This window comes from Amycolatopsis methanolica 239 (genome assembly GCF_000739085.1).
Taxonomy (GTDB): domain Bacteria; phylum Actinomycetota; class Actinomycetes; order Mycobacteriales; family Pseudonocardiaceae; genus Amycolatopsis_E; species Amycolatopsis_E methanolica.
The window spans coordinates 6,783,487-7,006,992 of sequence record NZ_CP009110.1 but is presented as its reverse complement, the minus strand read 5'-3'; the positions used below and the strand labels follow the sequence as shown (position 1 = coordinate 7,006,992).

Sequence of the window (223,506 nt, the reverse complement as noted above, 5' to 3'; positions counted from 1 at the left end):
TCCTCCCACCAGCCGGGCAGCTCCTCGTAGATCGGCACGGCGTGGTGCACGTCCGTCTGCGTCATCGGCATGTCCTCGGTGCGGAAGCCGTCCACCTCGTACCCGACGCAGATCGGCACCCGCTCCAGGCCGGACAGCACGTCGAGCTTGGTGAGGAAGTAGTCGGTGATCCCGTTGACCCGCGTGGCGTACCGGGCGATCACCGCGTCGAACCAGCCGGTGCGGCGCGACCGCCCGGTGGTGACGCCGAACTCGCCGCCCGCCTTGCGCAGGTGCTCGCCCATCGCGTCGTTCAGCTCGGTCGGGAACGGGCCCGACCCGACGCGCGTGGTGTAGGCCTTGAGGATGCCGAGCACGGTGCCGATGCGGCCCGGCCCGATGCCCGACCCGGCGCTCGCGCCACCCGCGGTCGGGTTCGACGACGTCACGAACGGGTAGGTGCCGTGGTCGACGTCGAGCAGCGTGCCCTGCGACCCCTCCAGCAGCACCGTCTCGCCCTTCTCCAGGGCCTTGTTCAGCTGCAGCCGCGTGTCGGCGATGCGGTGCGCGAACTTCTCGCCCGCGGCCAGCACCTCGTCGGCCACCTGGTCGGCGTCGAGCGCTTTGCGGTTGTAGACCTTGACCAGCACCTGGTTTTTGAACTCCAGGGCCGCCTCGACCTTCTGGCGGAAGATCTTCTCGTCGAGCAGGTCCTGCACGCGGACGCCGACGCGGGCGATCTTGTCCTGGTAGCACGGGCCGATGCCGCGGCCGGTGGTGCCGATCTTGCGGCTGCCGAGGTAACGCTCGGTGACCTTATCGATCGCCACGTGGTACGGCATGATCAGGTGCGCGTCGGCGGAGAGCAGCAGGCGGCTGGTGTCCACGCCGCGCTTCTCCAGGCCGTCCAGCTCGTCGAGCAGCACGCCCGGGTCGACGACCACGCCGTTGCCGATCACGTTGGTCACGCCCGGCGTGAGGATCCCGGACGGGATGAGGTGCAGGGCGAAGTTCTCCCCGTTGGGGAGCACGACCGTGTGACCGGCGTTGTTGCCGCCCTGGTAGCGGACGACCCACTGGACGCGGTCGCCGAGCAGGTCGGTGGCCTTGCCCTTGCCTTCATCGCCCCACTGGGCACCGATGAGCACGATGGCCGGCATGTGACACTCCAGGTATTCGGCAACAGGAAATTCAGCGCAGGCAAATGCCGGTGCATGAGCGTAACGGAGGACCCGGTGGCGCGGGGAACGGTGCTGGCTTGCGGGTCTGGTTCGTCACTCCTTCGCAACGAGCCGGGGGTGCGGGAAGTGCCCGCGCGCCCCGGGCGGAACGACGTGGATCCCCTGCTAGAGGGCACTTCCGGGGAGCCGTTGATCGTCGTCGGCACGGATGCGGACCTCGCCGCGGTCGTGGTGCGGATCATGCGGAAGAGCCGGTTGGGGGACACGCCGGTGGGCTACGTGCCGACCGATCCGGGCTCGCCTGCGGCGCGGCTGTGGGGGCTGCCGGCGGACCCGTCGGAGGCGCTCGCACTAGCCCGGAAGGGTGAGCCGCGGGCGCGGGTGCTCGTGCGCGACGACAGCGGCGGAGTCCTGGTGGGTGAAGCAGCGGTGGGTCCGGTCACCGGCGAGGCTTACTGTGATGACACGGTCGCGTTCCGTGGCTCGGCGCGGTCGTTCGTGGTCCGGCCCGGCGGGGAGGGCGTCGATGTACGGGTGACCCGGGGGCTGTTCCGGCGGGTCACCGAGGTGTCCGGGCGGGCTTGCCAGCTGGGCTGCCACCCGGCGGAACTGGTGCAGAACGGGGTGCCGCACCCGCGGCCGGTGACGCGCTGGACCTGGTACCGGCACACCGAGGACCTGCTCGCGATCACTGATAGTTAACCTACTGTCGTCGGTAAATCACCCACAGGTATTGCTTTCGTCATCTTCATGTTCGACCTTCGGAGGGTCCTCACCGATCACCCGGAGGCGGCACCATGCGCATCGCCCGAAACTCGCTGATCGTCCTCGGCCTCTCGGCCCTGTTCACCACCGGCCTCGCGACCGGCACCGCGGTCGCCGAGCCGCCGAACATCCCGTCCGAGACCACCGCCCGCTCCGAGCTGGCGGCGCTGACCGTCCAGGCGGACGGCACGTCCACCGGCTACTCGCGCGACAAGTTCCCGCACTGGGACGACCAGGGCGGCAGCTGCAACACCCGCGAGGTCGTGCTGAAGCGGGACGGCACGAACGTCGTGACCGATTCCAGTTGCGCCGCCACGTCGGGCACGTGGAAAAGCCCGTACGACGGCGCCACCTGGACGGCCGCTTCCGACGTCGACATCGACCACGTCGTGCCGCTGGCCGCCGCGTGGCGGACCGGCGCGTCGGCATGGACCACCGCCAAGCGCGAGGCGTTCGCCAACGACCTGACCAACCCGCAGCTGATCGCCGTCACCGACAACGTCAACCAGGCAAAGGGCGACAAGTCGCCGGACGAGTGGAAGCCTCCGCTCACCGGCTACTGGTGCACCTACGCGAAGATGTGGATCGACGTGAAGTACGAGTGGCAGCTGACGATCGACAGCGCGGAGAAGGCGGCGCTGACGGAGATGCTGGACCGCTGCTGAGGCAAGGGATTCGCAGTCGGTTTCTCGTTGACCGGGCCGCATGGCCCTTGTGGATCCAAGCCGCGGGCCCTCGCTGATCCGGGCGGCGGGGCCGAAGATCGCGGCCCACCGCGCCGGGGGTAGGGCGGTGCTTCGGTACCGCGGTGGGCAGCGTCCCGGGCGCGGGATGGTCTGGGGGTGGTGAATGCTGGGTAGGCTGGCTCCGGAACTGCAACCGGGACGTTCACGCCCGGGGCCGGTGGCAGGCCGCCGCCCGCTGGTACCCGAGCGGCGGCCTGTGCCCCATCAGCACCCAGCGGCCTGCCGTGCCGGGTCGCCCCACCGCGCGCCCGCCGGCGACTGCGCCGGCCGGCTCACCGCGCCGGGCAGCCCGCGGTGCCGGGTGGTCCACTGCGCTGGGCAGCTCACCGCGCTTGGCGGCCCGCCCACGCTCTCGGCATCCTGCGCTTGGTGGCCCGCCGGGGTCTCGGCATCCCGCGCCAGGCGGGCGACTGCGCCTCGCGGCCCGGCGTGCGCCTGGCGGCGCGCTCGGCCCCGGCATCCCACATGTGTCCGGCAGAAGGATCGAACCGCCGGCCGAGGGATCGACCGCGCCGCCGCGTCGCCGCGCCGGAAGGATGGGCGGGTGCCCAGGCAGGTGCGGCGATCCGCACCTCACACTGCCGCGGTGGGCAGCGTCCCGCGCACGGACCGGGCTGGCGGTGGTGAATGCTGGGTAGGCCGGCTCCGGAACTGCGACCGGGACGTTCACGCCCGGGGCCGGTGGCAGGCCGCCGCCCGCTGGTACCCGAGCGGCGGCCTGGCCCCATCAGCGCGGGTCGATCCGCGTCGGGCCCGCCGCACCCCAGGGCCCGCGCCCGCGAGCGCCGGCTCCAGAACTCAACCGACCGCGCCGGTCACTCCGGCCCGCGCCGTCCGCGAGCACAGGCCCGAGAACTCACCCGCCCGCCGCATCCGCTGCGCGTTACACCCGCCGCGGACGACGAATCAACCCACCAGCCGCAGGATCTCCCGTGCCGCCGCGTCGTTCTGCCGGAACGACGGGCCGTTGGTGCGCGGGCGGGTGAACGCCGCCGCCGAGCGGGCGCTCGTGTGCGGGCCCAGCGCGAAACGCCGGGGCTGCGGGCGGCCAGCCGCGTCCAGTAGCCGTCCGTCCGACACCCGCGTCGAGATGCGGCCCGATGGCAGGTCCCGCACGTGCTCCTCCGCCAGCTCGCCCGCGCCCCGCAACTGCGCCAGCAACCCGTCCGACGCCCGCGCCACACTGGGCCTCGGCAGCCGCGCCTCGATCAGCGTCCGGGCCGTCATCGAACCGGGAAAGCTGCCCGACGACGCAACAAACCCTTCCGGGGACAGCGAAATCGAGACATCCGCCCCCAGGAACGACACCACCCCGGCCTGGTGCAACGCCAGCAACTCGTGTAACCGCCGCGGTGGCGGGCCGCTCGCGTAGTACGAGAAGAACCCGTGCCACCAACCATCCACATCGGACACATCGAGCGCTCCGGTCGCCGTCAACGACGGCATCTGCTGGTACGCGGACAACAAAGCCATGAACGCGCCCAGATCGGCCGAATACGCCGGGTCCGCCCGCCGCACCAGGTCCGCCTCCACATAGGACCTCAGGTGCTTCCCGAACTCCTCCGCCGTCTCGAACCGCAGGCCAGCCAGCGGCCGGTCCAGCCGCTCCAGGTCGAGCCGGTCCTCCTCGGCAGGCACCGCCCGCCGCACCAGCGCCCGCATCTCCGCGCTGTCCCACGCAAAGTCCGCGAAGCAGCGGGAAAAATCGTCGAACGACATCAGCACCCGCGACGGATGACCGGTGAACAGCTCGCTGTAGCACCCCCACGCCAGCTCCTTCGCGACGTGCGGCCACACGTCGGCGTGGAAGTCGAGGTGCCGGTCCCGCGCCAGCAGCTCCGCAACCCGCTCCGGGCCGAAGAACCGCGGCAGGCGCAGCGCCGAACCCTGCAACCGGTAACCGGGCTTCGCGTGGTACGGCACCCCGCGCCGGGAACCGATGTGCAGCACCGGTTCCGCCCCGCTCGGGTGGTAGACCAGCCCGCCCGACCGCTCCTCGAACCGCCCGCCGCGACCCTCGGTCAGCAACAGCATCAGGTCGACGAACGCCAGCCCGAACCCGCGCACCAGCACCGGCTCACCCGGCGCGACGTGCTGGTAGCCGACGTCCGCCGTGTACCCGGCCGGGTAGTACGCCAGCCCGTGCGCGTCCGCGAACTCCGCCAGTTCCCGCTCACCCGAACCCGGTTCGGCGTCCAGGTGCCCGACCGCGAGCACGATGACGTCCACGGCCAGCGGCTCGTCCACACCGTCCAGCCACACCCGGGTCTCGTCGATCCGCGTCGCGCGCGTGCGGTGCTCCACCACCTCGATGCCCGGCGCCAGCCCGGCCAGCACGTGCCGGTACACCCAGTCCAGGTAGGCGCTCGCCAGCCGCCGCGTCGGGAAGGACGTTCCGCGCAACGCCGCGAGCTCGTCCCGCAGGTCCTCGGGCACGTCGTAGCGGATCCGCCCGGCGCGCACCTCCTGCGCCCACTGCCACAGCGACGGCCCCGTCCGGACCGGCCCGTCCATCGTCACCGTGTCGTCGGTGAACATCGTGACGTCCTCGGCCATCGAGTTCATCCGCAGCAGGGGCGACTGCTCGTACCGCCAGATCCGGCCCGCGCCAGGCGGAAAGGGGTCGATCAGGTGCACCACCAGGCCCGCGGGCCCGAGCAACTCGGCCGCGTTCGCCGACAGCCGCTCCAGCACGCCGACGCCACGCGGCCCCGCCCCCACGATCGCGAGCTGAGACGGCGTCATGCCTTTGACGCTACGGAAAGACCTTCCGGCCCGGCCGCGGTTCCCGCATCCTGGACACCTACCGGACGCGCGCGATGACCTCCGGCGCTTGGCTGTACAGCCGCAGCACACCGCCGATCGTGAACTCGGTCAGCAGGTCGATCAACGCGTCGCGGTCCGGCGCGTCGCCATTCCAGTTGAGCCGCACCAGCGACTCGACCATCGCGAAGTACATCGTGACCAGCGCGGTGTCCGCCCGGCCCGGTTCGACGCCGAACTCCGCCCATCGCTGCCCGCTCGCCTCGGTGTAGACCAGGGCCAGCCGCTTCCGCAGCCGGGACAACGCGAAATTGCCGGTGCGCTCGGCTTCCTGGAACAGCGGCAGCGCGTCCGGGTGCTCCGCGACGAAGTCGAACAGGTTCGCGTAGTTCTTGCGCGCCCAGCTCTTCAGGTCCAGATCGGCATCGCTCGCGCCGGCGGCGGCGATCGCCGCGTAGGCCTGTTCCTCGGCGTGTTCGACCACGGCCGCGAACAACGCGTTCTTGTCGCCGTAGAGCTCGTAGACCGCCTGCCGGGTCAGACCGGCCTCGCGGGCGATCTGTTCGATCGTGGCGCCCTGCAGGCCGCTCGTGGCGAACACGTGCCCCGCCGCGGCGAGCACGAGCGCGCGCTGATCGGCTACCGGCAGCTTCCGGGGCCTGCCGGGGCCACGCTTTCGGGGCATTGACATGCCTGCCACCTCACCACAATCCTTTTCCGACATAGCTGTCGGAAAATAGCTCACCGGGGAGCGTTCATGCGCCTTTCGAATCGCCGGCTCGCGGCGATCGTGACCGCGGCGGTCGCCGCGCTGTCGTTGACGACCACGCCCGCCGGCGCCATGACCTCCTCTGACTTCTACGATCCGCCGGCCGCCCTCCCGAGTGACAACGGCGCCATCATCCGTCACGCGCCGAGTGAGTTCTTCCTCGACCCGGTGAAACTGCTCCGCGCTCCCGCCGACGTCCAGCGGATCATGTACCGCAGCACGGACACGCACGGTGACGCCGTCGCGGTCACCGGAACCGTGCTGACGCCGAAGACGCCGTGGCACGGCGCGGGCGAGCGGCCGCTCATCGCCTACGCGCCCGGCACGCAGGGCCTCGGCGACCAGTGCGCGCCGTCGATGGCCCTGGCCGCGGGCGGGGAGTACGAGGGCCCGTTCATCGCCGGCCTGCTCGCGCGCGGCTACGCCGTGGTCGTCACCGACTACGAGGGCCTCGGCACCCCCGGCGTGCACACGTACGTCAACCGCAAGGCCGAGGGCCACGCTGTCCTCGACTCGATCCGCGCGGCGCAGCAGCTACCGGGCGTGCCCGCCGACGGGCCGGTCGCCATCGCCGGTTACTCGCAGGGCGGTGGCGCATCCGCAGCGGCCGCCGAGCTGCAGCCGTCCTACGCGCCGGAGCTGGACCTCAAGGGCGCCTACGCGGGCGCGGTGCCGGCGGACCTGGCCGCGGTCGGCCGCAGCCTGGACGGCGCCTACGCGGTCGGGTTCCTGATGTTCGCGGTCGCGAGCGTCAACTACGCCTACCCCGAGCTGCGGATCACCGACGTCCTCAACGACCGGGGCAAGGCGCTCGAAGCCCAGGTCGAGAACGAGTGCACCGTCGAGTCGATCGTGAACCACGCGTTCACCCGCACCGCCGACCTGACCGTCGACGGCCGTTCGATCGGCGAGTATCTGGCCGAGGAGCCGTACGCGTCGGTGGTCGAGGAGCAGCGGATCGGGACGCTCGAACCGGAGGTGCCGATGTACGTCGTGCACAGCGCGCTGGACGACATCGTGCCCTACGAGCAGGGCCGGACCATGGCGCGGAACTGGTGCGACGAAGGCGCCACCGTGCAGTTCGACACCCTCGCGGTGCCGACCCACGTCGGTGGCGCCGTCGCCGGCTACCCGGCCGCCTTCGCCTGGCTGGAAGGCCGGTTCGCGGGCAAGGCAGCACCTGACAACTGCGGGGAGTTCTGAAAGATGGTCCGGATCTACTGGAGGCCGGTCGCCGCGGCGGCCGCCGGGTCGGAGTCGGCGATGAACTTCCGGCACCGCTCGTACTCCTCGGTCTCGCCGAGGCGCTGGGCCGCCTTCGCGAGGGCGGCGAGGGCACGCAGGAAGCCCTGGTTCGGGCGGTGGTCCCAGGGGATCGGGCCGAAGCCCTTCCAGCCGGCGCGGCGCAGCTGATCCAGGCCGCGGTGGTAGCCGGTGCGGGCGAAGGCGTAGGCGGGGACGAACTCGCCCACCTCCAGCGCCCGCTCGGCCAGCGCCGCCCAGGCTTCGCTGAAGTCGGGGTGTTCGGCGGCCACGTCGGACGGGTCGGTGCCGGCGTCCATCGCGGCCTGCGCGTCCACGCGCTCGGGCAGCCGGGTGGGGTCGGGTTCCAGCAGGTTCGTCATGCTGCCCAGTATCGGCCGTTCAGACGAACAGGCTTGCGAGGACCCCGCTGCCGAGGAGGACGAGAGCGGCGATCAGCACCGTGGCGACGAGACGTTTCGGCATCACGGGCGGACACGATGCCTGCCGCCGCTCGCGGACGCAAGCGCGTCACGCCTCAGGGTGAACCCTGAAATTCCGGCATCTCGCTCCGCCCAGCCCTGTCGACCGTGGATGATGTCCGCATGACGAAGGCGCTCGAGGGGGCCGCCGAGGGTGTCGCCGTGCCGCGCGGACCCATCGGCAAGACCAAGCTTTTCTTCGCGACCCACTGGGTGCGCGGGGTGCCGGGGCAGCCGACGCCCGAGTGGGTGCTGCGGTTCGCCTACGGCATGTGGCTGGTCGCGTTCACCTTCAAGGTGCTCGGCTCGTCCTGGGACATGTCGTGGCACTTCAAGTTCATCCGCGACGACTTCGCCCCGCCGCACCTGATCAACACGGTCGGCACCGGGATCGTCATCGTCCTCGTCGCGATCCACAGCTACACCGGGCTCGGCTGCGATCGCCGGTCGCTGCGGTTGATGCAGGCCGGGCTGGTGATGTTCCTGATCGCCGCGCCGCTGGACGTCATCAACCACCGCGTCAGCGGCCTCGACCTCACCGCGTGGAGCCCCACGCACATGCTGCTCTACATCGGCACCGGGGTGATGCTCGCCGGTGTCATCGACGGCTGGCTGAAGTCCGCGCCGCCGGGCCGGTTCCGCACGCTGGTGCTGACCGGGTTGTGGGTGTTCTTCCTGGAGAACACGTTCTTCCCGAACGGGCAGCAGGAGTACGGCATCATCAGCCTGCGGGCCTGGGAGCGCGGGGCGCCGGAGGCCGAGCCGTCGCTGCTGAGCTTCGCCGCCGAGCAGATCGGGCACCCGGTCGACCGGGTCGCGGTGCTGCACTTCGCGATGCCGATCGCCGACTGGGTCTACCCGCTGTGGGGCATCGGGGTCTCCGCGCTGGTGCTCGCGCTGGCGCGGCACACGATCGGCCGCGGGTGGGCGGCGACCGCGGTGGCCGCCGCGTACGTGGCCTACCGCGCGATCATCTGGCCGCTGCTGGTCGTGGGCACCTTCCCGGCGTCGGCGATCCCGTTCTACCTGCTCGCCGTCGGGCTCGCGGTGGACGCGGCGTTCCGGATCGGGCGGGCGCACCGGGTGCTGACGCCGCTGGTCGGCGGGCTGCTGGTGACCGCGTTCGGGTACGGCGCGCTGTGGCTGCAGGCGCAGCTGCGGCCGTGGCTGCTCGGCGACGCGCACACCGAGTCCGCGCCGCCGTTCGCCTACTGGCCTGCCCTCGTGGTGCTGGCCGGCCTGCCGGTCCTCTGGTGGGCCCTCACCCGCGTGAGGACCCACCGGGAGGTCGCGGTCAGCTGAGCTTCTGGCCCGCCGACTTGAGGTGCTCGGCGGCCTCGACGATGCGCTTGGCCATCGCGGCCTCGGCCTGCTTGAGGTAGCTGCGCGGGTCGTAGGTCTTCTTGTTGCCGACCTCGCCGTCGATCTTCAGGACGCCGTCGTAGTTCTTGAAGAAGTGGTCGGCGATCGGGCGGGAGAAGGCGTACTGGGTGTCGGTGTCGATGTTCATCTTCACCACGCCGTAGGACACCGCCTCGTGGATCTCGGACAGCAGCGAGCCGGAGCCGCCGTGGAAGACGAGCTCGAACGGCTTGCTGCCCTCGGCGAGGCCCAGCTTCTCGGCCGCGACCTGCTGGCCGCGCTTGAGCACCTCCGGGCGCAGCTTGACCGCGCCGGGCTTGTAGGCGCCGTGCACGTTGCCGAAGGTGGCGGCGAGCAGGTAGCGGCCCTTCTCGCCGGTGCCCAGCGCATCGACGGTCTTCACGAAGTCGCCCTCGGCGGTGTACAGCTTCTCGTTGATGTCGTTCGAGACGCCGTCCTCTTCACCGCCGACGACGCCGATCTCCACCTCGAGGATGATCTTCGCGGCGGCCGCCTTGGCGAGCAGCTCGGTGGCGATCTCCAGGTTCTCGTCCAGGTCGATGGCCGAGCCGTCCCACATGTGCGACTGGAACAGCGGGTTCTGGCCCTTGTTCACGCGCTCCTGGGACAGGGCGATCAGCGGGCGGACGAAGCCGTCCAGCTTGTCCTTGGGGCAGTGGTCGGTGTGCAGGGCGATGTTGACCGGGTACTTCTCGGCGACGACGTGCGCGAACTCGGCGAGCGCGGTCGCGCCGGTCACCATGTCCTTGACCCGGGTGCCAGAGGCGAACTCGGCGCCACCGGTCGAGATCTGGATGATCCCGTCGCTCTCCGCGTCGGCGAACCCGCGCAGGGCGGCGTTGAGGGTCTCCGACGAGGTCACGTTGATCGCCGGGTACGCGAACTCGCCCGCCTTGGCCCGGTCCAGCATCTCCGCGTAGACCTCGGGGGTGGCGATGGGCATCGTTGGTCCTCCTAGCTGTGGTTCGCCTTCCTTGCCCGAATCGTACGAGGTCGGCGGTGGGAGGACAGTGTGCTGGCTCTCTGCCGCGCAGGTCGGGAACGATCAAGTGAGAAAAGCCGCTCCGCCCTGGTGCGGGCGGAACGGCTTCGGCGGTCTGGGGCGGGTCAGGACAGCAGGGCTTCGCTGATGGCGCGGTAGCCGGGCAGCGGGTCGTCGCCGAGGACCTGGACGCAGACGTGGTCGGCGCCGGCGTCGAGGTGGGCGGTGATGCCGGCGGCGATCGAGGCGATGTCGCCGTGCAGGGCGAGTGCGTCGATCAGCGCGTCGCTGCCGCCGTTGTCGAGGTCGGCCTCGGTCCAGCCGTGGCGGAGCAGGTTGCTGCGGTAGTTGACGAGGTGGAGGTAGGGGTTCTCGATGGTCGGGCGGGCGACGGCGCGGGCCTTCTCCGGGTCGGTCTCGAAAACGATCTTCTGCTCGGGGGCGAGCAGCACGCCGTCGCCGAGAACGCGGCGGGCCTCCCTGGTGTGCTCCGGCGTGGTCAGGTACGGGTGCGCGCCCGCGGTGCGCTCGGCGGAGAGCTTGAGGACCTTCGGGCCGAGCGCGGCCAGCGCCCGGGCGGCGACCGGCACGCCGGCCTCGTCCAGGCCGTCGAGGTAGTCGACGATCTTGTCGTAGGGCTTCTGGTACTCCTGCGTCGCCTCCGGGTGGCCGATGCCGACGCCGAGCAGGAAGCGGCCGGGGTGCTTGGCCTCGATGCGGTGCCAGGACGCGCCGACCGTGGCCGCGTCGTCCTTCCACATGTTGACGATGCCCGTGGCGACCTTGATGTTCTCGGTCGCGTCCAGCAGCTCGTCGACGATGGTCAGTTGCCCGTCGGGGGAGCCGCCGATCCAGATCGCGCCGAAGCCGAGGCGATCGGCTTCGCGCGCCAGGTCCGCGTTCAGCTGGTGCCAGCCGCGCCAGATACCGATCTTGCCGAGTTCGATAGCCATGACCGTCCCAACTACGGCGAGGGGTGCCGGCATTCCGCTACGTTCGGATCATGGCGAAAATCGGTGATCTCGGGGTGTTCCCGCTGAACCTCGGGGGCAACGTGTTCGGCTGGACGGCCGACGAGGCGCAGTCCTTCGCAGTGCTGGACGCGTATGCGGCAGCCGGTGGCAACTTCATCGACACGGCGGACTCGTACATGGCCCGCATCCCGGGCAATTCGGGCGGCGAGTCGGAGACGATCATCGGCAGGTGGCTGAAGCGCCGCGGCCGCCGGGATGACGTGGTGATCGCGACGAAGGTGGGCAGCTGGGCGGCGCGGCCGGGGGTGAGCGAAGAACATCCGCGAGGCGGCGGAGGATTCGCTGCGCCGGTTGCAGACTGATTATCTGGACCTGTACTACGCCCACCGCGATGTGGCGGATGTGCCGCTGGAGGAGACGCTGAGCGCGTTCGACGCGCTGGTGCGGGCCGGGAAGGTGCGGTACCTGGGGGCGTCGAACTACAGTGCCGCGCGCCTGGCCGAGGCACTGTCCATTTCGGACCGCGAGGGGTTCGCGCGGTATGTCGCGGTGCAGCCGCACTACAACCTGGTGGAGCGCGGGTACGAACAGGAGCTGGCGCCGCTGGTGGCCCAGAAGGGCCTGGCGACGCTGCCCTACTTCGGCCTGGCGCGCGGCTTCCTGACCGGCAAATACCGCAGCCGCGAGGCGAGCGGTAGCCCACGCGCCGAGGGGGCGGTGGCGTACCTGGACCACCGGGGCGAGCGGGTGCTGGAGGCGCTCGACGAGATCTCGGCCGCGCACGGGACTTCCCCGGCCGCGGTGGCGCTGGCTTGGCTGGCCGCGCAGTCCACTGTTGTGGCGCCCATCGCCAGTGCCCGGAACGTGGAGCAGTTGGCAGATTTGCTGGCCTCGGTGGAGTTGCGGCTGGGGGCGGACGAGCTGGCGGTTCTGGATGACGCTGCGCAGTAGGTGACTGGCTCGGTTGGGCCGGCGGTGGGCCGGTTCGGTCGGTTCGGTTGGTGGTGGTGGCCGGTTCGGTTGGGGTTGGCTCGGTCGGCTGGGCTGGGCTGGCGATGGTGGCCGATTCGGCTGGGCTGGGCTGGCGATGGTGGCCGATTCGGCTGGGCTGGGTTACCTCAGTCGGGCTTGTGTGGGCTGGCGGATTTGGCTGCGTTGGTTTGGGCTTGGCTGGAATGGCGGTGTGGGCGGCTCGGCTGGGCGGGGTTGGCTCGGTCGGGCTTGGTCGGGCAGGCGGTGGGCTGGCTCGGTTGGGTTGGCTCGGTTGGGTTGGACTGGGCTCGCGGTGGCTCTCGGTTCGGTTGATGCAGTCTGGGCGCGCCGCGGGTGGCCTTCGCGCGCGGGGCGAGTGGCCCATTCGCATGGCCACGAGGTGCCCACTCGCGCATCGGGCGAGTGTCCAGTCGTGCGGCTACGAGGTGCCCGCTCGTGTCATGACGAGATGCCCACTGGTGGCCGGGTGAGCGAGCTGCCCACTCGCGTGGTCACGAGGTGCCCACCGGCGGGTCCGCGAGGTGCCCGGTCATGCGGCTACGAGGTGCCCGCGTGCACGAGGTGTCCAGTGGTGCGGGGGCGAGGTGCCCACTGGCGTGGCTACGAGCTGCCCTACTCGCGCGGTCATGAGGTCCGCTTCGGCGGGTCCGCGAGGTGCCCGGTCGTGCGGCTACGAGGTGTCCCCTGGTGCCTGCGGGCATGAGGTGTCCACTGCGTGGCTGCGAGCTGCCCACTCGCGTGGTCATGAGGTGCCCTTCGGCGGGTGCACGAGGTGCGCACTCGTGCGGCCACGAGATGTCCACTTGCGCCCGCGTGCACGAGGTGTCCGGTGGTGCGGCTGCGAGGTGCCCACTCGTGCGGCTGCGGAGTGTCCACCGGTGCTGCCGCGAGTCGGCCTACTCGCGGTTCTACGAGTGGTCTCGCCGTAGCAGCGTGAGGGGTCCATCGGCGGGTTCACGGCGCGCCCTTTGGTGCGGCCACCAGGTGCCCACCGACACGGCGACGAAACACCCACTCGCGCGGCACCCCGAAACTCAACCCAGCGCCAACCCCAGCCCCAGCGCCAACCCAACCCAGCCCAACCGCAGCCAAGCCCACCCCAACCAGTGCCACCCCCAACCCGGCGCCGCCCCCAACCAGCGCCACCCCCAACCCGGCGCCAGCGCCAACCCCAGCCCCAGCCCCAGCCCCAACCGAGCCCAACCGCAGCCAAGAACACCCTACTGAGGAGTAGCTTACTCCCGGTAGGTTGGTATATGGTCCCTCCATGGCGAACGTAAAAGGCAAGGTCGTGCTCATCACCGGAGCTGCGCGCGGCATTGGCGCCGGGCTCGCGGAGCGTCTCGCGGCTCGGGGGGCCAAGGTTGCCCTCGTCGGGCTCGAAGCCGACGAACAGCGCAAGGTCGCGGAACGCATCGGGGACTCCGCGAAAGCCTGGGAAGCCGACGTGACCGACTGGGCCGCCCTCGAAAAGGCCACCGCGGGCGTGGTCGAGCACTTCGGCGGCATCGACATCGTCATCGCCAACGCGGGCATCGCCACCACGGGCTTCGTCCGCTCCGTCGACCCCGCGGCATTCGAAAAGGTCATCGAGGTCGACCTGCTCGGCGTGTGGCGCACCTTCCGCGTCACGCTGCCCCACGTCATCGAGCGCCGCGGGTACCTGTTGGCGATCTCCTCCCTCGCGGCGATCACCCACGCCCCTGGGATGGCCAACTACTCCGCCGCGAAGGCCGGCGTCGAAGCGTTCTGCAACAGCCTCCGCGCCGAGGTCGCCCACCTGGGCGTCAAGGTCGGCGTCGCCCACCCGACCTGGATCAAGACCGATCTGGTCGACAGCGCCGACGCCCACCCGGTCTTCGGCAAGCTCCGGGCGGGCATGCCCGGCCTGATCGGGAAGACCTACCCACTCAACGTCGCCCTCGACCACATCGAGGCGGGCGTCCTCAAGCGCGCCCGCGTCATCCACGTGCCCAAGTGGGTCGGCGTGCTCAAGGCCTTCCGCTCGTTCCTCCCCCCGATCGTCGAGCTCGGGGCGCGCACCCGCGTCCCCGCCGCGGACAAGGCCGCGCTGGAGGACATCAAGGCACGCGGCGCACGCGAAGCCGCCATCACCGGGCATGGTGGACGGGCAGCGATCCACTGAGGAGGCCCCCATGTCCCGCCGTGACCTGATCAAGATGACCCCCGGCGAGGTCCTCGCGTTCCTCGCCGAGCAAAAGGTCATCAACGTCGCCACGATCAACCCCAACGGACGCCCGCACCTCGCGCCGCTCTGGTATGTGCCCCGCGGCGACGGGGTCGCGACCTGGACCTACCGCAAATCGCAGAAGGTCGCCAACCTGCGGCGGCTGCCGCAGGCCACCGTGCTCGTCGAGACCGGCGACACCTACGACAAGCTGCGCGGCGTCCAGTTCGAGGCCGACGTCGAGATCGTCGAGGACACCCCGTCCGTCGCGGAGATCGGCTCGGCCATGGCGGAGCGCTACGGCGGCGGCTCACTCGCCGCCGAGGTGGTCGCCGCCCAGGCGGCCAAGCGTGTCGGGCTGGTGTTCACGCCGACGAAGGTCGTCAGCTGGGACCACACCAAGCTCGGCGGCGTCTACTGAATCCAGGCGCCCAGCGTCGGCTTGAACTCACGCACCGTGAAGCTCTCCAGGGCGCCTTCGACGACGTATGGATCGGCGTCGAGGACGGCCTGGAGTGCGTCGGCGTCCTCGGCCTGGATCAGGAACGCGCCACCCGAGTCGTCGGCGAACGGGCCTGCCACCGCGACCGTGCCCTCCGCGGCGAGCTTGGCGAGGTACTCGCGGTGCCGGGGCCGGACCTCCCCGTACTTCCCCTGGTCGTAAACCGTCTGCACCAGGAACCAGGCCATGCGCACCTCCGTCTGCGTACCTGCTCCGCACGCTACCGGGTGAAGTGAATCAACCGATACGCTGGTTCCCGCGTGTACAGCACGTGGACAACGGTCGGGCCGAGGACAGGCGGGAGTACATGCCGGACGGCAGCGCGGAGCGCAGCGTCGAACGCACGCTCGGGCACTTGCGCACCATGGACGGGGTCGCGCCGGCCCAGCCTGCGGGTCCGCTGACCCTGGAGGATCTGTACAAGATCCACCGGATGCGCCTGGTCCGCCTCGCGATCCTGCTCGTCGACGAACCGGCCACGGCCGAGGACGTCGTGCAGGAGGCGTTCACCGGGCTCTATCGGAACTGGGGCAAGCTGCGCGACGCCGCCTCCGCGGTCGCCTACCTGCGCACCGCGGTGGTCAACGGCTCACGCAGCGTGCTGCGCCGCCGCAAGACGGCCCGCGAGTACGTGCCGCCGCACGTGGTCAACGCCCGGTCCGCGGAGAGCCTCGCGATGCTGTCCAGCGAACACCAGTCGGTGGTGAACGCGCTGTCGAAGCTGCCCCCGCGGCAACGCGAGGTGCTCGTCCTGCGCTACTACGGCGGGCTCTCCGAAGCGGAGATCTCCGAGGTCGCGGGCATTTCGAAGGGCACCGTGAAGTCCACGGCGAGCCGGGCCCTGGAGGCTCTCCAGAAGGCCATGAGTGCCTAAGCTGGTTTAGACCAATATGCTGGAGCCTGTGACGGGTTTCGTGCTGACGGGTGGCAGGCTTGCCCTCCCCGAGGGACTGGTGGACGACGGGTGGCTCGCGGTGTCCGGCGGGGCGATCGCGGGCATCGGCACCGGGACGCCACCGCCGGGCGAGCAGGTGGACGTCGGCGGGTGCTACGTGGTGCCCGGGTTCGTCGACGCGCATTGCCACGGCGGCGGGGGCGGGTCGTTCTCCAGCGGCGACGCGAAGGAGATCGTCACCGCGATCAAGGCCCACCGCAGGCACGGCACCACCACGATGCTGGCGAGCCTGGTGTCCGATCCGGTGCGCACGCTGGTGGACCAGATGGCCGTGCTGCGGGAACTCGTCGAGGACGGCGAGCTGGCCGGCATCCACCTGGAAGGCCCGTTCATCGCCTCCGCCCGCTGCGGCGCCCACGACCCCGCGGTGCTGCGCGAACCCGACACGGCGACCGTCGACGCCCTGCTGCGGGCGGGCCGCGGCGCGGTCCGGATGGTGACCCTGGCGCCGGAGCTGACCGGCGGTGTCCGCGCGGTCCGCCAGCTGGCCGAGTCCGGCGTGATCGCCGCGATCGGGCACACCGACGGCACCGAGGAGCAGATCCGCCCGGCCATCGACGCCGGCGCGACCGTCGCGACGCACCTGTTCAACGGCATGCGCCCGCTGCACCACCGCGAGCCCGGCCCGATCGGCGTCCTGCTCGACGACGAGCGCGTCACCGTCGAGCTGATCTGCGACCTGGTCCACGTGCACCCGACGGTGCTGCGGATGGCCGCCCGCTACGCCGGCCGCGGCCGCACGATCCTCATCACGGACGCCATGTCGGCCACCGACGCCGCCGACGGCCGCTACCACCTGGGTCGTCTGGAGGTCGACGTCCGGGACGGCGTGGCGACGCTCGCCGACACCGGTTCGCTCGCCGGCAGCACGCTGACCATGGACGCCGCGTTCCGCAACCTGGTCAAGGGCGCCGGCCTGACCATCCCCGACGCGGTCCGCGCGACCTCGGGACGCCCGGCCGAACTGCTGGGCCTCGCCGACCGGCTCGGGTCGCTGCGCGCCGGGCTCGCCGCCGACCTGGTGGTGCTGGACGCCGACCTCCGGCCACAACGGGTGCTGCGGCAGGGCGCCTGGATCGCCTGATCACACCGGCGGCTCGACGTGCTCCACGTAGAGCGGCGTCGCGGCCAGCACCGTGCCCGTGGGGATTCGCGCGCGCGTAGCCGGCGACCCAGGCGGCCGTGAAACGCGGCTGGAACTCCCGGTCCAGCCACTGCAGGACCCGCCTTGCCGACCTTGACACCGCCGACCGGGGTGGTCACCTCGGCCTCCACGTCCCGCAGGGCGCCGCTCCGCGCAGGCAGGTCGGGGACGAGCTGCCGCGGCTTCGACGCCGAGACGTAGATCAGCTCACGCATCCCCACATCCTGCCCAACCGAACGCGGAACTCGCGCGCTCGAGTGCGGAACTCGCGCGTCTGAACGTGGGACTCGCGCTGGGCCCGCGAGTCCCACGTTCCCAGGCGCGAGTTCTGCGTTCGCGGGTGTGAGTTCCGGCTTCAGCGGCCAGCCACGGTTGATTACGCTGTGCGGGGTGAGCGAGCCGAAGGACCCGGAACGGCTGCTGGCCGAGGCGCTGCAGGCGCAGGCCCGCAGCGCGCCGCACCCCGGCCCGCCGTCGGGCGGGTGGCCGCAGTTCGGCCTGCTGTCCGGCGCGGACGCCAGCTCGCTGGAACGCGAGCGCGCCGCCCTGGAAAACCCCGCCGACCGGACCGCCACGCGGGCGCCGCGCCGGAACGTTCCCCCGGTCCGCCACCTGCCCGTCTACTGGGTCCTCGGCCTTGCCGCGCTCCTCGGTCTCGCGACCGGCGCAGTCATCGGTCTCATCACTCTCCTGTGAGCCCACATACTGCACACAGGGTCACCCTGTACCGTTTTGTGCTGTGATTCTCGCCGAGACCGCGACCACGCTCGCTCTCATGCCGAAGTGGTTCAACCCGGAGTACCTGCTGACCGAGTTCGGCGCGTACGTGATCCTCGGGCTGTGCCTGATCATCTTCATCGAGAGCAGCGTCTTCCCCGTGCTCCCCGGTGACTCGCTACTGTTCACCGCGGGGCTGTTCGTCGCGCAGGGGTCGATCCACGCGCCGCTGTGGCTGGTCTGCACCCTGGTGACGGTCGCGGCGCTGCTTGGCAACGTCCTCGGCTACGCGATCGGCTGGAAGGCGGGCCCGGCGCTGTTCCGGCGCCCGGATTCGAGGTTCTTCAAACAGGAGTACGTCGACAAGACGCACGCCTTCCTGGAGAAGCACGGCCCGAAGGCGGTCGTGCTGGCGCGGTTCGTGCCGTTCGTCCGGACGTTCATCACCTGGATCGCGGGCATCGGCCGCATGGACCCGAAGAAGTACTTCACCTACACGGTGATCGGCGGCATCCTGTGGGCCGGTGGCATCACGGCGCTGGGGCATCTGCTCGGCAACATCTCGTTCATCAAGAACAACATCGAGGCCATCTTCATCCTGATCGTGCTGGTCTCGGTGGTGCCGATCATCATCGAGTGGGCGAAGGCCCGCCGCGAGAAGAAGCTGGCCGCCGCCGAGACCCCCGCCGAGTCCGACGCCGAGGTCACGCAGCGGATCCCGCGCATCGAGCGCTGACGCAGACGCACGAAGGCCGCCGCACCAGCACAGGTGCGGCGGCCTTTTCGCGTCTCAGGCGGCTCCCGGCGCGATGGCCGGTAGTCCCATCGACCGGGCACATCCGAGCAAGCGCTTGTCATAGGTGACGAACGAGGTCAGGTGCCTTTCGAAGATCGCCTGCGCCGTCGCCAGGTGGATGGCGTCGAACGAGCGCAGATCGGGCGACCGGTAGCTCGCCGCGGTGGCGCGGACCAGTTCGTCGATCTCGTAACGCGCGATCCGCTCCAGGACGGCCGGCACGCGGGTGACGAGTTCCGGCTCGGTCCGCAGCAACGCCCTGGGCAGCTCGACTTCGGCGAGCGCGGAGGAGACCAGCGTCGGCTCGTCCTGGGCGTCCAGCCAATCCGTCAGCGCATCGCTTTCCGGCTCCCGCCGGATCAACTTCACCAGGGCAGCCGTGTCGAGGTAGATCATCAGTACCGTTCGTCGTCCCGGAGACGACGAACCAGGTCGCCCGCTTCGTGGTCGGTCCTGACCGGCCCGGTCAGGGTGGCCGGCCGCAGCTTGCCGGTGGCGAGTAGCGATTGGCAGCGTCTCAGGTCATCGAGAACATCGAGCCCGGGTTGAACAGGTTCTCCGGGTCCAGCGCCTGCTTGATCTGCCGGTGCACGCGCATGCCCACCGGGCCGATCTCGCGCTCCAGCCACTCCTTTTTGATCTTGCCGACGCCGTGCTCGCCGGTCACCGTGCCGCCCAGCTTCAGCCCCATGTCGAGGATCTCGTCGAACGCGCGCCGCGCCCTGGCGAACTCGTCCTCGTCGTCCGGCTGGTAGACGATGGTCGGGTGCATGTTGCCGTCGCCGGCGTGCCCGACCACGGCGATGCGCAGCCCGACCTCTTCGCTGATCCGCTGGCAGCCTGCGATCAGCTCGGCGATCCGTGTCCGCGGCACGGACACGTCGTCGGTCAGCCACACGCCGTACTGCTCCAGCGCGGTCAGCACCACCCGCCGCGCCTGCATCAGCATCCGGCCCTCTTCGAGGTCGTCCGTCGCGTACGTCATCGTCGCGCCGCAGTCGTTGCAAATCTGCTCCAGCGCGGCCAGCTCGCGCCGCGCCACCTCGCCGCCCGCGTCGGACTGGCACAGCAGCAGCGCCTGGCAGTCGGAACCGGCGCCGAGGTCGGTCCTGAGGTACGTCTCGGCCGCCTTGATCGAGCTGGCGTCCATGATCTCCATCAACGACGGCACCAGGCCCTCGCGTACGGTCCGCGCCACCGCGGTGCCGGCCGCCTCCGTCGTGTCGAACCCGGCCACGAGCGTGCCCGGCGCCTGCGGCAGCGGCTTCAGCGCGACCGTGGCCTGCGTGATCACCCCGAGCGTGCCCTCGCTGCCGACGAACAGCCGCGCCAGGTCGTAGCCCGCCACGCCCTTCACGGTGCGGCGGCCGGTCTTCAGCAGCGACCCGTCGGCGAGCACGACCTCCAGTCCCAGCACCGAGTCGGTGGTCACGCCGTACTTCACGCAGCACAGCCCGCCCGCGTTGGTGGACAGGTTGCCGCCGATCGTGCACCAGTCGTAGCTGGACGGGTCCGGCGGGTAGAACAGCCCGTGCTTCTCCACGGCGTTGCGGAAGTCGAGGTTGACCACGCCCGGCTGCACGACGGCGAGCCGGTTGCCCGCGTCGATCTCGACGATCTGGTCCAGCTTGGTCATCACGAGCACGACGCACCCGTCGATGGCGTTCGCGGCGCCCGACAACCCGCTGCCCGCGCCGCGCGGGACGATCGGCACCTTCGCCTCGGCGCACGCGCGGACCACCGCCTGCACGCCTTCGACGTCCGAGGGCAGCACCACCGCCAACGGCCGGCCCGACGGGGCCAGCGGCATCATGTCGCGGGAGTAGCTCCCGGTGACGTCCGCATCGGTCAGAACAGCGTCCTTACCCAGCTCGGCGCGCAGTTTCGTCAGCAAAGCGTCGGTGCTCATGCATCTATGGTAATGCCCATCACGTCCGCAGTGCGGAAAAATTTTTCCGCAGTGGTCGCCCGGAAATCACTTGCCTGTGATAACTAAAGTGTCATCGGCCACAGGCGGGTTATTTGAGTGGCGCAACCAACTATCGCGGGTGCATCCTTGACGTGAGCAACTAGTTGCTTCGGTCAAATAAGACATCCCGTACGAAGAGAGTGATCGGCCATGCCATCTCCCGTAGAGGAAGCGGCCTTCACGGACACCGAGCTCGACATCGCCGACGAGCTCGGCGTGCAGCTCGTCCGGTTCATGCGGCTCCTCACCAAGGCGAAGTCGCAGGTCGCGAAGCTCGGACCGGACGGGATCGAACGCGCCGCCTACGCGATCCTGTTCCAGCTCGTCCACGACGGGCCGCAGCGCACGAGCAGGCTCGCCGAGGCGCTGCACGCCGAGATCTCGACGATCAGCAGGCAGAGCAGTTCGCTGGTGCAGCACGGCCTGGTCGAGCGCCTCGCCGACCCCGAGGACGGACGGGCCTGCCTGCTCGCGCCGACCAGCGAGGGGCTGCGCGTGTTCGAGGAGAACCGCAGGCAACGCAACCGGTGGCTGGCCGAGGTGCTCGCCGAGTGGCCGGAGGAGGAGCGCCGCGTCCTGAACAAGCTCCTCGACCGGCTCAACACGGGGATCGAAGCTCACGCTCCACAACTCGCCGACCAGGTCTCGGCGCGCAGCAAGGGGGAAAGCGCATGACACGCTCCACAAGAGAACAACCGGCGCCTGTCGCGGGCGCCATCGCGGACGAGGGTCCGCGCCTGACGCACAAACAGATCCTGACCATCCTCAGTGGACTTCTGCTGGGGATGTTCCTGGCGGCGCTGGACCAGAACATCGTCAGCGTCGCGATCGTCAAGATCGCCAACGACCTGCACGGCTTCGACGAGCAGGCGTGGGCGACCACGGCGTACCTGATCACCGCGACCATCGCGACACCGCTGTACGGCAAGCTGTCCGACATCTACGGCCGCAAGCCGTTCTACCTGACCGCGATCGCGTTGTTCGTGATCGGCTCGGCCGCTTGCACGTTCGCCACCTCGATGTACGAGCTGGCCGCGTTCCGGGCGTTCCAGGGCCTGGGCGCCGGCGGTCTGATGTCGCTGGCCATGACGATCATCGGTGACGTGGTTCCCGCCCGCGAGCGGGTCAAGTACCAGGGCTACTTCATGATGGTCTTCGGCAGCGCGACCGTGCTCGGTCCGGTGCTGGGTGGCCTGTTCTCCGGCTTCGACAGCCTGGCCGGCTTCGACGGGTGGCGCTGGATCTTCCTGATCAACGTCCCGATCGGCGTCCTGGCACTGGCGGTCGTCGCCAAGGTGCTGAACGTGCCGCACCAGCGGCAGGACCACCGCATCGACTGGTTCGGCGCCATCTCGCTGGCCATCGCCGTGGTGCCGCTGCTGCTGGTCGCCGAGCAGGGCCGCACCTGGGGCTGGGGCTCGACCACGTCGGTCATCTGCTACGCGGTCGCGGCGTTCGGCGTCGTGCTGTTCCTCTTCGTCGAGTACGTGATGAAGGACGAGGCGCTGATCCCGCTGCGGCTGTTCCGCAACTCGACGTTCAGCGTCGCGATCGGCGGCGGCACGCTCGTCGGCCTCGGCATGTTCGGCGCGCTGAGCATGATCCCGCTGTACTTCCAGGTCGTCCGTGGCTACACGCCGACCGAGGCGGGTCTGCTGATGCTGCCGCTGGTGCTGGGCATCATGACCGGTTCGCAGATCTCCGGCCGCATCACCGCCAAGACCGGCCGCTACAAGATCCTGCCGGTGGTCGGCACGGTCCTGATCGCCGCGGGCGCGCTGCTGTACGCGCAGGTGCACTACGACAGCCCGCTGTGGCAGCCGCTGGTCGTCGCGCTGCTGATCGGCTTCGGTCTCGGTGGCTGCATGCAGACGCTGATCATCGCCGCGCAGAACGCGGGCCCCCGCCGCGACATGGGCGTGTCGACCGCGTCGGCGACATTCTTCCGGCAGATGGGCGGCACCCTGGGTGTCGCGGTCTTCCTGACCATCCTGTTCAACCTGCTGCCGGGCAAGATCGCCGACGCCTTCGGCGGCAACCTGCCCGCGGGCTTCGACCAGAACCAGCTGAGCGCGCTGCAGGCGGACACCAGCGGCCTGCACAACCTGCCGGACGCGGTGAAGGTCCCGATCCTGACCGGGTTCACCAACTCGATGCACGGCGTCTTCTACGTCGCCGCCGGGGTCGCCCTGCTCGCCGCGATCGTGCTGGCGTTCATGAGGGAGATCCCGCTGGCCGGTGGCCCGGCCACGCCCGCGCCGCCGGTCGAGGGCGGCGAGGCGCTGCTGCCGGACGACGAGGCGGAGGCGGAAGCGGACACCTGGGCGGACGCGGACGCCGCGTTCGAGGCGGACCGCGAACCCGCGCTAGTTGGTGGGAGGCATGCGTTGAGCGACAACGGACACGGTGAGTACCAGCTCGCGGCCCAGACCGCGCCGATCACGAACGCGGTCGCGAGCGCCGGGGCGGACCAGGCCCTCGGCACCGGCGGGCAGCCGGTCACCGGCACCATCCGGCGCCAGGACGGCACGTCCGTCGGCGGCGCCGCGCTGACCCTGATCGACCAGCGCGGCCGGCAGGTCTCGCGGGCGACCGCGGGCGGCGACGGCGGGTACCGCATCGCCGCGCCGGGCAACGGCACGTACGTGCTGATCGTGTCGGCGGCCGGGCACCAGCCGCAGGCGGCCAGCGTGGTCGTCGCGGACGGTCCCGCGCGGCTCGACCTGACGCTCATCGGGTCGGGCGAGCTGAGCGGTGTGGTCCGGGTGGCCGGCAAGGGTGCGCCGCTGGCCGGCGCCACCGTGACGCTGACCGACTCGCGCGGTGAGGTCACCGGGGCCGCGATCAGCGACGCCCAGGGCGGCTACGTCTTCCGCGGCGTCGGCTCCGGCACCTACACGCTGGTCGCCAGCGCCGACCGGATGCGTCCGGTGGCGTCGCTGATCACCGTGCCGGAGAGCGGCGTGCTGCAGCAGGACGTGGAGATCGCGCCCGCCGTGCTGCTGGCCGGGACCGCCCGCACCGACGGCGGCCGCCCGGTGCCGGACGCGCGGATCACGGTCCTCGACGCCGACGGCAACGTCGCCGCGGTCGCGCGGACCGACGTGAACGGCGAGTACGTCGTCAGCGACCTGCCGGAGGGCGACTACACCGTGGTCGCCAGCGGGTACCCACCCGCGACGAGCCAGGTCAACCTGCCCGGTGGCGGCGACATCCAGCACGACGTCCGGCTGGGTTACGAGCAGGTCCTCGACCAGCTCGGCGACCCGGCGAACAACGGGGTGGAGCATTCATGAGCGGATTGCGCGCGCAGATCCGCACGGCCGAGGGCTGGGCGGTGGCGAACGCGGTGCTGACCGTGACGGACATGAGCGGCCAGCAGGTCGCCCGCGCCGTCGCCGACGCCACGGGAGCGGTGGTCACGCCACCGCTGCCCGTGGGCGTCTACACCGCGGTCCTCACCGCCGCCGGGTACGCCCCGGTGGCGCGGACCGCGCAGATCGGATCAGACGGGTCGGGCTCGCTCGGCGACCTGGTGGTGACCCCGGTGGCGGGCGCCGTCGAGCTGCCGCCCGCCGGGCCGTGGACGATCGACCCGGTGCACTCCAGCGCCGTGGCGACCGCGCGGCACCTGGGCATCGCCAGCATCAAGGCGCGGTTCTCCGACATCAGCGGCCGCATCGAGATCGGCCGCCCGGCCGAGCAGTCGCGGGTCGAGGCGGAGATCAAGGCCGCGAGCATCGACACCGGCATCAAGATGCGCGACGACCACCTGCGGTCGCCGGAGTTCCTGGACGTCGAGTCCTACCCGGTGATCGGGTTCGTCAGCACCGGGATGCGGCAGCGCGGCGCCGACACCTGGACGCTGGCCGGGGAGCTGACCCTGCACGGCGAGCGCAAGCCGATCGAGCTGGACCTGACCTACGGCGGGTACGGGCCCGACCCGTGGGGCGGGGTGCGGGTCGCGTTCCACGCGGAAACGCAACTGCACCGGAACGATTTCGCGATCAATTACAACGCGATGGTGCGCGCCGGGGTCGCCGCGATCGGGTCGAACATCAAGATCGAACTCGACATCGAGGCTGTTCAGGGCGAGTCACTGCCGCAAATGTGAGCGGACGCGCGGTCGCACACGCTGTTCGGTGTGCGACCGCGTTCCGTAACGGTCATCTGTTTTCGCCGATCGGCTGACCGTTGGTTGCGTGCGGCACGTACGCTTTCCGGGTGACTTTCGACTTCGCCGCGTCCGAAGCCGTCGGCGTCGGCTGGTTGAACACGGCCGGCCCGCTGCTGGTCTGGGTCATCGTGCTCAGCTTCGTGTTCATCGAGTGCGCGCTCATCATCGGGCTGTTCCTGCCAGGTGACTCGCTGCTGTTCGCGGCCGGGGTCGTGCTCGCCTCGCACGGGGCGCACGCGAGCGCCTGGCTGCTGTCCGGGGCCGCGCTCGTCGTCGCGGTGATCGGCAACCAGGTCGGCTACTACATCGGCCAGCAGACCGGGGTCCGGTTCATCGCCCGGCGCGGGGGCAAGGTGCTGAACCGGCACAACCTCGAACGGGCGCGGGAATTCCTCGACCGCAAGGGCTTCTTCGCGATCGTGGCGGCCAGGTGGATCCCGTGGATCCGCACGCTGGCGCCGCTCATCGCGGGCGCCGCGCGGATGGACTCGCGGCGGTTCATGCTCGCCACCACGATCGGCGGCGTGTTCTGGGTGCCGACGCTGGTGCTGATCGGCTACTACGGCGCCGGCCTGCTGGACGCGATCCCGTGGGTCAAGACCGTGCTGGTGTGGCTGTCGGTCGCGTTCTTCGTGGTCGGCACAGGTTACGGCTTCGTGCGGTACCGGCAGGAGATGCGCCGCCCGGTCGAGGAGGAACCGGACAACGAGTACCCCGCGGCGGCCTAGGACTTTTCCCAAGCATGCGGCTAGTCGCGCAGCCTGCTCTTCTGGATCTTCCCCGCGGGGGTGAGCGGCAGGCCGTCCCGCACGACGATCTCCTTCGGCACCTTGTAGTCGGCGATCTTCACCGCGCAGAACGACTTCAGGTCGTCGGCGGTCACGCTGGCCCCTGGCGCGAGCACCACGTAGTAGCGGCCGATCTCGCCGAGCACCGGGTCGGGCACGCCGATCCCAGCGGCCAGCACGACGTCCGGGTGCGCGGTGAGCACGTTCTCGACCTCGACCGGGTACACGTTGAACCCGCCCTGCACGAACATCTCCTTGGCCCGCCCGCGCAGCCGCACCGCGCCGGTGTCCGTCACGGTCGCCAGGTCGCCCGTGCACAGCCAGCCGTCCGCGAAGGCCTCGGCCGTCTCCCGCGGGCGGCCGTGGTAACCGGCCGTCAGCGACGGCGACCGGACCAGCAGCTCCCCGGTCTCCCCGGCAGGCAGGTCCGCCCCGGCCGGGCCGGCGACCCTGATCTCGACGTCCGGCAGCGGGTGCCCGACCGTGGTCGCGGTCGTGTCGAAGTCGTCGTCCCACGCCGTCATCAGCACGGCGCCCGCGGTCTCGCTCAGCCCGTAGAGGTTCATCACCCTGGCGTTGGGGAACCGGGCGTGCAGGCGCTCCAGCAGGGCCGGCTCGGCGTTCGCGCCGCCGGTGACGACGAGCCGCACCGCCGGGGTGTCCACCGCGTCCAGCTCCGGACGGTTGAGCAGCAGCGTATGCATCGTGGGCACCCCGACCCACAGGGTGAGGCCCGCGGTGGCGAAGAGGCCGGCGATCTCGCGGGGGTCGAAGGCGGGCAGCAGGACCGCGCGCGCCCGTGTGACGAGCGCGCTCAGGACGCAACAGGTGATCCCGCTGACGTGGTTGAGCGGCACGGCGACCGGCAGGACGTCGTGCTCGGTCAGGCGCATGTGCCTGGCCTGCGAGCGAGCCGCCGCGAGCTGGCCGCGGTGGGTGAGGACGGCGCCCTTGGGCGTGCCGGTGGTGCCCGAGGTGTAGATGATCATCACGGGGTCGTCGGGGGTGACCTCTGCCCCGGCCGTCGGCCCGTCGACCAGGAGGTCCTCGAAGGTCAGACCGTCACCGCCGAAGGTCACCACGGTCTCCACGAGCCCGGCGAGCAGCGCGGGGAAGTCGACCCCGTCGTGCGACGGCACGGTGACCGCCAGGCGCGCTCCGGAATCACGCAGCATGTGGGCGAGTTCGTTCTCCCGGTAGCGCACGCTCAGGCCCACCACGACCGCGCCGATCTTGGCCGCGGCGAAGTAGACCACCAGCCATTCCGGCGTAGTGGGGCCGAGGACGGCGATCCGGTCGCCGTGCCGGATCCCGTGCCGCAGCAGGCCGGCCGCGAACCGGTCGGACAGCCGGTCCATCTCGGCGAACCTGATCTCGCGGCCACCGGCCAGCCAGCCGACGGCGTCCGGGTCCGCCGCGGCGTCGGCGAGTGCGTCGAAGATCCGCTCCGTCATCGGTCCTCCGGGGGCAGGCGCTTCCACCGCGGTCGGGTGGTGGAACCAGGTTCTCGCGGTCGACCGCGCAGATCAACAGCGCCGGCCTCAGGAGCCGATGCCTGCCCACACCTCCAGCTGGATGCCGTCCGGGTCGCGGAACACGACGACCGCGGAGCCAGGCAGCGTGCGCGACTGCTTGGCCGGGCTGTAGTCGACCCCGTAGTCGGCGAGCCGCTGCTCCCACTGCTTCAGCTCGGCGAAGGTCGGCACGGTGAACGCGACGTGGTCCAGCCCGGTCCGGCGCTCGTCGAACGGGCCGCGCTCGGTGTCCGGGTGCTGCAGCAGGACCACCGAGAACGCGTCGCCGGGGGCCTGGAGCAGCACCTTCCGCAGGCCGGTCTCCGGATCCTCCCGACGCCCGGTCTCCCGCAGGTCGAGCACGCGCTCGTACCAGGGCACACTCCGGTCGACGTCGGTCACGGTGAGGGCCAAGTGGTGCACTCCGGTCAGCTTCGACATGCAGTCCCTTCTCACCCGATCGAGCCCCCTCAGGAATGACAACGTCCCGTTCGGGTTCCCGGTTTCCACGGGTGTACCTGTGGACAACTCGAAGTTTCATCCACAGGCTGTGGACGGCGTCAGCGACCGCCCCCGACCGGGAGGACCGCGCCCACCGCGTAGGACGCGGCAGGCGAAAGCATCCACAGGACCGCCTCGGCGATCTCCTCCGGCCGCCCGGCCCTGGCCAGCGGGATCCCCGGGGCCAGCCGCTCCACCCGATCGGGCAGCCCGGCCGCCGCGTGCAGGCCGGTGTCCACCAGGCCGGGCGCCACGGCGTTGACCCGCACCCCCTCGCCGGCGACCTCCTGCGCCAGGCCCCAGGTCAGCGTCTCGACCGCCGCCTTCGTCGCCGCGTAGTGCGTCCACTCGCCGGGCGAACCGGTGCGCGCGGCTGTGGACGAAATGTTGACCACCGCCCCACCGGCTCCGCCGTACCGAGTGGACATCCGCCGCACCGCCTCCCGGCAGCACAGGAACACCCCGGTCACGTTGACGTCCAGCACGCGGCGCACGGTCGTCACGTCCTGCGAGTCCAGCCGCCCCGGCGTGTTGCCGGTGATGGCCGCGTTGTTCACCACCGCCGTGACCGGCCCCAGCCCGGCCGCCGCGTCGAACAACGCGATCACGTCCTCCTCGGACGCCACATCGCCGCGGACGGCCAGCGCCTTCCGGTCGGCGGCGCGAACCCGGGCGGCGACCTCCTCGGCCGCCGCCGGGTCGCTCGCATAGTTGATCACCACGTCGTACCCGCGCTCGGCGCCCAGTGTCGCGACCGCCGCGCCGATGCCCCGGCTGCCGCCGGTGACGACGAGGACCCCGGTCATATCACGAAGTTCTGCAGCGGCAGGTTCTCCAGCACCAGGTCGGCCCGGCTCGCGGTGGTCTCGATCAGGTCCGCGTTGCGCTGGTCGCTGCCCAGCGCGCGGCCCTTCGCCTCGACCAGCGTGCGGCCGTAGCGGCGGTGCCGGTTGACCAGCCGCTCGATCCGCTCCTGCTCGTCGGGCTTGAGGAACCAGACCTCCTCGAGCAGCCCGGGCACGTCGCTCCACGGCTCCTCGTCGACCAGCAGGTAGTTGCCCTCGGTGATGACCAGCGGCACCTCCGGCGGCACGCACACCGCGCCCGCGATCGGCTCCTCGATCTCGCGCCGGAACAGCGGCGCGTACACCGTCTCCTTGGTCTCCTTGATGCGGCGCAGCAGGCTCACGTACCCGAAGGCGTCGAAGGTGTCCGGCGCGCCCTTGCGGTCGGTCCGGCCCAGCCGCTGCAGCTCGACCTGCGCCAGGTGGAACCCGTCCATGCCGACCACGACCGCGCGGTTGCCGAGCGCGTCGGCCAGCCCGCGCGCCAGGGTCGTCTTGCCCGCCGCGGGCGCGCCCACGATCCCCAGGATGGACCGTCTCCCGCGCGTCACCAGGCCCTCCGCCCTGGTCAGCAGCTCGTCGAACGTCGGACTCGTCATCGCACTCCCAACTTCCCTACCTCCGGGACCCACGTCCGTGGCCCCGCGTGCCGCACCTTCTCCGCGGCCACCTCGTTGGCGAACCGGATCAGTTCCGGCAGCCCGAACCTCCCGACGCCGTACACCAGTGCGCCGTGCCAGACGTCCCCCGCGCCCAGTGTGTCCACCGCGGGCATCCGCGGCACCTCGATCTCACCAGCATCGTCGCTCGTTTCCCAGCGCACCGGGCCGGGCCCGTTCGTCACGACCACAGTGGGCACCCCGCGCTCAAGCAGGCCGGGCCCCGGCGCGCGGAACTGCGCCGAGCAGGCCGCGATGTCGACCAGCGGCAGCAGTTCGTCCAGCACGGGCTTCCAGCTGCCCGCGTCCAGCACGACCGGAACGCCGCGCTCCCGTGCCCATCGCGCCACGCCCAGCGCCAGCCGGGGCAGGTGCCCGTCGACCAGCACGGCTCGGACGCCGTCCGGCAGTTCGGACGGCATGGCGCCCGGGTTCGCGCCGGCGTTGCGCGAGACTACGGTCCGTTCGCCGTCGCGGTCGCGCACCGCGACGGCGCTCACCGCGGGGGGTTCGTCCTGCTCGGGGGCGATGTCCACGATCCGCACGCCGTGCGCGGACAGGTCGGCGCGGGCCAGCCCGGCGAGCGGGTGCCTGCCCAGCGCCGTGACCAGCACGGCCTCCTCCCCGAGGGCCGCGACCGTGACGGCGGCGTTGGTCGCCGGCCCGCCCGCGGCCACCTCGACACCGAGCGACTGCACCTTCTCGCCGGGGGACGGCAGCTCCGCCACCCGCTGCACGAGATCGACCGTGCACAGCCCCGCGAGCAGGACGGTCACGCCGACAACCCCGTCCGCACCGCCGACTCGACCTCCTCGACCTGACCGTCCGCCCCGACGGCCAGCGCGCCGGTGATCAGCCCGACGACCTGGTTCATGCTCGTCGTCTTCGGTGAGACCACGCCGACCCGCCTGCCCAGCCGGTGCACGTGGATGCGGTCCGCGATCTCGAACACGTGCGGCATGTTGTGGCTGATCAGCACGACCGGCAGGCCGCGCTGCCGGATCCGGTCGATCAGCTCCAGCACCTTCGCCGACTCGGCGACCCCGAGCGCGGCGGTCGGCTCGTCCATGATCACGGCCTTGGTCCCGAACGCCGCGGCCCGCGCGACCGCGACGCCCTGCCGCTGGCCGCCGGAGAGCGTCTCGACGGGCTGCGTGATCGACTTGATCTTGATGTCCAGCTCGTCGAGCACCCGCTGGGCCTCGGCGCGCATCTTCGCCGTGTCCAGCTTGCGGACCAGCCCGAGCGGGCCACGGCGGCGGATCTCCCTGCCCAGGAACATGTTGGTCGCGATGTCCTGCGCCGGCGCGAGCGCCAGGTCCTGGTAGACGGTCTCGATGCCGCAGCGCCGGGCGTCCAGCGGCGTCCGGAAGTGCACCGGCTCGCCGTCGACGAAGATCTCGCCCGTGTCCGGCACCAGCGCCCCGGACAGGGCCTTGATCAGGCTCGACTTGCCCGCGCCGTTGTCGCCGACCACGGCGAGCACCTCGCCCGGTTCGAGGTCGAAGTCCGCGCCGTCGATCGCGGTCACCCGGCCGAAGCGCTTGACCAGGCCGCGCGCCGAGAGTGTCGGGGTCATTTCTGCCTCCTGGCCAGCCGGTCCACGGCCACCGCGGCGATCACCAGCGCACCGGTGGCGACGTCCTGGTAGAGCGAGTCGACGCCGAGCTGGGTCAGCCCGGAGCGCAGCACCGTCACGATCAACGCACCCATCATCGTCCCGAACACCGATCCGCGTCCGCCGAACAGGCTCGTGCCCCCGAGCACGACCGCGGTGATCGAGTCGAGGTTGCCGAGCTGGTAGGCGTTCGGGTCGGCGTTGGGCACCCGGCCCAGCGCCTGCCACGCGGCGATGCCGAAGATCAGCCCGGCGACCAGGTACACCGACACGATCGTCCGGTTGACCTTGATGCCGCTCAGCCGCGCGGCTTCCGGCGCGTTGCCGACGGCGTAGACGTGCTTGCCCCACGCCGTCCTGGTCAGCGCGTACCAGAGCACGAGGTACATGACCAGCGCGAGCGTCATGCCGTAGGTGACCGGGATGCCGCCGAACAGGTAGCGGCGGGTGCCGAGCCACGCGAGCAGCGAGCCGGGCGCGATCGGCACCGCCTGCCCGTCTGCGACCAGCTTGGCCGCCGCGGTGAGCATCGTGAACAGGCCGAGCGTGACGATGAACGGCGGTAGCTTCACCCGGGTGACCAGCGAACCGGTGACCAGGCCCAGCGCGGCCGTGACCAGCACGCCGAGGATGAGCGCCAGGCCGCCGGGCACCCCGCCGACCAGCAGTTTCGCCATCAGCAGCGTCGCCAGCACCATCGCCGCCGCGTTCGACAGGTCGATGCCCGCGGTCAGGATGATCAGCGTCTGGCCGAGCGCGAGCGTGCCGACCACGAGCGACTGCTCGACCACCAGCGACAGGTTGTCCAGCTCCAGGAACGTGCTGGTGGACAACGAGAACACGACGACCGCGACCACCAGCGCGAGCGCGGGCCCGATCGCCGGGGCGCGCAGGAAGAACTCACCGAGCGACTCGCGCCGCTCCACAGTGGACGCCGTCATTTCGTCCCCCAGCAGTTCTGCAGGCCCCATGTGGTGTCCTGGCTCGGCACGCCGGGCATCGGGCGGTCGGTGATCACGACCGAGCCGGTGTCGATGAACCCGCTCGGCTTCTCCCCGGTCTTCGCGTACCGGACGGCGGCGGCGACGCCTTCTTCGGCCATCTTGCGCGGGAACTGCATGACCGTCGCCGCGTACTGGCCGTCGCGCACGTTCTGCACGCCCTGGCAGCCGCCGTCGATGGAGCCCATCAGGATCCGCAGGCCGCGGGCCTGCAGCGCGGCGTACGCGCCGCGCGCGGTCGGCTCGTTCATCGTGTAGACGGCGTTGAGGTCGGTGCTGCGCTGGAGCAGGTTCTCCATCTTCTGCTGCGCGATGGACTGGTCGCCGTTGGCGTTGTCCCGGCCGACGATCGCCGGGTCGCCGTCCCGCAGGCCGATGCCCTCCAGGAAACCGTTGTGCCGGTAGGTGTCCACCGTGCTGCCCGCGGTGCCGTCGATCATGATCACCTTCGGGGCGGAGCCAGCGAGCGCGGCCTTGACGTAGGCGCCCTGCTGCCGCCCGGCCGCGACGTTGTCCGTCGCGTAGGTGGCGTCGACCGCGTCGGCCGGGTCGGTCGCGGTGTCCAGCGCGATCACCATGACCCCGGCCTGCCGGGCGCGCTCGATGGCGGCGAGCACGCCGGTCGAGGAGTTCGGGGTGATCAGGATGGTCGTGACGCCCTGCTGGACCATGTTCTCGATGGCCCGGACCTGGCCGTCGTTGTCGCCGTCGAACTGTCCGGCCAGCGCCATGAACTCGGCGCCCTGGGCCTGCGCGGCGGCGCTCGCCGCGTTGCGCAGCTCCACGAAGTACGGGTTCGTTTCGGTCTTCGTCACCAGGCCGACCTTGGCCTGGCCGCTGCCCGCCGGAGCGGAACTCCCGCCCCAGTGGCGTTCGACGGTGCACCCGCTGACGGCCAGCAAGCCGGCCGTGACGAGGCACAGGAGACTCCGCTGTCTCACGCTGCCCTCCCCATCGAGGCTGATCGTTTGCCGACGGGGACGGTAGGAGGGCTTACACTACTCCGGCAAGCGTTTGCGCAAACGCTTGCGGATCGATCGTGCTCGTTGGAGAAATCTGATGCCGTCCAGGCCCACCCAGAAGGACGTCGCCGATCTGGCTGGCGTCTCGATCACCACCGTCTCACACGTGGTGAACGGGACCCGCGCGGTGGCCCCGGAAACCAAGGCCGCGGTGCTGCGCGCCATCGAGGAGACCGGCTACACCGGCGACGCGATCGCCCGGTCGCTGGTCACCGGCGGGACGCGGCAGATCGGCGTCGCGATCTCGCTGCTGGCCAATCCGTACTTCGCGGCGCTGATGCAGGCGATCGAACGCGAGGCCGCCGCGGCCGGGTACACGGTGCTGCTCGCCGACACCCACGACACCGTGAAGACCGAGCAGGAGACGGTCCGGACGTTGCGGTCCCGGCGCGTCGAGGGCATGCTGCTGACCCCGGCCGCGGGCGACGGCCGCGTGATCAGCGAGCTGGTGTCGCTCGGGCTGCCGACCGTGCTGATCGACCGGCTGACCATGCGGACCGACGTGGACCAGGTCGGGTCGGAGAACATCCAGTCCACGTCCGCGCTGACCGAGCACCTGGCCGCGCTGGGGCACCGGCGGATCGGGTTCGTCAGCGGGATGCCCGGGCTGACCACGTCCGAGGAGCGGACGCTCGGCTACCGGCTGGGCCTCGGGCGCGGCGGGTTGTCGTGGAACCCGGAGCTGGTGGTGTCCGGGCACTCCTCGCGCGAGGGCGGCGCGGCGGCGACCGCGAAACTGCTCGCGTTGCCGGACCGGCCGACGGCGCTGGTGGTGGCCAACGACTCGATGATGGTCGGGGTGCTGCATGAGGTCCGCCGCCAGGGGTTGCGGGCAGGCGCGGACCTGGCGCTGGCCGGGTTCGACGACGTCGAGTGGTCGGACCTGGTGGAGCCGCCGCTGACCACGATGGCCCAGCCGATCGAGGAGATCGGCCGCCGCGCGGTGCGGTTGCTGCTGGCCCGGATCAAGGACCCGGAGCGGCCACACGAGACGGTCCGCCTGCCGCCCCGCCTGATGCACCGCGCCTCCTGCGGCTGCACCGCTGTAGTCTCCCAGGCCCCGCGGCTCGAGCGCGGACCTCACGCGCCCAAGCGCGCCCCCGAGCGTGGGACTCGCGGGCTGCGCGAGGTCGGCGGTTAGAGCGTCGCGGCGGCTTCCAGGAGTGTCCAGGCGCCCAGCTGCACCGAGAGGTCCCGTGCGGGGTGGCCCTTCGGCAGGGGCGGGGTGGGTGCCGGCTCGCTCCACTCCGGACTGAACAGCGGGCCGCCGTAGGCGTCGGCCGCTCCGGTCCACGCCGCTTCGGCGGAGGCGAGCACCAGGTCGCGCGCCGCGTCCGACTCCGGGCCCGGCGGCAACCGGTGCACGGCCAGCGCCAGGTACCGCGCCAGGATTCCCGCGAACAAGCCGCCGTCGCCGCCGCCCTGGCCGCGCAGCACCCCACCCGGCGCGCAGTTCGCGGCCACCGCCCGGATCGTGCGCGCCGCCTGGTCCAGTTCGGACATTGCCAGGCACGCGCCGAGGAAAACCCCTTGGCAGTAGGTGTAGATCTCCTGCACCAGGTCGCCGCTGTCCACCCGCAGCCCGTCCCACACCAGCCCGGTGTCGGGGTCGACGAGCGTCTTCTCCATCCAGTCCAGCAGTTCCCGCGCCCGCTCGACGTCACCGGCCCTGGCGAACAGGATCGCCGCCGGACCGTTCGACGGCGCGTTCTTGAACCGGTCGCCGCGCCGCCACCAGATGCCGCCGCCGCCCTCCGTCGTCCAGCCGGACCGCAGCTCGCCGAGGAAGAAGCCGACGTCCCGGCCGGTGCGCTGCAGCGCGAGACCCAGCCACGCCAGGTCGTCGTAGTAGTCGTTGCGCCAGCTGCCGCGGTTCCGCAGCCGCATCGACGACACGAACCGGTCGATCGTCGCCGCCCTGGCCGGCGTCGGGTTCCGCAATTGCGCGTCGGTCAGGCAGTCCAGCAGGTGCGCCTGCCACCAGTAGTTCCAGTGCACGTGCAGCCGCTGATCGGGGGCCGCAGGCCAGCCGCTCCGGGCGAGCAGCGTGCCCGGCAGTCCCCAGACCCGGCGCAGGTGCCGGGTGACGATCGCCCGTTCCGCGGCGGCGGCCCAGTCGCTGTGCATGAACCCATCATGGATTGGCCCTCGACATATCGCTGGGTTCCGTCGACGATCAGGAGATGACAACGGCGCATGTCACATGTCCGCTCTGCGAAGCCACCTGCGGGCTGGAGGTCACCTTCGACGGCAGCCAGGTCACCGAGGTGCGCGGGGACGCCGACGACGTCTTCTCCCGCGGCTTCATCTGCCCCAAGGGCGCGTCGCTGGGCGCGCTGCACCACGACCCCGACCGCCTGCGGACCCCGCTCGTCAAGCGCGACGGCAGGCATGTCCCGGTTTCCTGGGACGAGGCCTTCGCTGAGATCAACGCGAGCCTGCTGCCGATCATGGAGGCGCACGGCCGCGACGCCGTCGCCGTGTACGCGGGCAACCCGGGCGTGCACAACCTGTCGACCGCGCTCTACGGCCGCGTCTTCTTCAAAGCGCTGGGCACGAAGAACTTCTACACCGCGGGCAGCGTCGACCAGCTGCCCAAGCACTACTCCAGCGGCTACCTGTTCGGCGACGGCATGACGATCCCGGTGCCCGACGTCGACCGCACTCAGCACCTGCTGATGCTCGGCGCGAACCCACTGGTCTCCAACGGCAGCCTGATGACCGCGCCGGACATGCGCGGGCGGCTGAGGGCGATCCGCGAGCGCGGCGGCAAGGTGGTGGTGGTGGACCCGCGCCGGACCCGCACCGCGCGGGTCGCCGACGAGCACCACGCGATCCGCCCCGGCACCGACGCACTCCTGCTGTTCGCGCTGGTCAACGTCCTGTTCGCGGAGAACCTGACCGACCTCGGGCACCTCGCCGGGCACGTCACCGGGGTGGCGGAGGTCGGCGAACTGGCCCGCGACTTCACGCCCGAAGCGGTCGCGCCGGTCACCGGCATCCCCGCAGCCGAAATCCGCCGGATGGCCCGCGAGCTCGCCGCCGCCGAGTCCGCCGCGGTCTACGGCCGGATCGGCACCACCACGCAGGCGTTCGGCACCCTCGCCAGCTGGCTGGTCGACGTGCTCAACGTCCTCACCGGCAACCTGGATCGCCCCGGTGGCGTGATGTTCCCGCTCGCCGCCGCGGGACAGGCGAACAGCGCGCCCGGCAAGCGCCGGCCGTTCCGGCACGGCCGCTGGCGGACCCGGGTGCGCGGGCTGCCGGAGGTGCTCGGCGAGGTGCCGGTCGCGACGCTGGCCGACGAGATCCTCGCCCCCGGCGACGGCCGGATCCGCGCGCTGATCACGGTCAGCGGCAACCCGAGCCTGAGCACCCCGAACGCCGGACGGCTCGCGGAAGCCCTGGCGCGCCTGGACTTCATGGTGTCGCTGGACATCTACCGCAACGAGACGACCCGGCACGCCGACGTCATCCTGCCCGGCCCCACCCCGCTCGAACGGGAGCACTACGACATCGCGCTGTACCAGCTGGCCGTGCGCAACGTGGCGAACTGGACCCCGGCCGCGCTGACGAGCGACCTGCCGGCGGAGTGGGCGACCATGCTGCGGCTTACCAGCATCGTCACCGGGCAGGGCCCGGCTCCGGACATCGAGGCGCTGGACGCGTTCGTGGCAGGCCAGATCGCGCAGCGCGCCGGGCCGTACGACCTGACCCTGGCGGACCTCGAAGCCGCGCCGCACGGCGTAAACCTCGGGCCGCTTCGCCCGCGCCTGCCGGAGATCCTGTCGACGGCGAGCGGGAAGGTCGAGCTGGCGCCGGAGGCCATCACCGTCGACGTGCCGCGTCTTGCCGCGGAACTCGCGCACGTGCCGGACGGCGAGCTGGTGCTCATCGGGCGGCGGCAGCTGTCGTCGAACAACTCGTGGATGCACAACCTGGAACCGTTGGTGCGCGGCAAGAACCGGTGCACCGTGCAGGTCCACCCGGACGACGCGGAGCGGCTCGGGCTGGCCGATGGGGAACCGGCGCTGGTCAGCTCCAAGGCAGGCAAGATCGAGGTGCCGGTCGAGGTGACCGAGGAGATCCGGCCGGGCGTGGTCAGCATCCCGCACGGCTGGGGCCACGGCGGGCCGGGCACGCAGACCGCGGTCGCCGCGGCGCACGCGGGCGTGAACAGCAACCTGGTGGCCGACGAGACCCTGCTGGACGCGCTGTCCGGAACCGCTGTGCTGAACGGCATCCCGGTCGAGGTGACGCCTACCAGGCCGCCGACAGGTCCGCGTGCTGCCTGATCCAGGTGTGCATCACGATGCCGGCGGCGACCCCGGCGTTGATCGAGCGGGTCGACCCGAACTGCGCGATCGACACGACCATCGCCGCCGCATCGTGCGCCTCGGCGGACAGGCCGGGGCCTTCCTGGCCGAACAGCAGCACGCATTCCCGTGGCAGCTCGGCGGTTTCCACGCGCTGCGAGCCAGGGGTGTTGTCCACCGCGACGATCGCCAGGCCGCGGTCGCGCGCGTAAGTCAGCAGGGACGGCACGTCCGGGTGGTGCTCGAGGTGCTGGTACCGGTCGGTGACCATCGCGCCGCGCCGGTTCCAGCGCCGCCGCCCGACGATGTGCACGGCGGCCGCGGCGAAGGCGTTCGCGGTGCGCACCACCGTGCCGATGTTGTGGTCGTGCTGGAAGTTCTCGATCGCGACGTGGAACGGGTGCCGTCGCCGGTCGATGTCGGCGACGATCGCCTCGCGCCGCCAGTACCGGTAGGCGTCCACGACGTTGCGGCGGTCGCCTTCGGCCAGCAGCTCCGGGTCGTAGCGCTCGTCGGTGGGCCACTCGCCCTCCCACGGGCCGACGCCGATCGGTTCCCGTGCGGTCCACTCGGTCGGACCGGTCTCCTCGCTCATCGGAGCCGCCCGGCCAGGTCGGCGAGCAGGTCCGCGGTCGCGATCGTGAGGTCCTGCTGGGTCATCTCGCCGGGGAACACGGCCGCGAGGTGCTCGCTGGTGAAGAACAGGGTCTGCGTGGTGATCCGCTGCGCCACCTCCGGCGGGAGGTGCGCCGCGGCGTCGCCGGGCCGCACGGTCAGCGACGGCCCGGGCACCGGCCGTGGCACGAGGATCATGGTGGCGGCGCGCGTCGTCGAGACGTGCTCGGTGCGGTAGCGCAATTGGAGGACGCGCACCGGGACGCCTCGCCAGTTCCCGGCCAGTTGCAGGTTCACCGCGATGCCGTGGCGGTTGCTTGACCCGAGCACGTCGTTGATCGTCACGAACGTGGCCTGCAGCGGCGGCACCGGACTGTGATCGGGCCGCCACCCGGTGCGCGCGGCGAGCGCTTGCACCCCGTCGGCGAAGGCGTCCTGCGCGGACCGCGCGCGTGGGCGCATGACCAGCCCCGCGACCAGGCCGCAGAGCACGATGCCGAGCAGGATCAGGAGGATGACCACACGGAGGATTGTCCTAGGCCTGCGGCATGGCGTGCGTCGACGGGTGCTCGCGGTGCTTCCAGCGCAGGTACGCGCCCGCGTAGGAGAAGACCACCAGCGCCAGCGCGACCGCGGCGACCACCGGCAGCATCGACCGCGGGAACACGGTGTCGTAGAGGTAGTAGGCGTTGAAGCCGCCCGGCAGCGGGCCGAGCCCCTGCAGGCCGCGGAAGTAGTCCTCCAGCGCCGTCAGCGGGCACGGGATCGGGAAGACGTTGACCGCTACACCCCAGATGGCGAAGAACACGTGCACGAAAATGCTGCGCGGCCACCGCCACGCGAGAAACCCGCCGAGGCCGATGTAAAGCAGAGCCAGAATGTGTAATCCGACCGTTATGTCGGCCAGAACTCCCGCGATCGTCACGCCGCCCCCTTCCCGCGATTCCCCTGGTATCGAGATTACTCCTGATCAAGGCAGGAATGTCGACTCGAAATTCCGGAGATCACTTCGGGGTTTACCCCTAGGGGGCGGCGTGAATCGGCTACAGGCCCAAGTCGTCGAGGTCCAGCAGATACCGGTAGGTGAGGCCTTCCTTCTCGATGGCCTCACGCGCGCCGGTGCCGCGGTCGACGACCGTCGCCACGCCGACCACGGTCGCGCCGGCCTCGGTGAGCGCCTCGACGGCGGTCAGCACGCTGCCGCCGGTGGTCGAGGTGTCCTCCACGGCGAGCACCCGCTGCCCGGCGACCTCGATGCCTTCGATGCGGCGCTGCATGCCGTGCGACTTCGTGGCCTTGCGCACCACGAACGCGTCGAGGACCTTCCCGTCCGCCGACGCCGAGTGCAGCATCGCGGTCGCGACCGGGTCCGCGCCGAGGGTGAGCCCGCCCACCGCCACGTAGTCCCAGTCCGCCGTCAGCTGCCGCATGAGCCGGCCGATGAGGGGGGCCGCCGCGTGGTGCAGCGTGGCCCGCCGCAGGTCGATGTAGTAGTCGGCCTCCTTGCCGGAGGCCAGCGTCACCTTGCCGTGCACCACCGACAGCTCGGTGATGAGACGTGCCAGTTCGAACTTCGCTGCCTGATCCAACCCGGGGTTCGCCACGCCCGGAAGTCTTACACACGACCACGACGGGCCCGCGCCCTCGACGGTCAACGTGCGGGCCGTGGAGATCAACGAGCTGCTCGACCTGGTGGCGAGCAGCCGGCGGTGCTTGCCCCTCAGCGGGCGCTGATCGTGCGCGCCACCTCGTCCACCACGGTGCGCGTCGAGGGCGGCCACACCAGCCACGTCACCAGCTCCAGCGCCGGGTCCACCACCGGCCGCCACGGCCAGCCCGGCAGCAGGCGCGTCGCGGAGTGTTCGGTCAGCAGCACGGCGTCCGACTTGGTCGCCTCGGCGCACGCCCGCGCGTGCTCGGAGAACTGCGCGAACTGCCACAGCGGCACCACACCCGCGTCGTGCGCCGCGACGACCAGGCGGTCGTGCGCGACCGGCACCTGCTGCCTTCCGTGGGCGAGGATCCGCACCCCGTCCAGGTCCCGCAGCCGGCACTCCGGGCCGTCGGCCAGCGGGTGCCCGGGCCGGACGGCGACCCCGAAGGGCTGGTCGAACAACCGGGCGCCCCGCAGGCTGCCGACCGGCTGCTCGTGCACCAGGCCCAGGTCGAGCCTGCCCTCGCGGACCATCCGGAGCTGCTCGGTGCTGCTCGCCTCGGTGAGGGCGACCGCCGCGTGCGGGACGGCCGCGTCGAGCGCGGTCAGCGTGTCCAGCAGCCACTCCGCGGACAGCCCGGGCGGGATGCCGATCCCGACCACCTCGCGGGACCGGCCCGCGGCCGCGTGCGTGGTCTCCCTGGTGGCGTCCGCCAGTCGCAGCAGCAGCACCGCGTGCGCGTGCAGCGCGGCGCCGGCCGGCGTGAGCGTCGTGCCCGTCGCCCCGCGCTCCAGCAGCGGCGCCCCGATGTCCCGTTCGAGCTGCCGGATCTGACGGCTCAGCGACGGCTGGGTGAGGTGCAGCCGTTCCGCCGCACGGGTGAGCGAGCCTTCGGTCGCGACGGCGACGAAGTACCGCAGGTGACGCAGCTCCACGCGTTCCTCCCCTGCCTTCCAGGCATGGCCGGGCTGATTAACCGGCATTGGACAGGCGCATGTCAAGGCACGTGTACTACTCCCTGCCTCTCAGGCAGGACATCAATGGAGAAGGGACGCTCAACGATGAGTCGAACTCCCGGTCGGGACCCGTACCGCTGGGTGGTGCTGGTGCTGTCCTGGGCCGCGTTCACGATGACGTCGGTGGACCGGTCGACGTGGGGACCGGCGTCGGTCGCGGTGGGCGAGCACCTGGGGGTCTCGCTCGCCGGGCTCGGCGTCTTCGCCACCGGCTACTACGTCGGCTACGTGATCTCGAACGCGGCGGGCGGCGTCCTCACCGACTGGCTGGGCGCGCGGGTCGTGATGGGCGCGTCGCTGTTCCTCGCGGGCGGGTTCATGATCCTGTTCGGCGAGACAGACTCCGTGCCGGTCGGCATCGCGTTCCAGGCCGCGGTCGGGATCTTCGCCGGCTGCGACTACTCGGCAGGCGTGAAGCTGATCGCGCAGTGGTTCACGCCGAAGGACCGCGGGTTCGCGATGGGCGTGTTCATGACCGCGACCTCGCTCGGCACGGTGATCGCCAACGCGGTCGTGCCGCGGCTGCTGGAGTCCGCCGGGTGGCAGGCGTCGTACCACGTGTTCGGTGGCGCTTCGATGGTCATCGCGGTGCTGTGCCTGCTCCTGGTGCGCACCCGGACCGAAGACGCGGCCGAACGCGCGGTGCCGGACCTGCGCCCGCTGGTCCGCTCGCGCGATTTGTGGCTGCTCGGGCTGGCCGGGTTCGGCGGGCTTTGGGGCACCTACGGGTTCATCACCTGGTCCAACGCGCTGATGGTCAAGGGCAGCGGGCTGACCGGGGTGCAGGCAGGCGGGGTGGTCGCGATCTTCGGGATCGCCGCCATCGCGGCCAAGCCGTGCATCGGGTTCGTGTCCGACCTGCTCGGCGGCAGGCGGAAGGCGCTGACCGTCGTCGTGCTCGGTGCGTTCGTGGTGGCGCTGCTGGTGTTCGGCACGCGGGACAGCCTCACCGGCTTCCTGTGGGTGGCGCCGTTCCTCGGCGTCGCGGCCTACGTCTACAGCCCGCTGATGGTCGCGATGATCCCGCGCATCGCCGGGGTCGGCCTGGCCGGTTCGGCGGCCGGTGCGACGAACGCGTTCTGGCAGCTCGGCAGCACGGTCGTGCCGGTGGTGCTGGGCGCGGTGTTTCAGGCGACCCATTCGTTCTTCGCGGCGTTCGCCACGCTGGCCGCAGGCCCGCTCGTGGGAGCGCTGCTCATGCTCGGCGTCCGCGAACAGCAGCCGGCGCCGGATCGCGAGAAGGAGGCTGTGTGAACTACGACGTGATCGTCGCCGGTGGCGGTTCGGCCGGGATCGCCGCTGCGGTCGGCGCGCGGCGGGCCGGGGCCAGGACGCTGCTGATCGAGCGCGGGCCGTGCCTTGGCGGGGCGGCGACGCTGCGGAACGTGGTGACGTACTGCGGGTTGTTCACGCGGGAGGATCGCGAGCAGGTGGTGTTCGGCGTCGCCGGTGAGGTGCTCGACGGGCTGCGCGAGCTGGGCGCGGTGAGCGAGCCGACGCGCTTCACCGCGGTGGCGGTGGTGTTCGATCCGGAAGTGGTGAAACGGGTCGCCGACGACCTGTGCGACGCCGCCGGGGTGGACGTGCTGCTGCACTCGCACCTGCTGTCGGCGTCCAGAGTGGACGATCGCGTTCGGACGGTGCGGGTGGCCGACCACGCCGGGGTGCACGAGTACTCCGCGGAGGTGTTCGTGGACGCCACCGGTGAGGCCGACCTGGCGCAGCACGCGGGCGCGGAGGTGCGGTACGGCAACGACGGCTGGGTGCAGAACGGCACGCTGGGCGTGCGGTTCGGTGGCATCGCGGCGAACGCCGAGGTCTCGCGGGAGGCGGTGCGGGAGGCGGTTCGGGCGGCGAAGGCTCGTGGTGTGCCCGGGCTGACGGCGGAATCCGGGTTGATCGCCCGGATGCCGGTGTCGGGTGACCTGATCACGTACTTGGCGGACGAGGGCTACGACGCGCGCGACGCCGTGGACACGAGCCGCGCCGAACGCAGCGCGCGACGGCAGGCCGCGGCGTACCTGCGGGTGATCCGGACGCTGCCAGGGTGCGCGGACGCCTACATCGTCAGCACCGGCCCGGAACTGGGCACGCGCGAGTCGCGGCACCTGGTCGGCCGGGTCCAGCTGACCGAGAAGGACGTGCTGTCGCCTGCCCCGGCCGACGACGCGGTGGCGATCGGCGCGTGGCCGATCGAGTACCACCCGGGGGTGGGGGTGCCGTCGGAGTGGCGGTTCATCGGCGAGCCCGGCTACTACGGCATCCCGCTCGGCGTGCTGTGGAGCCGGAACACGCCGAACCTGTTCTGCGCGGGCCGGACCGTGGACGGTGACCGTGGCGCGGGCGCTTCGCTGCGGGCCATGGGGACCGCCTTCGCGACCGGCCACGCCGCCGGGGTGGCGGCGGCGCTCAGCGCCCGGGGTGCCGTGAGTACTGCCGCGGTGCGGGAGGAACTGCAGCGCCAGGGCGCGCGGCTACCGGACTAAAGCCCCGCCCGCGCCCGCGTGGCTCTGCCGCCGCCGGGATTCGGCTACCACTCGCGTGGATAGTGCGCCGCAGCTGGCGCCGCGGGGCGCCCCCCGGGGGCTCCGGGTTACCGACCCGCGCCGCCGGGGGAGAGCATCTCCGCCACCGCCCGGGCGGACGCCTCCAGATCACCGGCCACATCGGGCGGCATCGCGCCGCTGAGCCACAGCGTCGCGAATCCGTGCACGATCGACCAGGCCGCGACCTGCGCCAGCTTCCCCTCCGACACCGGCTCCGCCATCACCGCCCACGCCCGCTGCCGCGCCGCCAGCAGGTCCGCGTCGTCCGCGTGGTGCAGGTCCGGCCGGAACATCACGTCGAAGTGCGCGCGGTGCCCCACCGCGAACCGCACGTACGCGACACCGATCTCCACCAGTCCCTGGTCCCGCGCCGCGACGAGGGCGTCGGCCAGCAGGTCGTACCCCTCGGTCGCCAGCGCGGTCACGACGCCCGCCTTGTCGCGGAAGTGGTGCACGGGCGCCGCGTGCGAGACCCCGGCCCGTCGCGCCACCTCGCGGAGGCTCAGGGCCGCGACGCCGTGCTCGCCGATCGTCTCGGCGGCGGCGTCGAGGATCGCGCGCCGCAGGTCGCCGTGGTGGTAGGAGCGCTCAGCCATGCCCCAAGCATATCTTTCCATTGACAAGATGCGAGCACAGGCGCAATCTTGTCACTGACAAGATATGGAGGAGACCCATGGCACCGCTCGTCATCCTGATCGTCGTCACGCTGGTCCTCGCGCTCGCCGGGGCGGCCGGGGTCCGGTGGCTGAGACCGTGGCCGATGGCCGTGCGCGGCGGCGTCGCCGCGATGTTCACCGCGACCGGCATCTCGCACTTCGTGGGCATGCGGGAGCAGCTCATCGACATGGTCCCGCCCGCGCTGCCAGCGCCCGCCCTGCTGGTGACCGTCACCGGCGTCCTGGAACTCGCCGGCGCCGTCGGCGTGCTGCGGCCGCGCACCGCCTCGTGGGCCGCGGCCGGGCTGAGCGCCATGCTCGTGCTGATGTTCCCGGCGAACGTCTACGCGGTGCAGAGCGGCGTGCTCACTGCGTGGGACGACCAGATCGTCCCGCGCACGCTCATGCAGATCGTGTTCCTGGCCGCCACGCTGACGGTCTTCGTGCACGCCCGCCGCGGTGATCAGGCCCGGCTGAACCGGCCTGCCCACTCGCGCAGCTGATCACGCAGCTCGGGCGGCCCGACCACGTGGAACTCGGCGCACAGCGAACCGAGCGCCAGCGCGGGCCAGTCCAGGGAGGCGGTCGTCATCCGCACCCGGCACCGGCCGGCGTCCACCTCCTCGACCGTGCCCCACCGGCCGATCCGCTCGCGCGCCACCGCCGCCGGCACCTCGACGAGGACCTCCACCTCGTACGGCTGCGGCAGCGCGCCGAGCGAGCTGCGGACGAACTCGGCGGCGTCGGCGGTGGGCAGTTCGCGTGGCCGGAACCGGGCGCCGGTGCCGCGCGGGTCGGTGATCCGGTCGATGCGGAAGTTGCGCCACGCGTGCCGGGTGAGGTCGTAGGCGACCAGGTACCACTGCCGCCCCAGCGGGACCAGCCGCAGGGGCTCGACCTCCCGCTCGGACTCGCGGCCCCCGGCGTCGGTGTAGCTGAAGCGGATGCGTTCGCTGTCCCGGCAGGCCAGCGCGATCGTGGTGAGCAGACCGGGGTCGATCCGGGGCGCCGACGCTTCGGGCCAGGTCGCGGGCACGGTCATCGCCCGCAGCGCGTCGACCCGCCTGCGCAGCCGGGCCGGCATCACCTGCACCACCTTCGCCAGCACGCGCACCGACGACTCCGCGATGCCGTCGACCGAACTCTGCGCGGCCGTCTGGAGCCCGACGGTCAGCGCCACCGCCTCTTCGTCGTCCACCACGAGCGGTGGCAGCGACGCGCCCGCCGCGAGCTGGTAGCCGCCGTCGACCCCGCGCTGCGCCTCCACCGGGTAGCCCAGCTCGCGCAGCCGGTCGATGTCCCGGCGCAGGGTCCGCGGCGAGACGCCCAGCCGCTCGGCCAATTCGCTGCCCGGCCAGTACCGGTGGGTCTGCAGCAGGGACAGCAACCGCAGCGTCCGCGAGCTCGTGTTCGCCATGTTCCCGATTCTCCCGCAATTGCGGTCAAAAAGTGGCCGCAAGGGGTTCTACCTTGGTCTCAACGACGACGAAGGGACTCCGAAATGACCTCCACCGAGACCGTCACCGGCGAGCGCGCGGACCTGCTGGCGATGCTGGCCAAGCACCGCTTCTTCCTGACCTTCACCACCCGCGGCCTGACCGACGACCAGGCCCGGCAGCGCACCACGGCCAGCGAGCTGTGCCTCGGCGGGCTGATCAAGCACGTGACCGCGACCGAGCGGGGCTGGGGGGACTTCATCGTCGAGGGCGCCTCCGCGATGCCGAACTTCGAGGAGATGACCGAGGACGACTTCAAGCAGCGGGAGAACGAGTTCAAGCTGCTGCCGGACGAGACGCTGGCCGGCGTGATCGCGGAGTACGAAGCGGTCGCGCGCCGCACCGACGAGCTGGTCGCCGCCGTCGACCTGAACGCGAGCCGCGAGCTGCCGAAGGCGCCGTGGTTCACCGACAAGGAGTGGTCGAACCGGCGCGTGCTGATGCACATCATCGCCGAGACCGCGCAGCACGCCGGTCACGCGGACATCATCCGCGAGTCCCTGGACGGCCAGAAGAGCATGGGCTGACCGCCGAGTCCCAGTCGATGCGGTATCCGTACAACCAGGCCATTGCTTCCGGTCCAGGCCGGTGCAGCTTGAACAGCAGCGGGAGCACGTGCCGCATCACAGGACCGAGTGTGTCGCCGTTGCGCTCGCCCTGAGCCACCACGCGTTCCGCCCGGTGGCGGCGCAGGGATTCGTACGTAGTGAACGCGTCGTGCACGTCGCCGGTGTCGCGCAGGCACTTCGCGAGCACGACCGCGTCTTCGATGGCCATCGACGCGCCCTGGCCCGAAGCAGGTGAGGTGGCGTGCGCCGCGTCGCCGACGATGATCATGCGGTTCCGGTGCCAGACCGGCACCTTCGGGAAGTCGTAGGTGTTCCAGCGGGACCGTCGTCCTCGGCGAAGAGGCCGAGGAGCCGGGCGCGCCACTCGTCCGCGGTGGCGGCGGCTAGTTCTTCGCGTGCCTGCTCCCGAGGCTGCCGCGGGTTCGCGAACCACCACACGTCGCCGTCGGGATGGACGATGTAGGAGTAGAAGCAGCCGCGCCCGAACATCATGTGCATCTCGCCGGGCTCGACGTCGAGCCGCAGCCCCTGGCGTAGCCCCCCGTGGTGAGCAATGGCACGTACCGTGGCGGCGGCGCCCCGGGATCGATGATCGTGCGTACGGTCGAGCGCAGGCCGTCGGCGCCGATCAGCAGGTCGGCGTGCGCGGTGCTGCCGTCGGCGAAGGTGGCCGTCCCGCCGCCAGCCTCCGGGGTGGCGGCGACCGGCCGCTTGCCGTACTCGGTCGGCACGCCGCGCCGCACCGCCGCGCCGCACCGCCTCGTCGCGCAGCGAGTCGTAGAGATCGGCCCGCCTGATGGTCTGCGTGCCGGTCCCGTCGGGCAACGCGGCGCCGAAGCCGAACTCGGCCATGGGTTTCTTCCCGCCCATGCCGATGGATATTTTCGTGGTCGCGAACCCCTTGTCGCGCGCACCGCCTGCAGGTCGAGGGCGCCGAGCGCCGCGATGCCGTTGACTGCCAGGGTCAGGAACGCTCCGACGCCGTCCGCGCCACGGTTGTACGCCTCGTAGACGGTCGCCTCCATGCCGGCCCGCTGCAGTGCCATCGCCGTGAGCGGACCGGCGATGCCGCCGCCAATCACCGGCGGTCCGTGCTGGCACTCGTGCTGCTCTCCCTGCTGGCTGAGCAGCCCACGCACCCGTACCGCATGCGCGAGCTGATCAAGGAGCGCGGCAAGGACCGGATCGCGAACGTTGCGCAGCGCAACAGCGTGTATCAGACCATCGACCGCCTGTTGCGCGCAGAGCTGATCGCCGTCCGGGAGACCGAGCGCGACGAGCGCCGTCCCGAGCGCACCGTCTACGAGATCACCGACGCCGGCCGGGCGGTGCGGCCGAGCTGTCCACCTCGCTGGCGGCCGACCGCGCGGCACTCCAGGCGGTTCCCGGCCTCCCGCGCCTGTTCCTCCTGGACGAGGAGTACTCGATCGCCGTTCGCGAGGCGGAGCTGAAGTGGGTCGAGTGCCTGCTGGCGGCGCTCCGGTCTGGTGAGCTCACCTGCTCGGAGGCCTCGATACGCGCCGTGGCGGAGAAGTTCGCGTAGGTGTCAGCGGCGGCTTTCCGCGTACGAGCGGGCGAGCACGTGAGGGGCAGCCGCGCGGCGGCGCTCAGGGCGGCGAGGACCCTGGTTCCCAAGTCCCGCCTGGTGTGCGGGCACGGGTCCGCGGCGCTCAGTTGATCTCCGCCCTGCCGGCCGGGCCGGGCCGCGCCCTGCTCGGCCTCACCTCGAAGACTTCCCGGGTCCACGACGCCATGACGGTCGAGGACTACGGCTCCGCGCGCTGAGAAATCAGGTGCGGTCGCGGCCGGCGACGAGGCTGGAGATCCGCCGCAGCAGGCCACGGGGCAGCAGGCCGCCGACGGCCACGATCGCCTTGTACTGCGGCGACGGGATGGAGATGACCTTCCCACGCCGCAGGTCGGCCAGGCCCTCGGCGACCACCCGGTCGGCCTTGAGCCAGAACGCCTTCGGCCCCGGCTTCTCCAGGCCTGCTCGCTCGTGGAACTCGGTCTCGGTGAACCCCGGGCACAGCGCGGTCATCCGAATGCCGGCAGGCAGCGCCGCCGCGATGCCCTCGGTGAACGAGGTGACCCAGTTCTTGCTCGCCGTGTAGGTCGAGCCGCGGCCGGAGAAGAAACCGGCCACGCTGGACACGTTGATGATGTCGCCGCGGCCGCGCTCGATCATCCCGGGCAGGGCCGCCCGGGTCAGCCGCAGCACGGCGGTCACGTTCACGTCCAGCTGCGCCTGCAGCTCGTCCACCGGCGCGGTCCAGAACTCGCCGGCCAGGCCGAACCCGGCGTTGTTGACCAACAGGTCCACCGGCTCCGCGGCCAGCCGCGTTTCGACAGCCGCCCGGCCCTCCGCCGAAGCGAGGTCCGCGGGCAACGCGACCGTCTTGATCCGGTGCCGCCGCGACAGCTCGCCGGCAAGCGCTTCCAGCCGCTCCACGTTGCGGGCGACGAGGACCAGGTCGTAGCCCTCCTCGGCAAGCCGGCGGGCGAACGCGGCGCCGATCCCGGCGGTCGCGCCGGTGACGAGGGCGGTGCTCACTGGGCGGGCCCGCTCGGCGGTGGCGTGCTCAGGCCCGGCTGCTCGGACTGGCCGGGCTGCCAGTGGCGGCCCGCCGCGGGGTACTCCTCGTCGAACGGGTCCACGATGTCGGCGATCTCGCCGAGGTCGCGCAGCAGGCGCTCCAGCCGGGACGGCCCGGCCTGCGGCGCGACGCTGGCGAGCACCCACTCGTTCTCCAGCCAGGCCACGCCGACATCGCCGCCGAGCGCGTCGGCGGCGTCCACGAGTTCCTGGGTGATGACCGCGCGGGCGCCTTCGGGGTCGTCGGCGAACGCGTAGCGCTGGCCCACCGGGCCGAGCAGCTCCGGCATGTCCGCGCGCTGGAACGGCACGCTGGCCAGCCACAGCTCGACGAGCACCGGGTGCACGCGGTTGCAGCGCACGGCGACCACGACCGCCGGGATCTGGCCGTCGGCCTCGATGTCGAACACGAACACCGGGCGGCGGCCGTCGGCGGTGAAGGTCGAGCCGACGACGACGTTGACCGCCGTCTCGGCGCGGAAGTAGCCGAGCGCGCCGCCGGACCACTGCCGGACGAGCCGCTCGTCCTCCTCGACGAACTGCCATCCGCGCAGGTCGGACCAGCGCATCCGCTCCCGGTTGCGGGAGCCCTCCCTGGTCCGGTCGACGGCGAGCAGCAGCAGCCCCGCCACCAGTGCGACGGCGGCGATGACGAACCAGACCCACGCCGGAATACCCACGAGGGTGAGGGTAGCGCGCCGGGCCGCTGAACCAAGGTCAGCGGCCCGTGTCGCAACCCGTTAGTCCGCCCGGGTGACCACGAGCGTGTCGCCCGCGTTCAGGTCCGGCACGTCCACCCGGACCGTGTCGCCGTCCCGGACCTCGCCGGCCAGCAGCTTCTTCGCCAGCTGGTCGCCGATCGCCGACTGCACCAGCCTGCGCAGCGGACGGGCGCCGTAGATCGGATCGAACCCGTTCAGCGCGAGCCAGTCGCGGGCGCCGGGGGTGACGTCCAGCGTCAGGCGGCGCTGGGCCAGCCGGGTGGCGAGCTTCGCCACCTGGATGTCCACAATGGACGTCAGCTGCTCGGTGTCGAGCGAGTGGAACACCACGATGTCGTCCAGCCGGTTCAGGAACTCCGGCTTGAAGTGCCGCTGCACCGTGGACAGCACCGCGTCCCGCCGCTGCTGCTCGTCCAGCGAGGCGTCCGCGATCGCCTGCGAACCCAGGTTCGAGGTCAGGACCAGGATCGTGTTGCGGAAGTCGACCGTGCGGCCCTGGCCGTCGGTCAGCCGCCCGTCGTCGAGCACCTGCAGCAGCACGTCGAAGACGTCCGGGTGCGCCTTCTCGACCTCGTCCAGCAGCACCACCGAATACGGCCGCCGCCGGACGGCCTCGGTCAGCTGGCCGCCCTGGTCGTAGCCGACGTACCCCGGGGGAGCGCCGACCAGCCGCGCGACGCTGTGCTTCTCGCTGTACTCGCTCATGTCGATACGGGTCATCGCGCGCTCGTCGTCGAACAGGAACTCCGCCAGCGCCTTGGCCAGCTCGGTCTTGCCGACGCCAGTTGGGCCGAGGAACAGGAACGAGCCGGTCGGCCGGTCCGGGTCCGCGACACCGGCGCGCGTGCGCCGCACCGCGTCCGACACCGCCTGCACCGCCTCGCGCTGCCCGACGACGCGCTTGCCCAGCTCCTCCTCCATGCGGAGCAGCTTGCCGGTCTCGCCTTCGAGCAGGCGGCCGGCCGGGATGCCGGTCCAGGCGGAGACGACGTCGGCGACGTCGTCCGCGCCGACCTCTTCCTTGAGCATGACGTCGGCGCCCGACGAGCTGGTCGCGGTGTTGCGCTGCGCCGCCTCCAGGTCCTTCTCCAGCGCCGGGATCTTGCCGTAGCGCAGCTCGGCGGCGCGGCCGAGGTCGGCGTCGCGCTCGGCCCGGTCGGCCTCGCCACGCAGCTGCTCCAGCTGCTCCTTCAGCTCGCGGACCTTCTCGATCGAGCCCTTCTCGTTCTGCCACCGGGCGGTCAGCGCGGACAGCTCCTCGCGCTTCTCGGCCAGCTCGGCGCGCAGGGCGGCCAGCCGCTCGACCGAGGCCGGGTCCTCCTCCTTGGACAGGGCCATCTCCTCGATCTCCAGGCGGCGCACGGCGCGCTCGACCTCGTCGATCTCGACCGGGCGGGAGTCGATCTCCATGCGCAGCCGGGAGGCGGCCTCGTCCACCAGGTCGATCGCCTTGTCCGGGAGGAAGCGCGCGGTGATGTAGCGGTCGGACAGCGTCGCGGCCGACACCAGCGCGGCGTCGGTGATGCGGACACCGTGGTGCACCTCGTAGCGCTCCTTGAGGCCACGCAGGATGCCGATGGTGTCCTCGACCGACGGCTCGCCGACCAGCACCTGCTGGAAGCGCCGCTCCAGCGCCGCGTCCTTCTCGATGTGCTGGCGGTACTCGTCGAGCGTCGTCGCGCCGACCATGCGCAGCTCACCGCGGGCGAGCATCGGCTTGATCATGTTGCCCGCGTCCATCGCGCCCTCGCCGGTCGCGCCCGCGCCGACGATGGTGTGCAGCTCGTCGATGAACGTGATGACCTGGCCCGCCGACTCGGTGATCTCCTTCAGGACGGCCTTCAGCCGCTCCTCGAACTCACCGCGGTACTTCGCGCCGGCGACCATCGAACCCAGGTCCAGCGCCACGACCCGCTTGCCGCGCAACGACTCCGGCACGTCACCGGCCACGATCCGCTGGGCGAGGCCCTCGACGATCGCGGTCTTGCCGACGCCCGGCTCACCGATCAGCACCGGGTTGTTCTTCGTGCGCCGGGACAGCACCTGGACCACGCGGCGGATCTCCGCGTCGCGGCCGATCACCGGGTCCAGCTCGCCCTTGCGGGCGCGGTCGGTCAGGTCGACGCCGTACTTCTCCAGCGCCTTGAACGTGCCCTCGGGGTCCGGGCTGGTGATGCGGGCCGAGCCGCGCACCTTGGTGAACGCCTCGCGCAGCGCGTCCGGGGTGGCGCCGTGCCGCTTGAGCAGGTCGGCCACCTGGCCGCCCTCCGCGGCGAGGCCGACCATCAGGTGCTCGGTGGAGACATACTCGTCACCGAGCTCGGTCGCGAGCTTCTGGGCGTGCGTCAGCGACTTCACCGCGGGCGGGTCGAACTGCGGTGTGGACACGGTCGCGCCGGTCGCCGAGGGCAGCCCCTGCGTGATCGGCTCCAGCTCCTTGTGCACCTGCCGCGGATCGGCGCCCACCGCCGTCAGCAGCGGGCCGGCCAGCCCGTCGCCCTGCGCCAGCAGCGCGCCGAGCAGGTGTGCGGCGGTGACGCTGGGGTTGCCCGCCACGGTCGCCGCCTGCGCCGCCGACGAGATCGCCTGCTGGGTCTTCGTCGTCGGGTTGAAAGCGTCCATCCCACACTCCATGTCGCATGCCTGCCGGAGACCTTCCTCCAGGTCCCTCGACATGTAGAACGTCAACAAACTTGAGCGTGTTCCGCTCAACCCTGATTTTTTCACTTGCCAAATGGTCAAGAACCGTTGACCATTTCTCACATGCCTGACGACGATCAACTCGAGACGTTCCGCGTCACCACGGACGAACAGCTGCGCGCCGTGTCCAACCTGACGCGCCACCGGATCATGGCCGTGCTCCGCTTCGAGCCGGCGACGATCACCCAGATCGCCGAACGGGTTGGTCTCGCGAAGGGGAGTTCGAGCTACCACGTGCGGCTGCTGGAAAAGGCCGGCCTGGTGAGGGTCGTGCGGACGCGCAAGGTCCGGGGGGTCGTCGAGCGGTACTACGCGATGGCCGCGCGCAGCATCGAGCTGCCCGATCCGGGCGAGGGCGGGCCGGACGTGTTGATGCGGCACGCGGTGGCGGACCTGGAGGCGGCGCCCGCGGACGGCGAGCGGCACGTGCGGATGGCGCACCTGCGGCTCACCGACGAGCAGTTCGCCGAGCTGGGCGCGCGGCTGAACGCGCTGGCGGACGAGTACCGGGAGCTGTCCGACCCGTCGCTGCCGGAGACCTCGCTCGTCTTCGCGCTGTTCCACCCGGCGCGGGGCGCCAAGACCGACGGAGGCGCCAGATGACCGAGAACGTCCGGAAGAGGTTGCCGGCCGGGTTCGGCCGGCTGTGGACCGCGCAGACGATTTCCTCGCTCGGCGACGGGGTTACCCACGCCGCGCTGCCGCTCATCGCGTTGACGTTGACGCGGGAGCCGATGGCGCTCGCCGTCGTGACGGCCGCCGGGACGCTGCCGTGGCTGCTCTTCGGCGTGCTCGGCGGTGCACTGGTGGACCGCTGGGACCGGCGCCGGACGATGTGGGTCGCGGACGCGGCACGCGCGGCGCTGCTCGCGGTAGCCGCCGCGGCGGCGGTGTTCGACGTGCTGTCCATCCCGCTGCTCGCCGTCGTGGCCTTCCTGCTCGGCCTCGGCGGACTCTTCTTCGACACCGCCGCCACGGCCTACCTACCGGATCTGTTCCGTCGCGACCCGGCGCTCCTGGAACGCGCCAACTCCCGCCTGCGCGGCGCGCAGACCGCATGTCCGGCTTCGCGGGGCCGAGCGCGGGCAGCGCGCTGCTCGCGCTCGGGCGGGCCGTCCCGCTGCTCGCCGACGCGGTGTCGTTCCTGTTCTCCGCGCTGCTCGTGCGCACGCTGCCGGCCATGCCCAGGCCCGTGCCGGAGGTCCGCGAGTCGCTGCTCCCTCAGGCGCGGGCCGGGGCCTCGTACGTCTTCCGGGACCGGGTGCTGCTCGGGCTCGCGCTCCGCCCGGCGGTCGGGAACGTCGCCTTCCTCGCCGTGGAGACCGTCCTCGCCCTCTTCGCGCACGACCGCCTCGGCATCGACACCTACGGCTTCGGCCTGCTCCTCACGGCGGAGGCCACCGGCGGCCTGCTCGGTGCCGCCATCGCCTCCCACCTCGGCAGGCGACTCGGCACCGGCACCGCGCTGACCTGCACGGCCGCCGTCGAGGGGCTTGCCATCCTGGGCCTGGCCGCCGCTTCGAACCCGTTCCTGGCCGGGCTGGCGCTGGCCGTCTGCGGGGCGGGCATGGGCGCCATGATGGTGCTCGGGCCCTCCTTCCGGCAGGCCCTCGTCCCGGCTCACCTCATGGGCCGGGTCGCCTCCACCTCCCGGATGCTGGCCATGTGCGCCGCCCCGCTCGGGGCCTTCGTCGGCGGTTGGCTGGCCACCGCCTACGACGTCCGCGCCCCGCTCTACGCCGCTGCCGTCCTGCTGCTGGCGATGACGGCGGTCACGGCATCCATGACCAGCGACCGCCGGGTGGAGGCGGCGCTGCGTGCCGCCGCCCCAGCCGCGGTGTCGTGACGCTGCCGCGGCCGGCCCGGAAAAGCACGAAGACCGCCTCCCGGGGGATTGAGGCGGTCTTCGCGGGTTCTGTGGGTCAGCGCGGGTGCGTCAGCTCCACGTCGCGCGAGAGCGGGGCGCCCGCGACGACTTCCAGTGGCGCCGCGACCGGGGCGTAGCCGCTGGTCACGAGCGTGTAGTCGCCCGCGGGGAGGTCGGTGAAGGAGTACCGGCCCGCCTCGTCCGTGAGCGTCATCGCGACCACCTCGCCGTCCGCGTCGAGCAGTGTCACCTGGGCCTCGGCGACCGGACGGTCGTCCCGGCCTGCCCGGACCACTCCGCCGAGCCGGGCGGTGAGCCCGAGTTCGACGTCGTGCGTGGCCTGCTCACCCTCGGTGGTCGCCAGCGGCACCGCGGCCGGCTGGTGACCGGCGGCCGTGACGGTCAGCGTGTGCACGCCACCCGGCACGTCGTCGAAGTGGTACCAGCCGTCGCCACCGGTGACGACCGACGACACCACCTCGCCCCGGTCGTCGGTCAGCACGAGCGTCGCGCCACCGACCGGCTGGCCCGCGCTCGACCGCACCACGCCGCTGAGGCCACCGGCGCCGCTCATCTCGACGTCCCGGCGCACCGGCTGCCCGTTGACGGTCACCATCACGGCGCTCGGCTGGAACCGGGCCGCCGAGGTGATCAGCAGGTAGATGGCGTCCGGCGGGACAGGCAGCCGGTAGGTCCCGTCGGCCGCGGTCAGCGTCCGCGCCACCTGCTGCCCCGACGAGTCGGTCAGCGTCAGCGCGGCCCCGGCCAGCGGACGGCCCGACGGGCCGGTGACCACGCCGTGGACCGCCGGGCCGGTGACCGGAGCCGCGGCCGCCTCGGTGCTCTCGGTCAGGTCGATGCTCCGGCGCAGCGGGACCTCCTTGATGAACACCACCGCGACCAGCGTCACGATCGCGATGATCCCGCCCGCGAAGAAGATCGAGCCGATGCTGTCGCCGTAGGCGGCCCGCACGATCGACTGGAACGGCTCCGGCAGCGCGGCCAGGTTCAGGCTGCTGCCCGCGCCGGCCGACCCGCCCTGGATGCCCATCGCGGCCAGCGCGCTCGACACGTGGCTGCTGACCTTCGCGGCGAGCAGCGCGCCCAGCGCGGACACCCCGGCCGAACCGCCCAGCGTGCGGAAGAAGGTGACCACCGACGACGAGGAACCCATGTCCTTCATCGCGACGGTGTTCTGCACGACCAGCACCAGGTTCTGCATCAGCGCGCCGACACCGAGGCCGAGCAGCGCCAGGTAGGTGCCCATCAGCACCAGGTTGGTCTGGTGGTCGATCGTGCTGAGCAGGAACAGGCTCGCGACCAGCAGCACCGCGCCGCCGAGCATCCACGCCTTGGTCTTGCCGGTGCGCGAGATGACCTGCCCCGCGACGGTCGAGGACAGGAACAGCCCCAGCATCATCGGGATGGTCATCAGCCCGGCGTGCGTCGGCGAGTAGCCGCGGGCGAGCTGGTAGTACTGCCCGAGGAACACCGCGCCGCCGAACATCGCGGTGCCGACCGACAGGCTGCCGATCACCGCCAGTGTGAAGGTGCGGTTGCGGAACAGCCGCAGCGGCACCACCGGGTCCGGCACCTTCGACTCGACGAACACCGCCAGCGCCAGCGCGACCAGGCCGCCGAGGACGTAGAACAGGGTCGACCAGGACCACCAGGCGAAGCTGCCGCCCGCCAGCGAAACCCAGATCAGCAGCAGCGAGACGCCGCCGACGAGCAGGGTCGCGCCGAGCCAGTCGATCTTCACCTGCTGCTTGCGGACCGGCAGGTGCAGCGTCTTGCCCAGCACGATGAACGCGACCACCGCGACCGGGACCGTGATCCAGAAGTTCCAGCGCCAGCCGAGCGGCGAGTCGACGATCACGCCGCCGAGCAGCGGGCCCGCGACGGTAGCCAGCGCGAACACCGCGCCGATGTAACCGCTGTAGCGGCCGCGTTCCCGCGGCGAGATCATCGCCGCGATCACGACCTGGATCAGCGCCTGCATGCCGCCGAGGCCCAGGCCCTGGACGGCGCGGAACGCGATCAGCTCGGGCATGGACTGGGAGATGCCGCCGAGCACCGAGCCGACCGTGAAGATCACGATCGACAGCTGGTAGAGCATCTTCTTGCTGAACAGGTCGGACAGCTTGCCCCAGATCGGGGTGCTCGCCGTGGACGCCAGCAGGGTGGCGGTGACCACCCAGGTGTACTGGCTCTGCGAGCCGTCGAGGTCGGCCAGGATCGTCGGGAGTGCGTTCGAGACGATCGTGGAGGACAGCACGGCGACCAGCAGTGCCAGGAGCAGGCCGACGAACGCGCGCCCGACCTGGCGCGGCGTCATCGCCTCCTGGTTCGCTGTCGTGCTCACTTCGGGGATCACTTCCTCTTCTCCGCCGCTGGGTCCGGCGGGCAGGTGACCGGCGTCTGGCCGAGGGCCTCGCGCAGTCCTTGGTTCATCAGGGTCAACCGGGCGGTGAGTGCTTCGACCTCGTCGTCGGTCCAGTCCGCGAGCGCACGCCGGATGAAGTCGACGTGCAGCTGCCGCCATCGCTCGAGCTCGGCGCGGCCGGCTTCGGACAGGCTGATCAGGCTGGCGCGCCCGTCCTCGGGCGCAGGCCTGCGCTCGACCAGACCGGCGGCGGTCAGCTGGCCGATCTGCCTGCTGATCACCGAGATGTCGACCATCTTGCGCTTCGCGAGGTCCGACGGGCGGCTCTCGCCGTGCGCGTTGAGGTCGGACAGCAGCATGGCGGCCGCGGGGTGCAGGCCGTCGTGCTCGCGCTGCCAGGACTGGTTGATCCAGGCGTGCTGCAGCTGGCCGGCCGCGCGCAGTTCGCGCATCAGCTGGACGGCCTTCTCGTCGCGGTCCCCCATGGACCCACCTCCTGGTTGGTTGTCACATACAACTATAGGATCAGTAGTTGTATGCCACAACTATCTAAGTTGGTGACTTGTCCCACTGGTGGAGGGGATCTCCGAACCACCCGGAAGGAGCAACTTCGCGAGGATTGCGGCGGAGGCGGTTACCCTGCGACGGATCGCGTCCGCATTACCTGGGCACGATTAACCGAGTAGGGTGGATTATTCATGATCTTTTCACGCGCTCACCTGCTATTGCGTGTTCATGAATAATCGACGGCGAGCATGAACGCGCACCACGGAGCAGCCCCGAACCCATGACAGCCGACCCCGTCAGTCCCGTTCCCCGGTCCGTGCACCGGGAGGCGCCCCCTGCCGTCACCGCGATGGTGCGCCTGATCCGGGACTCCTGGGTCAAGGCGGAGCCGTACCTGCCCGAGGTGACGCAGTTCTTCTACGGGATGCTGTTCACCCTCGCGCCCGCGACGCGGGACTTCTTCCCGATCAACATGGAGGTCCAGCGCAACCGCATGGTGCGCGCGCTGGTGCACGTCGTGCAGATGGTCGACCAGCCCGACGACCTGGTTCCGTTCCTGCGCCAGCTCGGGCGCGACCACCGCAAGTTCGGCGTGGTGCCCAACCACTACGAGGCGGTCGGCACCGCGTTGCTGGCGGCGATGAAGACGCAGCTCGGCCCGGACTGGACCGAGGAGGTCGAGCGCGCGTGGGCGGAGGCGTTCACGATCATCGCCCGGCAGATGCAGGAGGCCGCCGCCACCGACACGAACCCGCCGAACTGGTCGGCCCGGGTGGCCGAGCACCGGCGGCTGAGCTGGGACCTGGCGATGGTGCGGCTGGAGCCGGACCAGCACATCCCGTTCCGGCCGGGGCAGTACCTGAGCGTCGAGGTGCCGCAGCGGCCGCGGTTGTGGCGGTACCTGTCGCCGGCGAACGCGCCGCGCCCGGACGGCTCGCTGGAGTTCCACATCCGCGCCATCGAGGGCGGCTGGGTGTCCCGGGCGATCGTCAGCCACACCCAGGCCGGTGACGTGTGGCGGTTCGGGCCGCCGCTGGGCACGCTGGGCGTGGACCGGGAGAGCGGCCGGGACGTGCTGATGGTCGCGGGCGGCACGGGTGTCGCCCCGATGCAGGCGATGCTCGATGAGCTGGGTCAGTGGGGCGAAAACCCGAAGGTGCACCTGTTCTACGGCGGCCGGACGCGCGAGGACCTGTACGCGCTGGAGGGGTTGCGGATGGTCGCGTCCTGCAACCCGTGGCTGACGGTGACGCCGGTGGTGGAGAACGGGCCGGGCCTGGTCGGCGGCGAGCAGGGCACGCTGGCCGACGTGGTGACGCGGTACGGCGCGTGGCCCGGCCACGACGTGCTGGTGTCCGGTTCGCCCGCGATGATCCGCGCGACGGTCTCCCGGATGCTGGTCGCCGGAACGGCACTCGATCAGATCAGGTACGACCCGTTCACGATCGACTAGCCTGCGACGGATGGACATTCCTGTCACAGACGGAACCATCCGCGGTTATCTGGCCACCCCGCAGAGGGAGGTCTCGGGCGAGCCGCCGTGGCCGGGGGTCGTGATCGTGCACGACGCGGTCGGCCTCTCGCAGGACGCGAAGAACATCACCGACCGGTTCGCCACCGCCGGGTACGTCGCGCTCTCGCCGGACATGTACTCGCGCGGCGGGCTCGTACGGTGCGTGAAGTCGGTGTTCAAGGAGCTGGCGGCCGGGAAGGGGCGGGCGTTCGACGATGTGGACGCGGCGCGGTCGTTGCTGGCGTCGCGGTCTGATTGCACTGGCCGGGTCGGGATCGTCGGGTTCTGCATGGGTGGGGGGTTCGCCCTGGTGGCGGCTTCTCGGGGGTTTGACGCGTCGGCGCCGTACTACGGGCAGTTGCCCAAGGATCTGTCCGTTTTGGATGGTGCTTGTCCTGTTGTGGCTTCCTTCGGGGAGAAGGACTTTTCGTTGCGTGGGGCGGCGGCGAAGCTGGAGCGGGAGTTGTCGGCTCGGGGGGTGCCGCACGACGTCAAGGAGTATCCGGGTGTTGGGCACAGCTTCGCGAACCAGTTCCACGGCCCGGTCAACGTGCTGCTGAAGATCGCCGGGATGAGTTATGACCGGGCGGCCAGTGAGGATGCTTGGCGGCGGGTGTTGAGCTTCTTCGCGGAGCATTTGGGGCGCGAGGCGGCGTAGAGCGCGTTCTGCTGAAAGAAAAAGGCCCCGCGCGGTGCGGGGCCCTTCTCTGTTCTCATCGCCTGCGGCGTGGTTTCCAGACCACCAGGGCGGTTTCCTGCTTCATGGGTACCAGGTCCTTGCGGTAGGAACGGTGCACGGCCGCCGCGGCTTGTTCGGCTGCTGCGTACGCGGTGGCGAGTTCTTCGGTCAGTTCGGCGATCCGGGACTGCAGCGCTTCGACCTGGTTCTCCAGCTCGATGATCCGCTTGATGCCCGCCAGGTTGACGCCCTCCTCCTGGGACAGGCGCTGCACCTCACGCAGCAGCGCGATGTCCCGCATGGAGTAGCGCCGCCCGCCGCCTGCGGTTCGGCCCGGGGAGACCAGGCCCATGCGGTCGTACGAGCGCAGGGTCTGGGCGTGCAGGCCGGACAGCTGAGCGGCCACGGAGATCACGAAGACCGGCGTCTCCTCGTCGGCCCCGTGCGGCAACCCGCCGAACACCTCGGTCAACCCCTTTCGCGGAGCAGCTTCGTGATCTCCGGGCGCGGGTCGTGCTTCTTGGCGATCTTGGCGTACGCCTCGAGCGCCTCCCGCTCCGAAGACTCCAACCGCGACGGCACGGCCACCTGCAACGTGACGAGCAGGTCGCCCTGCGAACCGTCCCGCTTCTTGATGCCCTTGCCGCGCACCCGCAGGACCCGGCCGCTGCCGGTGCCCGCGGGCACCTTCACCGAAACCTTCCCGTCCAGCGTCGGCACGGTGATCGTCGCACCCAGAGCCAGCTCGGGGTAGCTCACCGGGACCGTGATCGTCAGATCATTACCCGACCGGCCGAACACCGGGTCCGGGTTCACGTGCACCCGCACGTACAGGTCACCGGCAGCCGCGCCGCCGCGGCCCGGCTCGCCCTGGCCTGCCAGCCTGATCCGCTGGTTGTCGTCCACACCCGCCGGCACCCGCACCGTCAGGGTGCGCGTCTGGGTGCTGACACCCTCGCCGCCGCACTCCGGGCACGGGTCGTCGATGATCCGGCCGCGGCCACGGCAGTCCGGGCACGGCTCGGAGAACGCGAACGCCCCCTGGCTGCGGCTCACCAGCCCGGCGCCCTTGCAGGTGGGGCAGGTGCGCGGCGCGGTGCCCGGGCGGGCGCCGTTGCCGTGGCACGTCGAACACGTCGCCGGGCTGGACAGCCGCAGCGGCAGGGTCGCGCCCTTCACCGCCTCGGCGAAATCGATCCGCACGTCCGTCTCGACATCGGCGCCGCGCTGACCGCGGGCGCCCGCGCTCTGCTGGCCCCGCCTGCCGAACAGGCCGCCGAGGATGTCGCCGAGCCCGCCGAAACCGCCCTGCGCGCCCGCGCCCGCGGTCTGCCCGAAGATGTCGCCGAAGTCGAAACCGCCGGTGCCGCCCGCGCCGGGGAAGCCGAAGCCACCCGGGCCGCCGCCCGAACCGAACAGCCGCCGCGCCTCGTCGTACTCCTTGCGCTTGGCCGGATCCGACAGCACGCCGTAGGCCTCCGACACGGCCTTGAACTTCTGCTCGGCCTCGGTGTTGCCGGGGTTGGCGTCCGGGTGGTTCTCCCGCGCCAGCTTGCGGTAGGCCTTCTTGATCTCGTCCTGCGAAGCGTCGGAGGAGACGCCCAGCTCACGGTAGAAGTCCTTACCGATCCACTCCCGTGCACTCACCGGACGTCTCCTCCTCTCGCCTGTTCGTTACTGCTGTGCGTTCTCATCCGACAACTGCTCGACCGGTAGCTCACCCTCGACCGGGGCCTCGCCCGGCTCGTGGTCGGTGACGCCAACCAGCGCGGCCCGCAGCGTCCGGTCGCCGAACCGGTAACCACGGCGCAGCACCGTCGTCACGGTCGGCCCCGACACCTCCGGCGAGGTGTTGTGCTGCACGGCCTCGTGCACGCTCGGGTCGAAGGGCTCGCCCTCCGTGCCGAACGGCTCGAGCCCGATCCGCTGCAGGCTCGCGACCAGCTTGTCCGCGACCGCCTTGAACGCGCCGGTGAGGTCGCCGTGCTGCTCCGCCCGCTCGAAGTCGTCGAGCAGCGGCAGCAGCTCGTTCACCACCGAGGCCTTCGCGGCGCTGACCACGGCCTCCCGGTCGCGGTCGACGCGCTTGCGGTAGTTCGCGAACTCCGCCTGCAGGCGCTGCAGGTCGGCGGTGCGCTCTGCCAGCTCCTTCTCGACCTCGGACGGAGCCGCCACCGCCTCGTCCACGATGGACTCACCGAGCGACGGGCCGGCGTGGGCCGCCGGGGCTTCCGCGGCAGGAGCCTCGGCAGCCTCCGGCTGGGTCCGCACCTGGCCGGTCTCGGGGTCGATCTTGCGCCGGTCCCGCACGACCAGGGGCTCGGTGACCGGCTCCTGCTCGTCGATCTCGTTCGAGTGGCGTCCCGTCACTTCTTCTCGTCCTCGTCCACGATCTCGGCGTCCACCACGTCGTCCGCGCCCTTGTTGTCGGACGCGCCCGCCGCACCCGAGTCAGCGCCCGGGTTGGCGCCACCGGCCTGCTGCGCGTTGGCGTACAGGGCCGTGCCCAGCTCCTGCGACGCGGTGTTCAGCTTCTCGATGGCTTCCTTGATCTTGGCCGTGTCGGTGCCCTTGAGCGCCTCGTTGGCCTCGTCGATCGCGGTCTTGACCTTGCCCTTGAGGTCCTCGGGCAGCTTGTCCTCGTTGTCCTTGACGAACTTCTCGGTCTGGTAGACCAGCGTCTCGGCCTGGTTGCGGGTCTCGGCCTCCTCGCGGCGCTTGCGGTCCTCCTCCGCGTGCGCCTCGGCGTCCTTGACCATCCGCTCGATGTCTTCCTTCGGCAGCGCGGAGCCACCGGTGATGGTCATCGACTGTTCCTTGTTCGTGCCCAGGTCCTTCGCCGTGACGTGCACGATGCCGTTCGCGTCGATGTCGAAGGTGACCTCGATCTGCGGCACGCCACGCGGGGCCGGCGGGATGCCGGTCAGCTCGAACATGCCGAGCTTCTTGTTGTGCGCGGCGATCTCGCGCTCGCCCTGGAACACCTGGATCTGCACCGACGGCTGGTTGTCGTCCGCCGTGGAGAAGATCTCGGACCGCTTCGTCGGGATGGTCGTGTTGCGCTCGATGAGCTTGGTGAACACGCCGCCCTTGGTCTCGATGCCCAGCGACAGCGGGGTCACGTCCAGCAGCAGGACGTCCTTGACCTCACCCTTGAGCACACCGGCCTGCAGCGCGGCGCCGACGGCGACGACCTCGTCCGGGTTCACGCCCTTGTTCGGCTCGCGGCCGCCGGTCAGCTCCTTGACCAGCTCGGCGACGGCGGGCATGCGGGTGGAACCGCCGACCAGCACCACGTGGTCGATCTGGCTGACCGAGATGCCGGCGTCCCGGATCACGTTGTTGAACGGCGCCTTCGTGCGGTCCAGCAGGTCGGAGGTGATCCGCTGGAACTCCGCGCGGGACAGCGTCTCGTCCAGGAACAGCGGGTTCTTGTCCGCGTCGACCGTGATGTAGGGCAGGTTGATGTTCGCACTGCTCGAGCTGGACAGCTCGATCTTCGCCTTCTCCGCGGCCTCGCGGATGCGCTGCAGCGCCATCCGGTCCTTGGTCAGGTCGATGCCGTGGCTGGCCTTGAACTTGTCCACCAGCCAGTCGACGATGCGCTGGTCCCAGTCGTCACCACCGAGGTGGTTGTCACCGCTGGTGGCGCGCACCTCGACGACACCCTCGCCGATCTCCAGCAGCGACACGTCGAAGGTGCCGCCACCGAGGTCGAAGACCAGGATGGTCTGCTCCTTCTCGCCCTTGTCCAGGCCGTAGGCCAGTGCGGCCGCGGTGGGCTCGTTGACGATGCGGAGCACGTTCAGGCCGGCGATCTGGCCGGCCTCCTTGGTGGCCTGCCGCTGCGCGTCCTCGAAGTAGGCGGGGACGGTGATGACCGCGTCGGTGATCTCCTCACCGAGGTAGGCCTCGGCGTCGCGCTTGAGCTTCATCAGCACGCGCGCGCTGATCTCCTGCGCCGTGTAGGCCTTGCCGTCGATCTCGGTCTTCCAGTCGGTGCCGATGTGCCGCTTCACGGACCGGATCGTCCGGTCGACGTTGGTCACGGCCTGGTTCTTCGCCGGCTGGCCCGTCAGCACCTCGCCGTTCTTGGCGAACGCGACGATCGACGGGGTCGTGCGGGAGCCTTCCGAGTTGGCGATGACCGTCGGCTCGCCGCCCTCCAGGACAGCGACGACCGAGTTGGTCGTGCCGAGGTCGATGCCGACCGCTCGCGCCATGGTGTGTTCCCTCCTGGTCATGCTGTGTGCGCAGCCCCGGTGAGCTGCGGTTTCGCGCCCGCGTTGAGCGGGTGGTACTCAAGTTCTATCTCGGGCGCGTGTTGGACGTCAATCAGACTTGAGTGTTGCTCGCTCAACCTTTCTGACAGGGTAACGAGCGGGTCTGCGGTGTTGTTCCCGGCGTACCCGAAATCAGGTAGGCCGCCTCGTGGGACCGCGCACAGGCGGAGTTGTAGACCCCGGTGTGGCCGTCGTCGGCGTAGGTGAGCAGCACGCTGCGCTCGATCCGGGCCGCGAGGCCGCGCGCCCAGGTCAGCGGCGTGGCCGGGTCGTGCTCCCCGCCGACCACCAGGATCGGCGGGGCCCCGCGAACGGGCTCGGCGTGCGGCGGGTTCGCCGCCGGGACGGGCCAGCCGAGGCAGCCCGACGCGAAGTCCCAGAACTCGGAGTAGCGCCAGCTGTGCGGCGCGGCTTCCCGGACCCGGCCGGCCATCCGGCGCAGGTCGGCCGGGCCGGTGAAGGGTGACGGGAAGTCCTGGCAGCCGATGGCCCGGTAGGCGGGGTACTCGGCCGAGCCGAAGGGCATGGCCGAGGTCAGGGCGCTGGCGTCCGTCGGCGCGGCGCGGAGCGTATCGGCCAGCCGCGGCCACAGCTGCGGGAAGTACAGGTGGGAGTAGACGCCCGCAGCCAGCTCCTCGGGCGTGGCGTGGCGGCCGAGCCGCGCCGAGGGCGCGCCGGTGGTCATGAGCGCGTCGTAGCGGGCGAGCACGTCGTCGCCGCAGGTGCTCGCGCACCACCGCGCGAAGCGCAGCAGGGCGTCCTCGGTCGCCGCGGCCGCGTCGAGCACGGCCCGCCGCATCGGCAGGGCGTGGTCGCCCGCGCCGTCCAGGACCATCGCGCGCACCTGCTGCGGGTGGCGGGCGGCGTAGAGCGCGCCGCTCTCGGTGCCGTACGAGCGCCCAGCCACGAGATCCGCTCCTCGCCGATGGCGAGCCGGATCCGCTCGACGTCCTCGGCGACGGTGGCCGTGTCGACGTCGCGGGGCCCGCGGCAGCCGAAGCCGATGATGTCGAACCGCTGGTTGAGCTCGGCGAACTCGGGCGTGGCCAGGCCGAGGCCGCCGTAGCCGACGACATCGGCGGCGGATCCGCCCGGACCGCCCGGGTTGACCAGCAGCGAGAGCGCGGTGGCGGTGAGGGCGAGCGCGGGGATCATGCCTGGGTCACGCTCGCGTCGCCGCTGGAGGTGCTGACGTCGAGGACGTACGGGGCCGACGGGGCCTGGACGACGTCGATCGACCGGTCGCCGCTCCTGGTCTCGCCGGTGACCCGGTAGCGGTCGGCGGGCACCACGATGCGGATGTCGCCGCTCTGGGCCTCGGCGCGGACGTTCTGCGCGGTCGCGAGGTCGACCTCGATGCTGCCCGACTTGGTGCGGGCCGTGACCGGGCCGGTGACGTCCTCGACGCGGATGTCCCCGGAACTGGCGGCCAGGTCCACCGACGCGGTGCCGTAGACGCTGAGGCTGCCGGAGCGGACCTCGCCGGTCACAGTGGTCCCGCGCGGGACGACCACCTCGTAGTCGACGGTGCAAGCCCCGCCGCAGCCGTCCAGCACCAGCTGGGCACCCTCCAGGCGGAAGGCGCGGGCAGGCCGGTCGCCGTCGTAGTGGAGGACCTGGTTGACCGACGTCGTGGCGGTGTCCTCGACGCGGATCCGCACATCGCCGGAGTTGTTGTCGACGCGGACCGACGACACCGGCTGGGCGACGGTTTCGGTGATCTCGGCGCGGTCCGAGATGCGCCACCAGTTCCAGTTCGAGCCGAGCGCGAGCCCGATCCCCGCCACGATGAGCGCGATCCCGCCTATCGCGAGTGCCGGCTTGCGCATTGCGTCCTCCCCCGTGAACTTTGCTGTGCCGGTCACGCTATGGCCTGGGCGTGGCGCGCCGGTATCGGGGAAGCCCCCGGTTCATCCCGGGGGGCACCCCGAACGGCACTAGGGTGATCACTGGCCACTCTGTGACGAGGAGGAATCGATGCCACAACCACCGAATCCGTACGACTTCCTGCCGTCGGTGCCGGCCTTCACGGTGCGCAGCGACGACGTAGCGGACGGGGAGACGCTCGCGGCGCCGCACCTCAGCGGGATCTTCGGCGTCCCCGGCGGCGAGGACCGGTCGCCGCACCTGGCGTGGGACGGCTTCCCGGCTGAGACCAAGAGCTTCGCCGTGACCTGCTACGACCCGGACGCCCCGACCGCCAGCGGGTTCTGGCACTGGGCGGTCTACAACATCCCGGCCTCGGTGACCTCGCTCCCGTCGGGAGCAGGGGACGCGTCAGGCTCCGGCCTGCCGTCCGGCGCCGTGACGGTGACCAACGACGGTGGCGTGCGGCAGTTCCTTGGCGCCGCGCCGCCGCCGGGGCACGGGCCGCACCGGTACTTCTTCGTGGTGCACGCGCTCGCCGTGGAGTCCCTGGACCTCCCCGACACCGCGACGCCGGCGTTCCTCGGCTTCAACATGTTCGGGGCGACGCTGGCGCGCGCGATGATCGTGCCGGTTTACGAGAACAAGGGCTGAGTTCTTTCACCTCCCCCGGATGAGGTGCCGCCTGGCGGCCGCACGTCATGGTCGCCAGACGACGCGCACGCGGGGAGGCGGAATGGCCACGACCAGCGCGGTGAAGACCGGCGGGGTGCTCGGCACCGCGTGCGTCTCCACCTTCATCGTCAACGTGAACACCTCGGCGGTCAGCATCCTGCTGCCGTCGATCAGCGCGGACCTCGGCACGTCCTTGGCGGTGCTGCAGTGGGCGGTCACCGGGTACATGCTCGTCGGGGCCGCGACGATCGTGACGTCCGGCGCGCTCGGCGACGTCTTCGGGCGCCGCCGGGTGTTCGTGCTGGGTCTCGGGCTGTTCGTGGTGTCGTGCGTCCTGATCGCGCTCGCGCCCGGCGGGTGGATGGTCGTCGTCGGCAGGGTCGTGCAGGGGGCCGCGGGCGCCGCGATCCTCGCCTCCGGGCTCAGCCTGCTATCGGTCGTGACCGAGGGGCCGGCGCAGATGCGCTCGGTCGCGTACTGGGGCGCCGCGGCGGCCGCCGGCGCCGCGGCCGGGCCCGTGGTCGGCGGTGTCCTCAACGAGGCCGCCGGGTGGCAGGGCCTGTTCTGGATCGCCGCCGCGGTCGCCGCCGCGTGCGTCCCCTGGACTTTGCGGACGGTGCCGGAGTCCCGCGACCCGGACCGGCCCCGCTCGATCGACGTCCCTGGCACGCTGCTGGTGGCCTGCGTGCTGGCGCCCTTCGTGTTCGCGATGACGAAGGGTTCGGACTGGGGCTGGTGGTCGGTGCCCACCGTGGTCTGCCTTGCCGTCACGGCGCTCGCCGCGATCGCCTTCCCGGTGGTGGAGCACCGGATGGCCGCGCCGCTGGTCGACCTGCGGCTGCTGCGGAACCCGGTGCTGGTCGGCGCGACGCTGGCGATCCTCATCGGGGCGGGCGCGATCGCCGGGTTGTCGTTCCTGATCAGCCTCTACTTCCAGGACCCGGCGACGTTCGGGATGAGCAGCCTGCTGGCCGGACTGGCGTGCCTGCCGGTGGCGGCGCTCGTCGTCGCGGTCGCCCCCGCGGTCACGCCGCTGGCGCACAAGTTCGGGCCCCGGCCGGTGATCGTGGCCGGGTTCGTGCTGATGACCGCCGGGTTCGCGGTGCTCGCCGTGATCCGCGCGTCGTGGTCGTACTGGGCGATCCTGCCGTCCCTGCTGGGGATCGCGGTGGGGCTGGGGCTGTCCAACGGGCCCGCCTCGGCGCTGTCGACGAGCGCGGTCCGCGACGAGGACGTCGGCGCCGCGTCCGGGGTGTCGAACATGGCGCGCTACGTCGGGGGTGCCGTGCTGACCGCCGTCGTGGCCGGGATCTACTCCTCGGTCGCGGCGACCCGGACGGCGACCGGAGGTGCTCCGGCGGACGCTCTCGCCACCGGTTTCGGGAGGGCGTCGCTGGCGCTGGCGATCTTCTCCGCGGCCGGGGTCCTGCTCGGCATGCTGGCCGCGCGCCGCACCCACCGGGGGGTCGCGGCCGAACGGGTGTCCGCGACAGCGGCGGTCGCCCACACGGTGCCGGTCCCGCGCTGATTACCGGGGTTTCAGCAGGTACTCCACGGTCGGCCGGAGCTCCTCGGCGGTCGGCGGCTCGTCGTCGATGAGGCCCTGGATCAGCAGCCCGTCGATCCCGGCCAGGAACACCCGCAGCGCCACCAGGTCGTCCGGGCGCACCATCGTCGTCAGCACGTCCAGCCACCGCCGCGCCGCCGGCCGCAGCTCGGGCCGCCGCGCGGCCAGCAGGTACAGCTCGTACTCCGCCATCGTCCGGCCCCGCCGCGGGCCCAGCGCCTCCGCGAGCAGCGTCGCCACCTCGGAAGCGCCGCGGCTGCCCCGCGACCGGGCCCGGTCGATCGTCCAGTACACCTCGGTCGCCATGTCGCGCGCGCACGAGATCAAGGTCGCGATCAGCAGGTCGTCGAGCGTCTCGAAGTGGTAGGTCGTCGACGTCGTCGGCACCCCGGCCTCGGCCGCGACCGTCCGGTGGGTCACCCCCGCGACGCCGTCCCGCTCGATCACCCGCAGCGTCGCGTCGATGATCTCCTGCCGCCGCTTCTCGCCGCGGGCCCGCCGCCCGTCGCGCTGGGGCTTCACGCCGAACCCACCTCGATCAGCACCACGCCGCCGATGACCAGCGCCACCCCCGCCACGATCGTCGGGTTCACCGGCTCGCCGAGGAACAGCACGCCGATGAGCGCGACCGCCGCGACGCCCACCGCGGCCCAGATCGCGTACGCCACCCCGACCGGCATCCCGCGCTTCAGCACGCTCGCCAGCGCCGCGAACGCGACGAGGTACCCGGCCACGACGACCACCGACGGCCACAGTTTGGTGAAGCCCTCCGACAACTTCATTGAAACAGTGGCGGTGACCTCGGCCGCGATGGCCAGAGCGAGCAGCAGATAAGTGACCATCCCGCCAAACTACCGGTACGATCGTCCCGATATCTAGCGAGTCCTACGCCACACTCGTGGGACTCAACTCGCGCCGATCGGTTACTCATGGGTAAATCCGGTTAGGCTCCCGCCAACCCACCACATCACGGACGAAAGGCCCCGATCATGGGTGCACTGCAGATCACGCTCGGCGTGGTCGGCGTCGCCGTAAGCATCGTCGCTTGGATCATGTTCGGCACCGGCGTGTACCGGATGGTCCGGATCATCCGGCTCGGTCAACCGGACGCGACGCGGAACGGCCCGTTCGGGCCGCGCATCACGACACTGATCAAGGAGTTCGCCGCCCACACGCGGATGAACAAGTTCCGCCACGTCGGGCCATGGCACTGGCTGGTCATGTGGGGCTTCCTGATCGGCTCGCTCGCGTGGTTCGAGGCCTACGGCGAGACGTTCGACCCGCACTTCCACTGGCCGATCATCGGCAACTGGAGCGTCTGGCTGCTGCTCACCGAACTGCTCGGCCTCGGCACCGTCGTCGGCGGTCTCGCGCTGGTGATCATCCGCCAGCTGAACCACCCGCGCCGCGCCGACCGGCAGTCGCGCTTCGCCGGGTCGAACTTCAAGCAGGCCTACTTCGTCGAGACCGTGGTGATCGTCGAGGGCCTCGGCATCCTCGGCGTGAAGGCGTTCAAGATCTCCAGCGGCATCGAGGACCCGGCGCTGTGGACGAGCTTCGTCACGAAGCCGCTCGCCGAGATCCTGCCCGCCAGCACGGCCGCGGTCACGATCACCGCGCTGGTCAAGCTGCTCTCGGGCATGATCTGGCTCTACGTCGTCGGGCGGACGCTGACGATGGGTGTGGCCTGGCACCGCTTCAGCGCCTTCTTCAACATCTACTTCAAGCGCGAGGACGACGGCGGCACCGCGCTGGGCGCCCTGAAGCCGATGATGAGCGGGGGCAAGCCGCTCGACTTCGAGGAGGCCGACCCGGAGAAGGACGTCTTCGGCGCCGGTCAGATCGAGGACTTCAGCTGGAAGGGCTGGCTCGACTTCACCACCTGCACCGAGTGCGGCCGCTGCCAGTCGCAGTGCCCGGCGTGGAACACCGGCAAGCCGCTGTCCCCGAAGCTGGTCATCACCCAGCTCCGCGACCACGCCTACGCGAAGGCGCCGTACCTGCTCGCGGGCGGCAAGAAGGACGTCACGGGTGAAGAGGTCGGCCTGACCGGCGACAACCCGTACGCCGGCATCGACGTGCTGGCGCTGGCCGAGGCCGAGCGCCCGCTGGTCGGCGACGACGGCGGTGTCATCGACCCCGAGGTGCTGTGGTCGTGCACCACCTGCGGCGCGTGCGTCGAGCAGTGCCCGGTGGACATCGAGCACGTCGACCACATCGTCGACATGCGCCGCTACCAGGTGATGATCGAGTCGAACTTCCCGACCGAGCTGAACGGGATGTTCAAGAACCTGGAGAACAAGGGCAACCCGTGGGGCCAGAACGCCAAGGACCGGATGGCCTGGGCCGAGGACCTGGACTTCGAGGTGCCGGTGTTCGACACCGAGCTCGGCGACACCGAGTACCTGTTCTGGGTCGGCTGCGCCGGCGCGTTCGAGGACCGCGCGAAGAAGACCACCCGCGCGGTGGCCGAGCTGCTGCACATCGCGGGCGTCAAGTACACCGTGCTCGGCCCGGAGGAGTCCTGCACCGGTGACCCGGCCCGCCGCGCCGGCAACGAGTTCCTGTTCCAGATGCTCGCGCAGCAGAACGTCGAGGTGCTGAACTCGGTGTTCGAGGGCCGCGAGCAGGGCAACCGCAAGATCGTCGCAACCTGCGCGCACTGCTTCAACACGCTCGCCAACGAGTACCCGGAGCTGGGCGGGCAGTTCGAGGTCGTGCACCACACGCAGCTGCTCAACCGCCTGGTGCGGGAGAAGCGGCTGGTGCCGGTCGCGCCGATCGCCGACGACGTCACCTACCACGACCCGTGCTACCTGGGCCGGCACAACAAGGTCTACGAGGCGCCGCGCGAGCTGGTCGGCGCGTCCGGGGCGCAGTTCCGCGAGATGCCGCGGCACGGCGACCGGTCGATGTGCTGCGGTGCGGGCGGCGCGCGCATGTGGATGGAAGAGAAGATCGGTAAGCGGATCAACATCGAGCGCGTCGACGAGGCGCTCGGCACCGCGCCGTCGAAGATCGCGACCGGCTGCCCGTTCTGCCGCGTCATGCTCACCGACGGCGTGACCGCGCGGCAGAACGACGGCAAGGCGAGCGAGAAGGTCGAGGTCGTGGACGTCTCGCAGCTGCTGCTGTCGGCGGTCAAGCGCCGTCCGCAGCCGGCACCGGCGCCCGGTGCGGACTCGCTGCCCGCGGTCGAGTCCGACCCGCTGGAGGCCGACGCCCGGACGGACAAGGTGTCGACGGGCACGCCGCTGCCGACCGAGGACAAGTAGCCCGGAAGGCGCCCCCGCGAGTCCCACGCTCACGACCGCGAGTCCCACGCTCAGGTGCGCGAGTTCCACGTTCGCGCACGCGAGTTCTGCGTGGGGGCGCCTTCCTCGTCACCACCCGTTGGGGTCTCGACACCCGGGTTATCCTGTTCGTCACGCTGCCGACGCTGCCCGCGGAGGATGTCGACGCGCGCGAACGGGGCTGAGCATGGGCGTACCCGACGGGACCGGACCGGCCGGTGAGCCGGGGGTCCCGCGCGCCGGTGCCCGGTTCCCGTCCGTGAAGCAGTTGCGGAAGCTGACCGGCGAACACGCCGAACCCCCTGGCCCGGAACCACAAGCTCCGGGCCGTGCCCCCGCCGAGACCACGAAGACCAAACGGGCTGCAGGCGCGCGGTTCCCGGCCGAGAAGCAGCTCGCTCGGTTCGGCGAACCGGAGCCCCGGCCCGCGCCCGAACCGGAGCCCGAACCGTTGCCGGACCCCGAACCGCGCGAGGAGTTCAAACCCTCGCCGCGGCCCCGCCCCGAGCCCGCGCCCGCTGCCGAGCCGGAGCACCCCGAGCTGCTCGACCCCGACGACGAGAACCGGCTGCGCGTGCGGCCGTACGTGCTGACCAAGGGGCGCACGCACTCCGCCTACGAGCTGGCGATCGAGACGCTGGTCTCGGTCCGCGCCGACGCGAAGTGGACCGGTCCCGCGCTGAGCGCGGAGTACCAGCCGGTCCGCGCGGTGGTCGACACCCCGCGTTCGCTCGCGGAGGTCGCGGCGCTGCTGTCGATACCGCTCGGCGTGGCCAGGGTGCTGTTGTCCGACATGGCCGAACTGGGGTTGTTGCACATCCACGGCATCGAACGGACCGCCGAGGGGCGCCCGCCGCTCGAGCTGATGAAGCGCGTGCTGGACGGCCTGCAGCGGTTGTGATCCGCTCGTAGGATCGGCCGGTGAGCGAGGAATCGGAGCGCGCGGACGCCGGCGGCGAAAGCACTCTCACCGTGTTGCTGGCCGGTGGGGTGAACCTGGCCATCGCCGTGATGAAGGCCGTCGCGGGCGTGATCACCGGTTCGGGGGCGATGCTCTCCGAGGCGGCGCACTCGGTGGCCGACACGTTCACCGAGATCCTGCTCCTCACGGCGCTGCGCCGGTCCGGCCGCCCGGCGGATGTCATGCACCCGTTCGGGTACGGCAAGGAGCGGTACTTCTGGTCCCTGCTCGCGGCGGTGTCCATCTTCGCCTCCGGTGCGACTTTCGCGCTGTACGAAGGTTTCTCGACGGTGATCGGGGAGCCGGTGGAACAGACCAGTCCGATCGTCGGATACGTCGTGCTGGCACTGGCGTTCGTCCTGGAGTCGGTGTCGTGGACGCAGGCGTTCCGCCAGGTGCGGCGCGGTGCGGTGGAACAGAACCGGACGATCTGGAAGTTCCTGCGCTACATCGACGATCCGGCGCCGAAGACGGTGTTCCTGGAGGATTCGGCCGCGCTGGTCGGTCTGGTGCTGGCGTTCGCCGGGGTGTTCCTGCACCACGTCACGGGTTCCGCCGTGTACGACGGGATCGCTTCGATCCTGATCGGTGTGCTGCTGGCCGTCGTGGCGTACATCCTGGGCCGGACGAACCTGCGGCTGCTGATCGGGCGGCAGGCGGATCTGCCGGTGGTGCGGGGGATCCGCGAGCACCTGGCCGGGGCCGCCGAGATCGAGGCGGTGGTCGACCTGCAGACGATGCTGCTGGGGACGGACCAGATCCTGGTGTGCGCACGCGTGGACTTCGACGACGCACTCGGGGCAGCGGACGTGGAGCGGGCGTGCGTCCGCTTGGCGGCGGAGCTGCACTCGGAGTTCTCGGACGTGACGGAGGTTTTCATCGAGCCCGTGCCGCGGAGCGATCCCGACCTGCGCGCCGCGGTGCTGGCCCGTTACGGCGACATCGCGAAGCGCTACGGGCGGTAGGTGGCCTGGCGGCTCTCGTGTCTGTGCGATCGGCTTGCAGTTCGGTTGGGTGTCCGGCTGGGTAGTTCGGCTCGGTTGGTCCGGCGCCACAGCCCGCCGCGATCGGGCCGATGGTGATTCGATCGTGATTCGCCGTTGGCTCAGTCGCGCTCCCGCGATGGGTCCAGCGACACCTGCGCGAGTGGCCCAACAACGGCTCACGGGAAGCCCAGTGGCACTGCCACGAGGGCTCCAGTGATGCCGCGACGAGACGTCCAGCGGTGTCGGAACGAGAGGCCCCGCGGTGCCGGGCACGACAGGCCCAACGGTGCCGGCACGAGAAGTCCAGCCGCCCCGCCACGAGAAGCCTTTGCCGTGCCTTGCACGACTGGTCCAGCGACACCCATACGACTGGCCGCTTCGCGCCCGCGTGACTGGTCGTTTCGCGCCTCCACGGTCGGCCGGGTCGTGCCCGCGCGGTTGGCAGCGTCGCGCCCGTACGACTGACCACCTCGCACCCACACGACCCCGCACCCCAGCCACCCCTTGCGTGAAGCGATGAATCAGTGCTTCACTTCTTCCCGTGCCCTACCGACGCACCCCGCAGGTCCAGGCTCGCCTCGACGCGCAGCGCGAAGCGATCCTGACCGCCGCCGGTGAGATCCTCGCCGAGCGTGGCTACGCGGGCTGCTCCGTGAGCGCCGTCGCGGAGAAGGCCGGCGTCGCTACCGGCACGGTCTACCGCCACTTCCCCGGCAAGGCCGAGCTGGTCGTCGAGCTGTTCCGCAACGTCGTCAACCACGAGGTGGACGCCGTCCGGCAAGCCGCCCAGCGACCCGGCACCCCCGCGGAGCGCGTCGCCGCCATCGTCGAGACCTTCGCCGAGCGCGCGCTCAAAGTGCCCCGCCAGGCGTACGCCCTGCTGGCCGAGCCGGTCGACGCCCCGATCGAGGCCGAGCGCATAGTCTTCCGGCGCGTCTTCCGCGACGAGCTCGCCCGCCACGTCCGGGAGGGCGTCCGCACCGGCCAGCTCCCGCCGCAGGACGCCGACCTCACCGCGGCCGCCCTCGTCGGTGGCGCCGCCGAGGTGCTCATCGGCCCCCTGACCACCGACAGCGCCGACGCGGTCGGCGCGCTCCGCACGTTCATCTTCCGCGCACTGGGAGGCAAGGATGCCTGACACGCACGAGGTCCTGAACCAGGTCCCGCCGCTGGTCGACTACGACGTCGCCGAGGACGCGGCCCTCCTCGACGGCCTCCGCCGCGAGGGCGCGGCCTGGGCCGAGGACGAGGTTCACGAGCTGGGCCGCCTCGCCGGCAGCGCCCGCGGCCAGGAGTGGGGCCGGGTCGCCAACGAGAACCCGCCGAAACTGCACACCCACGACCGCTACGGCAACCGCGTCGACGAGGTCGAGTTCCACCCGTACTGGCACGAACTGATGACCGTCGCCGTCGGTCACGGCTTGCACGCCGCCCCCTGGCGGGACAACCGCGAAGGCGTGCACGTCGCGCGCGCCGCCAAGGTGCTCGTCTGGAACCAGGCCGAGGGCGGCCACATCTGCCCGATCTCGATGACCTACGCCGCGGTCCCGACGCTGCGCCACAACCCGGAGCTGGCCGCGACCTACGAGCCGCTGCTGGCCGCCACCGAGTACGACTACGGCCTCCGCGTCCCGGCCACCAAGCGCGGCCTGATCGCCGGCATGTCAATGACCGAGAAGCAGGGCGGCTCCGACGTCCGCGCCAACAGCACCACCGCGCGACCCGCCGGCGACGGCGCGTACGTGCTGACCGGCCACAAGTGGTTCACCTCGGCGCCGATGTCCGACGTGTTCCTCACCCTCGCCCAGGCGCCTGGCGGCCTGTCCTGCTTCATGCTGCCGCGCGTGCTGCCCGACGGCTCCCGCAACCGCATCTTCTTCCAGCGCCTCAAGGACAAGCTCGGCAACAAGTCCAACGCCTCGTCCGAGATCGAGTACGACGGCGCGGTCGGCTGGCTCGTCGGCGAGGAGGGCCGCGGCGTGCCGACCATCATCGAGATGGTCAACAACACCCGCCTCGACTGCGTCCTCGGCAGCACTTCGCTGATGCGCCAAGGCGTCGTGCAGGCCGTGCACCACGCGCGGCACCGCAAGGCGTTCGGCGCGAACCTCGTGGACCAGCCGGCGATGGCGAACGTGCTGGCGGACCTGGTCGTCGAGTCCGAGGCGGCCACCACCGTGGCGCTGCGGCTCGCCGGCGCGACCGCGAACCCGGACCAGCAGGCGTTCCGGCGGCTGGCGCTCGCCGTCACGAAGTACTGGGTGTGCAAGCGCGGCCCCGCGCACACCGCCGAGGCGCTGGAATGCCTGGGCGGCAACGGTTACGTCGAGGACTCCGGCATGCCGCGGCTCTACCGCGAGGCGCCGCTGTTGTCCATTTGGGAGGGTTCGGGCAACGTCGCGGCGCTGGATTCCCTGCGCGCCATGGGCAAGCAGCCGGAGTCGGTGGAGGCGTTCTTCGCCGAACTCGACCTGGCCGCCGGCGCCGACGCCCGTCTGGACGACGCGATCGCGCGGGTGCGCAAGGAGCTGTCCGACCTGGAGGACCTCCAGTACCGGGCGCGGCGACTGGCCGAGATGATGGCCCTGGTCCTGCAGGGCTCGCTGCTGGTGCGCTTCGCGCCCGCGGCGGTGGCGGACGCCTTCTGCGCGTCCCGCCTAGGCGGCGACTGGGGGATCGCGTTCGGCACACTGCCCGCGGGCGCCGACACCAGGGCCATCATCGAGCGGGCGTTCGTCAGCTGACGTCCTCGATCGCGGTGCCCTTCGTCTCGCGGACGAAGCGCAGCGCGAACGGGATCGAGAGCAACGCGAACGCCGCGTAGATCCAGTAGGTGATCGACAGGTTCCAGTCGGCCATGCTCGGGAAGCTGACCGTGACCGCCCAGTTGGCGACCCAGTTCGCCGCGGTGCCCACGGCCAGCGCCGCGCTGCGGATGCGCAGCGGGAACATCTCGCCGAGCATGACCCACAGGATCACGCCCCACGACATCGCGAAGGAGATCACGAACAGGTTCGCGAACACGAGCGCGATCGGGCCCCACGCGCCCGGCAGGCTCAGCTCGCCGCCGACGGTCTGCGCGTTGCCGAACGCGATCGCCGCCACGCCGAGGCCGACGAGCATGCCGACCGAGCCGATCAGCAGCAGCGGCTTGCGGCCGACCTTGTCGATGAAGGCGATCGCGATGAACGTGCCGATGATGTTGATGACCGGGCTGACCATCGAGATCAGCAGCGAGTCGGTGTTCTGGCCGACCGAGTGCCACAGCGTGTCGCTGTAGTAGAAGATCACGTTGATGCCGACGAACTGCTGGAACACCGCCAGCGCGACGCCCACCCACACGATCGGCAGCAGCCCGAACCGGCCGCCGACGAGGTCGCGGACCCGGGACCGTCTCTCGGTCTTCAGGCTGCGGCGGATGTCCTCGAGCTTGGTGTCGACGTCACCGCCCTCGACCTCGCGCAGCACCTTGCGTGCCCGCTCGACCTTGCCGTTGGCCAGCAGGAAGTGCGGCGATTCGGGGATGATCGAGGCGAGCACGAAGTAGATCACCGCGGGCACCGCCGCGGCGCCCAGCATCCACTGCCACGGCTCGATGCCGCCGAGGTTGCCGTTGAGGTCGTGCGTGCCGTCCGGCCCGATCGGCGCGAGGGCCTTGATGACCCAGTTGACCAGCGCGGACACCCCGATGCCGAGGACGATCGCCAGCTGTTGCAGCGAGGCGAGCCTGCCGCGGTAGGCGGGCGGCGCGACCTCGGCGATGTAGGCCGGGCCGATCACGGACGCGACACCGATCGCGATGCCGCCGACCACGCGCCAGATCGCCAGGTCCCACACGCTGAACGGGAACATCGCTCCGAGGGCGCTGACCAGGAACAGGACCGCCGCGAGCTGCATGGTCCGGATGCGGCCGATCCGGTCGGACAGCAGCCCGCCGAACCAGGCGCCGACGGCCGAACCGATCAGCGCGCTCGACACGGTCAGCCCGGTCACCCCGTCACCGACCTCGAAGTGCCGTTGGATGCCGAGGACGGCACCGTTGATGTTCGAGCTGTCGTACCCGAACAGGAACCCGCCGACCGCGGCCGCACCGGCGATGAACACGACATGGGCGAGATGTTGCTGACCGGCTCGCTCCCCGGTCGTCGTCGAACTCACGACCCGTGCTCCTTTGCCTGAGGTGTTTCCTCCATTCGGAGCAACCTACAAAATGGTCCAGTCCATGCCGTACCACCTGGTGACATGGACCACCCGATCAGGGGAGTTTGGAAGCATGAGCTTCGAGGAAGAGGTGGCCGCGCGGCTGGCCGGGCTGCCCGGCGTCCAGGCCGTGACGCTGGGCGGTTCACGGGCGACGGGCACCGCGCGCCCGGACCGCGACTGGGACTTCGCGATCTACTACCGCGGGCACTTCGACCCCGCCGACCTGCGTGCGCTGGGCTGGCCGGGTGAGGTGTCGGAGATCGGCGGGCTGGCCGGGTGAGGTGTCGGAGATCGGCGGCTGGGGCGGCGGCGTGTTCAACGGCGGCGCGTGGCTGACGATCGACGGGCGCGGGGCCGACGTCCACTACCGCGACCTGGACGTGGTCGAGCACGAGCTGGCCGAGGCGCGGGAGGGCCGGTTCCACTGGGAGCCGCTGATGTTCCACCTGGCCGGGATCCCGAGCTACCTGGTGGTCGCCGAGCTGGCGGTGAACCGGGTGCTGCGCGGCTCGCTGCCCGAGGTCGAGTTCCCGGAGGTGCTGCGGAAGTCGGCGCCCGCCGTGTGGCGCGCGGGCTTCGCTGACGCTGACCTACGCCGAGCACAACTACGCGCCGCGCGGGCAGGTGACCGAGTTCGCGGGCGCGCTCGCCACGGCGGCGATGCAGGCCGGGCACGCGGTGCCGGCCGAGCGTGGCGAGTGGGTGCTCAACGAGAAGCGCCTGCTCGACCGCACCGGCCTGCGCGGCGTCGACTCGCTGATCAGCGGGGACCTGGTGGAGGCCGCCCGGCGGGCCCGTGAGCTGCTCGGCCTCTAGCGGTTGGTGTCGGCTATGTGGAAGTTCAGGTGGGCGCGCGACGGCGTCGGGCCGCGCTGACCCTGGTAGCGGGAGCCGACGGCGGCCGAGCCGTACGGGTTCTCGGCCGGGCTGGTGAGCCGGAACAGGCACAGCTGACCGATCTTCATGCCCGGCCACAGGGTGATCGGCAGGTTCGCGACGTTCGACAGCTCCAGCGTGATGTGGCCCGTGAAGCCCGGGTCGATGAAGCCGGCGGTGGAGTGCGTGAGCAGCCCGAGGCGGCCGAGGGAGGACTTGCCCTCGAGGCGCCCTGCGAGGTCGTCAGGCAGCGTGACCAGCTCGAACGTCGAGGCGAGCACGAACTCGCCCGGGTGGAGGACGAAGGCGTCCTCGCCGTCCTTCTCGACCAGCGACGTCAGCTCGTCCTGCTGGAGCTTCGGGTCGATGTGGGTGTACTGGCTGTTGTTGAACACGCGGAAGAACCGGTCCAGCCGCACGTCGATGCTGGACGGCTGGAGCATCGCCGGTTCGAAGGGGTCGATGCCGAGACGGCCGGCTTCGAGCTCTTTGCGGAGGTCACGGTCACTGAGCAGCACGGCTTCACCCTAGCTAGGCCGCTTTCATGTGGCGGGCGTAGGTGGGATCGAGCTTGAAGATCTTGTCGAGGCGGTCGACGTAGCGGCGGCGTTCGAGGGTGCCGAGGTACTCCTGCAGCGCGGTCGCGCCGGGGATGAAGCGCCGCGCGGTCTCGGCGGCGAAGTTTCCCGCGGCGACGGCGAGGATGGCGCCCTTGGCGATCGGGTCGTTGGGGATCTCCAGGAAATCGGCATTGGACTTGCCCAGCACCAGGCGGCTGATGGAGGAGTGCACGGCGACCGAGACGTGGGACAGGACCTTGCCGACGGCGCCGCGCCCCTCGCCGATCGCCGCGTGCGTTTCGAGCAGGGCGCGGGCGAGGCGTTTGCTGTCCTCGTCGGGGATGAACTCGGTGGTCGCGAGCAGCCAGAACAGGCGCCAGGCGTCGTCTTCGGTGGCGGGCAGGAGTTCCTCGTCGACGCCGAGCAGCCAGCCGACGTAGCGCCAGAGGTGCAGGATGTCGGCGCGCTCGCGGTCGCTGTAGCGGATGCCGAGCAGCTGGGTGCCGTAGACGAAGACGAGGGAGAAGAGGAGCAGCGTGCCGGCCGTCTGGACCTGGTTGACTGGCTTATCCCACTCGTCGTAGTCCCAGTCGGGGCGGCGGTTCATGGCGGCGCGGACGTGGGCGTGCACGAGGCGGACGCGCAGGGCGGAGGCGTAGCCGGTCTGGCCGATCGCCAGCGCGCCGGGGGTGGTGACGTCCATCCACCAGGCCGCGGTCTCGACGAGGCGCTGACTGGCCATCCGTTCGATCTCCCCGGTCGCGACGAGGGCCTTGGTCGCGCGTGAGGCGAGGTAGCCGCCCATGAGGGACATGTCGCCGAGCGGGAAGAGGCCGAGGACACCGGTGCGGATGATGGCTTTGGCGCCCCGGTCGAGCCGGGCCGGGTCGACCCAGTACGGGGTGGCCTCGACGTGCTCGAAGAAGTCGACGAGTTCCGGTGGAGGGGCGTCGAGGCTGTGGATGCCGCCGGTGAGCGCTTGTTCGAACAGCTGCCGCCCGCGGTTCCTCGGCAGGCGGCGGAACAGCGCGACGACCGCGTCGGCCTTCGGGTCCTGCGCCTGGGCGAACTCCCGGAAGCGGCGCACCTGGCGCTCGGTCGCGCGGATGTCGTGCTTCACGAAGAGCTTGGCGGCCAGGCTGAAACCCCCACGGCGGAACAACTCCGGATCCGGCAGTCGCTCATCCATGCACACCCACCACCCTTTCGACAACGAGTGTTGTCACTTGCGACCCGCAGAGTCAAGGGGGTGCTCTCACCAGGAGGCGACGTTTGTGTATGCTGTGCGTCGCTGCGGATGTAGTTCAATGGTAGAACATCAGCTTCCCAAGCTGAGAACGCGGGTTCGATTCCCGTCATCCGCTCTTGTGACGAAGGCCCAGGTCAGCGGGTGTCTAATCCGGACCTGGGCCTTCGTCGTCTCTTGATCAACTCGGGTCGCGTGCCATTAACGTGCCATTAGGTCGCTGGGACGAGGGCACCGTCGTCGTCCGGGTCGTCGCCGCCCTTGCCCCTCCGGTGCTCCTCGACGAGCTGGGAGAGCCGGTCCGCGATCCGCTCGTCCGCGTCACTGGTCGCCCGCTGGTAGATGAGGGCCGCCCGCATGTCGTCGTGCCCCATCCGGGCCATCAGGTCCTTGGTGGAGGTCCCGGCCTTGGAGGCCCAAATGTTGCCCGCGTGTCGCAGATCGTGGAAGTGCAGGCCCTTGAGCCCCATCTTCGCGACGACCTCAGTCCACCGGGTCCGCTGGTTGAAGTTCGGCCGACGCAGTGCGTTGCCGTCCCGCTCGCCCGTGAACAGCAGCGCGAGCGGATCCGGCTTCACGTAGGTGTCCAGGTGCTTCACCACCTCCGGTCGGACGGCCGCCGGGATGATCACCGTCCGCACACCAGCCCGGGACTTCGGTGGCCCCACCGTCAGCCCCTTCCCGCGGACCTCGACGAACGCCCGCGAGACCCGGACCCAGCTCCCGTCCTCGGCCACGTCGCAGCGCCGCAGGGCCGTCACCTCACCCCAGCGAAGTGAGCCGAACGCCGCGAGCAGGACGAGCGCCCGGAACCGCTCCGGCATCCGGCCGGCCAAGTCGAAGACCTGCGCCACCGACAGGACCGGCCGCTCCGCCGGGTTCTCCCGATCCGCTCCACGAACCCGGCACGGATTGCGCTGGAGGATGCGGTCCTCCTCCACAGCGGTGTTCAGGACCGCCCGGAGCAGCCGGTACGCCTTGGCGGTCATCGACTCGGATACTCCCGCCGCCAGCAGGTCCGCCCGCCACTGCCGGATGGTGGCCGTCGTCAACTTGCCCAGCTCGACCCCACCGAGCCGCGGTTCGATGTGCTTCCGCAGAAGCCACCGGTACAGCTCGGTTGTGCGTGGACGCAGCCCAGGGCGCTGATTGACCCACTGACTCGCATAGTCCCCGAGCTTGACCTTCGCCCGCTCCGGGTCGGTCCACTCGCCCTGGATGATCTGGCTTTCGACGACCGACAACCAGCGCTCGGCCGCACGCTTGGTCTCGAAGGTGTCGGGTGCCTTTCGGAATTGCCCGTCCGGCCCGGGATAGCGAGCCTGCCAGCGACCCGACGGAAGCTGGCGGACGTTGCCGAACCCTCGACGCCCCTTCTTGTTCGCCACGTCAGGCTGCCCGTCCGAGGTCGCGGAGCACGGACGCCGCATTGATCGGCTCGACCCGACCGGCCTGCACGAACGCCTCCAGGTCGTCGACGGCCAGCCGAACGTGAACGCCGACCTTGTGGAAGGCGATCCGGCGTTCGGCGATCAGCCGACGGACGAAGCGCACCGAGGTGTTCAGGTACTCGGCCGCCTGCTCGACGTTCAGGTAGTGCGTGTTCAAGGTGTCTTCCTCCCCCAGGTGATCAGGCTGCTTGCTGAATTGCCGAAGTTTCTGAGCCCGGTGGATGGGCCGCGAGGAGTGCCCGGTCGTACTCGGCCTTCCAGGTGATCCGTTCTGCGATGGCCCGCATCAGGAGGTGCGCGCGTGGTGGTGCGTCCCGGTCGCCGGGTTGGACTTTGCGCCAGATCAGCCGTGAGGTGTCTTCGTCGGGTTTGACGATGCCGACGTTCGCGAGCATGTCCCGGACGAACGCCTTCCGGTCCGCCTTGTGATCGGCCAGCGACTTCCCGGACCACTTTCGGGAGACCAGGACCCGCCGGCCGGGGAGCCCGAGGGTGGTGCGCCGGTGTGCCCGGCCTTTGCAGTGGCCCGGAGTCATCCGGCTGGAGGCCCCGAGTGGCTGCACCCCGTAGAGCAGCCACACCGCACACCGAGGCGAACACGGAGTGATCGCCAGTTCCGCGTGAAGCCGGTCGTGGTGCTCCCGCTGCCTCGCGCTCGTGGCTTCGACCACCTCGCCGGTGCTCTTGGTGAGGTATTTGGTGAGGTAGCCGATGTGGCGTCCGGCTTCTTCGGTGCCGCCGAGGATGCCCTTGGAGTGCACCTGCCGCCCGAACGTCACCACGTGTGCCGGTTCTTCGACCTCCTCCACCGCCTCCTCCCACGGCGTCAACGGCTCGTGCTTCTCCGGATCCACAAACCCCTTCACCCGCGCGTCCCACACGGGCAGCCGGTCCCCGCCATAGACCAGCTCGTCGTGGCGGGGCCACCAGACCTGGTGGTAGGTGGCCTCGGTGACCTGCCGCAGCACCTCATGCGGAATCGACCCCCGCAATGCCGCGTGCAGGTGCGGGGCGGTGCGCTTCTGCGGCTCCACCGTGGCGAAGTACTGGACGTCCCAGCCGACGACGCGGCGGAGGTTCTGCCACCACCGATCCACCAGCGAGGCGAAGTGCACCGCATCCCGCGCCGCCCGCCGATAGTCATAGGTCGCCATGTCGACCGGTGTCCCGTCGTCCCGCACCCGGCCGTAGGTGTCGCAGGTCAGGGTCACGAACATCGACGGCCGGAACTTCCCGGCGTACTCCCGCCCCACGGTGGTTTTGGCGACCTTTTTCCGGGGCAGGTTGGGGGCGTCCTGCCGCCGCTTGGTTGACCGCTTCACCGGCCGCTTCGACGGCAGGTCCGGCGACGGGAGCCGGCCGCGCATGCCGAGTTGCCGAAGTTCCTCATCAACCCCGCGGATCTCGTCCCGCAGCTCGTCGGCCTGGCCCTCCTCACCGTGCTCGACCGCCTCCCGATACCGCGCCACCAGATCCGCGCGGAACTCGATCAACTCCTTCTGCTCCGGTGTCGGTGGGGCCGGGGTGAAGTCGGGTTCCTCGGTGAGGTGCCAGCCTTCCCGGCACTGGGCCATCCGCAACGCCTTGGCCTTCTTGGCACACGGCCCGCAGACGCTCTCCACGGTGGAGCCGCAGGGCACGGCGATGTAGCGGAGTTCGCCGGTGTCGGGGTCGCCGACTTCCATCGTGAACGGCCGCACGCACACCCCGTGCTTCTCCGCGGTGGCCTTCATGACCTCCGTGGACAGCGGCAGCCGCATCCGCTCAGCACGAGTGCTCACGCGGCCACCTCCACCGCCTGCTCGTCGAGCAGCATCCGCAGCGTGTACAGCTCATCGACCGACACGCCCTCACGAGCACCGGTCGCGAGCTGCACCAGGCCGCCGCAGTGCCGCCACGCAACCCCGCCGTAAACGAGGAACTGCGCCCCGTCCTGCGAACGACCGCGAATGGTGATGTGCAGGTTGTTCTGCTCGGTGCGCCACCACGTCGCGGTGACCTGGTCGAGCGTGTAGGCCCACAGCAGCAACTCGGCGAGATGCACACCGGCCTCGCCGGGAGCCACCTGCACTTGGATTTCCGGCATGCCCGGGTGCAGCGTCACCCGGCAAGGCTCCGGAAGCGGGAAGTCCCGCAGGTGCCCCCAGAACGCCCGGGTCAGCCTCTCCAAGGGAGTCCTCATGCCGCAACACCGCCCTCAGGGCCGCGGAACGGCACGACAGCCCCGCCGGTCACGAAGGCTTCGAGTGCCTTGACCGCCTCATCCGGCACCCAACCGGCCCGCACACGCAGCGGCTCACGGATGCCCTCACCCCACACGTAGCCGGTGCCCGCTTCGGACTCGCCGATGCGGTTGGCCCACGCACCCCGCTCGTACGCCTGGTCCCCGAGCACCATGCCCACGTGCGACTTCGAGGTGACTCGCAGGCAGATACGGCGGGGGAACAGCTCCCGGACTGGGACCGTGTCCTTCGTCGGCTCCTGCACGTAGCCGCGGACCGTGAACCCGAGCGCCCGGCCCTGCGTGGTCAGCAGAGCCACCTTCTCGATGATCTGCTCACGGGTCTTCCGGTCGGTGTACTTGGTCAGGGCTCCGATCTCGTCGAACTCCAGCAGCTCAAGCGGGTTCTCGGTGCTGACCGGCACATTGCGAACTCGCCCAGCGAACTCCGCCTTACGCGTGTCCATCGCCGCCACCAGCTCATCCAGGACTTCGAGCGCGTCCTTCGGCGTCACCGCATACCGGTGGAAGATCCCGCGCCCGTACGCGAGTTCCATGCCCTTCGGGTCGATGCCGGTCACGCGCACGAGGCCGTCCCGGATCGCTGGGGCGATCGACGCGAGCGGGCACCACATCACCGAGTTCTTGCCCGCGCCCGAAGCGCCGGCCGTGAGCGTGTGGCTTCCCGAGCCGTACAGCGGCAGGTGCCAGTCCTCCCCGTACTCGGTCCGCCCAGCCCAGGCGCGTCGCAGGTCCACAGCTGAGGCGTCCAGCTCGGTGAACTGCGGGCAGGGCACCGGAGTGGCGAGCAGGTCCCGGCGCTGGAAGTCGATGGACACCACGTTGGGAGCCAGCTCCCGCACCTGGCACCGGGCGACCTTGCGCGCCACGGCGAGTTCCCGCGCAGCCTCGTCGAAGTCCTCGGGCTTCTGTCCCGGTACCAGCTCGACCCGCACCTCGTCCCACGAGGCACCCGACCGCACTCGCCGGACCTTGGGCAACCGAACACCGGGCCGCCGCTGGTCGCGCGTGATCTTCTTCCGTCCGACGAGCGTCACGGTCAGATCGACCGGCACGGTGTCGTCCTTGACGCTCAGGCCGCAGGCGTGCAGCCATTCCGGCAGCTTGGGCATGTAGAGCGCCCAGCGGAACCACCACGAGCGCAGCGCGCGCCCGGCCCACTGGTCGAACGACACCAGGTGGAAGCGCCGCCAGGTCAGCAGTCCCGTCGCGATGACGAGACCGGTCACCGCCAACGACATCCAACCCAACCACATGCACCACGCCGCTACCGCGAGCACAGCGAGCGTGGTCCGCGGATGCGTCAGGATCTCCTTGACGACCCAGACCGCGCCCTTGAGAACCCACCACAGGGCAAGGAAAACCACCGCAGCAGCGGCGAGGGCTTCCGCGATCGAGGCGAGCGCCTTGCCGAGCTTTTGGAGCACCCAGACAACAACGGCGAGGCCGGCACTGCCGAGCAACAGGACTCCGAAGGTGTGTGCGTTCATCGCCGACCACCGGCCTTCCGAGCCGTGATCGGCAGATCCAGCCGTCCCGCACAGGTGGCGCACTCGGTGTCACCAGGAGCGAGGCGGGCGAACTTCTTGCATGCGGCACAGCGCGTCCGGGTGACCCCGCTTGACACGTGCCCGCCAGCATTGGCTAGCGTTTCCACTGTCTACTCCGTGAGGTGTGGACAGCGCAGGAGCGGCAAGAGGTTGGCAGCCGGTTTCCGCTTCTGCGCCGTACGGTTCAAGAGCCCGAATGAGGGCGTGTTTCATCGCCGCACGACATAGCGCGCGTTTTCAGTCACTTGTGGACCCCTTAGAGTCCTTCGGTTGCTTGTCGGGAACACCTTCGGCACACGTGCACCTTGTTGCGCAGGACCCGCTGCGAATGCCCGCAGACCCAGCAGCGTCGGCGGACCAGCCACCTACGTCGAACCTTGTGTGCCACCGCGATCACCTCCTTCCTGTTAAGTCATCGAGGTTTCAGCGGTTGGTCTCGCGCTCGACCACGAACGTGCCCTTGGAGCGAATCGTGGTCACCAGGCCGCGTTCACGGAGGATCTCGACCGCGTGCCTCGCTGTGCCCAGAGAGACGCGGTACTCCTCAGCGAGACGACGTTCGTTGGGCAGCGCGCTTCGCGGAGGCATCTCGCCCGAGGCGATTCGCGCTGCGATGTCATCGGCCAGCCACTCGTACACGTAGCCGACCAGGTCATTCGGAACTCTGGGCACAACTGCCCCCTCTTGGTGTCAGGACTGGATGGAATCTGCGCGCCGTGCTTCGAGACGGGCTCTGCGCTCGAACTCTTCGGCGGCTACGGATGCTGCGTGGCGAGCCCACAACGGTGCCCCCAGGTCCTCCGCGAGGACTCGCCACGCCTCGGCGACGGAGTGGTATGCCTGAGCGAGACGCCGCACTGCCGCCACGTCATCGGCGGCTGCTCGCATCGCGGCGAACAGTGCGGCTGTCTGCTCGGCATACGCGGTGTTCCACCGAGCGACCGCCTCACGCGACGGTCGCCCCACCATCAGGCGGCCTTCTGCTCACTCGAGCCCTGGCCGGCACCCTTGTTCTGGGTGGGCCGGGAGTTGGTCGCGCCCTTGGGCTCACGCATCCCGGTCGCCCGCAGCGCCCACCCCTGGTACTTGAACTTCTCGCCCATGACCCGCGGCTCCACCGTCAGGCCCTCGAACAGGACCGGCCGGAAGTCGAAGCCCTGCATCACCGCCGGAGGCGGGACCGGCTGGACCCTGTCGAGCAGGGTCACCGTGACCGACTTGTCCCGGTCCTTCTCGGCAGAGGGGTCGGTCACCGTGACCTTCCACTGCGGCAGACCGGTCTGCTCGTCGATCTTCTGCTTGGGCTGCTTGCCCCGGGCCTTGTCCTCGTTGGAGACGTACTCCATGTCCGGTGTGACCGGACCAACGATCGCCGCTCCTTCCGGGAAGACCACGTCGTGCTCGATCTCGAAGCGCGTTCCGCGCGGTACCGCCATTGCCTGTTCCTCCTGGTAGGCGCCTCAGTCGGCGCTGCCTATCGTGGCTGACAGGGATAGGTTAGCCAGCCTGCCTAGACAAGTCAAGCAAGCTGCAATCGGGCTAGGCGACTAGCTGGCCTAGACAGGGCGTCCGGCCCTGCGGGAAACTCCATCTAGACGACTAGCTACATGCCTAGGCGTCCGTGTGCGTCCCTAGACGTCTACGAAGTGCACTAGCTGGAGCAGGAGAGCGAGGACGGCCGTGCCACTCGATCCCGATGACCCGAGGCCGCCGTATGTGCAGGTGGCGAACGCCCTTCGCGCTGCGATCCTGACCAAGAAGTTCAGCCCGGGCGACAAGCTGCCCTCGCGGAACGAGCTGGCGAAGACCTACAACGTCGCCCCGATGACCGTGCAGAACGCCCTGCGTGAGCTGCGCGAAGAGGGCCTGATCGTTTCCCGTCAGGGCAGCGGTGTGTTCGTCCGAGAGCGCACCGAACGCCCCATCGGCCTCCGCCCGCACATCGAGCGCGCGTTCGAGGCACAACATGTGACCGTCGACTTCGCGGGCTTCTCCGGCGAGACCCTGCACGGCGTCATCGCCGAGCCCCTGGACAAGATCCGCATTGGCCGGCTTCGCCCCGAGTCGATCCGGGTCCGACTGCTCGTGCCCGATCCGAGGCAGCCTTGGACGCTGCCGGTGACCGTGGACGAGCGCACTGACAGCCCGGTCTTCCGCAAGCGGGCCGAAGAGATCATGCGCCGGAACACGCTCGCGATCGTCGATTCCGTGACCGAACTCGCCGACCTTGGTTTGATCAACGAGGCATCGGCCGAGATCCGGGTGCACAACGTGCCGCCGACATTCAAGCTCTACCTGATCAACGACGAGGAAGCCTTCTTCGGCTTCTATCCGGTCCGCGAGCACGTCATCAGCTACGACGGCCAGACCGAGTCCATGTACGACCTGATGGGCAAAGACGCGATCCTGTTCCACCACTCGGCGAACGACGACGACACGTCGACCGGGTCGCAGTACGTCGACCAGGCCAAGACGTGGTTCGAGAGCATGTGGTCCAGCGTCGGCAAGGACTTCCAGCGATGACGGCCGCGGAGCTGCTGGACCAGGCCCGAGCGCTCCTCCTCGACTTCGACGGCCCGGTGTGCTCGGTCTTCGCGGGAATCCCCGCACCCGTCGTCGCAGACCAGCTCCGCACTGTCCTCGCCGACGCCGGACATGCGTCACCTGAGCCCGTGGCGAGCAGCAGCGACCCGTTCGACGTGCTCGAATACGCCGCCTCACTCGGTGACGACGACGCCCGATACGTCGAGGCCGCGTTCACCGCCCACGAGGTCGAGGCGATGACCACCGCAGCGCCGACCGAGGGCGCTCACGAACTCATGCAGGCGTGGCACGGTTCCGGCCGGCCCTTGGCGATCGTGAGCAACAACAGCGCCGCCGCCATCAGCGCCTACCTCGACTTCTACGGCCTCCGCCCCCTGGTCGACACGGTATCGGCCCGCGAGAGCGCAGACATCCGACTCCTCAAGCCACGCCCGCACCTCCTGAACCAGGCCCTCCGGGCACTGGGGATCCCCGCTGAGCGATGCGTCTTCGTCGGCGACTCCCTGACCGACATCGAAGCCGCCAAAGCCGCCGGTGTCCGGTCGATCGGCTACGCCAACAAACCAGGCAAGCGCGAGCGCTTCACCAGCGCCGGAGCCGACGCGATCACCGATGTACTGACCGAGCTAGCCACAGTCCCGTGAAGGTCCCGGACAAGCTCGCCAGCTCTGTGCGAGCACGATGGCCCGACCGCGCGGACACCTGGCTGACCAGCATCGGCCCCGAACTCGACGAACTGACCCGCCAGCACTCGGCGACCCCGCAGCGCGTCCTACCAGCGCGGTACGCCTTCGTGGTCAGTGCGACCAGCCCGCACGGCCCGCTCATCTTCCGAGCCTCACCCGACCCGGCGGCCCTTGACCAAGCCACCGTCGCCGAAGCACTGGGCCACCTCGACGTAGGCCCCAAGATCCACCTCACGACCAGCACCGACACCGGTTCATGGACGGTGATGGAGCAGGTCATCCCCGGAACCCCACTCGCCGACGCCAACCCGGCGACCCTCGACATCGAGGCCCTGGCCCGCCCCCTCCGGGCAATGGCCGGCCAACCCGCACCGTCGGCCGACCTGCCACTCATCACCGACTGGCTCCGCGACCGCCTCACCAACGACAACCTCACCGAACTCCCAGTCGGCGAGCAGATAGCCCCCAAGGCCGAACGAGTCCACGCCCTTGAACTCCTCGACGACCTCGCCGCAGACATGCGCCCCGGCCTCTGCCACGGCGACGCCTCACCCTGGAACATCCTCGCAGGTCCCAACAACCACTGGAAGCTCATCGACCCCCGCGGCATGCAAGGCGAACCCGAGTACGATGCAGCAGTGGTGGCGTACAAGCTTGAGCGTATCCTGCATACTTCCCATGCAGGGGCGATGGTCGCCGCAGCCTCCGGTATAAGGTTTGCTCGGGTTGTACCGTGGATGCACATTGCGCGTGCTGCACGAATTTAGGGCTGCCGCGAAGTCGGCCTTCTTGTCGGCTGCCTAGCGAACCGAAATGCCCTCCCCATTAGCTGGTTCGAGCGGTTGCCCTCTCCCACCATTGATCAACGGGAGGTTTGCCACCTGTGGGCAGAATCTCCGAATATTGGTTCTGAAACAGGTTGTTCACCGGGGGCACGTTCCAGGCGCCGTCCCTGGCGACAAGCCAGCGGTCATGCCAATCTCTTTTGTGATCCACTCGCCATGCGCTTGTGATACCTTTAAGTGTCATTTCGTCGCGAAATCGCTTGAAGTCTTTGAAACTTTTCTCAGTCAGTACATTGGTTGCATTGCCCGAGATAATGCGTATCTCCGTAACCTTCGTGCTATCGACCTCGGTCGCGAGTTCTTCGAGGGCGCGCGTACCGAAGTGTGGGTCGGCCCACGTCACTACTCCTGCCAGAAGTCGAATGATTCGGCGCAGCCGTACCACGTTAGAGAACGGCGTTCGCGGGGAGATCATCACGCTGCGACTTGCTTCTTCGCCTGCGGCAGCAACGTCGGCGTCGGGAGCTATTATCCGGACCGTTTTGTTCTTCCGAGAATAGATTAAGACGCCGCACGAGTTCATCCAATGAAATAGTGGACGCGCCTTTTCAATGGTGAGCGCTTGAGGGATGGATCTATGTTGACGCAGTAGATCTAGTACGCCGTCCTCCGGAACCGCGCCAAAACCTCGCAATTCTTGTTCGAGTATCTGAAGTACTGTGAGTGATCTGAGTGCTTGGCCGAGGGTTACTGACGATTTCTCCATGTCTCGGAGAACCCAGGCAGTTCGGTAAAGATCACTGCCCGCTTCCGTTAAAGAATCGCCCTCGATCAGGCCGGTTTCGGCGAGTATTCGCGAGACCTCCGGCGAGAGGGTTGATAAGTTGCCGTGTCCCGCAGATCTAATCCCATCGAGTAACATAGCCTGGTTCACGACGAAGATGTCTGGCACGGCCTCGCTAGTCATTGTTTTGACCGTAACCAAGGGTCTTCAGTACGCTAATTACGTCGGTTGGCGTCCAGTCCGACATGTCGATCGTGACGGATATTTGCAGTGGCAACGACTCGCTTCTTCGAGATATTGGTGCGTAAGTCTCGTTCGCCAGTTTTTCTTTGATGTCGGAGTCGGCTATCTCGGGCGTTTCTGAGGTTTCGGATTCGAGTGCAAGCGTGTCGCCCATTACGGGTGGGTTAAGAGCTGACTCCGCAACGTCTGCGGCAGAGGTTTCTTCGGCCCGACTATGTTCCGCGCCGGACAGTGTGACATCGCCTGCGTTGTTTATGAATCCGGCAAGCTGAACAGAGGAAAGGAAATCATCGGCAGCTTTTTTGGCGTCGGCCTTACTGAGGGCATAGCCGAATTCAAACCGTCCGGCAATACCGGTGATATCGGGAAGGGGTGCTCCGTCGCTGTCGCTGAGAATCTGAGCAAAGGACGGCACACTTAGGACTGCCTCTCGCCGGGCGTTCGCAAGTTGCCGGACGTCGACGTTATTTGCGAGACGCAGTCCGAGCGGGGTCAGTTGAATTTGCCCACTCTGCGGACTTGAAACAACGCCCCACGTCCGCAAACTAGCGATTCTCGTTCTCCAGGCGCCGCCTGACGCCTTCGCCTCAGGCCCTATGAGCTTGCGTGCGAAGACCTCTTCGCTAGTCGCGCCTTGTCGCGCGACGTCCCAGAGCGCTCGTACACATTCCTCTACGGTAGTGAGATCATGTCGCGGAACGCCAGCTTTCGATCTAGGCCTGCGAGCACCTGTGGTTCCCGACGTCGAACTAGGGGCACCGTCGCTAGTCTGCGCGGATATATCGGTCATCCTCGAACCTAACCCGTTGATCAGTGATCTACGCCGTCTTCTTCGCAGGCGCTGAGCCTCGCGTTACATGGGGTGTCGTACCGTGTCCAATCTGATATTTCTAGTCGACTGAGCCAGGCCCCTCTTCAACGTCCGGCTGAAAGCTGTTGTTGCCGAATCCTGCTCTATGGGATCAAGGGCGGCGCGCAAGCGCGCCGCCGGGCTCGCCCGGCCTGCCGCTCCGCTTCGGCCGGCGGCCCTCGACGCTCCTGATATACGAGCAACGCCGGGAATGCCTGGAGCGATTACGTCTCCATGACGTCCACCCAAGCCCGCGTGCGGTACGCAGCGCTCGTACTGTCGGTTGCCGCGATCGCCCTGAGCCTGTATGCCGTAGTACAGAGCAGGACGGCATACTTCGCCTGGCTTGGCCTTCTTACGACAGCGGCGGGCATCGCCTGTAGCGCCGTGGCGTTGTATCGGAACCACCAACGTTACGGCAGTGGTCACCTGTATCCGTCTCTCCAGAGGGCATGGAGCGCGGCGCGGAGCAAGTTTCGCAGACCAGCGATGGTCGAGGTGCACGCTGCAACAGCGACGGTGGCCGTCACGCTGACGGCCACTGCACAGGTAGAGCGCTCAATCGCACCTGACATGCCCTTTCACGAGCAGGTCAACCTCTTGGTCGGACGGATTCGAGAGGTCGAGCAGCGAATGACGGAACAGCACCGCGAGGACATAGACTCATTAAGCCAACAGCTTCAAACGGTACAGGCGGAGTCGGCCCGGGCTGATCGGTTGCTCGAAGATCTTGCCAAGGATGTCGGCGCGGGGACTGTGAAAATCCAGTTGTGGGGGCTCTTCCTAGTCGGCTGCGGCACTGTCCTGCTGGCCGTTCCGGCCATCTGGCCGTGATCGGTGAGTGGGTACTTCAGGGGCTCTGCCCCTGGACCCCGGCACCGCTTCGGAGATCAGGGGAGGGCACCACCGGTGACCTTCTCACGGCGCGCCCGAGGGCAGCCAGCCCGGCCAGCACCGGTCAAGGGCGCTTCGCGGCCTCCGGCAGACCCTTGACCGGCACCACCCGGCCTGGCAGGGGTGAACCCGCGCCGCGAGGAGATCACCTCAGCCGGGGAACTGTGCAGGTGGGAGCACCGCCGGTCGTGCCATTAGCGTGCCATTAGGGGCGGTCAACCACGGTCAACGGAGGCACACCCTGGCGAACCCGTCCCGCAGGTCAGGGCCACCGTCGAGCAAGATCAGACCGATTCCCAAGCTGAGAACGCGGGTTCGATTCCCGTCATCCGCTCTTCGCAGGTCAGAAGGGGTGCCACCCGATCTTGGGAGGCACCCCTTCTGCTATCTCCAGCAACATCCCAACAACATCACGCGGACCCTTTGCGGTGCTCCTCGACGAGCTTCGAGAGCCGGTCCGCGATGTGCTGATCCGCCTCGCTCGTGGCCCGCTGGTAGATCAACGCGGCCCGCATGTCGTCGTGCCCCATCCGGGCCATGAGGTCCCGCGTCGACATGCCCGCCTTCGACGCCCAGACGTTGCCCGCGTGCCGCAGGTCGTGGAAGTGCAGCCCCTCCAGCCCGAGCTTGGTCACGGCCTCAGTCCACCGAGTGCGCTGGTTGAAGTTCGGCCGGCGAATCGCTCCACCGGACTTCTCGCCGGTGAAGAGCAGCGCCTCCGGGTCCGGTCCTACGAACTCCGCCAGGTGCTTGACGATGTCCGGCCGGATGGCCTGCGGCAGGGTCACCGTCCGCACCCCGGCCCGCGACTTCGGCGGCCCAGCCACCACACCCTGACGGGGCACCTCCACGAACTGCCGCACCACCCGAACTTGACTGGCGTCCTCCGCCACGTCGCACCGCCGCAGCGCGGTCACTTCCCCGAACCGCAGCGACCCGAACGCCGCGAGCAGCACCATCGCCGAGAACCGCTCCGGAAGGGCCGCCGCGATCTCGAAGACCTGCCCCACCGTGACCAACGGCCGCTCCTCCGGTGTCTCCTTCTCCGCGCCCGGAATCTTGCACGGGTTCTTGGCGATCAGCTCGTCCGGATCGACCGCGGTGTTCAGCACGCCCCGGAGCAGCCGGTAGCACTTCGCCAGCACCGAAGCCGACACCCCGGCCGCCAGCCGATCGGCCCGCCACTGCCGAAACGTCGCCGCCGACAACCGGTTGAGCGGGACGTCGCCGATGTACGGCGTGATGTGCTTACGCAGCAACCACCGGTACAGCTCGACCGTGCGCGGCCGCAGCCCCGGCCGTTCCACGATCCACCGCTCCGCGTACTCGGCGAGGGTGATCTTCGCGCGGTCCGGATCCGTCCAGTCCCCGGCGACGATCACCGCCTCGACCCCGTTCAACCAGCGGTCCGCATCCCGCTCCTTCTCAAGAGCGGCGCGCGAGCGCGCCGCTGGCCGCTCGGCCTGCCGCTCCGCTCCGGCCGGCGGGCCGCGACATCGTGTGCCCGAGCCAGACCCCGAAGCTCCCTCGTCAGTCCGTTAGCGTGACGGTGTCGCTCCACCCCACAGGAAACACCGCGCTGACTCGGCCACCATCCACGGAAACGCACACGCGCAGCACGTTGCCGGTGCGATCATCCGGCCAGGCCTCGACAACCACCTGGTAGACCGTTCCCCCTTGCGCCGACTTCCTCGAAACGGTCGGGCACGTCGGCCAAGCTCCGGAGCGCATCCGGCGCACGGCGGATCGCTCGACTCCCAACACGCTCCGCGATCTCTTGGGCCTCGACACGATCCGCACTCGGCTTGCGCCGCCAGGACCTACGAATCTCTGCCTCCAGGACCGTGCGCCGGACACCGCAGCCACCAGCCACCCACTGGCCCGACACGCAACTGTAGCGCCATCAGAGGTCGAACTCGGTAATGGCCAGCTCCCGTGACTCCTTCGGGCTCAACCATTCCACAGCCAGCGTCTCCCCCTGCAGCATGAACCGGCCCGCGTCCCAGTCGTCCAGCTCGTCCTCGAGGATCCCGTCATCGACAAAGGTGTCGGTGAAGGGAATCTCAAGCCAAGGCAGCGCCATCCACACGTGAGCGGCGTAGCGCGGAGCCGACCAGCGCCGCCACCACAAGGCACCGCCCACCTGCGTCCACCACACTTCAGGTTCCACGAGGATCATGCCCTCATGACCCCGGTCATCACTTACCCGTCCAACCCGGCGCCGATATCGCTCAAGCCGAGGGTTGTCCGCTGGCGATTCCTTCGGCGGCTTCCACGACACGACGCATCCCACCCTTCGAGGTGCCGCAAGAAGTATGGATCAGGCCTCCGGCGGCCAGGGCTCCGCCCTGGACCCGACACCGCTTCGGAGATCAGGGGAGGGGCACCACCGGCGACCTCCTCACGGCGCGCCCGAGGGCAGCCAGCCCGGGTGGTACCGGTCAAGGGCGCTTCGCGGCCTCCGGCAGACCCTTGACCGGCACCACCCGGCCCGGCAGGGATGAACCCGCGCCGCGAGGAGATCACCTCAGCAGGAGCCTGTGCGGGGGCAGCCCGCAGCAACATGCCAACAACATGCCCCGGTCAACCAAGGTCAACAGGGGTACCCCGCGCACACCAACAACCGCAGGTCAGGGCCGTCTTCCAGGCCTCCGGCTATGGTTCCCAAGCTGAGAACGCGGGTTCGATTCCCGTCATCCGCTCGTCGCGCGAAGGCCCAGGTCAGCGGGTGTCTACTCCGGACCTGGGCCTTCGTCGTGTCTTGATCAACTCGGGTCGCGTGCCATTTGCGGGCCATAAGCCGTCGCCGGGAGAGCTGGTCCGCGAGCCGCTCGTCAGCGTCACCCGGTCGCCCGGCGGTTCGATCAGCGTCCAGTCGGGGGTATTTCGAACAGCCTTGCTAAGTCGGCCAGGTTCCGCCGCTGCACCGCGAGTTCCAGCTGACCGCCATCCAACCCGTAGACCAGCACGACATTTGTACGGACCAGCAGGAATCGTTCCCCGAGACTCCGCCGCCGAGTCATCCGTGGCGTCGCGGCCCGGTAGTCCAAGCCTTCAAGACGCGCTCGACAGAGATACGGTGACCAGCGTGCCCGGCCTCGGGACAATCGCAGACTGCCGATCCGCCAGTGCGGTAAGCCTCCGTCAGGCCACCGAGCCGCACACCTCAGCCTGATCTCGCCACCCGACTCGAAAGCCTTCTGCCGCTTCCGCGACGTACGTTCGCGCCGCCAACCGGGATCACGCTCGGTGGATGGACCTCCGACCAACAAACCCGCCAGGTCGTTGAGGATGTCCCACACCCCGCACAAGGTACCCGTGCCGACGGACGACCCACACTGTCTGCAGTGACGGGGCTCGATGCTCAGAGGCCGTGGTAGCGCCGCATGCCGTCGAGCCAGGCTCGGATGTCCCCGTCGTCGAGCGGGGCGGAGTCCGCGAACCTCAACAGCGCGTCTCGCTCCGGATGGTCGGACCCGCGCACGAAGGCCAGCGTCTTCGCTACCCCGGCCGCGAACAGGAGCTGAGTCTCCAGCGCCGTGAACGTGTCGAAGTTGGCCATCTTCGCCTGCCACAGCAACCACACGTCGGACACCCACCCCGCCGCATGCATGGCGATCTCCTGTGCAGCAGGTAGCGGAGGAACTCGGCGTCAGACGGCCTCAAATCGGGCGCCAGCCTCTCGATCACGGCTGCACGGCGACCGCGGTTCGCGTCATCGCGGTCCCCTCTTCATCGCGTGCGGGGATGTAGTCGAGCGAGGCCCAACGGGCGGGGTCGGCTCGGAACCACTCCAACGACTCCACCGAAACAGCGCCCCCTCAACGCTCAGATCCTCAAGCAGGAGTGTGGCCCGCTGCTGCTGATTCGAGCACAGGCTCGGCCCCGGACCCCGGTACCGCTTCCGAAGCCGGGTGGAGATCACCTCGGCCGGCGATCCGGGCATGTGGGAACCACCGTGGGTCGTGCCTTTCAGGGATCGCCGTGAACTGGCGCCCCACCCGTACCTATGCGCATCCTCCGTGGCCGACTTCGAAGACTTGGGGCTTGACAGTGCTAGTCATTTCAGTCCAGCCTGAAATGATTAGCAACTCGTAGGAAAGTGCGGCGATGGCTCCGCGTCCTGTGCAGGTGATGTTCAACAGTCTCGGGACCTCGTGCGCCGGTGACCGGTACCTACCGGACGCGTACGACCCGGTTCCCGGTCTGGTGCTGGGGCACAGCGGGGTGATGGTCAAGGAAGCGCTGGCCGTGTTCGCGCCGTACTTCGTGCGCCCCGGGTTCGCAGTGCTGGTGATCGACTACCGAACGGTCGGCGCCAGCGAGGGTGACCCTCGTGGCCAGGACTATCCGCAGCGCGATCTCCTACCTGCAGAGCCGGCCGGAGGTGGACGCGGAGCGGATCGGGTTGTGGGGGGTCAGCGTCGGGGGCTCGGTCGCGGTCCAGGCCGGGGTTCTCGACCGGCGCGTGAAGTGTGTCGTGGTGCAGAGCCCCAGCGTGTGGAACGGCTGGCGGTACCTGGAGCGGTTGCTCGGGCGCGCCGGTGTGCAGGCGCTGCGGGACCGGCTGGACCAGGATTGGCGGCGCCGCTACGAGGATTGGGGCCAGTGCCCGGGTCCCGCACCTGAGCCTGGACGGGGAGACCGTGCGGGACACGCCGGACCTGGCCGCCGAGATGTTCCCCAGCTACCGCAACGAGAAGACCCTCGACTCCACCGAGCACCTGCTCACCTTCGCGCCGGAGGTCCTCATCCACCGGCTGTCGCCCACGCCGTTGTTGATGATCGCCAACGGCGGGTGGGACCCGTACCACATGCTCGAAGAGGCGCAGAGCGCGTGCGAGCCGAAACGGCTGGAGGTGCTGCCCTACGACGTCCTCGGCCTGTACACCGGGCCGGGCCTCGACGAGGCGATGGCGCTGGCCGTGGACTGGTTCGACCGCTACCTGCGCTAGACCCGGCTCGCCACCGTCACCCCGACACCCACCCGCGACTCGGTTGCCGCCATGACACAGTGACGGCCGCGACGAGCCAGCCGAGGAGAAGCGCATGTCCAATCAGGACGACCAGGACGAGGTGCTGCGGTGGGTGGAGCGGGTCGCCACCTTCTGCGTGGAGGAGTGGGCGCTACCGCCGATCACCGGGCGCATCCTCGGCCTGCTGATGATCTGCGACCCGCCCGAGCGCTCCGCGGGCGAGATCGCCGAGGCGATCCAGGCCAGCCGTGCTTCGCTGACCTCGAACATGCGCTTCCTGGCCACCATCGGGCTCATCCGCAAGGTGCGGGTGCCCGGCGACCGCACCACCTACTACCGCATCGAGGACGACGCCTGGCACAAGGTGGTCCAGCGCAAGCTCGACGGCCTCAGCGCCTTCGACGACATCGCCGCCGAGGGCATGGCGCTGGCCGGTGGCAACGGCCTCGACCCCCAGCGCATCCGCTCCGCCCAACGCGCCCTGACCTGGCTGCGGGACATCGCCGCCCGCAACCCCCTGGCACCGTGAGGACCCTCGTGCAACGCCTGCGACTCGACCTGGATCCGCTCCGCGAGACCCTGCTGCTCACCCTCTACGCGAGGGCGCTCGACAGCAAGCTTCCCCGCCCGATCCTCGGCGACGCCGACTCCGCCGCGCTCGGCGACACGATCGACTACGACTTCGCCAAACTTGAGCTCAAACCCAACCTCATCTGCGGCACCGCCCTACGCGCCAAGAAACTCGACGACGCCGTCCGGGAGTTCGTCGCCGCCCACCCCCGCGCCGTCGTGCTCGACCTCGGCTGCGGACTCGACACACGCGTTCTCCGCTGCGACCCGCCCGCCGGCGTCGACCTGACCGAACCGGGCTGGCTCGACCCGCTGCCGCGCGACCGGCCGGCGATGATCGTCGCCGAGGGCCTGCTGCCGTTCCTGCCCGGCGACACGTTTCGGCGGCTGACCAGCGAACTCACCGCGCACTTCGACACCGGCGAGCTCGCCATCAACGGCTACACCCGCTTCGCCGCCTGGTCGATGAAGTACCACCCGGCGATCAAGGCCATCGGCATCACCGCCGCCCAGGATTTCGACGACCCGCGCACCCCCGAGGCCTGGAACGCCGGCCTCACCCTGGTCGAAGAGCAACTGCTCACCCGCGCCCCGGAAGTCGCGGACTTCCCCCAGCCGCTGCGCGCGGCCCCCCGGCTCATCAGCTACAGCACCGCACTGTCCCGGCAAGGTACCCGCATACTCCGCTACCGCCTTCTAACTGTCACCCTGGCCCGGCTGCGATCCTTGCCCGCAGCTGTGCACAGTGGTCTGGTGGACGATCGTGGTCTGGCGTCGGACGGGACGATCGCGCGCGAAGGTTCTCTGGACGGGGTGCCCGCCGAGTTCGCCCCCGTCGTCGAGGCACTGCGGGTGCATGTCGCTGGGACTTTCTCGCGCCTGCACAGCGCCTACCTCTACGGCAGCATCCCGCGCGGCACCGCCGTCCCCGGGGTCTCCGACCTCGACGCCCTGCTCGCCTTCCACGACGAGCCCACCGACGCCGATCGCGCTGACGCCGGGGGATCGAGGCCGCACTCGACCGTGCGTTCCCCCAGATCAACGGCGCCGGCATCCAGCTCGCCGGCGTCCGCACGCTCCTCAGCGACGCCGAACGCCACGACGGCGGCTTCTTCGTCGCCTGCCTGTGCACGCCTCTCCTGGGCGACGACCTCGCCGAGCGCCTGCCCAGTTACCGCCCAACGTCCTTGCTCGCGCGGGAGACCAACGGCAATCTCGCAGCGCTGCTCCCGGGCTGGCGCCAGCGCGCGGCCGCGGCGGCGACGGACCACGAACGCCGGACCCTGAGCCGGTCGGTGTCACGCCGCCTCGTGCGGACCGGGTTCACGCTGGTCATGTCCCGCTGGGGCGGCTGGACGAGCGACCTGGACAGATCCGCCGAGCTCTTCGGCCGCTACTACCCCGAGCGACTTGGCCAGATGCGTAAAGCCGCGGTGACCGCCCGCGCACCCACCGCCGACCCGGCGGTCCTGGGGCTGCTGATCGACGATCTGGGCCCCTGGCTCGCTGCCGAATACACCGCCACCCACGGCGAACGAGCGCCCTGGCCCTGACCGGCACACTGACGGCGCTGGCTCGTCGTTGAGAACTCGGGTTCGTACCGCATCGAGCCCGGAACGGTGGTCGTGGTCAGCGAGGGGCCCAGGCCGGTCGGCTACTTCCACGTGGTCGAGGTCACCTGACCAGCTCCCGTAGCGGTCCCGACAGCCGGGCGGCGAGCGACACGTCCACGCGGCCGGCCTCGGCGATCAGCAGCTCCACGACCACCCCGAACGCGCGCCGCAGCTCGGCCGGCTCCACGGACCGGACCAGGGCCTCCACGAACGGCGCCACGACCTCGGACGGCAGGTCGTCCATCCCGCGCCCCTGCACGGCGCGCACCCCGTGGCGCAGGCAGGCCAGCGCGAGCACCTCGTCCCGCGCGCCGCTGATCATGTACTCCGCCTGCCACACCCGGCCCCGCGCGATCGACGACCGGGCGTGCAACGCGTACAGCCACGCCATCCCGACCAGATGCTCCGCCGCGGGCGGCGAGACCTGCGGCAACTCGTTCGGCTTCCCGAGCAGCGTCCGAAATGTCGGACCGGTCGGCCCGAACTCGGATTCCGGCCAGAACGCGATGTCGACCTGCAGCGTGTCCGGCAGCAGGAACACCCGGAACACGCCGAGATCCAGGTGGTGGACGGCGCCGTGGTCGCGGTACATCCGGTCGGTCCAGTCCATCAGGACCTGATCGCGGTCGGCCGCCACCGCGAGCGCCAAGTCGATGTCCGACCACTGGTCCTCTCGTCCAACCGAGGCGGAACCGGTCAGCGCGGCGCCGCTGATCCGGTCGTCCGAGCGGGCCGACGCGATCAGCGAGTCGCGCAGCCGCGACCGGCTGTCAGGGGTGAACACGGTACTCCTCCCCCGGGGCGCTCACCGTCCACCGCGCGGCCGCCCGCAAGGCCAGCAGCAGCGGCACCGAACCGCTGTCGGTCAGCCCCGCGGGCAGGGACGGCAGATCCGCGCCGCCGGCCAGTTCCCGGCCGTACGCGGCGAGGTCGACCTCCACGAACCGCGTCGCGGCCGTGAATTCGCGCTCCGACCGGCTCGGCCTGCGGGCCAGGAGGTCCTGCCGCGTCGCGGACAACTCCGTCAGCCCGAAGAACTCCGGCTTCGCGCCGCGGTCCATCCAGCGCGCGAACCCGGTGATCGTCGTGCGCATGATCTCGTCGCGGCGCAGCCCGGTCTCCTCGCACAGCTCGCGCTCCATCCCGGCGCGGACGACGTCGTGCAGGTCGTCACCGCCGAGATCCCGCGGCTCCAGCGACCCGCTGCCCGACGGGGCGAGCAGCGACTGGCTGGCCGAATTCCGGTTGGACTGGAGCACCACCAGCACCCAGCCGTCGGTCGTGATGGCCACCGTCGACACGCCGACGACGTCCGCCAGCCTGCTCTCGGCCAGCGTGTGCAGGCGGCCCGCGGTGTCGACCATCATCTGCCGCCGCAGGTCGAAGACCTCGTCGGTGTCCCGGCGGGCGATGCGCAGGATGGCCAGCTCGTTGGAGCACTGGGCGTCGAAGAACCGGGTGCGCTGCAGCCGGATCGGCGCGCCGCGCCCGACCGACGGCAGCGGTTCGCCCCGCATCCCGACGACCCTGCCGTTGAACAGCAGCCGGCCGTGCGCGCGCAGCGGCAGCACATACGGCGCGGTCGCCTTCAGCTCGCCGGGCAGGCGGTAGGGGTCCGGCGCGACCTCGACCGGGCACCGCTGTGTCCACAGTGCCCGGTCGATGGCGTCGCTGACCAGGGCGGTTCCGCGACCGGGCACCTCGAGGTACCGGGCATCGGGGTAGCTCGCCGGAGGTGGGACGTCCGCGTGTGGGAACGGCGCGGCGATCGTGGCGAACTCCCAGGCGGCCCAGCGCCCGCGGAGCATCCGGACGTCGCGGGCGAGGGTCAGGACGCCGAGCACGAGCGCGATCACCGACAGCACGATGCCGACGGCGCTGGGCACGAGCGTGACCAGGCCGAGCAGCACGCCGAGCGCGGAGACGAACACGGGCCACTCGCGGGAACCGATGAACCAGAGGTAGTCGGCCTTCGCCCTGGCGCGGTTGGTCAGCTTGCCCATCGGTTGTGGTCTACCAGAAAGCGGGTAACGATCCGGGCGAAATGATCGGGATCACCGCGCCGGCACGTGCGACGATCGCGCCGACCGACGGGAGACGCAAGATGTGGGAAAAGCGCATGGAGTGGCCGCTGACGGGCGTCGCGGTGTTGTTCCTCGGCGCCTACGCCTGGCCGATCCTCCAGCCGTCGCTCGGCAGCACCGGCCGCGCGTGGTGCGAGGTCGTCACTTGGCTCGCGTGGGGGCTGTTCGCGCTCGACTACGTCGTGCGGCTGGTCCAGTCATCGGACAAACCGCGATTCCTGCGGCGTCACGTGCTGGACCTCCTGGTCATCGTGCTCCCGCTGCTCCGCCCGCTGCGGCTGCTGCGCCTCGTCGCGATGCTGAACGTCCTCAACCGCACCGCCGCGCTCGCCCTGCGCGGGCGGGTCGTCGTGTACTTCGTCGGCGCCACGGTGCTGATCGTCTTCTGCGCGGCGCTCGCCGTGCTCGAAGCGGAACGGCCGATCGAGGAAGCCGGCATCCGGAACTTCCCGGACGCGTTGTGGTGGGCGATCACGACGATCACGACCGTCGGCTACGGCGACCGCTACCCGGTATCCGGCACCGGGCGGCTGATCGCGGTCGGGCTGATGGTCGCGGGCATCGCGCTGCTCGGCGTGGTGACGGCGACCTTCGCGTCGTGGCTGGTGCGCCGGGTGGAGGAGGTCGAGGCCACGTCGCAGACCGTGACCCGTGCGCAGATCGCCGAGCTGAGCCGCGAGATAGCCGAACTGCGCGCCGCCCTCGCCGCGAGTGAGCGGAAGGAAACATGAGGAGGCTGCTGCCAAGCTTGGGGCGCGTCGGTCACTGCTCCATCCCAACCTCGTCGGGGGAGGGCCGGAGCGGATTGCGCCGCTTGTCGCTGAGTGCGACACCTGACCGAGACGCGCCCAGCGAACGGGGAGGGCCCGGGTCAGCCGCCCGAGTGCATGTCCTCGGATTCGGGCACCAGGTCGTCGTCCGGGTTGTCGAGCCAGCCGTGCGGCAGCGTGACCTTGCCGGGCGAGCCCTGGCGGCCACGCGGGCCGAGGGCGTCCGCCGGGAAGGGCGCCGCGTGGTCCAGCTGGCCGATCAGCTCGTCCAGCTCGTCCATCGACGACACCATCGCGAACCGACGGCGCAGCTCGGAGCCCACCGGGAAGCCCATGAAGTACCAGGCCATGTGCTTGCGCAGGTCGCGCATCGCCTTGTCGTGGCCGTCGTGCTGCACCAGCAGCTCCGCGTGCCGCCGCAGCACCTTGGCGACCTCGCCCAGCCGGGGCCCCTCCGGGATCGGGCGGCCGGCGAACGCGGCCTCCAGCTCGCCGAACAGCCACGGCCTGCCCAGGCACCCGCGGCCGACGACCACGCCGTCGCACCCGGTCTCGGCCACCATCCGCAGCGCGTCGTCGGCCGTGAAGATGTCGCCGTTGCCCAGCACCGGGATGGTCTGCACGGCCTCTTTCAGCCGGGCGACCGCGCTCCAGTCGGCCTTGCCCGAGTAGCGCTGCGCGGCCGTGCGCGCGTGCAGCGACACCGCCGCCGCGCCCTCGGCCTCGGCGATGCGGCCGGCGTCGAGGAAGGTGTGGTGGTCGTCGTCGATGCCGATCCGGAACTTGACCGTGAACGGCACGCCCGCCGCCTCGGCCGCCTCCACCGACGCGCGCACGATCTGCGCGAACAGTTTCCGCTTGTACGGCAGCGCCGCGCCGCCGCCCTTGCGGGTGACCTTGGCGACCGGGCAGCCGAAGTTGCTGTCGATGTGATCCGCGAGACCCTCGCCGACGATGATCTTGACGGCTTCCCGCATCGTCTTCGGGTCCACGCCGTACAGCTGCATCGACCGGGGGTACTCGCCCTGGTCGAAGGCCATCATGTGCATGGTCCCGGGGTGCCGCTCGACGACGGCGCGGGCGGTGATCATCTCGCACACGTACAGCCCCGCGCCGTACTCGCGGCACAGCCGCCGGAACGCGACGTTCGTGATGCCGGCCATCGGCGCGAGCACCACCGGGGGATCGACCTCGTACGGGCCGATCTTCAGTGCGGGCTTGCTCAGGGTGGCGGTCACGTCCTCCATTGTCGCTGGTGACTCGCGCCACCCGCGGTCAGGCCTGTTCGACCGCCGGGATGTCGGCGGCGATCCGGGATTTCGGACGGGGTGCGGTGACCGTCCACAGGATCTTGCCGTCCGGCGAGGTGCCGCCGACGCAGGTCAGGCGACGGCACACCACCTGGGCGGCGTGGCCGGTGGACCCGAGCTCGATCTTCAGGTGCGGGATGTCCACGGTGGGGCTCTGCAGCACCTGGTCCTCCGCGCGGCCGACCACGAGGCCGGTGAACCACAGCTGGTCGAAGCGCATCGACAGGACGCCCTCGAACAGCAGCTCGACCGGCTCGTCGGGGTTGTCGTCGGTGCGCAGCACCAGCTCCGAGTGCTCGACGCCGTAGCGCCAGACGCGGAAGGCCCGGGACGAGCTGAACAACGGCTCCGGCTGGTTCATGGCCCCAGTATGGGTCCTGATCAGCCGCGCCGCGGCCCAGCCGTCACCGGACCAGTTGACACCGGCTCACGCCAGCAGCTTCTCCAGCGCCCGCTTCGCGTCTGATCCGTCGGACAGCGTCTTCATCGCCAGGAAATCGGCCAGCTCGGCCGCCGGGCGGTCCAGGTAGCGCCCGGCCCGGTGCGCGGCGTCCACCGCGTCCTCGGCGAGCCCGTGCGAGACCAGCAGCGACACCGCCTCCGGCCACTTCGGCGAGCCGATCAGTTCACGAATGGTCCGCACGCGCGGCTGCGACAGGCACGGGTCGTCGACCGTCCAGCTGTGCGTGCCGTGCCGGACCTCGGCCACCGGGCCGCCGGGCACGTGCACCTCGGCCCGCGCGCCGGGTGGCACCACGACGTCGAGCGTCAGCTTCCCGTCCGCCCGGCGCCAGGCCACGGAAGCCGCACCGTAGGGCGTCTCGTGCCGGGCCGAGGCGTGGGTGAGCGCGGCGTCCGGCAGTGGGCGCACGACGATCGACCGGTACCCGGGCGCGGCGGGCGCCAGGCCGGCGACCGTGCGGTGCATCCAGTCGGCCACCGCGCCCAGCGCGTAGTGGTTGAACGAGGTCATCTCGCCCGGGTTGATCGAGCCGTCCGGCAGCATGCTGTCCCAGCGCTCCCAGATCGTCGTCGCGCCCATCGTCACCGGGTACAGCCATGACGGGCAGCCGCGCTCGAGCAGCAGCCGGTAGGCCAGCTCCGGGTAGCCGGCCGTGGTGAGCGCGTCCGCGATCAGCGGCGTGCCCACGAACCCGGTCGCGATGCGGAAGCCGTTGGTGCGCACGAGATCCGCCAGGCGCCGCCCCGCGACCGCGCGCTGTTCCGCCGTGGGTAGCAGCGCCCACTCGATCGCCTGCGCGTACACGGTCGGCGCGTCCGAGAGCACCCGGCCCGATCCGGTGACGTACTCCCTGGCGAACGCGGCGCGCGTTTCGTCGGACAGGGTCCGATATTTCGAACCGTCCCGGCCGAGCGCCTCGGCCCCCGCCGCCACGATCTCGGCGGACCGCGCGAGGTACGCCGTCGCGACCACGTCCGAGTCGGCCTTCGCGGCGAACGGGTCGTCCGGCGGCGCGGACGGGTCAAGCCAGTCGCCGAACTGGAACCCGCCCGCCCACACGCCGTCCGTGGTCAGCGAGGCGATCTTGTCGACCCACCCGCGCATGCTGTCGAGCTGCCGCGCGAGCACCTCCGCGTCACCGAACCGCTGGTAGAGCACCCACGGCACGATCACCGCGGCGTCGCCCCAGGCCGTCGCGGTCGGGCTGTCCCCGGGTAGCACGTCCGGGATCACGAACGGCACCGCGCCGTCCGGGTGCTGGTCGGCGGCCAGATCGGCAAGCCACGAGCGGAGGAACCCGGCGCAGTCGTAGAGGAAGGATGCGGTGGGCGAGAAGACCTGGATGTCGCCGGTCCAGCCCAGCCGCTCGTCGCGCTGCGGGCAGTCGGTCGGCACGTCCAGGAAGTTGCCGCGCATCCCCCACACGACGTTCTCGTGGAACTTCTCCAGGTCCGGGTCCGAGCAGCTGAACCAGCCGGTGCGTCGCAGGTCGCTGTGTACGACGACGGCTTCCAGGTCCTCGGCCCGCAGATCGTCCACTCCGGACACTTCCGCGTACCGGAACCCGTGGAACGTCAGGCTCGGCTCCAGCACGGTTTCGGCGCCGCCGGGCAGGACGTAGGTGTCCGTCGACTTCGCCGACCGCAGCGGCCGCACGCCGAGCTCGCCGTCCTCCAGCACCTCGGCGTGCCGCACGGTGACCTCGCGGGCGTCCCGCACGCGCAGCCGCACCCAGCCGACCACGTTCTGGCCGAAGTCGACCAGCGTCTTCCCGGACGGCGACGGCCACACCCGCACCGCGGGCACCACTTCGGTCACACGCACCGGCGGTCCCTCGGGCGCGACGAGCCTGCTCAGGTCGGCCTCGACCACCTCGACCTCGTCCACTTCGGACTCCGACAGCGTCAGGTCGGTGCGCTGCCCGTCGTACAGGTCGTCGGCGGTGATCCGGCTCTCCGTCGCCGACCACCGCTCGTCGGTGCCGATGACCTCGGTGGTGCCGTCGGCGTAGGTCACCTCCAGCTGGGCCAGCAGCGCCAGGCGATCGCCGTAGAGCGCGCGGCGGCCGTTCCACCCCAGCCGCCCGCGGAACCAGCCGTTGCCGAGCAGGAACTCCAGGTCGTTGGTCCCCTCGCGGAGCAGCGAGGTGACGTCGTGGGTCTGGTAGCGCAGCCGGTGCCGGTAGCTGGTCCAGCCGGGCGCCAGCACCTCGTCACCGACCCGGGACCCGTTGATCGACGCGGTGTAGACGCCGTGCGCCGTCGCGTACAGCCGGGCCGACACGATGCCCGGCCGCAGCTCCACGCTGCGGGTGAGGATCGGCGCGCGCTGCCCGATGCCGCCGATCGTGCGCGGGCTGATGAACCGCGCCGACCAGTCCTCCGTGCGCAGCAGGCCGGTTTCCACGGTGGCCGGCTCGGACCACTCGCCGCCGACGCGCACCCGCACGGTCGCCCGGGTCCGCGACGGCAGTGGCTCGAACGGCCACGGCACCAGCACCTGCTCGGCGGATTCGACCCGCACCGTGGCCGAACCGTTCAGCTCGACCTCGTACGCGGTCTGCGACCAGTCCGGGTCGTCGGTGCGCACCTGCCAGGACAGGCGGGGCGTGCCGGTGCCGATGCCCAGCGCGACGTCGTGGTGCTCGAAGCGGACGGCGGTGACGGTCAACGGTCGCTCTCCTTCTCGTGCTGTACCAGCCGCACCGGCCCGAACAGTCCCGTGCGGATCTGCCCGGCGGCTACGGCCATCGTGGGTGACGCGTCGTCGAGGTAGCCGGCGAGCGTTCCGCGGACGACGATTTCCAGTTCGTTGACACCCTCTCGGATCGCATCCGAGATTTCGGACCGCCACGGACCCCAGACCAGGCGGTCGACGAGCCGGCCGTTCACCACCACGTCGGCCGTGCCGCGCACCTCGCCGAGGTCGAGCACGACCCGGCCGGGCAGCGCCTCGAATGTGGTCCGGTACCGGACCAGGCCGCCCAGTGCACGCAGCCCGAGGTCCTCCCAGCTCCGCAGTTCGACCGGGGCCTCGGCGGTCTCGACCTCGATCCCGGAGTCGAGCAGCGCCCCGCCCCGGCGGCCGTCGACCGCGCGGAACCGCAGCTCCACCGGGGTGCCCGCGGTGAGCGGCGCGGGGAAGCGCACCCGCTGATCGACCGGCTTGTACTCGGCCTCGCCGACGCGCACCACGACGTCGAGGTCGGTCGGGATCCGCAGCGCCACCGCCCCGAGTGGGGCCGGGAAGGTTAGCGTCTCGGTGCGTTCCCCGGCAGGCGCGACGTCGGGGACCACCGGCACGACGACGTCACCGGGCGCGGCGGCGGGTTCGAGCCAGTGCGCGCCGGGCAGCGGATGCGGCCGCGCGTGCAGGCACAGGAACCGCGGATCGCGCCGGTGCAGACGGCGCACCTCGCCCCAGTCGGGCCCGCTGACCAACCGCGGGTCGCGCGAATCCACCGCGACTGGGCCAGTCGTGACCAGGGTGAGCGTGTTCTCGCCTGGGCGGAGGTGCGCGCGCAGGTCGTAGGGGTGGATGCGGATCTCGCGGAAACCGGGGTAGGGGTTGAAATCGCCCTGCCTGCCCACCTCGGCGCCGTTGACGAGCACCCGGCAGGCCTCCTCGCTCGCGACCTGCACGGTCGCGTCGGTGGGCACCTCGTCGAGGTGGAAGGTGCGGTTGATCTCCCCGCCCGCCAGCCACTCCGGCCTGCGGTAGCCCTCGGGATCGGTGACCACCGCGAACGACGCCCGCAGCGGGCCGTCCTGGTCCGCGGTGAACTCGATCTCCATCCGCACCGTCCGGCCGGACGGCAGCGGGCTGAACGACTGGTAGCCCGGCCCGTCGACCGGAACCTCCGCGCCGTCCACGAGCACCCGCCGCGCCGCGCTCGCGCCGACGGCGAGAAACAGGGCGTCGCGTTCGGGCAAGGGCAGATACGTTCGTACGCCGACCGTCTCCCCGGCTCGCACGTACCGCCAGTCGAGGAACTCCTCGGGCACGTAACCCTTGGGGCCCAGCGCTTCCGCGTGCCCGGGGTCGTCCCGGATGCCACGGGACAACGACCAGACCGCGGGCCGCCACCCGTCGGCGTCCCGGGCTTGCGCGAAGACGCCGTATCCGGCCAGCTCGTCACCCAGCCGCCAGACCTCCAGCGGCAGCACGCCGGTGCGGGCGGGCGCGGCCAGATCGCCGTGCCGGTTGTCCAGAGTGGACTCCGCCCGCGCGCGCCAGCCGTCGAGGTACACCGACCGGATCACGGGCCCGGGCGGGACGTGCGTCGCCTCCGGGAGGTCGTCGCCGAACACGAGCAACGTGATCGGGCCATCGGTGAAGACGACCTCGACCTCGCCGTCCACGACTGGGACATCCGTGCGCTCCCCGGTGCGCGGGTTCCACTGCTGGGCGCGGCCGGTCACCCCCGCGACCCGTGCCACCCGGTCCGACGGGGAGACGAACTCGTACCCGTCCGCACGCAACTGCCGCCAGTACTCCTCCCAGGGAAAACCCTGGTCCGTCCAGCCTTCGCGGTCGAGGTCGACGATCGGCGCCCGGGTGCCGCTGCGCTCGTCGTGCGCGGTGAGCAGCAGCACGTGCCGGTCGCCGTGGCGCCGGAGCAGGAACGGCACGTCGGACCGGATCCGGGATTTCGGAAGGATCGCGGGCACGTCCTCCGGCGAGCGGACCGTGACCGCGCCCTCGACCGGGCAGCTGCCGACGCAGACGACCGTCCCTCCGGCCGCGGCGAACTCCGCGAGCCGGGCGGCCGCGGCCGGGAGCAGCAGCTCGACGTCGGGCAGGACCACCGCCCGGTAGGTCTCCGCGCCGATCCGGAGCTCGCCGCCCGAAACCTCCCCGGCGGCGATCGTGGCCTCGTCGAACGTGTCGTGGTCGATCCCGGCCCGCTCCAGCGCACCGCGTTCCTCGGCGAACCACGTGCCGACGCCGTTCAGCGCGTGGAACGAGGCCGCGGCCCGTTCGGCGGGCGGCAGCGGTCCGTCGAGCGTCAGGTAGGCCTGGGCGGTGCTGGTCGGCGACAGCAGCACGACGTCGCAGGAGTGGGTGCCCGCCGTCAGCACCGAGCACAACCGGCTCACCGCGCCGGCGAACTGGCCGTAGGCGGGCCAGTACGGCTGCCGCCAGCACGTGGACGGCGGCGCCCACTCCCACCAGCCGCCCGCGGTCGAGTAGTACACCGCGTGCGGGTCGTAGAGCGTGGCGCCGCGGCGCAGGAACGGCGCGAGCCAGTCGTAGGTCTCTTCCAGCGTGCCGCCCCAGCCCGACGAGTGGAACGCCTCGATCCAGGTGCGCGGGTGCCCGTGCGCGTGGGCGAGCGAGCTGTGCACCTTCGCGTCGCCCCAGTGGTCGCTGCCCGGCGCGCCGAACCCGGCGTGCGTGCCGAGGTAGTCGCCGTAGATCCGCACGCCGCCGACCGGGTCGCCTTCGCGGGCCGGGCTCGCCTGGTCGAAACCGCAGATGAGCCCGCGGTGGCTGAACCACTGAGCCAGTGGGCCGAAGAACGCGCGGCGCGCGAGGCGGGCACGGTGTTCCTGGTAGTCCCGGCGTACCCGGGCCGACTCGGCGTCCGCGCCCTCGTAGAGCGCGGACAGCCGCGGCAGCAGGTCGTAGCCGTACTCGGCGGCGAAGGTCTCCGCGAAGTCGTGCCCCCAGGTCGGCAGCGGCGGCAGCTCGTCCTGGAAGAACCCGGGGATCACCGTGCCGAACCAGCGTCCGACGTGCCGTTCCAGCTCGCCGTGCACCTGGTCGAGCAGGGCCGCGCAGGCGTCCGGGTTGAAGTAGTCGAAGCCGCTGACGCGGTGCCCGATCGTGCCGTCGGGGTCCCGGTGCAGGGCGAGCCCGGCGAACTCCGGGCGGGCCGCGGTGAGGCGGCCCTGGAAGTTCGCGCCGGAGAACCCGATCTGGTCGTACATCCAGAGCTGGAACCCCAGCTCGGCGGCGTCCGCGCAGGCGCCGTCCAGCAGCTCGATCCACTTCGGACTCAGGAACGGCGGATCGTCGGCCAGGGAACCGAACATCGGGCCGGTCGGCGCCAGGCACATCACCACCGCCTGCCGGACGCCCTGCGACACCAGCTGTTCCATCTGCCACCGGACCCGGTCCCCGGTGACCCGGCCGCCGCTCCACCACCAGATCGGCAGAGGGGAGAACTCGGGGCCGGGATCGGTGAACCGGGTCAGCAGCTCGTCGGAACTCATGCGGTGGCTCGCTCCGCCTCGATCTGCTCCAGCGACTTGCCGGACGTGTTGGGCATGAAGAAGAACCCGACCCCGCCGCTGATCACCAGGAACAGCGTGAGCAGGCCGCCTGCGACGGTGAACCCGCCGCTGGCCAGCGTCGGCAGGAAGAAGCTCCACACGCCGAGCAGCGTCCGGGCGACGCCGAAGGTGAAGCCCTGCGCGGTGCCGCGCAGCATCGTCGGGAACAGTTCCTGGCTCCACACCTTGTAGAACGCCTCACCTGCGAGCGAGCAGCCGACGCCGAACAACACGATGTTCGCGATGATCACCGGGATGTTGAACGGCAGCACCACGTAGATGCCGTAGGCGACGATCTGCATGACCGCGCCGATGCCCCACATCCACTTGCGCGTGTGGTGGCTGCGGTCGGCGAAGCGCATGAACACCAGCGTCGTGACCAGGATGCCGATCAGGAACCCGGCGCAGGACAACGCGACGCTTGCCGCCTGGCTGCCCGCGTTGAGGGTCTTGATCACGTACGGGGTGAAGATGCCGCCGGTGCCGGCCGCGATGTTCCAGAACACGTAGACGATGCCGGTGAACAGCAGCGCCCTGAGGTGTGCGCCCCGGAAAAGCGCTTTCAGCTGGTACTTGACGTCCTTCGTGGACGACGCCGACGTCCAGCGCGCGGACTCGGACAGGCCGCGGCGCATCGCCCAGGTCACCAGCGCGATGACGAACAGGTGCAGGAACACGATCCGCGTGCCGAGCAGGTCCAGCGGGGTCAGCGCGAGCGACAGCAACAGCACGATCACCGGGCCGAGGTTCCACGCGACCTGCGTGAAGCCTAGCAGTTTCCCGCGCGCCTTCGACGGGGAGAACTCGCCGACCAGCGCCAGCGACGTCGGCACGTCCGCGCCGACCGCGACACCGACGACGAAGGTCCCGATGAACAGCATCGGCGTGTTGACCGCGAGCGCGATGCACAGGATGCCGGCCGCGTAGACCAGCAGGTCGTACTTGTAGATCCGTTTCCGGCCAAGCTTGTCGCCCAGCCTGCCGCCGATGAACGCGCCGATCGCGCAGCCGATGGCGTTCGGGCCGAGCGCGGCGAGCGCGCCGACGGCGCCGTCGGAGAGGCCGAGGTAGCTCTGGAAGAGGGCGAGGCCCGCGCCGAGCGCGACGATCGACCCGGCATCCAGGTAGGAGGCCATGCCCGCGAGCACGGACCACCGCCACTGCTGGCGGCTGATCGTGCCGCCGTCCTCGGCCGAGCTCGTGCCGACGGTTTCGCGTGAGGTCATGTGGTACTCCTCGTCTTCGTTGACGCGGGACACATTTTGAAACGTATTAAGGAGGCAGGTTAGCGTTTGAGTGGGGGAATAACAAGCTTCTGTTCGGCCCATTGAACGTTTCATGCGTGCTAGGCTGTGGTCTCTGGGAGATCGAGGGGACGCATGGTTGGCATCAAGGATGTGGCCCGGCGCGCCGGGGTCTCCATCGGCACGGTGTCCAATGTGGTCAACCGGCCGCACATCGTTTCCCCGGCGACCCGGTCACGCGTGCTGTCGGTGATCGAGGAGCTGGGTTACGTCCGCGACGAGTCCGCGCGGCAGCTGCGGGCCGGCCGCAGCCGCATCATGGCGCTGCTCGTCCTCGACCTGGCGAACCCGTTCTTCGTCGACGTCGCCCGCGGCGCCGAGCAGGCCGCCCACGATGCGGGCCTGAGCGTCATCACGTGCAACAGCGGGCAGCGCGTCGACCGCGAGGAGTCGTACCTGTCGCTGCTGGCCGAGCAGCGGGTGCGGGGGCTGCTGCTGAGCCCGGTCGACACGTCGGGCGCGGCGCTGGAGACCTTCCGCCGCAGCGGGATCCCGTACGTGTTCGTGGACCGGAAGGTGCCCGCGGACGAGGCGAGTTCGGTGTCGGTGGACGATCTCGCGGGTGGCGAGCTCGCCGGGCGGCACCTGCTGGAGACCGGGCACCGGCACGTCGCGTTCGTCAACGGGCCGCGGATACTCACGCAGTGCCGCGACCGGGAGCAGGGGCTGCGCACCGCGTTGGAGGGGTCCGGGGCGGAGCTGTCGGTGATCGAGACGAGCGAGCTGGACGTGGAGTCCGGGCGGGACGCCGGCGCGCGGCTGCTCGGCATGAGCCCCCGGCCGACGGCGGTGTTCTGCGCCAACGACCTGCTGGCTCTGGGGGTGCTGCAGGCGATGGTCGGCGCCGGCGTGCGAGTGCCGGACGAGATGGCGATCGTGGGCTACGACGACATCGAGTTCGCGGGCGCGGCCGCGGTGCCGCTGACGTCGGTGCGCCAGCCCGCGCGCCGGCTGGGACAGACGGCGGCCGAGCTGCTGATCGCGGAGACGGCGGACCCGGAGAACCGGCCGCCGCACCGGTCGGTGGTGTTCAAGCCGGAGCTGGTCGTGCGGGCCTCGACGCAGTACCGCCGCTGAGCGGTTCCCGGGGCTGGGAACTCTGGCGGCTGGGGTGATCGGTGTTGCGGCGGGGCCGATCGAGGCGGCGCGAAGCCGGCTTGGCGAGGCGGGCTCGGAAGTTTGGCGGGCGGGCCGCGCGTGTGGCGTTCGGGCCAGGCCTCGGGCGCCGGAGCGCGTCCGCTTGGCGCGCCGTGTCTCGTGAAGCGGCGACCGGCAAGAGCCGGCCATGCGCCAGGGCGCGTTCGCGCGCTGCCGTGGTGTTCGGCCACGAGCGACGCCACTCGGTGGGCACTGCCAGGTGGGTCAGGCATTCGTCGCGGGTTGGCTCGGCGGCCGGCAAGTGGCCCGGCACCAGGGGCGCGGTTCCGGTTCGTGAGGGCGGCCACCAGTAGGTGGTGGGCACTCCTCGCGGGTTCGGCCCTCAATGTTTGGCCACGTAACGGCGCCAGAGGCGGCGCGGTTCCGGTTCACGTGGGGCGGGTACCAGCAGGTACGTGAGGCATTCCTCGCAGGTCCGGCCCGGTGGGGCGGTCATGGCGGCGGGGAGGAACCGCGCGCCGCACACCGCTTCCAGTTCCTGGCCGGGTGCCATGGCCGTGTCGGGAACCGCGTGCTCGGCCGTGCCGTCCGCGCTGGTCACCCAGACCGGATGGTCGTCCGGGGTCGCTTCCACCGCTTCTCCCCTCCGCCGCTGCTCCGTCCGGGCCTACCCGCGGCCGTCCGGCTCATGCCGGATTCACCTGGCCGTGGCGGTCACCTCGGCCCGAACTCGAGGTTCAGGCAGGCCAGCCGCCCGCCCGCCGTCCCGGCGTGACCCGGGTCCGTGTGCGTGTGCGTCTCGTGGATGACCACGGAGCCGGGCAACCGGTCGCCGTAGGTCCAGTCGACCCGCGACACGGCGAACCCGCTGCCGTTCGCGGACGTGGTGAAGTCCAGCCAGATCTCGTTGCGCGGGTTGGCGTACGCGGGGTCGGTCGAGGGCTGCACCGGGTCGGGAACGTGCTGGTAGTGCGGCCCCGAATCGTTCGGGGCCGCGCCGCAGGGCTTGGCGTGCACGTGGGCGCCGTACTCGCGGCCGGGCAGCAGGCCACGCACGGCCAGCGTGGTCAGGGTGCCCGTCACCGACGCCGTGAACGCCCGCGCGGTCGCCCCCTCCGGCACGAGGGCCGTGTTGTAGCGCACGACGGAGGCGCCGGCGCCCACCTGCGCGGCGGGGGCGGCGACGGCTTCGGCCGGCCAGAGGGCCGGCAGCGCGGCCGCGGCGAGGGCCAAGGGGACGATTCGCATGATGTTCCATTTATCGGTCAATCTGTGACCAGGCAAATCCTCCCATAGGCTGATCTCCGTGAGCGGTCGCGACGAAGAGACCCCGAACCAGCGCCTCGCGCGCAACGTGAACGAGCTCCTCGGCGAGCTGCGGGTGGCGCAGGCCGGGGTGCAGATCCTGTTCGGCTTCCTGCTCACGGTGGTGTTCACCAGCGAGTTCCGCGCGGCCAGCGGGTTCGAGAAGGCCGTGCACCTGGCGGCGGTCCTGCTCGCCGTCGTCTCCACGGCGCTGCTGTCCTCGCCCGCGGCGTGGCACCGGATCCTGTTCCGTGCGGGCCGCCGGGACGACATCCTGCGGGCGGGCAACCGCGCCGTCCTGGCGGGCCTGGTGTGCCTGGCGGCCGCGATCACCGCGACGGTGTCGCTGATCGCGAAGGTGGTCTACGGCCCCATCGCGATGGCCGTCGTCGCCGGTCTGGTCGGCCTCACGTTCGCGGTGCTGTGGTTCGTGGTCCCGAACTTCCTGGCGAACCACTCCGTGCGTGACACCCGCCCGTCCCGGGTACCGCCGAGCGACTCCGCGGCTGCCGAGTAGCCGTCAGTACAACCGGTGCAGCCAGGCGCGCCAGATCAGCGCCGTCGGCACCACGGAAGTGAACAGGGTTCCGATCACGAACAGGATCACTGCCTGTGACTGGGCCGCCGCCACAAGCAGGAACAGCCCCAGCACTGGCGAGCAGAGGATTCCGAGGACGGACAGCAGGATGCCGGACACGCGCATCGGCCGTAGTTCGGCAAGCCGTTGCGCCAGCCGTGGGTTCTCAGCGGCCAGTTGCCGCTCGATTTCCGAGAGCCGTCGCTGTTCTTCACCGTGGAGTGCCATCGCCGCACCGCCTCTACCGACCAGTATCGCTCGCCGACGGGTCCTTGTCACGATGTGATCTGCGCTGTGCTTTGGCTGTCGTCCCGTGCGCCCTCACGGTGAGTAGGTAATATTACCTCCCGTTAACCCGATCGTTAACCCGATCGCGGGAGCCAAAGGGCGAGGGGAGAGCGTCCGGTCCTGCGAGAACGAACCGTGTGGGAGTGCACGCGCGGGCGAGGGAGAAGGTGCTGTTGATGAGCAAGACCGACGAGCGCGTCATTGGTGACACGCCGATCTTCGAGGCGCTGCGCGAGGAGTTCGACTTCGACCGCCTGCTCGAGGACCTGGTCGAGGAGCCGAAGCAGGCCGAGTGAGACGTTACGGTGGTGGCTGTGAGCGGTGATCCCGGCACGGCCACCACCACTCGCCGATCGCAAGTCCCCGTCGTGGCGGCCGTGGCGATCGGCGGTGGGATCGGTGCGCTGGCCAGATACGAACTGGCCACCACCTGGCCGACGGCGCCGGGCCAGTTCCCGTGGACGACGTTCTTCGTCAACGTCACCGGCTGCTTCCTGATCGGCGTCCTGATGGTGCTGGTCACCGAGGTAAAGGTGCACCACCTGGTCCGGCCCTTCCTCGGGGTCGGCGTCCTCGGCGGGTTCACCACGTTTTCCACCTACACCGTGGAAATCCACGGGCTGCTGAAGGCAGGCTCGGCGGGCATGGCGCTCGCCTACCTCGGCGGAACGCTTCTCACGGCTGGGCTCGCCGTCCTCGCCGGCGTCGCCGTCACGCGCCTGCTGGCGGGCCGATGACGGCTGTCCTCGTCATCGCCGGCGCGATGGTCGGCGCACCCCTGCGCTACCTCGCCGACCGCGCTGTGCAGGCGCGGCACGGCGGCCCGTTCCCGTGGGGCACGCTGCTGGTCAACCTGGCCGGGTGCGTGGTCCTCGGCGGCCTCGCCGGCGCAGGCGCCGCGCTGCCCGCACCGCTGTTCGCGCTGCTCGGCACCGGTTTCTGCGGCGCGCTGACCACCTACAGCACGTTCAGCTACGAGACGTTGCGGCTGGTCGAGCAGAAGGCGCACTTCTACGCGGCGATGAACATCGTGCTCAGCGTCGCCGCCGGGGTCGGCGGCGCGTATGTCGGATTTGCCGCTGTGCAGGCGTTTGTGGCGGTGTGACGATCACTCCGCGTCGTGCCAGGCTGACGCCATGACCGATGCGATGCGGGCCGAGACCGTCAGGATCACCGGGCATGGTGGCGACGAGGTCGAGGCCTACCTGGCCACGCCACTGGACCCGGCGCCACGCGGCGGGGTCGTGGTGATCCACCACATGCCCGGCTACGACGAGGCGACCAAGGAGATCGTGCGGCGCTTCGCCGTCCACGGCTACCACGCGATCTGCCCCAACCTCTACTGGCGCGAGGCGCCGGGCGCGGACCCCGACGACGCCGCCGCGACCGCCCGCGCCCAGGGCGGCGTCCCGGACGAGCGGCTCGTCGGGGACGTCGAGGGCGCGGCGAACCACCTGAAGGGGCTCGAGGGCGCCAACGGCAAGATCGGCGTGATCGGTTACTGCTCCGGCGGGCGGCAGACATTCCTGACCGCGTGCAGCATCCGGATCGACGCCGCGGTCGACTGCTACGGCGCGTTCGTGGTCAACGACCCGCCGCCGCAGATGGCCGGGATGAAGCCGCTGCTGGGGCTCGCGCCGCAGCTGTCGTGCCCGCTGCTCGGGCTGTTCGGCGCCGAGGACAAGTTCCCGTCGCCCGAGGAGGTCGCGACGCTGTCCGCCGAGCTCGACCGGCTGGGCAAACCACACGAGTTCCACACCTACGACGGCGCGGGGCACGCGTTCTTCGCCGTCGACCGGCCCAGCTACCGACCGGAGGCCTCGGTCGACGGGTGGCGGCGAGTCTTCGACTTCTTCGGCAAGCACCTGGTGTGAGGAGAGACGACATGTGCACCTACCTGACCGAGCAGATCGAGATCGACGGCAGCGGCAAGTCGGCGCGGGGGTGGATCCCGCTGACGCACGCTTCGGTTTACGTCGACCACCCGACGCACGCGCAGTACGCGCACACGGTGAACATCGACTTCCTCAACCCGGCGGAGGGGCCGTCGGCGCGGGTGCCGGTGGAGCTGACCGAGGAGGCCGCGCTGGCACTGGCGGACGCCATCCACCGGGCGATCGCCTCCGCGCCGAAGGGGCTGGCCTCGGCGAAGCAGCCGATGTGAGCGTCGAGGACGGGCTGCCACCGTCGCGGAGTACCGCGCGCTGCGGGCCGCGGTGGGCTGGCCGTCGCCGGACGACGACGTGTGCCGGGCCGCGCTGGACGGCTCGGTGCACGGCGTGCTGGCGCGCGGCGCGTCCGGGCTCGCGGGGATGGCGCGACTCGTCGGCGACGGCGCGATGTACCTGCTGATCGTCGACGTGGTGGTGCACCCCGATCACCAGGGCGCGGGCCTGGGCAGGCGGATGGTCGAACGGCTGGTGCGGGTCGCGGGCACCCGGCGTGTGCAGCTCGTGGCGGCGGGCGCGGTCGTGCCGTTCTACGAGCGGCTGGGATTCACCTGTGAGGCCAGCCACCTGATGGCGTACCGCACTCTGGGATGACCTGGGCGAATGGTTCACGGAGTCTTAACGTGGTCCGTGGTTGACCCCCATGGCCCGTTTTGGAGTGCTCTGTGTCCGCTGTCACCGACCGGCCCCCGGCCGGCAATTTCCTGCTGCGCTCGCCCACCTCGTGCGCCGCGCCGATCCCGGAGCCGGAGGCGCCCGTCCGCTGGGTGCCGCTCGCGATCTCGGCCGCCGGGTCGGTCGCGCTGAGCTGGTACGTCTGGGCCACCTACGGCGGCAAGTTCGGCGCGCTGCTGGTCATCGGGCTGTTCCTCGGCCTCGCGCTGTACCACTCGCGCTTCGGGTTCACCTCGGCGTGGCGGCAGCTCATCGCGGTCGGCAACGGTGAGGGCCTGCGTGCCCACGCCCTGCTGCTCGGCACCGCCGCGACCCTGATCGCCCTGCTCATCGGCACCGGCACCGGCCTGTTCGGCACCACGCCGAAGGCCACGGCAGGCCCGATCGGGCTCGCGTTGTTCGTCGGCGCCGCGCTGTTCGCCATCGGCATGCAGCTCGGCGGGGCGTGCGCGTCCGGCACGCTGTTCGCGGTCGGGTCCGGGCAGTCGTCGATCGTGCTCACGCTGGGCGGGTTCATCGCCGGATCTGTCCTCTACACCTGGGCGTTCCCGGTCTTCGACGGCTGGCCGCAGGTGTCCGGCGTGCTGCTCGCCGACCACGTCGGCTGGTTCGGCTCGTGGGCCATCACCATCGCGGTGCTCGGGCTGGTCGTCGTCGTGACGCGGGTGGTCCAGGCGCGCCGCAACCCGCCGCCGGTCGGCGTGCCGCCCACCGCGAAGGGCTTCGCCCGCGTCTTCCGCGGCTCGTGGCCGCTGCTCGTCGGCGCGGTCGTGCTGGCCGTGCTCGCCGCCGCGGTCGTGCTCGTCTCGGGTGGCACCTGGGGCGTCACGTTCGCCTTCGCCCTGTGGGGCGCGAAGTTCCTGCAGCTGATCGGCCTGCACCCGGAAACGTGGGAGTTCTGGCAGACCACCAGCAACGCCAAGTCGCTGGCGAGTCCGATCTGGACGGACAAGACCAGCCTCACCGACATCGGCATCATCCTGGGCGCCGCCGTCGCCGCCGCGGCCGCGGGCACCTGGAAGATCCACTCGGAGATCCCGTGGCGCACGGCGATCGCGTCCGTCCTCGGTGGAATCCTGATGGGCGTCGGCGCCCGGCTCGCCGGCGGCTGCAACATCGGCGCCTACCTGGCGGGCATCTCCACCGGCAGCCTGCACGGCTGGCTGTGGGGCATCTTCGCGCTGGGCGGCACGTGGATCGGCCTGAAGCTGCGGCCCCTGTTCGGGCTCGCCAACCCGAAGCCGGCCGACTCGATCTGCTGACGTTCCCAAGCCCTGGAATGGCAGGACAACCGCCGGGTTGTCCTGCCATTCTTCGTTGCGGGGAAGGAAAATCCCCGACAGAGAAAGGTGGGAACATGAAGAAGACCGTGATCCGGGGCCTCGTCGCGAGCGCCCTCGCCGGGGCGGCCGTGCTCGGCGCCGCGGCACCCGCGCTGGCCGCTCCCGCGCCGGGCGACGTGGCCGTCGTGGACGAGCCGGACACGACCAACCTCAACAACGCCTACACCTTCGCGCCGCTGGGCGTGCCGGTGATCGGGCTCGTCCGGTCGATCAACGCGGCGCCGGGCAAGCTGCTGCCGAGCTTCGGCTGAGGTTGAACACGGAAGAACCCCGCGCCACCCACCTGGCGCGGGGCTCTTCCTTGTCCGGCTCAGCCCGCCAGTTCGGTCAGCAGGCCGTAGACCGGCGCCAGCACCGCGGTCGGCGCCCCGGTCGTCGGGTCGAGCAGGGGGCCCGCGTCGACTCCCGGGACGAGCCAGATCGGCACCTCGTCGGCGCTCGCGATGCCGCCGCCGAACCCCAGCGCCGCGGCTGCGATCACGCCGCCCGCCAGCACCCTTGCCACACTCCTGCGCACTTGCACTCTCCTTTCTGCTCCGCCCGTCTCAACCGAGCGGAAAACTGATCGGCACGACCGTCCCTTGTGGAACGAAGAACCCGGCGCCCTCACCCGGCACGTCCATGCCCGGCGCGTGCGGCTGCCCCGGCGCCATCGGCATCGCGTTGACCTGCGCCGCCGCGAACAGCTGCACCCGCGGCGGTTCGGGCTGCTCCGGGCCGAGCCACTGCCGGAACCCGGTCACCGTCGCCGCCTCGCCGGGGAACGCGTTGTCCAGCGCCACGGCGTAACTGACCGCCGCCTGCTCCCGCGGGTCGAACCGCAGCGGCACCGTCGAGCTGGCCACCGTGTTCACCAGCGGCCCGGTCAGTAACCACGGCGCGACGTACAGCCCGTACGGGTACGCCGGCCGCTCCCGCTGCGCCGCGGCCGCACCGTCCAGCGCCGACGCCGCCTGCGCCCATCCGGACACCACCACCAGCGCCGCACCATCCGGCCGCACCGCCACCCGGCTGACCGCGGCGGCGTCGCGGACCACCCGGGCCGCCTCCGTGCCCCGCGCCGACGAATCGCCGACGACCGTGATCGAGCCCGTCCCGCGGGCGGCCAGGAAACCGACGAGCTTGCGCAGCGCGTCCGCGTCCGCTTCGGACAGTGCGTCCGCCGGGCAAGCCGTCAGCACGTCCTTGCGCCCGGCGACCAACCCGCCCAGCGCGGTCGTCGCGCACTCCGGTCCGTCCGGGCCGGACGCCGTCGCGACCCCGCTCGCCGAACCGGTGTCCACCTCGATGGTCCGGCCGGAAACCACAAGCGAGCTGCGCCCCGCGGGCAGGTCGACCTCGGCCCAGAACCCCGAAGCGCCCGGCCGCGCGACCGCCTGGACGGCCGGCCCGTCCCCGACCGCGACCGAGCCGGCCGTGGCCAGGTGGACGAGGTTCCGGCCGGGCCGCTGCGGGCTCACCAGCACCGGCGTGCCACCCGCGTCGGCGAGCAACGGCACCCCGGGCACCGGCAACTCGGCCGGTGCCGGCAGGGCGACGAACGCGCTCCACGCCACGAACGCGGCCGCGACGCCGACGACCGCGACCCGCCGCCACAACACGGCCGCCACGATCGGAAGCACGAACGCGGCCAGCAGCGCGATGCCGAACCCGGTCTCGTACAGCCGCCGGTCGAACGCCACCCCGGAGAGGACCAGCTGCACCGCGCCCGCCAGCGCCAGCACACCGCCGAGCGTCCACGACAGCGGACCGAGCCGGGGCGTCTCCGCGCGGGCCAGCGCCAGCGACGCCAGCCCGAACCAGGCGGCCGTCGCGGCGACGTAGACCGTGTCGATGGCGAACTCCACCCCGGACCGGCCGAGCGCGGTCTCCAGCACCAGCAACACCAGCAGCGCGGTGGCCACCCAGCGGCCCACCGGCGGCCGCCGCGTGGTCAGCACCGGCACGGCCAGCACCAGCAGCGCGTGCACGACCGCGCCGACGACGTTGACGTCGAAGGCCACCGCCGACACCACAGCCAGCACCGCCGACAGGCCGCCCAGCACGACGGTGACCTGCCGCAACCGGCGGGGCAGCGTGTCCACCTGCGGCCGCAGCAGCCCGATCCCCGCGACGAACGCCGTGGCGGGCAGCAACACCAGCCGCACGATCAGCGCGGCCAGATCCAGCCCGGCCGAGCCGGTGACCGGATGGGACCCGTGGTCCATGAGTTACCTCTTCCGCACCGGGGCCGTGCGTGGCCGGGTCCGGCCCGGCCACGCACGGCCGCGTGCTTACTTCACGTCCGCGTCAGCGACGACGAACAGTTCCGAGTGGGGCTTTGCGTTGCCGAAATCGCCGTGCGGCCACGACTTCCGGTTGAAGTTGATGCCCACCTGGCCGGTGAACTCGTCACGGAAGTTCTGGTCCACCGTGGCCTTGCCGTCCGGTGACAGCTTCACGATGTTGACCTTGTGGTCGCCGTCCAAACCGGACCGGGCGACGAAGTAGTTCGACACCGCGAGCCGGTCCGGCGAGGTGACCTCGTGGTAGAAACCGTCCTCGCCCAGCTCGAAGTTGTCGTACGCGCCCCAGTGCGGGCCTGCCCCCGGCGTGCCCGGGTTGATCGGCGCCGCGCCGGCGAGCGTGGGCAGCACCCCGTTGTCCGCGCCGCTGCGCGCCTGCTCCTTGGTCTGGATGCCAGGACCGGCCCAGTCCGGACCCTGCGCGAGCAGGTTCTCGATGTTCAGGACATAGACGCCACCGGTGGTGCCGGGGTCGTCCGGCCCGAGGGTGCCCTTCTGCCGCCCCTGGATGGCGCGGTAGAGGAACCGGTCGTCCGGGCTGGTCTGGATCCAGCCGCCGTTGGAGCTGGCGCCGATGCTGTCGTTGTTGCCCAGCGCCCGGTTCGCCGCGCCGTCGTCCCACACCTGGTACCAGTGGGGTTCGGCCTTGGTGATGTCCGGCGTGTAGAACACCGCGCCGCCCTGCATGGTCTGGGCGAAGGCGCCCTTGTGGCCGGGCAGGTTGGTCACCGTGGTCTCCATGACCGCACGGCTCTCCGCGTAGAGCGGGTCGTAGTCCCCGGCTCGCGGGCCGTCCGGCAGGTAGGACACGGCCTTGAGCTTCGGGTTGTTGCGGTCGGAGATGTCCCAGGTCCGGACCGTCGGGCGGCGCAGGTACGGCGACGGCTGCTTGACCGGGTCGAGGATGATGTTCCGCGGCTCCGCGTAGTCGCTGGTCACGAGGGTGTTCAGGTCCTCGCGGGCCTGGATGCCGTGCGGGTTCGCGCAGGTCGGCTGGCCCAGCGTCGGCAGGTTCTCGCACAGCTTCGCGTTGTCGCCCTGTGGCGTGGCCGCCGAGGTCTGCGACAGGACCTGCGCGTTCTGGTCGAACCGCACGACCTCACCGGGGCTGCCCGCGAACCCGTTGCTGATCACGGTCTGGCCGTTGGCGTAGGTGTACGGGCCGGGCGCGACCGGGCCACCCATGTAGGTGCCGTAGGCAGTCCCGTCCTTGAGCACCCAGTAGGCGTCCGGGACCGACCCGCCGAGGGTCTGCGTCGGCAGGCTGACGCCCTTGAGCTTGAGCTGCGGCAACGCGCTCACGTCGAACGCGTAGGTCGCGGCCGCGAACAACGCGCCGGCGTAGATCGTGTCGCCCTTGTGCCACACGTACTGCATGTGGTGCGGCTCGTTCTCGACCAGCGGGCCGACGGTGGCGGTGTTGACCACCTTGCCGTACGTCGGGGAGCCCTCGGTCGCGTCGATGACGGCGAGGAAGTCCGGCCCGGGCAGCGCGTTCTTCGCCTTGTTGAGACCGCCGCTGATGGTGCCGGGCAGGTTCTTGACGTCCTTGACGACGGTGTCCGCGATGTTCTCGTCGCCCGCCCACACGAGCAACCATTCCTTGCGCTGCCCATTGTTTTCACTGCGAATTTTATTGACGTCCCCGCCGACCAGGTGGTTCTCTACCCAGTACTGCTTTCCGTCCGCACCGGTTTTAGAATCGGTGACCACCTGCACGTCGGCGTAGGCGCTGCTCGTGCCCGTGTAGGTCACGGCGCCGGCGGCCAGTGCGACGGCCGCCGTGCCGGTCAATATTTTTCGCCATGACGGCGATTTCAGGCGCATGCCTTCTCCATGTTCCGTTCCCTGAATCTGTGCCCCGGAATTGGGCGGAACGGAATGGTTCCGTGCAGCGCCGACGGGTGTCAAAGCAGTGTCAAAGGTTGGGAATAACCCACGCAAAAAGTTCCCCGTGTCACCCTGACGAGTGACACTGGGCGGGTGTCCAGTACGGACAGTCAGCCGAGCGCGTCCAGGTGTGCCCGGATCGGGGTGGAGAACGCCCAGCCCGACGAGGCGTCCCAGTTGACCGACCACGTCATCACGCCGCTGATGCCCGGCCACGCGGTCGCCGGCACGTACGACCCGCAGCTGGTCCGCGTCGCCAGGCAGTCGAGCGCCGCGTTCACCACCGAGGGCGCCACGTAGCCGCTGCCCGCCGCCTGCGCGGTGGCGGGCAACCCGATCGCGACCTGGTCCGGCCGCAGCACCTGCAGCAGGTGGCAGGCCTGGGCGGTGATGAAGTCGACGCTGCCCTGCGATACCACCTGCCCGTCGCACCCGAGCATCGACCCGGAGTTGTAGTACTGCGTGTGCACGACGGTGATCAGCGGTTTCACGCTCTCGATGAGCGTCAGGTACCGGCCGCCGGGCTGCACGTCGAGCGTCTGCGGCGCCATCGTGACCAGGAAGCCGTCGCCCATGCGGTCGTGCACCTGCGTCACCGCGCTCGCGGTGTTCGCAGCGTCGAACGTGCCCTCCAGGTCGACGTCGATGCCCTGGATGCCGAACTCGGTCGCGACGCGGGTGAACGAGTCGACGAAAGCGCTCACCCGGTCCGCGCTGCTCAGGTCGATGTTGCCCCGCTCGCCGCCGATCGACAGCACGATCGACTTGCCCGCCGCCTTCTTGGCCGCGATGTCGGCCTTCAGGTCGGCATCGGTGTAGCCGCCGAGCGCGTTCGACAGGTCCGGGTCCACGCCGAACGTCACCGCGCCGGGCGTGGCGGGGTCGGCGTTGGCGAAGGCCAGCACGATGACGTCGTAGGCGTCCGGCACCTGCGACAGCTTCAGCGGCTGTGCCGAGTTGACGAAGTTCTGCCAGTAGCCGGTGAACTGCTTGGACGGCAACGCGGCCTGCGCGGGCGCCCAGCCGAGCGCCACGAGGAGCCCGGCGAACACGAGCACGATCAGTCGTTTCATGTGCGGGCCCTTCCTAGAACGGGGTGAGGGTGACGGTGCAGGACCGCGGGGCGGGGTCCTCGATGTAGGAGGCGAACCCGCCGACGTCGTCGAACGCGAAGCCGTACGCTCGCCCGTCCGCGGTGGCGGTGTGCATGATCCGCGCGTAGTGGTTGGTGACCGCCGTGCGGTAGAACGCGCCCGGGTCGGAGACCGGCTGGTTCGGGTTGTCCAACAGCGTCGAGCGGTTCAGCGCGGCGCCGAGCAGCGCGGCGACCGGGCCGGTGAGCCCGTCGTTCGGCGCGGCCAGTGCGCCGTCGCAGAACAGGATGTCCCGTGTGGACGGTCGGCGGATCGGCGCGGCGGTGCGGCCGGAGCCGTCGCGGACGACGAGGTTGCCGTCGGATCCGACGCGCCCGGTGAAGACCGCGGATCCGGTGTCCAGCCGCAGGTCCGTGCTCGCGTACTTGGCCCAAACCGCGTCGGTGTAGCTGTCGAAGTAGCTTGCGGAGAACCGGCCGGCATCCAGGCCATGACCGGGCGCGATCACCCGCAGGTCGTCCACGACCAGGTTCGCGAAGTCCGGCCGCGCCCGGACCTGGTCGAAGATCTGCGCCCGGCCGCCCGCCCTGAGCGTGCCGGTGCTCTGCGACGCAGCGCCGGTGAGCTGGATCGACAACGGCACGCTGAACTGGTCGACCATTGTGGTGTTGCAGTGCATGCCCAGGTCGTCGAGCGTGAACTCGACGAAGTCGTGCAGGACCGGGTAGTTCGGGTCGCCGGCCACCCACCCCGCGGGGTATTGCAGCGCGGGCCGTCCCGCGCCGTCGGTCACGGCCTTGAACTTGAGCTTCTGGCCCAGCGCGAAGTACAGCCGCCCGGACATCGGCGGCACGTTGATCGTGGTGGCGCCGCTCGCGCGCAACGGGATCGCGTAGTCGGTGAAGCCATCAGAACCGTTGTCGGACAACGAAACCGGCGCGATCGACCCGTCCGCGCGGACCCGGAACTGGTTGCCCGCGCTGTCGGTGCCGACCAGGTAGCACCAGATCGAGGTGTTCGCGAACTCGCCGCTGTGGTTGACGATCGTCAGGGGCAGCGCGGTGGCCGCGCTCGCCGGTCTGACGGAGAGCGCCACCGCTCCGGCGCTCGCGGCGAGGAGGAAGCTCCGGCGACTCAGCATCGGCAGACCCTTTCATCCGACCTAGTGGGTGGTCTATACCAATGTGAGTGGCGTGCGCGGCAACGGACAATAGGCTCATCAGGTGAAGTGCTGACAGGCGTTGTCCGGTCGCGGGACGGCCGGGAAGGGGTGGCTGCCCGATCAGGCAGGCTGGAGGGTGTCGGCCTCTTCGCTCGGCGGCGGCGTGATCGGATCGTCCGCTGGGCGGCGGCCGTGCTGGGTGATCAGGACGACCGTGGCGCCCTCCTCGGCGCCTGCCGTGCCGATCGGCGCCTGCGCGACGACCACGCCCTCCTCGGGGGCGGGCATGCCCTCGGGCCCGGCGGGGACCAGCCCGGCGCGGCGCACGATCGAGCACGCGTCGTCCGCGCCGAGGCCAACGACGTCGGGCACTTCGACTATTGGCCGGTGCCGCCGCATGCGACCAGTCTAGGCGCAGATCGACGACGTGCGCCGCGATCGGGAACCGGGTATACCGGGCATGTCGACAACGACCGAGGAGGACGACATGGTGCATCCCGTGCCTCCCGGTCCCGAGCCCATCCCGCCCGGGCCGGGTCCCGATCCGGTGCCGCCGCCACCGCCCGAGCCGCCGGTGCCGCCGACTCCGCCGGAGCCCCCGATGCCGCCGCCCGATCCGCCGCTCGGCATATCCTGATCGCGTGACGGTGACCGGCTGGCGACGAGCGGTGCTGCTGTGCCTGCTCACGTTCGGCCTGGTCGGCATGCACCACATCGCCGGAGCGGACCACCCGGAGAGCGCGGTCGCGACCGTGGTCGCCCACGCCGGGCAACCCGACGGCGACCACGGCCACGGCATGACGCACGACGTGCTGCACCTGTGCCTCGCCGTGCTGTTGGCCGGGGTGCTGCTCGGCCTGTGGATGCTGCTGCGTGCGCTGCGCAACCCGCCGCTCGCTCGTCGCCCCGCCGGCCGTCCCCGCTCGCGGGCGCCGGACCGCCCCTCCGGTCGGGCGGTGCTCGCCGGCCTCTGCGTGCTGCGGCTGTGATCGGCGCTCGTCCGCCGAATTCGCAGTAGCAAACACACGAGAGGTTTCCTTCCCATGCGCAAGACCATGTTCGTGGGCGGCTTCGTGCTGGCCGCCGCCCTGCTCGCCGGATGCGGCGCGGGCAGCCAGAGCCACGAATCCCACGGCACCACCACGACCGCGGCCGAGCAGCAGGCCGGTCACAACCAGGCCGACATCGACTTCGCCCGGATGATGATCCCGCACCACGAAGGTGCGCTCGCGATGGCGGAGCTGGCGCCCGGCCGCAGCACCGACCAGGGCGTTCTCGACCTCGCCGCCCGCATCCAGCGGGCGCAGGACCCGGAGATCCAGCAGATGCGCGGCTGGCTCACCCAGTGGGGCGCGCCGGCCACGCCGATGGACCACTCGATGCCCGGCGAGATGGGCCACGACGACATGACGGCGCTCGAGCACGCCACCGGCGCCGAGTTCGACCGGCAGTTCCTGCGGATGATGATCGAGCACCACCAGGGCGCGATCGAGATGGCGCGGACCGAGCTGGCGGAGGGCTCGAACGCCGACGCGAAGGCACTGGCCCAGCGGATCATCGACAGCCAGCAGGCGGAGATCACCGAGATGCAGGCGATGCTGGCCTGACGTGCGGGCGGCGGGGCGGGCGTCCGCCCCGCCGTCACGGCCGGAGCGCGCCGATCCGCAGGCACACGCCCGTCGTCAGGGCGAGGATGCCGACGAACAACAGGAACACGTTCGCGGCCACCGCGCCCAGCCCGATCAGGAGCGCGCCGAACGTCATCAACGCGAGGCACACCAGTCTGCGGAACCGGCCGAGGTGGCGGAAGCGGCCTTCGCGCAGCGCTCTGGTCAGCTCGGGATCGCTGATCTCGAACCACCGCTCGATCACCCTGAGCTGCTGTTGCTCGTTCCGGCTCAACATGGGCCGCCCCTGGGTCGCCGTCGACTGGTCTGCTCCGGCGGATACCCGGATCAGCGCAGGTCAATCCGGGTGGCAGCGGGTTCGACCGCTCGGGGTACGGCCGCTTCGCGTGTGGTGCGGCTCATCGCGGATTCCCTGGACCGGGTGGTTTTCCCGGTCCAGGCAACGGGTACGCGGCGACGGTGCCAGACCAAAACGTGAGCGTCGCGGATCCGGCGGTGGTCAAGCGGGCGGTCGGCGCGGCGGCGATCGGCAACATCACCGAGTGGTACGACTTCGGCGTCTACGGCTACCTCACCACGACGATCAGCAAGGTCTTCTTCACCGACCTGTCCGGTCCGGTCGCGACGATCGCCACGTTCGGGTTGTTCGCGGTGTCGTTCCTGATCCGGCCGTTCGGCGGATTGTTCTTCGGGCCGCTGTCCGACCGCATCGGCCGCAAGCGCGTGCTGTCGCTGACCGTCGTGCTGATGGCGCTGGGCACGTTCGCGATCGGCGTGGTGCCCGGGTACGAGGCGATCGGCATCGCCGCGCCGCTGCTGGTGCTGTTCGCCCGGCTGGTCCAGGGCGTGTCGACGGGCGGCGAGTACGGCAGTGCCATGACGTTCATCGCCGAGTACGCGCCGGACCGCCGCCGCGGGTTCCTGGGCAGCTGGCTCGAGTTCGGCACCCTGACCGGGTACGCGTTCGGCGCGACTATCGCGACCGTGCTGACCGCGGTGCTCACCGAGGACCAGCTGCTGAGCTGGGGCTGGCGGATCCCGTTCCTGATCGCGCTGCCGATCGGCCTGGTCGGCCTCTACCTGCGGCTGCGGCTGGAGGAGACCCCGGCGTTCGCGAACTACGTGTCCGGGGAGGGGCAGCAGCGCGAGTCGGCCGGGCAGGAGTTCCGCACGATCTTCAGCCGCTACTGGCCCGCGATGCTGCTGTGCGCCGGGCTGGTGCTCGCCTGGAACGTGACGAACTACATGCTCACCAGCTACCTGCCGACCTATCTCGCCGACACGCTGCCCGGCCACGGCGAGGACGGGGTCGGGGAGACCGCGGCGCAGGTGCTGCAGATCGTGGTGCTCGTGCTGCTGATGGTCGTGGTCACGTTCCTCGGCAGGCTGTCGGACCGGTTCGGGCGGCGGCGGATCGTGATGGCGGGGTGCCTCGGGCTGGTGGTGCTGTCGCTGCCCGCGGTTCTGCTGCTCCGCGTCGGCGGGAACGTCGCGACGTTCGCCGGGCTGGCCGTGATGGGCCTGACGCTGGTGTGCTTCTCCAGCACGCTGCCCTCGACGCTGCCCGCGATGTTCCCGACGCACATCCGCGCCGGGGCGCTGTCGATCGCGTTCAACATCTCGGTGTCGCTGTTCGGCGGCACCACCTCGACCGTGATGGGAGCCCTGGTGGCCGGCACCGGCGACCTGAACTGGCCCGCGTACTACCTGATCGCGGCCGGGATCGTCGGCGCGATCTGCATCTACCTGACGCGGGAGTCGGCGGGACGGCCGTTGCAGGGCTCCCCGGCGATCGTCAGCCCGGAGGAGCTGACCGAGTCACGCCGCTGAGGTGGCGAGCACGGGTTCGACGACCTGACGGCGCGCCCGTTGCGACGCGAGCGTCGCCACCCCGGTGGCGGCGAGGGTGACCACACCCGCGACCAGCAGGGCCTCGCCCGCACCGAGCCGCTCGCACATCCAGCCGAGCAGCGGGGCGCCGGTCGCGCCCGCGGCCGCGGCGACCGCGCCGTCGATCGAGAGCACGCGGCCACGCATGTCCTCGGCCGAGTCGAGCTGCAGCCGGGTGCTCTTCGCGGTGTCGATGAGGACCGCGCCTGCCGCGATCGGCAGGATCACCGCGCCGAATCCGAGCATGCCGGGCAGGAAACCGCTGACGGTCTGCAGGAAGCTCGTCACCGCGGCGGCGCCGAGCAGGAGCGGGAGGGTGAGCTCGCGGACGCGGGCCGCGATGATCCCGCCGATCACCGTGCCGACGGCGAACACGGACGACAGCAGCCCGTAGCCCGCGGCGCCGGAGTTCAGCGGCCCTTCGGCCATGGCGGCCATGGTGACCTGGTAGTTGCGGCCGAGCCCGGACAGCACGAAGCCGAGCGTGAACAGGACGACGAGCATGTGGCTGCGGCGCACGTAGGCCAGGCCGGCGCGGACCCCGGCGCGGTCGGCCTTGGCGACGGCGAGCGGGTGCAGTTCGGCCGTGCGGATCACCAGGATGGTGACGATGACGGCGACGAAGCTGCCGGCGTTGAGTACGAACAGGAGCGCGTCCCCGACCGCGGCGGCGAGCACGCCGGCCAGGCTCATGCCGAGCACGCGGCCGGCGGAGTTGATGATGCTGCCGAGCGCGAGTGCGTTGCCGAGGTCGTGGCGGGGGACGACCTGGCCCGCGAAGCGGCCCAGCGCGGGGGATTCGAAGGCGCCGACCATGCCGGCGAGGGCGGTGAGGCCGAAGATGGTGGCCAGCGGCATGTCCTGCCAGACCATGAACGCCAGCACCAGCGCGATGACCAGGTGGGTGGTCTGGCCGGCGAGGATGATCCGCCGGGGTGGGAACCGGTCGGCGATCGCGCCGGCCCAGGGGCCGATGAGCAGCGCCGGGAGGGTCGAGAGGAGGACCGACAGACCGACCGAGGTGGCCGAGCCGGTGCGGGCCATGACGACCCAGTTGAGGCCGAGTACCTGCATCCACGTGCCGGTCACCGAGACGAAGTCGGCGGTCGCCCACAGGCGGTAGTTGTGGTTTCCAAGCGCGCGGATCATCGGCGGCAGTTCTCGCCGCAAGGGTGTTTCCTTCCAGAGAGCCGGGGTACTCCCGAGCGGGTCCCGGCGGTGGGACGTGCTTGAGGCCTGGGCCGGTCGGGGCCAGGGCCTGCGGTTTTCTGGGCACTCGCCCAGGCGCGTCACCACGCTACCGGCGGGTCAGCGAGCTGTCCTTGTGTCGATGGCGACAGCGGCTGCTGCTAACACTTCTCCGGTGTGGCCAGGGCCGCACGAGTCCGCTTCACAGCCGTTCCAGGGCGAAGGCCGTCAGGAACCCGGCCGCCGTGATCAGGCCCGTCACCAGCTGCGCCTCCTCGAACGCCTCCGGCACCATCGTGTCCGCGATCATCGCCAGGATCGCGCCCGCCGCCACCGCCGTGATCACGGCGATCGTCTGCGGCGCCGCTCCGCCGAGGAGCAGGTTTCCCAGCAGCGCCGCGGCGCCGCTGGCCAGCGCGATGCCGCCCCACACCCCGAACACGTACCGCGCGCTCCGGCCCGCCTGCTTCATGCCTGCCGCGCTCGACAACCCCTCCGGCACGTTCGAGATGAACACGGCCGCCAGCACGGACACGCCGATCCCGCCACCGCCGAGCAGCGACAACCCCAGCACGACCGACTCGGGCACCCCGTCCAGCAGCGCCCCGATGGCGATCGCGCTGCCGCTGCCCTGCACCTCCTCCTCCGAGGGCTGGCGGCCGTGCGACCGCTTCCGGTGCCGCGCGCCGCGCCGGGCCAGCGCGACGTTCGCCAGCACGTACGCCACGGCCCCGCCGAGGAACCCGAGCGCCGTAGGGAGCAGGCCGCCGGTCCGCTCGGCCTCGTCCATCAGGTCGAAGGCCAGTGCCGAGATCAGCACACCGGCGCCGAAGGCCATGATCCAGGCGACCACCCGCGACGGCACGCGCGCGAACCACGCCACCGCGGCGCCGATCACCAGCGCCGCCCCGCCGACCAGGCCCCACACCCAGGCCTCGAGCCACTCCGGCATCCGCACCTCCCGCGTCGCGTTCGCCGATCATCGTCGCGCGCCGGGCGTGGTCCTGCTCGGTTCGACGCCGGGAGAAAGCGCTTGCAGCGGCGGGCGGACCGTCCTAACCGGACGAGCTCTCGTGGTTCTGCCTGCGTTCACGTAGCGCGTCGAGCTGTTTGCGCACGTCCTCGACGTCCCAGCGGTACTGGCCGCCGGGCGTGACGAGCGCCGGCCGGATCCAGCCGCGCTCGGCGTAACGGCTGATCGACCGCCGGGACAGGCCCAGCTCGGCCGCGAGTTCACCCGAGCCCACCGTACGTCGGCGTGCAGTCATGATCGTCACCGTATTGGGTGACCGGCCGGGGTCGCGCGGCCCGTGGCCCGGTTGGCCCACATAGCCTCCATGTCCTTGTCAGCCAAACGTTTCACCGGTTGGGGTAACGGCCCCTCCGGCTCGTCCGACTTCCGGGTCGGGAAGGGGCGACATGTCGAGATGGCGCCGGAGCGACACGGTGAGCCGCCGCGTGTTCCGGCGCGTGCGGTGTCCCCGGTGCGGACGGCGACGGCGGGAAATGCGCGTGTTCGGCACGCCGCGGCACGACGCCTCCGGGAACCTCAAGCCGCGGTGGCAGGTCCGCCGGGAACTCGACGCGCAGGCCGGCGCGTGGCGCCCCGAGCCGCGCTGTGACCGCTGCCGCCAGTTTTAGAGCAGCTGCTCTGTTACTGTCCGGTCATGCCCCGGCCACGCGTGCACGACCTCGACCGGCTGCTCGACACCGCCGAGCGACTGGTCGCGGAGGACGGCGCGGTGTCGGTGCGCAGCCTGGCGAGTGCCGCCGGCATGTCGAACGGGGCGATCTACCACGCGTTCGGTTCGATCACGGCGTTGCTCGGCCGGGTGTGGCTGCGGGCGGCGACGGACTTCCTGGACCTGCAGTCCGAACTCGCCGACGCCGCCGCGTCGGCCGAGGACGCGGCGGTCGCGGCCGCCGACGCCCCGGCCGTGTTCGCCGAGCGCCGCCCGCACGCGGCCCGGATGCTGCTGACCGTCGACAAGGATCAGCTCCTCGGCCCCGGCTTGCCGACCGAACTCGCCGACGCCCTGTTCGCACTGGACAAGCGCGTGGTGGCGTTGCTGGTGCGGCTGTCGCGGGCGATGTGGGACCGGCGGGACGCGGCGGCGGTCGAGGTCATGACGACGTGCGTGGTCGACCTGCCGACCGCGTTCTTCCGGCGCGGGCTGGACGCCGGCGCCGTCCACCGGGACCGGCTCGCCGCCGCCGTGCGGGCTGTTCTCGCTGTGCCACTTCGACCGAAGGGATGATCGTGCTGCATTTCGAAGACCCGGTGCACATCCTGGACCTGGGCGCCGACGAGAACCGGTTCGCGCCGGACTGGTTGAAGAGCGTGCACACCGCGCTCGACACGGTCGTCGGGGGTTCGTCCGCGCTGGTCACGATCGGCACCGGCAAGTTCTACTCGAACGGCCTCGACCTCGACTGGCTGTCCGCGCACGGCGACCAGGCGCAGACCTACGTCGCCGATGTGCAGGACCTCCTGGTGCGTGTGCTGACGCTGCCGGTGCCCACGGTCGCGGCGGTGAACGGCCACGCGTTCGGGGCCGGCGCGATGCTCGCGATGGCCCACGACTTCCGGATCATGCGCGCCGACCGGGGTTTCTTCTGCTTCCCGGAGGCCGACATCAACATCCCGTTCACCCCCGGCATGGCGGCGTTGATCCAGGCTAAGCTGACCCCCGCCGCCGCGATCGCGTCGATGACCACGGGAACCCGCTTCGGCGGCGCGGACGCGCGAGAGCTCGGACTGGTCGACGACGTCGCGCCGGAGGCCGAGCTGCGCGACCGCGCGGTGGCGAGGGTGCGCCCCCTGGCCGGCAAGGACCCCGGCACGCTGGGCGCGATCAAGTCGACGATGTTCGCTTCCGCGGTCTCCGCCCTGCGCGCCTGAGGTTTGCGACCGTCCCTTGAGGACGGCCGTAACCCGTGCTGTGGTGAGAGCACGTCCCGGTGCTTGCCGGTGGTGAGCCGCAGCCAGGCCTCGGACCAGCCGCTGGAGATGGCGATCTCGTCGATGACGCCGGTGGGCAGGCACAAGCGCCGAAGTTCCCCCGCAGCTTGGTCGCCCCGCTCGCGAAGCCCCTCCAACTCGGCGATCAGTTCGTCGACGGTTTCGTAGCGCGCCCAGGACACGTCCTGCTCGCCGCTACGCAGGATGAGGAGCAGATCGTCGATCAGGGCCTGGACTGGGCTCATCCGAGAGATTCCGACGCCGCCGCCCCAGCGGCGGCAAGCACCCAACACCTCGCGCCGGGCACGGCACCGAGATCAACAGGCGAACCGCCACAACCCGGCTGACCAGGCGAAAGAGTGGGGCGCCTGGGGCTCGAACCCAGAACCTACGGATTAAAAGTCCGCAGCTCTACCAATTGAGCTAACGCCCCGTGAGCTCAGCTTAGCGACCTTCACCGGCCCCTCCGGCCTGGGGTGGGTGCGCTTCCCGCCGCACGGGCGCTTCTAGTGTGGCCGCACGCCCGGGAAGAAGGAGCACCGAGTGAAGCTGCTGACCGCCGTCGTGCGGCCGTTCGTCTTGGACGACCTTCGGCAGGCGCTCGAGCGGCTGGCGGTTCTCGGGATGACCGTCACCGAGGTGCGGGGCTACGGCAGGCAGAAGGGGCACCGCGAGGTCTACCGCGGCGCCGAGTACCAGGTCGACTTCGTGCAGAAACTCCGCGTCGAAGTGCTGCTGGACGACGAGGTCGTGGAGCGGGCGCTCGACGCGGTCGTCCGCGCGTGCCGGACCGGGCGGATCGGCGACGGCAAGGTGTGGGTGACCCCCGTGGACACCGTCGTGCGGGTGCGCACCGGCGAGCGCGGGTCCGGCGCCATCTAGCGGCGAGCCGTCCGCCGCAGCCAGAGCAGGCCGATCACCGGCAGCACCAGCGGGATGAAGAGGTACCCCTCGCCGTAACCGGACCACACCGTGGCGTCCGGGAAGGCCTCCTGGTCGAACACGCTCAGCGTCCCGACCACCAGCACGCCGAGTAGCTCGATCCCGATCGCCGCCACGGCAAGCCGGAACGAACCCCCGCCGCGGCGGGCCAGTGCGATCGTCGCCACGATGTAGATCACCGCGGCCAGCGCGGACAGCGTGTAGGCCAGCGGCGCCTCGTGCCACTTCGTCGAGATCTGCACCGCCGCGCGGGACGTCGCGGCCAGCGCGAAGATCCCGTACACCGCGACGAGGATCCGGCCCGGCCCCGTCGCCGTGGTGCGCCGCGTCCCCCGCTCCGAAGGCTCAGCCATGCCCGGCACTCCAAATCTGGTGGATCCGCTCGACCATCACGGGAATCGCCAGGCACGCGACGCCCAGGATGACCGTGCTCGACCGGCTCCGCTCGGCCAGCGCCCACGCCGCCCCGACCGGCAGGATCACCAGCGACCCGACGAGGTAGGCCAGGTACGTGACCATGCTCCCGGGCCGGTCGCCACCGATCAGCAGCACGACCCCGACGACCAGCTGCGCGACGAGCAGGACCTCGACCACCCCGAGCGCCACCAACAGCGCGCGCCCCGGCTCCCGGCCCCGCGCGGCGGCGACGAAGGCCCACACCGCGACCAGCGCCGCGCTCACCGCGACGGCCACGCCGAACCCAGTGATCACCGGTCCTCACCCAACCGTCGAACGCCATTACCGGTCGAAGCTTAGCCGCGTGGCGCCCGCCACCAGCCGAGAGGAGCCGCCGCAGCGGAAAATCACCCACCGGTTTCCCGTCCACCCGGATGGCCGTCCCGGCCCGTTCCACCGACACGGCGGTGACCTGTGCAGAGGGGCCCGCGCCCCGGAAATACACGGCAAACGGGTGGTGGAAAGTCAACGGGGCTCACTGTCCGTAAACCTGAAACCCTTGCCACGCCGCCGGTTCGGCGGTGCGACCGGCCGCCGCCCGCGAGGACCATGGCACGTGGGCACGGCAGTGGTAGCGATCGAGGGGGATCGGGTGATCTTCCAGTTGAACTGGCGCGGAAACCCGGAACGGATATTCACGACGATCTTCGCCATGGCCACGGACCGGGTGCCGGGCCTGCGGCCGCCGGGCCGCTGCCCGCAGCGCGCCTGCCCGTGTCAGGCCAGCGCCTCCAGCGACTCCCGCAGCTTCCCCTCGACGGGCACCGGGCGCCTGGTTTCGCGGTCCACGAACACGTGCACGAAGTGACCCTCGGCGACTGGTTCGCCCCGGTCCGACCGGAAGATCCCGATCTCGTAGCGCACGCTGCTGCGGCCGAGGTGTGCGACCCGCAGGCCGATCGACAGCACCTCGGGGAACGCGACCGAGGCGTGGTAGTCGCAGTGCGACTCCACGCACAGCCCGATCACGCCGCCGTCGTGGATGTCGAGCCCGCCACGCTCGATGAGGTAGGTGTTGATGACCGTGTCCATCAGGGCGTAGTGGACGACGTTGTTGACGTGCCCGTACACGTCGTTGTCCTTCCAGCGGGTGGGAACCTGCTGCCAGTGCGGGTACGAGGTCACGGCCGGGAGCTTAGGGCCTCTACTCTGGGGTGATCGTTCACTCGTAGGGGAATCTCAAGATCACTTGACCGGAGTAGCGCCGCGCTGGGAACCTCTTCCCATCGGGTACCAAGAGGGATGGACCGTCGCCGAGATCACGGTCCGCGTGCTGGTCGACGCCGGGATCCGGCGTGCCTACACCGTGGCCGGGGACGCGTTCCTGGAACTGCTCGACGCACTCCGGTTCGAGCCGCTGATGGCGTTGGTCACAGCGCGACAGGACACCGGCGCCGCGTTCATGGCCGAGGCCGAGGGCAAGCTGCGGGAGGTCCCGGCGCTGCTGCTCGGCGGCCCCGGCCCGGGCATCGCGGACTTCCTGGTCGCCGTGCGCTCGGCCTACCAGGACGGTTCACCGATGGTCGTGCTGGTCGAGGACCGCGCGAGTGTCCGGCTGGCCGGCCCGGGCATCCAGGACGGTCTCGCCGAGCTGGACCCGCTGACGTTGTTCGGCCCGTTCGCGAAGTGGACCGGCCGCGCCGAGGCGGCCGCGCAGGTGCCGGTGCTCGCCGCGCAGGCGGCCCGCGCCGCGCGCGACGGGCGCAAGGGGCCTGCGATCCTGGTGGTGCCCGCCGACTTCTGGGTCGCGCCGTTCGACGGCACCATCCCGGAGCCGGAGCAGCGCCCGGACGACACCGGCGCGGTGCTGCGGTCCGCGCACGAGGTCGCCGCCCTGCTGGCCGACTCGCGCTACCCGGTGGTGATCGCCGGCGGCATCGGCCGCACCGCGCGCAAGGACCTGATCGCCGCCGCCGAGCAGCTCGGCCTGGCCGTCTACACCGCGTTCCGCCGCCAGGACAGCTTCCCGGAGAACCACGCGCGCTACGCGGGCCACCTCGGGGTCGGCATCCCGCCGGGGCAGCTGGACGCGCTGGAACGGGCCGACGTGGTGCTGGCCATCGGCACCCGCCTGGACGAGGTGACCACGCAGAACAACCGGTACCCGCTGTCGTCGCAGACGCTGGTGGTGATCGGCCCCGGCCTGCCCGCGACGCACCGGCGCGGCCTGACCTTCCGAATCGACTACGAGGTCGGCCCGTTCCTGCGTCAGCTGGTCGCGGTCGGCGTCGCCAGGTCGCGGCGCAGCTCGGCGGCCAACGCGGCCACCCACACGCACATGACCCCGCCGCGCACCAGCCCGGACCACCCGCTGGTGCACCCGGCGGACGTGGTGCGGGTGCTGCGCAAGGTGGCGCCCGAGGACACCGTGGTGGCCGCGGACTCGGACAAGACCGCCCGGTTCGTGCACCGGTACTGGTGCTTCACCGAGCCGCACACCCAGATCGAGCCGCCGGACGGCGTGCGGGGATACGCCGTGCCCGCGGCGCTCGGCGCGAAGCTGGCCGCCCCGAAGCGCACAGTGGTCGCGGTGATTTCGGACGCGGCGGCGATGATGACCGGGCAGGAGCTGGAGACTGCGGTGCGGTACCGCGCGCCGATCCTCGTCGTGGTGTTCCAGAACGGCCTGTACGCCGACGTCGCCATGCACCAGGCGGCCAAGCACGGCCGCCTGAACGGGGTGTCGCTCACCGCGGTGGACTTCGCGGCCTGGGCTCGCTCGTTCGGCGCGGCGGGCTACACGATCGAATCGCCCGAGCAACTGGAGCCGACCATGCGGCGGGCGCTGCAGCACCAGCGGCCGAGCGTGATCGACGTGCGGACCGATCCGGACGTGATCGATCCGGACACCCGGCTGTCCGCGCTGTTCCAGCGGCCGCGCAAGAGCTAGCGTTCGCGACGGATCTGTGATCTACTGGTGTCGGTCTTCGAAGATTTTGTGTTCGTGTTCAGGCACGCTCGCAAGATTTGGCGGGCGTAGTGGTTCCCCACTCGGGGAGGCAAACCGATCCGTCATTGACCCGGCGCACCGGAGCGGTGTGCCGTTTTGTTTGCAGTATATGGAGATTTTTTCATGGCTCAGGGCACCGTGAAGTGGTTCAACTCCGAGAAGGGGTTCGGCTTCATCACTCCCGACGATGGCGGCGGCGACGTCTTCGTCCACTACTCGGAGATCCAGGGCCGCGGCTTCCGCACCCTGGAGGAGAACCAGCGGGTTGAGTTTGAGATCGGCCAGGGCCAGAAGGGCCCGCAGGCGACCGGGGTCAACGTCCTCTGATTCGACTTCGAACGGCAGCCCCCGCTTCTTCGTGAGGCGGGGGCTGCCTTCGTTTTACAGCCCCTCGAACCGGTGTGCGCAATCCCGGCGACCTCGGTCCGGAAGATCGCGCCGTCCGGTACCTTCATGCGGGTGTGGTTCGAGGGCGAGGGGTGGAACCGATGACTGCTACCGCGACGCGGCCTGCCGTGCCCGGTGGCCCCGGCGGTGGAGTGCCGGAACCCGCCGCGCCCCCGAACGCCCCGCGCGGTGGCCTGGCCGGCCTGTTCGAACTGCCCGGCGCCGCGGTCCGCGGGATCGCGCGCTCGGCCCGCACCACGCCGGGCCGCCTGACGGTGATCGCGGTCGGGCTCGTCGTGCTGGCGCTGGTCACCGGCGTGGTCGCGACGATCACGCTGCAGGAGCGCAAGAACACGATCAACGACCTCATCGACCACCGCGAGCCGCTGGCCGCGGCCTCGCAGGAGGTGTACCGATCGCTTTCGGACGCCGACGCGACCGCGGCGAGCGCGTTCCTGGCGATCGGCGTCGAACCGCCGTCGCTGCGCCAGCGGTACGACACCGCGATCGCGCGCGCCGGCGTCGCCCTGGCCAAGGCCGCGTCCGACTCGGCCGGGGTGCCCGAGGCGGCGGCGCAAGTGGAGATCCTGACCCGCCAGCTGCCCGTCTACACCGGCCTGGTGGAGACCGCCCGCGCGAACAAGCGGCAGGGCTTCCCAGTCGGCTCGTCCTACCTGCTCGAGGCCTCCAGCCTGATGCGCACCACGATCCTGCCTGCCGCGCAGGACCTGTACCGCATCGACACCGACCGGCTGGCCGAGGAGCAGGACGACGCGAGCAGCTTCCCGTGGGTCACCACGTTCCTCGTGCTCGCCCTGCTCGCGGCGCTGATCACGACCCAGGTGTACCTGACCCGCAAGACCAACCGCGTGCTGAACGTCGGGCTCGTCGTGGCCACCGCCGCGACCGTGCTCGCGCTGCTCTGGGGCGGGGTCGCGGTGACCGTGCAGAGCGTGCTGGTCAGCAGCGGCGACGAAGACGGCAGCCACCAGGTCGACGTGCTGGTCCGCGCCCGCATCGCGGCGCTGCAGGCCAGGGCCAACGAGATGCTGACCCTGGTCGCGCGCGGGGACGGCGGATCGTACGAACAGGTCTTCAACGCGCTCGCGCCGCAGGTCACCGGCCTGCTGAACGAGGCGCGCGGGTTCGCCACCGGCGATATGGCCCGCGAGGTGCAGGGCGCGGCGGACAGCGCGGAGCGGTGGCTGGACACACACCAGGAGATCCGCGCCAAGGACGTCGACGGCGCCTATTCCGACGCCGTGAAGCTCGCGGTCGACTCGTCGGTGCAGGGCGGCGCGGCCACGACGTTCGCCAACCTCGACGACGCGCTGGTCGCCGCGATCGGGCACGGCAGGCAGGCGTTCCTCGACGACACGCGCGGCGGCGACCGCGCGCTGACGCTGCTCGCGCCCGGCTTCGCGGTCCTCGCGGTGGTCGCCGCGGCCGGCGCCACGATGGGGATCAGGGACAGGCTGAGGGAGTACCGCTGATGGCTCGGGGGAAGGTGGCCGCACTCGTGGCGGCCGTCGCGCTGCTGGCCGCGGGTTGCGGCAGCGCCGGGACGCCGGCCGACCCGGCGCCGGTCGGTGACGTGCGGGCGCCGCTGCCCGCCGGGGTCGGCGGCGGGGACACGGGCAGCGGCAGCGGCGCGGACAACAGTTGCGACACCCGCAGCCTCTCGCCGAACGGCTCGATCCCGTCCGGGTCCACGATGGACAAGATCCGCGACCGCGGCCGCCTGATCGCCGGGGTCGACCAGACCAACTTCCTGTTCGGCTTCCTCAACCCCTCCAGCGGTAATCTGGAGGGCTTCGACATCGAGATCGTCAAGCAGATCGCGGCGTCGATCTTCGGCCGGTGGGAGGGGCACATCCAGTGGGTGGCCATCCCGTCGTCGGCCCGTGAGGACGTGCTGAAGGACCACCAGGTCGACATCGTCGTCCGGACCTACAGCATCACCTGCACCCGCATGAAGGACGTCGCGTTCTCCGCGCCCTACTACCAGGCCGGGCAGGCGGTGCTGGCGGCGAAGAACTCCGGCATCCGCGGCCTGCAGGACCTCGGCGGCAAGCGGGTGTGTGCGGCGAAGAACTCGACGTCGCTGTCGACGATCAGCACCGCGCCGTCGCGCCCGGTCCCGGTGTCGGTGAACAACTGGTCGGATTGCCTGGTGCTGATCCAGCAGGGCCAGGTCGACGCCATCTCCACCGACGACGTGATCCTCGCGGGCATGGCGCGGCAGGACCCCAACCTGGAGGTCGTCGGCGAGCCGTTCACGCGTGAGTTCTACGGCGTGGGCATCCCGCGGGGCCAGGACGACATGGTCCGGTTCGTCAACGCGGTGCTGGAGAACGTCCGCAACGGCGGCGCCTGGCAGAACACGTACAAGTACTGGATCGAGCCGGCGCTCGGACCGGGTTCGCCGCCGTCCGTGTCCTACCGCTGAGGGGGTGTCCACAGTGTCCGAAGAGGAGCGTCGCCCGCGCCACGCGCGCCAGGACGACCGGCCGATCACCGGTTCGCTCGCCGACGAGCCCGGCACCGGGTGGAACAGGCCTGCCGACGAACTGAGCGGCGTCCGGCCGTCGCCGATCGCCGAGCCGGTGCCCTCGGCTGCCGAGACGCAGATCATCGAGCCGGTCCGCCCGCCCGCGGAACCCGTGCAGCCGGACGACGTGCAGCTCACCAGCGTGCTCGCCTCCCCGGCGCCGATGACCGAGATGATCCGCCCGCCTGCGCCGCCGCCGGAGCCGAGCGTTCCGGCCGTGCTGCCGGACCCGGGCACCGACAGCGTCCTGCCCGAGCGGTCCAGTGGGCACACGGGTTCGGGCAGCCAGCCCGGCACCGGGCCGGGCACGGGAGCAGGCACCGGTACGGGCGCGTTCCCAGGCACCTCGCGGCGCACCGGTCGGCGGACCCGGCGCGGCCGTCTCGGCGCCGGCCTGGTCGAGGTGCCGCCGGTGCCCTACCGCGACCCGGCGTCGGCCGTCCTCACGAACCCGGTGGTGTCGGAGGAGAAGCGGTACTGCGGCAACTGTTCCGCGAAGGTCGGCCGCGGCTCGGCCGGGCCGGAGGGCGTGTGCGAGAAGTGCGGCACCGCCTACTCGTTCCTGCCCACACTGCAGCCGGGTGACCTGGTCGGCGGGCAGTACGAGGTGCTCGGTGCGATCGCCTACGGCGGGCTCGGCTGGATCTACCTCGCCAAGGACCGCAACGTCAACGACCGCTGGGTCGTCCTCAAAGGACTGATCGACACCGGTGACCCGACGGCCGTCGCGGCGGCGGTGAACGAGACCCGGTTCCTGGCCGAGGTTGAGCACCCGAACATCGTCAAGATCTACAACTTCGTCCAGCACCCGGACGCGCGCACCGGGCACGCCATCGGCTACATCGTGATGGAGTACATCGGCGGCCAGTCGCTGCGCCAGCTCGCGCTCGCGCACCAGCGCGCCGCCGGCCGGCCGGAGCCGCTGCCGATCGCGCAGGTCATCGCATACGGGCTGGAGATCCTGCCCGCGCTGGGGTACCTGCACAGCCAGGGGCTGCTGTACTGCGATCTCAAGCCGGACAACGTGATCCAGACGCACGAGCAGCTGAAGCTGATCGACATGGGCGCGGTGCGGCGGATCGACGACTACACCAGCCCGCTGTTCTTCACGACCGGGTACAGCGCGCCGGAGCTGACCACGCACGGCGCGTCGATCGCGTCGGACCTCTACACCGTCGGCCGCACGCTGGCCGTGCTGAGCTTCGAGTTCAATGGCTACACCACGAAGTACAAGGCCGGGCTGCCGACGCCGGACGAAATCCCGCTGTTCAAGCTGTTCGGCTCGTACTACCGGTTCCTCAAACGCGCCACGCACCCGGACCCGGACCGCCGGTTCCTCTCCGCGGAGGAGATGGCCGACCAGCTTTCCGGTGTGCTGCGCGAGATCATCTCGATGGGCACCGGGAAACCGCGGCCCGCGGTGTCCACTGTGTTCGGTCCGGAGACCAACACGTTCGGCGTGGACCTGGTGGTGCCGGAGGCGGGCTGGACGGTGCCGCTGCCGGACGCCGTCGAGGTCGTGTCCGGCCTGCCGATCCCGCAGGTGGACACCGACGACCCGGCGGCCGGTGTGCTGGCGACGACGACGGCCGTCGACCCGCGGGCCGCGATCGACGCGCTGGCCGGCGCCCCGCCGGACTCGATCGAGGTGCGGCTGCGGATCGTCCGCGCGCGCATCGAGCTGGGCGAGCTGGCGGAGGCGAACCGCCAGCTGCAGGCGGCGCAGTACCTGGCGATCCGGGCCGGGTACCCGCACGACTGGCGGATCGACTGGCACCGGGGGCTGATCGAGCTCGCCGGCGGGCGGCCGCGGGTGGCGAACGTCGCGTTCGAGACCGTGTACGACGACCTGCCCGGCGAGATCGCACCGAAGCTCGCGCTGGCGGTCAGCGCGGAGGGCATCGGCGACTACTTCACCGCGGCGCGGTTGTACGAGCAGGTGTGGCGCACCGACCGGACGTACGTGAGCGCGGCGTTCGGGCTGGCGCGGGTGTACCTGGCGCAGGGCGCGCGGGCGGGCGCGATCGAGGTGCTGGAGTCGGTGCCATCGGCGTCTACGCACTACGTGGCGGCGCAGGTGGCGGCCATCAAGATCAAAACTCGCGCGAGCGGACCGAACACCTCGGTCAGCGAGGCGGATCTGGTCGACGCGGGCGTGAAGCTGGAGCAGTTGCGCCTGGACGCCGAGCGGCGGACGCGGATCTCGGCCGAGGTGCTGGAGGCGGCGTTCAGCTACGTGCAGGGCGCGCCGCCGGGATACCGGACGAGCGCGAAAGTGCTGGGCTGCGATCTGTCCGAACGGGACATCCGCTTCGGACTGGAACGCTGCTACCGCACACTGGCGCGACTGGCCCACACGGCGGGCGAGCGGATCGAGCTGGTCGACCGCGCCAACTCGGTGCGCCCGCGCACACTCACCTGACGCGCGGCCGCCGCCCACTCGGGGCAACCCGGCTAGCGCCCGTGCGGCAAACCCGCCACCCGGAGCGGCCGCACACCGCCTGCGCGGCGGATGCGCGGGCCGGACCGAGGTTGAGTGCAGGCGTGTTTGCCACTCGCTGCGCCGTGCTTGCCGCTGACCGCCCCGAGTTGGCCCAACTCCGACGAGCTGACCGGTCCGGAACCGGCCGCAGCGTCAGGGGTTGATGTCCCACTCCTCACGGCCCTTGGTCCGTGCCGGGGCGAACTTCTGCAGCGCTTCGGGATCGCCGTGCGTCGTGAAGTGTTCGAGTCCCACCTGGACGAACAGTCCCCGCGCGCGCACGGCCACCGGACCGTCGGCGGAGTCGAGGTGCCCGTCGGCGCTGGCATAGATCTTGCGGCCCGCCACGCCGTCCACGCGCGCCGCGATGAACAGCGTCGTGCCGACCGGGACCGGCCGCAGGAAGTCGGTCTCCAGCTTGCCGGTCACCGCGGGGCGGCGGAGCAGGTTGCCGACCGTCGAGCCGAGCGCTTCGTCGAACGCGCACGCCAGCAGCCCGCCGTGGGCGAGCCCCGGCGCGCCCTGGTGCGCGCTCGTGACCGGGAACTGCGAGTACACGACTCCCGCGTCACCGACGGTGGAGTGCATGTGCAGACCGTTGTCGACCTCACCGCATCCGAAGCACTCGGCGTAGTGCATCTCGAGTTTCGTGCCCGGTCCGGGCGCCTTGGGGTGGATCTTCGGCTGTTCGGTCTGGACCGGAGGCCACGGATTCGCAGGTCGGCGCTTGTCGCTCACATCGGACACGGTAACCGGTTCTACCGCGAAAACGTCTGGCTACCCCTGCTTCGAAGAGACAAAAACCACGACAGGAGAGAAAATCACTACCCGATGGCACTAAGGTCGCAACCTTGACCGCGCTGGCACGAAACGGTTTGAGGAGGTCGGGGCGAACATGACGAACACAGCGCAGGCACCCGAGGTCGACGAGAAGACGGTCAGACGAGCCGTCATCGCGTCGGCAATGGGTAACGCAACAGAGTGGTACGACTACGGGGTGTTCACCTCGGGTGCGATTGCCGCCAGCATCGGCACCGTGTTCTTTCCCGGCGAGGGGAACGCGATTCTGAAATCGCTGGCGCTGGTGGCGATCGGGTTCGTGGTTAGGCCGTTCGGCGGAGCGTTCTTCGGCCCACTGGGGGACAAGATCGGGCGGCAGCGCGTGCTGGCGATCACGATCCTCTTGATGTCCGGCTGCACGTTCCTCGTCGGCTGCCTGCCGACGTACTCGGGCGAGTACGCGATCGGGATCGGCGCCCCGATCCTGGTCCTGCTGCTCCGGTTGATCCAGGGCTTCTCGACCGGCGGCGAGTACGGCGGCGCGGCGACGTTCATCGCCGAGTACGCCCCGACGCGCAAGCGCGGGTTCTGGGGCAGCTTCCTGGAGATGGGCACGCTGGCCGGCTACGTGCTGGGCAACCTGGTGGTGCTGACGGTGACGCTGTCGTTCACCGCGGACCAGGTGGACAGCTGGGCGTGGCGGATCCCGTTCTGGGTGGCGCTCCCGCTCGGCCTCATCGGTCTGTACCTGCGGAACAAGCTCGAGGACACGCCGGAGTTCCGGCGGCTGGAGGCCGCGGGCGAGAAGGCGGAGAAGGCGCCGCTCAAGGAGACCCTGTCCCGCAACTGGCGCATGATCATGAACCTGATCGGGATCGTGCTGCTGCTCAACATCGCCGACTACATGTTGCTGACGACGATGCCGACGTACTTCACGGACACGTTGAAGATCAGCGACAACACGGCGACGTTGATCATCATCATCGTGGAGCTGATCCAGATCGCGTTGATCGCGCCGATCGGCGCGCTCTCCGACCGGGTCGGCCGAAAACCGATGCTGATGACGGCGGCGATCGGGTTCCTCGTGCTGAGCTACCCGTCGATCAAGCTCATGCAGAGCGGTAGCACGGTGCTGCTGTTCCTCGGGTTCCTGATCGTGGCCCTGCTGCTGGTGCTGATGCTGGCGGTGATCGGGTCGACGTTCCCGGCGATGTTCCCGACCCGCGTGCGCTACGGCGCCTTCGCGATCGGCTACAACGTGTCGACGTCGATCTTCGGTGGCACCTGCGGTGTGGTCGTGACCGCCCTGATCCACGGCACCGGCAACGAGGACTGGCCGGCGTTCTACCTGATGATCGCCGCGGCGATCGCGTTGTTCCCGATCTTCAAGATCCCGGAGACGGCGCGGGTCCCGATGGACCACATCAACGAACAGGGTGTGACCGCGCAGCCGGCGGCCAAGGCCGCCACGAACTGACGCCACACCGGACGGAAGAGGGCCGGGTCCCTGACGGGGCCCGGCCCTTTGCTCACTCGGTGACCTCGGCGGGGGCGTCGGCACGAGGAGCGAAGTGCCGCCGTGCGTAGGTGGTGAGAGCCGATGCCACCGCAACCGCCAAGCCGGCTTCCACCAGCAGAGCAGCGAACACCATTGCTTCCTCCTCGTGAGTGTTCGGGCGCGGCTGTCACCGCGCCGTGTTACGGGGGTGTGGTCGGGGGACGTTCCCCGTGTTACTCATCGCCGCGAAGCTGGTGAGTATTTCTCCGACAGACCCCCATTGAGGGGTGATCTCGCCCACGGCAGAATGAACCGTGGCAGAACCGGAATCCCAGAGGAGGCGGCTGCGGGATGGGCGAGCAACGTCGGCCCGGAGTGGGTGAAGCGGCGCGGCTGCTGGACGACATGACGCAGCAGATGGTCGTGGTGCCACCCCTGCTCGATCTCCCGGAACCGGACGAGGTTCCGACGGTGCCCGCGCCACCGCCCGCACTGGACGGCCACGCGCTCTAGAAAACAGTGAAGGCCACCCCCGTGGCGGGAGTGGCCTTCACGCCTGACAGATCAGCCCGCGAGGGCGGACAGCTTCGTCCAGTCCGCCCAGGAGTAGGTCCAGTCCGAGTAGTCGCCGTCCTTCGCGGACAGCGTCTGGGTGCTGCCGGTGATCTCGACCGGGTCGCCGATCAGCGCGCCGTCGTAGTACTCCTTCGCACGCGCCGGCGACAGATTCAGGCAGCCGTGCGAAACGTTCTGCTTGCCCTGCGCCCACATGGACGACGCCAGGCCGTGGATGAACTCCCCGTTGTTGGAGATCCGAACCGCCCACGGCACGTTCACGTCGTAGTAGTCGTACCGCGGGTTGCTCATCGAGTAGGTCGCGTGCTTCGACATCACCACGTGGACACCGCTGTGCGTGACGCGGCCGGGGTCGGAGTCCAGCCCGTAGCTCACCGGGTAGTCGGCGATCTGCACGCCGTCGCGGATGACCTGCATCCGGTGGGTGGTGGTGTCGCCCTTGACGATCTGCGAGCGTCCGATCGAGAACGCGGCCGTGACGTCCTGCTTGCCGTAGGTGCCGTCGCCGATCTTCACGCCGTAGATGTTCGCGGCGACCTTGACCTGCGTGTTCGGCTGCCAGTACTCCTTCGGCCGCCAGTGCACGCTGGTGTCGGAGACCCAGGCCCACGAGCCCTCGGTCTTCGGCGTGGTCTCGACGGTCAGCGAGCGCTCGACGGCGGCCTTGTCGGTGACCTTGGAGCTGAAGGTCAGCGCGATCGGCATCGCGATGCCGTAGGTCTGGTTGTCGCCGACGTTCAGGCTGGCGGACAGCTGCTTGCGCGGGCTGACGGTGGTGAACGAGCCGCCGATGGCGACCTGCTTGCCGTCGCTGCCCAGCGCGGTGCCCGACCACGTGTACTTCTTGCCGTAACCGAGCGGTTCGGTGATGGTCCAGCTGCGCTTGTCGGCGCCGAGCCGGCCCGCGACCGGCTTGCCCTCCGGGTTGGTGAGCGTGACCGACTGCAGCTCACCGTCCGTGACCGTCACCTGTGCGGAGTCCGCGGGCGCCACGTCCTTGGCACCGTCGGCGGGCTGCACGGCGAGCTTGGCCGGCCCCGCCGAGGTCTGCTGCGCGTCGGCGGACGTGTTCTGCCCGGTCCCGGTGGCGCCCGGCGAGTCGCCGCCGCTGCACGCGCTCAGCGTCAGCAGCGCGGCCAGACCGAGCCCGATCAGCGCCAGCGGCTTTCGCCGCTTGTGGAGTCCTGTCACCTCTGAAGCCCCTTCTCCCCTGTCGCCAGACAGACGCACGTCCGTAGGTGATCGTTGACGCAGAGGAGTGTGACTCGCCTCACTATGGAGGCGCCCTCGATGTCGGTACGCCACGGTCGGCCGCTAGTTGATCAGCCTATCGAGTGGGACCGACAGTGACCGGGTGACCGCTCTAGGCCATCTCGGTGACGAAATCAATGGGGTCCGAAATCGGCCACATCCGGGTAGGCTTCCGCGAAGGCCGTTGTTTTGCGTGGTCGTGGCTACACACTCGCGGAACTTTCGACGCGAGCCGGGAGCCGCACGCGCTCGTCGCTCATCCCGTCGGAACCATCCGGGCGGCCCGAGTTATTGACGAGGAGCAACAGCGGTGGCGCAAGGCACTGTGAAGTGGTTCAACGCCGAGAAGGGTTTCGGCTTCATCGCCCAGGACGGCGGCGAGGGCGATGTCTTCGTGCACTACTCGGAGATCGAGGGTCGCGGGTTCCGCACCCTCGAAGAGAACCAGCGCGTGGAGTTCGAGATCGGCCAGGGGCAGAAGGGGCCGCAGGCCCAGAAGGTGCGCGTCATCTGACGCTCACCTGTCCACGAACGTCCCGTCCCCGGCGGTCCTCCGCCGGGGACGTTTTTTGTCTGCGGTCAGGCGCGGCCGGTGCGCGGCCGGTCCCAGTTCTGGTCGAAGTGGTGCTGGTCGGTGTCGGCGACACCGGTGTGGTCGGCGAACTGGCGGCGCTCCTGCGAGGCGGCCTGCGCCTCCCAGGCAAGGCGCTCGAGCACCCATTCACGGGCCAGCGCCTGCGGCGAGCTGCCGCGCTCGGCGGCGATGTCCTTGAGCTGGGAGCTCGCGACCAGGTTCATGCGCAGCTGGTAGACCTGCGCCTCGCCGAAGCGCTTGCCGGTCCCGGTGCTTTCCGGGCTGGTTTCCGGCGCGAGCGCCGCGAGGTAGCTGGTGAGCTCGTGGTCCTCGACAGCGCCCTGCGGTTCCTTGTCCGCCGAGTTCCGGTGCTTGCCCGGGTTGACCGGCTTCAGGTTGGTCCGGGTGTTCCGGCGTCCGAGAGAGGGAAGAGGCACCCGGACACGATAACGGTTAGGTCTCGGGACGACCCTCATTGTGGTGCACGACACACGGATTCTTCGTGATCCGCTGGGCCGTTCGGGTGGGCCGTACGCCCACATGTCGCAATAACGGGCTGACTGCGGGTCATTCACGCAGGCCGGAAATGCGTGGGCGGAATGTGCCCTGGAAATGGAGGGGCCCCCGCGCCAGGGGGAGGAACGCGGGGGCCGGAGGGGATCTCCACAGGCGCTGACCGGGGGTGTGTCAGCAAGTCGATTGTTACATGATGCGGCCCGGTGACGCGAGTGCTGGACGGGAAAATTTGCCCCAACCCGTCATCACGTCGTCGCCTGCGGTTCATCTGCGGGGACGCGGAACGGGAACGTTGCGTGTTCACAGGTTCACTCTGCGGGGGGCTGCGTGGCCGACGTCCCGCTCGCTAGCCTCGCGGCGAAGTTGTTGGCGTGACAGTCCTTTCGGGAGGAGCTATGAGCGGGTCTGTGGAAGTTCGGCAGTTCCTCCTTCGATACGAAGGCGGCGATCCGGCCGGTGTCCCCACGCAGCGTTCCGGGCAGGCCGACGCGCCACGCGTGTCGGACGACCAGGTGCGACGTGCGAGGTTGGCGGTGGCCGCCGGCGCGACCGACGCGCAGGACTGCGCCCAGTTGCTGGACATGCTCGGACTGGTGCCGGACGAGGAAGGCGTGAACCCGGTCCAGCGGTAAAGTTCCCGGTGCTTCCCGGTCAGGGGTGCACCCCCTGGTCGCACCCCTGACCGGCCCCAGGCCCGGAAAGCTACCGGCGTTGCTCTGCTTGGGGCAAACAATTTCCACCCAGTTGCTTAGCTGTCGGTGAAATTGCCGTCATGGTTCTGTGCGCGGGTAACGTAACACTGTTACCAGTGGAGAGGAGCCGGTCGTGCCGGTGGAGATCGCGCGGGAGATCCGTCCCGCGGTGCAGAAGTACGGCGGCGCGTTCATGACGTCGCCGGAGCTGGCCGAGGTCGAGGCGAGCGGGCTGGCGTTGTTCGCGGGCCGGCAACAGGTCTCGTGGCCTGCCGACCCGGTCGCGCGGATCGGCCACGGGTTGATGCTGCTGCGCGAGTATCGCGGCGGGTTGCACTTCGCGGTGCTGCGGGCAGTGGGGCTGACGGTGCCGGAGGCGGTGGTGACGGACCCGGAGGGCGGCCGCGCGCGCTTGTTGCGCACGGCGTGCTCCCCGGAGACGACCGACGAGCTGATCGCCCGTGCCCGGCGGCGCCCGGACCTGGAAGCCCGCTGGCGGCGGGCGGAGTCGCTGACCGATGAGCAGATGGGCGAGTTGCTGGAGGTGCTGTCCGCGGCGCACCGGGATGCCTTGGTGCGCTCGCTGGCGGATCTCGGTCGCGAAGAGTGACCGGGGACACGTCCGCGGTCGACGGCTGCCGAGGCTGGGTCGCTGGGGTTTTGGTCTTCGTGTTTTCGCAGCTCAGGGCCGGTTTTTACCGTTAAGGGATACCCGGTGGAAGGGGGCTCGTGGAGTGCCCTATGCTTGTAATCGCTCCCAGGGAGACCTGAGAGCGCGGTCGGTCGGTCACCCGAACCGGCCGGGCTCCCATCGTCTAGCGGCCTAGGACTCCGCCCTTTCAAGGCGGCAACGCGGGTTCGAATCCCGTTGGGAGTACGCATGACAAATGCATATGGCCCTGTGGCGCAGTTGGTTAGCGCGTCGCCCTGTCACGGCGAAGGTCGCGGGTTCGAGTCCCGTCAGGGTCGCAGTAGCGTCTGGCTTCAGCCGGCGTTTCCGGCCAGGTAGCTCAGTTGGTACGAGCGTCCGCCTGAAAAGCGGAAGGTCGCCGGTTCGACCCCGGCCCTGGCCACCTTCCGAAAACCGCTCCGATGCACGTCGGGGCGGTTTTTTCGTTGTCGCGGTCGCGCGAGTGACCGGTGGTGATCTTGGTTGACCGCCGATTGCCGCGTCTTGGCTGGAGGGTGCTGTGGAGCTGGTTCGCCTCGGGGACGAACTCAACGGTGCCTTGGTGCGGGTACTCGGTCGCTTCGGGGCGGGGAGTCTGCAGTTCCACGATCACCTCGCCGCCGAGGTCGTCGTGGCTACGGAGTTCGTCAGCGGCACGCTCGATCTCGTGCTCACGCCCGTGGACCTCCAGGACTGGGAGCGCGCCTTGGACACGCTGGCCGCCGGCGGCGGCGTTCGGTGGCTGGACGGTGGCCGCTCGCCCGAAGTCCAGCTGTCCGTGCTGGAGCCGGGGCACCTTGTCCGCGTCTGCTCGGGCTGTACATCGGGTGGCACACCGCGGCCGGTCCCTCCGTCTGCGTCGCGAACCTCGTCGGTTCTGCGCTGTGGCTGGCGGTCACGGCCACCGGGTGGCGGATGGCCCGTCGGCGCCGCTTCGGCGATCACCGCAAGTGGATGGCACGCAGCTTCGCGCTCGCGATGTCGATCGTGCTCAGCCGGGCCGTCAACGTCGTCGCCACGATCGTCCTGACGCCCCAGGTGGACACGACCTTCCTCGGGAGCGCGGAGCTGATGACCTACAGCGCCGCGAGCTGGAACGCCGCGGTCAGGGCCTGGTCAGGAAGAAGTAGGCGTAGCGCTCGTCCAGTTCGTTCTCCGGCACCAGTTCGATCGCCTCCGGCCGGAGCCCCACCCTGGCGGCCAGCTTCCAGAACTCCGGGATCGCGTAGGTCGTCATCTGCGCCGGGCCCGTCCGGTACGAGCGGCGGCGCGGCCGGGTCAGCCACCGGCCCTCGTCGTACTTGATCTGGATCAGGGCGAGACCGCCAGGGGCGAGCATGCGGTGCGCGAGCCGCAGGATGCGCTCGCCGTACTCGGGGGTCGGCAGCACCTCGAAGACGTAGAGGCACAGGAACACGTCGCACGGCCCGGGGATCTCCCGCAGCGCGACAGCACGAACGCGACCGCCGCCTCGCCCATCAGGAACCCGCGGCTGCCCTCCTGGAACGGACGGCACGCCCGCGTTCTCCCGTCGGCACGACGAGATCGCGTCGTTCTTCGGCGACTTCGAAATGGTGGAGCCGGGCGTGGTGTGGCTGCCGCAGTGGCGGCTGGACGAGGCGCCGTCCCCGGTGACGCGGAACTTCGTGGCGAAGCCGTCGATGTCGACGGGTGGTGCGGGGTGGGCCGGAAGCGGGGATGACCGCCAGGACCTGCCGAAACCGCCCGCGGTCGGCGAGGAGTGCCGCTACGAGTACCGGTTCGGCGACGCGGTTCTGCGGTTGCGCGGCGGGGCGGTAGCCGTCAGCCGCGGGGCCGGGGCAGCGCCAGTTCCGCGCTGTGCCGCCACGCGTGCCAGTGCCGCCGGAACGAGCGCGGCAGCAGCGTCCACCGGCGGCGGCCGCGTGTCTCCACCGCGGGCTCGCTCCGGTGCGGAACCGTCGAGTCGGTCAGGATCCGGACGGTCATCTCCGTCCCCCTTCCAGTAGCGGCCGCGGATTCCGGCAGACGCCGGCCGTGGCGAGGCAGTGCTCGCATGGCATGCCGGCGCCGAGAGGCAGCCATTCGATCTCCGGCAGCCGGAGGCGCGCGCCGCAGCCGGCGGTCAGCGCGCCGCGCAGAACCGCGCCGGGTTCGAGCGGGAACAGGTGCGCGCACCGGCGGGTCTCGCGCGCGGTTCCGGGTGCCTGCCTGCCGATCACGGTGACGGGGCCCGGCCAGTCCTCGCGCAGGTACCAGACCGCCGTGGCGTCGACGTCCGCCGCCAGCCAGCCGAGCATCAGGGAAAGCGCTTCCGCCGGGCCGGCGGCGCGAGCGGCCTCGTCCCGGCCGTTGACCTTGCCGACGACCATGAACGGGGCCAGCCGGCACGGGGCCGCGGGCCGCTCCGCGACGTCCACTCCGAGCACCGCCGACCTCCCCCAGAACACGCGACTCGGGCCTGTGATCGACCCGACCGGCGGGAATAATCCTACTCCTGGAATAATCCCAGTGTCGAGTGGTCAAAATTTGGATCACCCGACTGGACCCACGTGGTTCCAACGAAAGGACCAGGGCTCGCGCCGTTTCGCCACGCGACGGGGCGGGACCTCAGGCACGGAGGTAGGGACTGATGCCGGAATACCCGCGACCGGTGGATTACGACCCGCAGACGGCGGCGCACCTGTTCGACGAGTCGAAGTGGCAGAAGTCCTTCGCCAGCGAGCCCAACGGTGGGAACTGCGTGGAGGTCAACCTCGCCGCGCCGGGCCTCGTCGGGGTGCGCGACACCAAGCTGGCGAGCAGCCCGGTCTTCGTGTTCGACGCGGGCGAGTGGGCGGCCTTCCTCGAAGGGGTCAAGGCGGGCCAGTTCGACCTGCGCTGATCCGGGATTATCGAAACTCGTGTGTTATTGACCACATACGGGCGAGTGGCGCTTCCGGGTCGCCGGACGACCCGGAAGCGCCGGCCGGATCAGTTCGACGGCCTGCTGCCGCCGCCCGGAAACCCGCCCTGACCACCGGGGAAGCCGCCCCGCTGCCCACCGGGGAAGCCCTGCTGGGCCGAGCCGTCGGTGATCGACGTGGCGGTGGCCGTGTCGCCGGAGACCTTCGCCAGCACCGTGACCGTCGAGCCGGTGGCCAGGTTGCCCGCCTTCTCCGTCGACGAGTCGATCACGTAGGTCTGGGTGTAGCCGTCCTTGCTCTTCACCGTGATCGAGGTGGCGCTCAGCGCGCTGACCTCGCCGGTCTGGAACCGCTCGACCGCGTAGCCGCCGTCGGCGGACACCGTGAAGTCGCCGTGCAGCGCCTCACGCAGGATCGACGCGGTGCCGCCCGCACCATCCATCATGCGTCCCCCACCGGGAAACCCGCCCATGCCGCCCTGCTGGTTCGCCTCGGACGAGGTGCCCGCGTAGATCGCGACCCCGCCGACGGCGGCGATGACGACCGCGACGGCCGCGGCGATCGCGGTCTTCCTGCCGGACCACTTCGGCGCGGGCGGTTGCGGGTCGCCCCACGCGGCGGCAGGTGCCTCGGTGGTCGTCGGCTCCGTGCTCATCGTGTCCCTTTCGCGTTCGGTCGCGGCAGGGTCCACCCCTGCCACCCCACAGGTTCGGCGGCCCGGCTGTGCAGAGGCTGTGTGCGAGGTGGGCGGACGCTGTGCGCGGCCGGCGCTCACAGGAAACACACAGACGGGTCACAGGGAGGACCCATCGGGGCGGCCGAAGATGGGACCATGACCAGCATGAACGCCGCGATGTCCGGTGCGGGCAAGGCCGACCTCAAGCACCCCGACGGCTCGGCGGTGCGCGTCCTCGTGGTCGACGACGAGGAGACCCTGGCCGAGCTGGTGTCGATGGCCCTGCGCATGGAGGGCTGGGAGACCCGCAGCGCCGGCACCGGCACCGAGGCGGTCCGCGTCGCCCGCGACTTCCGCCCGGACGCCGTCGTCCTCGACGTGATGCTGCCCGACTTCAGCGGCCTGGAGGTGCTGAGCAAGCTGCGTGCCGAGGCGCCGCACCTGCCCGTCCTGTTCCTCACCGCGCGGGACGCGGTCGAGGACCGCATCGCCGGGCTGACCGCGGGCGGCGACGACTACGTCACCAAGCCGTTCAGCCTGGAAGAGGTCGTGCTGCGGCTGCGTGCGCTGCTGCGCCGCTCGCGCGTGGTGTCCGCCAACGAGGGGTCGACGCTGACGGTCGGCGACCTGACCCTGGACGAGGACAGCCGCGAGGTGTTCCGCGGCGGCGACCCGATCTCCCTGACCGCGACCGAGTTCGAGTTGCTCCGCTTCCTGATGCGCAACCCGAAGCGGGTGCTGTCCAAGGCCCAGATCCTGGACCGGGTGTGGAGCTACGACTTCGGCGGCCAGGCCAACATCGTGGAACTCTATATTTCCTACCTGCGGAAGAAGATCGACGCGGGCCGGGAGCCGATGATCCACACGATGCGCGGCGCGGGGTATGTCCTCAAGCCGGCAGGCTGAGCACGCCCGCCCACGGCGGCTCCTGCCCTCCTCCCTGCGCGGCAAGCTGATCGCGCAGGTCATCGCGCTGCTCGCGCTCGTGTGCCTGGTCGTCGGCCTGGTCACCGAGATCGCGCTGCGCAGCTTCCTCTACCACCAGCTCGACGACCGCCTGGCCGCCGCGAGCGAGCGCGGCACCCGCCAGCCGCCGCCGGGCTCCTGGAACGGCTCGGCCAACCAGCCGCCGCCGGATTCACTGCGCGTTCCGGGCCAGGGCATCGGCACGCTGGCCGTCGTCGTGTTCCCGGACGGCGCCGTGCGGGCCGGGGTGCTGCGCGGGGGTTCGACGTCCTCGAACAACCCGTTCCCCAGCGACCCGGTGCCGTCCGCGGAGCTGCGCACGCTGCTCTCGCTGCCTGCCGACGGCAAGCGGCGCAGCGTCGACCTCGGCGACCTCGGCGACTACCGGGTCGTGTCGGTGCGCGCGCAGGATGGCGCGCTCCTGATCACCGGCCTGCCGCTGGCGGAGGTGAACGAAACGCTGTGGCGGCTCGGCTTCATCTTCGGCGGGGTCGCGCTCGGCGGGCTGCTCATCGCGGGCGGGCTCGGCGCGATCACCATCCGCCAGACCATGCGCCCGCTGGACCGGCTGGCGGACACCGCGTCGAAGGTGTCCCAGCTGCAGCTCGACCGCGGCGAGGTGGCCCTGTCGATCCGGGTGCCGCCGGTGGACACCGACACCCGCACCGAGGTCGGCAAGGTGGGCGCGGCGTTCAACCAGATGCTCGGGCACGTCGGCGCGGCGCTGAACGCGCGGCAGGCCAGCGAAAACCGGGTGCGCCAGTTCGTCGCCGACGCCAGCCACGAGCTGCGCACACCGCTCGCGGCCATCCGCGGGTACGCCGAGCTGGCCAGGCGCAGCGGTGACAGCGGCGACACCGTGCCACCGGACATCGCGTTCGCGTTGGGCCGCGTCGAGTCGGAATCGGCCCGGATGACCACCCTGGTCGAGGACCTGCTGCTGCTCGCGCGCCTGGACTCCGGGCGGCACCGCGTCTACGAGGCGGTCGACTTCTCCCGCATCGTCGCCGACGCGGTGTCCGACGCGCACGTCGCTGGGCGCGACCACCGGTGGCTGCTCGACGTCCCGGTCGATCCGATCACCGTCGTCGGCGACGCCGACCAGCTGCACCAGGTCGTGCTCAACCTGCTCAACAACGCCCGCACCCACACCCCGCCGGACACGGTGGTCACCACCAAGCTGTCCGTCGAGGGCGACGAGGCCGTGCTGCGGGTGACCGACAACGGTCCCGGGATCGCGCCCGAGGTCCTGCCGACGGTGTTCGAGCGCTTCGCCCGCGGCGACACGTCCCGGTCCCGAGCGGCCGGCAGCACCGGCCTCGGGCTGGCGATCGTGGCCGCTGTCGTCGCCGCCCACCGCGGCCGCGTCGGCGTCGAAAGCAAGCCGGGTCACACCGAATTCACGGTGCGTTTCCCCAGGTAGCCCGTTCGGGAGCCGCTCACAGGCTCCGCACAGCTCGGACACATGATCGCCACAACGCGGCGGGCCACCGTCAGTGTTCATGACGACCTCCGCCGACGCCTCTCCCGCACCTCGGCCGGCCGACCCACCGCAACGGAGCACGTCCCCGGTCCTCGACGTCGTCGTCCCCGTGTACAACGAGGAGACCGACCTCGCGCCCTGCGTGCGCCGCCTGCACGCCTACCTGTCCGACGCACTGCCCTACCCGTTCCGCATCACCGTCGCCGACAACGCGAGCACCGACTCGACGCTGGCGATCGCCCAGGCGCTCGCCGAAGAGCTGCCCGAGGTCGAGGTGCGGCACCTGGACCAGAAGGGCCGCGGCCGCGCGCTCAACGCCGCCTGGTCCGCCTCCGACGCCCAGGTGCTTGCCTACATGGACGTCGACCTGTCCACCGACCTCGCCGCGCTGTTCCCGCTGGTCGCGCCGCTCATCTCCGGGCACTCCGACCTGGCGATCGGCTCCCGGCTGGCGCGTGGCGCCCGGGTGGTGCGCGGCCCCAAGCGCGAGTTCATCTCGCGCTGCTACAACCTGATCCTGCGCGGCGCGCTGGCCGCCCGGTTCACCGACGCGCAGTGCGGCTTCAAGGCCATCCGCGCCGACGTCGCCCGCGAGCTGCTGCCGCTGGTCGAGGACACCGGCTGGTTCTTCGACACCGAACTGCTCGTCCTCGCGCAACGCTCCGGCCTGCGCATCCACGAGGTGCCGGTGGACTGGGTGGACGACCCGAACTCGTCGGTCGACATCGTCGCCACCGCCACCGCGGACCTCAAGGGCGTCGCCAGGATGATCCGCGGCTTCGCCCGCGGCACCCTGCCCATCAGCCAGATCCGCGCCCAGCTGGGGAGGCACCCGATCGCCGTCACCGAACCCGGCGTCCCGCCGAAACTGGCCAGGCAGCTCGTCCGGTTCGCCGCGATCGGCGTCGGCAGCACCCTGGCCTACCTGGTGCTCTACCTCCTGCTGCGCACCGGAGTCGGCGCGCAGGCGGCGAACCTGATCGCGTTGCTGGTCACCGCGGTCGCCAACACCGCGGCCAACCGGCGGTTCACCTTCGGCGTGCGCGGGTCGAAGGGCGCCGGGCGGCACCAGTTCGAAGGCCTGATCGTCTTCGGCCTCGGGCTGGCGCTGACCAGCGGATCACTCGCGCTCCTGCACGCCGGCGCCGAACCGGGCCGGTTCGCCGAGCTGGTGGTGCTCGTACTGGCCAACCTGGTCGCGACCGTCCTGCGGTTCCTGCTGTTCCGCAACTGGGTCTTCCGAAAGAACCGATAGGAGAACCGACTCGACATGTCGACTGCGGCTGTTTCTTCCGATCCGGCCCGCCTCGGGCCGGTCCCCGCCGCGGCGCGCACGCGGACCGCGGGCCGTCCGCCGTGGGTCCGGCCGTCGGTCGCGGTCCTGCTGGTCGCGACCGCCGCGCTGTACCTGTGGAACCTGAGCGCGTCCGGGTACGCCAACGACTTCTACGCCATGGCCGTGCAGGCGGGCACGAAGAACTGGGAGGCCCTGTTCTTCGGGTCGCTGGACCCGGGCAACGTCATCACCGTCGACAAACCGCCCGCGTCGCTGTGGCTGATGGCGCTGTCCGGGCGGCTGCTCGGCTTCTCCAGCTTCAGCATGCTGTTGCCCAACGCCTTGTGCGGCGTCGGTTCGGTGGCGCTGCTGTACGCCGCGGTGCGGCGCACCTCGGGTCCGCTGGCCGGGCTGATCGCCGGCGCGGCGCTCGCGCTGACGCCGGTCGCGGCGCTGATGTTCAAGTTCAACAACCCGGACGCGCTGCTGGTGCTGCTGATGGTGGCCGGCGCCTACTGCACCGTCCGGGCGCTGGACCGGGCGAGCACCGGCTGGCTGATGCTCGCCGGCGCCGCGCTCGGGTTCGGGTTCCTCACCAAGATGCTGCAGGCGTTCCTGGTACTGCCCGCGTTCGCGCTGGTGTACCTGGTCGCGGCGCCGACCGGGCTGGGCAGGCGGCTGCTGCAGCTTCTCGGCGCCGCGGTCGCGCTCGTGGTGGCGACCGGCTGGTGGATCGTGGCGGTCGCGTTGTGGCCCACCGAGTCCCGGCCCTACATCGGCGGCTCCACCGACAACACGCCGCTGGAGCTGGCCTTCGGCTACAACGGCCTCGGCCGCATCTTCGGCGGCGACGGCAATGGCGGCGGTGGCGGCGGCATGGGCGGCAACACCATGTTCGGCGGCGAGACCGGCCTGTTCCGCATGTTCGGCGCCGCGTTCGGCCTGGAGATCTCGTGGCTGCTGCCCGCCGCGCTGATCGCGATGGCCGCCGGGTTGTGGTTCACCCGGTTCGCGCCGCGCCTGGACCGCACGCGTGCCGCGCTGCTGCTGTGGGGCGGCTGGACGGTCGTCACCGCGCTGGTGTTCAGCTTCATGAGCGGCACGATCCACCCGTACTACACGGTGGCGCTCGCCCCGGGCATCGCCGGACTGGCCGGCATCGGCGCGGTCGAGCTGTGGCGCGGACGGCGCAACTTCGCCGCCCGGATCGTGCTGGCGCTGATGCTCGCCGCGACCGGGGTGTGGGACTTCATCCTGCTGGCGCGGACGCCGGACTGGCAGCCGTGGCTGCGGTGGGTGCTGCTGGTGCTGACCGCGCTCGTGGTGACCGGGCTGCTGTTCGGGCTCGACCGGATCCGCCGGGCGGGGATCGTGCTCGCCGTCGCCGGGGTGGTCACCGGGCTGCTCGCACCGGCCGCGTACGCCGTGGTCACCGCGAGCCAGGGGCACACCGGGTCCATTCCGACGTCCGGGCCGTCCGGCAACTCCATGGGCTTCGGCGGAGGCGGATTCGGTGGTGGGCAGACCAGCAGCGAACTGATCTCGCTGTTGAAGGCGACCACGACCAAGTGGTCCGCGGCGACCAACGGCTCCCAATCCGCGGCCGGCCTCGCGCTGAACTCCGACACCGCGGTGATCGCCATCGGCGGCTTCAACGGCGGCGACCCCGCGCCGACGCTCGACGAGTTCAAGCAGTACGTCGCGCGCGGCGAGATCACGTACTACGTCTCCGGCGGCATGGGCGGCATGGGCCCGGGCGGCTCCGGCGAGATCGCGCAGTGGGTGGCGGAGAACTTCACAGCTCAGACGGTGGGCGGCAGCACGGTCTACGACCTGACGACAGGCACGACGACCGGTTGAGTACACTGAAGGCGGACCCCCGCGGCGTCCATCCTGTGAACCTCCCCAGGGCCGGAAGGCAGCAAGGATAAGCAGGCTCTGACGGGTGCGGGGGTCCCCTTTCATGAAGGGCCTTGCCCTTCTTGAAAGGGGACTTCGTCCACTGTGTTTTTTCGGGGGCGCCCCCGGGCCCCCACGGTGCGAGCTCCTCGTCTTGGCGGGCGCCGAGCGCGTTGGGTTTGGACCAGCTCAGGTTTTGGCCGTCAGGATTGGCTGGAAGAACCCACTCTCCTCAGGCTCGTGCCATGTCGGGTCGGAGAAGCCTGCCGCGTTGACGAGGCTTTGCAACTCGGCGCGGGTGATCGCCCAGTACGTCGTTGTGTGAACCGTCGTCGTCAGATCCGGGAAAACCTGGCACAGCTCGACGTCGTAGCGCTCACCGTCGGTGTGCCAGTGCCAGAGCTGGAAAGTGATCGTGCGGCCCTCCGCGGCCTCGTGCACTGACGGGGGCGTGGCGGTCGGGTGGGTGCGTCTTGCCTCGTCGTAGTCGCGGGTGCTCAGGATCAGCCGGCCGGCTTTGCCCAGGACGCGGTGCATCTCGGTGAGCGCCCGGCCCATGTCCTCGGCGGTCAGCAGGTGCGGCAGCGAGTTGTCGGCGCACACCACCGCGTCGAAGGTCGCGTCCGGGAACGGCAGGGCGCGCATGTCGGCGGCGGCGACCGGGAGGTCCGGCACCCGGGCCAGCGCGCCAGGGCTGAGATCGGTGCCGATCACGCTGTGCCCGAGCGCGGCCAGGCCGACCGCCTGGGTGCCGATGCCGCACGCGCAGTCCAGCACCCGCCGCGGGTGTCCGCCCAGCAGCCGGTGCAGTGCTTCGCCCTGACGGCGGACGCTCGACTGCCAGTCCGCGTAGATGCGGTGGTAGTCCGCGGCCAGCCGGTCGTAGAAGCGGCGGGTCACGCCCAGCAGGCTAGTCCGAGCCTGTCGGTGGCGGCCGGTACTCTCGCCTCGTGGCCCTGGCTCTCTACCGCAAGTACCGTCCGGCGACCTTCGCCGAGGTCGTCGGGCAGGAGCACGTCACCGAACCGCTGCGTGCCGCGCTCACCGCGGGCCGTATCAACCACGCGTACCTGTTCAGCGGGCCGCGCGGCTGCGGCAAGACGTCCAGCGCGCGCATCATGGCCCGCTCGCTGAACTGCGTCGAAGGCCCCACCCCGGACCCGTGCGGCAAGTGCGACTCGTGCCGCGCGCTGGCGCCGGAGGGGCCGGGCAGCATCGACGTCACCGAACTCGACGCGGCCAGCCACGGTGGTGTCGACGACGCCCGCGAGCTGCGCGACCGCGCCTTCTACGCGCCTGCCGAGTCGCGGTACCGGGTGTTCATCATCGACGAGGCCCACATGGTCACGACGCAGGGCTTCAACGCCCTGCTGAAGATCGTCGAGGAGCCGCCGGAGCACCTGATCTTCATCTTCGCGACCACCGAACCGGACAAGGTGCTGCCCACCATCCGGTCGCGGACGCACCACTACCCGTTCCGGCTGATCCCGCCGAGCGCGATGCGCGACCTGCTGGAGCGCAACGTCGCGGCCGAGGGCATCCACGTCGACCCGGCCGTATACCCGCTGGTGATCCGCGCCGGCGGCGGTTCGGCGCGCGACACGCAGTCAGTGCTGGACCAGCTGCTGGCCGGCGCGGGCCCGGACGGCGTGACGTACGACAGGGCCATCTCGCTGCTCGGCGTCACCGACTCGGCGCTGATCGACGACATGATCGACGGCCTCGCGGCGGACGACTCGGCGGCGGTGTTCGGCACGGTCGAGCGCCTGGTCGAGGCCGGGCACGAGCCGCGCCGCTTCGCGAGCGACCTGCTCGACCGGCTGCGTGACCTGGTGCTGCTGCGGTCGGTCCCGGACGCGGCGGCGCGCAACCTGGTGTCCGCGCCCGCGGACGAGCTGGACCGCATGACGGCGCAGGCCGAGCGCGCCGGCCTGGCGACGCTGACCCGGTACGCGGAGATCGTGCACAACGGCCTGCTGGAGATGCGTGGCGCCACCGCGCCGCGGCTGCTGCTGGAGCTGTTGTGCGCCCGGATGCTGCTGCCGTCGGCGTCGGAAAGCGAAGCGGCGGTGCTGCAGCGGTTGGAGCGTCTCGAACGGCGGGTCACCGTGAGCGGCGGGGGAAGCCTGCCGGCCGCTGACGGGCAGGTCGCCGCTGCTCCCGAAAAGTTCCAGCGGCCGTCGCAACGCGCGGCGGCTGCCGCGCCGTCCCGGCCGGCTGCCGAGGCTGCTGCGCGTCCGGCGCCGGAAGCGCCGGCCCGCCGGGCCACTGAGCCGACCGCCGCGCCGGAGCAGAGCCCGGCGGCTGTGCGTTCGGCTCCGGCGGCGCGTCCTGTGGAGTCGCCTCCTGCGGCCGAGGCGCGCCCGGCCGCGGGTTCGCGCCCGGCTTCGGTGGAGGCGCCGGTGCGCCGCCCCACTGAGCCCGCGGTCCCTGACGAGGCGCCCGCCGAGGCGCCTGCGCCGGGCGGCATCGACGCGGCCGCCATCCGCCGGGTCTGGCCGGACCTGCTGGCCGCCATCCGGAAGACGAGCCGCAGCACCGAAGCCATGATGATCAACGCGACGGTGCAGAGCGTCGAGGGTTCGGTGGTCGTGCTGGCGCACAGCGCGGAGCCCCTCGCGCGGCGCTTGTCGGAGCCGCGCAACGCGGACTTCATCGCCGGCGCGCTGCACGAGGTGCTCGGCGGAACGTGGCAGGTGCGCTGCGTGCACGGCGGTGGCGGCGGAGGAGGTTCGGCCCGCCGCGACGGCCCGAGCCCGCGCCCGAACCCGCCCACCCGGGAGGCTCCGCAGCAGCAACAGCGAACCTTCCAGCGGCCGACGCCGGCGGCCAGCCCGGCCCCGCCGCCCGAGCCCGCGCCGAGGGCGCCGCAGCCATCCCCGGAGCCCGCGGACGACATCCCCCTCCCGCCCGAGCCGGACGACGAGGAATCGATGATGGCCGAATCGGGCGGCCCCGTACCGGATGCGATGCCCGCGCCGCAGAACGACCCGGAGGAACAGGCGCGTCGCCTGCTGGCCGAACACCTGGGCGCGCAGCCGATCGACTGACGCCGCGCCCAGCGCGTTCATGGGGAAGCCGTTGGCGGCCGCGAGCGCGCCCCTGGCGCGGGCGCTCGCCGGAGCCAGCGGCCCCACGGAGTGGGGCGTGCGAGAGCCGCGGGAGCCGCGCGTGGTGGCGGCTCCGGAACCACCTGTTGACGAGTACTGTGCGCGCGCCTGATCAACCACCCCGCGCCCGCGGACGTGGGACTCGCGCCTGCGAAGGTGGGACTCGCGCGTGGGAGCGTGGGACTCGCGCTGGTGGCTTAGAAACCTGCGTGGTTCCGCAGAAAGGCGACCACCCCGTCGGCGATCGCCGCAGCGTAGCGTTGGCGTCCGTCCACACTGGACATCACCGCGGCTTCTCCGGCATTGCGCATGTTCCCGCACTCCACCAGGACCGCCGGGCGTTCCGAGAGGTTCAGGCCGGCCAGATCATCGCGCGGGGCCAGGCCGTCCGAGCCCAGGTAGTTGGACAACGGGAACCCCCCGGCGAGCAACCCCGACCGCACCGCCTCGGCCAGCTCCACCGACGGCGAGCCCTGCGCCGCGTTCAGCGGGGGCGCCGAGTACGCCACGTGGAAGCCCCGGGCGCTGGCCGCCGTCGCGCCGTCCGCGTGGATCGACACCACCGCCGCCGCGCCGGCTCGGTTTCCGATCGCCGCCCGCTCGTCCACGCACGGGCCCACCCCGGAGTCGTCCGCGCGCGTGTAGACCACCCGCGCACCCTGCGCCTCCAGCAGCGAACCCACCCGCTGCGCCACGTCCCAGTTGAACGCGTGCTCCGCGTACCCCTCGTCCGTCGCGGTGCCCGTCGTGTTGCACGGCTTCGTTTTGCCGCGTCCGGCGGGCACCGGGGCGCCGATGACGTCCGGCCGCCGCGCGTTGCCGCCGTTGTGCCCGGGGTCCAGCACCACCGTCAGCGGCTCCCGCGCCACCGACGAGGCAACCGACGGCGACGCCGGTGCGGCAACCGACGACGACGGTGCGGGAACCGAAGACACCCGGGCCACCTCGGGCGGAACAGGCGGCGACGAGCACCCGGCGACCAGGAACACCCCGCTCAACACCAACCCCACGAGACTGCGCACGGCGAACACGGTGCCACAGCCGTGCGAGCTACGCTGGGACCCACAGGACAGCACGACGAAACGGGGATCATGGTGCAACCCGGCGGTGGAATGCCCGACATGCAGGCCATCCTGCAGCAGGCGCAGCAGATGCAGCAGCAGCTCGTCGCCGCGCAGGAGGAGCTCGCCCGCACCGAGGTGACCGGCACGTCCGGCGGTGGCCTGGTCAAGGCGACCGTCACCGGCGGCATGGAGCTGAAGTCCCTGCAGATCGACCCGAAGGCGGTCGACCCGGAGGACACCGAGACGCTCGCCGACCTGGTGGTCGCGGCGGTGCGGGACGCGATGAGCAGCGCACAGAAGCTCACCGAGGAGAAGCTCGGCCCGGTCGCCGGCGCCCTCGGCGGTGGCGGCGGCATGCCCGACCTCGGCGGACTCGGTCTGCCCGGCCTGAAGTAGCGGGCCCCGTTGTACGAAGGCGTAGTCCAGGACCTGATCGACGAGCTGGGACACCTGCCCGGCATCGGTCCGAAGAGCGCGCAGCGGATCGCGTTCCACCTGCTCGCCGCCGACCCGGCCGACATCGCCCGGCTGCAGGACGTGCTCGGCAAGGTCCGGGAGGGCGTGCAGTTCTGCGAGATCTGCGGCAACGTCTCCGAACAGCAGCAGTGCCGGATCTGTCGGGACGCCCGGCGCGACACGTCGCTGATCTGCGTGGTCGAGGAACCCAAGGATGTGCTCGCCGTCGAGCGCACTCGCGAGTTCAAAGGCCGCTACCACGTGCTGGGCGGCGCGCTCGACCCGCTGTCCGGCATCGGCCCCGACCAGCTGCGCATTCGCGAGCTGCTGGCCAGGCTCGGCGCGGAACAGGTCACCGAGGTGATCATCGCGACCGACCCGAACACCGAGGGCGAGGCCACCGCGACCTACCTGGTGCGGATGCTGCGGGACTTCCCCGGCCTGACCGTCACCCGGCTCGCGTCCGGTCTGCCGATGGGTGGCGACCTCGAGTTCGCCGACGAGCTCACCCTGGGCCGGGCCCTCTCCGGCCGCCGCGCCCTTTGACACTGGTCGACGACGTGCTGGCCGGCCCGCCCCGCTGCGGGCGGGTCCGGCTGGTCGCCGTCGACGGCCCGTCCGGCGCGGGCAAGACCACCTTCGCGGCGGAACTCGCCGCGGACTTCCGGGCACGCGGCGCGGCGACCGCGGTCGTCGCCACCGACCACTACGCGACGTGGGACGACCCGGTCGCGTGGTGGCCGCGGCTCGTCTCCGAGGTCCTCGACCCCCTCGCCGCCGGCCGCCCGGCCGTCTACCGCCCGCTGGACTGGACCACCGGCGAGCCGCAGCCGGGGCCGGTCCGCACGGTTCACCCGGTCGACGTAGTCGTGCTGGAAGGGGTGTCCGCCGGCCGCGCCTCGATCCGGCCCCGCCTGTCCGCGCTGTGCTGGGTCGCGGGCCCGGACGCCGAAACTCGGCTCGAACGGGCAGTGTCCAGGGACGGCGAGGGCATTCGTGGCCCGCTGACCGCGTGGCAGAAGTTCGAATGTGGTTGGTTCGCCGTTGACCTTACCCACCAGTACGTGCACCCGAACGGCCTAATGCTTTCGTCCGATCTTACGCAGGGTGAGCACTGAACGTAACCCCGTGAGTCGAATGTGTTGGTGCGTCCGGTTTGACGTAGCGCGATCGTAACCTCACGCGCTTAACGAATTCCCAACATGCGGACTAGGGTCGTCGATCACGTACCCGAACATTCTCCTAGGAGTGCCACCATGCTCCCAACGCGGGCAGTTGGGTTGCGCCGCATCGCCCTGATCGGGCTTGCCGGCGCCCTCGCGGTCACGACGGCCGCTTGCGCTTCCGAGCGCGGCTCGGGCGACAGCGCCAGCGACACCTTCATCTTCGGCGCGGCCGGTGCCCCGAAGAACTTCGATCCGATCTTCAACGACGACGGCGAGAGTTTCCGCCCCGCCCGCCAGATGTTCGACACCCTGGTCACCTACAAGCCGGGCACCACCGAGCTGGAGGGCGGCCTGGCCACGGCATGGACGCCGAGCAACGGCAACACCACCTGGACCTTCACGCTGCGCCAGGGCGTCAAGTTCCACGACGGCACCCCGTTCAACGCCGCGGCGGTCTGCTTCAACTTCGACCGCTGGTACAACATGAAGGGCGCCGCCGCCCAGAGCCAGATGATCTACTACGGCGACGTCTTCGAGGGCTTCGCGCACAACGAGGGCGACATCAGCGGCGACCCGGTCTACAAGAGCTGCGAGGCTAAGGACGAGACCACCGCCGTCCTCAACCTCAACAAGGCCAAGGGCGCCTTCCCGGACGCGTTCGGCCTGACCTCGCTGTCGATGTCGAGCCCGGACGCGCTGAAGAAGTACGACGCCGACAACGTGACCCAGAGCGGTGAGGCGTTCACCTACCCGGCGTACGCCACGGACCACCCGACGGGCACCGGGCCGTACAAGTTCGAGAGCTTCGACAAGGCCAACAACACGATCACCCTGGTCCGCAACGAGGACTACTGGGGTGAGAAGGCCAAGACCGCCAGGCTGATCTTCAAGATCATCCCGGACGAGAACGCCCGCAAGCAGGAGCTGGCCGCCGGCACCATCGACGGCTACGACTTCCCGAGCCCGGCGGACTACAACTCGCTCAAGCAGGCAGGCGACCAGGTCCTGATCCGGCCCGCCTTCAACATCCTGTACCTGGGCATCAACCAGAAGAACAACCCGAAGCTGCAGGACGTGCGGGTCCGCAAGGCGATCGAGTTCGCCATCAACAAGGACCAGCTGGTCAAGAACCGGATGCCGTCCGGCGCCTACCCGCAGGACCAGTTCCTGCCGAACAACGTGCCGGGTTACACGCCCGCGGTGGAGAAGCACAGCTACAACGCCGACACCGCCCGGCAGCTGCTGGCCGAGGCCGGCGCCACCGACCTGACACTGAACTTCTACGTCCCGACCGAGGTCAGCCGGCCCTACATGCCAAACCCGGTGGACATCGCCGCGGCGATCACCGACGACCTGAAGGCGGTCGGCATCAAGGTCAACGTGGTCCAGGAGCCGTGGAACGGCGGGTACAAGGACTCCGTCCAGAAGGCGGGCAAGCAGGACCTGCACCTGCTCGGCTGGACCGGTGACTACGCCGACCCGGGCAACTTCGTCGGCACGTTCTTCGGGCGCACCAAGCCGGAGTTCGGCTTCGACAACCCGCAGATCTTCGACGCCCTGTCCAATGCGGACGCCCAGACGACGCCGGATACCAAGAAGTCGGCCTACGAGAGCGCCAGCGTGCTGATCTCGCAGTACGTTCCGGCGATCCCGCTCTCATCGTCGCCACCGGCGATCGTGGTGCGGTCCGACGTCCAGGGCCTGATCCCGACCCCGCTGACCGACGAGCGTTTCTACACGGTCACCAAGGGCTGAGTTCCGCCACCGAGGACGGGGAAGCGTGCCCGGCACGCTTTCCCGCTTCGGTGCGGTCTCCGAGGCACTCACATGCTCCGATTCCTCACGCGTCGGCTACTGCAAGCGATCCCGACGCTCCTTGTGCTCTCCATCCTGGTCTTCGCCTGGCTCCGCCTGCTGCCCGGTGGCCCCGCCACCGCGCTCCTCGGCGACAAGGCGACGCCGGAGAAGATCGCGTCCCTGAACAGCGTGCTCGGACTGGATCAACCGATCTTCGTCCAGTACTTCAAGTTCCTCGGCCGCGTCGTCACCGGTGACTTCGGCTCGTCCCTGATCAGCGGCGACACCGTGCTCGCCGAGATCGGGCGCGCCTTCCCCGCCACCATCGAACTCGCGATCGCGGCGCTGGTCCTCGCGGTCGGCTTCGGCATCCCGATGGGGTACCTGGCCGCCCGCCACCGGGGCCGGCTCCTGGACAACGCCACCGTGCTGACCACCTTGGTCGGCGTCGCGGTGCCGGTGTTCTTCTTCGGCGTGCTGCTCAAGTACGTGTTCGCGCAGAAGCTGGGCATCCTGCCGCCGTCCGGGCGTCAGGACGTGACGATCGACGCCACGCACATCACCGGCTTCTTCACCCTGGACGGGCTGCTCACCGGCGAGCTGGACGCGACGTGGGACGCGATCAAGCACCTGATCCTGCCCGCGGTCGCGCTGGCCAGCATCCCGTTCGCGGTGATCGTGCGGATCACCCGCGCCTCGGTGCTGGACGTGCAGCAGGAGGACTTCGTGCGCACCGCGGAGTCCAAGGGCCTGACCACGACGACGATCCGCCAGCGGCACGTGCTGCGCAACGCCTTGCTGCCGGTGTCGACGACGATCGGCCTGCAGACCGGCCTGCTGCTCGCCGGGGCCGTGCTCACCGAGAAGGTGTTCAACTGGAACGGGCTCGGATCCCTGCTGGCGCAGGGCATCGAGCGCCGAGACTACCCGCGGCTGCAGGCGTTGCTGCTGCTGGCCGCCCTGGTGTACGTCGTCGTCAACATCCTGGTGGACATCTCCTACGCCATCATCGATCCGAGGGTGCGGGTGCGATGACCTCCATGTTGCGGCGCAAGGCCGAGCGCATCGACGACCTCGCCGAGTCCGGCGGCACCAGCCTCGCGGCGGACGCGGTCCGGCGGATGCTGCGCAACCCGGTGGCGATCACCGGCGCGGTCATCACGGTCCTGTTCGTGCTGCTGGCGATCCTGGCCCCGTTCCTGGCGCCGAAGAACCCCTACATCCCCTACGACGAGCTGCGCGTGAACCTGCGGCCGGACTTCATCCCCGGCCCGATGGACGGGTTCGTGCTCGGCAGCGACCACCGCGGGTACGACTTCTTCTCCCGCCTGCTGGTCGGCGCGCAGCAGACGCTGATCGTCGGTGTCGTCGCCACCCTGATCGGGCTGGCGGTCGGCATGGTGGTCGGCGGTCTGGCCGGCGCGCTGGGCGGCTGGGTGGACACGCTGCTGATGCGGTTCACCGACATCCTGCTCGCGATCCCCTCGCTGCTGCTGGCGATCTCGGTGGCCGCGCTGTTCTCGCAAGGGACACAGTGGACGGTCATCATCGCGGTGGCGGTGGTGAGCGTGCCGGTGTTCGCGCGGCTGCTGCGCGGCGCGATGCTCTCGCAGAGATCGAGCGACCACGTGCTCGCGGCGACCGCGCTGGGCGTGCGGCGCAGCACGATCGTGTTCCGGCACATGCTGCCGAACTCGCTCGGGCCGGTGGTCGTGCAGGCGACGCTGACGCTGGCGACGTCGATCATCGACGTGGCGGCGCTGTCGTTCCTCGGCCTCGGCGACAACGATCCCAGCCGCGCCGAGTGGGGGCTGATGCTGGCACAGGCCCAGACCCTGCTGGACGTCAAGCCGAGCCTGGCGTTCTACCCGGCCATCGCGATCGTCGTGGTGGCGCTGGGGTTCACGCTGCTCGGCGAGTCGCTGCGCGAGGCGCTCGACCCGAAGAACAGGCGGTAGCGCGTTGAGTCTCCTGCAAGTACGCGACCTGTCGGTCGTCTTCTCCCGCAAGGGAACCCGCCCGTTCACCGCGGTGGACGGGGTCAGTTTCGACGTCGAGCCGGGCCGCACGGTCGGTCTGGTCGGCGAGTCCGGCAGCGGCAAGTCGGTGACCGCGCTCGCGATCATGGGCCTGCTGCCCAAGCGCGGCGCGACGGTCAGCGGCGAGGTGCTGTTCGAGGACACCGACCTGCTGCGGCTGTCCGACAAGCAGCTGCGCGACCGGCGCGGCCGCGACCTTGGCATGGTGTTCCAGGACCCGCTGTCCTCGCTGAACCCGGTGATCCCGATCGGCCTGCAGATCACCGAGGTGCTGGAACGGCACCGCAAGATGGACCGCAAGCAGGCGACGGCCGAGGCGGCGGACCTGCTCGACCGTGTCGGCATCCCGGACCCGAATCGGCGGCTGTCGGAGTACCCGCACCAGCTCTCCGGCGGCATGCGGCAGCGCGCGCTCATCGCGATCGCGCTGGCCTGCCGTCCGCGGCTGCTGATCGCGGACGAACCGACCACCGCGCTGGACGTGACGATCCAGGCGCAGATCCTGGCGCTGCTGTCCGAGCTGGTCCGCGACACCGGCACCGCGCTGATCATGATCACGCACGACCTCGGCGTGGTCGCCGGGCTGTGCGACGAGGTCAACGTCATGTACGGCGGCCGGGTCGTCGAGCGGGCCGAGCGGCACGAGTTGTTCGCCTCCGCGCGTCACCCGTACACGCACGGGCTGCTGGCCTCGATCCCGCGGCTGGACGCGCCGCGCGGGGAGAAGCTGGTGCCGATCAAGGGGTCGGTCGCCGACAACATCCCCTGGTCGCAGGGGTGCGCGTTCGCGCCCCGCTGCCCGAACGCGCTGGACCTGTGCCGGGAGGTCACGCCGGAACTGGAACCGGATTCGGGCGGGATGCTGCGGTGCCACAACCCGGTGGGCCGTCCGGTCGCGGCGGGCGAGGGGGTGCGCTGATGTCCGAACCGCTGGTGCGCGTGGAAGGCCTGCAGGTGCACTTCCCGATCAAGCGCGGTCTGGTGCTGGACCGCACGGTCGGGCACGTCTACGCGGTGGACGGCGTCGACCTGGAGATCCAGCGCGGCGAGACGTACGGCCTGGTCGGCGAGTCCGGCTGCGGCAAGACGACGCTGGGCCGCAGCCTGCTGCGGCTGGTGGAGCCAACCGGTGGCCGAGCGGTGTTCGACGGGACCGACCTGTCGACGCTCAAGGGCGAGTCGCTGCGGAAGATGCGGCGGCGGATGCAGATGGTGTTCCAGGACCCGCTGTCCAGCCTCGACCCGCGGCAGTCGGTCGAATCGATCCTCATCGAGGGCATGCGGGCGCACGGCCTGGACAAGGACCGGGAGAGCACGCGCAAGCGCTTGCGCGAGCTGCTGAACGCCGTCGGTCTGCCGGAGAGCTCGCTGCGGAAGTACCCGCACGAGTTCTCCGGCGGGCAGCGCCAGCGCATCGGCATCGCGCGGGCGCTGGCCGTCGAGCCGGACCTGATCGTCGCCGACGAGCCGGTGTCCGCGCTGGACGTGTCCGTGCAGGCGCAGGTGATCAACCTGCTCGAGGAGCTGCAGGACTCGCTGGGCCTGACCTACCTGGTGATCGCCCACGACCTGGCGGTCGTCCGGCACATCTCCGACCGCATCGGCGTGATGTACCTGGGCTCGTTGGTGGAGGAGACCGACTCGGAGTCGCTCTACGCCGAGCCGCTGCACCCGTACACGCGGGCGCTGCTGTCGGCGATCCCGGTGCCGGACCCGGTCGTGGAGGACAGCCGGGAGCAGATCCTGCTCGCAGGCGACCTGCCCTCGCCCGCCAACCCGCCGTCGGGCTGCCGGTTCCACACCCGCTGCCCGTGGCGGCAGGAGACCAAGTGCGACACCGAGCGGCCCGCGCTGCGGGAGCTCGGGGCCGGGCACCGGGTCGCCTGCCACTGGGCGGAGGACATCCAGGCAGGCCGGATCACCCCGCACGAGGTGAAGCCGGAATTGGTGACGGCGCAGTTGTCACCCGACACGGCTATTCCGCAGGCCGCTTCGGTGGCCGAAATGCTGGAGCCCTGACCGGGGTACCCTGGCGGCGATTCCGCCGGGGTACCCGAGGGGGCTTTTACCGTGCACATCGACGCGTGGCTGGAGACCATCCCGCCGCTCCTGGTCTACCTCACGGTCGGCGTGGTGATCGGCGCGGAGAGCCTCGGGATCCCGTTGCCGGGAGAGATCGTGCTGGTCAGCGCGGCTCTCCTGGCTTCGCACCCCGACGGGCTCAACCCCTGGCTGATCGGGGCCATCGCCAGCGGCGGTGCGATCGCCGGGGACAGCATCGGTTACCTGATCGGGCGGAAGGGCGGGCGGCGCCTGTTCGACTGGGCGGGCCGGAAATTCCCCAAGCATTTCGGGCCCGCGCACGTGGCGGCCGCCGAGCGATTGTTCCGGAAACGCGGGGTTTGGGCGGTTTTCTTTGGCCGCTTTGTCGCGATTCTGCGCATTCTGTGCGGTCCGCTCGCCGGGTCGCTGCACATGCACTACCCGCGGTTCCTGCTCGCCAACGCGCTCGGCGGCATCGTCTGGGCGGGCGGCACCACGGCGCTGGTGTACTCCCTCGGCGTGGTCGCGGAGAAGTGGCTGTCCCGGTTCTCCTACGTCGCGCTGGCGGTCGCCGTCGTGGTGGGCGTGGTGGTCAGCCTCGTCCTCAAGAAGCGGATGGGCCGCCGTCACGAGGAGACGAGGTCGGGGAGCGCGCCCGCCGAGCGCTGACGCCTCGGCAGCGAGCCGTACAGCACCCCGGCCACCACGACCAGGCCGGCCAGCACCTCGACCAGCGCCGGCGTCTCGCCGAGCACGAAGAACGCCGCGGACATCCCGACCACCGGCACGAGCAGCGAGAACGGCGCGACCACGTTGGCCGGGTTGCGGCGCATCAGCACGGTCCAGATGCTCGACCCGAGGACCGTGCCGATCAGCACGACGTAGGCGAACCCGGCCAGGCCGAGCAGGCCGTCGCCGGTGCCCAGCGTGACCAGCGACTGCCACTGCGCCGCCGGGCCCTCGAAGATCGTGGACAACGCGAACATCGGGATCGGCGGGACCACCGACATCCACAGCGTGAAGTGGATCGGGTTGTCGGGCTTGGCCTGACGTGAGCAGAGGTTCCCCGCGGCCCAGCACAGCGCGCCGAGGAGCGTGAGCACGACGGGCAGCAGCACGGCGTTCTCCGCGCGGTGCCAGGCGATCACGCCCATCCCGGCCACCGCGGCCAGTATCCCGGTCAGCTGCCGCGCGGAGAGCGGTTCGCGCAGGAACATCCCGCCGAGCAGGACGGTGAACGGCGCGGACGCCTGCAGCACCAGCGACGCGAGGCCGGTCGGCATGCCGTTGGTCAGGGCGAGGAACAGGAACGCGAACTGGCCGGTGCCGAAGCCGAGCCCGAACCCGATCAGCCAGCGCAGCTTCACCTTCGGTCGCGGGATGAACAGGATCGTCGGGACCGCGATCACCGCGAAGCGCAGCGCCGCGGCGAACAGCGGCGGGAAGTGGTCGAGCATCGGGTGCATCGCGATGAAGTTGAGGCCCCACAGGACGACGACGAACAGGGCGAGGAGGCGGTCGCGGACAGACATGGGCGCGCAGCGCCTCCTTGAGGGGTGGTGGTCGGGCGGCGGGTGGGGACACCTTCAGCGTGCCTCCCGCAACTATGAAGAACAATCGAGATTGTTTGCACCTACTGTGTAGCGTTGCTTCATGGACGTCGGGCGGTTGCGGGTGCTGCGTGAGTTAGCGGACCGCGGGAGCGTGACGGCGGCGGCGAAAGCGCTGCACTGCACGCCGTCGGCGGTGTCGCAGCAGCTCCGGGCGCTGCAGGCGGAGGTCGGGCTGGTGCTCACCGAACCGGCGGGGCGGGGGCTGCGGCTCACCGACGCCGGCCGGGCGCTGGTGGTGCGGGCGGACGAAGTGATCGCCGCGGTGGACCGGGCCGAGGCGGAGCTGGACGTGTTCCGCAGCCTGCCGCGCGGGCGGGTGCGGGTGGCGATCTTCCCGTCCGCCGCGTTGATGCTGCTGCCCGGGCTGCTGCACCGGTTCGCCGAGGTCGAGGGCCTGGACGTCGAGGTGCGCGACGTCGACATGACGCCGGCCGAGGTGCCCGGGCTGGTCGCCGACTTCGACATCGTGGTCACCCACCGGGACGAGCACGCCGAGCCGTTCCCATCGGACCGGCTCGACGTGGTCCCGCTGCTGCGCGAGCCGCTGGACGTGGCGCTGCCGCGCGGCCACCGGCTCGCGAAGCGCCGCCGCGTGGACCTCACCGAGCTGGCCGGCGAGCAGTGGATCTCGGTGGACGTCGGTTTCCCGGTCGACGACGTGTTGCGCTCGCTGGCGGTGCGGACCGGGGTGCGGCCGCAGGTCAAGCAGCGGATCAACGACTTCCGGATCATCGAGGCGCTGGTCGCGGCCGGGCACGGGATCGCGTTGCTGCCGCGCTACACGCTGGCCGGGACCTGGTCGCGCCGGATCGTGCGGCGGCCGCTGGCAGGCATCCGCGCGGCGCGGCTCATCGAAGCCGTCCTGCGCACCGGCGCCGGCACCCGGCCGCCGGTGGCCACCGTGCTGGACCTGCTGCACGCCGAGGCCGCGGCGGTGACGAAGCAGCCCTAGCCCGGCGCGACGGCGCCGACCGGCTCGCCGCGACGCCTCCGCCCGGCGCGGCGCTGGTCCGCGCCGCGGTTGGCGCCGGGGAAGGTGAGGTCCTAGTCGTTGAGGAGTGGGCCGCCTCCGCCTAGCTGGGAGCATGCCCTCCGGTTCGCGCCAACAGTGCAGAGTGGGCGCCGTGGCGGACAGCGGGAACCTGACGGTCGGCGAGGTCGCGGGCGAAGTGGGTTCGCACCGTCGGCGGTGCGCTTCTACGAGCGGTACGGCGTCGTCGAAGCCGGGCGGAGCGAGCTCAACCACCGGTGTTCGACCGGTCGGCGACCTGCCGGATCAAGGTAGCCAAGCCGGCGCAGGGCGTCGGCCTGACTGTGCTGGAGACCGCGGACCTCTTCGCCGGCCTGCCGCCTGACCCCGCGTCGAGGAGCTCTGCGAAGCCGGCCACCTCCGCGACTGTCGTTGTGGCCGGCGTCACTGTCACATCCACGGCACGGCCGGTGCCTCGTGTTCGAGCAGTTCCCCACACGAGGAGGAAGCCGTGGAAACCCGGTTCGACCTGATGTCCAACGAGATCGGCGCCAAGCTCGCCAAGCGGTTCGCGAACTTCGCCGCGGTGCTGCACACCTCGGCCCTGCCACAGTCCACACAGGAGCTGGTGTCGTTGCGTGCCAGCCAGATCAACGGGTGCGCCCCGTGCGTCGACATGCACACCAAGGAGGCCGCGGCCGCCGGGGAGAGCGCGGTGCGGCTCAACCTGGTCGCGGTCTGGCGCGAGGCCACGGTTTTCACCGAGGCCGAACGGGCGGGGCTGGCGCTCGCCGAGGAGGGCACCCGCCTGGCCGACGCGCACCAGGGCGTGTCCGACGAGACGTGGGCCCAGGTGCGCAAGCACTACGACGACGACCAGATCGCCGCGCTGGTGACACTGGTCGCGATGATCAACGCCGCCAACCGGATGAACGTGATCGTGCGCAACCAGGGCGGCTCCTACCAGCCCGGCATGTTCGCCGCCGCCGCGAACTGACGAGAAAGGCCGGCCGCACACCAGCGGCCGGCCTTCTCGCGTAATCAGCGGTGCGCGCGGTTCACCGCGGACACGACCGCCCGCAGCGAAGCCGTCACGATGGACGGGTCGATGCCGATGCCCCAGAACACCTTGTCGCCGATGGCGCACTCGATGTAGGAGGCGGCCTTCGCGTCGTCGCCGGGGGTGAGGGTGTGTTCGCTGTAGTCCAGCAGCCGCAGGTCGTAGCCCACGGTGGACAACGCGTCGAAGAACGCGGCGATCGGGCCGTTGCCGGAGCCGGTGATCTCCTGCTCCTCGCCGTCCACGCGCACCGTGGCGCGCAGCTGGTAGTCGCCGTTCGCGGTGACGTGCTGGCTGATCAGCTGCAGCGGCGTCTGCGGCTCCAGGTACTCCTTCGCGAACGCGTCCCACATCGCGCGCGGGTCGACCTCGCCGCCCTCGCTGTCCGTGTAGCGCTGGATGACCTGCGAGAACTCGATCTGCAGCCGTCGCGGCAGGTCGAGCTGGTGCTCGGTCTTCATGATGTAGGCGACGCCGCCCTTGCCCGACTGCGAGTTGACCCGGATGACGGCCTCGTAGCTGCGGCCGACGTCCTTCGGGTCGATGGGCAGGTAGGGCACCTCCCACGGGAACTCGTCGACCGGTACGCCGGCCTTCTCGGCGGCGCGGTGCAGCGCGTCGAAGCCCTTGTTGATCGCGTCCTGGTGGCTGCCGGAGAACGCGGTGAACACCAGGTCGCCGCCCCACGGGGTGCGCTCGTGCACCGGCAGCTGGTTGCAGTACTCGACGGTGCGCTTGATCTCGTCGATGTCGGAGAAGTCGATCTGCGGGTCGATGCCCTGGCTGAACATGTTCATGCCCAGCGCGACCAGGTCGACGTTGCCGGTGCGCTCGCCGTTGCCGAACAGGCAGCCCTCGATGCGGTCAGCGCCGGCCTGGTAGCCCAGCTCGGCCGCGGCGATGCCGGTGCCGCGGTCGTTGTGCGGGTGCAGCGACAGGATCACCGCGTCCCGGCGGTCCAGGTTGCGGCCCATCCACTCGATCGAGTCGGCGTAGACGTTCGGCGTGGCCATCTCGACGGTCGCCGGCAGGTTCAGGATGACCGGCCGCTCCGGGGTGGGCTGCCAGATGTCGGTGACCGCGTTGCACACCTCGGCCGCGTAGGACAGCTCGGTGCCGGTGTAGGACTCCGGCGAGTACTGGAAGCGGAAGTCGGTGTCGGAGTACTTCTGCGCGTACTCGACCACCAGGTCGGCGGCCTGCAGCGCGATCTTCTTGATGCCCTCGCGCTCCTCGCGGAACACCACGCGGCGCTGCAGGATCGACGTCGAGTTGTAGATGTGCACGATCGCCTGCGGTGCGCCCTCCAGCGACTGGAAGGTGCGCTCGATCAGCTCGGGGCGGCACTGGGTCAGCACCTGGATGCGCACGTCGTCCGGGATCGCGCCGTCCTCGATGATCTCGCGGACGAAGTCGAAGTCGGTCTGGCTCGCGGCCGGGAAGCCGACCTCGATCTCCTTGTAGCCCATGCGCACCAGCAGCTCGAAGAACTTGCGCTTGCGGGCCGGCGACATCGGGTCGATCAGGGCCTGGTTGCCGTCCCGCAGGTCAACCGCGCACCACAGCGGCGCGCGCTCAATGCGCTTGTCCGGCCAGGTGCGGTCGGGCAGTTCGATGTTCTCCACCAGCTTGTACCAGGGCTGGTAGCGGTGCACCGGCATCGAGCTGCCGCGCTGCGGGTTCCACGCGGGTTGGTCGGCGGGGGCGGGACGCGAAGGCTTGCGGATGCGGCTCACGGTCGGATCGGAGCTGGTCATTGCTGGGAAACTCTCCTGCCGGGTTTTCGGGCGACCGGCGGCGTGACGAAGCCCCGCGACGGGGGGCCGGTCAGGATCAGGCCCCGTCGCGGCAGCGAAGCAGGAGAGCACGCGCCACGGAGTCACTGTAGCCCGGCCACGATGATGTTGAAAAGTGACCCGGTCGGTTACTGGCAGGTAGCCAAGGCGGGCGCGGCGTGGGAAACTCGGTGGCATGGCCGAGCACGCCGAGAAGCGCAAGAGCGACGTCGACGAAGACGCCTCGCCGCGACCCAAGCGCCAGGTGCCGTGGGGGCGGGTGAAGGACCAGGGGGTCGGGCTGATCGCCGGGATTGTCCGCTGGGTCGGCCTGATCTTCGCGCTCATCCTGGTGCTGCACGTGATCTTCGTGGTCGGCGGAGCCAACCCGGACAACGGGATCGTCTCGTTCGTGCGCGACTGGTCCGACGGCCTGGCGCTGGGCTTCAAGGACCTGTTCGAGCCCGCCGACGAGAAGCTGCGTGTTCTGGTGAACTACGGCATCGCGGCGATCTTCTGGCTCGTGGTCTCCTCGATCGTCGCGCGGATCGTCCGCCGCATCGGCGGCGCCTCGGTCAGCTAGAACGCGGGCGTTGTGTTCGACACGAGTCAGAACGGTCGATTCCAGCGGGCAGCTGGCGCGGCCTGGGGGTATGGGATTCCCCTCCTGCTTGGCGGCCTGACCTGAGATGACGTCACTCTGATGACCATGTCTGGGCCTGGCCCCTGCGGCTAGAACGCTGGCGCGCCCCACTCGCCGGTGTAGGCGAACTCGCCCAGTGGCACCCGTTTCCGGGCCGCCCGTTCGCGCTCGATCAGTTTCTCCACCTCCAGCACCGCGGGATCCCCGGCGTGCCCCACGGCGATCGCGACCCGGGGGATCGCTCCGTCCGGCACCGCGAACCGCTCGCGGACGGCGCCGGCGTCGAAGCCGGCCATCTGGTGCGCCACCAGCCCCTCCGCGACGGCCTGCAGGACGAGGTTCTGCGCGGCCAGCCCGAGCCCGTACTCGGCGTACGGGATCTCGCCCTTTTCGTTGCGCGCCACCACGATCCCGACCAGCAGGGCGCCCGCCCGGTGCGCCCACGCCTGGTTCCGCTCGGTGAGCGTGCCGAGGATCTGCCGGAACGTCGCATCACCACGGCGGCCGGCCAGGAACCGCGCCGGCTGGGTGTTCCCGAACGACGGCGCCCACCGCGCGGCCTCCAGCAGGGCGCGCAGCTGGTCCCAGGTCACCTCCCGCGTCTCGTCGAGCGCGCGCGGGCTCCACCGCTGCGCGATCACGTCGGTCAGGGGCGCGCTGGAATCGGCTGGCTTTCGCATCAGATCGCATACTGCCAAACCGTCAGCGCGAACGCGCCGAACCACGCGCTCGCCAGCGCCACCCCGGAGCAGACCCACAGCACGGTGTTTGTCCGCCGCTTGGCCAGCGCCAGCGCCACCGGCACCAGCAGCGTGAATGCGGGCAGCAGCAAGCGCGGCTTGGCGTGCATCAGCGCGCTCGACCCCAGGCACATCACCAGCACCCCGGCCGCGTACACCACCAGCACCGTCTCGCGCCGGGCCAGCACCGCCATGCCGATCAGCGCACCGGCGATCACCGCGACCGTCAGCGCGCTCATCGCCGAATCGCTGCCCGTGAGCACCTCGGCCACGAACCGGGCCGTCGACACCCCGCCGTCGAACCGGGTCCGCCACCCCTGCCACTCCAGATCGGACCAGGTGCTCAGCTGGGCCTCGAACCCGGACTCCGGACGCACCCGCATCCCCGTCCACCACAGGTAACCGAACAACCCGGCGGGCGCCAGCGCCAGCGCGACGAGCGGACGCCCACCGTCCTCCCGGCGCGTCAACGCCATCAGCGTGGCCACCACCACCGCGACGACCAGCGCCAGCGCCGTCGACCGCACCAGCCCGGCCGCCAGGCAGCACACGCCCGCCGGCTCCCACCGCCGCTCCAGCACCGCGACCAGCGTCCACACCGCCAGCGCGCAGAACAACGCTTCGGTGTAGGCCATGGTCAGCACGACGCTCATCGGCGTCGCCGCGAACAGGGCCACCAGGATGTAGCCGGCCCGGCGCGAGCCGCCGCGCACCAGCCTGCCGAGCCGGGCCAGGCCGTACGCCGCGAAGAGCCCGGCGGCCAGCGACACCACCAGCGCCGCCGCGGGAAACCCGAGCGCGGGCGCCAGCAGCCGGATCAGGAACGGGTACCCCGGGAAGAACGCCCGCCGCGTGTGCGGGTTCAGGTGTCCGAACGCGTCGGTCGTCGGTTCGAGTTCGTAGCCGGACGCCGCGATCTTGAGGTACCACTGGCCGTCCCAGGCGGCGATCTTAGACAACAGGTCGGTGTCGTGCAGCGCGGCGAACACCGTGAGCACCACAACACCGAGCGCCCGCACACCGAGGTACACGGCCGCGGGCAGCAGGAGCGCCCGGCGTCTGGTGATCCGGTCCGCCAGGTCCAGCAGCAGGCCAGGGGCCGCTTGCTCCGGTCGCCGAACGGTTTGGCCGCTGCCCTGCACGGTTGGTCATTTTCCCACGAGTCCGGCCAGTGGCAGTGGCCGGAGCCACATAACGGGGTGGCCAGGGCCGTAACCCCCGGTAGGCTGCTCCGAAAGGTGCGAAATAGGAGGTCGGCAGACAAGTGGCGCTCGTGGTCCAGAAGTACGGTGGTTCGTCGCTGGAGAGCGCTGATCGCATCAAGCGCGTGGCCGAACGGATCGTGGCCACCAAGAAGGCGGGCAACGACGTGGTCGTCGTGTGCTCCGCCATGGGTGACACCACCGACGAATTGCTCGACCTGGCCCAGCAGGTCAACCCGGTGCCTCCCGAACGAGAGATGGACATGCTGCTCACCGCTGGGGAGCGCATTTCCAACGCGCTTGTCGCGATGGCGATTTCGGCACACGGTTTCGAGGCGTGGTCGTTCACCGGGTCCCAGGCGGGCGTGGTCACGACGGGCGTGCACGGCAACGCGCGCATCATCGACGTGACACCGAGCCGGGTCACCGAGGCCCTCGACCAGGGCTACATCGCGCTGGTCGCCGGGTTCCAGGGCGTCGCGCAGGACACCAAGGACATCACCACGCTCGGCCGCGGCGGTTCGGACACCACCGCGGTGGCGCTGGCCGCGGCGCTCAACGCGGACGCGTGCGAGATCTACTCCGATGTGGACGGTGTGTACACCGCCGACCCGCGGATCGTGGCCAACGCGCGCAAACTCGACACCATCCCGTACGAGGAGATGCTCGAACTCGCCGCGAGCGGTTCGAAGATCCTGCACCTGCGCTCGGTCGAGTACGCCCGCCGCTACGGCGTGCCGATCCGGGTTCGTTCGTCCTACAGCGACAAGCCGGGCACCACCGTGGCCGGTTCGATTGAGGAGATCCCCGTGGAACAAGCGTTGATCACCGGTGTGGCGCACGACCGGTCGGAGGCGAAGGTCACCGTCACCGGGGTGCCGGACCACGCCGGCGCCGCGGGGCGGATCTTCCGGGTCATCGCCGACGCCGAGATCGACATCGACATGGTGCTGCAAAACGTCTCCAACACCGCGGGCCGCACCGACATCACCTTCACGCTGTCCAAGGCGAACGGTCCGAAGGCCGTCGCCGAGCTGGAGAAGCTGAAGGGCGAGCTGGAGTTCGACTCCGTGCTCTACGACGACCAGGTCGGCAAGGTTTCGCTGGTGGGCGCGGGCATGCGCTCGCACCCCGGCGTCACCGCGACCTTCTGCGAGGCGCTGGCCAAGGTCGGCGTCAACATCGAGATCATCAACACCTCGGAGATCCGGATCTCGGTCCTGATCCGCGACGCGCAGCTGGACGACGCGGTGCGCGCGATCCACGAGGCATTCGAACTTGGCGGCGACGAGGAAGCCGTCGTGTACGCGGGGAGTGGTCGCTGAAATGGCTCCGACGTTGGCTCTGGTCGGTGCGACCGGCGCGGTGGGCACCGTCATGATCGACATCATCAACGGGCGCGAGAGCGTGCCGTGGGGTGAGATCCGGCTGATCGCCTCGCCGCGGTCGGCGGGCAAGAAGATCACCGTGCGCGGCGAGGAACTGACCGTCATCGCGCTGTCCCCGGAGGCCTTCGACGGCGTCGACGTCGCCATGTTCGACGTGCCGGACGAGGTGTCCGCCGAGTGGGCGCCGATCGCGGCCGAGCGCGGCGCGGTCGCGGTCGACAACTCCGGCGCGTTCCGGATGGACGACGCCGTGCCCCTGGTGGTGCCCGAGGTGAACTCGGACAAGGTGCGGGAGCGGCCGCGCGGCATCATCGCCAACCCGAACTGCACGACGCTGTCGATGATGGCGGCGCTGGGCGCGCTGCACCGCGAGTTCGGCCTGACCGAACTGGTGGTCGCCTCCTACCAGGCGGCGTCCGGCGCGGGCCAGCCCGGCATCGACCGGCTGCAGGCCGAACTGGCCGCGGTGTCCGGAAAGGACCTCGGCGCGAAGGCCGGCGACGTGCGGGCCGCGCTGGAGGCGGCAGGCCTGCCGCTGTCGGACACCCCGTTCGCGGGCACCCCGCTGGCGTTGAACGTGGTTCCGGCCGCCGGTTCCTACAAGGGCGACGGCTGGTTCTCCGAGGAGCTGAAGGTCCGCAACGAGTCGCGGAAGATCCTCGGCATCCCGGACCTCAAGGTGTCCGCGACCTGCGTCCGCGTCCCGGTGGTCACCACGCACTCGCTCGCGGTGCACGCCACCTTCGCGCGTGAGGTCACCGTCGAGGCCGCGCACAAGGTGTTCGCGGCGCAGCCGTCGATCGTGCTGGTCGACGACCCGGCCAACGGTGAGTTCCCGAGCCCCGCCGAGGTCGTCGGCGGCGACCCGACGTACGTCGGACGGGTGCGCCAGGCGCTGGACTTCCCGAACACGCTCGACTTCTTCGTGTGCGGGGACAACCTGCGCAAGGGCGCGGCGCTGAACACGTACGAGATCGCCGAGCAGCTGGCTCCCGAGTTCAACTGACGACCACGCAGAGTTGCCCCGGCCTCCCTGAATTCACTCGACAGTGAGGCAACTTCTCCCTGATCCGACGTCGGCGCGCTTCTAGGGTGGGCCGAGTCAATGGCAGGGAGAAGTCGGGGAGCTCGCGGTGACAAGGCATGTCCTGGCCGCGCTCGTGTGCGCGGTGGCGGTGCTCGGCATGGGCACACCCCTGCTCGTGGCGACCGCGGACGACACCGACGGCCCGCTCACGGTGCGGGTCGTCCGGGGTGAGACCGGGGTCGGCGGCATCCTCGTCGTGGCCACCGACCCGAGTGGCGCCAGCGTCAGCGGCGTCACCGGGCCGGACGGCGCGGCGCAGCTCACGACCGCGACGTTGTCCGGCGGGAAGTACCGCGTGGACGCCTCGATCCCGGCGTCCATGCCGGACGTCAAGCCGGCGGCCGAGGACCAGAGCCGCGCCAGCCTGACCGAGTTCGTCGACGTCGGCGGCGGCAAGGCCGTCACGCTCACGATGGGCGTCGGCGGCATGGACGGCCCGGTGCAGCTCGGCGACCGGACGTGGTTCGACACCGACGGCGACGGCGTGCAGGACGGCGACGAGCCGCCGCTGCCTGGGGTGCGGGTCCAGCTGCTGGGCTGCGACGGCGGCGGGGCGCCGCTGGCGGAGGAGACGACCGACGGCGCCGGGCGCTACCTGTTCGGCCCGGCCGAGGGCCTGCAACCCAACAGCTGCTACACCCTGCGGTTCGACTTCAGCGGGGTGAACACCGGTCCGCTGCCCGGATCCCCGCCAGTCGAGGGTCTGAAGTGGACCGTCCCGCACGCGGGCGACCAGTCGCTCGATTCCGATGTGGACCCCGAGAACGGCTCGGTGCGCGTCGCGATCGGGCCGCCCGGCTCCGTCGACCACACCGTGGACGCGGGCGTGGTCGGCGGCCTAAACCGGGTCGGCGACCTGGTGTGGGCCGACATCAACCGCAACGGGCTGCAGGACCCGGGCGAGCCCGGCATCGCCGACGTCGGGGTGCGGCTGCAGAAGGCCGACGGCACCCCGGTCGCCGGGACCAGCACCGGACCGCACGGCCAGTACCAGTTCTCGCACCTGCCCGACGGCAGCTACCAGCTCTGCTTCGACACCGCGAAGCTCCCGCCCCAGTACGGCGACTACCAGCTCACCAGGCAGCGCGCGGGCACGCCGGGCCAGGACTCGGCGCCCGACCCGGCCACCGGCTGCACCGCGCCGACCGAGCTGACGCCCGGCCGCACCCAGGACTTCACGATGGACGCCGGCCTCGCGCCGCCGGTCAACCGAATCGCCGCGCTGGTCTGGCAGGACGTCGACGGCGACGGTCGGCCGGGCGCGCTGGAACCGGGGATCGCCGGGGTGCCGGTGAAGCTGCGCGGCGCGGACGGCACCCAGTTCGCCATGACCACCACCGGCCAGGACGGGAAGTACTCCTTCGACGACCTGCCGTCCGGCTCGTTCGCGGTGTGCTTCGACCTGGCCAACCTGCCGCAGGCCGCGGCCGACTTCACACCGGTGGAGGGAAGCGAGGTCTCCGGCGCCGACCCGGCGACCGGCTGCACCCCGCAGGTGACCCTCGGCCTTGGCAAGCGCGAGGACACCGCGCTGAACATGGGGCTGTCCGCGCCTGCCAACCGGATCGGCGACCGGGTGTGGGCGGACACGAACCGCAACGGCATCGCCGATGCCACCGAGTCCGGCCCGAGCGGCGTGCCGGTCAAGCTGCTCCGCGCCGGCGGCGGCGAGGAGGCGTCGACGACCACCGGCGCCGACGGCCGGTTCCAGTTCACCGGGATCCCCGACGGCGCCTACCAGGTGTGCGTCGACCGCGCCGCGCTGCCCGCGCCGGTCGCCGGGTACCAGTTCACCAAGCCGCGCGCCGGCGAGTCCACAAAGGATTCCGATGTGGACCTGGCGAGCGGGTGCGCCCCGCCGGTCGCCCTCGGGGTCGGCCACCGTGACGAAAGCACCATCGGCATCGGGTTGTCGCCCGCGCGCAACCGGCTCGGCGACCTGCTGTGGGTGGATCGCAACGGCAACGGCACGCAGGACGCGGGCGAGCCCGGCGCGGCGGGCGTCCCGGTGACGCTGGCCGACGCCGGCGGGCGCCCGGTGGCGGCCACCCGCACCGCCGCGGACGGCTCCTACCTGCTCGACGACCTGCCCGACGGCTCGTACCGGGTGTGCTTTGACCTCACCGGCCTCGCCGAGGAGTTCCGCGGCTTCCGGATCGCAGGCACCGGCGGCGACCCGGGCTGCGCCGGGCCGGTGACCGTCGGCCCGAAGCCGCGGGAGGACCTGTCCGTCCGGATCGGCCTGGTCAGTGCCAGTCCGGCGGGCGTGCCGGCCGCGCAGGAGGCCCCGAGCGGCGGCGGGTTCCCCGTCGGGTGGGTGCTGTTCGGGGTCGTGGCAGTGATCGGCGCCGTCGTCGGGGTGCGCTGGTGGAAGGCCGCCGAGCCGGGAGCGTGAACCGGTAGTTTGGGCGTTATGAGAATTCTGCGGGTGCTCGGAGTCGTCGGGATGGCGGTCGTGCTGGCCGGTTGTGCGGAGGCCGCGGAGACGGCGGACCGGGTGAGCGCGTGCTCGCAGGCCCTCGGGCTGGCGAACCTCAACCCGTACGCCTCGGCGCAGGAGGTGTCCGCCCAGGCGCAGCAGAAGGCCGAGGAGTTGCGCGACCTCGGCAACCAGGTGGCCGACCAGACGCTGCAGCAGAACCTGTTCGCGATCGCCGACTCCTACGTCGCGCTGGAGCAGCGCAAGTCGCAGGGCCTGTCCGACGTGAACGACTGGGTCCAGACGAACACCGCCAACCTGGAGCGGCTGCGTCAGGCCTGCACGTGAGGCGGCGGCAGGCCGGCTGTCCCCGGGACTCCTAGGATCGGCGGGGCTCTGCCTGTTCCGCGGCACGCGGGGGATCGTGGAGCCGGAACAAGCCGAGAAGGGATTTCCATGACAGCGAACACACTGGCCGGCGGCACGTTCACCCTCGCAGACGGGCTCACCGTCGGGCGCCTGGGTTACGGCGCGATGCAGCTGGCCGGGCCGGGCGTGTTCGGGCCGCCCGCCGACCGGGACGCCGCGGTCGCGGTCCTGCGCGAAGCCGTCGAGCTGGGTGTCAACCACATCGACACCGCCGACTTCTACGGTCCGCACGTGACGAACCAGATCATCCGCGAGGCGCTGCACCCCTATGACGGGATCGTGGTGGTGACCAAGGTCGGCGCGGTGCGCGACGACCAGGGCGCCTGGGTGCACCAGCGCTCGCCGGAGCAGCTGCGCGCCCAGGTACACGACAACCTGCGCAACCTCGGCGTGGACGCGCTCGACGTGGTGAACCTGCGCGTCGGCGGCGGGGACGACGGCCACTCCGCGGTGCCCGGGTCGATCGCCGAGCCGTTCGCCGCGCTGGTCGAGATGCAGCAGGAGGGGCTGATCAAGCACCTCGGCATCAGCACCGTGAACGCCGAGCAGGTCGCCGAGGCGCAGTCCATCGCGCCGGTCGTGTGCGTGCAGAACGCCTACAACGTGGCCCACCGCGAGGACGACAAGCTGGTCGAGTCGCTGGCCGCGCAGGGCATCGCGTACGTGCCGTACTTCCCGCTCGGCGGGTTCTCGCCGCTGCAGTCGGAGGTGCTGAACTCGGTGGCCGCTCGCCTCGGCGCGACCCCGATGGCCGTCGCGCTGGCCTGGCTGCTGCAGCGGTCGCCGAACATCCTGCTGATCCCGGGCACGTCGTCGCTCGCCCACCTGCGGGAGAACGTGGCCGCCGCGTCCTTGGACCTCCCGGCGGACGCGATCAGCGAACTCGACGCGATCGCCTAACGCACCACGAGGTGGAGACCACGGCCCGCCGTCTCCCTGTCGACGACCGTGGTCTCGTTCCAGCCGCGGGGCCGCCCCTCGACCAGCAGGGCGCGGACCCGCGGCAGGCGGCGCAGGTGGCGGCAGAACGACGCCGTCCGCAGCACCCGGCCGCGCGCGCGTTGCCCGGCCAGCGCCTCCTCCGGGGTGCAGTCCACCCACAGCAGGTGCCGCCGCCGACCGGTGAGCAGCCCGGTCAGCATCAGCCACGCCCTGGTCGCCGCGCCGGTGGCCGGGTCGTGCACGACGACCGGGCCGGGCGTGCGGACCGCGGCGAGCACCACCCGCAGCCGGTGCAGGACGTGCACCGCAGGGCGGTAGCGGCGGTACGGCGTTCCGGGCGGCAGCGCGGCGGCCAGCCGGTCGCGCATCTGGTCGGAGTCGAGCACCTCGACCGGGCGGCTGGCCTGCGTGCTGCGCAGCAGTGTGCTCTTGCCCGAACCGGGCAGCCCGGCGATGACCAGCAGCGCCCGCGGTTCGATCGTCATCTGCAGGGTGGCGCCGGCTGTGCTGTCCATACCGGGCCAACGCGTGATCACGCCACCCGCGTTCCGCACTTATAGGTCAAACCGGTCATTCACAGCGGCGCCACAGCCGGTACCCGGGCCGAACGGCGGCGCAGGCCGAACGCGACCGCGGCGAAGGCGAGCCCGGACAGGCCCGCCGCCGCGAAGCCCCAGCCGGGGCCGGTGTGGTCGATCACGAACCCCACCACGGGGCTGCCCGCGGCCATGCCGAGCCGGGTGGCGGCGTCGAGCAGGCCCATCGCCTCACCGCGCACCCGTGGCGGTGCGAGGCCGGTGACCTCCTCGGCGGTCGACGCGAGCGTCGGCGCGCAGGCCAGGTTCGTCGGCACCAGGGCCAGCGCGAGCAGCCACCAGGGCAGTCCGGCGGCCAGCCCGACCGGGATCACGAGTACGGTCAGCAGCACCATCAGCCGCGCCTGCGAGAGCGACTTCCGCACCGCGCCGTGGACGATCCCGCCGACCGCCGAGGCGACGCACATCACGGCGATCACCACGCCGGTCCAGCCCACCTCGCCGGTGGCGCGCAGCGCGGCGAGCGTCGCCAGTTCCGTGCCCATCAGGCAGAACAGCGCCCCCGATGCGACCAGCAGGGCGCCGACCAGCCGCGGGGTGAGCCACTCCCGCATCGGCGGCCGCTCGGCGGTGACCGCCTCGGCCTCGTGCCGGATCGGCGGGTTGAACCAGCACAGCGCGAGGGTGCCGAGCGCGAAGCAGACGCCGATACCGCTCAGCGCGACGGTCGAGGACAGCTGCGTCGACACGGCGATGCCCGCGCTCGGGCCGACCATGAAGCTCGTCTCCAGCAGGATCGAGTCGAGCGAGTACGCCGAGCGCCGCGACTCAGGCGGCACCAGCGCGGTCAGCACCTGGCGGGCGATCGAGCTGGCCGGCAGCACGAGCGCGCCCGCCGGCAGCGCGGTCACGAGCAGCGCCGCGTACGGCAGGTGCGGGGTGGCCAGCCAGAACGCCGCGGAGGTCAGGCCGCACACCGAGGTGACCGCGCGCAGCCCGTAGCGGTCGATCATCCGGCCGACGACCGGCGCGCCGAGCGCGCTGCCCAGCATCGTCGCGGTCCCGACGAGACCCGCCTCGCCGTACCCGCGGCCGAGGTCGCTGACGACGTGCAGGGTCAGCGTGATCCCGGTGGCGGTCATCGGCAGGCGGGTGAAGAAGAACAGCAGCATCGCCGTGCGGACCCCGGGCAGGGCGAGCACCTGGCGATACGGCTGGAGGGACATGCTCCCACTCTGGCACGGCCGTGCAACTCCTTTTGCGCCGCTTGCCACTTCGGAGACGGACAGCACCGCTTCCCTGCCGAACTCGTCGCCTCACCCACTCGGGCAGTTTTCCGGATTCGTTCCAGTTTTTATCTTGACTCGTTCCAGATTAGGCGACATCGTGGTTGTCGATGACGCACCAGACCACCCCCGTTCGGGACCAGCTCAAGGCCGTCGGCCTGCGGATCACCGCTCCGCGGGCCGCCGTCCTCGAGTGGCTCGCCGGGCACCCGCACTCGACTGTCGACCAGGTCGCGGCCGGCGTGCGGGACGTGCTCGGATCGGTGTCCACCCAGACGGTCTACGACGTCCTGGGCGCCTGCGCGAACGTGGACCTGGTGCGGCGCGTCGAGCCGGCCGGGCACCCGGCCCGGTTCGAGACGCGTACCGGGGACAACCACCACCACCTCGTCTGCCGCGGCTGCGGCCGGGCCGAGGACGTCGACTGCGTCCACGGCGCGGCGCCCTGCCTCGAACCCTCGAACACCGCCGGGTTCGTCGTCGAGGAGGCGGAGGTCGTCTTCTGGGGCCTGTGCCCCGCCTGTTCCACCACCCACCACGAGAAGGAGGGCTCGGCGTGACGAAGCCGACCACCAACAACGTGGGCATCCCGGTGGCCAGCGACAACGATTCGCTGACCCTGGGCGCCAACGGCCCGATCCTGCTGCAGGACCACTACCTCATCGAGAAGAACGCGCACTTCAACCGCGAGCGCGTCCCGGAGCGCGTGGTGCACGCGAAGGGCGGCGGTGCGTTCGGGTTCCTCGAGGTCACCGAGGACGTCAGCCAGTTCACCAAGGCGGCCGTCTTCCAGCCGGGCACCCGCACCGAGAGCCTCATCCGCTTCTCGTCGGTGGCCGGCGAGAACGGCTCGCCCGACACCTGGCGCGACCCGCGCGGGTTCGCCGTGAAGCTCTACACCACGCAGGGCAACTACGACATCGTCGGCAACAACACGCCGGTCTTCTTCATCCGGGACCCGATCAAGTTCCCCGACTTCATCCACTCGCAGAAGCGCCGCGCCGACAACCACCTGCGGGACCACAACATCCAGTGGGACTTCTGGACCCTGCGCCCGGAGTCGGCCCACCAGGTCACCTGGCTGATGGGCGACCGCGGCATCCCGTCGAACTGGCGCGAGATGGACGGGTTCGGCTCGCACACCTACCTGTGGGAGAACGCGGGCGGCGAGAAGTTCTGGGTGAAGTACCACTTCAAGACCGACCAGGGCATCGGCTACCTGACGCAGGCCGACGCGGACCGCATCGCGGGTGAGGACGCCGACTACTACATCCGCGACCTCTGGACCGCGATCGAGCGGGGTGACCACCCGAGCTGGACCCTCTACGTCCAGGTCATGCCGTACGAGGAAGCGGCGGACTACCGCTTCAACCCGTTCGACCTGACGAAGGTGTGGCCGCACGGCGACTACCCGCTGATCAAGGTCGGCCGCTACGTGCTCGACCGCAACCCGTCGAACTACTTCGCGGAGATCGAGCAGGCCGCGTTCTCGCCGGCCAACATGGTCCCGGGCATCGGGCCGTCGCCGGACAAGATGCTGCAGGGTCGCCTGTTCGCCTACCCGGACGCGCACCGCTACCGGATCGGCGCGAACTTCGCCCAGCTGCCGGTGAACGCGCCGAAGTCGCCGGTGAACAGCTACTCGCGGGACGGCGCGATGCGTTACCAGAACCCGGGCGACCCGGTGTACGCGCCGAACTCGTTCGGCGGCCCGCACGCCGACGCGGCCTACGCCGGCGAGACGGTGTCGTCCTACGGCGTGGTTGACGAGGTCATCCGCTCCGCCTACCGCCTGCACGCCGAGGACGACGACTTCGGCCAGGCAGGGACGCTGGTGCGCAAGGTGATGGACGCCGCGCAGCGGGAGCGCCTCGCGAGCAATATCATCGGCCACGCCAAGAAGGGCGTGTCCGAGCCGGTGCTCGAGCGCGTGTTCGAGTACTGGCGCAACGTCGACAAGACCCTCGGCGACAAGGTCGCCGAAGCGTTCGGCAAGTGACCTCCCACCACGGAGCAGCGGCCCGGTGAGTCCTTTGTGGCTCACCGGGCCGCTTTCGTATCGGGGCCCCCTGCACAGACGGGTGGTGAACACTCCCGGAATGGGTGGCGCGGCGATTCACCGGCGACGAGGTTGGTACTTCACGCCCGGGTCAGGTCACCCACACAGGAGGTAGGGAATGAGAGGCAAGTTCCGCCCGGGTCGTTGCCGCGGTGGTGGCAGGCAGCGTTCTGGCGTTGACCGGAGCCGCTGTCGCCGCGGCCGACGGGAAGGGCACCTCCAGCACCCAGGCCGCCGGTGAGCAGCTGCCGCGGCTGCGCACCCAGCTGGTCGACTCGGCCTGCTAGGCCGACGTCCCCGGCACGCAGCGGGCGCTCGGCCAGATGAGCCCGCTGCTCGGCGACCTCGCCGCGGGTGAGAAGTACACCGTCCAGTCGGACACGAGGGACACCGCCGCGTCCGCGAACAACGACGCCGAGACCGCCAGCCGGATCATCGCCGACCCGTCCCAGGCGAGCACAGTCGAGCAGACGCCGTCGGCCTCGCCGCTGCAGAACCCGCCGCCGCCCCTGGACATCGTGGCGGACCTGCTGAAGACGCTGATCCAGAAGCTCATGGAACTGCTGAACGCGCTGACGGGCGCCTCCCCGCCGGCGCTCACCGTTCCAGCCGCCTGAGAAAGCAAAAGCCGGGCTCCGGGGAGATCTGTCCACACCGGAGCCCGGCTTTTCGTTGCGCGGAACCCAAGGTAGTTGGGTGGTCATCCCGGAGCCTGCCCGTCCGGCGAGGACTCTTTTGATCTTTAAACCCGCGCTGTGGCGCAAAACTGCGCCTTAACGGCGCTGGAAAGGTCACCTTCCGACCACCCCCGCCCCCTCTCCCTGATTGTGTTTCAGTCGCCGACCAGAGATCGGGCTGTGGATCGGGGACGGGGGAGGTCTGGTTGGGGTAGTCGGCGTTCCTACGTTGCCGGCTTTCGTTTGGCCCCGGTGCCGTGTTTTGCATCTGGTTGAGTGAGTTTGGGGTTCTTGCGGGTGAACTGCACACGCTGCGCGACCCCGGTCGTCAAGGTCTTGATCAATCGGGCGAAGGTATTGTTCATCAGATGCGGGTCTCAAGTCCGGAACCGATTCGGCCCGTGAGCGTTGGAAACCGCCGTCTTCGGGTGTCGAGTGGTGGGAGATCAACACGGCGGGTACGCATTTCCTGACAGGTCCACCGAGGCCAGGAGGTAGGGAGATGTTAGGCAAGTTCGCCCGGATCATCGCCGTGGCGGTGGCCGGCAGCGTGCTGGCGGTGTCCGGCGCAGGCGTGGCCGCGGCCGGGGGCAAGGGGACGTCCAGCACGCAGGCCGCCGCGGAACAGGTCCTCCAGCTGCGTGACCAGCTCGCCAGGGCGGCCTACGCCGGAGACGTGCCGGCCACCCAGCGTTCGCTCGGCCAGATAAGCCCAGTGCTCGGCGACGTCGCCGCGGGCCAGAAGTACACCATCCAGTCCGACGCGCAACAGGTCGCCGCGACCGGCAACGACTACGCCACCCAGGCGAGCCGCGTCCTGGCCGATCCCTCGAAGGCGGGTGAGGTCCGCCAGCTGCCGCCGGTGCCGGACATCCCGGACCTGCCGCCGCCGCTGGACATCGTCAGCAACCTGCTCAAGAACCTGCTGAAGACAGTGACGAGCCTGCTCGCGTCGCTGCTCGGCTCGGCTCCGCCGCTTCCGGTTCCGGTGCCGGTTCCGGTGGCCTGACAAGCAATCCGGCAGGGGGGACCGGGATCCGATGTGGACGTCCACATCGGATCCCGGTCTTTTTTACGCCCGCAGGCCGACGCGCAGTGCGCCGGCCGCCTCCGAGGTCGCCTCCCGGAACCGCCTGCCGACCCCGAGGAAGTTGACGTAACCGTGGATCAGGTCGCGCTGGCGGCTCAACGTGACCGGCACCCCCGCTTCCCGCAGCTTGGCCGCGTACTCCTCGCCCTCGTCGCGCAGCGGGTCGAACCCCGCGGTGGCGACGTAGGCAGGCGGCAGCCCGGTGAAGTCCTCGGTGAGCAGCGGCGACAGGCGCGGATCGGTGCGGTCCACACCGGCCGGTGCGTAGTGGTCGATGAACCACGTCATGTCGGCGTCGGTGAGGAAGAAGCCGCTGCCGAAGATCTCCCGCGACCGGCGGCGAGTGCTCGCGTCAACGCCGGGGTAGAGCAGCAGCTGGAAAGCCGGTGCCGGGCCGCCCCGCGCGGTCGTCACCTGGGCGGTCACCGCCGCGAGGTTGCCGCCGGCGCTGTCCCCGCCCACCGCGATCCGGTCCGGGTCCACGCCCAGGTCCGCCGCCTTGGCGTGGGCGTAGCCGAACGCGGCGACGGCGTCCTCGGGGGCCGCCGGGAACGGGTGCTCGGGCGCGAGCCGGTACTCGACCGACAGCACCCGCACGCCCGCGTGCTTGGCGAAGTAACGCGCGGTGTTGTCGTGGCTCGCGCGGCTGCCGACCACCCAGCCACCGCCGTGGAAGAACACCAGCAGCGGCGACGGCGACGGCAACCCGTCCGGCACGTAGAGCGTCGCCGGGAGCGGGCCGTGCTCGGCCGGGATCACGATCTCCTGCGTGCGCACCGGCTCGATCGGCTTGCCGCTGACCAGGTGCCCCGAGTCGAGGATCCGCTGCCGGGCGACCTCTGGCGTGCCCGCGCTCATGCTGACCCGGTTCAGCTGCTGGAGGCGGAGCAGCAACTGGGCGTCCAGCGCCAGCTCCTGCCCGTCCAGCCGGATCGGGCGCCCGGCGATCAACCGGCGCAGGGGCTCCGGGAGCCCGAAGATCAGTTGGGCCGCGGCGGCTTCCACGCGGCTCTGCAGTGAGGTCGCCATGGTGACAGAGGTTACTCACTGGTAGGCAAACTGGGTAGGTGTGACGGCCGCCTCCGTCCCAGATGCTGGTCCTCCACTTAGGTGGAGGGGTTAGCCTCGAAAACGTGACTAGTGCGGCGGTCAACGTGGTCGGTATCGGCGGCTCCCTGCGTCCGGGCTCCCAGTCCGAGCGCGCCTTGCGCATCGCGCTGGACAGCGCGGCGGCGGCCGGGGCCGAGACGCTCGCCCTCACGGGTGACGACCTGGTGCTGCCGTTCTACGACTCGGCGATCACGGACCGGACCCCGCAGGCGGTCCGCCTGGTCGAGGCGATCCGCCAGGCCGACGGGCTGGTCATCGTCTCGCCCGGCTACCACGGCGCGCTGTCCGGGCTGATCAAGAACGCCCTGGACTACGTGGAGGACCTGCGGCCCGACGAGCGCCCCTACCTGGACGGCCGCGCGGTCGGGCTAGCCGCGGTCGCCTACGGCTGGCAGGCCGCGGTGACCACCCTCGACCAGCTGCGGACCATCACCCACGCGCTGCGCGGGTGGCCGACGCCACTCGGCGGGTCGATCAACTCCGCCGAGGTCAAGTTCGACGAGGTCGGCGGAGCTTCCGAGGACAAGGCCGTGCGGACGCTGCAGCTCATCGGGCGGCAGGTCGTGGACTTCGCCCGCCGCCGCTAGAGGATTCATCCTCCCGGCCACGGGGTATCCACCCGCTGACACCTGCCGTCTGCGGAGGGGAACACGTGGAACCGGTCTACACAGCGGTCGCGACCGCTCGCGGTGACGGTCGGAACGGGGAGGTCACCTCCTCCGACGGCGTCATCGACGAACGCCTGGCCGTGCCGAAGGAGATGGGCGGGCCGGGCGGCGAGATAACCAACCCGGAGCAGCTGTTCGCCGCCGGCTACGCCGCCTGCTTCCATAGCGCCCTGCAGCTCGTGGCGCGCAAGGCCGACGTCGGGGTGGACTCCTCCGCCGTCACCGCCGAGGTCGGCATCGGCCGCGACGGCGACGGCCTGGAACTGGCCGTCAAGCTCGTGGCCCACCTGCCCGGTCTGGAGCAGGACAAGGCGGGCGAACTTGCGGCGCAGGCCCACCAGGTGTGTCCTTATTCTCGCGCCACCAGGGGAAACATCCAGGTCGAGATCACCGCGACGACCTGACAAGAGTTGTCGACAAGGAGGATTTTTCGATGGCGAACGCACCCATCCAGAGCCCGCTCAGCCCCGCCGACAAAGAAATCACCGGTAACGCGCTGCAGGCCGCGCTGGTCGACCTGGTCGACCTGTCGCTGATCGCCAAGCAGGCGCACTGGAACGTCGTCGGGTCGAACTTCCGCAGCGTCCACCTGCAGCTCGACGAGCTGGTGAGCACCGCGCGGAACTACGTCGACGAGGTCGCGGAGCGGGCCAACGCGATCGGCATCTCGCCGAACGGCAAGGCCAAGACGGTCGTGGAGAGCTCCGGCCTGCCCGACTACCCGGACAACTGGCAGAGCGTCGAGTCCACGATCGAGAACATCGTGGCGATCCTCGCCGACCTGATCCAGCGCATGCGCAAGCGCATCGACGAGACGGACAAGAGCGACCTGGTCACCCAGGACCTGTTCATCGAGATCACGCACGAACTGGAGAAGGCCCACTGGATGTGGCAGGCGCAGACCGCCTGACCCGAATTCACGATACGGGCCCCGGAATGCGCTCCGGGGCCCGTTTTGCGGGCTAGATTCGGCTCATGGTGCTGCACGCGGGTGAACGGGGAGCCGACGACCGGCCGGGCGGGAGCAACCCGCTGCACGCGGTGACGAGTCCGGCGCTGGCGGCGACCTACACGCCGCCCCGCAGCCGTCTGAACGACGAGACCCTGCCCGCCGACACCGCGCTCCAGGTGGTGCGGGACGAGCTGATGCTCGACGGGAACGCGCGGCTCAACCTGGCGACGTTCGTCACCACCTGGATGGAGCCGCAGGCGCGCGAGCTGATCGCCGACTGCGCCGACAAGAACATGATCGACAAGGACGAGTACCCGCAGACCGCGGAGCTCGAGCGGCGCTGCGTGAGCATCCTGGCCGACCTGTGGCACGCGCCGGACCCGGCGGCGGTCATGGGCTGCTCCACGACCGGCTCGTCCGAGGCGTGCATGCTTGCCGGGATGGCGCTCAAGCGGCGCTGGAGCAAGCTGGGCCGGACCGGCAGGCCGAACCTCGTGATGGGCGCGAACGTCCAGGTCTGCTGGGAGAAGTTCTGCGAGTACTGGGAGGTCGAGCCGCGGCTGGTGCCGATGGACGGCGACCGCTTCCACCTCACCGCGGAGGAGGCCGTCGCGCGCTGCGACGAGAACACGATCGGCGTGGTCGCGATCCTCGGCTCCACCTTCGACGGCAGCTACGAGCCGGTCGCGGGGATCGCCGCCGCGCTGGACCGGTTGCAGTCCGAGCGCGGCTGGGACATCCCGGTGCACGTCGACGGCGCGTCCGGGGCGATGATCGCGCCGTTCCTCGACGCCGACCTGGAGTGGGACTTCCGCCTGCGCAGGGTGGCCTCGATCAACACCTCGGGGCACAAGTACGGGCTGGTCTACCCGGGCGTCGGCTGGGTGCTGTGGCGGGACCGCGACGCGCTGCCGTCCGAGCTGGTGTTCAACGTGAACTACCTGGGTGGCGACATGCCCACGTTCGCGCTCAACTTCTCCCGTCCGGGCGCCCAGGTGGTGGCGCAGTACTACAACTTCGTCCGGCTGGGCCGTGAGGGGTTCCGGATCGTGCAGCAGGCCTGCCGCGACGTCGCGACCCGGCTGGCCGGGCGGATCGCCGAGCTCGGGCCGTTCGAGCTGCTCACTCGCGGCGACCAGCTGCCGGTGTTCGCGTTCACCACCCGTGACGACGTGACCGGCTTCGACGTGTTCGACGTGTCCCGGCGGCTCCGGGAACGCGGCTGGCTCGTGCCCGCCTACACGTTCCCGGAGAACCGCACCGACCTCGCCGTGCTGCGGATCGTGTGCCGCAACGGCTTCACGCACGACCTGGCCGACCTGCTGGTCGAGGACCTGAAGCGGGTCCTGCCCGAACTCGCCGAGCAGGACCGTCCCCAGCACAAGCCCGCGACCAGCACGGCCTTCCACCACTAGGCCAGGCCGACCGCCTTCATCGCGAAGTGCACCTCGGTCGCGGTCTGCTTGATCGTCTCGGCGATCACCAGCGAGCCGTGGCCGGCGTCGTAGCGGTAGAACTCGTACGGCAGGTCCCGCTTGGCCAGCCGCTCAAGGTAGTTCTCGATCTGCCGGATCGGGCAGCGCGGGTCGTTGTCGCCGGCCAGCACCAGCAGCGGCGCCTTCACCGCGTCCACGTAGGTGAGCGGCGAGCACTCCTGGTACACGGCGGGCACGTCCTCCGGCGACCCGCCGAACAGCGCCCGGTCGAACTGGCGCAGCTGCTCCATCTCGTCCTCGTAGGCGGCGACGTAGTCGGCCACCGGCACGCTCGCCACCCCGGCCGCCCACCGGTCCGGCTGGGTGCCCACGGCGAGCAGCGTCAGGTAACCGCCCCAGGAGGCGCCGGAGACGACCATCCGCGCCGGGTCGCTCAGGCCGCTGGAGACGGCCCAGTCGTACACCGCGGCGACGTCCTCCAGCTCGGTCAGGCCGGGGCGGCCCTCGATCGCGTCGCGCCAGGCCGAGCCGTACCCGGTCGAGCCGCGGTAGTTGACCTCGACCACGGCGAACCCGGCGTCCAGCCACACCGCGCGGTAGGCGGAGAAGCGGTCCTCGTCGGCCGCGTGCGGGCCGCCGTGCAGGGTGAATACCGTGGGCAGCGGCCCGTCCGGCGCGTTCAGCGGGCGGGCGACCAGCGCGTGGATGCGGCCGCCCGCACCCTCGACGAACGCGTCGGTGACCGGCGCCGAACCGGGCGCGGGGTCGCCGGGCGGGGTGAGCAGCACGGTGTCGGTGCCGTCGGTCGCGCGGGCCCGGATGATGGCCGGCTCGGCCGCGCTGGACCAGGAGTATTCGATCGTGCCGTCCGGGCGGACCCCGGCGCCGCCGATACGACCGGGAGGCGTGTCCACAGCGGACAGTTCGCCGGTCGTCAGGTCGTAGCGGTACAGGCTGCTGCGGGCTTCGTGGAAGTGCACGACGAGCAGCGCGTCGGCCTTCGGGTACCAGGTGGCGACGACCTCGCCGGGCAGGCCGAGGTCCAGCTCGCGCTCGGTGTCCGCGGCGACGTCCCAGATCAGCAGCTCCTCGCGGCCGCGGCGCTCGTGCAGGACGAGCAGCCGCTGGTCGCCGGCGACGGGCGAGAACTCCAGCGGCGTGAGGCCCTTGCCCTCGCCGTCCCACTTGTCGGCGACGGCGTCGAAGCCCGTGGTGTCCAGGACGCGGACGGCAGGGTGGCGCGAGTCGCCGTGCTCGGCGTGCGAGATCGCGAGCAGCGTCTCGTCGCGGGACAGCGCGGCGATGCCGGCGTCCTGTTCGCTGGAGTAGAAGCGCGTGGTCTGCCCGTCGCGGGTGGCGAAGAGTTCGCTGCCGTCGTCGGTGGAGACGCCGCTGGCGATGACGCGGTGGCCGATCTCCAGCCCGGCCGGGTAGCCGGCGTGCACGTCGGGCAGGGCAGGCTCGGCGGGGCCGCCGTCGAACGGCTGGCGCATCCAGGTGCCGAACTCGTCGCCGTCGGTGTCGTTGAACCACCAGATGGCGCTGCCGTCGGGCGCGGTGGTGGCGTGCAGGGTGCCGTTGGGGCGGTCGGTGACCTGGCGGTGCTCGCCGGTGGCGCGGTCCCAGGAGTAGACCTCCCAGACGCCGCTGGCGTTGGAGACGTAGATGTTGCGGTCCGGCGCGTCGAGGGACCAGTCCGGCACCGACACGCGCGGGGCGTGGAACCGCGCGCGCCAGCGGGCCTCGGCCTCGGGGTCGTCGAAGAGGCGGTCGGGGATGTTCGCGGGCGGGTGCTGGGTAGTCACCCCTCGATCCTGCCAGCTCCTGCCCGTACCGTGTGCGTGTGCTGGAGGGATACGCGCCCGGGTTCGAGCAGGACGCGCTGTCGGTCATGGCGTCACGCACCGCAGCCGACCGTGCCGAATACGTGTTGCGACTGCTTCGGCCGGGCATGCGGGTGCTCGACGTGGGGTGCGGACCCGGCACGATCACCGCGGGCTTCGCGACGATCGCCGGACGGGGCAACGTGCTCGGCGTGGACCGCGAGCCGGGCCAGTTCCCGGAATCGTCCAAAGTGGAGTTCGCGGCCGGGGACGTGTACGCGTTGCCGGTGGCGGACGAGAGCGTGGACCTGGTGTTCGCGCACGCGTTGTTCGAGCACCTGGCCCGTCCGGTGGACGCGCTGGCGGAGATCCGCCGGGTCCTGCGCCCCGGCGGCACCGTCGCGCTGTCCACTTCGGACTGGTCGCGCGCCCGCCTGCGCCCCGGCACCGCGAACGTGGCCGCGGCCTTACGAGGCCACTACCTGTTGCTCCGCCGCGCGGGCGGCGACCCGTTCGCCGGCAAGCACATCGCGTCATGGGTGGCGGCGGCCGGCTTTCGCGACATCCGCACGCACGGCCGTTTCCGCTCGGACATGAGCTACCGCCAGCTGGCGCGCTACGTGGAGGCCCGCCTGGACGCCGCCCTGAGCGCCTCCCCACTGGAACGGGACCAACTAGCCTCGGCCGCACGCTCAGCCTGGGCCTGGTCGCACGCCGGTGACGGCGAATTCGCCCAGTACTGGGTCGAGCTGGTGGCGATCAAGTAGCCGCTACGCGGGTTCTTGCAGGGCGCCGGCTTCGCTCCGCTACGCCCGGCACCCCCACCCGCCCCGATCTCGAAGAAGGCTGGGGACCGGTCCCGGAGGGGGTGTGGTTGGTGGAGTGGGCACAGCCACGCACACGGCCGCCGGTTCTCGACGGGATTAAAGGCTGGCTGCGCCGACCCGGCGGGTTCCGGCGCGGATGTCGCTCCGCGACACGCGCCACACGCGGCACCCGATCTTCCCGCGCTTCGCCGCGGGGGGTCCAGGGGGCTTGCCCCCTGGCGGGGGTCTGGGGGTTCGACCCCCAGAGAACACAAAAGAAGATCCCCCGTCCGCCTTATTTCGGCGGACAGGGGATCTCCGGATCTTCCGTCGGGGTGGCGGGATTTGAACCCACGACCTCCTCGACCCGAACGAGGCACGCTACCAAGCTGCGCCACACCCCGATGTACTGCTTAGCGGGTCGTAGAAGAGTTTAGCGGATGGCGCGGGGGGATTTGCGGGGGGTGGCCTTCGTTGTGTTCGGCGTGGTCCGGCCGCGTTCTACCAGGGTCAACAGCGTCGTTTCGGGTGGGCAGGCGAAGCGGGCCGGGGCGTAGGGGGAGGTGCCGAGTCCGGCGGAGACGTGGAGCCACATGTGGGCTCCCCAGCGGGACGCGCCCCTGGCGCGGCTGCGGTCCAGCTCACAGTTGGTGACGAGGGCGCCGATGCCGGGGATGCGGAGTTGGCCGCCGTGGGTGTGGCCGGCGAGGACGAGGTCGTAGCCGTCGGCGGCGAAGGGGTCCAGGATGCGTGGTTCGGGTGAGTGGGCGACGCCGAGGCGGAGGGTGGCGGGTTCGGCGGGGCCGGCGATCTCGCCGTAGCGGTCGCGGCGAAGGTGGGGGTCGTCGAGGCCGGCGGCGAACACCGTCTGCCCGGCGACGGTGAGGGTGTGCCGGACGTGGGTGAGGTCTTGCCAGCCGTGTTCGAGGAACGCGGCCCGCAGGTCGCGCCACGGGAGTTTCCGGCCGTGGATGCGCTTCTTCTTGCCGCGGGGCATGAGGTAGCGGGCGGGGTTCTTGGGTTTGGGCGCGTAGTAGTCGTTGCTGCCGAACACGAACAGGCCGGGGCGTTCGAGGAGTGGGCCGAGTGCGCGCAGCACGGCGGGCACGGCTTTGGGGTGGGCGAGGTTGTCGCCGGTGTTGACGACCAGGTCGGGTTCGAGCCGGTCGAGTGCGGCGACCCAGCGTTGTTTGGCCTGTTGCCCGGGGAGCATGTGCAGGTCGGAGATGTGCAGGACGCGCATCGGCTGGGCGCCGGGCGCCAGTACGGGCAGTTCGGCTGTGCGGAGCACGTAGTGCCGCCGCTCGATGCCGGAGGCGTACCCGAACGCGGCGGCCCCGAGAGCGACCGTCCCGGCGGCGAGGCGTTTGGCTGTCAGCTTCTGGCTGTCACGGACCGTGCTCACACAGCCCAGGATACGGGTCGGCGGGGCGCCCCGGGCACCGGCGAGTGCCCGGGGCGGTGCGTCAGCGGACCCGTTCGTAGCGCGGGTCGGACGGCGGTAGCGGCAGGATCGGGTCGTTGGGCCCGAGGATCTTGCTCACCGCGCCGAACCAGGTTCGCGCGGGGGTCTTACCACCGAACATGTTGCCTTCGCCGCAGGTGTAGACGTTGCCCGGGCCGCCGTCACAGAGACCCCCCGTACCGCCTTCGGGTCGAAAGATCATCGCGGCGCCCGCGAGCTGCGGGGTGCCGCCGATGAAGGCCGCGGAGCCGTTGCTCTGGGTGGTTCCGGTCTTGCCGATCATGGGCCGGTTCCAGCCGACCTGGGCGGCTGCCGCGGCCGCGGTGCCGCCGGGCAGGTCGTCCTTGCTCAGGCCCTGGGCCAGGCTGTTGGCCGCGGCCTCGTCCATGACCTGCTCGCACGGCTGCTCGCTGATCGGGATGGGCTTGCCGTCGCGGTCCTGCACCTGCGCGATCGGCGTCGGCGGGCACCACACGCCGCCGCTGAGGATGGTCGCCGCGACGTTGGCCATTTCCAGGTTGCTGGTCGCCGACACGCCGAGCGTGAACGAACCCTGCCCGGGCGATTTGTCCGTCGGCCCGAAGAACGCGGTCTGGGTTTTATTCTCGCCAGGCAGTTTCGACTCGGGTTTGACTTCGCCTCCACCGAGGTTCCGCAACATCGTCTCACGCAGGCCGAGCTTGCTCGCCATGTCGACGATCGGCCCCATGCCTGTGCGCTCCTCGAGGATGACGAACGCCGTGTTGGGCGAGGTCTGCAGCGCCTGCTGCAGCGTCATCGTCCGCGTGCCGCCCTCGTAGTCCGTGGCGTTCCCGAGACAATAAGCACGTGTGCCCTGAGCCACAATTGGGCAGCGCGGGTTCGTTGACCCGGTGAACACATTGGACACGTAGAAGTTCGGCACCTCGATGGTGTCGTAGATGCCCATCACGCGGTTCTGGATCGCCGCCGCCGAGGTGAAGATCTTGTAGCTCGACCCGGCGCCGCCGGTGTTGTAGACGCCCGACGGCAACGCGTACGTCGTCTGACCCGCGCTTGCGTCCGTGCCGTAGTCGCGGTTCGCGGCCAGCGCGACCACCTCGTGCCGGTTCTTCCCGGGCCGCACCAGGGACAGCACGTTCGCGACGTTCTTCTGGGTCTTGCTGACCTGGGTCTGCGCGGACATCTTCGCCTCGTGGTTGGCGCGCTGGTCCATCGTCGTGCGGATGGTGTAGCCGCCGCTGTAGAGGTCGTTCCTGTCCATGCCGTGCGACAGCAGGTAGTCCTCGACGTACTGGCAGAAGAACCCGTTCTCCGGCCCGGCGCCGACGCAGTTGGACGCGGGCTTGGACGGCCCGCCCGGCACGACGCCCAGTGGCTCGGTCTTCATCCGCTCGGCGTCCGCCTTGGACAACTTCAGGTTGTCCACCATGCGGTCCAGCACCAGGTTGCGGCGCTCGGTGGCGCGGTCCGGGTGGCTCCACGGGTCGTAGAACGGCGGGTTGTTGACCATGCCGGCGAGCAGCGCGGCCTGGGTGACCGACAGCTTGTCCGCGGTGGTGTTGAAGTAGGCCTGCGCGGCCGCCCCGACGCCGTAGATCTTGCGCGAGAACTCGACGACGTTGAGGTAGCTGGTGAGGAGCTGGTCCTTGCTCATCGTGTTCTCGAGCTGGATCGCGATCCGCGCTTCCTTCAGCTTGCGGGCGATCGACTGCTCCTGGGCCTTCTGCTGGCCCACCGGGTCGTCCCGGTAGATCACGTTGATGAGGTAGTTCTTCACGTACTGCTGGGTCAGCGTGGACGCGCCCTGGGTGTCGCCGCCTGCGCTGTTGCTCAGCGCGGCGCGCAGCGTGCCCTTCCAGTCCACGCCGTGGTGCTCGTAGAACCGCCGGTCCTCGGTGGAGACCAGGGCCCACTTCATGGCCTCGTTGATCTCGTCACTGGCCGTCGGAATGCGGTACTGGTCGTACAGCGTGGCGATTTGGTTGCCCGCCGAATCGGTGATCGTGGTGACCAGCGGCGGCGGCACGTTCGCGAGTTCGGCGGACATGCTGTCGACCGTTTCGCTCGCCCTGTTGGAGGCCACCCCCGCGGCGCCGACCACGGGGAACAGCACCCCGGCGACGAGGATTCCCGCGAGCAGGCACAGGCCGAGCAGCTTGAACAGACCATCCGTCTTGCGCACATCGCCAGAGTAGTGGGAACAGGTGTCACCCCGCCGGGCCGCGTCGCCGAATACCACGGCAACGCCGGGTTCGCGACGTATTCCGGTAACGAATTTCCATCGGGCTCTTGGCGGCGGGAACCGTCGGCCTCTACAGTCCGTCAACGTCTCACGTAGTGCGGAGCCGGGGAGGCTCCGGGTGAGCAGGCACATCACGAGGGGAGCTTGGGGGATGGAATCCACACCACAGAGCTGGCGCATCCGCGCCCTCTGCCGGGACGCGGATCCGGATGAGCTGTTCGTGCGGGGAGCGGACCAGAACCGGGCGAAACTGGTCTGCATGGGGTGCCCGGTGCGCACCGAATGCCTGGCCGAGGCGCTGGACAACCGCATCAGCTTCGGCATCTGGGGAGGGATGACCGAACGGGAACGCCGCGCCCTGCTGCGACGGCGCCCCGAGGTGGAGTCGTGGTCGGAGCTGCTGGATTCCGCGCGTAAGGACTTCGTCGAAGCGTCCTAGGACGCCAGTCGTTCGCCGATTTCCCGGAGTCCGCCGATGTCGTGGACGTCGCTGGGGAGTGCGGGCACCTCGACGAGGGGGACTCCGGGATGGGCGCGCGTGAAGCGCGCCAGCAGGCGCTTCTCGCGTTCCGCCAGCGCCACCCGGTCGGCGTGCAGCTGCAGCACCGCGGTGGCCAGCGGGGCGGTCGACTCCAGCTTCTCGGCGGCGGACAGCGCCGCCGTCGCCGAGAGGTCCGCCAGCACCGGGTGTGTCCGGTTCGCGACCAGCCCGGCCAGCGGCATGTTCTCGCCGCCCAGCCGCTCGACGAAGTAACTCGCCTCGCGCAGGGCGTCCGGCTCCGGCGCGGCCACCACCAGGAACGACGTGCCCTCCGACCGCAGCAGCTCGGCGGTCTTGCGGGCGCGTTCCCGGAACCCGCCGAACATGCTGTCGAAGGCCTGCATGAACGCCGACGCGTCGGCGAGCAGCTGCCCGCCGATGATCGTCGACACGGCCTTCGCGAAGATCGAGAACCCGGTGCTGACCACCTTCCGCAGACCCCAGCTGCCCGCTTTCGCCGGCCCGGTCAGCAGCCGGATCATGCGCCCGTCGAGCGCGCTGGACAGCCGGTTCGGCGCGTCCAGGAAGTCCAGCGCGGACCGGCTCGGCGGGGTGTCCACGACGATCAGGTCCCACTCGTCGGTGGCCGCGAGCTGGCCGAGCTTCTCCATCGCCATGTACTCCTGTGTGCCGGAGAACGACGTGGAAATGGTCTGGTAGAAGGGGTTCGCGAGCAGCGCCTCGGCGCGTTCCGGGCCGGCGTGGGTGCGCACCATGTCGTCGAAGGTGCGCCGCATGTCGAGCATCATCGCCCACAGCTCGCCCTTGGGCTCGAACCCGGCGACCGACACCTGCCGCGGGTGGTTGCCCAGCTCCCGCAGCCCGAGCGCCTGCGCCAGCCGCCGCGCCGGGTCGATCGTGAGCACCACCGTCTGGCGGCCGCGTTCGGCCGCGCGCAACGCCAGCGCCGCGGCGGTGGTGGTCTTGCCCACCCCGCCGGAACCGCAGCACACGACGATCCGCGTCGTCGGGTCGTCGATCAACGCGTCGACGTCGAGCCGCTCGGTCATCAGCGCACCCCTTGGTCGGTCAGCGACTCCGCGAGGTCGTACAGCGCGGCGAGGTCGATGCCGCCGGACTCCTCCGGCAGCTCCAGCGTCGGCAGGTCCGCCTCGGCGAGCTGCTCCCGCGCCCGCTGCTCGGCGGCGAGCCGGATCGCGTGCTCGACGGTCTCCGCGACCAGCGCGTCCATGGTGGCGTCCGGCAGTTCGAGCCCGGCCGAGGCCAGCCCGCTGCGCACCCGTGAGGCGTCCACCCGACCGTCCGCGGCCGGCGAGATCGACCGGGCGGGCAGCCGCGGCGGCCTTACCCGGTTGACCAGCACCGCGCCCGGCCGCAGGTCGGCGCCGTCCAGCTCGGCGACCGCCTCCACGGTCTCGCGCACCGGCATCTCCTCCAGGAGCGTCACCAGGTGCACGACCGTCTCCTCGGAGTGCAGCAGCCGCACGACGCCCTCGGCCTGGCCGCGGATCGGGCCCGCCTTCGCCAGGTCGGTCAGCGCCTTGGTGACGTCGAGGAACTTGACCACGCGGCCAGTCGGGGGCGCGTCGACCACGACCGCGTCGTAGACGTGCCTGCCGTCCGGGCCGGTCCGCCCGACGCACTCCTTGATCTTGCCGGTGAGCAGCACGTCCCGCAGGCCCGGCGCGAGCGTGGTGGCGAACTCGATCGCCCCCATCCGGCGCAGGGTCCGGCCCGCGAAGCCCAGGTTGTAGAACATCTCGAAGTACTCGAGCAGCGCCGCTTCCACGTCGATGTGCAGCGCCCGCAGCTCACCGCCACCGGGCACCGCCGCGATCCGCTGCTCGGCGTAGGGCAGCGGCTCGGTGTCGAAGAGCTGGGCGAACCCCTGCCTGCCCTCGACCTCGACCAGCAGCACCCGGCGTCCGTGGCTGGCCAGCGCGATCCCGAGTGCCGCGGCCATGGTCGTCTTGCCGGTGCCGCCCTTGCCGGTGACGAAGTGCAACCGGGCGCGGGCGAGCTCGTCGGTCCATCCGGCCAGGGGTGTGCTCACACGATCCAGCGTAAGCCAGCGATCACGCTGCCGCCGCGAGGAGAGCTTCCCATCACCACTAGATTGGCCCCCATGAGCGCCACGAAGTGGGAGTACGCCACGGTTCCGTTGCTGATCCACGCGACCAAGCAGATCCTCGACCAGTGGGGCGAGGACGGCTGGGAGCTGGTAACCGTGCTGCCGAACCCGAGCGGGGAGCAGCACGTCGCTTATCTGAAGCGGGCCAAGGCATGAGCTGGGGCGATCGCCTGGCCGAACTGGGGATCGAGCTGCCGGGCGTCGCCGCGCCGGTGGCTGCCTACGTGCCTGCGGTGCGCAGCGGGTCGATGGTCTACACGTCGGGCCAGCTGCCGTTCGTCGGGGGCGAGCTCGCCGCGACCGGCAAGGTTGGGGCGGAGGTCAGCCCGGAGGAGGCCAAGCGCCACGCCCGGACGGCGGCGCTGAACGCGATCGCGGCGGTGGACGCGCTCGTCGGTCTCGAGTCGATCGTCCGGATCGTGAAGGTCGTCGGGTTCGTCGCGTCCGCGGAGGGGTTCACCGGCCAGCCGGCCGTGATCAACGGCGCGTCGGAGCTCTTCGGTGAGATTTTCGGTGACGCGGGCGCGCACGCCCGCTCGGCGGTGGGTGTGGCCGAGTTGCCGCTGGGGGCGCCGGTCGAGGTCGAACTGATTGTCGAGGTGAGCTGATGGACCCGGACATCGAAGCCGCGTGCCACGAGCTGCTGCTGCGGCTGGCCGGGCGCATGCCCGACCGGCTGCTGTGGCGCTACCGGGACTGGCTGGGCGAGGGCGCGATGTCGACCTTGGCTCGAACGTTGCCGCGCACGTTGCTCAAGCACAACATCGATCTCGACCAGCCGGAGTATCGCCTGCTCGTGGCGGGCCTCGTGCCCCACGGCGCGGACTGGCACCAGGTGAGTTCGACCCTGGGGGTGGACGAGGTCGGCGAGAACCGGTACACATTCACCCCGAGTGCACCCGATCAGGTGAACTCGGTTGACTCGGTGTCCGCGCTGGTCCACGCCACCCTGCGGGGTCGGCCGGACGTCGGCGAGGTGCGGCAGAGCTGGCGTCAGCGCACGGGGGAGGAATCCAAGCGCGTGTTGTTGATCACGGCCCTGTCGGGGCTGCCGAGGCTGACCGGGGAGCTGCAGCGGGTCCTGCGGGTGCTGGGGGACGAGGAACCCAGCGTCGAGGTGATGCCGCCGCGGTTCGAGCTGCCGGAGTACCACCAGGCCGCACTGGCGAGCTCCGAGCTCGTCTGCGTCGGTGCGGTGGACACCGGGAACCGGCTCGTCGCCGCGTAACGGCACTCCTGCCGAGCTGGAGGGAGAAAGTCAGATGGTGGACGTCCACGACGGGATCGCGGGCGACGGGTTCGCGGTGCCGTTGCGCCTGCACAACCTGTTGCTGGGCCTGGCAGGACGCCTGGACGACAGCCTGCTGTCGGAGGCGCGCGAGCTGATCGCGCGAGCGCGCCTCGACGAGGCCGCCGAGCTGACCACGGGCGCGCTGATCGCGGGCCGGCTGCCGGTCCGCGAGGCGGAGCGGCACGAGCTGGCGCTGGTGCTGGAGCTGACGCGGTCCGACGCGACGCTCGCCGACCAGCTGGTGGTGAACGACCCGGAGGCCGAGACCGGCGTCCTGCACCGCTTCACCGGCGACAACCACCCCGAGCACGGCATCGCCGACGCGCTCGACCGCACCCTCCAGGTGCTGCCGGACCTGCGGTCGGTGCACGCGGTGTGGCGCAACACCCCGGCCGGCAGCGTGCCGGGCCCGCTGCCGCAGCGCGTGGTGCTCGTCGAGATCGGCCCGGAGGGCAACCCGCCTGCCGCCGCGTACCGCATCGACGCCGCTCTGCGGCGCGCCGGGATCCGGTCGGTCGTCGAGGTCACCGGGCCGTCCACCGAGCGCTCCCGCTACCACGAGCAGGCGCTCACCGCGGCCACCGCGGTGTGGCTCTCCGGCGGGGCCGTCCCGTCGTCCGCTCCCACGGCGCCGGCGCAGCGCCAGGGCTCCGGCCGTCACGTGGCGCACGCCACGGTCGCGGCCGGGGACGAGCCCGAGGAGCCCGAACCTCCGGCCGCGGAGGAGACCACCACCACCGAAGCGGCAGCGGAGACCGAGCCAACTGAGGTCGTCGCGTCCCCCAGCGGGCCGGGCCACGTGTTCAAGCCGCGCGAAGAGGGCCCCGAGCCCAGCCGCGTGGAGAACACGATGGACATGACGTCCGAGGAGGTCGCGCAGCTGCGGGCGCAGCTGGCGGCGGAGGACGGCGAGAAGCCGAGAGCCGTGGCCTCGGCGACGATCGGCCCGGGTGAAGTGATCGAAATCCCGGAGCTCGACCTCAACGACCCGCAGCTGTCCGAGCGCGACCGCCAGCTCCTGCGTGAGCTGCACGCCGAGCTCGCCGAGCGGGAGCGCGCCGAGGCCGCCAAGGTGCGGGCGAACGGTTCGAGCCGGTCCGAGGACGACCCGCGGTGGGTCGACGGCTTCTCCGGCTCGTGATTCCCACGTAAGTTGCGTCATGTGGTGCAACTTGATTTCCGGATCCCGGGGAGCATGAACTTCTCCGTCGCGGAGCCGGCCGAACCGGCCGTGCCCCGCGATGCGGCGACGGTGCTGTTGCTGCGGGACGGCGCGAACGGTCTCGAAGTCTTCCTCCAGCGGCGCGTGGCGGCGATGGCGTTCGCCGCGGGCATGACGGTCTTCCCCGGCGGCGGGGTGGACCAGCGCGACGCCGACGCGACGATCGCCTGGGCCGGTCCGCCCGCCACGGACTGGGCGAGCTGGTTCAACGGGACCGAGCAGGTCGCGCGCGCACTGGTGTGCGCGGCGGTGCGGGAGACCTTCGAGGAGTCCGGGGTGCTGCTGGCAGGCACCGCGGACGAGGTCGTCACGGACACCGCCCGGTACGCGGGCGCGCGGGACGAGCTGGTGTCGCGGGAGCTGTCGCTGGCCGACTTCCTAGCTCGCGAGGGCCTCACCCTGCGCTCCGACCTGCTCCGCCCGTGGGCGCACTGGATCACCCCGGTGCAGGAGAAGCGCCGCTACGACACCCGTTTCTTCGCCGCGATCCTGCCCGCGGGGCAGGAGGCCGACGGGAAGACGACCGAGGCCGAGTCGTCCGGGTGGTGGCGGCCTGCCGACGCGCTGGCCGACGCCGAGGCCGGCCGCAGCACGCTGATGCCGCCGACCTGGCACACGCTCACCGAGCTGGCCTCGTTCGGCACCGCCGCGGAGGCGCTGGCCGCGGAGCGGACGGTCGAGGCGATCATCCCGAAGCTGATCCGCGAGGGCGACGTGATCCGGGTGGTCGCGGAATGAGCCACCCCGCCTACGGCGTGCGCCGCGAGGTCTCGCCTTCCGCGGCCGTCGTGCTGGAGAACAACCCGTCCACGATGACGCTGGACGGCACGAACACCTGGGTGCTGCGGGCGCCCGGCTCGGCCGAGTGCGTCATCGTGGACCCCGGTTACCAGGACCTGGACCACCTGCCGCTGCTCACCGAGCAGGGCCCGGTGGCGATGATCCTGCTGACACATCACCACCCCGACCACACCGAGGGCGCGCCGTGGCTGGCCGAGCGGGTGCAGGCGCCGGTGCGGGCCTTCGACGCCGCGCTGTGCCGGGACGCGGACCCGTTCACCGACGGTGATGTGATCTCCGCGGCGGGCCTGGACATCGAGGTCCTGCACACGCCGGGCCACACCGGCGACTCGGTGTGCCTGCGCGTCGGGGACCAGGTCCTGACCGGCGACACGATCCTCGGCCGGGGCACCACGGTGCTCACCGACCTCGGCTCGTACCTGGACTCCCTGCGGCGGCTGGTCGACCTGCCGTCCGGGCTGCTCGCGCTGCCCGGCCACGGCCCGGAGATGGCCGACCTGCGGGTGATCGCGCGGGAGTACCTGGACCACCGCGAGCAGCGGCTGGACCAGGTCCGGGCGGCGCTGGACACGCTGGGCGCGGACGCCACCGCACGGCAGGTGGTGGAGGTCGTCTACGCCGACGTCGACCGGGCGCTGTGGGCGCCGGCCGAGCACAGCGTCAAGGCGCAACTGGAGTACCTGCGCTGTAACCGGACTGCGTGAGGTCGGTGCGCGCCGCCAGCTCGGTGACCACTTCGAGCAGGCGGCGCAGGGCCGGCTTGTCCGCGTCCGGCAGCCACAGCACCTGCGTGGCGGCCTGCTCACCGGCCAGCGGCACGAACACCACCCCGGTGCGGCGCAGGCTGTGCGCCGAGCGGGCCAGCCGGGACACCCCCACCCCGGCGGCCACTAGGCCGAGCAGGTTCTGCACGCTGCCTGCCCGCTGGACGACGTCCGGCTCGTAGCCCGCCCGCCGGAAGTCCTCGTCGTACTTGCGGTGCCACGGCGGCCACAAACTGCGCGCGGCGAGTCCGTCCACCAGCGGCGGACGGCTGAACGCGGCGTCGTAGCGGCCGTCGCGCAGCCCGTCGACGAGGGTGGCGACCGAGGTGTCCTCGGTGGTCAGCCGCACGTCCGGGTAGCGCTCGCGGAAGGCTTGCACGACCGGCGGCAGCAGGTAGCTCGCGGTGCTTGCGAGGAAGGCCACGGTGAGCTCGCCCACCTCGCCGCGGCCGGCCCTGGCGAGGGGCTCAGCTCGTCGGCGACCGCGACGAAGTACCGCAGTTGCCGCAGCTCGGGAAGCCTCACAGGTGCTGACTGTAGCCGCGCGCGGAAACGCGTGTTGGGCGCTCCGGGTGATCTTGGTGAGGCTTGTGACATGACGAGGACGGAACGGGTTTGGCTGATCACCGGGTGCTCCGCCGGTTTCGGGCGGGAGCTGGTCCGCGCGGCGGTGGCGGCCGGGGACAGGGTGATGGCGACCGCGCGGCGGCCCGAGCAGCTGGCCGGCCTCGCCGGCGACCGGGTGCGCACGCACGCGCTCGACGTGACCGACCCGGCGCAGGTCGAGGAAGCCGTGCAGGCGACGCTGCGCGAGTTCGGCGCATCGACGCTTCACGATGGACGAGTTGCGGTCGGTGATGGAGGTGATGTTCTTCGGCGCGGTCGCGGTCACCAAGGCGGTGGTGCCGCACCTGCGTGAGCAGGGCAGCGGCGCGATCGTTCAGATCAGCTCGATGGGCGGGCAGCTGTTGATGCCCGGGTTCGGCGCCTACTGCGCGGCGAAGTTCGCGCTGGAAGGCATGTCCGAGGCGCTGGCCGCGGAGGTCGAGCCGTTCGGGGTCCGGGTGCTGATCGTCGAGCCGGGCGCGTTCGGCACCGAGTTCGGCGGCGCGCGGATGCACCGGTCGCGCGAGATCGAGGCCTACCGCGACCTGCCGACCCGGGCCGCGGTGGACACGATGGACGGCACGCAACCTGGCGACCCGGCGAACGCCGCGCAGGCGATCGTGCGGGTGCTGGACGCCGAGAAGCCCCCACTGCGCCTCGCGCTGGGCGCGGACGCGGTGGAGGCGCTGCGCGGCAAGCGCGCGGAGCTACGCGCCGACCTCGACGCGTGGGAAGAGGTCAGCCGCGCGACGGCGCTCTAGGCGGCCAGCACGTGCTCGCGCGGTGCCTTGACCGTGCCGCGCAGCAGGTACACCACCGCGGCGATCACCAGCGCCGACGCGGTCGCCGCGAGGAACGCCGCCGACGGGCCGGCGTGTTCGACCAGGTAGCCGCTGACCGACTGCCCGAACGCGAGCCCCAGCGTCACCGCGGTCAGCACCCACCCGAACGCCTCGGCGGCGGTGCCCTTCGGGGCGACCAGTTCGATCGCCGCCGAGTGCGTCGCCGACTGCGGGGTGATCAGGGCGCCCGCGGCGAGCATCGCGATCGCGAGGCCCCACAGCGTCGACGGCCAGGCCAGCAGCGCCACGAGCACACCGAACCCGGCCAGCAGCACCGGCAGCCGCAACGGCATTTCCCGCGGCCACGGCCGCAGGCTGTACGCCACACCGAACGCGACCGAGCTGACCGACCACACCGACAGCAGCACGCCGCCGAGCGCCCGCGACCCGGCCTCGGTGGCCGCGGCGGGCACCGCGACCTCGACGAACCCGATCACCACGCCGAACCCGAGCGCGGCCAGCGCCAGCGTCCGCATGCCGGGGCTGCTCAGCGCGCCCAGCAGCGAGTGGTGGGTCCGGCCGGCCGGTCCCCACGCCCGCACGGCCGGGCTCAGCGCGAACAACACCGCGCCGGCCACCATGCACGCGCCGCCCGCGACCATCCCGGTGCCCGGCCACGGCGCGGCGACCAGCAGGCCGGCCAGGCCGGGCCCGAGGATGAAGAACACCTCCATGCTGATCGCCTCGTAGGCGTACGCCGCGTTGCGTGCCGCCTCGCCGGGCACCAGGCGTCCCCACAGCGCCCGCGACGCCGAGCCGACCATCGGCTCGGTGATCCCGATGCCGAACGCGAGCGCGACCAGCACGAGGGTCGCCGCGTGGGCCTCGATCGCCAGCGCGAGCGTCACCAGGATCACCGCGAACATCGCCGCGGTGGACAGCAGCGGCCGCGTCGGGCCGAAGCGGTCGATCAGCCTGCCCTGCACGACCGATCCCACCGCGACGCCGACCAGCGAGCTGGCCGACACCAGCCCGGCGACCGCGAACGACCCCATCTCCTGCTGCACGTAGAGGAGCGCGGACAGGCCGATCATCGCGATCGGCAGGCGCGCCAGGATGGACGCGACCATCGGACGGGTCGCGCCCGGCGTGGTCAGGGCAGCACGGTAGTCGGCGAGGGAAGTCTGGGACACGCGTACCAGTATGCCTCATATTGGTACGCGGGTACCAGTTAATACCCGCTCAGGTCTCGGTTCGGTAACGGCCCAGGACTTTTCGCCGGACCCGCGCAACGAACCCGCAACGGGCGCGTCTATGGGGTGAACGGCCTTGAATTTCGGGGTACCGGCCGTGGCAAGGTTGACAAGTAGATATAGCTCCCTCCGGCAAAGGGTCGGGGCCGGAACCGGAGGGCGGGGAGCGCGGTCTGTCGGGGGATGGCCCGCGCGAAAAGCAAAAGAACCGGTGCGCCACGTCGGGGGTGGCGCCCGGTTCTTTTGTTTTTGCTGGTGTCAGCGAGCGCGGCGGGCCAGGCGCTCCGGGTCCAGGATCAGCACCGACTTGCCTTCCAGCCGCAGCCAGCCGCGGTGCGCGAAGTCGGCCAGCGCCTTGTTCACGGTCTCCCGCGAGGCGCCGACGTACTGCGCGATCTCCTCCTGCGTCAGGTCGTGCGTGACCCGCAGGATGCCGGCCTCCTGGCTGCCGAACCGCTGCGCCAGCTGCAGCAGCGCGCGCGCCACGCGGCCGGGGACGTCGGTGAAGATCAGCTCGGCGACCATGTTGTTCGTCCGGCGCAGCCTGCGGGCGATGACCCGCAGCAGCTGCTCGGCGATCTCCGGCCGGTTCGCGATCCACTTCCGCAGCGACGGCCGGTCCATCGACACCGCCCGCACCTCGGTGACCGTCGTCGCGGTCGAGGTGCGCGGACCCGGGTCGAAGATCGACAGCTCACCGAACATGTCCGAGGGGCCCGCGATCCACAGCAGGTTCTCCCGGCCGTCCGCCGACTTGCGGCCGATCTTCACCTTGCCGGACAGAATGATGTACAGCTTGTCGCCGGGCTCACCCTCGGAGAAGATCACATGACCCCGCGGGAACTCCACGGTCTCCAGGGTCTGGGCGAGCGCCTCAGCCGCGGCCGGCTCCACCCCCTGGAAGATGCCCGCCCGGGCCAGGGTCTCGTCCACCTCGTGCCTCCTCGTCGGTGGCGACCGTGCTCCCGCGTACCGGGGCGTGTCGCCGATCACTTGCGTGCAGTCTAGGCCGTTCGGACGAGATCGCCTCAGGGCACGCCGAGGACAGACCGATCACCGCCCGGCCGGGCGAGGGCGATCTCGCTCCGAACGGACAGCCTAATCGTCGCTGAATCGGTCGAGGTCAGTGGGCCTCAGCCACGGCTCTTGCGGGGGCGCATCTTGGCCGCGCGGCCACCGAGGCGGCGCAGCCGGAACAGCTCCAGCGCGCGGCCGATGCCGTGCCCGTACAGCGCCCTGACCTCGTTCGGCCTGGCCTGCTCCAGGAACTCCTCGACCTCTTCCTCCTGGACCGCGACGTGACGCAGCCGGTTCTCCACCCGTTCCATCGCCAGAGCGAAGAACATCATCACGAGTGGCACCGCTACTACGAACCAGACAGTCATCGGTTCTGATCCTCGCTCATCACGGGTTCGGGGGTGGTGTCAGGGGTCCGGCGTGTCGGCTTCCGTAGGCTAGCGGCGTGCCGAATGCGTCTCATGTCAGCCCTCGCAAGGGCGCGGAGAGCCGCCTCGCACTCGTGAGACGCGCACGCCGGATGCTTCGTTGCCTCACCGACGCGTATCCGGACGCGCACTGCGAACTCGACTTCACCACACCGCTGGAGTTGCTGATCGCGGTCGTGCTGTCGGCGCAGACCACGGACGTGCGGGTCAACGAGGTGACCCCCGCCCTGTTCGCGCGCTACCGCACCGCCGCCGACTACGCGGGCGCCGACCGCACCGAGCTGGAGGAGCTGATCCGGCCGACCGGCTTCTTCCGCGCGAAGACGAACTCGCTGATGGGCCTCGGCGCCGCGCTGGTCGAGCGGTTCGACGGCGAGGTGCCGGGCAAGCTGGAGGACCTGGTCACGCTGCCCGGCGTCGGGCGCAAGACCGCGAACGTCGTGCTCGGCAACGCCTTCGACGTGCCGGGGATCACGGTGGACACCCACTTCGGCCGCCTGGTGCGCCGCTGGGGCTGGACCGCGGAGGAGGACCCGGTCAAGGTCGAGCACGAGGTCGGCGAGCTGATCCCCCGCAAGGAGTGGACGATGCTCTCGCACCGGGTGATCTTCCACGGCCGCCGCGTCTGCCACGCGCGCAAACCGGCCTGCGGCGCGTGCCCGCTGGCCCGCGACTGCCCCTCCTTCGGCACGGGCCCGACCGGGTTCGAGGAGGCCGCGAAGCTGGTCAAGGGCCCGGAGCGGGACCACCTGCTCGCGATGGTGACCAAGCAGTGACGACGGCGACCAGGTGGGCGCTCGTCGCCGGGGTGCTGGTGCTCGCGGTGATCGTCGCGGTGCTGCCGCAGGTCCGCTCGGACCGCCCGGCCGCGGGCCCGGACCTGACCGCGGCCAGGGCCGCCGCCGCGCTCGCGCCGTGCCCGTCCGGCACCGGCGCGGTCGCCCAGCTCGCCGGCGTGCGCGCCGAATGCCTCGGCGACGGGAGCGCCGTCGACCTCGGCAGCGCGTTGGCCGGCCAGGTGACGCTGGTAAACGTGTGGGCCACCTGGTGCGAGCCGTGCCGGACCGAGCTGCCCGTGCTCCAGCGGTACGCGAGTGAGCCGGGCGCGGTGCGGGTCCTCACGGTGCAGGTGCAGAGCAAGCCGGACGACGGGCTGGAGCTCCTGACCGATCTCGGGGTGCGGCTGCCGACCGTGTTCGACGGCGACGGCGGGAGCGGCCCGGTGCGCAGCGCGCTCAAGGTGCGCCCGGCGCTGCCGGCGTCCTACCTGGTCACCGCGGCGGGGGAGGTCCGTTTCATCGAAAGCCCGCCCACCTTCACTGATCCTGAGCAGGTGCGCGAGGTCGTGCGGAGGCTGTCGTGAAGGGGCCGCTCGTCGATCCGGAGTCGGTGCCGGCCTGGTTGCGCCCGCTGGTCGAGATCAGCGGGAAGCTCGACTCGACCGCGTTCACCCGGTTCACCCCGCCCGAGGACGAGTTGACGCGCGCCGCGTCGGTGCTGATCCTGTTCGGCCACGGCGAGCGGGGGCCGGACGTGCTGTTGCTGCGCCGCGCCGACACGCTCGGCTCGCACGCCGGGCAGGTGGCCTTCCCCGGCGGCGGCGCGGACCCGGAGGACGACGACGCGGTCGCCACCGCCCTGCGTGAGGCCGAGGAGGAGACCGGCGTCGATCCGTCCGGGGTCCGTCCGGTCGCGATCCTGCCGGAGCTGTTCATCCCGGTGTCCAAGTTCGCCGTGACGCCGGTGCTCGCCCACTGGCACGCGCCGTCGCCGGTGCACGCCGTCGACCCGGCGGAGACGGCGGCCGTGGCGAGGGTGCCGCTGGCCGACCTGGCCGATCCGGCGAACAGGTTCCAGGTGCGCCGGCCCGGGACCACCTACAAGGGCCCGGCCTTCACCGTGAACGGCCTGTTCGTGTGGGGGTTCACCGCGGGCCTGCTGACCGTCCTGCTCGAACTGGGCGGCTGGGCACGTGAGTGGGATCGCGGCGACGTCCGGGATCTTGACGTAGCGTTGCGCGATCATCTGCTCGCGACCGACTGAGGAGACGCGGTGAACTGGGTCGACGTCCTGGTCATTCTGCTGGCGCTGGTGGCGGCTGTCTCCGGCGCGCGCCAGGGCGTGGTGATCGCGTTGCCCGCACTGGTCGGCGTGATCGGCGGGGCGATCCTGGGCATCCGCGTCGCCCCGTGGGTCGTCGAGATGTTCGAGAACCCGGCCGCCAAGGTCGCCTTCGCGGTCGCGACCGTGGTGTTTCTGGTCGCGCTCGGTGAGACGCTCGGCGTGTGGCTGGGCCGTCGGTTCAAGTACGCGGTCAAGCGGCGGTTCAACACCGACAAGCTGACCGGCATCGACCAGACGCTGGGCGCGATCGTGCAGGCCGTTGTGGTGTTCGTGGTCGCGTGGCTGATCGCGGTGCCGCTGACCGGTGTCGCGGCGCTGCCCGGGCTGGCGCGGGCGATCAACAACTCGACGGTGCTCGGCACGGTCGACAAGGCGATGCCGCCCGCCGCCGAGGGCCTGCCCAGCGAGCTGCGGAAACTGCTCGACGTCTCCGGGTTCCCGTCCATTGTGGACCCATTCCAGAAGACGCAGATCAACGACACCGCGCCGCCGGACACGACGCTCCAGGACAGTGCCGTGGTGCAGCAGTTGCGCGGCAGCGTGCTGAAGATCCGGGGCACCGCCGAGTCGTGCTCGCGCACGCTGGAGGGCAGCGGGTTCGTGATCGCGCCGCAGCGGGTGATGACGAACGCGCACGTGGTGGCGGGCACCGAGACGACCGCGGTGGAGACGTCGACAGGGCGGCTGCCCGCGCGGGTCGTGTACTTCGACCCCGAGGTGGACGTCGCGGTGCTCGCGGTGCCCCGCCTGGATGCGACGCCGCTGCGCCTGGCGCCGGAGCCGGCGAAGGCGGGCGACAGCGCGATCGTCCTCGGCTACCCGCTGGACGGGCCGTACCGCGCGACGCCGGCCCGCATCCGCAACGAGATCACGTTGCAGGGCCCGGACATCTACGACTCCCGCACCGTGCGCCGCGACGTGTACACGGTGCGGGCGCAGGTGCGCAGCGGCAACTCGGGCGGCCCGCTGGTCGACCCGCAGGGCCAGGTCGTCGGGGTGGTGTTCGGGGCGTCCGTCGAGGACGCCGACACCGGCTTCACGCTGACCGGCAACCAGGTGCGCCCGGTGATCGAGTCCGCGCCGTCACTGAGCGCCCGGGTCTCCACCGGAGCCTGCGCCGCCTGACCACCCCGCGAGCCCCACGCTCCGCCCCGCGAGTCCCACGTTCGGCCGGGCGAGTTCCATGCTCCCGGCCGCGAGGCCCGCACTCCCCGCCGCGCAAGTCCCGGCGTCAGGCCTTCGCCAGGAAGTCCAGCAGCGCCTTCGTCGTCTCGGCGGGTGCTTCCAGCTGCGGGAAGTGACCGACGTCCGGCAGTTCCTCCAGCGCGGAGTGCGGGCCGCGCCACGGGGCGGATGCCCGGGCGGTCTCCGGCAGCACGCACGGGTCCGCGGCGCCGTGGATCTGCAGCACCGGCGACGCCACGCGCGTGCCCACCGCGCTCGCGAACCGGCGTCCTTCGCCGCGGAACTGGGCCCGGAACGCCCACCGGTAGTACTCCAGCGCGCTGTGCGCGACACCCGGGATCCGGACCGCTTCGCGGAACATCGCGGCACTGGTGTCGAAGTCCCGCGTCGCCGTCCACCGCGGGCCGGACCAGGCGCGCAGCAGGCCCTCCAGGTTGGCGCCGTCGTCCTCGGTGAGCCACCGCTCGGGCGCCATCGGCACCTGGAAGCGGAACAGGTGCGCCAGCGCCCGCGCCTGGTTGGACCCCTTGCGCCGGAACGCGGTACGGCCGATCGCGCTGCGCAGGGCCATCGGGTGCGCGCCGCCCAGCACGGTCACGGACGCCACGACCCGCGGGTGCAGCGCGGCCGCCGTCCAGGCCAGCAGCCCGCCCCATGCGTGCCCGACCAGGTGCGCCTGCCGTTCGCCGAGCGCGCGGACCAGGCCGGCGACGTCACCGGCGAGCGTCCACGCGTCGTAGCCGCGTGGGGGTTTGTCCGAATCGCCGTAGCCGCGCAGGTCGGCCGCCACTGGGTGGTAACCCGCGTCGGCGAGGGCGGTGAGCTGGTGCCGCCAGGTCCACCAGAACTGCCCGAAGCCGTGCAGGAACAACACCAGCGGCCCGTGCCCGGCCTCGGCGACGTGCAGCCGGATGCCGTTCGCGGACACGTCGCGGTGCGCCCACGGCCCGTCGATCCGGACGATGGACGGGTCGGGCGGCGTCATGGTCGCGCCTGAGCGGTTCAGCTGTGTTCGGGGACGGTGTCCCGGCGCGGCTTGAGGGCCGCGGCCGTGTCCTTGACGCTGGTGATGGTGCGCTCCGGCGCCCTGATCTTCTTGACCTTGCGGTAGCCGAGGAGGCCGAACAGCCCCGCGACCAGCAGCATCAGCAGGAACACGATGCCGAACGCGGCCCACCGCTTGAGCCACTCGGACAGCAGCTCGCCGAGGAAGAAAAAGAAGAAGAACGAGCTGTAGAGCCCGATCACCCCGGCGACGATGAAGAAGACGCTGCCCTTGGCGCCCTTCTTGACCTCGCCCATCACCTCGGACTTCGCCAGCTCGACCTCGGCTCTGACCAGCGTGGACAGGTGCTGGGTGGCCTGGCTGACAAGGCTGCCGATCGACTGGCCGTCGGACGCGGACTCGGCCTCCGGGCTCAGCGGGATGTAGGGCACGGCCCCGTGGGCATCCCGACCGTTGCGTTCGTGCTCCTGGCTGCTCACGGGGGTCATCGTGCCAGAAGACCCAGCACGGGGCGCGGTTAGTCCTCCGCTGCGGCGTGTACCTTGTTGCGCCGCAGCAGCACCGCCGCGCCGGTCAGCGAGCACACAGCGGAGGCCAGCAGCACCGCCGTGCGGGCCAGCTCACTCGTCGCGCCATCCAGCGCGAGGTCTGCGATCAGCAGCGACACCGTGAACCCGACGCCGCCGAGCAGCGACAACGCCGCGATGTCCCGCCAGCCGACCCCGCGCGGCTTCTCCGCGAGCCGCAGCTTCACCGCCGCGAAACAGGCGCCGAAGATCCCGACCGGCTTGCCGACCACCAGACCGAGGAACACCGCGAGCGGCACGGCTTCGGTGAAGACGCGGCCGAGCGAGTCGCCGCTGACCGCGATACCGGCCGCGAACAGCGCGAACACCGGCACGGCCACCGCCGCCGACCACGGCTGCAGCCGGTGCTCCAGTCGGATCGCGGGCGCGTGCTCCTCGCCCGGGTCCGGCCGCACGCGGGTGAGTAGGCCGAGCGCGACGCCGGCGATCGTGGCGTGCACGCCCGCCGAGTGCACCGCGACCCACACGACGACCGCGAGCGGCACGTAGATCCACCACGCCCGCACCCGCTTGTGCTGCAGGAACGCGTACAGCGCGAGCGCGGCGACCGCGACCAGCGCGGCGACCAGGTTGAAGGACGTGGTGAACAACACGGCGATGAGGATGATCGCGCCCAGGTCGTCGACGACCGCCAGGGACAGCAGGAAAACGCGCGCGCTGCTCGGCAGGTTCGACGCGGTGAGGGCGAGCACACCCAGCGCGAACGCGATGTCGGTCGCGGTCGGGATCGCCCACGCGCGTTCCATGCCCTCCGCGCCGTCGCCGACGAGCAGGGCGACCACGGCGGGCACGATCATCCCGCCGATGGCCGCGATGATCGGCAGCACGGCCTTCTTGAGCTGCGACAACTCGCCGACGACCAGCTCGCGCTTGAGTTCGAGCCCGGCGACGAAGAAGAACAGCGCGAGCAGGCCGTCCTTCGCCCAGTCGCCGATCGACAGGTTCAGGTGCAGCAGGTGCGGGCCTACGTGGAAGTCGCGCACCACGCGGTAGGACTCGCCGATCGGCGAGTTCGCCCAGATCAGGGCGATGGCGGTGGCGGCGAGCAGGATCATCCCGCCGGTGGTCTCGGTGCGCAGGTAACGCACGAATTCGCTGGCGGGGCGACGCGGCTGGCCCACTGGAGGCTCCTCCGGGATCGGTCGGACCGAGTTTTGCCGACCAGACTTCCCGGCGCACCATGAACCATCGTACCTTACGGGCCGGTAACATGATGCCCAACAGGAGTCGTAGCATGTCACTCGCCAACGTTGTCTAGACCTTAAAAGGGCGGGGCAGTGACGACCTCCACCGAGGCGAAGCGCGACACCCGGTTCTTCGGGCACCCGATCGGGCTCGCGAACCTGTTCGGCGTCGAGATGTGGGAACGCTTCTCGTACTACGGGATGCTCGGCATCCTGCCGATCTACCTCTACTACTCGGTCGCCGAGGGCGGCCTCGCGATGCCGGAGGCCACCGCCACCAGCATCGTCGGGGCCTACGGCGGTCTCGTGTACCTGTCCACGATCGTGGGCGCCTGGGTCGCCGACCGCCTGCTGGGGTCCGAGCGCACGCTGTTCTACAGCGCCGTGCTGATCATGATCGGGCACATCAGCCTCGCGTTCCTGCCCGGTTTCCTGGGGATCGGCGTCGGCCTGGTGTGCGTCGCAATCGGCAGCGGCGGGTTGAAGGGCAACGCCACCGCGGTCGTCGGCACGCTCTACGGCGAGAAGGACGAGCGGCGCGACGCCGGCTTCACGATCTTCTACATGGGCGTCAACCTGGGTGGGTTCGTCGGCCCGCTGCTCACCGGGCTCGCGCAGAGCGAAGTCGGCTTCCACCTCGGGTTCGGGCTCGCCGCGATCGGCATGGCGATCGGCCTGACCCAGTACACGATCTTCCGGCGCAACCTGCCCGACACCGCGCGCGAGGTGCCCAACCCGCTGCCCGCGCAGCGGCGGCCCGCGATCGGCGGGGTGCTACTGGTGCTGGTCGCCGTCATCGTGGCGGCCGTGCTGAGCGGGATCGTCACCGCGGCCAACCTGTCCGACGTGGTCGTGTGGATCGTCGGCATCGCGTCGGTCGTCTACTTCACGGTGATCCTGAGCAGCAGCAAGATCACCGCCATCGAGCGGCGGCGGGTGCTGTCGTTCATCCCGATGTTCATCGCCAGCGCCGCGTTCTTCGCGCTCTACCAGCAGCAGTTCACGGTGGTCGCGGTGTATTCGGACCAGCGGCTGGACCGCGACCTGTTCGGCTGGGAGATGCCGGTGAGCTGGGTGCAGTCGATCAACCCGGTGTTCATCCTGCTGCTCGCGCCGGTGTTGGCCGCGATCTGGATCAAGCTGGGCTCACGGCAGCCGTCGACGCCGATCAAGTTCGCGCTCGGCACGTCCGTGATGGGTGTGGCGTTCCTGCTGTTCCTGTTCTTCGCGGGCGGCGCCGGAAACAGCACGCCACTGCTCGCGCTGGTCGGGATCCTGCTGGTGTTCACCGTCGCGGAGCTGATGCTGTCGCCGGTCGGCCTGTCCCTGTCGACGAAGCTGGCGCCGGACGCGTTCCGCACGCAGATGGTCGCGTTGAACTTCCTGTCGGTCTCACTGGGCACCGCGCTGTCCGGCTCGCTGGCCGAGTACTACGGCACCGACCACGAGGCGTCGTACTTCGGCATCGTCGGCGGGGTCGCCGTCGTGATCGGTGTGGTGCTGGCGCTGATCAGCCCGTTCGTGCGGAAACTGATGTCGGGCGTGCGCTAGCCGGTCGAATCCGCCCGGCCCGAACGACGGACCGGGAAACCCCGGCGGCGACGGCTTCATGCGCCTGCACGAATGGGCGTTCACCCCGGACTTCGAACCACGCCAATCCGGTCCCAGTGCCGAGCTGATGGACCGGATCAGCGCGGCCGGTGCGGTCGTCAGCGGGCGCCGGACCGCGGAGCAGGTCGATCACTGGGGTGGCGACCACGGGGGCATGGGCGTCCCGATCTTCGTGCCCAGCCACCGGCCGCCCGGCCCGGACGTGGCCGGTTACCCGCTGATGACCTACGCGGACGGCATCGTCGAGGCGATGGCACGGGCGAAGGCGGCCGCCGGAGACCGCCGGGTGCACGTCATCGGCGCGTACACCGGGCAGCGGCCGATCGAGGCGGGCGTGCTGGACGAGGTGCAGATCCACCAGATCCCCGTGCTGTTCGGCGGCGGCCGCAGGCTGTTCGACGTACTGCCCGCGCGGATCGAGCTGGGGATCCCCGAGGTGATCGACACGCCCGAGGCCACCCACATCCGCTACCGCGTTCCGCGCTAGCCGGCGGTGATGCCGAACAGCGTGCCGACGTAGTAGGTGACCAGCATGGTCAGCGCGCCGACGCCCACGTTGCGCGCCACCGCCCGGCCCGGCCCGGCGCTGCCGAGCCGGGCACTGGTGTACCCGGTCAGCGCGAGGCCCGCGACGACGGCGATCGCGCACGTCCACACCCGCCACGACGTGGGCGGCAGCGCGATCGCCAGCAGCGGGATGAGCGCGCCGATTGAGAACGACACGAACGACGCCCACGCGGCCTGCCACGGGTTGGTCAGCTCGTCGGGATCGATGCCGAGCTCGGCCTCCGCGTGGGCGGCGAGCGCGTCCTTCTGCGACAGCTCGCGGGCCACCCGCTCGGCGAGCTCGCGGGACAGGCCCTTGTCCTCGTAGATGTCGGCGAGCTCCCGCTCCTCGGCCTCCGGCATCGTCTTCAGTTCTTGTTTTTCCAGCTTGAGCGCGGCCTGCTCGGTGTCGCGCTGGGTGCTCACCGAAACGTATTCCCCGCCCGCCATGGAAAGCGCGCCCGCGACCAGTCCGGCTATTCCGGCCATCAGAATGGCGCCGTGGTCGGTGGTCGCGCCTGCGACGCCGACGACGAGCCCGGCGACCGACACGATCCCGTCGTTGGCCCCGAGAACCCCGGCGCGCAGCCAGTTCAGCCTGCTGCCCAGGCTCTCGCCGTGGGGTTCGTGCGCGTGCGCCTCGGCGGCGTCCTTCGTCTCGGTCACGTGGTCATTGAAGCACCCCGGGGCCGGTTTCCCGCATTAGCTGAGTCTTGCCTAAACCGCAGCGGTCTGCCGGAAAAAAAAGTTCGCGCGTCGGTGTCGAGATGCCGGAAACGGCTCCGTCCCCGGTTGGTACGCGGCCACAATGGGCCGTACCACACCGAGGAGAAGATCATGGCCAAGTACCTGCTGCTCAAGCACTACCGCGGCGCTCCGGCGGCGGTCAACGACGTGCCGATGGATCAGTGGACGCCGGAGGAGGTCACCGCGCACGTGCAGTACATGCGGGTTTTCGCGGCCAGGTTGGAGGAGACCGGTGAGTTCGTCGACGGTCAGGCGCTGGCTCCGGAGGGGACGTGGGTGCGCTACGACGGGGAGGGTCGTCCGCCGGTGACCGACGGCCCGTTCCCGGAGACCAAGGACCTGATCGCGGGCTGGATGGTGATCGACGTGGACAGCCACGAGCGTGCGTTGGAGCTGGCCGGCGAACTGTCGGCCGCACCCGGGGCGGGCGGCAAGCCGATCCACGAATGGCTCGAGCTGCGCCCCTTCCTCGCCGAGCCGCCCACCGTCACGGAATGACCCCCGCGGTGGACGAGGCCCTGCTCCGTGGTCTCACCCCGACTGTGCTCGCGATCCTCGTCCGCCGCGGAGCCGACTTCGCGGCGGCCGAGGACGCGGTGCAGGAGGCGCTGGTCGAGGCGTTGCGCGTGTGGCCTGCCGACCCGCCGCGCGATCCGAAGGGCTGGCTGGTCACTGTCGCCTGGCGGAAGTTCCTCGACGCGACCAGGGCGGACGCGGCCCGGCGCCGTCGTGAGGACATCGTCGACGAGGAGCCGGAACCGGGGCAGGCCGTCGGCGTGGACGACACGCTCCAGCTGTACTTCCTGTGCGCGCACCCGTCGCTGACCCCGTCGTCCGCGGTCGCGCTCACGTTGCGCGCGGTCGGCGGCCTGACCACCCGGCAGATCGCCGCCGCGTACCTGGTGCCGGAGGCGACGATGGCGCAGCGCGTCAGCCGCGCCAAGCGGACGGTCTCCGGGGTGCGCTTCGACCAGCCCGGCGACGTCGCCACCGTGCTGCGCGTGCTCTACCTGGTGTTCAACGAGGGGTACTCCGGTGACGTCGACCTGGCCGCCGAGGCGATCCGGCTGACCCGCCAGCTCGCGGCGGTGATCGACCACCCCGAGGTGGCCGGGCTGCTCGCCCTGATGCTGCTGCACCACGCCCGCCGCGCGAGCCGGACCGCGCCCGATGGCAGCCTGGTGCCGCTCGCCGAGCAGGACCGCGGCCGGTGGGACACCCGCTTGATCGCGGAGGGCGTGGAGATCCTGCAGGCGGCGCTGGCCCGTGACCGGCTCGGCGAGTTCCAGGCGCAGGCCGCGATCGCCGCCCTGCACGCCGACGCGCCCACTGCGGAGGAGACCGACTGGGTGCAGATCGTCGAGTGGTACGACGAGCTGGTGCGGTTGACCGACAGCCCGCTGGTGCGCCTGAACCGGGCGGTCGCGGTCGGCGAGGCGGACGGCCCACGCGCGGGCCTGGCGGAACTCGCGTCCCTGGACGAAGGACTGCCGCGGTACGCCGCGGTATCGGCGTACCTGCACGAACGCGATGGTGACCTGGCGAGCGCCGCCCGGTTGTACGCGGAGGCCGCCGCGAAGGCCACGAACCTCGCCGAGCGCGACCACCTGACCCGCCAAGCCGCACGGCTCAACACCAGGTTGCGCGGCTGAGGTCCCTGCCGGCGCGCCCCTGAACGCGCCGGCGGGGAGGGGGTGCCCCGCCGTTCTTGGCGCCCGGCGGCCGCCCGCGCCCGCCGACAGGGAGCCATCGCGCCTGCGCGCAGCCGCGCGCCCGCGGCGATCGAGGGATGCCACGCGCAGGGCGGCGCTAGGTCTTCACAAAGCAGTCGATGCGCGGCCGAGCGCCGGTCAGCCGATCACCTCCGGCAACCGCCGGACGCGGTAGGCCGCCTCGATCGTGTTGCCGGTCGCCGGGTCGCCCAGTTCGACCCGCCATTCGCCGGCGAACTGGTTCACCCCCGGCACCATCGGGATGGTTCCGGAGATCAGCACCACCCCCGGCTCGTAAAGTCCGCGCTCGCGCAGCACGTCGAGCCAGTGCTGCGGCGTCAGCAGCTCGGCGAGCGTGCCGTCCTGGATCAGCTGCCCGTCCGCCCAGCCGCGCAGCGTCAGCGAGTCCAGCCGGTCCGCCACGTCGTCCAGCCGCCACGCCTTGCGCCCCAGCACGTCCGGCGCCGCGTTCTTGCTCCACGCCACGCCGTGCACCTCGAGCTCCCGGTCGGTGTGGTCGCACGCGACGGTGAGCAACACACCCTCGGCGGTGATCACCAGCGCCCACTCCGCCTCGCCGGACGTGCGGCCGTGCTGGGCGGGCACCTCGTCGGTCTGGGCGGCCAGGTACGGGGCGACCGGGTACAGCGCCGGCGTGACCTTCGGCGCCGGCACGCCCAGCTCGGCCAGTTCGGCGACGTGCGCGGCGACGTCGGCCTGGTCGCGGCCCGCATACCCGGCGTTCAGCAGGGTCGTCACCGGAGTGGTCACCGTCGTGCCGTCGGGCAGGTCGAAGCTCAGCGTCGGCATGTCGTCCTCCGTAATTTCGGGTAACCCAGTTCTTACCTGCGAGGGGTTGCGCATGCAGGTTGTATACAACGAGTATTACAGCATCGTGGCACCGAAGAGATCAGGATGTGAGCAATGACCTCGGTAACGCCGACCGTGGACAGGGCATCGCTACGGCGTGCCTTCCTGGCCAGCCTGTCCGGCACGTCGCTGGAGTGGTACGACTTCGCGGCCTACTCAGTGGCCGCGGCCACCGTGTTCGGACACCAGTTCTTCCCGGCGGGCGACCCGCTGGTCAGCACGATGGCCGCGTTCTCCACCTACGCCGTCGGCTACCTCTCCCGCCCGCTCGGCGGGTTCGTCTTCGGCCGACTCGGCGACGTGCTCGGCCGCAAGCGCGTCCTCGTGATCACGCTGCTGCTCACCGGCATCGCCACCTTCCTCATCGGCGTCCTGCCGACCCACTCCGCGATCGGCGGCACGGCGGCGGTGCTGCTGGTCCTGCTGCGCTTCGCTCAGGGCGTCGGCATCGGCGGTGAGTGGGGCGGCGCGGTGCTGCTCTCCAGCGAGTTCGGTGATCCGAAGAAGCGCGGGTTCTGGGCCTCCGCCGCCCAGGTGGGCCCGCCTGCCGGCAACCTGCTCGCCAACGGTGTGCTCGCGCTGCTGGCCCTGCTGCTGACCGAGGAGCAGTTCGACTCGTGGGGCTGGCGCGTGGCGTTCCTGCTGTCCGCCGTGCTCGTCGCGTTCGGCCTGTGGATCCGGCTCAAGCTGGAGGAGACCCCGGTCTTCAAGCGCATCGCGGAGAGCGGTGAGCGGCCCAGCGCGCCGATCTCCGAGGTCTTCAAGTACGAGCGCCGGGCCCTGCTGGCCGCGATCTTCGTCCGCGTCTGCCCCGACGTGCTGTATGCGCTGTTCACCGTCTTCGTGCTGACCTACATGACCCAGGAGCTGGGCATGTCCCGCAGCCAGGGACTCACCGCGGTGATGATCGGGTCCGCAGGCCAGCTCGTCCTGATGCCGGCGTTCGGCGCCCTGTCGGACCGCATGAACCGCCGCAAGCTCTACCTCTTCGCGACCATCGCCGCGGCGATCTGGCCGTTCGTGTTCTTCCCGCTGGTGTCCGGCCGCTCGTTCGGCCTGCTGCTGGTCGGCATCGTGATCGCGCTCGTCATCCATGCCGCGCTGTACGGGCCGCAGGCCGCGCTGATCACCGAGCAGTTCACCGAGCGCCTGCGCTACACCGGCAGCTCGCTGGCCTACACGCTCGCCGGCGTGATCGGCGGCGCCATCGCGCCGCTGCTGTTCACGTCGCTGCTGGCCGGTTTCGACAGCTGGGTCGCGCTCGCGCTGTACGTGGTGGTGACCGCGGTGGTCAGCGCCGTCGGCATCGCCCTCGCGCGGGAGGCCCGCGACGAGACTCAGGTGGTCGTCAGCTGATGCTTCAACGTCTGGGCGTGGTGGTCGTCGATGGCGGCCAGCGCCGCCTCGACCTCACCGTTGGCCAGTGCGGTCACGATGGCCTGGTGCTCGTGGATGACCTCCGCGTGCCGGGTGCCTGACCGCCGCAGCGCGACGAGCCCGGCACGCACCTGCCGGGCTCGGAGCGCGGTGTAGGTCCGGCTCAGCATCGAGTTGCCCGCGGCCTCGACGAGCAGCGTGTGGAAGTGCGCGTCGAGTTCGATGAACTCCTTGGCCGACGCCGGGTCGTCGCAGCGTTCCTGCTGTTCGAGGACCTTCTGCATGGCCCGCCACGGCACGGTGCCGTCCGCCATGACCCGCTCGGCCGCGAACCGCTCGAGCAGCCCGCGCAGTTCGACGAGGTCCCGCAGGTCGCGCCCGGTCAGCGGCGCGATGTACGCGCCCCGGTTGGGCACGAGCTGCACCAGTTCCTC

General features: G+C 70.7%; 228 protein-coding genes, 6 tRNA genes, 1 other RNA gene and 4 pseudogenes (2 of these 239 cut by a window edge). 128 read left to right on the top strand and 111 right to left on the bottom strand.

The genetic code is table 11. The features are described 5' to 3' along the window. A protein-coding gene (locus AMETH_RS34255) for an adenylosuccinate synthase (RefSeq protein ID WP_017985713.1) crosses the window boundary here: on the bottom strand, positions 1-1,139 show its 5' portion. The gene continues 148 nt to the left of window position 1, outside the view; only the first 1,139 of its 1,287 coding nucleotides appear in the window; the start codon lies at positions 1,137-1,139; its stop codon lies beyond the left edge, outside the window. Between the two features lie 54 nt (positions 1,140-1,193). On the opposite strand from AMETH_RS34255, the gene AMETH_RS34250 reads away from it, so the two are divergent. Both AMETH_RS34250 and AMETH_RS34245 read left to right on the top strand, forming a co-directional pair. Further along, a complete protein-coding gene (locus tag AMETH_RS34250; protein WP_038532591.1) occupies positions 1,194-1,862 on the top strand; it encodes a hypothetical protein in 669 nt (222 codons plus the stop codon). 95 nt (positions 1,863-1,957) lie between these two features. Further along, positions 1,958-2,590 carry an HNH endonuclease family protein gene (locus AMETH_RS34245; RefSeq protein WP_017985711.1) on the top strand — a complete coding sequence of 211 codons (633 nt, stop codon included), beginning with the start codon at positions 1,958-1,960 and terminating at the stop codon, positions 2,588-2,590. A gap of 987 nt (positions 2,591-3,577) precedes the next feature. On the opposite strand, the gene AMETH_RS34240 is transcribed toward AMETH_RS34245, so the two are convergent. Together AMETH_RS34240 and AMETH_RS34235 are read right to left on the bottom strand one after the other, a co-directional pair. Next, on the bottom strand, positions 3,578-5,416 hold the full coding sequence (locus AMETH_RS34240; protein WP_017985710.1) for an FAD/NAD(P)-binding protein: 1,839 nt from the start codon (positions 5,414-5,416) through the stop codon (positions 3,578-3,580). Between the two features lie 58 nt (positions 5,417-5,474). After that, the gene (locus AMETH_RS34235; RefSeq protein WP_038532589.1) at positions 5,475-6,125 is read right to left on the bottom strand and encodes a TetR/AcrR family transcriptional regulator; all 651 of its coding nucleotides are present in this window, start codon (positions 6,123-6,125) and stop codon (positions 5,475-5,477) included. Positions 6,126-6,191: 66 nt separating this feature from the next. On the opposite strand from AMETH_RS34235, the gene AMETH_RS34230 reads away from it, so the two are divergent. Next, complete coding sequence (locus AMETH_RS34230; RefSeq protein ID WP_017985708.1) at positions 6,192-7,406, top strand: lipase family protein; 1,215 nt, start codon at positions 6,192-6,194, stop codon at positions 7,404-7,406. Positions 7,407-7,420: 14 nt separating this feature from the next. Here the strand turns inward: AMETH_RS34230 and AMETH_RS34225 are convergent, their stop codons facing one another. Then, the gene (locus tag AMETH_RS34225) at positions 7,421-7,828 is read right to left on the bottom strand and encodes a DUF3151 domain-containing protein (protein WP_017985707.1); all 408 of its coding nucleotides are present in this window, start codon (positions 7,826-7,828) and stop codon (positions 7,421-7,423) included. Between the two features lie 222 nt (positions 7,829-8,050). On the opposite strand from AMETH_RS34225, the gene AMETH_RS34220 reads away from it, so the two are divergent. After that, positions 8,051-9,229, top strand: a complete 1,179-nt coding sequence (locus AMETH_RS34220) for a hypothetical protein (RefSeq protein WP_017985706.1) — start codon at positions 8,051-8,053, stop codon at positions 9,227-9,229. Here the strand turns inward: AMETH_RS34220 and fbaA are convergent. Then, positions 9,222-10,253, bottom strand: a complete 1,032-nt coding sequence (fbaA, locus tag AMETH_RS34215; protein ID WP_017985705.1) for a class II fructose-bisphosphate aldolase — start codon at positions 10,251-10,253, stop codon at positions 9,222-9,224. The genes AMETH_RS34220 and fbaA overlap by 8 nt on opposite strands. A gap of 164 nt (positions 10,254-10,417) precedes the next feature. Next, the gene (locus AMETH_RS34210; protein ID WP_017985704.1) at positions 10,418-11,245 is read right to left on the bottom strand and encodes an LLM class F420-dependent oxidoreductase; all 828 of its coding nucleotides are present in this window, start codon (positions 11,243-11,245) and stop codon (positions 10,418-10,420) included. A 50-nt stretch (positions 11,246-11,295) separates the two neighbouring features. Between AMETH_RS34210 and AMETH_RS34205 the strand changes: the two are divergent. The 3 genes and pseudogenes from AMETH_RS34205 to AMETH_RS34195 all read left to right on the top strand — a co-directional run bounded on the left by AMETH_RS34205 (position 11,296) and on the right by AMETH_RS34195 (position 14,868). Beyond that, positions 11,296-12,217, top strand: a pseudogene (locus AMETH_RS34205) (aldo/keto reductase). Between the two features lie 1,309 nt (positions 12,218-13,526). Continuing rightward, positions 13,527-14,405 carry an SDR family oxidoreductase gene (locus AMETH_RS34200; RefSeq protein ID WP_017985702.1) on the top strand — a complete coding sequence of 293 codons (879 nt, stop codon included), beginning with the start codon at positions 13,527-13,529 and terminating at the stop codon, positions 14,403-14,405. A 10-nt stretch (positions 14,406-14,415) separates the two neighbouring features. Beyond that, entirely contained in the window at positions 14,416-14,868 is a 453-nt protein-coding gene (locus tag AMETH_RS34195; RefSeq protein ID WP_017985701.1) for a pyridoxamine 5'-phosphate oxidase family protein, read from the top strand. Here the strand turns inward: AMETH_RS34195 and AMETH_RS34190 are convergent. Continuing rightward, complete coding sequence (locus tag AMETH_RS34190) at positions 14,862-15,137, bottom strand: YciI family protein (protein WP_017985700.1); 276 nt, start codon at positions 15,135-15,137, stop codon at positions 14,862-14,864. The two genes, AMETH_RS34195 and AMETH_RS34190, sit on opposite strands and share 7 nt — an antisense overlap. Before the next feature lie 119 nt (positions 15,138-15,256). On the opposite strand from AMETH_RS34190, the gene AMETH_RS34185 reads away from it, so the two are divergent. From AMETH_RS34185 to AMETH_RS34170, 4 genes are all read left to right on the top strand, one after another. Then, entirely contained in the window at positions 15,257-15,823 is a 567-nt protein-coding gene (locus tag AMETH_RS34185; protein WP_026153625.1) for a SigE family RNA polymerase sigma factor, read from the top strand. A gap of 40 nt (positions 15,824-15,863) precedes the next feature. Next, positions 15,864-16,988 (top strand): N-acetylglucosamine-6-phosphate deacetylase, encoded by a 1,125-nt coding sequence (gene nagA, locus AMETH_RS34180; RefSeq protein WP_038533713.1) that lies wholly within the window; start codon positions 15,864-15,866, stop codon positions 16,986-16,988. A gap of 450 nt (positions 16,989-17,438) precedes the next feature. Continuing rightward, positions 17,439-17,744 carry a hypothetical protein gene (locus AMETH_RS34175; protein WP_017985697.1) on the top strand — a complete coding sequence of 102 codons (306 nt, stop codon included), beginning with the start codon at positions 17,439-17,441 and terminating at the stop codon, positions 17,742-17,744. A 43-nt stretch (positions 17,745-17,787) separates the two neighbouring features. Beyond that, entirely contained in the window at positions 17,788-18,501 is a 714-nt protein-coding gene (locus AMETH_RS34170; RefSeq protein ID WP_017985696.1) for a DedA family protein, read from the top strand. A gap of 54 nt (positions 18,502-18,555) precedes the next feature. Here the strand turns inward: AMETH_RS34170 and AMETH_RS34165 are convergent, their stop codons facing one another. Then, complete coding sequence (locus tag AMETH_RS34165; protein WP_017985695.1) at positions 18,556-18,957, bottom strand: type II toxin-antitoxin system VapC family toxin; 402 nt, start codon at positions 18,955-18,957, stop codon at positions 18,556-18,558. A 121-nt stretch (positions 18,958-19,078) separates the two neighbouring features. Next, positions 19,079-20,470 (bottom strand): FAD-binding oxidoreductase, encoded by a 1,392-nt coding sequence (locus tag AMETH_RS34160; RefSeq protein ID WP_017985694.1) that lies wholly within the window; start codon positions 20,468-20,470, stop codon positions 19,079-19,081. Between the two features lie 210 nt (positions 20,471-20,680). Between AMETH_RS34160 and AMETH_RS34155 the strand changes: the two genes are divergently transcribed. The 4 genes from AMETH_RS34155 to AMETH_RS34140 all read left to right on the top strand — a co-directional run bounded on the left by AMETH_RS34155 (position 20,681) and on the right by AMETH_RS34140 (position 25,435). Next, complete coding sequence (locus AMETH_RS34155) at positions 20,681-21,205, top strand: MarR family winged helix-turn-helix transcriptional regulator (protein ID WP_017985693.1); 525 nt, start codon at positions 20,681-20,683, stop codon at positions 21,203-21,205. Beyond that, positions 21,202-23,826, top strand: a complete 2,625-nt coding sequence (locus AMETH_RS34150) for an MFS transporter (RefSeq protein WP_026153623.1) — start codon at positions 21,202-21,204, stop codon at positions 23,824-23,826. The genes AMETH_RS34155 and AMETH_RS34150 overlap by 4 nt, the downstream gene beginning before the upstream one ends. Then, positions 23,823-24,644: a YceI family protein gene (locus AMETH_RS34145; RefSeq protein WP_017985691.1), complete on the top strand. Its 822-nt coding sequence runs from the start codon at positions 23,823-23,825 to the stop codon at positions 24,642-24,644. Before AMETH_RS34150 ends, AMETH_RS34145 begins: the two co-directional genes overlap by 4 nt. 110 nt (positions 24,645-24,754) lie before the next feature. Next, the gene (locus tag AMETH_RS34140; RefSeq protein ID WP_017985690.1) at positions 24,755-25,435 is read left to right on the top strand and encodes a DedA family protein; all 681 of its coding nucleotides are present in this window, start codon (positions 24,755-24,757) and stop codon (positions 25,433-25,435) included. 20 nt (positions 25,436-25,455) lie between these two features. Here the strand turns inward: AMETH_RS34140 and AMETH_RS34135 are convergent, their stop codons facing one another. The 8 genes from AMETH_RS34135 to AMETH_RS34100 form a co-directional block, all read right to left on the bottom strand. Further along, the gene (locus AMETH_RS34135; RefSeq protein WP_017985689.1) at positions 25,456-26,949 is read right to left on the bottom strand and encodes a class I adenylate-forming enzyme family protein; all 1,494 of its coding nucleotides are present in this window, start codon (positions 26,947-26,949) and stop codon (positions 25,456-25,458) included. 87 nt (positions 26,950-27,036) lie between these two features. After that, positions 27,037-27,450 carry a VOC family protein gene (locus tag AMETH_RS34130; RefSeq protein WP_017985688.1) on the bottom strand — a complete coding sequence of 138 codons (414 nt, stop codon included), beginning with the start codon at positions 27,448-27,450 and terminating at the stop codon, positions 27,037-27,039. Between the two features lie 119 nt (positions 27,451-27,569). Continuing rightward, positions 27,570-28,316, bottom strand: coding sequence for an SDR family oxidoreductase (locus AMETH_RS34125; RefSeq protein ID WP_017985687.1), 747 nt, complete (start codon positions 28,314-28,316; stop codon positions 27,570-27,572). Continuing rightward, positions 28,313-28,954, bottom strand: coding sequence for a nucleoside/nucleotide kinase family protein (locus AMETH_RS34120; RefSeq protein ID WP_017985686.1), 642 nt, complete (start codon positions 28,952-28,954; stop codon positions 28,313-28,315). The genes AMETH_RS34125 and AMETH_RS34120 overlap by 4 nt, the downstream gene beginning before the upstream one ends. Next, positions 28,951-29,790 carry a PfkB family carbohydrate kinase gene (locus AMETH_RS34115; protein ID WP_017985685.1) on the bottom strand — a complete coding sequence of 280 codons (840 nt, stop codon included), beginning with the start codon at positions 29,788-29,790 and terminating at the stop codon, positions 28,951-28,953. Before AMETH_RS34115 ends, AMETH_RS34120 begins: the two co-directional genes overlap by 4 nt. Further along, positions 29,787-30,593 carry an ATP-binding cassette domain-containing protein gene (locus tag AMETH_RS34110; protein ID WP_017985684.1) on the bottom strand — a complete coding sequence of 269 codons (807 nt, stop codon included), beginning with the start codon at positions 30,591-30,593 and terminating at the stop codon, positions 29,787-29,789. Before AMETH_RS34110 ends, AMETH_RS34115 begins: the two co-directional genes overlap by 4 nt. Beyond that, entirely contained in the window at positions 30,590-31,603 is a 1,014-nt protein-coding gene (locus tag AMETH_RS34105) for an ABC transporter permease (protein WP_435869794.1), read from the bottom strand. The genes AMETH_RS34110 and AMETH_RS34105 overlap by 4 nt, the downstream gene beginning before the upstream one ends. Further along, positions 31,570-32,574: a substrate-binding domain-containing protein gene (locus AMETH_RS34100; protein ID WP_026153621.1), complete on the bottom strand. Its 1,005-nt coding sequence runs from the start codon at positions 32,572-32,574 to the stop codon at positions 31,570-31,572. Before AMETH_RS34100 ends, AMETH_RS34105 begins: the two co-directional genes overlap by 34 nt. Positions 32,575-32,692: 118 nt before the next feature. Between AMETH_RS34100 and AMETH_RS34095 the strand changes: the two genes are divergently transcribed. Further along, positions 32,693-33,796, top strand: coding sequence for a LacI family DNA-binding transcriptional regulator (locus tag AMETH_RS34095; RefSeq protein WP_017985681.1), 1,104 nt, complete (start codon positions 32,693-32,695; stop codon positions 33,794-33,796). Here AMETH_RS34095 and AMETH_RS34090 read toward each other — a convergent pair. After that, positions 33,793-34,782 carry a glycoside hydrolase family 76 protein gene (locus tag AMETH_RS34090; protein ID WP_017985680.1) on the bottom strand — a complete coding sequence of 330 codons (990 nt, stop codon included), beginning with the start codon at positions 34,780-34,782 and terminating at the stop codon, positions 33,793-33,795. The two genes, AMETH_RS34095 and AMETH_RS34090, sit on opposite strands and share 4 nt — an antisense overlap. 56 nt (positions 34,783-34,838) lie before the next feature. On the opposite strand from AMETH_RS34090, the gene AMETH_RS34085 reads away from it, so the two are divergent. Further along, positions 34,839-36,950 (top strand): molybdopterin-dependent oxidoreductase, encoded by a 2,112-nt coding sequence (locus AMETH_RS34085; RefSeq protein ID WP_017985679.1) that lies wholly within the window; start codon positions 34,839-34,841, stop codon positions 36,948-36,950. Here the strand turns inward: AMETH_RS34085 and AMETH_RS34080 are convergent. From AMETH_RS34080 to AMETH_RS34060, 5 genes are all read right to left on the bottom strand, one after another. Beyond that, positions 36,916-37,566 (bottom strand): TrmH family RNA methyltransferase, encoded by a 651-nt coding sequence (locus AMETH_RS34080; RefSeq protein WP_017985678.1) that lies wholly within the window; start codon positions 37,564-37,566, stop codon positions 36,916-36,918. The two genes, AMETH_RS34085 and AMETH_RS34080, sit on opposite strands and share 35 nt — an antisense overlap. Continuing rightward, positions 37,563-38,108 (bottom strand): hypothetical protein, encoded by a 546-nt coding sequence (locus tag AMETH_RS34075; RefSeq protein ID WP_017985677.1) that lies wholly within the window; start codon positions 38,106-38,108, stop codon positions 37,563-37,565. The genes AMETH_RS34080 and AMETH_RS34075 overlap by 4 nt, the downstream gene beginning before the upstream one ends. Before the next feature lie 13 nt (positions 38,109-38,121). Continuing rightward, positions 38,122-38,505 carry a DUF2784 domain-containing protein gene (locus tag AMETH_RS34070; protein WP_026153620.1) on the bottom strand — a complete coding sequence of 128 codons (384 nt, stop codon included), beginning with the start codon at positions 38,503-38,505 and terminating at the stop codon, positions 38,122-38,124. A 124-nt stretch (positions 38,506-38,629) separates the two neighbouring features. Then, entirely contained in the window at positions 38,630-39,190 is a 561-nt protein-coding gene (gene pyrE / locus AMETH_RS34065; RefSeq protein WP_017985675.1) for an orotate phosphoribosyltransferase, read from the bottom strand. Positions 39,191-39,306: 116 nt separating this feature from the next. Continuing rightward, positions 39,307-40,176, bottom strand: a complete 870-nt coding sequence (locus tag AMETH_RS34060; RefSeq protein ID WP_017985674.1) for a LysR family transcriptional regulator — start codon at positions 40,174-40,176, stop codon at positions 39,307-39,309. Positions 40,177-40,302: 126 nt separating this feature from the next. Here AMETH_RS34060 and AMETH_RS34055 point away from each other — a divergent pair, with 126 nt between their 5' ends. Then, positions 40,303-41,511 carry an MFS transporter gene (locus tag AMETH_RS34055; protein ID WP_223843007.1) on the top strand — a complete coding sequence of 403 codons (1,209 nt, stop codon included), beginning with the start codon at positions 40,303-40,305 and terminating at the stop codon, positions 41,509-41,511. After that, entirely contained in the window at positions 41,508-42,743 is a 1,236-nt protein-coding gene (locus AMETH_RS34050) for an FAD-dependent oxidoreductase (RefSeq protein WP_017985672.1), read from the top strand. The genes AMETH_RS34055 and AMETH_RS34050 overlap by 4 nt, the downstream gene beginning before the upstream one ends. Positions 42,744-42,850: 107 nt before the next feature. On the opposite strand, the gene AMETH_RS34045 is transcribed toward AMETH_RS34050, so the two are convergent. Beyond that, entirely contained in the window at positions 42,851-43,399 is a 549-nt protein-coding gene (locus AMETH_RS34045; protein WP_017985671.1) for a TetR/AcrR family transcriptional regulator, read from the bottom strand. Positions 43,400-43,476: 77 nt separating this feature from the next. Here AMETH_RS34045 and AMETH_RS34040 point away from each other — a divergent pair, with 77 nt between their 5' ends. Then, positions 43,477-43,962 (top strand): DoxX family protein, encoded by a 486-nt coding sequence (locus tag AMETH_RS34040; protein WP_017985670.1) that lies wholly within the window; start codon positions 43,477-43,479, stop codon positions 43,960-43,962. Here AMETH_RS34040 and AMETH_RS34035 read toward each other — a convergent pair. After that, positions 43,923-44,876, bottom strand: coding sequence for a helix-turn-helix transcriptional regulator (locus AMETH_RS34035; RefSeq protein ID WP_017985669.1), 954 nt, complete (start codon positions 44,874-44,876; stop codon positions 43,923-43,925). The two genes, AMETH_RS34040 and AMETH_RS34035, sit on opposite strands and share 40 nt — an antisense overlap. Positions 44,877-44,960: 84 nt before the next feature. On the opposite strand from AMETH_RS34035, the gene AMETH_RS34030 reads away from it, so the two are divergent. Then, the gene (locus tag AMETH_RS34030; RefSeq protein WP_017985668.1) at positions 44,961-45,482 is read left to right on the top strand and encodes a DinB family protein; all 522 of its coding nucleotides are present in this window, start codon (positions 44,961-44,963) and stop codon (positions 45,480-45,482) included. Here the strand turns inward: AMETH_RS34030 and AMETH_RS42850 are convergent. Together AMETH_RS42850 and AMETH_RS42845 are read right to left on the bottom strand one after the other, a co-directional pair. Continuing rightward, the gene (locus tag AMETH_RS42850) at positions 45,442-45,792 is read right to left on the bottom strand and encodes an FAD-dependent monooxygenase (RefSeq protein ID WP_364141855.1); all 351 of its coding nucleotides are present in this window, start codon (positions 45,790-45,792) and stop codon (positions 45,442-45,444) included. The two genes, AMETH_RS34030 and AMETH_RS42850, sit on opposite strands and share 41 nt — an antisense overlap. A 220-nt stretch (positions 45,793-46,012) precedes the next feature. Next, positions 46,013-46,570 carry an FAD-dependent oxidoreductase gene (locus AMETH_RS42845; RefSeq protein ID WP_410468221.1) on the bottom strand — a complete coding sequence of 186 codons (558 nt, stop codon included), beginning with the start codon at positions 46,568-46,570 and terminating at the stop codon, positions 46,013-46,015. Between the two features lie 45 nt (positions 46,571-46,615). On the opposite strand from AMETH_RS42845, the gene AMETH_RS34020 reads away from it, so the two are divergent. Next, positions 46,616-46,975: a PadR family transcriptional regulator gene (locus tag AMETH_RS34020; protein WP_051079472.1), complete on the top strand. Its 360-nt coding sequence runs from the start codon at positions 46,616-46,618 to the stop codon at positions 46,973-46,975. Between the two features lie 338 nt (positions 46,976-47,313). On the opposite strand, the gene AMETH_RS34015 is transcribed toward AMETH_RS34020, so the two are convergent. The 3 genes from AMETH_RS34015 to clpB are packed head-to-tail and all read right to left on the bottom strand — an operon-like array spanning position 47,314 to position 51,464. Beyond that, positions 47,314-48,078: an SDR family NAD(P)-dependent oxidoreductase gene (locus AMETH_RS34015; RefSeq protein ID WP_017985664.1), complete on the bottom strand. Its 765-nt coding sequence runs from the start codon at positions 48,076-48,078 to the stop codon at positions 47,314-47,316. Further along, complete coding sequence (locus AMETH_RS34010) at positions 48,075-48,800, bottom strand: type III secretion system chaperone family protein (RefSeq protein ID WP_017985663.1); 726 nt, start codon at positions 48,798-48,800, stop codon at positions 48,075-48,077. Before AMETH_RS34010 ends, AMETH_RS34015 begins: the two co-directional genes overlap by 4 nt. A gap of 60 nt (positions 48,801-48,860) precedes the next feature. Next, positions 48,861-51,464: an ATP-dependent chaperone ClpB gene (gene clpB / locus AMETH_RS34005; protein WP_017985662.1), complete on the bottom strand. Its 2,604-nt coding sequence runs from the start codon at positions 51,462-51,464 to the stop codon at positions 48,861-48,863. A 141-nt stretch (positions 51,465-51,605) separates the two neighbouring features. Here clpB and AMETH_RS34000 point away from each other — a divergent pair, with 141 nt between their 5' ends. The 3 genes and pseudogenes from AMETH_RS34000 to AMETH_RS41875 all read left to right on the top strand — a co-directional run bounded on the left by AMETH_RS34000 (position 51,606) and on the right by AMETH_RS41875 (position 53,388). Then, on the top strand, positions 51,606-52,145 hold the full coding sequence (locus AMETH_RS34000) for a transcriptional regulator (RefSeq protein WP_017985661.1): 540 nt from the start codon (positions 51,606-51,608) through the stop codon (positions 52,143-52,145). Beyond that, positions 52,142-52,489: pseudogene (locus AMETH_RS41880) on the top strand (MFS transporter); the annotation flags it as partial. The gene AMETH_RS34000 and the pseudogene AMETH_RS41880, both read left to right, overlap by 4 nt. Before the next feature lie 110 nt (positions 52,490-52,599). After that, positions 52,600-53,388, top strand: a complete 789-nt coding sequence (locus AMETH_RS41875) for an MFS transporter (protein WP_017985660.1) — start codon at positions 52,600-52,602, stop codon at positions 53,386-53,388. Between the two features lie 76 nt (positions 53,389-53,464). On the opposite strand, the gene AMETH_RS33990 is transcribed toward AMETH_RS41875, so the two are convergent. Beyond that, positions 53,465-55,747, bottom strand: coding sequence for an MFS transporter (locus tag AMETH_RS33990; protein WP_223843274.1), 2,283 nt, complete (start codon positions 55,745-55,747; stop codon positions 53,465-53,467). A gap of 35 nt (positions 55,748-55,782) precedes the next feature. Then, complete coding sequence (locus AMETH_RS33985) at positions 55,783-56,280, bottom strand: MarR family winged helix-turn-helix transcriptional regulator (RefSeq protein WP_017985658.1); 498 nt, start codon at positions 56,278-56,280, stop codon at positions 55,783-55,785. Between the two features lie 302 nt (positions 56,281-56,582). On the opposite strand from AMETH_RS33985, the gene AMETH_RS33980 reads away from it, so the two are divergent. Together AMETH_RS33980 and AMETH_RS33975 are read left to right on the top strand one after the other, a co-directional pair. After that, on the top strand, positions 56,583-57,755 hold the full coding sequence (locus AMETH_RS33980) for a globin domain-containing protein (protein ID WP_209436833.1): 1,173 nt from the start codon (positions 56,583-56,585) through the stop codon (positions 57,753-57,755). A gap of 10 nt (positions 57,756-57,765) precedes the next feature. Further along, the gene (locus tag AMETH_RS33975) at positions 57,766-58,473 is read left to right on the top strand and encodes a dienelactone hydrolase family protein (protein ID WP_017985656.1); all 708 of its coding nucleotides are present in this window, start codon (positions 57,766-57,768) and stop codon (positions 58,471-58,473) included. A gap of 55 nt (positions 58,474-58,528) precedes the next feature. Here the strand turns inward: AMETH_RS33975 and AMETH_RS33970 are convergent, their stop codons facing one another. The 6 genes from AMETH_RS33970 to AMETH_RS33945 form a co-directional block, all read right to left on the bottom strand. Then, on the bottom strand, positions 58,529-58,966 hold the full coding sequence (locus AMETH_RS33970; protein ID WP_017985655.1) for a heat shock protein transcriptional repressor HspR: 438 nt from the start codon (positions 58,964-58,966) through the stop codon (positions 58,529-58,531). Continuing rightward, complete coding sequence (gene dnaJ, locus AMETH_RS33965) at positions 58,963-60,141, bottom strand: molecular chaperone DnaJ (protein WP_017985654.1); 1,179 nt, start codon at positions 60,139-60,141, stop codon at positions 58,963-58,965. Before dnaJ ends, AMETH_RS33970 begins: the two co-directional genes overlap by 4 nt. 27 nt (positions 60,142-60,168) lie before the next feature. After that, positions 60,169-60,864 carry a nucleotide exchange factor GrpE gene (gene grpE / locus AMETH_RS33960; protein ID WP_017985653.1) on the bottom strand — a complete coding sequence of 232 codons (696 nt, stop codon included), beginning with the start codon at positions 60,862-60,864 and terminating at the stop codon, positions 60,169-60,171. Further along, positions 60,861-62,717, bottom strand: a complete 1,857-nt coding sequence (gene dnaK / locus AMETH_RS33955; protein WP_017985652.1) for a molecular chaperone DnaK — start codon at positions 62,715-62,717, stop codon at positions 60,861-60,863. Before dnaK ends, grpE begins: the two co-directional genes overlap by 4 nt. A 133-nt stretch (positions 62,718-62,850) precedes the next feature. Next, positions 62,851-63,684 carry an alpha/beta hydrolase gene (locus AMETH_RS33950; RefSeq protein WP_017985651.1) on the bottom strand — a complete coding sequence of 278 codons (834 nt, stop codon included), beginning with the start codon at positions 63,682-63,684 and terminating at the stop codon, positions 62,851-62,853. Between the two features lie 244 nt (positions 63,685-63,928). Further along, a complete protein-coding gene (locus AMETH_RS33945) occupies positions 63,929-64,606 on the bottom strand; it encodes a DUF4097 family beta strand repeat-containing protein (protein ID WP_017985649.1) in 678 nt (225 codons plus the stop codon). 148 nt (positions 64,607-64,754) lie between these two features. On the opposite strand from AMETH_RS33945, the gene AMETH_RS33940 reads away from it, so the two are divergent. Both AMETH_RS33940 and AMETH_RS33935 read left to right on the top strand, forming a co-directional pair. Beyond that, positions 64,755-65,297, top strand: a complete 543-nt coding sequence (locus AMETH_RS33940) for a YbhB/YbcL family Raf kinase inhibitor-like protein (RefSeq protein WP_017985648.1) — start codon at positions 64,755-64,757, stop codon at positions 65,295-65,297. 82 nt (positions 65,298-65,379) lie between these two features. Then, the gene (locus tag AMETH_RS33935) at positions 65,380-66,846 is read left to right on the top strand and encodes an MFS transporter (protein ID WP_017985647.1); all 1,467 of its coding nucleotides are present in this window, start codon (positions 65,380-65,382) and stop codon (positions 66,844-66,846) included. Here the strand turns inward: AMETH_RS33935 and AMETH_RS33930 are convergent, their stop codons facing one another. Together AMETH_RS33930 and AMETH_RS33925 are read right to left on the bottom strand one after the other, a co-directional pair. Continuing rightward, the gene (locus AMETH_RS33930; RefSeq protein WP_017985646.1) at positions 66,847-67,407 is read right to left on the bottom strand and encodes a TetR/AcrR family transcriptional regulator; all 561 of its coding nucleotides are present in this window, start codon (positions 67,405-67,407) and stop codon (positions 66,847-66,849) included. Then, positions 67,404-67,727 carry a DMT family transporter gene (locus AMETH_RS33925; RefSeq protein ID WP_017985645.1) on the bottom strand — a complete coding sequence of 108 codons (324 nt, stop codon included), beginning with the start codon at positions 67,725-67,727 and terminating at the stop codon, positions 67,404-67,406. The genes AMETH_RS33930 and AMETH_RS33925 overlap by 4 nt, the downstream gene beginning before the upstream one ends. Before the next feature lie 147 nt (positions 67,728-67,874). On the opposite strand from AMETH_RS33925, the gene AMETH_RS33920 reads away from it, so the two are divergent. The 5 genes from AMETH_RS33920 (at position 67,875) to AMETH_RS33900 (ending at position 74,869) form a co-directional block, all read left to right on the top strand. After that, a complete protein-coding gene (locus tag AMETH_RS33920) occupies positions 67,875-70,160 on the top strand; it encodes a (Fe-S)-binding protein (protein ID WP_017985644.1) in 2,286 nt (761 codons plus the stop codon). A gap of 205 nt (positions 70,161-70,365) precedes the next feature. Beyond that, positions 70,366-71,079, top strand: a complete 714-nt coding sequence (locus AMETH_RS33915) for a DUF742 domain-containing protein (RefSeq protein WP_017985643.1) — start codon at positions 70,366-70,368, stop codon at positions 71,077-71,079. Positions 71,080-71,099: 20 nt separating this feature from the next. Continuing rightward, entirely contained in the window at positions 71,100-72,104 is a 1,005-nt protein-coding gene (locus AMETH_RS33910) for a cation diffusion facilitator family transporter (protein WP_017985642.1), read from the top strand. A 562-nt stretch (positions 72,105-72,666) separates the two neighbouring features. Then, positions 72,667-73,263, top strand: a complete 597-nt coding sequence (locus tag AMETH_RS33905) for a TetR/AcrR family transcriptional regulator (RefSeq protein WP_017985641.1) — start codon at positions 72,667-72,669, stop codon at positions 73,261-73,263. Then, entirely contained in the window at positions 73,256-74,869 is a 1,614-nt protein-coding gene (locus AMETH_RS33900; RefSeq protein WP_017985640.1) for an acyl-CoA dehydrogenase family protein, read from the top strand. The genes AMETH_RS33905 and AMETH_RS33900 overlap by 8 nt, the downstream gene beginning before the upstream one ends. Here the strand turns inward: AMETH_RS33900 and AMETH_RS33895 are convergent. Further along, positions 74,862-76,283 carry a sugar porter family MFS transporter gene (locus AMETH_RS33895; RefSeq protein WP_209436832.1) on the bottom strand — a complete coding sequence of 474 codons (1,422 nt, stop codon included), beginning with the start codon at positions 76,281-76,283 and terminating at the stop codon, positions 74,862-74,864. The genes AMETH_RS33900 and AMETH_RS33895 overlap by 8 nt on opposite strands. Before the next feature lie 115 nt (positions 76,284-76,398). Between AMETH_RS33895 and AMETH_RS42840 the strand changes: the two genes are divergently transcribed. Both AMETH_RS42840 and AMETH_RS42835 read left to right on the top strand, forming a co-directional pair. Then, positions 76,399-76,608: a nucleotidyltransferase domain-containing protein gene (locus tag AMETH_RS42840; protein WP_026153619.1), complete on the top strand. Its 210-nt coding sequence runs from the start codon at positions 76,399-76,401 to the stop codon at positions 76,606-76,608. Between the two features lie 344 nt (positions 76,609-76,952). Continuing rightward, positions 76,953-77,144: a hypothetical protein gene (locus tag AMETH_RS42835; protein WP_026153618.1), complete on the top strand. Its 192-nt coding sequence runs from the start codon at positions 76,953-76,955 to the stop codon at positions 77,142-77,144. On the opposite strand, the gene dcd is transcribed toward AMETH_RS42835, so the two are convergent. Then, complete coding sequence (gene dcd / locus AMETH_RS33885; RefSeq protein ID WP_017985638.1) at positions 77,141-77,722, bottom strand: dCTP deaminase; 582 nt, start codon at positions 77,720-77,722, stop codon at positions 77,141-77,143. The genes AMETH_RS42835 and dcd overlap by 4 nt on opposite strands. Positions 77,723-77,735: 13 nt before the next feature. Continuing rightward, positions 77,736-78,953: an oxygenase MpaB family protein gene (locus AMETH_RS33880; protein WP_017985637.1), complete on the bottom strand. Its 1,218-nt coding sequence runs from the start codon at positions 78,951-78,953 to the stop codon at positions 77,736-77,738. 104 nt (positions 78,954-79,057) lie between these two features. On the opposite strand from AMETH_RS33880, the gene AMETH_RS33875 reads away from it, so the two are divergent. Next, positions 79,058-79,128 (top strand) — tRNA-Gly (locus AMETH_RS33875). A 94-nt stretch (positions 79,129-79,222) separates the two neighbouring features. On the opposite strand, the gene AMETH_RS33870 is transcribed toward AMETH_RS33875, so the two are convergent. The 7 genes from AMETH_RS33870 to AMETH_RS33840 form a co-directional block, all read right to left on the bottom strand. Then, positions 79,223-80,440, bottom strand: coding sequence for a tyrosine-type recombinase/integrase (locus AMETH_RS33870; RefSeq protein WP_476692320.1), 1,218 nt, complete (start codon positions 80,438-80,440; stop codon positions 79,223-79,225). Beyond that, a complete protein-coding gene (locus AMETH_RS33865; RefSeq protein ID WP_017985635.1) occupies positions 80,400-80,618 on the bottom strand; it encodes a helix-turn-helix domain-containing protein in 219 nt (72 codons plus the stop codon). The genes AMETH_RS33870 and AMETH_RS33865 overlap by 41 nt, the downstream gene beginning before the upstream one ends. Positions 80,619-80,640: 22 nt before the next feature. Next, the gene (locus AMETH_RS33860; RefSeq protein WP_017985634.1) at positions 80,641-82,221 is read right to left on the bottom strand and encodes a replication initiator; all 1,581 of its coding nucleotides are present in this window, start codon (positions 82,219-82,221) and stop codon (positions 80,641-80,643) included. A gap of 17 nt (positions 82,222-82,238) precedes the next feature. Continuing rightward, a complete protein-coding gene (locus AMETH_RS33855) occupies positions 82,239-82,643 on the bottom strand; it encodes a hypothetical protein (RefSeq protein ID WP_223843006.1) in 405 nt (134 codons plus the stop codon). Next, positions 82,640-84,193 (bottom strand): FtsK/SpoIIIE domain-containing protein, encoded by a 1,554-nt coding sequence (locus AMETH_RS33850; RefSeq protein WP_017985632.1) that lies wholly within the window; start codon positions 84,191-84,193, stop codon positions 82,640-82,642. The genes AMETH_RS33855 and AMETH_RS33850 overlap by 4 nt, the downstream gene beginning before the upstream one ends. A 483-nt stretch (positions 84,194-84,676) precedes the next feature. Then, positions 84,677-84,892: a GntR family transcriptional regulator gene (locus tag AMETH_RS33845; RefSeq protein WP_017985631.1), complete on the bottom strand. Its 216-nt coding sequence runs from the start codon at positions 84,890-84,892 to the stop codon at positions 84,677-84,679. Between the two features lie 329 nt (positions 84,893-85,221). Further along, on the bottom strand, positions 85,222-85,689 hold the full coding sequence (locus AMETH_RS33840; protein ID WP_017985630.1) for a hypothetical protein: 468 nt from the start codon (positions 85,687-85,689) through the stop codon (positions 85,222-85,224). Between the two features lie 280 nt (positions 85,690-85,969). On the opposite strand from AMETH_RS33840, the gene AMETH_RS33835 reads away from it, so the two are divergent. Genes AMETH_RS33835 through AMETH_RS33825 form a run of 3 tightly spaced genes read left to right on the top strand, consistent with a single transcriptional unit; the run spans position 85,970 to position 88,250 of the window. Further along, positions 85,970-86,776: a GntR family transcriptional regulator gene (locus tag AMETH_RS33835; RefSeq protein ID WP_017985629.1), complete on the top strand. Its 807-nt coding sequence runs from the start codon at positions 85,970-85,972 to the stop codon at positions 86,774-86,776. Further along, positions 86,773-87,441, top strand: coding sequence for an HAD family hydrolase (locus AMETH_RS33830; RefSeq protein WP_017985628.1), 669 nt, complete (start codon positions 86,773-86,775; stop codon positions 87,439-87,441). Before AMETH_RS33835 ends, AMETH_RS33830 begins: the two co-directional genes overlap by 4 nt. Then, positions 87,438-88,250 carry a phosphotransferase gene (locus AMETH_RS33825; protein WP_017985627.1) on the top strand — a complete coding sequence of 271 codons (813 nt, stop codon included), beginning with the start codon at positions 87,438-87,440 and terminating at the stop codon, positions 88,248-88,250. The genes AMETH_RS33830 and AMETH_RS33825 overlap by 4 nt, the downstream gene beginning before the upstream one ends. Before the next feature lie 58 nt (positions 88,251-88,308). On the opposite strand, the gene AMETH_RS38470 is transcribed toward AMETH_RS33825, so the two are convergent. Continuing rightward, positions 88,309-89,235 (bottom strand): hypothetical protein, encoded by a 927-nt coding sequence (locus tag AMETH_RS38470; protein WP_156131767.1) that lies wholly within the window; start codon positions 89,233-89,235, stop codon positions 88,309-88,311. Further along, a complete protein-coding gene (locus tag AMETH_RS38465) occupies positions 89,228-89,710 on the bottom strand; it encodes a hypothetical protein (protein WP_156131766.1) in 483 nt (160 codons plus the stop codon). The genes AMETH_RS38470 and AMETH_RS38465 overlap by 8 nt, the downstream gene beginning before the upstream one ends. Positions 89,711-90,634: 924 nt before the next feature. Between AMETH_RS38465 and AMETH_RS33820 the strand changes: the two genes are divergently transcribed. Further along, positions 90,635-90,979, top strand: a complete 345-nt coding sequence (locus AMETH_RS33820) for a hypothetical protein (protein ID WP_026153613.1) — start codon at positions 90,635-90,637, stop codon at positions 90,977-90,979. 470 nt (positions 90,980-91,449) lie between these two features. Here AMETH_RS33820 and AMETH_RS33815 read toward each other — a convergent pair whose 3' ends face one another. The 3 genes from AMETH_RS33815 to AMETH_RS33805 form a co-directional block, all read right to left on the bottom strand. Beyond that, positions 91,450-92,439, bottom strand: coding sequence for a tyrosine-type recombinase/integrase (locus AMETH_RS33815; protein ID WP_017985625.1), 990 nt, complete (start codon positions 92,437-92,439; stop codon positions 91,450-91,452). A gap of 503 nt (positions 92,440-92,942) precedes the next feature. Further along, entirely contained in the window at positions 92,943-93,218 is a 276-nt protein-coding gene (locus tag AMETH_RS33810; protein ID WP_017985624.1) for a hypothetical protein, read from the bottom strand. Positions 93,219-94,403: 1,185 nt separating this feature from the next. After that, a complete protein-coding gene (locus AMETH_RS33805; protein WP_017985623.1) occupies positions 94,404-94,652 on the bottom strand; it encodes a hypothetical protein in 249 nt (82 codons plus the stop codon). Positions 94,653-95,366: 714 nt separating this feature from the next. Between AMETH_RS33805 and AMETH_RS41870 the strand changes: the two are divergent. The 5 genes and pseudogenes from AMETH_RS41870 to AMETH_RS41145 form a co-directional block, all read left to right on the top strand. After that, positions 95,367-95,483, top strand: a pseudogene (locus tag AMETH_RS41870) (acyl-CoA thioester hydrolase/BAAT C-terminal domain-containing protein); the annotation flags it as partial. A gap of 202 nt (positions 95,484-95,685) precedes the next feature. Then, a complete protein-coding gene (locus AMETH_RS41155; RefSeq protein ID WP_017985621.1) occupies positions 95,686-95,994 on the top strand; it encodes a hypothetical protein in 309 nt (102 codons plus the stop codon). Between the two features lie 94 nt (positions 95,995-96,088). Continuing rightward, complete coding sequence (locus AMETH_RS33795; RefSeq protein ID WP_017985620.1) at positions 96,089-96,544, top strand: GbsR/MarR family transcriptional regulator; 456 nt, start codon at positions 96,089-96,091, stop codon at positions 96,542-96,544. After that, positions 96,541-97,872, top strand: coding sequence for a class I SAM-dependent methyltransferase (locus AMETH_RS41150; RefSeq protein WP_017985619.1), 1,332 nt, complete (start codon positions 96,541-96,543; stop codon positions 97,870-97,872). The genes AMETH_RS33795 and AMETH_RS41150 overlap by 4 nt, the downstream gene beginning before the upstream one ends. Positions 97,873-97,880: 8 nt before the next feature. Further along, positions 97,881-98,138, top strand: a complete 258-nt coding sequence (locus AMETH_RS41145; protein WP_017985618.1) for a hypothetical protein — start codon at positions 97,881-97,883, stop codon at positions 98,136-98,138. 121 nt (positions 98,139-98,259) lie between these two features. On the opposite strand, the gene AMETH_RS33780 is transcribed toward AMETH_RS41145, so the two are convergent. Both AMETH_RS33780 and AMETH_RS33775 read right to left on the bottom strand, forming a co-directional pair. After that, positions 98,260-98,982, bottom strand: coding sequence for a hypothetical protein (locus tag AMETH_RS33780; RefSeq protein WP_017985617.1), 723 nt, complete (start codon positions 98,980-98,982; stop codon positions 98,260-98,262). After that, complete coding sequence (locus tag AMETH_RS33775) at positions 98,969-100,201, bottom strand: NUDIX hydrolase (RefSeq protein WP_017985616.1); 1,233 nt, start codon at positions 100,199-100,201, stop codon at positions 98,969-98,971. The genes AMETH_RS33780 and AMETH_RS33775 overlap by 14 nt, the downstream gene beginning before the upstream one ends. Before the next feature lie 41 nt (positions 100,202-100,242). Here AMETH_RS33775 and AMETH_RS33770 point away from each other — a divergent pair, with 41 nt between their 5' ends. Then, positions 100,243-101,013 carry a potassium channel family protein gene (locus tag AMETH_RS33770; RefSeq protein ID WP_017985615.1) on the top strand — a complete coding sequence of 257 codons (771 nt, stop codon included), beginning with the start codon at positions 100,243-100,245 and terminating at the stop codon, positions 101,011-101,013. A gap of 140 nt (positions 101,014-101,153) precedes the next feature. On the opposite strand, the gene dusB is transcribed toward AMETH_RS33770, so the two are convergent. From dusB to AMETH_RS33745, 5 genes are all read right to left on the bottom strand, one after another. Beyond that, the gene (gene dusB / locus AMETH_RS33765; RefSeq protein ID WP_017985614.1) at positions 101,154-102,299 is read right to left on the bottom strand and encodes a tRNA dihydrouridine synthase DusB; all 1,146 of its coding nucleotides are present in this window, start codon (positions 102,297-102,299) and stop codon (positions 101,154-101,156) included. Positions 102,300-102,327: 28 nt separating this feature from the next. After that, the gene (locus AMETH_RS33760) at positions 102,328-102,723 is read right to left on the bottom strand and encodes a hypothetical protein (protein WP_017985613.1); all 396 of its coding nucleotides are present in this window, start codon (positions 102,721-102,723) and stop codon (positions 102,328-102,330) included. 66 nt (positions 102,724-102,789) lie between these two features. Next, positions 102,790-105,495: a glycoside hydrolase family 78 protein gene (locus AMETH_RS33755; protein ID WP_017985612.1), complete on the bottom strand. Its 2,706-nt coding sequence runs from the start codon at positions 105,493-105,495 to the stop codon at positions 102,790-102,792. Then, the gene (locus tag AMETH_RS33750; protein WP_017985611.1) at positions 105,492-109,043 is read right to left on the bottom strand and encodes a hypothetical protein; all 3,552 of its coding nucleotides are present in this window, start codon (positions 109,041-109,043) and stop codon (positions 105,492-105,494) included. The genes AMETH_RS33755 and AMETH_RS33750 overlap by 4 nt, the downstream gene beginning before the upstream one ends. Continuing rightward, positions 109,040-110,329, bottom strand: coding sequence for an MFS transporter (locus AMETH_RS33745; protein ID WP_017985610.1), 1,290 nt, complete (start codon positions 110,327-110,329; stop codon positions 109,040-109,042). Before AMETH_RS33745 ends, AMETH_RS33750 begins: the two co-directional genes overlap by 4 nt. A 153-nt stretch (positions 110,330-110,482) precedes the next feature. On the opposite strand from AMETH_RS33745, the gene AMETH_RS33740 reads away from it, so the two are divergent. Beyond that, positions 110,483-111,484: a LacI family DNA-binding transcriptional regulator gene (locus AMETH_RS33740; protein ID WP_017985609.1), complete on the top strand. Its 1,002-nt coding sequence runs from the start codon at positions 110,483-110,485 to the stop codon at positions 111,482-111,484. A gap of 403 nt (positions 111,485-111,887) precedes the next feature. Here AMETH_RS33740 and AMETH_RS33735 read toward each other — a convergent pair whose 3' ends face one another. Both AMETH_RS33735 and AMETH_RS33730 read right to left on the bottom strand, forming a co-directional pair. Then, entirely contained in the window at positions 111,888-112,139 is a 252-nt protein-coding gene (locus AMETH_RS33735; protein ID WP_017985608.1) for a hypothetical protein, read from the bottom strand. A gap of 80 nt (positions 112,140-112,219) precedes the next feature. Beyond that, complete coding sequence (locus AMETH_RS33730; protein ID WP_026153611.1) at positions 112,220-112,753, bottom strand: superoxide dismutase family protein; 534 nt, start codon at positions 112,751-112,753, stop codon at positions 112,220-112,222. 58 nt (positions 112,754-112,811) lie between these two features. Between AMETH_RS33730 and AMETH_RS33725 the strand changes: the two genes are divergently transcribed. After that, positions 112,812-113,327: a DUF6328 family protein gene (locus AMETH_RS33725; protein WP_017985606.1), complete on the top strand. Its 516-nt coding sequence runs from the start codon at positions 112,812-112,814 to the stop codon at positions 113,325-113,327. 3 nt (positions 113,328-113,330) lie between these two features. On the opposite strand, the gene AMETH_RS33720 is transcribed toward AMETH_RS33725, so the two are convergent. Beyond that, complete coding sequence (locus AMETH_RS33720) at positions 113,331-113,615, bottom strand: DUF3040 domain-containing protein (protein WP_038532582.1); 285 nt, start codon at positions 113,613-113,615, stop codon at positions 113,331-113,333. Between the two features lie 374 nt (positions 113,616-113,989). Here AMETH_RS33720 and AMETH_RS33715 point away from each other — a divergent pair, with 374 nt between their 5' ends. The 7 genes from AMETH_RS33715 to AMETH_RS33685 all read left to right on the top strand — a co-directional run bounded on the left by AMETH_RS33715 (position 113,990) and on the right by AMETH_RS33685 (position 117,893). Continuing rightward, positions 113,990-114,412 (top strand): fluoride efflux transporter FluC, encoded by a 423-nt coding sequence (locus AMETH_RS33715; RefSeq protein ID WP_223843005.1) that lies wholly within the window; start codon positions 113,990-113,992, stop codon positions 114,410-114,412. After that, positions 114,409-114,780, top strand: coding sequence for a fluoride efflux transporter CrcB (crcB, locus tag AMETH_RS33710; protein WP_017985602.1), 372 nt, complete (start codon positions 114,409-114,411; stop codon positions 114,778-114,780). The genes AMETH_RS33715 and crcB overlap by 4 nt, the downstream gene beginning before the upstream one ends. A 31-nt stretch (positions 114,781-114,811) precedes the next feature. Beyond that, positions 114,812-115,549 (top strand): dienelactone hydrolase family protein, encoded by a 738-nt coding sequence (locus AMETH_RS33705; protein ID WP_017985601.1) that lies wholly within the window; start codon positions 114,812-114,814, stop codon positions 115,547-115,549. An 11-nt stretch (positions 115,550-115,560) separates the two neighbouring features. Further along, on the top strand, positions 115,561-115,839 hold the full coding sequence (locus tag AMETH_RS33700) for a DUF6295 family protein (protein WP_017985600.1): 279 nt from the start codon (positions 115,561-115,563) through the stop codon (positions 115,837-115,839). Between the two features lie 52 nt (positions 115,840-115,891). Continuing rightward, the gene (locus tag AMETH_RS33695) at positions 115,892-116,218 is read left to right on the top strand and encodes a GNAT family N-acetyltransferase (RefSeq protein WP_017985599.1); all 327 of its coding nucleotides are present in this window, start codon (positions 115,892-115,894) and stop codon (positions 116,216-116,218) included. Between the two features lie 71 nt (positions 116,219-116,289). After that, complete coding sequence (locus AMETH_RS33690) at positions 116,290-117,561, top strand: YeeE/YedE family protein (protein ID WP_017985598.1); 1,272 nt, start codon at positions 116,290-116,292, stop codon at positions 117,559-117,561. A 95-nt stretch (positions 117,562-117,656) separates the two neighbouring features. Then, entirely contained in the window at positions 117,657-117,893 is a 237-nt protein-coding gene (locus tag AMETH_RS33685; protein ID WP_017985597.1) for a hypothetical protein, read from the top strand. A gap of 59 nt (positions 117,894-117,952) precedes the next feature. On the opposite strand, the gene AMETH_RS33680 is transcribed toward AMETH_RS33685, so the two are convergent. The 6 genes from AMETH_RS33680 to AMETH_RS33655 all read right to left on the bottom strand — a co-directional run bounded on the left by AMETH_RS33680 (position 117,953) and on the right by AMETH_RS33655 (position 124,445). Beyond that, complete coding sequence (locus AMETH_RS33680; protein ID WP_026153609.1) at positions 117,953-118,159, bottom strand: hypothetical protein; 207 nt, start codon at positions 118,157-118,159, stop codon at positions 117,953-117,955. A gap of 28 nt (positions 118,160-118,187) precedes the next feature. Next, positions 118,188-119,849 (bottom strand): hypothetical protein, encoded by a 1,662-nt coding sequence (locus AMETH_RS33675; protein WP_017985595.1) that lies wholly within the window; start codon positions 119,847-119,849, stop codon positions 118,188-118,190. Between the two features lie 66 nt (positions 119,850-119,915). Further along, complete coding sequence (locus tag AMETH_RS33670) at positions 119,916-121,754, bottom strand: hypothetical protein (RefSeq protein WP_051079470.1); 1,839 nt, start codon at positions 121,752-121,754, stop codon at positions 119,916-119,918. Between the two features lie 173 nt (positions 121,755-121,927). After that, complete coding sequence (locus tag AMETH_RS33665) at positions 121,928-122,890, bottom strand: chitinase (protein ID WP_017985593.1); 963 nt, start codon at positions 122,888-122,890, stop codon at positions 121,928-121,930. 13 nt (positions 122,891-122,903) lie between these two features. Continuing rightward, a complete protein-coding gene (locus tag AMETH_RS33660) occupies positions 122,904-124,052 on the bottom strand; it encodes a beta-1,3-glucanase family protein (protein ID WP_017985592.1) in 1,149 nt (382 codons plus the stop codon). A 141-nt stretch (positions 124,053-124,193) separates the two neighbouring features. Further along, positions 124,194-124,445, bottom strand: a complete 252-nt coding sequence (locus tag AMETH_RS33655; protein WP_017985591.1) for a PASTA domain-containing protein — start codon at positions 124,443-124,445, stop codon at positions 124,194-124,196. A 269-nt stretch (positions 124,446-124,714) separates the two neighbouring features. Here AMETH_RS33655 and AMETH_RS33650 point away from each other — a divergent pair, with 269 nt between their 5' ends. Both AMETH_RS33650 and AMETH_RS33645 read left to right on the top strand, forming a co-directional pair. Beyond that, on the top strand, positions 124,715-125,062 hold the full coding sequence (locus AMETH_RS33650) for a hypothetical protein (protein ID WP_223843003.1): 348 nt from the start codon (positions 124,715-124,717) through the stop codon (positions 125,060-125,062). A gap of 54 nt (positions 125,063-125,116) precedes the next feature. Then, entirely contained in the window at positions 125,117-125,680 is a 564-nt protein-coding gene (locus AMETH_RS33645; RefSeq protein WP_017985589.1) for a DUF305 domain-containing protein, read from the top strand. A gap of 34 nt (positions 125,681-125,714) precedes the next feature. Here AMETH_RS33645 and AMETH_RS33640 read toward each other — a convergent pair whose 3' ends face one another. Further along, the gene (locus tag AMETH_RS33640; RefSeq protein ID WP_017985588.1) at positions 125,715-125,978 is read right to left on the bottom strand and encodes a DUF3040 domain-containing protein; all 264 of its coding nucleotides are present in this window, start codon (positions 125,976-125,978) and stop codon (positions 125,715-125,717) included. 197 nt (positions 125,979-126,175) lie between these two features. Between AMETH_RS33640 and AMETH_RS33635 the strand changes: the two genes are divergently transcribed. Then, positions 126,176-127,531, top strand: a complete 1,356-nt coding sequence (locus tag AMETH_RS33635; RefSeq protein ID WP_017985587.1) for an MFS transporter — start codon at positions 126,176-126,178, stop codon at positions 127,529-127,531. Here AMETH_RS33635 and AMETH_RS33630 read toward each other — a convergent pair. From AMETH_RS33630 to AMETH_RS33620, 3 genes are all read right to left on the bottom strand, one after another. After that, on the bottom strand, positions 127,520-128,740 hold the full coding sequence (locus tag AMETH_RS33630; protein WP_017985586.1) for an MFS transporter: 1,221 nt from the start codon (positions 128,738-128,740) through the stop codon (positions 127,520-127,522). The genes AMETH_RS33635 and AMETH_RS33630 overlap by 12 nt on opposite strands. A 241-nt stretch (positions 128,741-128,981) precedes the next feature. Continuing rightward, positions 128,982-129,731 carry a ZIP family metal transporter gene (locus AMETH_RS33625; RefSeq protein WP_017985585.1) on the bottom strand — a complete coding sequence of 250 codons (750 nt, stop codon included), beginning with the start codon at positions 129,729-129,731 and terminating at the stop codon, positions 128,982-128,984. 103 nt (positions 129,732-129,834) lie between these two features. After that, positions 129,835-130,047 carry a MerR family transcriptional regulator gene (locus tag AMETH_RS33620; RefSeq protein WP_410468220.1) on the bottom strand — a complete coding sequence of 71 codons (213 nt, stop codon included), beginning with the start codon at positions 130,045-130,047 and terminating at the stop codon, positions 129,835-129,837. A gap of 399 nt (positions 130,048-130,446) precedes the next feature. Here AMETH_RS33620 and AMETH_RS33610 point away from each other — a divergent pair, with 399 nt between their 5' ends. Continuing rightward, positions 130,447-131,037: a TetR/AcrR family transcriptional regulator gene (locus AMETH_RS33610; protein ID WP_026153607.1), complete on the top strand. Its 591-nt coding sequence runs from the start codon at positions 130,447-130,449 to the stop codon at positions 131,035-131,037. Continuing rightward, positions 131,034-131,681, top strand: coding sequence for an enoyl-CoA hydratase-related protein (locus tag AMETH_RS33605; RefSeq protein ID WP_017985581.1), 648 nt, complete (start codon positions 131,034-131,036; stop codon positions 131,679-131,681). The genes AMETH_RS33610 and AMETH_RS33605 overlap by 4 nt, the downstream gene beginning before the upstream one ends. Positions 131,682-132,101: 420 nt before the next feature. Here AMETH_RS33605 and AMETH_RS33600 read toward each other — a convergent pair. Continuing rightward, positions 132,102-132,174 (bottom strand) — tRNA-Lys (locus AMETH_RS33600). A gap of 110 nt (positions 132,175-132,284) precedes the next feature. Between AMETH_RS33600 and AMETH_RS33595 the strand changes: the two genes are divergently transcribed. Continuing rightward, a complete protein-coding gene (locus tag AMETH_RS33595; protein WP_017985580.1) occupies positions 132,285-132,623 on the top strand; it encodes a P-II family nitrogen regulator in 339 nt (112 codons plus the stop codon). On the opposite strand, the gene AMETH_RS33590 is transcribed toward AMETH_RS33595, so the two are convergent. From AMETH_RS33590 to AMETH_RS33580, 3 genes are all read right to left on the bottom strand, one after another. Further along, entirely contained in the window at positions 132,620-133,036 is a 417-nt protein-coding gene (locus AMETH_RS33590) for a hypothetical protein (RefSeq protein ID WP_017985579.1), read from the bottom strand. The two genes, AMETH_RS33595 and AMETH_RS33590, sit on opposite strands and share 4 nt — an antisense overlap. After that, positions 133,029-133,394: a hypothetical protein gene (locus AMETH_RS33585; protein WP_017985578.1), complete on the bottom strand. Its 366-nt coding sequence runs from the start codon at positions 133,392-133,394 to the stop codon at positions 133,029-133,031. Before AMETH_RS33585 ends, AMETH_RS33590 begins: the two co-directional genes overlap by 8 nt. Before the next feature lie 462 nt (positions 133,395-133,856). Then, complete coding sequence (locus AMETH_RS33580) at positions 133,857-134,264, bottom strand: acyl-CoA thioesterase (protein WP_017985577.1); 408 nt, start codon at positions 134,262-134,264, stop codon at positions 133,857-133,859. A gap of 100 nt (positions 134,265-134,364) precedes the next feature. Between AMETH_RS33580 and AMETH_RS33575 the strand changes: the two genes are divergently transcribed. The 5 genes from AMETH_RS33575 (at position 134,365) to AMETH_RS33555 (ending at position 141,449) form a co-directional block, all read left to right on the top strand. Continuing rightward, complete coding sequence (locus AMETH_RS33575; protein ID WP_458645618.1) at positions 134,365-136,029, top strand: thiamine pyrophosphate-binding protein; 1,665 nt, start codon at positions 134,365-134,367, stop codon at positions 136,027-136,029. Between the two features lie 183 nt (positions 136,030-136,212). After that, positions 136,213-136,416, top strand: a complete 204-nt coding sequence (locus tag AMETH_RS33570) for a cold-shock protein (protein WP_017985575.1) — start codon at positions 136,213-136,215, stop codon at positions 136,414-136,416. A 161-nt stretch (positions 136,417-136,577) separates the two neighbouring features. Beyond that, positions 136,578-137,969 carry a hypothetical protein gene (locus tag AMETH_RS33565; protein ID WP_026153606.1) on the top strand — a complete coding sequence of 464 codons (1,392 nt, stop codon included), beginning with the start codon at positions 136,578-136,580 and terminating at the stop codon, positions 137,967-137,969. After that, positions 137,969-138,925 (top strand): glutamate ABC transporter substrate-binding protein, encoded by a 957-nt coding sequence (locus AMETH_RS33560; protein WP_017985573.1) that lies wholly within the window; start codon positions 137,969-137,971, stop codon positions 138,923-138,925. The genes AMETH_RS33565 and AMETH_RS33560 overlap by 1 nt, the downstream gene beginning before the upstream one ends. A gap of 13 nt (positions 138,926-138,938) precedes the next feature. Beyond that, positions 138,939-141,449, top strand: a complete 2,511-nt coding sequence (locus AMETH_RS33555) for a serine/threonine-protein kinase (RefSeq protein WP_017985572.1) — start codon at positions 138,939-138,941, stop codon at positions 141,447-141,449. Between the two features lie 213 nt (positions 141,450-141,662). Here AMETH_RS33555 and AMETH_RS33550 read toward each other — a convergent pair whose 3' ends face one another. Next, a complete protein-coding gene (locus AMETH_RS33550) occupies positions 141,663-142,148 on the bottom strand; it encodes a PaaI family thioesterase (protein ID WP_017985571.1) in 486 nt (161 codons plus the stop codon). A gap of 256 nt (positions 142,149-142,404) precedes the next feature. Between AMETH_RS33550 and AMETH_RS33545 the strand changes: the two genes are divergently transcribed. Further along, positions 142,405-143,766 (top strand): MFS transporter, encoded by a 1,362-nt coding sequence (locus AMETH_RS33545; protein WP_017985570.1) that lies wholly within the window; start codon positions 142,405-142,407, stop codon positions 143,764-143,766. A gap of 52 nt (positions 143,767-143,818) precedes the next feature. Here the strand turns inward: AMETH_RS33545 and AMETH_RS41865 are convergent, their stop codons facing one another. Beyond that, a complete protein-coding gene (locus AMETH_RS41865; protein WP_017985569.1) occupies positions 143,819-143,941 on the bottom strand; it encodes a hypothetical protein in 123 nt (40 codons plus the stop codon). 197 nt (positions 143,942-144,138) lie between these two features. On the opposite strand from AMETH_RS41865, the gene AMETH_RS38455 reads away from it, so the two are divergent. After that, complete coding sequence (locus tag AMETH_RS38455; RefSeq protein WP_156131764.1) at positions 144,139-144,300, top strand: hypothetical protein; 162 nt, start codon at positions 144,139-144,141, stop codon at positions 144,298-144,300. Positions 144,301-144,351: 51 nt separating this feature from the next. Here AMETH_RS38455 and AMETH_RS33540 read toward each other — a convergent pair whose 3' ends face one another. After that, positions 144,352-145,554, bottom strand: a complete 1,203-nt coding sequence (locus AMETH_RS33540; RefSeq protein ID WP_017985567.1) for a L,D-transpeptidase — start codon at positions 145,552-145,554, stop codon at positions 144,352-144,354. Positions 145,555-145,924: 370 nt separating this feature from the next. Between AMETH_RS33540 and AMETH_RS33535 the strand changes: the two genes are divergently transcribed. Then, positions 145,925-146,128: a cold-shock protein gene (locus AMETH_RS33535; protein WP_017985566.1), complete on the top strand. Its 204-nt coding sequence runs from the start codon at positions 145,925-145,927 to the stop codon at positions 146,126-146,128. 65 nt (positions 146,129-146,193) lie between these two features. Here the strand turns inward: AMETH_RS33535 and AMETH_RS33530 are convergent, their stop codons facing one another. Next, positions 146,194-146,625: a hypothetical protein gene (locus tag AMETH_RS33530; RefSeq protein WP_017985565.1), complete on the bottom strand. Its 432-nt coding sequence runs from the start codon at positions 146,623-146,625 to the stop codon at positions 146,194-146,196. 474 nt (positions 146,626-147,099) lie between these two features. Between AMETH_RS33530 and AMETH_RS33525 the strand changes: the two genes are divergently transcribed. The 7 genes and pseudogenes from AMETH_RS33525 (at position 147,100) to AMETH_RS41135 (ending at position 149,371) form a co-directional block, all read left to right on the top strand. Then, positions 147,100-147,336, top strand: coding sequence for a hypothetical protein (locus tag AMETH_RS33525; protein ID WP_026153604.1), 237 nt, complete (start codon positions 147,100-147,102; stop codon positions 147,334-147,336). Between the two features lie 193 nt (positions 147,337-147,529). Next, positions 147,530-148,006, top strand: coding sequence for a helix-turn-helix domain-containing protein (locus AMETH_RS33520; RefSeq protein ID WP_017985563.1), 477 nt, complete (start codon positions 147,530-147,532; stop codon positions 148,004-148,006). A 194-nt stretch (positions 148,007-148,200) separates the two neighbouring features. Continuing rightward, positions 148,201-148,273, top strand: a tRNA-Glu gene (locus AMETH_RS33515). Positions 148,274-148,291: 18 nt separating this feature from the next. Continuing rightward, positions 148,292-148,365: transfer RNA gene (locus tag AMETH_RS33510), tRNA-Asp, on the top strand. 30 nt (positions 148,366-148,395) lie between these two features. Continuing rightward, positions 148,396-148,469: transfer RNA gene (locus AMETH_RS33505), tRNA-Phe, on the top strand. 117 nt (positions 148,470-148,586) lie between these two features. Next, positions 148,587-148,796 (top strand): annotated as a pseudogene (locus tag AMETH_RS42830) (DUF5959 family protein); the annotation flags it as partial. Between the two features lie 8 nt (positions 148,797-148,804). Then, entirely contained in the window at positions 148,805-149,371 is a 567-nt protein-coding gene (locus AMETH_RS41135; protein WP_223843273.1) for a DUF2306 domain-containing protein, read from the top strand. Positions 149,372-149,869: 498 nt separating this feature from the next. On the opposite strand, the gene AMETH_RS38900 is transcribed toward AMETH_RS41135, so the two are convergent. Beyond that, entirely contained in the window at positions 149,870-150,034 is a 165-nt protein-coding gene (locus AMETH_RS38900; RefSeq protein ID WP_017985560.1) for a hypothetical protein, read from the bottom strand. Then, positions 150,031-150,474, bottom strand: a complete 444-nt coding sequence (locus AMETH_RS36240) for a hypothetical protein (RefSeq protein ID WP_017985559.1) — start codon at positions 150,472-150,474, stop codon at positions 150,031-150,033. Before AMETH_RS36240 ends, AMETH_RS38900 begins: the two co-directional genes overlap by 4 nt. A gap of 203 nt (positions 150,475-150,677) precedes the next feature. Here AMETH_RS36240 and AMETH_RS33490 point away from each other — a divergent pair, with 203 nt between their 5' ends. Then, positions 150,678-150,929 (top strand): DUF397 domain-containing protein, encoded by a 252-nt coding sequence (locus AMETH_RS33490; protein WP_017985558.1) that lies wholly within the window; start codon positions 150,678-150,680, stop codon positions 150,927-150,929. A gap of 89 nt (positions 150,930-151,018) precedes the next feature. On the opposite strand, the gene AMETH_RS33485 is transcribed toward AMETH_RS33490, so the two are convergent. Next, the gene (locus AMETH_RS33485) at positions 151,019-151,606 is read right to left on the bottom strand and encodes a hypothetical protein (RefSeq protein ID WP_038533686.1); all 588 of its coding nucleotides are present in this window, start codon (positions 151,604-151,606) and stop codon (positions 151,019-151,021) included. 177 nt (positions 151,607-151,783) lie between these two features. Here AMETH_RS33485 and AMETH_RS33480 point away from each other — a divergent pair, with 177 nt between their 5' ends. The 5 genes from AMETH_RS33480 to ffs all read left to right on the top strand — a co-directional run bounded on the left by AMETH_RS33480 (position 151,784) and on the right by ffs (position 157,317). Then, a complete protein-coding gene (locus tag AMETH_RS33480) occupies positions 151,784-152,533 on the top strand; it encodes a response regulator transcription factor (RefSeq protein ID WP_017985556.1) in 750 nt (249 codons plus the stop codon). Next, the gene (locus tag AMETH_RS33475) at positions 152,511-154,016 is read left to right on the top strand and encodes a sensor histidine kinase (RefSeq protein ID WP_017985555.1); all 1,506 of its coding nucleotides are present in this window, start codon (positions 152,511-152,513) and stop codon (positions 154,014-154,016) included. Before AMETH_RS33480 ends, AMETH_RS33475 begins: the two co-directional genes overlap by 23 nt. A gap of 79 nt (positions 154,017-154,095) precedes the next feature. Next, the gene (locus AMETH_RS33470) at positions 154,096-155,331 is read left to right on the top strand and encodes a bifunctional glycosyltransferase family 2/GtrA family protein (RefSeq protein ID WP_026153602.1); all 1,236 of its coding nucleotides are present in this window, start codon (positions 154,096-154,098) and stop codon (positions 155,329-155,331) included. Positions 155,332-155,346: 15 nt separating this feature from the next. Beyond that, positions 155,347-157,212: an ArnT family glycosyltransferase gene (locus AMETH_RS33465; RefSeq protein ID WP_017985553.1), complete on the top strand. Its 1,866-nt coding sequence runs from the start codon at positions 155,347-155,349 to the stop codon at positions 157,210-157,212. An 8-nt stretch (positions 157,213-157,220) separates the two neighbouring features. Further along, an RNA gene (gene ffs, locus AMETH_RS37585) (signal recognition particle sRNA small type) lies at positions 157,221-157,317 on the top strand. Positions 157,318-157,440: 123 nt separating this feature from the next. Here ffs and AMETH_RS33460 read toward each other — a convergent pair. After that, positions 157,441-158,151, bottom strand: coding sequence for a class I SAM-dependent methyltransferase (locus tag AMETH_RS33460; RefSeq protein WP_017985552.1), 711 nt, complete (start codon positions 158,149-158,151; stop codon positions 157,441-157,443). 50 nt (positions 158,152-158,201) lie between these two features. On the opposite strand from AMETH_RS33460, the gene AMETH_RS33455 reads away from it, so the two are divergent. Further along, on the top strand, positions 158,202-160,301 hold the full coding sequence (locus tag AMETH_RS33455; RefSeq protein ID WP_017985551.1) for a DNA polymerase III subunit gamma and tau: 2,100 nt from the start codon (positions 158,202-158,204) through the stop codon (positions 160,299-160,301). 257 nt (positions 160,302-160,558) lie between these two features. Here the strand turns inward: AMETH_RS33455 and AMETH_RS33450 are convergent, their stop codons facing one another. Then, the gene (locus AMETH_RS33450) at positions 160,559-161,392 is read right to left on the bottom strand and encodes an N-acetylmuramoyl-L-alanine amidase (RefSeq protein ID WP_081617631.1); all 834 of its coding nucleotides are present in this window, start codon (positions 161,390-161,392) and stop codon (positions 160,559-160,561) included. A gap of 60 nt (positions 161,393-161,452) precedes the next feature. On the opposite strand from AMETH_RS33450, the gene AMETH_RS33445 reads away from it, so the two are divergent. From AMETH_RS33445 to AMETH_RS33405, 9 genes are all read left to right on the top strand, one after another. After that, positions 161,453-161,821 carry a YbaB/EbfC family nucleoid-associated protein gene (locus AMETH_RS33445; protein ID WP_026153601.1) on the top strand — a complete coding sequence of 123 codons (369 nt, stop codon included), beginning with the start codon at positions 161,453-161,455 and terminating at the stop codon, positions 161,819-161,821. A gap of 9 nt (positions 161,822-161,830) precedes the next feature. Continuing rightward, complete coding sequence (recR, locus tag AMETH_RS33440; RefSeq protein WP_017985548.1) at positions 161,831-162,427, top strand: recombination mediator RecR; 597 nt, start codon at positions 161,831-161,833, stop codon at positions 162,425-162,427. A 14-nt stretch (positions 162,428-162,441) separates the two neighbouring features. Beyond that, the gene (locus tag AMETH_RS33435; RefSeq protein ID WP_020486751.1) at positions 162,442-162,999 is read left to right on the top strand and encodes a uridine kinase family protein; all 558 of its coding nucleotides are present in this window, start codon (positions 162,442-162,444) and stop codon (positions 162,997-162,999) included. Positions 163,000-163,137: 138 nt separating this feature from the next. Then, the gene (locus tag AMETH_RS33430; protein WP_209436831.1) at positions 163,138-164,802 is read left to right on the top strand and encodes an ABC transporter substrate-binding protein; all 1,665 of its coding nucleotides are present in this window, start codon (positions 163,138-163,140) and stop codon (positions 164,800-164,802) included. A 72-nt stretch (positions 164,803-164,874) separates the two neighbouring features. After that, entirely contained in the window at positions 164,875-165,879 is a 1,005-nt protein-coding gene (locus AMETH_RS33425; RefSeq protein ID WP_026153599.1) for an ABC transporter permease, read from the top strand. Further along, the gene (locus tag AMETH_RS33420; RefSeq protein ID WP_017985544.1) at positions 165,876-166,802 is read left to right on the top strand and encodes an ABC transporter permease; all 927 of its coding nucleotides are present in this window, start codon (positions 165,876-165,878) and stop codon (positions 166,800-166,802) included. Before AMETH_RS33425 ends, AMETH_RS33420 begins: the two co-directional genes overlap by 4 nt. Before the next feature lie 4 nt (positions 166,803-166,806). Beyond that, on the top strand, positions 166,807-167,802 hold the full coding sequence (locus tag AMETH_RS33415; protein WP_017985543.1) for an ABC transporter ATP-binding protein: 996 nt from the start codon (positions 166,807-166,809) through the stop codon (positions 167,800-167,802). Continuing rightward, a complete protein-coding gene (locus tag AMETH_RS33410) occupies positions 167,802-168,902 on the top strand; it encodes an ABC transporter ATP-binding protein (protein ID WP_017985542.1) in 1,101 nt (366 codons plus the stop codon). The genes AMETH_RS33415 and AMETH_RS33410 overlap by 1 nt, the downstream gene beginning before the upstream one ends. 51 nt (positions 168,903-168,953) lie before the next feature. Next, on the top strand, positions 168,954-169,595 hold the full coding sequence (locus AMETH_RS33405; RefSeq protein WP_017985541.1) for a DedA family protein: 642 nt from the start codon (positions 168,954-168,956) through the stop codon (positions 169,593-169,595). Here AMETH_RS33405 and AMETH_RS33400 read toward each other — a convergent pair. Continuing rightward, positions 169,553-170,458 (bottom strand): EamA family transporter, encoded by a 906-nt coding sequence (locus tag AMETH_RS33400; RefSeq protein ID WP_017985540.1) that lies wholly within the window; start codon positions 170,456-170,458, stop codon positions 169,553-169,555. The genes AMETH_RS33405 and AMETH_RS33400 overlap by 43 nt on opposite strands. A 121-nt stretch (positions 170,459-170,579) precedes the next feature. On the opposite strand from AMETH_RS33400, the gene AMETH_RS33395 reads away from it, so the two are divergent. Beyond that, complete coding sequence (locus tag AMETH_RS33395; RefSeq protein WP_017985539.1) at positions 170,580-171,491, top strand: LysR family transcriptional regulator; 912 nt, start codon at positions 170,580-170,582, stop codon at positions 171,489-171,491. Between the two features lie 529 nt (positions 171,492-172,020). Beyond that, positions 172,021-172,506 (top strand): carboxymuconolactone decarboxylase family protein, encoded by a 486-nt coding sequence (locus tag AMETH_RS33390; RefSeq protein ID WP_017985538.1) that lies wholly within the window; start codon positions 172,021-172,023, stop codon positions 172,504-172,506. 44 nt (positions 172,507-172,550) lie between these two features. Here AMETH_RS33390 and leuA read toward each other — a convergent pair whose 3' ends face one another. Beyond that, entirely contained in the window at positions 172,551-174,326 is a 1,776-nt protein-coding gene (leuA, locus tag AMETH_RS33385) for a 2-isopropylmalate synthase (RefSeq protein WP_017985537.1), read from the bottom strand. Positions 174,327-174,540: 214 nt separating this feature from the next. Here leuA and AMETH_RS33380 point away from each other — a divergent pair, with 214 nt between their 5' ends. Beyond that, positions 174,541-174,927, top strand: a complete 387-nt coding sequence (locus AMETH_RS33380) for a hypothetical protein (RefSeq protein WP_017985536.1) — start codon at positions 174,541-174,543, stop codon at positions 174,925-174,927. Positions 174,928-175,076: 149 nt separating this feature from the next. Here the strand turns inward: AMETH_RS33380 and AMETH_RS33375 are convergent, their stop codons facing one another. Both AMETH_RS33375 and AMETH_RS33370 read right to left on the bottom strand, forming a co-directional pair. Continuing rightward, complete coding sequence (locus AMETH_RS33375; RefSeq protein ID WP_026153597.1) at positions 175,077-175,667, bottom strand: nitroreductase family protein; 591 nt, start codon at positions 175,665-175,667, stop codon at positions 175,077-175,079. After that, a complete protein-coding gene (locus tag AMETH_RS33370; protein WP_017985534.1) occupies positions 175,667-176,869 on the bottom strand; it encodes a mannosyltransferase family protein in 1,203 nt (400 codons plus the stop codon). The genes AMETH_RS33375 and AMETH_RS33370 overlap by 1 nt, the downstream gene beginning before the upstream one ends. A 122-nt stretch (positions 176,870-176,991) precedes the next feature. On the opposite strand from AMETH_RS33370, the gene AMETH_RS33365 reads away from it, so the two are divergent. The 5 genes from AMETH_RS33365 to AMETH_RS33345 all read left to right on the top strand — a co-directional run bounded on the left by AMETH_RS33365 (position 176,992) and on the right by AMETH_RS33345 (position 183,152). Next, positions 176,992-178,254: an aspartate kinase gene (locus tag AMETH_RS33365; protein ID WP_017985533.1), complete on the top strand. Its 1,263-nt coding sequence runs from the start codon at positions 176,992-176,994 to the stop codon at positions 178,252-178,254. 1 nt (position 178,255) lies between these two features. Then, positions 178,256-179,323, top strand: coding sequence for an aspartate-semialdehyde dehydrogenase (locus AMETH_RS33360; protein ID WP_017985532.1), 1,068 nt, complete (start codon positions 178,256-178,258; stop codon positions 179,321-179,323). 127 nt (positions 179,324-179,450) lie between these two features. Then, entirely contained in the window at positions 179,451-181,799 is a 2,349-nt protein-coding gene (locus tag AMETH_RS33355) for an SdrD B-like domain-containing protein (protein ID WP_223843002.1), read from the top strand. A gap of 18 nt (positions 181,800-181,817) precedes the next feature. Beyond that, a complete protein-coding gene (locus AMETH_RS33350) occupies positions 181,818-182,171 on the top strand; it encodes a hypothetical protein (RefSeq protein WP_027933536.1) in 354 nt (117 codons plus the stop codon). A gap of 108 nt (positions 182,172-182,279) precedes the next feature. Next, entirely contained in the window at positions 182,280-183,152 is an 873-nt protein-coding gene (locus AMETH_RS33345) for an aldo/keto reductase family oxidoreductase (protein WP_017985529.1), read from the top strand. Here the strand turns inward: AMETH_RS33345 and AMETH_RS33340 are convergent. Next, entirely contained in the window at positions 183,149-183,709 is a 561-nt protein-coding gene (locus AMETH_RS33340) for a P-loop nucleotide/nucleoside kinase family protein (RefSeq protein WP_017985528.1), read from the bottom strand. The genes AMETH_RS33345 and AMETH_RS33340 overlap by 4 nt on opposite strands. A gap of 59 nt (positions 183,710-183,768) precedes the next feature. Continuing rightward, on the bottom strand, positions 183,769-184,956 hold the full coding sequence (locus tag AMETH_RS33335) for an MFS transporter (RefSeq protein WP_017985527.1): 1,188 nt from the start codon (positions 184,954-184,956) through the stop codon (positions 183,769-183,771). Between the two features lie 170 nt (positions 184,957-185,126). On the opposite strand from AMETH_RS33335, the gene AMETH_RS33330 reads away from it, so the two are divergent. From AMETH_RS33330 to AMETH_RS33315, 4 genes are all read left to right on the top strand, one after another. Continuing rightward, positions 185,127-185,576 carry a Fur family transcriptional regulator gene (locus AMETH_RS33330; protein ID WP_017985526.1) on the top strand — a complete coding sequence of 150 codons (450 nt, stop codon included), beginning with the start codon at positions 185,127-185,129 and terminating at the stop codon, positions 185,574-185,576. After that, positions 185,573-187,015, top strand: coding sequence for a catalase (locus AMETH_RS33325; protein WP_017985525.1), 1,443 nt, complete (start codon positions 185,573-185,575; stop codon positions 187,013-187,015). Before AMETH_RS33330 ends, AMETH_RS33325 begins: the two co-directional genes overlap by 4 nt. Before the next feature lie 383 nt (positions 187,016-187,398). After that, positions 187,399-187,692 (top strand): hypothetical protein, encoded by a 294-nt coding sequence (locus AMETH_RS41130; protein ID WP_017985523.1) that lies wholly within the window; start codon positions 187,399-187,401, stop codon positions 187,690-187,692. Positions 187,693-188,254: 562 nt separating this feature from the next. After that, positions 188,255-188,761: a hypothetical protein gene (locus AMETH_RS33315; RefSeq protein WP_017985522.1), complete on the top strand. Its 507-nt coding sequence runs from the start codon at positions 188,255-188,257 to the stop codon at positions 188,759-188,761. A 63-nt stretch (positions 188,762-188,824) separates the two neighbouring features. Here AMETH_RS33315 and AMETH_RS33310 read toward each other — a convergent pair whose 3' ends face one another. Then, the gene (locus AMETH_RS33310) at positions 188,825-189,871 is read right to left on the bottom strand and encodes an alpha/beta hydrolase (protein WP_017985521.1); all 1,047 of its coding nucleotides are present in this window, start codon (positions 189,869-189,871) and stop codon (positions 188,825-188,827) included. A gap of 125 nt (positions 189,872-189,996) precedes the next feature. Here AMETH_RS33310 and AMETH_RS33305 point away from each other — a divergent pair, with 125 nt between their 5' ends. From AMETH_RS33305 to gad, 4 genes are all read left to right on the top strand, one after another. Continuing rightward, the gene (locus tag AMETH_RS33305; protein ID WP_017985520.1) at positions 189,997-190,539 is read left to right on the top strand and encodes an NADPH-dependent FMN reductase; all 543 of its coding nucleotides are present in this window, start codon (positions 189,997-189,999) and stop codon (positions 190,537-190,539) included. Positions 190,540-190,604: 65 nt separating this feature from the next. Continuing rightward, positions 190,605-191,024: an organic hydroperoxide resistance protein gene (locus AMETH_RS33300; protein WP_017985519.1), complete on the top strand. Its 420-nt coding sequence runs from the start codon at positions 190,605-190,607 to the stop codon at positions 191,022-191,024. Between the two features lie 29 nt (positions 191,025-191,053). Next, positions 191,054-191,530 (top strand): Dps family protein, encoded by a 477-nt coding sequence (locus tag AMETH_RS33295; RefSeq protein ID WP_017985518.1) that lies wholly within the window; start codon positions 191,054-191,056, stop codon positions 191,528-191,530. A 65-nt stretch (positions 191,531-191,595) separates the two neighbouring features. Further along, positions 191,596-192,987: a glutamate decarboxylase gene (gad, locus tag AMETH_RS33290; RefSeq protein WP_017985517.1), complete on the top strand. Its 1,392-nt coding sequence runs from the start codon at positions 191,596-191,598 to the stop codon at positions 192,985-192,987. Here the strand turns inward: gad and AMETH_RS33285 are convergent. Further along, positions 192,984-194,813 (bottom strand): S9 family peptidase, encoded by a 1,830-nt coding sequence (locus AMETH_RS33285; protein WP_017985516.1) that lies wholly within the window; start codon positions 194,811-194,813, stop codon positions 192,984-192,986. The genes gad and AMETH_RS33285 overlap by 4 nt on opposite strands. Before the next feature lie 38 nt (positions 194,814-194,851). Here AMETH_RS33285 and AMETH_RS33280 point away from each other — a divergent pair, with 38 nt between their 5' ends. Beyond that, positions 194,852-195,598 (top strand): class I SAM-dependent methyltransferase, encoded by a 747-nt coding sequence (locus AMETH_RS33280; protein WP_017985515.1) that lies wholly within the window; start codon positions 194,852-194,854, stop codon positions 195,596-195,598. 369 nt (positions 195,599-195,967) lie between these two features. On the opposite strand, the gene AMETH_RS33275 is transcribed toward AMETH_RS33280, so the two are convergent. The 3 genes from AMETH_RS33275 to AMETH_RS33265 all read right to left on the bottom strand — a co-directional run bounded on the left by AMETH_RS33275 (position 195,968) and on the right by AMETH_RS33265 (position 199,266). Further along, positions 195,968-196,041 (bottom strand) — tRNA-Pro (locus AMETH_RS33275). 29 nt (positions 196,042-196,070) lie between these two features. Next, positions 196,071-197,042, bottom strand: a complete 972-nt coding sequence (locus tag AMETH_RS33270; RefSeq protein ID WP_017985514.1) for a metallophosphoesterase — start codon at positions 197,040-197,042, stop codon at positions 196,071-196,073. A 61-nt stretch (positions 197,043-197,103) separates the two neighbouring features. Continuing rightward, positions 197,104-199,266 (bottom strand): transglycosylase domain-containing protein, encoded by a 2,163-nt coding sequence (locus AMETH_RS33265; RefSeq protein ID WP_017985513.1) that lies wholly within the window; start codon positions 199,264-199,266, stop codon positions 197,104-197,106. 211 nt (positions 199,267-199,477) lie between these two features. Here AMETH_RS33265 and AMETH_RS33260 point away from each other — a divergent pair, with 211 nt between their 5' ends. Then, positions 199,478-199,765 carry a WhiB family transcriptional regulator gene (locus AMETH_RS33260; RefSeq protein WP_017985512.1) on the top strand — a complete coding sequence of 96 codons (288 nt, stop codon included), beginning with the start codon at positions 199,478-199,480 and terminating at the stop codon, positions 199,763-199,765. Here the strand turns inward: AMETH_RS33260 and bagB are convergent. Together bagB and bagA are read right to left on the bottom strand one after the other, a co-directional pair. Next, a complete protein-coding gene (bagB, locus tag AMETH_RS33255) occupies positions 199,762-200,877 on the bottom strand; it encodes an ATPase BagB (protein ID WP_017985511.1) in 1,116 nt (371 codons plus the stop codon). The two genes, AMETH_RS33260 and bagB, sit on opposite strands and share 4 nt — an antisense overlap. Continuing rightward, positions 200,877-201,881, bottom strand: coding sequence for an ATPase BagA (gene bagA / locus AMETH_RS33250; protein ID WP_017985510.1), 1,005 nt, complete (start codon positions 201,879-201,881; stop codon positions 200,877-200,879). The genes bagB and bagA overlap by 1 nt, the downstream gene beginning before the upstream one ends. 72 nt (positions 201,882-201,953) lie before the next feature. On the opposite strand from bagA, the gene AMETH_RS38445 reads away from it, so the two are divergent. The 6 genes from AMETH_RS38445 to AMETH_RS33225 are packed head-to-tail and all read left to right on the top strand — an operon-like array spanning position 201,954 to position 205,977. Then, positions 201,954-202,115 carry a Sp36 family protein gene (locus AMETH_RS38445; RefSeq protein WP_017985509.1) on the top strand — a complete coding sequence of 54 codons (162 nt, stop codon included), beginning with the start codon at positions 201,954-201,956 and terminating at the stop codon, positions 202,113-202,115. Beyond that, on the top strand, positions 202,112-202,567 hold the full coding sequence (locus AMETH_RS33245; RefSeq protein ID WP_017985508.1) for a RidA family protein: 456 nt from the start codon (positions 202,112-202,114) through the stop codon (positions 202,565-202,567). Before AMETH_RS38445 ends, AMETH_RS33245 begins: the two co-directional genes overlap by 4 nt. Beyond that, entirely contained in the window at positions 202,567-203,187 is a 621-nt protein-coding gene (locus tag AMETH_RS33240) for a hypothetical protein (RefSeq protein ID WP_017985507.1), read from the top strand. Before AMETH_RS33245 ends, AMETH_RS33240 begins: the two co-directional genes overlap by 1 nt. A 34-nt stretch (positions 203,188-203,221) precedes the next feature. Continuing rightward, positions 203,222-204,391 carry a hypothetical protein gene (locus AMETH_RS33235; RefSeq protein WP_017985506.1) on the top strand — a complete coding sequence of 390 codons (1,170 nt, stop codon included), beginning with the start codon at positions 203,222-203,224 and terminating at the stop codon, positions 204,389-204,391. Positions 204,392-204,445: 54 nt separating this feature from the next. Further along, complete coding sequence (locus AMETH_RS33230) at positions 204,446-205,210, top strand: NUDIX hydrolase (protein ID WP_017985505.1); 765 nt, start codon at positions 204,446-204,448, stop codon at positions 205,208-205,210. After that, positions 205,207-205,977, top strand: a complete 771-nt coding sequence (locus AMETH_RS33225) for an MBL fold metallo-hydrolase (protein WP_017985504.1) — start codon at positions 205,207-205,209, stop codon at positions 205,975-205,977. Before AMETH_RS33230 ends, AMETH_RS33225 begins: the two co-directional genes overlap by 4 nt. Here AMETH_RS33225 and AMETH_RS33220 read toward each other — a convergent pair. Next, entirely contained in the window at positions 205,934-206,476 is a 543-nt protein-coding gene (locus AMETH_RS33220) for a LysR family substrate-binding domain-containing protein (RefSeq protein ID WP_017985503.1), read from the bottom strand. The two genes, AMETH_RS33225 and AMETH_RS33220, sit on opposite strands and share 44 nt — an antisense overlap. 156 nt (positions 206,477-206,632) lie before the next feature. On the opposite strand from AMETH_RS33220, the gene AMETH_RS41860 reads away from it, so the two are divergent. Together AMETH_RS41860 and AMETH_RS33215 are read left to right on the top strand one after the other, a co-directional pair. Continuing rightward, entirely contained in the window at positions 206,633-206,956 is a 324-nt protein-coding gene (locus tag AMETH_RS41860; RefSeq protein ID WP_267283463.1) for an SDR family NAD(P)-dependent oxidoreductase, read from the top strand. Further along, complete coding sequence (locus AMETH_RS33215) at positions 206,874-207,404, top strand: SDR family NAD(P)-dependent oxidoreductase (RefSeq protein WP_017985502.1); 531 nt, start codon at positions 206,874-206,876, stop codon at positions 207,402-207,404. Before AMETH_RS41860 ends, AMETH_RS33215 begins: the two co-directional genes overlap by 83 nt. Here AMETH_RS33215 and AMETH_RS33210 read toward each other — a convergent pair. The 3 genes from AMETH_RS33210 to AMETH_RS33200 all read right to left on the bottom strand — a co-directional run bounded on the left by AMETH_RS33210 (position 207,401) and on the right by AMETH_RS33200 (position 210,063). Then, positions 207,401-208,618, bottom strand: coding sequence for an MFS transporter (locus AMETH_RS33210; RefSeq protein WP_017985501.1), 1,218 nt, complete (start codon positions 208,616-208,618; stop codon positions 207,401-207,403). The two genes, AMETH_RS33215 and AMETH_RS33210, sit on opposite strands and share 4 nt — an antisense overlap. Before the next feature lie 318 nt (positions 208,619-208,936). Then, positions 208,937-209,611 (bottom strand): Crp/Fnr family transcriptional regulator, encoded by a 675-nt coding sequence (locus tag AMETH_RS33205; RefSeq protein WP_017985500.1) that lies wholly within the window; start codon positions 209,609-209,611, stop codon positions 208,937-208,939. Between the two features lie 200 nt (positions 209,612-209,811). Continuing rightward, the gene (locus tag AMETH_RS33200; RefSeq protein ID WP_026153595.1) at positions 209,812-210,063 is read right to left on the bottom strand and encodes a hypothetical protein; all 252 of its coding nucleotides are present in this window, start codon (positions 210,061-210,063) and stop codon (positions 209,812-209,814) included. 152 nt (positions 210,064-210,215) lie between these two features. Here AMETH_RS33200 and nth point away from each other — a divergent pair, with 152 nt between their 5' ends. The 4 genes from nth to AMETH_RS33180 are packed head-to-tail and all read left to right on the top strand — an operon-like array spanning position 210,216 to position 213,372. Continuing rightward, positions 210,216-210,899, top strand: a complete 684-nt coding sequence (nth, locus tag AMETH_RS33195) for an endonuclease III (RefSeq protein WP_017985498.1) — start codon at positions 210,216-210,218, stop codon at positions 210,897-210,899. Next, the gene (locus AMETH_RS33190; RefSeq protein ID WP_017985497.1) at positions 210,896-211,486 is read left to right on the top strand and encodes a TlpA family protein disulfide reductase; all 591 of its coding nucleotides are present in this window, start codon (positions 210,896-210,898) and stop codon (positions 211,484-211,486) included. Before nth ends, AMETH_RS33190 begins: the two co-directional genes overlap by 4 nt. Then, positions 211,483-212,166, top strand: coding sequence for an NUDIX hydrolase (locus AMETH_RS33185; RefSeq protein ID WP_017985496.1), 684 nt, complete (start codon positions 211,483-211,485; stop codon positions 212,164-212,166). Before AMETH_RS33190 ends, AMETH_RS33185 begins: the two co-directional genes overlap by 4 nt. A 9-nt stretch (positions 212,167-212,175) precedes the next feature. Further along, a complete protein-coding gene (locus AMETH_RS33180) occupies positions 212,176-213,372 on the top strand; it encodes a MarP family serine protease (RefSeq protein WP_017985495.1) in 1,197 nt (398 codons plus the stop codon). A 106-nt stretch (positions 213,373-213,478) separates the two neighbouring features. On the opposite strand, the gene AMETH_RS33175 is transcribed toward AMETH_RS33180, so the two are convergent. Genes AMETH_RS33175 through nhaA form a run of 3 tightly spaced genes read right to left on the bottom strand, consistent with a single transcriptional unit; the run spans position 213,479 to position 216,146 of the window. Continuing rightward, a complete protein-coding gene (locus AMETH_RS33175; protein WP_017985494.1) occupies positions 213,479-214,417 on the bottom strand; it encodes an alpha/beta fold hydrolase in 939 nt (312 codons plus the stop codon). A gap of 17 nt (positions 214,418-214,434) precedes the next feature. After that, positions 214,435-214,917 (bottom strand): phage holin family protein, encoded by a 483-nt coding sequence (locus tag AMETH_RS33170; protein ID WP_017985493.1) that lies wholly within the window; start codon positions 214,915-214,917, stop codon positions 214,435-214,437. A gap of 38 nt (positions 214,918-214,955) precedes the next feature. Then, positions 214,956-216,146, bottom strand: a complete 1,191-nt coding sequence (nhaA, locus tag AMETH_RS33165; protein WP_017985492.1) for a Na+/H+ antiporter NhaA — start codon at positions 216,144-216,146, stop codon at positions 214,956-214,958. A gap of 156 nt (positions 216,147-216,302) precedes the next feature. Between nhaA and AMETH_RS33160 the strand changes: the two genes are divergently transcribed. Beyond that, positions 216,303-217,760 carry a peptide MFS transporter gene (locus tag AMETH_RS33160; protein ID WP_017985491.1) on the top strand — a complete coding sequence of 486 codons (1,458 nt, stop codon included), beginning with the start codon at positions 216,303-216,305 and terminating at the stop codon, positions 217,758-217,760. 58 nt (positions 217,761-217,818) lie between these two features. Beyond that, positions 217,819-218,307: a dihydrofolate reductase family protein gene (locus AMETH_RS33155; RefSeq protein WP_017985490.1), complete on the top strand. Its 489-nt coding sequence runs from the start codon at positions 217,819-217,821 to the stop codon at positions 218,305-218,307. Here AMETH_RS33155 and AMETH_RS33150 read toward each other — a convergent pair. After that, positions 218,304-219,032 (bottom strand): VIT1/CCC1 transporter family protein, encoded by a 729-nt coding sequence (locus AMETH_RS33150; RefSeq protein WP_017985489.1) that lies wholly within the window; start codon positions 219,030-219,032, stop codon positions 218,304-218,306. The two genes, AMETH_RS33155 and AMETH_RS33150, sit on opposite strands and share 4 nt — an antisense overlap. Positions 219,033-219,203: 171 nt before the next feature. On the opposite strand from AMETH_RS33150, the gene AMETH_RS33145 reads away from it, so the two are divergent. Then, the gene (locus tag AMETH_RS33145) at positions 219,204-219,611 is read left to right on the top strand and encodes a YciI family protein (RefSeq protein WP_017985488.1); all 408 of its coding nucleotides are present in this window, start codon (positions 219,204-219,206) and stop codon (positions 219,609-219,611) included. After that, on the top strand, positions 219,608-220,765 hold the full coding sequence (locus AMETH_RS33140) for an RNA polymerase sigma factor (protein ID WP_017985487.1): 1,158 nt from the start codon (positions 219,608-219,610) through the stop codon (positions 220,763-220,765). Before AMETH_RS33145 ends, AMETH_RS33140 begins: the two co-directional genes overlap by 4 nt. A 198-nt stretch (positions 220,766-220,963) precedes the next feature. Here the strand turns inward: AMETH_RS33140 and AMETH_RS33135 are convergent, their stop codons facing one another. Beyond that, a complete protein-coding gene (locus tag AMETH_RS33135) occupies positions 220,964-221,635 on the bottom strand; it encodes a DUF2848 domain-containing protein (protein ID WP_017985486.1) in 672 nt (223 codons plus the stop codon). Positions 221,636-221,749: 114 nt separating this feature from the next. Here AMETH_RS33135 and AMETH_RS33130 point away from each other — a divergent pair, with 114 nt between their 5' ends. After that, a complete protein-coding gene (locus AMETH_RS33130; protein ID WP_017985485.1) occupies positions 221,750-223,051 on the top strand; it encodes an MFS transporter in 1,302 nt (433 codons plus the stop codon). Here AMETH_RS33130 and AMETH_RS33125 read toward each other — a convergent pair. Then, positions 223,033-223,506, bottom strand: partial view of a GntR family transcriptional regulator gene (locus AMETH_RS33125; RefSeq protein ID WP_017985484.1) — the 3' portion only. Its footprint extends 177 nt past the window's final position; 474 of the gene's 651 nt are visible here — the last part of the coding sequence; the start codon falls outside the window, past its right edge; its stop codon occupies positions 223,033-223,035. The genes AMETH_RS33130 and AMETH_RS33125 overlap by 19 nt on opposite strands.

Coding starts and splice junctions, on each gene's coding strand:
- AMETH_RS34250 (WP_038532591.1), top strand. CDS start 1,194: ATGAGCGTAACGGAGGACCCGGTGGCGCGGGGAACGGTGCTGGCTTGC.
- AMETH_RS34245 (WP_017985711.1), top strand. CDS start 1,958: ATGCGCATCGCCCGAAACTCGCTGATCGTCCTCGGCCTCTCGGCCCTG.
- AMETH_RS34240 (WP_017985710.1), bottom strand. CDS start 5,416: ATGACGCCGTCTCAGCTCGCGATCGTGGGGGCGGGGCCGCGTGGCGTC.
- AMETH_RS34235 (WP_038532589.1), bottom strand. CDS start 6,125: ATGTCAATGCCCCGAAAGCGTGGCCCCGGCAGGCCCCGGAAGCTGCCG.
- AMETH_RS34230 (WP_017985708.1), top strand. CDS start 6,192: ATGCGCCTTTCGAATCGCCGGCTCGCGGCGATCGTGACCGCGGCGGTC.
- AMETH_RS34225 (WP_017985707.1), bottom strand. CDS start 7,828: ATGACGAACCTGCTGGAACCCGACCCCACCCGGCTGCCCGAGCGCGTG.
- AMETH_RS34220 (WP_017985706.1), top strand. CDS start 8,051: ATGACGAAGGCGCTCGAGGGGGCCGCCGAGGGTGTCGCCGTGCCGCGC.
- fbaA (WP_017985705.1), bottom strand. CDS start 10,253: ATGCCCATCGCCACCCCCGAGGTCTACGCGGAGATGCTGGACCGGGCC.
- AMETH_RS34210 (WP_017985704.1), bottom strand. CDS start 11,245: ATGGCTATCGAACTCGGCAAGATCGGTATCTGGCGCGGCTGGCACCAG.
- AMETH_RS34200 (WP_017985702.1), top strand. CDS start 13,527: ATGGCGAACGTAAAAGGCAAGGTCGTGCTCATCACCGGAGCTGCGCGC.
- AMETH_RS34195 (WP_017985701.1), top strand. CDS start 14,416: ATGTCCCGCCGTGACCTGATCAAGATGACCCCCGGCGAGGTCCTCGCG.
- AMETH_RS34190 (WP_017985700.1), bottom strand. CDS start 15,137: ATGGCCTGGTTCCTGGTGCAGACGGTTTACGACCAGGGGAAGTACGGG.
- AMETH_RS34185 (WP_026153625.1), top strand. CDS start 15,257: ATGCCGGACGGCAGCGCGGAGCGCAGCGTCGAACGCACGCTCGGGCAC.
- AMETH_RS34165 (WP_017985695.1), bottom strand. CDS start 18,957: ATGATCTACCTCGACACGGCTGCCCTGGTGAAGTTGATCCGGCGGGAG.
- AMETH_RS34160 (WP_017985694.1), bottom strand. CDS start 20,470: ATGAGCACCGACGCTTTGCTGACGAAACTGCGCGCCGAGCTGGGTAAG.
- AMETH_RS34155 (WP_017985693.1), top strand. CDS start 20,681: ATGCCATCTCCCGTAGAGGAAGCGGCCTTCACGGACACCGAGCTCGAC.
- AMETH_RS34150 (WP_026153623.1), top strand. CDS start 21,202: ATGACACGCTCCACAAGAGAACAACCGGCGCCTGTCGCGGGCGCCATC.
- AMETH_RS34145 (WP_017985691.1), top strand. CDS start 23,823: ATGAGCGGATTGCGCGCGCAGATCCGCACGGCCGAGGGCTGGGCGGTG.
- AMETH_RS34135 (WP_017985689.1), bottom strand. CDS start 26,949: ATGACGGAGCGGATCTTCGACGCACTCGCCGACGCCGCGGCGGACCCG.
- AMETH_RS34130 (WP_017985688.1), bottom strand. CDS start 27,450: ATGTCGAAGCTGACCGGAGTGCACCACTTGGCCCTCACCGTGACCGAC.
- AMETH_RS34125 (WP_017985687.1), bottom strand. CDS start 28,316: ATGACCGGGGTCCTCGTCGTCACCGGCGGCAGCCGGGGCATCGGCGCG.
- AMETH_RS34120 (WP_017985686.1), bottom strand. CDS start 28,954: ATGACGAGTCCGACGTTCGACGAGCTGCTGACCAGGGCGGAGGGCCTG.
- AMETH_RS34110 (WP_017985684.1), bottom strand. CDS start 30,593: ATGACCCCGACACTCTCGGCGCGCGGCCTGGTCAAGCGCTTCGGCCGG.
- AMETH_RS34105 (WP_435869794.1), bottom strand. CDS start 31,603: ATGGGGCCTGCAGAACTGCTGGGGGACGAAATGACGGCGTCCACTGTG.
- AMETH_RS34095 (WP_017985681.1), top strand. CDS start 32,693: ATGCCGTCCAGGCCCACCCAGAAGGACGTCGCCGATCTGGCTGGCGTC.
- AMETH_RS34090 (WP_017985680.1), bottom strand. CDS start 34,782: ATGCACAGCGACTGGGCCGCCGCCGCGGAACGGGCGATCGTCACCCGG.
- AMETH_RS34085 (WP_017985679.1), top strand. CDS start 34,839: ATGACAACGGCGCATGTCACATGTCCGCTCTGCGAAGCCACCTGCGGG.
- AMETH_RS34080 (WP_017985678.1), bottom strand. CDS start 37,566: ATGAGCGAGGAGACCGGTCCGACCGAGTGGACCGCACGGGAACCGATC.
- AMETH_RS34055 (WP_223843007.1), top strand. CDS start 40,303: ATGAGTCGAACTCCCGGTCGGGACCCGTACCGCTGGGTGGTGCTGGTG.
- AMETH_RS34045 (WP_017985671.1), bottom strand. CDS start 43,399: ATGGCTGAGCGCTCCTACCACCACGGCGACCTGCGGCGCGCGATCCTC.
- AMETH_RS34040 (WP_017985670.1), top strand. CDS start 43,477: ATGGCACCGCTCGTCATCCTGATCGTCGTCACGCTGGTCCTCGCGCTC.
- AMETH_RS34035 (WP_017985669.1), bottom strand. CDS start 44,876: ATGGCGAACACGAGCTCGCGGACGCTGCGGTTGCTGTCCCTGCTGCAG.
- AMETH_RS34030 (WP_017985668.1), top strand. CDS start 44,961: ATGACCTCCACCGAGACCGTCACCGGCGAGCGCGCGGACCTGCTGGCG.
- AMETH_RS42850 (WP_364141855.1), bottom strand. CDS start 45,792: ATGATCATCGTCGGCGACGCGGCGCACGCCACCTCACCTGCTTCGGGC.
- AMETH_RS42845 (WP_410468221.1), bottom strand. CDS start 46,570: ATGGCACTGCAGCGGGCCGGCATGGAGGCGACCGTCTACGAGGCGTAC.
- clpB (WP_017985662.1), bottom strand. CDS start 51,464: ATGGACGCTTTCAACCCGACGACGAAGACCCAGCAGGCGATCTCGTCG.
- AMETH_RS34000 (WP_017985661.1), top strand. CDS start 51,606: ATGCCTGACGACGATCAACTCGAGACGTTCCGCGTCACCACGGACGAA.
- AMETH_RS41875 (WP_017985660.1), top strand. CDS start 52,600: ATGTCCGGCTTCGCGGGGCCGAGCGCGGGCAGCGCGCTGCTCGCGCTC.
- AMETH_RS33990 (WP_223843274.1), bottom strand. CDS start 55,747: ATGACGCCGCGCCAGGTCGGGCGCGCGTTCGTCGGCCTGCTCCTGGCA.
- AMETH_RS33985 (WP_017985658.1), bottom strand. CDS start 56,280: ATGGGGGACCGCGACGAGAAGGCCGTCCAGCTGATGCGCGAACTGCGC.
- AMETH_RS33980 (WP_209436833.1), top strand. CDS start 56,583: ATGACAGCCGACCCCGTCAGTCCCGTTCCCCGGTCCGTGCACCGGGAG.
- AMETH_RS33975 (WP_017985656.1), top strand. CDS start 57,766: ATGGACATTCCTGTCACAGACGGAACCATCCGCGGTTATCTGGCCACC.
- dnaK (WP_017985652.1), bottom strand. CDS start 62,717: ATGGCGCGAGCGGTCGGCATCGACCTCGGCACGACCAACTCGGTCGTC.
- AMETH_RS33945 (WP_017985649.1), bottom strand. CDS start 64,606: ATGCGCAAGCCGGCACTCGCGATAGGCGGGATCGCGCTCATCGTGGCG.
- AMETH_RS33940 (WP_017985648.1), top strand. CDS start 64,755: ATGCCACAACCACCGAATCCGTACGACTTCCTGCCGTCGGTGCCGGCC.
- AMETH_RS33935 (WP_017985647.1), top strand. CDS start 65,380: ATGGCCACGACCAGCGCGGTGAAGACCGGCGGGGTGCTCGGCACCGCG.
- AMETH_RS33925 (WP_017985645.1), bottom strand. CDS start 67,727: ATGGTCACTTATCTGCTGCTCGCTCTGGCCATCGCGGCCGAGGTCACC.
- AMETH_RS33920 (WP_017985644.1), top strand. CDS start 67,875: ATGGGTGCACTGCAGATCACGCTCGGCGTGGTCGGCGTCGCCGTAAGC.
- AMETH_RS33915 (WP_017985643.1), top strand. CDS start 70,366: ATGGGCGTACCCGACGGGACCGGACCGGCCGGTGAGCCGGGGGTCCCG.
- AMETH_RS33900 (WP_017985640.1), top strand. CDS start 73,256: ATGCCTGACACGCACGAGGTCCTGAACCAGGTCCCGCCGCTGGTCGAC.
- AMETH_RS42840 (WP_026153619.1), top strand. CDS start 76,399: ATGAGCTTCGAGGAAGAGGTGGCCGCGCGGCTGGCCGGGCTGCCCGGC.
- AMETH_RS33880 (WP_017985637.1), bottom strand. CDS start 78,953: ATGGATGAGCGACTGCCGGATCCGGAGTTGTTCCGCCGTGGGGGTTTC.
- AMETH_RS33870 (WP_476692320.1), bottom strand. CDS start 80,440: ATGCGGCGTCCGTGCTCCGCGACCTCGGACGGGCAGCCTGACGTGGCG.
- AMETH_RS33860 (WP_017985634.1), bottom strand. CDS start 82,221: ATGCGGCTGCCGCTGTCCACGGAGGTCATGAAGGCCACCGCGGAGAAG.
- AMETH_RS33855 (WP_223843006.1), bottom strand. CDS start 82,643: ATGAGGACTCCCTTGGAGAGGCTGACCCGGGCGTTCTGGGGGCACCTG.
- AMETH_RS33850 (WP_017985632.1), bottom strand. CDS start 84,193: ATGAACGCACACACCTTCGGAGTCCTGTTGCTCGGCAGTGCCGGCCTC.
- AMETH_RS33840 (WP_017985630.1), bottom strand. CDS start 85,689: ATGGCGGTACCGCGCGGAACGCGCTTCGAGATCGAGCACGACGTGGTC.
- AMETH_RS33830 (WP_017985628.1), top strand. CDS start 86,773: ATGACGGCCGCGGAGCTGCTGGACCAGGCCCGAGCGCTCCTCCTCGAC.
- AMETH_RS38470 (WP_156131767.1), bottom strand. CDS start 89,235: ATGACTAGCGAGGCCGTGCCAGACATCTTCGTCGTGAACCAGGCTATG.
- AMETH_RS33820 (WP_026153613.1), top strand. CDS start 90,635: ATGGTCGAGGTGCACGCTGCAACAGCGACGGTGGCCGTCACGCTGACG.
- AMETH_RS33810 (WP_017985624.1), bottom strand. CDS start 93,218: ATGATCCTCGTGGAACCTGAAGTGTGGTGGACGCAGGTGGGCGGTGCC.
- AMETH_RS33805 (WP_017985623.1), bottom strand. CDS start 94,652: ATGCATGCGGCGGGGTGGGTGTCCGACGTGTGGTTGCTGTGGCAGGCG.
- AMETH_RS33795 (WP_017985620.1), top strand. CDS start 96,089: ATGTCCAATCAGGACGACCAGGACGAGGTGCTGCGGTGGGTGGAGCGG.
- AMETH_RS33775 (WP_017985616.1), bottom strand. CDS start 100,201: ATGGGCAAGCTGACCAACCGCGCCAGGGCGAAGGCCGACTACCTCTGG.
- AMETH_RS33770 (WP_017985615.1), top strand. CDS start 100,243: ATGATCGGGATCACCGCGCCGGCACGTGCGACGATCGCGCCGACCGAC.
- dusB (WP_017985614.1), bottom strand. CDS start 102,299: ATGGAGGACGTGACCGCCACCCTGAGCAAGCCCGCACTGAAGATCGGC.
- AMETH_RS33760 (WP_017985613.1), bottom strand. CDS start 102,723: ATGAACCAGCCGGAGCCGTTGTTCAGCTCGTCCCGGGCCTTCCGCGTC.
- AMETH_RS33750 (WP_017985611.1), bottom strand. CDS start 109,043: ATGAGTTCCGACGAGCTGCTGACCCGGTTCACCGATCCCGGCCCCGAG.
- AMETH_RS33745 (WP_017985610.1), bottom strand. CDS start 110,329: ATGACCTCACGCGAAACCGTCGGCACGAGCTCGGCCGAGGACGGCGGC.
- AMETH_RS33740 (WP_017985609.1), top strand. CDS start 110,483: ATGGTTGGCATCAAGGATGTGGCCCGGCGCGCCGGGGTCTCCATCGGC.
- AMETH_RS33730 (WP_026153611.1), bottom strand. CDS start 112,753: ATGCGAATCGTCCCCTTGGCCCTCGCCGCGGCCGCGCTGCCGGCCCTC.
- AMETH_RS33720 (WP_038532582.1), bottom strand. CDS start 113,615: ATGGCACTCCACGGTGAAGAACAGCGACGGCTCTCGGAAATCGAGCGG.
- crcB (WP_017985602.1), top strand. CDS start 114,409: ATGACGGCTGTCCTCGTCATCGCCGGCGCGATGGTCGGCGCACCCCTG.
- AMETH_RS33705 (WP_017985601.1), top strand. CDS start 114,812: ATGACCGATGCGATGCGGGCCGAGACCGTCAGGATCACCGGGCATGGT.
- AMETH_RS33700 (WP_017985600.1), top strand. CDS start 115,561: ATGTGCACCTACCTGACCGAGCAGATCGAGATCGACGGCAGCGGCAAG.
- AMETH_RS33685 (WP_017985597.1), top strand. CDS start 117,657: ATGAAGAAGACCGTGATCCGGGGCCTCGTCGCGAGCGCCCTCGCCGGG.
- AMETH_RS33675 (WP_017985595.1), bottom strand. CDS start 119,849: ATGGACCACGGGTCCCATCCGGTCACCGGCTCGGCCGGGCTGGATCTG.
- AMETH_RS33670 (WP_051079470.1), bottom strand. CDS start 121,754: ATGCGCCTGAAATCGCCGTCATGGCGAAAAATATTGACCGGCACGGCG.
- AMETH_RS33665 (WP_017985593.1), bottom strand. CDS start 122,890: ATGAAACGACTGATCGTGCTCGTGTTCGCCGGGCTCCTCGTGGCGCTC.
- AMETH_RS33660 (WP_017985592.1), bottom strand. CDS start 124,052: ATGCTGAGTCGCCGGAGCTTCCTCCTCGCCGCGAGCGCCGGAGCGGTG.
- AMETH_RS33645 (WP_017985589.1), top strand. CDS start 125,117: ATGCGCAAGACCATGTTCGTGGGCGGCTTCGTGCTGGCCGCCGCCCTG.
- AMETH_RS33640 (WP_017985588.1), bottom strand. CDS start 125,978: ATGTTGAGCCGGAACGAGCAACAGCAGCTCAGGGTGATCGAGCGGTGG.
- AMETH_RS33630 (WP_017985586.1), bottom strand. CDS start 128,740: ATGATCCGCGCGCTTGGAAACCACAACTACCGCCTGTGGGCGACCGCC.
- AMETH_RS33625 (WP_017985585.1), bottom strand. CDS start 129,731: ATGCCGGAGTGGCTCGAGGCCTGGGTGTGGGGCCTGGTCGGCGGGGCG.
- AMETH_RS33620 (WP_410468220.1), bottom strand. CDS start 130,047: ATGACTGCACGCCGACGTACGGTGGGCTCGGGTGAACTCGCGGCCGAG.
- AMETH_RS33610 (WP_026153607.1), top strand. CDS start 130,447: ATGCCCCGGCCACGCGTGCACGACCTCGACCGGCTGCTCGACACCGCC.
- AMETH_RS33605 (WP_017985581.1), top strand. CDS start 131,034: ATGATCGTGCTGCATTTCGAAGACCCGGTGCACATCCTGGACCTGGGC.
- AMETH_RS33590 (WP_017985579.1), bottom strand. CDS start 133,036: ATGGCTGAGCCTTCGGAGCGGGGGACGCGGCGCACCACGGCGACGGGG.
- AMETH_RS33570 (WP_017985575.1), top strand. CDS start 136,213: ATGGCTCAGGGCACCGTGAAGTGGTTCAACTCCGAGAAGGGGTTCGGC.
- AMETH_RS33565 (WP_026153606.1), top strand. CDS start 136,578: ATGACTGCTACCGCGACGCGGCCTGCCGTGCCCGGTGGCCCCGGCGGT.
- AMETH_RS33560 (WP_017985573.1), top strand. CDS start 137,969: ATGGCTCGGGGGAAGGTGGCCGCACTCGTGGCGGCCGTCGCGCTGCTG.
- AMETH_RS33550 (WP_017985571.1), bottom strand. CDS start 142,148: ATGCACTACGCCGAGTGCTTCGGATGCGGTGAGGTCGACAACGGTCTG.
- AMETH_RS33545 (WP_017985570.1), top strand. CDS start 142,405: ATGACGAACACAGCGCAGGCACCCGAGGTCGACGAGAAGACGGTCAGA.
- AMETH_RS41865 (WP_017985569.1), bottom strand. CDS start 143,941: ATGGTGTTCGCTGCTCTGCTGGTGGAAGCCGGCTTGGCGGTTGCGGTG.
- AMETH_RS38455 (WP_156131764.1), top strand. CDS start 144,139: ATGGGCGAGCAACGTCGGCCCGGAGTGGGTGAAGCGGCGCGGCTGCTG.
- AMETH_RS33525 (WP_026153604.1), top strand. CDS start 147,100: ATGAGCGGGTCTGTGGAAGTTCGGCAGTTCCTCCTTCGATACGAAGGC.
- AMETH_RS38900 (WP_017985560.1), bottom strand. CDS start 150,034: ATGACCGTCCGGATCCTGACCGACTCGACGGTTCCGCACCGGAGCGAG.
- AMETH_RS33490 (WP_017985558.1), top strand. CDS start 150,678: ATGCCGGAATACCCGCGACCGGTGGATTACGACCCGCAGACGGCGGCG.
- AMETH_RS33485 (WP_038533686.1), bottom strand. CDS start 151,606: ATGAGCACGGAGCCGACGACCACCGAGGCACCTGCCGCCGCGTGGGGC.
- AMETH_RS33480 (WP_017985556.1), top strand. CDS start 151,784: ATGACCAGCATGAACGCCGCGATGTCCGGTGCGGGCAAGGCCGACCTC.
- AMETH_RS33475 (WP_017985555.1), top strand. CDS start 152,511: ATGTCCTCAAGCCGGCAGGCTGAGCACGCCCGCCCACGGCGGCTCCTG.
- AMETH_RS33470 (WP_026153602.1), top strand. CDS start 154,096: ATGACGACCTCCGCCGACGCCTCTCCCGCACCTCGGCCGGCCGACCCA.
- AMETH_RS33465 (WP_017985553.1), top strand. CDS start 155,347: ATGTCGACTGCGGCTGTTTCTTCCGATCCGGCCCGCCTCGGGCCGGTC.
- AMETH_RS33445 (WP_026153601.1), top strand. CDS start 161,453: ATGGTGCAACCCGGCGGTGGAATGCCCGACATGCAGGCCATCCTGCAG.
- AMETH_RS33430 (WP_209436831.1), top strand. CDS start 163,138: ATGCTCCCAACGCGGGCAGTTGGGTTGCGCCGCATCGCCCTGATCGGG.
- AMETH_RS33425 (WP_026153599.1), top strand. CDS start 164,875: ATGCTCCGATTCCTCACGCGTCGGCTACTGCAAGCGATCCCGACGCTC.
- AMETH_RS33420 (WP_017985544.1), top strand. CDS start 165,876: ATGACCTCCATGTTGCGGCGCAAGGCCGAGCGCATCGACGACCTCGCC.
- AMETH_RS33410 (WP_017985542.1), top strand. CDS start 167,802: ATGTCCGAACCGCTGGTGCGCGTGGAAGGCCTGCAGGTGCACTTCCCG.
- AMETH_RS33400 (WP_017985540.1), bottom strand. CDS start 170,458: ATGTCTGTCCGCGACCGCCTCCTCGCCCTGTTCGTCGTCGTCCTGTGG.
- AMETH_RS33395 (WP_017985539.1), top strand. CDS start 170,580: ATGGACGTCGGGCGGTTGCGGGTGCTGCGTGAGTTAGCGGACCGCGGG.
- leuA (WP_017985537.1), bottom strand. CDS start 174,326: ATGACCAGCTCCGATCCGACCGTGAGCCGCATCCGCAAGCCTTCGCGT.
- AMETH_RS33380 (WP_017985536.1), top strand. CDS start 174,541: ATGGCCGAGCACGCCGAGAAGCGCAAGAGCGACGTCGACGAAGACGCC.
- AMETH_RS33375 (WP_026153597.1), bottom strand. CDS start 175,667: ATGCGAAAGCCAGCCGATTCCAGCGCGCCCCTGACCGACGTGATCGCG.
- AMETH_RS33360 (WP_017985532.1), top strand. CDS start 178,256: ATGGCTCCGACGTTGGCTCTGGTCGGTGCGACCGGCGCGGTGGGCACC.
- AMETH_RS33350 (WP_027933536.1), top strand. CDS start 181,818: ATGAGAATTCTGCGGGTGCTCGGAGTCGTCGGGATGGCGGTCGTGCTG.
- AMETH_RS33345 (WP_017985529.1), top strand. CDS start 182,280: ATGACAGCGAACACACTGGCCGGCGGCACGTTCACCCTCGCAGACGGG.
- AMETH_RS33340 (WP_017985528.1), bottom strand. CDS start 183,709: ATGGACAGCACAGCCGGCGCCACCCTGCAGATGACGATCGAACCGCGG.
- AMETH_RS33335 (WP_017985527.1), bottom strand. CDS start 184,956: ATGTCCCTCCAGCCGTATCGCCAGGTGCTCGCCCTGCCCGGGGTCCGC.
- AMETH_RS33330 (WP_017985526.1), top strand. CDS start 185,127: ATGACGCACCAGACCACCCCCGTTCGGGACCAGCTCAAGGCCGTCGGC.
- AMETH_RS41130 (WP_017985523.1), top strand. CDS start 187,399: ATGAGCCCGCTGCTCGGCGACCTCGCCGCGGGTGAGAAGTACACCGTC.
- AMETH_RS33315 (WP_017985522.1), top strand. CDS start 188,255: ATGTTAGGCAAGTTCGCCCGGATCATCGCCGTGGCGGTGGCCGGCAGC.
- AMETH_RS33310 (WP_017985521.1), bottom strand. CDS start 189,871: ATGGCGACCTCACTGCAGAGCCGCGTGGAAGCCGCCGCGGCCCAACTG.
- AMETH_RS33295 (WP_017985518.1), top strand. CDS start 191,054: ATGGCGAACGCACCCATCCAGAGCCCGCTCAGCCCCGCCGACAAAGAA.
- gad (WP_017985517.1), top strand. CDS start 191,596: ATGGTGCTGCACGCGGGTGAACGGGGAGCCGACGACCGGCCGGGCGGG.
- AMETH_RS33260 (WP_017985512.1), top strand. CDS start 199,478: ATGGAATCCACACCACAGAGCTGGCGCATCCGCGCCCTCTGCCGGGAC.
- bagB (WP_017985511.1), bottom strand. CDS start 200,877: ATGACCGAGCGGCTCGACGTCGACGCGTTGATCGACGACCCGACGACG.
- AMETH_RS38445 (WP_017985509.1), top strand. CDS start 201,954: ATGAGCGCCACGAAGTGGGAGTACGCCACGGTTCCGTTGCTGATCCAC.
- AMETH_RS33245 (WP_017985508.1), top strand. CDS start 202,112: ATGAGCTGGGGCGATCGCCTGGCCGAACTGGGGATCGAGCTGCCGGGC.
- AMETH_RS33240 (WP_017985507.1), top strand. CDS start 202,567: ATGGACCCGGACATCGAAGCCGCGTGCCACGAGCTGCTGCTGCGGCTG.
- AMETH_RS33235 (WP_017985506.1), top strand. CDS start 203,222: ATGGTGGACGTCCACGACGGGATCGCGGGCGACGGGTTCGCGGTGCCG.
- AMETH_RS33230 (WP_017985505.1), top strand. CDS start 204,446: ATGAACTTCTCCGTCGCGGAGCCGGCCGAACCGGCCGTGCCCCGCGAT.
- AMETH_RS33225 (WP_017985504.1), top strand. CDS start 205,207: ATGAGCCACCCCGCCTACGGCGTGCGCCGCGAGGTCTCGCCTTCCGCG.
- AMETH_RS41860 (WP_267283463.1), top strand. CDS start 206,633: ATGACGAGGACGGAACGGGTTTGGCTGATCACCGGGTGCTCCGCCGGT.
- AMETH_RS33215 (WP_017985502.1), top strand. CDS start 206,874: ATGGACGAGTTGCGGTCGGTGATGGAGGTGATGTTCTTCGGCGCGGTC.
- AMETH_RS33200 (WP_026153595.1), bottom strand. CDS start 210,063: ATGACTGTCTGGTTCGTAGTAGCGGTGCCACTCGTGATGATGTTCTTC.
- nth (WP_017985498.1), top strand. CDS start 210,216: ATGCTTCGTTGCCTCACCGACGCGTATCCGGACGCGCACTGCGAACTC.
- AMETH_RS33175 (WP_017985494.1), bottom strand. CDS start 214,417: ATGACGCCGCCCGACCCGTCCATCGTCCGGATCGACGGGCCGTGGGCG.
- AMETH_RS33155 (WP_017985490.1), top strand. CDS start 217,819: ATGCGCCTGCACGAATGGGCGTTCACCCCGGACTTCGAACCACGCCAA.
- AMETH_RS33145 (WP_017985488.1), top strand. CDS start 219,204: ATGGCCAAGTACCTGCTGCTCAAGCACTACCGCGGCGCTCCGGCGGCG.
- AMETH_RS33140 (WP_017985487.1), top strand. CDS start 219,608: ATGACCCCCGCGGTGGACGAGGCCCTGCTCCGTGGTCTCACCCCGACT.
- AMETH_RS33135 (WP_017985486.1), bottom strand. CDS start 221,635: ATGCCGACGCTGAGCTTCGACCTGCCCGACGGCACGACGGTGACCACT.
- AMETH_RS33130 (WP_017985485.1), top strand. CDS start 221,750: ATGACCTCGGTAACGCCGACCGTGGACAGGGCATCGCTACGGCGTGCC.